Origin of the sequence: Noviherbaspirillum sedimenti (genome assembly GCF_003590835.1) — a bacterium.
GTDB classification, from domain to species: domain Bacteria; phylum Pseudomonadota; class Gammaproteobacteria; order Burkholderiales; family Burkholderiaceae_D; genus Paucimonas; species Paucimonas sedimenti.
Genome location: NZ_QYUQ01000002.1, coordinates 4022649 through 4251894 on the forward strand (window position 1 = coordinate 4022649; position 229246 = coordinate 4251894).

General features: G+C 60.2%; 220 protein-coding genes, 1 pseudogene and 1 riboswitch (2 of these 222 only partly in view). Of the genes and pseudogenes, 125 read left to right on the plus strand and 96 right to left on the minus strand.

The features are described 5' to 3' along the window. Positions 1 to 410 carry the 3' end of a spinster family MFS transporter gene (locus D3878_RS18625; protein WP_119786851.1) on the plus strand. The gene continues 928 nt to the left of window position 1, outside the view, so the window shows 410 of its 1338 coding nt (coding positions 929-1338); its start codon lies off the left edge, out of view; it ends in the stop codon at positions 408 to 410. A gap of 39 nt (positions 411 to 449) precedes the next feature. After that, complete coding sequence (locus tag D3878_RS18630) at positions 450 to 1409, plus strand: putative 2-dehydropantoate 2-reductase (protein WP_119786852.1); 960 nt, start codon at positions 450 to 452, stop codon at positions 1407 to 1409. A 404-nt stretch (positions 1410 to 1813) separates the two neighbouring features. Here D3878_RS18630 and D3878_RS18635 read toward each other — a convergent pair whose 3' ends face one another. After that, positions 1814 to 2392 carry a TetR/AcrR family transcriptional regulator gene (locus D3878_RS18635; protein ID WP_119786853.1) on the minus strand — a complete coding sequence of 193 codons (579 nt, stop codon included), beginning with the start codon at positions 2390 to 2392 and terminating at the stop codon, positions 1814 to 1816. A gap of 301 nt (positions 2393 to 2693) precedes the next feature. Here D3878_RS18635 and D3878_RS18640 point away from each other — a divergent pair, with 301 nt between their 5' ends. From D3878_RS18640 to D3878_RS18660, 5 genes are all read left to right on the plus strand, one after another. Then, positions 2694 to 4088, plus strand: coding sequence for an aromatic ring-hydroxylating oxygenase subunit alpha (locus D3878_RS18640; RefSeq protein WP_119786854.1), 1395 nt, complete (start codon positions 2694 to 2696; stop codon positions 4086 to 4088). A 28-nt stretch (positions 4089 to 4116) separates the two neighbouring features. Next, positions 4117 to 5469, plus strand: coding sequence for an aromatic ring-hydroxylating oxygenase subunit alpha (locus tag D3878_RS18645; RefSeq protein WP_119786855.1), 1353 nt, complete (start codon positions 4117 to 4119; stop codon positions 5467 to 5469). A gap of 17 nt (positions 5470 to 5486) precedes the next feature. Beyond that, positions 5487 to 5852: a Rieske (2Fe-2S) protein gene (locus D3878_RS18650; RefSeq protein WP_119786856.1), complete on the plus strand. Its 366-nt coding sequence runs from the start codon at positions 5487 to 5489 to the stop codon at positions 5850 to 5852. A gap of 151 nt (positions 5853 to 6003) precedes the next feature. Continuing rightward, on the plus strand, positions 6004 to 6768 hold the full coding sequence (locus tag D3878_RS18655; protein ID WP_199688207.1) for an SDR family NAD(P)-dependent oxidoreductase: 765 nt from the start codon (positions 6004 to 6006) through the stop codon (positions 6766 to 6768). Positions 6769 to 6914: 146 nt separating this feature from the next. After that, complete coding sequence (locus D3878_RS18660) at positions 6915 to 8279, plus strand: DUF1329 domain-containing protein (RefSeq protein WP_158592323.1); 1365 nt, start codon at positions 6915 to 6917, stop codon at positions 8277 to 8279. A 165-nt stretch (positions 8280 to 8444) separates the two neighbouring features. Here D3878_RS18660 and D3878_RS18665 read toward each other — a convergent pair whose 3' ends face one another. From D3878_RS18665 to D3878_RS18680, 4 genes are all read right to left on the minus strand, one after another. Then, a complete protein-coding gene (locus D3878_RS18665; RefSeq protein WP_119786859.1) occupies positions 8445 to 9680 on the minus strand; it encodes an NAD(P)/FAD-dependent oxidoreductase in 1236 nt (411 codons plus the stop codon). Between the two features lie 46 nt (positions 9681 to 9726). Then, entirely contained in the window at positions 9727 to 11097 is a 1371-nt protein-coding gene (locus tag D3878_RS18670; protein ID WP_158592324.1) for an MFS transporter, read from the minus strand. A gap of 84 nt (positions 11098 to 11181) precedes the next feature. Beyond that, entirely contained in the window at positions 11182 to 11916 is a 735-nt protein-coding gene (locus D3878_RS18675) for a ThuA domain-containing protein (protein WP_119786861.1), read from the minus strand. A 13-nt stretch (positions 11917 to 11929) separates the two neighbouring features. Next, positions 11930 to 12691, minus strand: coding sequence for an SDR family NAD(P)-dependent oxidoreductase (locus D3878_RS18680; protein ID WP_119786862.1), 762 nt, complete (start codon positions 12689 to 12691; stop codon positions 11930 to 11932). 345 nt (positions 12692 to 13036) lie between these two features. Between D3878_RS18680 and D3878_RS18685 the strand changes: the two genes are divergently transcribed. The 15 genes from D3878_RS18685 (at position 13037) to D3878_RS18755 (ending at position 28663) form a co-directional block, all read left to right on the plus strand. Continuing rightward, complete coding sequence (locus D3878_RS18685) at positions 13037 to 14416, plus strand: aromatic ring-hydroxylating oxygenase subunit alpha (RefSeq protein ID WP_119786863.1); 1380 nt, start codon at positions 13037 to 13039, stop codon at positions 14414 to 14416. Positions 14417 to 14534: 118 nt separating this feature from the next. Next, complete coding sequence (locus D3878_RS18690) at positions 14535 to 15218, plus strand: TetR/AcrR family transcriptional regulator (RefSeq protein WP_119786864.1); 684 nt, start codon at positions 14535 to 14537, stop codon at positions 15216 to 15218. Positions 15219 to 15287: 69 nt separating this feature from the next. Then, positions 15288 to 16532, plus strand: a complete 1245-nt coding sequence (locus tag D3878_RS18695) for an aromatic ring-hydroxylating oxygenase subunit alpha (RefSeq protein ID WP_119786865.1) — start codon at positions 15288 to 15290, stop codon at positions 16530 to 16532. Between the two features lie 342 nt (positions 16533 to 16874). Further along, entirely contained in the window at positions 16875 to 17801 is a 927-nt protein-coding gene (locus D3878_RS18700) for a thiamine pyrophosphate-dependent dehydrogenase E1 component subunit alpha (protein WP_420799585.1), read from the plus strand. A 13-nt stretch (positions 17802 to 17814) separates the two neighbouring features. After that, entirely contained in the window at positions 17815 to 18822 is a 1008-nt protein-coding gene (locus D3878_RS18705; RefSeq protein ID WP_119786867.1) for an alpha-ketoacid dehydrogenase subunit beta, read from the plus strand. A 10-nt stretch (positions 18823 to 18832) separates the two neighbouring features. After that, positions 18833 to 20593 carry a 2-oxo acid dehydrogenase subunit E2 gene (locus D3878_RS18710; RefSeq protein WP_158592325.1) on the plus strand — a complete coding sequence of 587 codons (1761 nt, stop codon included), beginning with the start codon at positions 18833 to 18835 and terminating at the stop codon, positions 20591 to 20593. Between the two features lie 21 nt (positions 20594 to 20614). Then, positions 20615 to 21430, plus strand: a complete 816-nt coding sequence (locus D3878_RS18715; protein ID WP_199688208.1) for an SDR family oxidoreductase — start codon at positions 20615 to 20617, stop codon at positions 21428 to 21430. 20 nt (positions 21431 to 21450) lie between these two features. Further along, positions 21451 to 22272: an SDR family oxidoreductase gene (locus D3878_RS18720; RefSeq protein WP_119786869.1), complete on the plus strand. Its 822-nt coding sequence runs from the start codon at positions 21451 to 21453 to the stop codon at positions 22270 to 22272. A 17-nt stretch (positions 22273 to 22289) separates the two neighbouring features. After that, a complete protein-coding gene (locus D3878_RS18725) occupies positions 22290 to 22616 on the plus strand; it encodes a 2Fe-2S iron-sulfur cluster-binding protein (RefSeq protein ID WP_119786870.1) in 327 nt (108 codons plus the stop codon). A 43-nt stretch (positions 22617 to 22659) separates the two neighbouring features. Next, positions 22660 to 23430, plus strand: coding sequence for an enoyl-CoA hydratase/isomerase family protein (locus tag D3878_RS18730; protein ID WP_119786871.1), 771 nt, complete (start codon positions 22660 to 22662; stop codon positions 23428 to 23430). A 16-nt stretch (positions 23431 to 23446) separates the two neighbouring features. Next, on the plus strand, positions 23447 to 24352 hold the full coding sequence (locus D3878_RS18735; RefSeq protein WP_119786872.1) for an enoyl-CoA hydratase: 906 nt from the start codon (positions 23447 to 23449) through the stop codon (positions 24350 to 24352). A 19-nt stretch (positions 24353 to 24371) separates the two neighbouring features. Beyond that, on the plus strand, positions 24372 to 25805 hold the full coding sequence (locus D3878_RS18740) for an aldehyde dehydrogenase family protein (protein WP_119786873.1): 1434 nt from the start codon (positions 24372 to 24374) through the stop codon (positions 25803 to 25805). A gap of 40 nt (positions 25806 to 25845) precedes the next feature. Further along, the gene (locus D3878_RS18745) at positions 25846 to 26766 is read left to right on the plus strand and encodes a DMT family transporter (RefSeq protein WP_119786874.1); all 921 of its coding nucleotides are present in this window, start codon (positions 25846 to 25848) and stop codon (positions 26764 to 26766) included. Between the two features lie 138 nt (positions 26767 to 26904). Further along, positions 26905 to 27684 carry a TetR/AcrR family transcriptional regulator gene (locus D3878_RS18750; protein WP_119786875.1) on the plus strand — a complete coding sequence of 260 codons (780 nt, stop codon included), beginning with the start codon at positions 26905 to 26907 and terminating at the stop codon, positions 27682 to 27684. Positions 27685 to 27757: 73 nt separating this feature from the next. After that, positions 27758 to 28663 (plus strand): ThuA domain-containing protein, encoded by a 906-nt coding sequence (locus D3878_RS18755; protein ID WP_119786876.1) that lies wholly within the window; start codon positions 27758 to 27760, stop codon positions 28661 to 28663. Here D3878_RS18755 and D3878_RS18760 read toward each other — a convergent pair. Continuing rightward, a complete protein-coding gene (locus tag D3878_RS18760) occupies positions 28660 to 29301 on the minus strand; it encodes a Crp/Fnr family transcriptional regulator (RefSeq protein WP_158592326.1) in 642 nt (213 codons plus the stop codon). The two genes, D3878_RS18755 and D3878_RS18760, sit on opposite strands and share 4 nt — an antisense overlap. 133 nt (positions 29302 to 29434) lie before the next feature. Between D3878_RS18760 and D3878_RS18765 the strand changes: the two genes are divergently transcribed. Continuing rightward, positions 29435 to 30229 carry a class II aldolase/adducin family protein gene (locus D3878_RS18765; RefSeq protein WP_119786878.1) on the plus strand — a complete coding sequence of 265 codons (795 nt, stop codon included), beginning with the start codon at positions 29435 to 29437 and terminating at the stop codon, positions 30227 to 30229. Between the two features lie 59 nt (positions 30230 to 30288). Beyond that, positions 30289 to 30876: an HD domain-containing protein gene (locus tag D3878_RS18770; protein ID WP_119786879.1), complete on the plus strand. Its 588-nt coding sequence runs from the start codon at positions 30289 to 30291 to the stop codon at positions 30874 to 30876. 52 nt (positions 30877 to 30928) lie between these two features. Here the strand turns inward: D3878_RS18770 and D3878_RS18775 are convergent, their stop codons facing one another. The 3 genes from D3878_RS18775 to D3878_RS18785 form a co-directional block, all read right to left on the minus strand. Then, a complete protein-coding gene (locus tag D3878_RS18775; RefSeq protein WP_119786880.1) occupies positions 30929 to 31375 on the minus strand; it encodes a nuclear transport factor 2 family protein in 447 nt (148 codons plus the stop codon). 34 nt (positions 31376 to 31409) lie between these two features. Continuing rightward, the gene (locus D3878_RS18780) at positions 31410 to 33080 is read right to left on the minus strand and encodes an electron transfer flavoprotein-ubiquinone oxidoreductase (RefSeq protein WP_199688209.1); all 1671 of its coding nucleotides are present in this window, start codon (positions 33078 to 33080) and stop codon (positions 31410 to 31412) included. Between the two features lie 149 nt (positions 33081 to 33229). Beyond that, complete coding sequence (locus tag D3878_RS18785) at positions 33230 to 34255, minus strand: AraC family transcriptional regulator (RefSeq protein ID WP_119786882.1); 1026 nt, start codon at positions 34253 to 34255, stop codon at positions 33230 to 33232. 190 nt (positions 34256 to 34445) lie between these two features. Here D3878_RS18785 and D3878_RS18790 point away from each other — a divergent pair, with 190 nt between their 5' ends. The 4 genes from D3878_RS18790 (at position 34446) to D3878_RS18805 (ending at position 38319) form a co-directional block, all read left to right on the plus strand. Further along, a complete protein-coding gene (locus tag D3878_RS18790) occupies positions 34446 to 35297 on the plus strand; it encodes a 3-hydroxybutyryl-CoA dehydrogenase (RefSeq protein ID WP_119786883.1) in 852 nt (283 codons plus the stop codon). A gap of 63 nt (positions 35298 to 35360) precedes the next feature. Beyond that, a complete protein-coding gene (locus D3878_RS18795; protein WP_119786884.1) occupies positions 35361 to 36479 on the plus strand; it encodes an NAD(P) transhydrogenase subunit alpha in 1119 nt (372 codons plus the stop codon). A gap of 14 nt (positions 36480 to 36493) precedes the next feature. Beyond that, the gene (locus tag D3878_RS18800) at positions 36494 to 36859 is read left to right on the plus strand and encodes an NAD(P) transhydrogenase subunit alpha part 2 (RefSeq protein ID WP_119786736.1); all 366 of its coding nucleotides are present in this window, start codon (positions 36494 to 36496) and stop codon (positions 36857 to 36859) included. A 2-nt stretch (positions 36860 to 36861) separates the two neighbouring features. Further along, a complete protein-coding gene (locus D3878_RS18805; protein ID WP_119787994.1) occupies positions 36862 to 38319 on the plus strand; it encodes an NAD(P)(+) transhydrogenase (Re/Si-specific) subunit beta in 1458 nt (485 codons plus the stop codon). Positions 38320 to 38455: 136 nt separating this feature from the next. Here the strand turns inward: D3878_RS18805 and D3878_RS18810 are convergent, their stop codons facing one another. From D3878_RS18810 to gpmA, 4 genes are all read right to left on the minus strand, one after another. After that, complete coding sequence (locus D3878_RS18810; RefSeq protein ID WP_119787995.1) at positions 38456 to 39214, minus strand: HesA/MoeB/ThiF family protein; 759 nt, start codon at positions 39212 to 39214, stop codon at positions 38456 to 38458. A gap of 78 nt (positions 39215 to 39292) precedes the next feature. Then, positions 39293 to 40756, minus strand: a complete 1464-nt coding sequence (locus tag D3878_RS18815) for a S41 family peptidase (RefSeq protein ID WP_119786885.1) — start codon at positions 40754 to 40756, stop codon at positions 39293 to 39295. A 3-nt stretch (positions 40757 to 40759) separates the two neighbouring features. Next, positions 40760 to 42139, minus strand: a complete 1380-nt coding sequence (locus D3878_RS18820) for a murein hydrolase activator EnvC family protein (protein ID WP_119787996.1) — start codon at positions 42137 to 42139, stop codon at positions 40760 to 40762. A gap of 92 nt (positions 42140 to 42231) precedes the next feature. After that, positions 42232 to 42978 (minus strand): 2,3-diphosphoglycerate-dependent phosphoglycerate mutase, encoded by a 747-nt coding sequence (gene gpmA / locus D3878_RS18825; RefSeq protein WP_119786886.1) that lies wholly within the window; start codon positions 42976 to 42978, stop codon positions 42232 to 42234. A gap of 143 nt (positions 42979 to 43121) precedes the next feature. Between gpmA and D3878_RS18830 the strand changes: the two genes are divergently transcribed. The 5 genes from D3878_RS18830 (at position 43122) to D3878_RS18850 (ending at position 45958) form a co-directional block, all read left to right on the plus strand. Continuing rightward, a complete protein-coding gene (locus D3878_RS18830) occupies positions 43122 to 43523 on the plus strand; it encodes a rhodanese-like domain-containing protein (RefSeq protein WP_119786887.1) in 402 nt (133 codons plus the stop codon). 14 nt (positions 43524 to 43537) lie between these two features. Next, on the plus strand, positions 43538 to 43801 hold the full coding sequence (gene grxC, locus D3878_RS18835; RefSeq protein WP_119786888.1) for a glutaredoxin 3: 264 nt from the start codon (positions 43538 to 43540) through the stop codon (positions 43799 to 43801). A gap of 91 nt (positions 43802 to 43892) precedes the next feature. Continuing rightward, positions 43893 to 44396: a protein-export chaperone SecB gene (gene secB / locus D3878_RS18840; RefSeq protein WP_119786889.1), complete on the plus strand. Its 504-nt coding sequence runs from the start codon at positions 43893 to 43895 to the stop codon at positions 44394 to 44396. Positions 44397 to 44470: 74 nt separating this feature from the next. Continuing rightward, positions 44471 to 44917, plus strand: coding sequence for an SH3 domain-containing protein (locus D3878_RS18845; RefSeq protein WP_119786890.1), 447 nt, complete (start codon positions 44471 to 44473; stop codon positions 44915 to 44917). Positions 44918 to 44956: 39 nt separating this feature from the next. Further along, positions 44957 to 45958, plus strand: coding sequence for an NAD(P)H-dependent glycerol-3-phosphate dehydrogenase (locus tag D3878_RS18850; RefSeq protein WP_119786891.1), 1002 nt, complete (start codon positions 44957 to 44959; stop codon positions 45956 to 45958). A 12-nt stretch (positions 45959 to 45970) separates the two neighbouring features. On the opposite strand, the gene D3878_RS18855 is transcribed toward D3878_RS18850, so the two are convergent. Continuing rightward, complete coding sequence (locus D3878_RS18855; RefSeq protein WP_119786892.1) at positions 45971 to 46306, minus strand: cupin domain-containing protein; 336 nt, start codon at positions 46304 to 46306, stop codon at positions 45971 to 45973. A gap of 449 nt (positions 46307 to 46755) precedes the next feature. On the opposite strand from D3878_RS18855, the gene D3878_RS18860 reads away from it, so the two are divergent. Next, positions 46756 to 48045 (plus strand): extracellular catalytic domain type 1 short-chain-length polyhydroxyalkanoate depolymerase, encoded by a 1290-nt coding sequence (locus tag D3878_RS18860; RefSeq protein ID WP_119786893.1) that lies wholly within the window; start codon positions 46756 to 46758, stop codon positions 48043 to 48045. Positions 48046 to 48143: 98 nt separating this feature from the next. Here the strand turns inward: D3878_RS18860 and D3878_RS18865 are convergent, their stop codons facing one another. The 5 genes from D3878_RS18865 to D3878_RS18885 form a co-directional block, all read right to left on the minus strand. Beyond that, positions 48144 to 48908: a helix-turn-helix transcriptional regulator gene (locus D3878_RS18865; protein WP_119786894.1), complete on the minus strand. Its 765-nt coding sequence runs from the start codon at positions 48906 to 48908 to the stop codon at positions 48144 to 48146. Positions 48909 to 49201: 293 nt separating this feature from the next. Next, positions 49202 to 50200 carry a glycosyltransferase family 2 protein gene (locus D3878_RS18870; RefSeq protein ID WP_119786895.1) on the minus strand — a complete coding sequence of 333 codons (999 nt, stop codon included), beginning with the start codon at positions 50198 to 50200 and terminating at the stop codon, positions 49202 to 49204. Continuing rightward, complete coding sequence (locus tag D3878_RS18875) at positions 50197 to 52818, minus strand: 6-pyruvoyl-tetrahydropterin synthase-related protein (RefSeq protein ID WP_119786896.1); 2622 nt, start codon at positions 52816 to 52818, stop codon at positions 50197 to 50199. The genes D3878_RS18870 and D3878_RS18875 overlap by 4 nt, the downstream gene beginning before the upstream one ends. A gap of 3 nt (positions 52819 to 52821) precedes the next feature. Further along, complete coding sequence (locus D3878_RS18880) at positions 52822 to 53655, minus strand: hypothetical protein (protein WP_119786897.1); 834 nt, start codon at positions 53653 to 53655, stop codon at positions 52822 to 52824. 78 nt (positions 53656 to 53733) lie between these two features. Beyond that, the gene (locus D3878_RS18885; protein ID WP_119786898.1) at positions 53734 to 54126 is read right to left on the minus strand and encodes a GtrA family protein; all 393 of its coding nucleotides are present in this window, start codon (positions 54124 to 54126) and stop codon (positions 53734 to 53736) included. A gap of 296 nt (positions 54127 to 54422) precedes the next feature. Between D3878_RS18885 and gspG the strand changes: the two genes are divergently transcribed. From gspG to D3878_RS18945, 12 genes are read left to right on the plus strand one after another with little or no spacing between them, the layout of a single operon-like run. Further along, positions 54423 to 54875 (plus strand): type II secretion system major pseudopilin GspG, encoded by a 453-nt coding sequence (gene gspG / locus D3878_RS18890; protein ID WP_420799548.1) that lies wholly within the window; start codon positions 54423 to 54425, stop codon positions 54873 to 54875. A gap of 8 nt (positions 54876 to 54883) precedes the next feature. Further along, positions 54884 to 55354 carry a type II secretion system minor pseudopilin GspH gene (gspH, locus tag D3878_RS18895; protein ID WP_420799549.1) on the plus strand — a complete coding sequence of 157 codons (471 nt, stop codon included), beginning with the start codon at positions 54884 to 54886 and terminating at the stop codon, positions 55352 to 55354. A gap of 1 nt (position 55355) precedes the next feature. Next, positions 55356 to 55739 carry a type II secretion system minor pseudopilin GspI gene (gspI, locus tag D3878_RS18900; RefSeq protein ID WP_119786900.1) on the plus strand — a complete coding sequence of 128 codons (384 nt, stop codon included), beginning with the start codon at positions 55356 to 55358 and terminating at the stop codon, positions 55737 to 55739. Positions 55740 to 55751: 12 nt separating this feature from the next. After that, on the plus strand, positions 55752 to 56420 hold the full coding sequence (locus tag D3878_RS18905) for a PulJ/GspJ family protein (RefSeq protein ID WP_119786901.1): 669 nt from the start codon (positions 55752 to 55754) through the stop codon (positions 56418 to 56420). Further along, positions 56417 to 57388, plus strand: a complete 972-nt coding sequence (gene gspK, locus D3878_RS18910; RefSeq protein ID WP_119786902.1) for a type II secretion system minor pseudopilin GspK — start codon at positions 56417 to 56419, stop codon at positions 57386 to 57388. Before D3878_RS18905 ends, gspK begins: the two co-directional genes overlap by 4 nt. A gap of 18 nt (positions 57389 to 57406) precedes the next feature. Further along, positions 57407 to 58678, plus strand: coding sequence for a type II secretion system protein GspL (gspL, locus tag D3878_RS18915; RefSeq protein ID WP_119786903.1), 1272 nt, complete (start codon positions 57407 to 57409; stop codon positions 58676 to 58678). Then, a complete protein-coding gene (gene gspM, locus D3878_RS18920) occupies positions 58675 to 59190 on the plus strand; it encodes a type II secretion system protein GspM (protein WP_119786904.1) in 516 nt (171 codons plus the stop codon). The genes gspL and gspM overlap by 4 nt, the downstream gene beginning before the upstream one ends. Positions 59191 to 59192: 2 nt before the next feature. Beyond that, the gene (gene gspN, locus D3878_RS18925; protein ID WP_338016816.1) at positions 59193 to 59987 is read left to right on the plus strand and encodes a type II secretion system protein N; all 795 of its coding nucleotides are present in this window, start codon (positions 59193 to 59195) and stop codon (positions 59985 to 59987) included. Beyond that, positions 59987 to 62191, plus strand: a complete 2205-nt coding sequence (gene gspD / locus D3878_RS18930; RefSeq protein ID WP_119786906.1) for a type II secretion system secretin GspD — start codon at positions 59987 to 59989, stop codon at positions 62189 to 62191. The genes gspN and gspD overlap by 1 nt, the downstream gene beginning before the upstream one ends. 16 nt (positions 62192 to 62207) lie before the next feature. Further along, positions 62208 to 63647, plus strand: a complete 1440-nt coding sequence (gene gspE / locus D3878_RS18935; RefSeq protein WP_199688210.1) for a type II secretion system ATPase GspE — start codon at positions 62208 to 62210, stop codon at positions 63645 to 63647. An 8-nt stretch (positions 63648 to 63655) separates the two neighbouring features. Continuing rightward, positions 63656 to 64876: a type II secretion system inner membrane protein GspF gene (gene gspF, locus D3878_RS18940; protein ID WP_119786907.1), complete on the plus strand. Its 1221-nt coding sequence runs from the start codon at positions 63656 to 63658 to the stop codon at positions 64874 to 64876. Positions 64877 to 64907: 31 nt separating this feature from the next. Then, positions 64908 to 65570, plus strand: a complete 663-nt coding sequence (locus D3878_RS18945) for a type II secretion system protein N (RefSeq protein ID WP_119786908.1) — start codon at positions 64908 to 64910, stop codon at positions 65568 to 65570. Between the two features lie 16 nt (positions 65571 to 65586). Here D3878_RS18945 and hslU read toward each other — a convergent pair whose 3' ends face one another. The 10 genes from hslU to D3878_RS18995 form a co-directional block, all read right to left on the minus strand. After that, entirely contained in the window at positions 65587 to 66930 is a 1344-nt protein-coding gene (gene hslU / locus D3878_RS18950; RefSeq protein WP_199688211.1) for an ATP-dependent protease ATPase subunit HslU, read from the minus strand. 20 nt (positions 66931 to 66950) lie between these two features. Then, positions 66951 to 67487 carry an ATP-dependent protease subunit HslV gene (gene hslV / locus D3878_RS18955; RefSeq protein WP_119786909.1) on the minus strand — a complete coding sequence of 179 codons (537 nt, stop codon included), beginning with the start codon at positions 67485 to 67487 and terminating at the stop codon, positions 66951 to 66953. 227 nt (positions 67488 to 67714) lie between these two features. Next, complete coding sequence (locus tag D3878_RS18960) at positions 67715 to 69049, minus strand: STAS domain-containing protein (RefSeq protein ID WP_233556390.1); 1335 nt, start codon at positions 69047 to 69049, stop codon at positions 67715 to 67717. A gap of 434 nt (positions 69050 to 69483) precedes the next feature. Beyond that, positions 69484 to 70011, minus strand: coding sequence for an RNA polymerase-binding protein DksA (dksA, locus tag D3878_RS18965; protein ID WP_420799550.1), 528 nt, complete (start codon positions 70009 to 70011; stop codon positions 69484 to 69486). A gap of 406 nt (positions 70012 to 70417) precedes the next feature. After that, the gene (locus D3878_RS18970; RefSeq protein ID WP_119786911.1) at positions 70418 to 71503 is read right to left on the minus strand and encodes a CobW family GTP-binding protein; all 1086 of its coding nucleotides are present in this window, start codon (positions 71501 to 71503) and stop codon (positions 70418 to 70420) included. A 53-nt stretch (positions 71504 to 71556) separates the two neighbouring features. Beyond that, positions 71557 to 72528: a tyrosine recombinase XerC gene (gene xerC / locus D3878_RS18975; RefSeq protein WP_119786912.1), complete on the minus strand. Its 972-nt coding sequence runs from the start codon at positions 72526 to 72528 to the stop codon at positions 71557 to 71559. A gap of 22 nt (positions 72529 to 72550) precedes the next feature. After that, positions 72551 to 73219 carry a DUF484 family protein gene (locus D3878_RS18980; RefSeq protein ID WP_119788001.1) on the minus strand — a complete coding sequence of 223 codons (669 nt, stop codon included), beginning with the start codon at positions 73217 to 73219 and terminating at the stop codon, positions 72551 to 72553. A 154-nt stretch (positions 73220 to 73373) separates the two neighbouring features. Next, positions 73374 to 74225: a diaminopimelate epimerase gene (dapF, locus tag D3878_RS18985; protein ID WP_119786913.1), complete on the minus strand. Its 852-nt coding sequence runs from the start codon at positions 74223 to 74225 to the stop codon at positions 73374 to 73376. Positions 74226 to 74279: 54 nt separating this feature from the next. Continuing rightward, on the minus strand, positions 74280 to 75155 hold the full coding sequence (locus tag D3878_RS18990) for a lysophospholipid acyltransferase family protein (protein ID WP_119786914.1): 876 nt from the start codon (positions 75153 to 75155) through the stop codon (positions 74280 to 74282). Beyond that, positions 75152 to 76009 (minus strand): lysophospholipid acyltransferase family protein, encoded by an 858-nt coding sequence (locus D3878_RS18995; protein WP_119788002.1) that lies wholly within the window; start codon positions 76007 to 76009, stop codon positions 75152 to 75154. Before D3878_RS18995 ends, D3878_RS18990 begins: the two co-directional genes overlap by 4 nt. 194 nt (positions 76010 to 76203) lie before the next feature. Between D3878_RS18995 and metK the strand changes: the two genes are divergently transcribed. From metK to D3878_RS24675, 6 genes are all read left to right on the plus strand, one after another. Further along, entirely contained in the window at positions 76204 to 77367 is a 1164-nt protein-coding gene (gene metK, locus D3878_RS19000; protein WP_119788003.1) for a methionine adenosyltransferase, read from the plus strand. 132 nt (positions 77368 to 77499) lie between these two features. Beyond that, positions 77500 to 78420: a M14 family zinc carboxypeptidase gene (locus D3878_RS19005; RefSeq protein WP_233556391.1), complete on the plus strand. Its 921-nt coding sequence runs from the start codon at positions 77500 to 77502 to the stop codon at positions 78418 to 78420. 86 nt (positions 78421 to 78506) lie between these two features. Next, positions 78507 to 78585, plus strand: a riboswitch (S-adenosyl-L-homocysteine riboswitch). Positions 78586 to 78612: 27 nt separating this feature from the next. Further along, positions 78613 to 80037 (plus strand): adenosylhomocysteinase, encoded by a 1425-nt coding sequence (ahcY, locus tag D3878_RS19010; RefSeq protein WP_119786916.1) that lies wholly within the window; start codon positions 78613 to 78615, stop codon positions 80035 to 80037. Positions 80038 to 80063: 26 nt separating this feature from the next. Then, positions 80064 to 80405 carry a phage holin family protein gene (locus D3878_RS19015; RefSeq protein ID WP_119786917.1) on the plus strand — a complete coding sequence of 114 codons (342 nt, stop codon included), beginning with the start codon at positions 80064 to 80066 and terminating at the stop codon, positions 80403 to 80405. After that, positions 80402 to 81265: a methylenetetrahydrofolate reductase [NAD(P)H] gene (gene metF, locus D3878_RS19020; RefSeq protein ID WP_119786918.1), complete on the plus strand. Its 864-nt coding sequence runs from the start codon at positions 80402 to 80404 to the stop codon at positions 81263 to 81265. The genes D3878_RS19015 and metF overlap by 4 nt, the downstream gene beginning before the upstream one ends. Positions 81266 to 81517: 252 nt before the next feature. After that, positions 81518 to 83017 (plus strand): methyl-accepting chemotaxis protein, encoded by a 1500-nt coding sequence (locus D3878_RS24675; RefSeq protein ID WP_158592327.1) that lies wholly within the window; start codon positions 81518 to 81520, stop codon positions 83015 to 83017. 42 nt (positions 83018 to 83059) lie between these two features. On the opposite strand, the gene D3878_RS19030 is transcribed toward D3878_RS24675, so the two are convergent. Next, positions 83060 to 83620 (minus strand): 5-formyltetrahydrofolate cyclo-ligase, encoded by a 561-nt coding sequence (locus tag D3878_RS19030; RefSeq protein WP_119786919.1) that lies wholly within the window; start codon positions 83618 to 83620, stop codon positions 83060 to 83062. A 69-nt stretch (positions 83621 to 83689) separates the two neighbouring features. Here D3878_RS19030 and D3878_RS19035 point away from each other — a divergent pair, with 69 nt between their 5' ends. The 7 genes from D3878_RS19035 to phhA all read left to right on the plus strand — a co-directional run bounded on the left by D3878_RS19035 (position 83690) and on the right by phhA (position 91636). Beyond that, a complete protein-coding gene (locus D3878_RS19035) occupies positions 83690 to 85624 on the plus strand; it encodes a lytic transglycosylase domain-containing protein (RefSeq protein WP_119786920.1) in 1935 nt (644 codons plus the stop codon). Then, a complete protein-coding gene (locus tag D3878_RS19040; RefSeq protein ID WP_119786921.1) occupies positions 85621 to 86619 on the plus strand; it encodes a complex I NDUFA9 subunit family protein in 999 nt (332 codons plus the stop codon). The genes D3878_RS19035 and D3878_RS19040 overlap by 4 nt, the downstream gene beginning before the upstream one ends. Positions 86620 to 86727: 108 nt before the next feature. Next, positions 86728 to 87438 carry a glutathione S-transferase family protein gene (locus D3878_RS19045; protein WP_119786922.1) on the plus strand — a complete coding sequence of 237 codons (711 nt, stop codon included), beginning with the start codon at positions 86728 to 86730 and terminating at the stop codon, positions 87436 to 87438. Further along, positions 87435 to 88664 (plus strand): multifunctional CCA addition/repair protein, encoded by a 1230-nt coding sequence (locus D3878_RS19050; protein ID WP_119786923.1) that lies wholly within the window; start codon positions 87435 to 87437, stop codon positions 88662 to 88664. Before D3878_RS19045 ends, D3878_RS19050 begins: the two co-directional genes overlap by 4 nt. 189 nt (positions 88665 to 88853) lie before the next feature. Then, positions 88854 to 89528 carry a GNAT family N-acetyltransferase gene (locus D3878_RS19055; RefSeq protein ID WP_119786924.1) on the plus strand — a complete coding sequence of 225 codons (675 nt, stop codon included), beginning with the start codon at positions 88854 to 88856 and terminating at the stop codon, positions 89526 to 89528. 62 nt (positions 89529 to 89590) lie between these two features. Continuing rightward, entirely contained in the window at positions 89591 to 90739 is a 1149-nt protein-coding gene (gene hppD / locus D3878_RS19060; protein ID WP_119786925.1) for a 4-hydroxyphenylpyruvate dioxygenase, read from the plus strand. 18 nt (positions 90740 to 90757) lie between these two features. After that, positions 90758 to 91636: a phenylalanine 4-monooxygenase gene (gene phhA / locus D3878_RS19065; protein WP_119786926.1), complete on the plus strand. Its 879-nt coding sequence runs from the start codon at positions 90758 to 90760 to the stop codon at positions 91634 to 91636. Between the two features lie 55 nt (positions 91637 to 91691). On the opposite strand, the gene D3878_RS19070 is transcribed toward phhA, so the two are convergent. Beyond that, a complete protein-coding gene (locus D3878_RS19070) occupies positions 91692 to 92246 on the minus strand; it encodes an EF-hand domain-containing protein (RefSeq protein ID WP_158592328.1) in 555 nt (184 codons plus the stop codon). A gap of 264 nt (positions 92247 to 92510) precedes the next feature. Here D3878_RS19070 and D3878_RS19075 point away from each other — a divergent pair, with 264 nt between their 5' ends. The 4 genes from D3878_RS19075 (at position 92511) to D3878_RS19090 (ending at position 98010) form a co-directional block, all read left to right on the plus strand. Continuing rightward, positions 92511 to 96149, plus strand: coding sequence for an indolepyruvate ferredoxin oxidoreductase family protein (locus tag D3878_RS19075; protein WP_119786928.1), 3639 nt, complete (start codon positions 92511 to 92513; stop codon positions 96147 to 96149). Beyond that, complete coding sequence (locus D3878_RS19080; protein WP_119786929.1) at positions 96146 to 96505, plus strand: DUF488 domain-containing protein; 360 nt, start codon at positions 96146 to 96148, stop codon at positions 96503 to 96505. Before D3878_RS19075 ends, D3878_RS19080 begins: the two co-directional genes overlap by 4 nt. A gap of 209 nt (positions 96506 to 96714) precedes the next feature. Next, on the plus strand, positions 96715 to 97533 hold the full coding sequence (locus tag D3878_RS19085) for a mechanosensitive ion channel family protein (protein ID WP_119786930.1): 819 nt from the start codon (positions 96715 to 96717) through the stop codon (positions 97531 to 97533). A 63-nt stretch (positions 97534 to 97596) separates the two neighbouring features. Continuing rightward, a complete protein-coding gene (locus tag D3878_RS19090; protein ID WP_119786931.1) occupies positions 97597 to 98010 on the plus strand; it encodes a LysM peptidoglycan-binding domain-containing protein in 414 nt (137 codons plus the stop codon). Positions 98011 to 98088: 78 nt separating this feature from the next. Here the strand turns inward: D3878_RS19090 and D3878_RS19095 are convergent, their stop codons facing one another. Further along, positions 98089 to 98409, minus strand: a complete 321-nt coding sequence (locus D3878_RS19095) for a TFIIB-type zinc ribbon-containing protein (RefSeq protein WP_119786932.1) — start codon at positions 98407 to 98409, stop codon at positions 98089 to 98091. Between the two features lie 93 nt (positions 98410 to 98502). Here D3878_RS19095 and D3878_RS19100 point away from each other — a divergent pair, with 93 nt between their 5' ends. Continuing rightward, positions 98503 to 98661: a VOC family protein gene (locus D3878_RS19100; RefSeq protein WP_119786933.1), complete on the plus strand. Its 159-nt coding sequence runs from the start codon at positions 98503 to 98505 to the stop codon at positions 98659 to 98661. Positions 98662 to 98715: 54 nt separating this feature from the next. Beyond that, a complete protein-coding gene (locus D3878_RS19105) occupies positions 98716 to 99195 on the plus strand; it encodes an SRPBCC family protein (protein WP_119786934.1) in 480 nt (159 codons plus the stop codon). 10 nt (positions 99196 to 99205) lie between these two features. Here the strand turns inward: D3878_RS19105 and D3878_RS19110 are convergent, their stop codons facing one another. From D3878_RS19110 to D3878_RS19125, 4 genes are read right to left on the minus strand one after another with little or no spacing between them, the layout of a single operon-like run. Further along, on the minus strand, positions 99206 to 99685 hold the full coding sequence (locus D3878_RS19110; RefSeq protein ID WP_119786935.1) for a DoxX family protein: 480 nt from the start codon (positions 99683 to 99685) through the stop codon (positions 99206 to 99208). A gap of 15 nt (positions 99686 to 99700) precedes the next feature. Next, entirely contained in the window at positions 99701 to 100471 is a 771-nt protein-coding gene (locus D3878_RS19115; RefSeq protein WP_119786936.1) for an HvfC/BufC N-terminal domain-containing protein, read from the minus strand. 3 nt (positions 100472 to 100474) lie between these two features. Then, positions 100475 to 101314, minus strand: coding sequence for an MNIO family bufferin maturase (bufB, locus tag D3878_RS19120; RefSeq protein ID WP_119786937.1), 840 nt, complete (start codon positions 101312 to 101314; stop codon positions 100475 to 100477). 18 nt (positions 101315 to 101332) lie between these two features. Further along, positions 101333 to 101620, minus strand: a complete 288-nt coding sequence (locus tag D3878_RS19125) for a BufA1 family periplasmic bufferin-type metallophore (RefSeq protein WP_119786938.1) — start codon at positions 101618 to 101620, stop codon at positions 101333 to 101335. 191 nt (positions 101621 to 101811) lie between these two features. On the opposite strand from D3878_RS19125, the gene D3878_RS19130 reads away from it, so the two are divergent. The 3 genes from D3878_RS19130 (at position 101812) to D3878_RS19140 (ending at position 103376) form a co-directional block, all read left to right on the plus strand. Further along, a complete protein-coding gene (locus tag D3878_RS19130) occupies positions 101812 to 102357 on the plus strand; it encodes a sigma-70 family RNA polymerase sigma factor (protein ID WP_119788004.1) in 546 nt (181 codons plus the stop codon). Beyond that, complete coding sequence (locus tag D3878_RS19135) at positions 102354 to 102995, plus strand: NrsF family protein (protein ID WP_119786939.1); 642 nt, start codon at positions 102354 to 102356, stop codon at positions 102993 to 102995. Before D3878_RS19130 ends, D3878_RS19135 begins: the two co-directional genes overlap by 4 nt. Positions 102996 to 103172: 177 nt before the next feature. Then, complete coding sequence (locus tag D3878_RS19140; protein WP_119786940.1) at positions 103173 to 103376, plus strand: dodecin family protein; 204 nt, start codon at positions 103173 to 103175, stop codon at positions 103374 to 103376. Between the two features lie 51 nt (positions 103377 to 103427). Here D3878_RS19140 and D3878_RS19145 read toward each other — a convergent pair whose 3' ends face one another. The 4 genes from D3878_RS19145 to D3878_RS19160 form a co-directional block, all read right to left on the minus strand. After that, a complete protein-coding gene (locus D3878_RS19145) occupies positions 103428 to 104963 on the minus strand; it encodes a helicase HerA-like C-terminal domain-containing protein (protein WP_119786941.1) in 1536 nt (511 codons plus the stop codon). A gap of 85 nt (positions 104964 to 105048) precedes the next feature. After that, positions 105049 to 105750, minus strand: coding sequence for a 7-cyano-7-deazaguanine synthase QueC (gene queC / locus D3878_RS19150; RefSeq protein WP_119786942.1), 702 nt, complete (start codon positions 105748 to 105750; stop codon positions 105049 to 105051). A 54-nt stretch (positions 105751 to 105804) separates the two neighbouring features. After that, the gene (locus tag D3878_RS19155) at positions 105805 to 106563 is read right to left on the minus strand and encodes a DUF3108 domain-containing protein (RefSeq protein ID WP_119786943.1); all 759 of its coding nucleotides are present in this window, start codon (positions 106561 to 106563) and stop codon (positions 105805 to 105807) included. Positions 106564 to 106618: 55 nt separating this feature from the next. Then, complete coding sequence (locus tag D3878_RS19160; protein ID WP_119786944.1) at positions 106619 to 107800, minus strand: DUF3108 domain-containing protein; 1182 nt, start codon at positions 107798 to 107800, stop codon at positions 106619 to 106621. 123 nt (positions 107801 to 107923) lie between these two features. Here D3878_RS19160 and D3878_RS19165 point away from each other — a divergent pair, with 123 nt between their 5' ends. Next, positions 107924 to 109228 (plus strand): branched-chain amino acid ABC transporter substrate-binding protein, encoded by a 1305-nt coding sequence (locus D3878_RS19165; protein ID WP_199688298.1) that lies wholly within the window; start codon positions 107924 to 107926, stop codon positions 109226 to 109228. A gap of 78 nt (positions 109229 to 109306) precedes the next feature. Here the strand turns inward: D3878_RS19165 and D3878_RS19170 are convergent, their stop codons facing one another. Beyond that, a complete protein-coding gene (locus tag D3878_RS19170; RefSeq protein ID WP_119788006.1) occupies positions 109307 to 109639 on the minus strand; it encodes a YnfA family protein in 333 nt (110 codons plus the stop codon). Positions 109640 to 109793: 154 nt separating this feature from the next. On the opposite strand from D3878_RS19170, the gene D3878_RS19175 reads away from it, so the two are divergent. Further along, positions 109794 to 109991, plus strand: coding sequence for a hypothetical protein (locus tag D3878_RS19175; protein WP_119786945.1), 198 nt, complete (start codon positions 109794 to 109796; stop codon positions 109989 to 109991). Between the two features lie 25 nt (positions 109992 to 110016). Here D3878_RS19175 and D3878_RS19180 read toward each other — a convergent pair whose 3' ends face one another. From D3878_RS19180 to D3878_RS19190, 3 genes are all read right to left on the minus strand, one after another. Next, positions 110017 to 110478 carry a methyltransferase family protein gene (locus D3878_RS19180; protein ID WP_119786946.1) on the minus strand — a complete coding sequence of 154 codons (462 nt, stop codon included), beginning with the start codon at positions 110476 to 110478 and terminating at the stop codon, positions 110017 to 110019. A 43-nt stretch (positions 110479 to 110521) separates the two neighbouring features. Next, positions 110522 to 111133, minus strand: coding sequence for a DUF1294 domain-containing protein (locus tag D3878_RS19185; RefSeq protein WP_119786947.1), 612 nt, complete (start codon positions 111131 to 111133; stop codon positions 110522 to 110524). A gap of 82 nt (positions 111134 to 111215) precedes the next feature. Then, on the minus strand, positions 111216 to 112088 hold the full coding sequence (locus D3878_RS19190) for a dienelactone hydrolase family protein (RefSeq protein ID WP_119786948.1): 873 nt from the start codon (positions 112086 to 112088) through the stop codon (positions 111216 to 111218). A 1184-nt stretch (positions 112089 to 113272) separates the two neighbouring features. Between D3878_RS19190 and D3878_RS19200 the strand changes: the two genes are divergently transcribed. After that, the gene (locus D3878_RS19200; RefSeq protein ID WP_119788007.1) at positions 113273 to 113980 is read left to right on the plus strand and encodes a PhaM family polyhydroxyalkanoate granule multifunctional regulatory protein; all 708 of its coding nucleotides are present in this window, start codon (positions 113273 to 113275) and stop codon (positions 113978 to 113980) included. A gap of 23 nt (positions 113981 to 114003) precedes the next feature. Here the strand turns inward: D3878_RS19200 and D3878_RS19205 are convergent, their stop codons facing one another. The 12 genes from D3878_RS19205 to D3878_RS19260 form a co-directional block, all read right to left on the minus strand. Continuing rightward, positions 114004 to 115254, minus strand: coding sequence for an Hsp70 family protein (locus tag D3878_RS19205; protein ID WP_119786950.1), 1251 nt, complete (start codon positions 115252 to 115254; stop codon positions 114004 to 114006). A gap of 402 nt (positions 115255 to 115656) precedes the next feature. Then, positions 115657 to 117201, minus strand: coding sequence for a 3-hydroxyacyl-CoA dehydrogenase (locus D3878_RS19210; protein WP_119786951.1), 1545 nt, complete (start codon positions 117199 to 117201; stop codon positions 115657 to 115659). A 25-nt stretch (positions 117202 to 117226) separates the two neighbouring features. Further along, entirely contained in the window at positions 117227 to 118213 is a 987-nt protein-coding gene (locus tag D3878_RS19215; protein WP_119786952.1) for an NADPH:quinone oxidoreductase family protein, read from the minus strand. Between the two features lies 1 nt (position 118214). Then, complete coding sequence (locus tag D3878_RS19220; protein ID WP_233556392.1) at positions 118215 to 119327, minus strand: CaiB/BaiF CoA transferase family protein; 1113 nt, start codon at positions 119325 to 119327, stop codon at positions 118215 to 118217. Further along, complete coding sequence (locus tag D3878_RS19225; RefSeq protein ID WP_119786954.1) at positions 119327 to 119989, minus strand: 3-hydroxyacyl-CoA dehydrogenase family protein; 663 nt, start codon at positions 119987 to 119989, stop codon at positions 119327 to 119329. The genes D3878_RS19220 and D3878_RS19225 overlap by 1 nt, the downstream gene beginning before the upstream one ends. Before the next feature lies 1 nt (position 119990). Continuing rightward, positions 119991 to 120866, minus strand: a complete 876-nt coding sequence (locus D3878_RS19230) for a 3-hydroxyacyl-CoA dehydrogenase family protein (RefSeq protein WP_119786955.1) — start codon at positions 120864 to 120866, stop codon at positions 119991 to 119993. 8 nt (positions 120867 to 120874) lie between these two features. Further along, positions 120875 to 122041, minus strand: coding sequence for an acyl-CoA dehydrogenase family protein (locus D3878_RS19235; RefSeq protein ID WP_119786956.1), 1167 nt, complete (start codon positions 122039 to 122041; stop codon positions 120875 to 120877). A gap of 14 nt (positions 122042 to 122055) precedes the next feature. Then, positions 122056 to 122799 carry an SDR family NAD(P)-dependent oxidoreductase gene (locus tag D3878_RS19240; protein ID WP_119786957.1) on the minus strand — a complete coding sequence of 248 codons (744 nt, stop codon included), beginning with the start codon at positions 122797 to 122799 and terminating at the stop codon, positions 122056 to 122058. A gap of 3 nt (positions 122800 to 122802) precedes the next feature. Further along, on the minus strand, positions 122803 to 123573 hold the full coding sequence (locus D3878_RS19245; protein WP_119786958.1) for an enoyl-CoA hydratase/isomerase family protein: 771 nt from the start codon (positions 123571 to 123573) through the stop codon (positions 122803 to 122805). Next, positions 123570 to 125267, minus strand: coding sequence for a class I adenylate-forming enzyme family protein (locus tag D3878_RS19250; RefSeq protein WP_119786959.1), 1698 nt, complete (start codon positions 125265 to 125267; stop codon positions 123570 to 123572). Before D3878_RS19250 ends, D3878_RS19245 begins: the two co-directional genes overlap by 4 nt. Positions 125268 to 125289: 22 nt before the next feature. Continuing rightward, the gene (locus D3878_RS19255) at positions 125290 to 126069 is read right to left on the minus strand and encodes an enoyl-CoA hydratase-related protein (RefSeq protein ID WP_119786960.1); all 780 of its coding nucleotides are present in this window, start codon (positions 126067 to 126069) and stop codon (positions 125290 to 125292) included. 23 nt (positions 126070 to 126092) lie between these two features. Further along, positions 126093 to 127325 (minus strand): CaiB/BaiF CoA transferase family protein, encoded by a 1233-nt coding sequence (locus tag D3878_RS19260; protein ID WP_119786961.1) that lies wholly within the window; start codon positions 127323 to 127325, stop codon positions 126093 to 126095. A gap of 201 nt (positions 127326 to 127526) precedes the next feature. Here D3878_RS19260 and D3878_RS19265 point away from each other — a divergent pair, with 201 nt between their 5' ends. From D3878_RS19265 to D3878_RS19300, 9 genes are all read left to right on the plus strand, one after another. Then, positions 127527 to 129209 (plus strand): sigma-54 interaction domain-containing protein, encoded by a 1683-nt coding sequence (locus D3878_RS19265; RefSeq protein WP_119786962.1) that lies wholly within the window; start codon positions 127527 to 127529, stop codon positions 129207 to 129209. 366 nt (positions 129210 to 129575) lie between these two features. Further along, entirely contained in the window at positions 129576 to 130796 is a 1221-nt protein-coding gene (locus D3878_RS19270) for an ABC transporter substrate-binding protein (protein WP_233556393.1), read from the plus strand. Between the two features lie 142 nt (positions 130797 to 130938). Continuing rightward, positions 130939 to 131688: an electron transfer flavoprotein subunit beta/FixA family protein gene (locus D3878_RS19275; protein WP_119786963.1), complete on the plus strand. Its 750-nt coding sequence runs from the start codon at positions 130939 to 130941 to the stop codon at positions 131686 to 131688. Positions 131689 to 131718: 30 nt separating this feature from the next. Next, on the plus strand, positions 131719 to 131880 hold the full coding sequence (locus D3878_RS24145) for a hypothetical protein (protein WP_199688102.1): 162 nt from the start codon (positions 131719 to 131721) through the stop codon (positions 131878 to 131880). Positions 131881 to 132066: 186 nt separating this feature from the next. Then, on the plus strand, positions 132067 to 133089 hold the full coding sequence (locus D3878_RS19280; RefSeq protein WP_119786964.1) for an IS110 family RNA-guided transposase: 1023 nt from the start codon (positions 132067 to 132069) through the stop codon (positions 133087 to 133089). 282 nt (positions 133090 to 133371) lie between these two features. Next, positions 133372 to 134301 carry an electron transfer flavoprotein subunit alpha/FixB family protein gene (locus D3878_RS19285; RefSeq protein ID WP_119786965.1) on the plus strand — a complete coding sequence of 310 codons (930 nt, stop codon included), beginning with the start codon at positions 133372 to 133374 and terminating at the stop codon, positions 134299 to 134301. A 92-nt stretch (positions 134302 to 134393) separates the two neighbouring features. Next, a complete protein-coding gene (gene adk, locus D3878_RS19290) occupies positions 134394 to 135080 on the plus strand; it encodes an adenylate kinase (protein ID WP_119786966.1) in 687 nt (228 codons plus the stop codon). A 67-nt stretch (positions 135081 to 135147) separates the two neighbouring features. Beyond that, positions 135148 to 136350, plus strand: a complete 1203-nt coding sequence (gene pcaF, locus D3878_RS19295) for a 3-oxoadipyl-CoA thiolase (RefSeq protein WP_119786967.1) — start codon at positions 135148 to 135150, stop codon at positions 136348 to 136350. A gap of 180 nt (positions 136351 to 136530) precedes the next feature. Then, entirely contained in the window at positions 136531 to 137160 is a 630-nt protein-coding gene (locus D3878_RS19300; protein ID WP_199688213.1) for a PaaI family thioesterase, read from the plus strand. 194 nt (positions 137161 to 137354) lie between these two features. Here the strand turns inward: D3878_RS19300 and D3878_RS19305 are convergent, their stop codons facing one another. Continuing rightward, on the minus strand, positions 137355 to 138773 hold the full coding sequence (locus D3878_RS19305; protein WP_119786968.1) for an acyl-CoA reductase: 1419 nt from the start codon (positions 138771 to 138773) through the stop codon (positions 137355 to 137357). Further along, positions 138770 to 140182 (minus strand): hypothetical protein, encoded by a 1413-nt coding sequence (locus tag D3878_RS19310; protein ID WP_199688214.1) that lies wholly within the window; start codon positions 140180 to 140182, stop codon positions 138770 to 138772. The genes D3878_RS19305 and D3878_RS19310 overlap by 4 nt, the downstream gene beginning before the upstream one ends. A 530-nt stretch (positions 140183 to 140712) precedes the next feature. Here D3878_RS19310 and D3878_RS19315 point away from each other — a divergent pair. After that, on the plus strand, positions 140713 to 142011 hold the full coding sequence (locus D3878_RS19315) for an MFS transporter (protein ID WP_119786969.1): 1299 nt from the start codon (positions 140713 to 140715) through the stop codon (positions 142009 to 142011). Between the two features lie 212 nt (positions 142012 to 142223). Here the strand turns inward: D3878_RS19315 and D3878_RS19320 are convergent, their stop codons facing one another. From D3878_RS19320 to D3878_RS19340, 5 genes are all read right to left on the minus strand, one after another. Then, positions 142224 to 143459, minus strand: coding sequence for an MFS transporter (locus D3878_RS19320; protein ID WP_119786970.1), 1236 nt, complete (start codon positions 143457 to 143459; stop codon positions 142224 to 142226). 248 nt (positions 143460 to 143707) lie between these two features. Further along, positions 143708 to 144142 (minus strand): Zn-ribbon domain-containing OB-fold protein, encoded by a 435-nt coding sequence (locus D3878_RS19325; protein ID WP_119786971.1) that lies wholly within the window; start codon positions 144140 to 144142, stop codon positions 143708 to 143710. Beyond that, complete coding sequence (locus tag D3878_RS19330; protein WP_119786972.1) at positions 144142 to 145314, minus strand: thiolase C-terminal domain-containing protein; 1173 nt, start codon at positions 145312 to 145314, stop codon at positions 144142 to 144144. Before D3878_RS19330 ends, D3878_RS19325 begins: the two co-directional genes overlap by 1 nt. A gap of 55 nt (positions 145315 to 145369) precedes the next feature. Continuing rightward, entirely contained in the window at positions 145370 to 146587 is a 1218-nt protein-coding gene (locus tag D3878_RS19335; protein ID WP_119786973.1) for a CaiB/BaiF CoA transferase family protein, read from the minus strand. Continuing rightward, the gene (locus D3878_RS19340) at positions 146584 to 147807 is read right to left on the minus strand and encodes an amidohydrolase family protein (RefSeq protein ID WP_158592329.1); all 1224 of its coding nucleotides are present in this window, start codon (positions 147805 to 147807) and stop codon (positions 146584 to 146586) included. The genes D3878_RS19335 and D3878_RS19340 overlap by 4 nt, the downstream gene beginning before the upstream one ends. Before the next feature lie 274 nt (positions 147808 to 148081). Here D3878_RS19340 and D3878_RS19345 point away from each other — a divergent pair, with 274 nt between their 5' ends. From D3878_RS19345 to D3878_RS19390, 9 genes are all read left to right on the plus strand, one after another. Further along, positions 148082 to 149089 carry a flavin reductase gene (locus D3878_RS19345; RefSeq protein ID WP_158592330.1) on the plus strand — a complete coding sequence of 336 codons (1008 nt, stop codon included), beginning with the start codon at positions 148082 to 148084 and terminating at the stop codon, positions 149087 to 149089. A gap of 208 nt (positions 149090 to 149297) precedes the next feature. After that, entirely contained in the window at positions 149298 to 150272 is a 975-nt protein-coding gene (locus D3878_RS19350; protein ID WP_158592331.1) for a LysR family transcriptional regulator, read from the plus strand. A 647-nt stretch (positions 150273 to 150919) separates the two neighbouring features. Then, positions 150920 to 152614 (plus strand): DUF1302 domain-containing protein, encoded by a 1695-nt coding sequence (locus D3878_RS19355; RefSeq protein ID WP_119786977.1) that lies wholly within the window; start codon positions 150920 to 150922, stop codon positions 152612 to 152614. 19 nt (positions 152615 to 152633) lie between these two features. Continuing rightward, the gene (locus D3878_RS19360) at positions 152634 to 153974 is read left to right on the plus strand and encodes a DUF1329 domain-containing protein (RefSeq protein ID WP_119786978.1); all 1341 of its coding nucleotides are present in this window, start codon (positions 152634 to 152636) and stop codon (positions 153972 to 153974) included. Positions 153975 to 154181: 207 nt separating this feature from the next. Next, the gene (locus tag D3878_RS19365; RefSeq protein WP_119788011.1) at positions 154182 to 155138 is read left to right on the plus strand and encodes a WD40/YVTN/BNR-like repeat-containing protein; all 957 of its coding nucleotides are present in this window, start codon (positions 154182 to 154184) and stop codon (positions 155136 to 155138) included. Positions 155139 to 155151: 13 nt separating this feature from the next. Beyond that, positions 155152 to 157596 carry an efflux RND transporter permease subunit gene (locus tag D3878_RS19375; RefSeq protein ID WP_119786979.1) on the plus strand — a complete coding sequence of 815 codons (2445 nt, stop codon included), beginning with the start codon at positions 155152 to 155154 and terminating at the stop codon, positions 157594 to 157596. Further along, positions 157593 to 158756 (plus strand): epoxide hydrolase family protein, encoded by a 1164-nt coding sequence (locus tag D3878_RS19380; RefSeq protein WP_119786980.1) that lies wholly within the window; start codon positions 157593 to 157595, stop codon positions 158754 to 158756. Before D3878_RS19375 ends, D3878_RS19380 begins: the two co-directional genes overlap by 4 nt. 94 nt (positions 158757 to 158850) lie before the next feature. Next, entirely contained in the window at positions 158851 to 159825 is a 975-nt protein-coding gene (locus tag D3878_RS19385) for a DUF6473 family protein (RefSeq protein WP_119786981.1), read from the plus strand. Between the two features lie 38 nt (positions 159826 to 159863). After that, positions 159864 to 161486 (plus strand): GMC family oxidoreductase, encoded by a 1623-nt coding sequence (locus D3878_RS19390; RefSeq protein ID WP_119786982.1) that lies wholly within the window; start codon positions 159864 to 159866, stop codon positions 161484 to 161486. Between the two features lie 69 nt (positions 161487 to 161555). Here D3878_RS19390 and D3878_RS19395 read toward each other — a convergent pair whose 3' ends face one another. Continuing rightward, entirely contained in the window at positions 161556 to 162083 is a 528-nt protein-coding gene (locus tag D3878_RS19395) for a cupin domain-containing protein (protein ID WP_119786983.1), read from the minus strand. A 687-nt stretch (positions 162084 to 162770) separates the two neighbouring features. Here D3878_RS19395 and D3878_RS19400 point away from each other — a divergent pair. From D3878_RS19400 to petA, 8 genes are all read left to right on the plus strand, one after another. Further along, on the plus strand, positions 162771 to 163784 hold the full coding sequence (locus D3878_RS19400; RefSeq protein WP_119786984.1) for a fumarylacetoacetate hydrolase family protein: 1014 nt from the start codon (positions 162771 to 162773) through the stop codon (positions 163782 to 163784). A gap of 205 nt (positions 163785 to 163989) precedes the next feature. Then, the gene (locus D3878_RS19405) at positions 163990 to 164292 is read left to right on the plus strand and encodes a hypothetical protein (protein ID WP_233556394.1); all 303 of its coding nucleotides are present in this window, start codon (positions 163990 to 163992) and stop codon (positions 164290 to 164292) included. Positions 164293 to 164363: 71 nt separating this feature from the next. Beyond that, positions 164364 to 165680 (plus strand): TolC family protein, encoded by a 1317-nt coding sequence (locus D3878_RS19410; RefSeq protein WP_119788012.1) that lies wholly within the window; start codon positions 164364 to 164366, stop codon positions 165678 to 165680. Between the two features lie 8 nt (positions 165681 to 165688). Further along, positions 165689 to 167290, plus strand: a complete 1602-nt coding sequence (locus D3878_RS19415; protein WP_119786986.1) for an efflux RND transporter periplasmic adaptor subunit — start codon at positions 165689 to 165691, stop codon at positions 167288 to 167290. Beyond that, on the plus strand, positions 167287 to 170442 hold the full coding sequence (locus D3878_RS19420; RefSeq protein WP_119786987.1) for an efflux RND transporter permease subunit: 3156 nt from the start codon (positions 167287 to 167289) through the stop codon (positions 170440 to 170442). The genes D3878_RS19415 and D3878_RS19420 overlap by 4 nt, the downstream gene beginning before the upstream one ends. A 55-nt stretch (positions 170443 to 170497) precedes the next feature. Then, positions 170498 to 170773, plus strand: a complete 276-nt coding sequence (locus tag D3878_RS19425; protein ID WP_158592332.1) for a CopK family periplasmic copper-binding protein — start codon at positions 170498 to 170500, stop codon at positions 170771 to 170773. 220 nt (positions 170774 to 170993) lie between these two features. Then, positions 170994 to 171434: a copper-binding protein gene (locus tag D3878_RS19430; protein ID WP_119786989.1), complete on the plus strand. Its 441-nt coding sequence runs from the start codon at positions 170994 to 170996 to the stop codon at positions 171432 to 171434. A gap of 212 nt (positions 171435 to 171646) precedes the next feature. Further along, complete coding sequence (gene petA, locus D3878_RS19435; protein WP_119786990.1) at positions 171647 to 172240, plus strand: ubiquinol-cytochrome c reductase iron-sulfur subunit; 594 nt, start codon at positions 171647 to 171649, stop codon at positions 172238 to 172240. A gap of 173 nt (positions 172241 to 172413) precedes the next feature. On the opposite strand, the gene D3878_RS19440 is transcribed toward petA, so the two are convergent. From D3878_RS19440 to D3878_RS23895, 12 genes are all read right to left on the minus strand, one after another. Then, the gene (locus D3878_RS19440; RefSeq protein WP_119786991.1) at positions 172414 to 173808 is read right to left on the minus strand and encodes an ATP-grasp domain-containing protein; all 1395 of its coding nucleotides are present in this window, start codon (positions 173806 to 173808) and stop codon (positions 172414 to 172416) included. Positions 173809 to 173838: 30 nt separating this feature from the next. Next, the gene (locus D3878_RS19445) at positions 173839 to 176202 is read right to left on the minus strand and encodes a heavy metal translocating P-type ATPase (protein ID WP_119786992.1); all 2364 of its coding nucleotides are present in this window, start codon (positions 176200 to 176202) and stop codon (positions 173839 to 173841) included. A gap of 209 nt (positions 176203 to 176411) precedes the next feature. Further along, positions 176412 to 176774, minus strand: a complete 363-nt coding sequence (locus D3878_RS19450; protein WP_119786993.1) for a copper-binding protein — start codon at positions 176772 to 176774, stop codon at positions 176412 to 176414. A 21-nt stretch (positions 176775 to 176795) separates the two neighbouring features. Next, entirely contained in the window at positions 176796 to 177245 is a 450-nt protein-coding gene (locus tag D3878_RS19455) for a DUF411 domain-containing protein (RefSeq protein ID WP_119786994.1), read from the minus strand. 3 nt (positions 177246 to 177248) lie between these two features. Continuing rightward, the gene (locus tag D3878_RS19460) at positions 177249 to 177770 is read right to left on the minus strand and encodes a cupredoxin domain-containing protein (RefSeq protein ID WP_233556395.1); all 522 of its coding nucleotides are present in this window, start codon (positions 177768 to 177770) and stop codon (positions 177249 to 177251) included. A 21-nt stretch (positions 177771 to 177791) separates the two neighbouring features. Beyond that, the gene (locus tag D3878_RS19465; RefSeq protein WP_119786996.1) at positions 177792 to 179189 is read right to left on the minus strand and encodes a multicopper oxidase family protein; all 1398 of its coding nucleotides are present in this window, start codon (positions 179187 to 179189) and stop codon (positions 177792 to 177794) included. A 12-nt stretch (positions 179190 to 179201) separates the two neighbouring features. Further along, the gene (locus D3878_RS19470) at positions 179202 to 180626 is read right to left on the minus strand and encodes a TolC family protein (RefSeq protein WP_233556396.1); all 1425 of its coding nucleotides are present in this window, start codon (positions 180624 to 180626) and stop codon (positions 179202 to 179204) included. Positions 180627 to 180643: 17 nt separating this feature from the next. Beyond that, positions 180644 to 180922, minus strand: a complete 279-nt coding sequence (locus D3878_RS19475) for a hypothetical protein (protein WP_147384039.1) — start codon at positions 180920 to 180922, stop codon at positions 180644 to 180646. 105 nt (positions 180923 to 181027) lie between these two features. Further along, a complete protein-coding gene (locus D3878_RS23570; protein ID WP_147384041.1) occupies positions 181028 to 181462 on the minus strand; it encodes a hypothetical protein in 435 nt (144 codons plus the stop codon). 112 nt (positions 181463 to 181574) lie between these two features. Next, on the minus strand, positions 181575 to 182753 hold the full coding sequence (locus D3878_RS19485) for a chromate transporter (RefSeq protein WP_119786999.1): 1179 nt from the start codon (positions 182751 to 182753) through the stop codon (positions 181575 to 181577). Further along, positions 182750 to 183712 (minus strand): chromate resistance protein ChrB domain-containing protein, encoded by a 963-nt coding sequence (locus tag D3878_RS19490; RefSeq protein WP_119787000.1) that lies wholly within the window; start codon positions 183710 to 183712, stop codon positions 182750 to 182752. Before D3878_RS19490 ends, D3878_RS19485 begins: the two co-directional genes overlap by 4 nt. 308 nt (positions 183713 to 184020) lie before the next feature. After that, on the minus strand, positions 184021 to 184188 hold the full coding sequence (locus D3878_RS23895; protein ID WP_158592333.1) for a hypothetical protein: 168 nt from the start codon (positions 184186 to 184188) through the stop codon (positions 184021 to 184023). Between the two features lie 472 nt (positions 184189 to 184660). Here D3878_RS23895 and D3878_RS19500 point away from each other — a divergent pair, with 472 nt between their 5' ends. The 5 genes from D3878_RS19500 to D3878_RS19520 are packed head-to-tail and all read left to right on the plus strand — an operon-like array spanning position 184661 to position 190973. Continuing rightward, positions 184661 to 185713 carry a TolC family protein gene (locus D3878_RS19500; RefSeq protein ID WP_476638915.1) on the plus strand — a complete coding sequence of 351 codons (1053 nt, stop codon included), beginning with the start codon at positions 184661 to 184663 and terminating at the stop codon, positions 185711 to 185713. Then, the gene (locus tag D3878_RS19505; RefSeq protein ID WP_233556397.1) at positions 185710 to 186303 is read left to right on the plus strand and encodes a hypothetical protein; all 594 of its coding nucleotides are present in this window, start codon (positions 185710 to 185712) and stop codon (positions 186301 to 186303) included. Before D3878_RS19500 ends, D3878_RS19505 begins: the two co-directional genes overlap by 4 nt. A gap of 2 nt (positions 186304 to 186305) precedes the next feature. Continuing rightward, positions 186306 to 187427 (plus strand): efflux RND transporter periplasmic adaptor subunit, encoded by a 1122-nt coding sequence (locus D3878_RS19510; protein WP_119788015.1) that lies wholly within the window; start codon positions 186306 to 186308, stop codon positions 187425 to 187427. 10 nt (positions 187428 to 187437) lie between these two features. Then, positions 187438 to 190542, plus strand: coding sequence for an efflux RND transporter permease subunit (locus tag D3878_RS19515; RefSeq protein ID WP_119787003.1), 3105 nt, complete (start codon positions 187438 to 187440; stop codon positions 190540 to 190542). Positions 190543 to 190598: 56 nt separating this feature from the next. Beyond that, positions 190599 to 190973 (plus strand): hypothetical protein, encoded by a 375-nt coding sequence (locus D3878_RS19520; protein WP_119788016.1) that lies wholly within the window; start codon positions 190599 to 190601, stop codon positions 190971 to 190973. Between the two features lie 83 nt (positions 190974 to 191056). On the opposite strand, the gene D3878_RS24460 is transcribed toward D3878_RS19520, so the two are convergent. Together D3878_RS24460 and cadR are read right to left on the minus strand one after the other, a co-directional pair. Further along, on the minus strand, positions 191057 to 191269 hold the full coding sequence (locus tag D3878_RS24460) for a GDCCVxC domain-containing (seleno)protein (protein ID WP_119787004.1): 213 nt from the start codon (positions 191267 to 191269) through the stop codon (positions 191057 to 191059). A gap of 46 nt (positions 191270 to 191315) precedes the next feature. Beyond that, positions 191316 to 191738 (minus strand): Cd(II)/Pb(II)-responsive transcriptional regulator, encoded by a 423-nt coding sequence (gene cadR / locus D3878_RS19530; RefSeq protein WP_119787005.1) that lies wholly within the window; start codon positions 191736 to 191738, stop codon positions 191316 to 191318. A gap of 76 nt (positions 191739 to 191814) precedes the next feature. Here cadR and D3878_RS19535 point away from each other — a divergent pair, with 76 nt between their 5' ends. From D3878_RS19535 to D3878_RS19560, 7 genes and pseudogenes are all read left to right on the plus strand, one after another. Then, positions 191815 to 192474 (plus strand): cation efflux transmembrane domain-containing protein, encoded by a 660-nt coding sequence (locus D3878_RS19535; RefSeq protein WP_119787006.1) that lies wholly within the window; start codon positions 191815 to 191817, stop codon positions 192472 to 192474. Positions 192475 to 192512: 38 nt separating this feature from the next. Then, positions 192513 to 192848: a DUF2946 family protein gene (locus D3878_RS24735; RefSeq protein WP_338016823.1), complete on the plus strand. Its 336-nt coding sequence runs from the start codon at positions 192513 to 192515 to the stop codon at positions 192846 to 192848. A gap of 80 nt (positions 192849 to 192928) precedes the next feature. Continuing rightward, positions 192929 to 194218: a TolC family protein gene (locus tag D3878_RS19545; protein WP_119787008.1), complete on the plus strand. Its 1290-nt coding sequence runs from the start codon at positions 192929 to 192931 to the stop codon at positions 194216 to 194218. Between the two features lie 9 nt (positions 194219 to 194227). After that, on the plus strand, positions 194228 to 195520 hold the full coding sequence (locus D3878_RS19550; protein ID WP_119787009.1) for an efflux RND transporter periplasmic adaptor subunit: 1293 nt from the start codon (positions 194228 to 194230) through the stop codon (positions 195518 to 195520). 18 nt (positions 195521 to 195538) lie between these two features. Then, on the plus strand, positions 195539 to 198724 hold the full coding sequence (locus D3878_RS19555) for a CusA/CzcA family heavy metal efflux RND transporter (RefSeq protein ID WP_119787010.1): 3186 nt from the start codon (positions 195539 to 195541) through the stop codon (positions 198722 to 198724). Between the two features lie 121 nt (positions 198725 to 198845). Further along, positions 198846 to 199067 (plus strand): annotated as a pseudogene (locus D3878_RS24465) (hypothetical protein); the annotation flags it as partial. 12 nt (positions 199068 to 199079) lie between these two features. Further along, positions 199080 to 199583, plus strand: a complete 504-nt coding sequence (locus tag D3878_RS19560; RefSeq protein WP_119787011.1) for a protein-disulfide reductase DsbD N-terminal domain-containing protein — start codon at positions 199080 to 199082, stop codon at positions 199581 to 199583. Between the two features lie 85 nt (positions 199584 to 199668). Here D3878_RS19560 and D3878_RS19565 read toward each other — a convergent pair whose 3' ends face one another. The 4 genes from D3878_RS19565 to D3878_RS19575 form a co-directional block, all read right to left on the minus strand. Further along, positions 199669 to 200667: a hypothetical protein gene (locus D3878_RS19565; RefSeq protein ID WP_147384043.1), complete on the minus strand. Its 999-nt coding sequence runs from the start codon at positions 200665 to 200667 to the stop codon at positions 199669 to 199671. Position 200668: 1 nt separating this feature from the next. Continuing rightward, a complete protein-coding gene (locus D3878_RS23905) occupies positions 200669 to 201172 on the minus strand; it encodes a C39 family peptidase (protein WP_158592335.1) in 504 nt (167 codons plus the stop codon). Positions 201173 to 201272: 100 nt separating this feature from the next. Beyond that, positions 201273 to 201554, minus strand: a complete 282-nt coding sequence (locus D3878_RS23910; RefSeq protein WP_158592336.1) for a hypothetical protein — start codon at positions 201552 to 201554, stop codon at positions 201273 to 201275. A 226-nt stretch (positions 201555 to 201780) separates the two neighbouring features. Further along, a complete protein-coding gene (locus D3878_RS19575) occupies positions 201781 to 203049 on the minus strand; it encodes an MFS transporter (protein WP_119787014.1) in 1269 nt (422 codons plus the stop codon). Positions 203050 to 203182: 133 nt separating this feature from the next. On the opposite strand from D3878_RS19575, the gene D3878_RS19580 reads away from it, so the two are divergent. After that, positions 203183 to 204118: a cation diffusion facilitator family transporter gene (locus D3878_RS19580; RefSeq protein WP_119787015.1), complete on the plus strand. Its 936-nt coding sequence runs from the start codon at positions 203183 to 203185 to the stop codon at positions 204116 to 204118. Positions 204119 to 204165: 47 nt separating this feature from the next. On the opposite strand, the gene D3878_RS19585 is transcribed toward D3878_RS19580, so the two are convergent. Then, on the minus strand, positions 204166 to 206871 hold the full coding sequence (locus D3878_RS19585) for a cation-translocating P-type ATPase (protein ID WP_119787016.1): 2706 nt from the start codon (positions 206869 to 206871) through the stop codon (positions 204166 to 204168). 181 nt (positions 206872 to 207052) lie between these two features. Here D3878_RS19585 and D3878_RS19590 point away from each other — a divergent pair, with 181 nt between their 5' ends. The 3 genes from D3878_RS19590 to dmpH all read left to right on the plus strand — a co-directional run bounded on the left by D3878_RS19590 (position 207053) and on the right by dmpH (position 210618). Beyond that, positions 207053 to 209293: a heavy metal translocating P-type ATPase gene (locus D3878_RS19590; RefSeq protein ID WP_233556398.1), complete on the plus strand. Its 2241-nt coding sequence runs from the start codon at positions 207053 to 207055 to the stop codon at positions 209291 to 209293. 76 nt (positions 209294 to 209369) lie between these two features. Continuing rightward, on the plus strand, positions 209370 to 209777 hold the full coding sequence (cueR, locus tag D3878_RS19595; protein ID WP_119787017.1) for a Cu(I)-responsive transcriptional regulator: 408 nt from the start codon (positions 209370 to 209372) through the stop codon (positions 209775 to 209777). A 52-nt stretch (positions 209778 to 209829) separates the two neighbouring features. Further along, on the plus strand, positions 209830 to 210618 hold the full coding sequence (dmpH, locus tag D3878_RS19600) for a 2-oxo-3-hexenedioate decarboxylase (RefSeq protein WP_119787018.1): 789 nt from the start codon (positions 209830 to 209832) through the stop codon (positions 210616 to 210618). 53 nt (positions 210619 to 210671) lie between these two features. On the opposite strand, the gene D3878_RS19605 is transcribed toward dmpH, so the two are convergent. From D3878_RS19605 to ada, 3 genes are all read right to left on the minus strand, one after another. Next, positions 210672 to 210878, minus strand: a complete 207-nt coding sequence (locus D3878_RS19605) for a heavy-metal-associated domain-containing protein (protein WP_119787019.1) — start codon at positions 210876 to 210878, stop codon at positions 210672 to 210674. A gap of 79 nt (positions 210879 to 210957) precedes the next feature. Continuing rightward, positions 210958 to 211611, minus strand: a complete 654-nt coding sequence (gene alkB, locus D3878_RS19610) for a DNA oxidative demethylase AlkB (RefSeq protein WP_119787020.1) — start codon at positions 211609 to 211611, stop codon at positions 210958 to 210960. After that, a complete protein-coding gene (gene ada / locus D3878_RS19615) occupies positions 211608 to 212687 on the minus strand; it encodes a bifunctional DNA-binding transcriptional regulator/O6-methylguanine-DNA methyltransferase Ada (protein WP_119787021.1) in 1080 nt (359 codons plus the stop codon). Before ada ends, alkB begins: the two co-directional genes overlap by 4 nt. A gap of 181 nt (positions 212688 to 212868) precedes the next feature. On the opposite strand from ada, the gene D3878_RS19620 reads away from it, so the two are divergent. Then, positions 212869 to 213471 (plus strand): putative pterin-binding protein, encoded by a 603-nt coding sequence (locus tag D3878_RS19620; RefSeq protein WP_119787022.1) that lies wholly within the window; start codon positions 212869 to 212871, stop codon positions 213469 to 213471. Here D3878_RS19620 and D3878_RS19625 read toward each other — a convergent pair. Next, positions 213455 to 214009, minus strand: a complete 555-nt coding sequence (locus D3878_RS19625) for a sugar O-acetyltransferase (RefSeq protein WP_119787023.1) — start codon at positions 214007 to 214009, stop codon at positions 213455 to 213457. The two genes, D3878_RS19620 and D3878_RS19625, sit on opposite strands and share 17 nt — an antisense overlap. Beyond that, a complete protein-coding gene (locus tag D3878_RS19630; RefSeq protein ID WP_119788018.1) occupies positions 214006 to 214437 on the minus strand; it encodes a DUF1810 domain-containing protein in 432 nt (143 codons plus the stop codon). Before D3878_RS19630 ends, D3878_RS19625 begins: the two co-directional genes overlap by 4 nt. 253 nt (positions 214438 to 214690) lie before the next feature. Between D3878_RS19630 and D3878_RS19635 the strand changes: the two genes are divergently transcribed. The 8 genes from D3878_RS19635 (at position 214691) to D3878_RS19670 (ending at position 221362) form a co-directional block, all read left to right on the plus strand. Continuing rightward, complete coding sequence (locus tag D3878_RS19635) at positions 214691 to 214948, plus strand: hypothetical protein (RefSeq protein ID WP_147384044.1); 258 nt, start codon at positions 214691 to 214693, stop codon at positions 214946 to 214948. A gap of 305 nt (positions 214949 to 215253) precedes the next feature. Then, the gene (locus D3878_RS19640) at positions 215254 to 215538 is read left to right on the plus strand and encodes a DUF1488 family protein (RefSeq protein ID WP_119787025.1); all 285 of its coding nucleotides are present in this window, start codon (positions 215254 to 215256) and stop codon (positions 215536 to 215538) included. Between the two features lie 34 nt (positions 215539 to 215572). Next, complete coding sequence (locus D3878_RS19645; RefSeq protein WP_119787026.1) at positions 215573 to 216709, plus strand: GGDEF domain-containing protein; 1137 nt, start codon at positions 215573 to 215575, stop codon at positions 216707 to 216709. Between the two features lie 160 nt (positions 216710 to 216869). After that, complete coding sequence (locus D3878_RS19650; protein WP_119787027.1) at positions 216870 to 218306, plus strand: cytochrome ubiquinol oxidase subunit I; 1437 nt, start codon at positions 216870 to 216872, stop codon at positions 218304 to 218306. Between the two features lie 3 nt (positions 218307 to 218309). Next, entirely contained in the window at positions 218310 to 219317 is a 1008-nt protein-coding gene (gene cydB, locus D3878_RS19655) for a cytochrome d ubiquinol oxidase subunit II (protein WP_119787028.1), read from the plus strand. Then, a complete protein-coding gene (locus D3878_RS19660) occupies positions 219317 to 219457 on the plus strand; it encodes a DUF2474 domain-containing protein (protein ID WP_119787029.1) in 141 nt (46 codons plus the stop codon). The genes cydB and D3878_RS19660 overlap by 1 nt, the downstream gene beginning before the upstream one ends. A gap of 36 nt (positions 219458 to 219493) precedes the next feature. Next, positions 219494 to 220567 carry a histidinol-phosphate transaminase gene (hisC, locus tag D3878_RS19665; protein WP_119787030.1) on the plus strand — a complete coding sequence of 358 codons (1074 nt, stop codon included), beginning with the start codon at positions 219494 to 219496 and terminating at the stop codon, positions 220565 to 220567. 54 nt (positions 220568 to 220621) lie between these two features. After that, positions 220622 to 221362 (plus strand): 2OG-Fe dioxygenase family protein, encoded by a 741-nt coding sequence (locus D3878_RS19670; protein ID WP_119787031.1) that lies wholly within the window; start codon positions 220622 to 220624, stop codon positions 221360 to 221362. Between the two features lie 31 nt (positions 221363 to 221393). On the opposite strand, the gene D3878_RS19675 is transcribed toward D3878_RS19670, so the two are convergent. Next, positions 221394 to 222032 carry an NAD(P)-dependent oxidoreductase gene (locus tag D3878_RS19675; protein ID WP_119787032.1) on the minus strand — a complete coding sequence of 213 codons (639 nt, stop codon included), beginning with the start codon at positions 222030 to 222032 and terminating at the stop codon, positions 221394 to 221396. 112 nt (positions 222033 to 222144) lie between these two features. Here D3878_RS19675 and D3878_RS19680 point away from each other — a divergent pair, with 112 nt between their 5' ends. Beyond that, positions 222145 to 223050 (plus strand): LysR family transcriptional regulator, encoded by a 906-nt coding sequence (locus D3878_RS19680; RefSeq protein WP_233556399.1) that lies wholly within the window; start codon positions 222145 to 222147, stop codon positions 223048 to 223050. Between the two features lie 15 nt (positions 223051 to 223065). Here D3878_RS19680 and D3878_RS19685 read toward each other — a convergent pair whose 3' ends face one another. After that, the gene (locus tag D3878_RS19685) at positions 223066 to 223509 is read right to left on the minus strand and encodes a DMT family transporter (RefSeq protein WP_119787033.1); all 444 of its coding nucleotides are present in this window, start codon (positions 223507 to 223509) and stop codon (positions 223066 to 223068) included. A 64-nt stretch (positions 223510 to 223573) separates the two neighbouring features. Next, positions 223574 to 224815, minus strand: coding sequence for a serine/threonine transporter SstT (sstT, locus tag D3878_RS19690; RefSeq protein ID WP_119788020.1), 1242 nt, complete (start codon positions 224813 to 224815; stop codon positions 223574 to 223576). 227 nt (positions 224816 to 225042) lie between these two features. On the opposite strand from sstT, the gene D3878_RS19695 reads away from it, so the two are divergent. Continuing rightward, the gene (locus tag D3878_RS19695) at positions 225043 to 225375 is read left to right on the plus strand and encodes a thioredoxin family protein (RefSeq protein ID WP_119788021.1); all 333 of its coding nucleotides are present in this window, start codon (positions 225043 to 225045) and stop codon (positions 225373 to 225375) included. Between the two features lie 153 nt (positions 225376 to 225528). On the opposite strand, the gene D3878_RS19700 is transcribed toward D3878_RS19695, so the two are convergent. The 5 genes from D3878_RS19700 to D3878_RS19720 all read right to left on the minus strand — a co-directional run. Beyond that, positions 225529 to 226857, minus strand: coding sequence for an IS1182 family transposase (locus D3878_RS19700; RefSeq protein ID WP_119783739.1), 1329 nt, complete (start codon positions 226855 to 226857; stop codon positions 225529 to 225531). A gap of 194 nt (positions 226858 to 227051) precedes the next feature. Then, positions 227052 to 227906 carry a patatin-like phospholipase family protein gene (locus D3878_RS19705; RefSeq protein ID WP_119787034.1) on the minus strand — a complete coding sequence of 285 codons (855 nt, stop codon included), beginning with the start codon at positions 227904 to 227906 and terminating at the stop codon, positions 227052 to 227054. 107 nt (positions 227907 to 228013) lie between these two features. Further along, complete coding sequence (locus tag D3878_RS19710; RefSeq protein WP_119787035.1) at positions 228014 to 228427, minus strand: c-type cytochrome; 414 nt, start codon at positions 228425 to 228427, stop codon at positions 228014 to 228016. Positions 228428 to 228433: 6 nt separating this feature from the next. Continuing rightward, entirely contained in the window at positions 228434 to 228955 is a 522-nt protein-coding gene (locus D3878_RS19715) for a ferritin-like domain-containing protein (RefSeq protein ID WP_420799586.1), read from the minus strand. Between the two features lie 112 nt (positions 228956 to 229067). After that, positions 229068 to 229246, minus strand: the 3' end of a protein-coding gene (locus D3878_RS19720; RefSeq protein WP_119787037.1) for an RNA polymerase sigma factor. Its footprint extends 517 nt past the window's final position; the window shows 179 of its 696 coding nt (coding positions 518-696); its start codon lies off the right edge, out of view; it ends in the stop codon at positions 229068 to 229070.

Below are 229246 nucleotides of genomic sequence, written 5' to 3' on the forward strand. Positions count from 1 at the left end.
TGTTGGCGCGCGGCTACCATGACGCGCCGGTGCGCTGGCCGATGCTATGCGCGGTCATCGTTGGCCTGCTCTGCATCGCGCTGCCGTTTGCCGGCAGCGTCGGATCGACGCTCGCCATCGCCGGATTGATCAACCTGTTCTACGCATTGCCGTACGCGGTGGCAGGGGCGGCGTTGCAGATCTCCACGCCAAATCGCATGCGTGGCATTGCCGTATCGATCTACTATTTCCTGGTTTCTGTGTTTGGCCTGGGTATTGCTCCCAGCGTCATTGCCTTCGTCACCGAACATATCCTGGGCGATCCGGCGAAGGTCGGCATTTCACTGGCCATCGTCTGCTGCGTCAGCGCGTTCGCATCCGCATGGTGTTTGCGTGGCGCCATGAAGCATTATCGGGAAGCGGAAAACTGATCGCTTTCAAAAAACTGATTCTACCTGGAAGAGGCTGACATGAGCATGACTAACAAGGGGCCGCGCATCGGCATCATCGGCGCCGGCGCCATCGGCGGCTTCTACGGCATGATGCTGGCGCGCGCCGGCTTCGACGTGCATTTTCTGTTCCGCAGCGAATACGAGGCTGTGGTTGCCGACGGCCTGCTGCTGAAAAGCGCCACGCTTGGCGACACCCATCTCAAGCCGGTCAATGCCTATCGCAATGCGGCCGACATGCCCCCCTGCGACTGGCTGCTGGTGGCGGCAAAGACCACCAGCAATGCCGCGCTGGCGCCGGTCATCGCGCAAGCGGCGGCGCCCGGCGCCAAGGTGCTGTTGCTGCAGAACGGCCTGGCAGTCGAGGATGAAATGCGGGTGCTGCTGCCGGATTCGCTGCATCTGCTGGGCGGACTTTGCATCGTCTCCGTGCACCGGGAAGGTCCGGGCGTGATCGAACATTATGCCTATGGCAGTGTCAATATCGGTTACCACTCCGGCCCGGCGCAGGCAGAAGACGGCGGGCGGGCAATCCTCGAGGAGGCTGGCGCGCTGTTTCGCAAGGCAGGACTGGATGCTCCGGCGATGGACGATCTGGCGCAGGCGCGCTGGCAGAAGCTGGTGATGAACATCCCCTTCAATGGACTCTCGGTGTTGCTCGACTGCGGTTCCCTGCCGCTGATGACGCACCCGCGCACCCGCACTCTGGTGCGGGAATTGATGGAAGAGGTCATTGCCGGCGCCGCGGCCTGCGGCCATCTACTGCCAGATGGCTATATCGATGTGGCCTGGGCGGCGACCGACGGCAAGCCTGACTTCAAGCCCAGCATGCTGCTCGATTACCGGGAGCAGCGGCCGCTGGAACTGGGCGCCATCTATGCTGCGCCGCTGGCGGCGGCAGCCAAAGCCGGCAGGCCGATGCACAAGGTCGAAATGCTCTATCAGACCCTGTGCTTCCTGGATGAGCGTAACCGGCGCTAGCCCGAATGTTTCATGAGCCGGCGAAAGCCGCTCATGACGAAGAAGATGACAATGCCGTGCGTTGCCGGGAGCGTCTGAGACCCTGTTTTCGGGTGTGCGGCACTGCTCAGGACGCAATTTCCCCTACCCCCATTGATTTATAGCGTGCCGGGGACAGCACTACGGGCGGTTACGTGGCCAGGGCGTGAGCGGCATGCAGAAAGACTTGCATGAGCGGATGCTGCGATGTCAGCAGCATGCGCACGCGCCGGGTAATGCGCACGATGGTCGACCTGCCGCAACTGCCCAAGAGCGTGCATCTGGCCTCTGCATGAGGGGACGTGAGCTGCGTATTGCGTGTGGATTCATGGTCCAAAGACACCTGGTTCGTTCGTGATGACGTTGGCACCTGATATCAACGCAGCTCAAATCAAACCCAAAGCCTTCTTGATGAAGCTCAGTTGACGATGCGGCGGCCACTCTTGTAAATCGAACACGGCCTGGATCGCAATGCCATTGATGAGGGCGACACAGTGATGGGCGAGAAAGTCGCAGTCGACGCTAGCAGGCAGCAGGCCTTGACGGGCCTGCTCCTTGAAAATACGTTGAAACAGGTCTTGAGCACCACGCAGCCCCCGTCTTTGCGCCATCGCCAACTCCTGATCGGTGATCGCCATTCCCCAGAACGCGAACCAGAGCAGCCACTCGTGCTGCTGTTCTTCATCGATGGGCAAGAACGCCTTGAGGCAGGCGTCAAGGTCAAGAGACGAGCGGGCGAGTTGGGCTTCTAGTCGCGCCTGTGCCTGCTCTACGGTGGATATGTACGTGTGCAGCAGCATCTGGCGCTTATTGGAAAAGTAGTGGTTGACGACGCCGGTGCTGTAGCCCGTTGCTTCTGCGACCCGGGCGATGGTAAGTGCTTCAATGCCTTCGCTGGCAACGATAGCGCGGGCTGCCTTGGCCAGTTCGGCGCGGCGTTGGTCATGATCGACGATGCGGGGCATGAAATCTCTTTAAATTGATTGTGAGGCCGCGCAGAAGTTTGCTAGCCCGAATAGTTGCTAAATTGTACCAATGAGCTGATCGAGTCAGGGAAGGTCGGACGCCGCGTGATCGAGGCGGCATTCGACGGCGGAGGCATCGTCAGCGACGGCGGGGTGTTTCAGCCGTTGGTCGCACCGAGGATCAGGCATCGGCACCAACTTTGAGCTGGCTCATGAAATTTTACTCGAACTAGATTGACTGCGGCAATTATTTATATATACTGATCGATATAAATAAAACCCCCAATGTAAGAGGAGACTCATGCTGAACAAGAATCGCATTCCGGCGACCGAATTCGAGGTTGCCCGCTGTCCGTCCCTGAGCGTGCAAGACATCATCCGCAACGATGGCGATCAGGCCCCGGCAATGGCTCAGGAGCATTATCGCTTTCTCGGTAACGAGGACATCCCCTTCGAGCGCTACACATCCCGCGACTTCTACGAACTGGAGATGAAGTCTCTGTGGACCAAGACGTGGCAATGGGCCTGTCGCGAGGAGCATATTCCCATGCCTGGCGATTACTACGTATATGACATTGGGCAGTACTCGGTTCTTGTGGTGCGCACCCAGAGCGGCGACGTTCGGGGATATATCAATTCCTGTCTTCACCGGGGCACCAAGCTGAAACCGTCAGCAACCGAGGGCCACACTAAAGAGCTGCGCTGTCCATTTCATGGCTGGTCCTGGGATCTGGACGGCAATCTTAAGCACCTTCCGTGCGAGTGGGATTTCAAATACATCGACCAGAGCCAGCATCAGCTTCCGCAAGTGAAGGTGGGAATCTGGGGTGGGTTCGTGTTCATCAACCTTGACCCCGATGCGATGCCGCTGGAGGAGTACCTCGATGTATTGCCGGAGCATGCCCGCAGTACCGCGCTGGAAGACCGCTATGTCGCGGCCCACATTGAAAAGGAGCTGCCCTGCAATTGGAAGATTGCCTCGGAGGCATTCCTGGAGTCCTATCATGTTCTGGAGACGCATCCCCAGATGATGCCCGCCAATGGCGACATCAACTCGCAGTACGATATTTTTGGCGACCACGTTAATCGGGTTTACGTGGCGAACGGCGTGAAGAGCCCCAATATCACCCGCGACGTCAGCGAGCAGGAGCTCCTGGATGCGATGCTGGTCGGTGACGGGAGTGGTGACGGCGAGCGGTTGATGGTGCAGCCAGGCATGTCGGCGCGTCAAGTGATGGCCGATCACTTCCGCCAGAATCTGCGGGAGCATTATGGGACTGACAGCTCCGCGCTCTCCACCACCGAAGTTCTGGACACCATTGGTTACTTCGTTTTTCCCAATGGCCACTTCTTCCTCGGTTTGGCGTTTCCGATTGCCTATCGCTTCCGTCCTCTGGGGGACGACCACCAGAAGTGCCTGTTTGATGTTCTGGTCCTTCAGCCGCTGAAGAAGGGCGAATCTCGTCCGGAGCCCGCAGTGCCGGTGCGGCTCAAGGTCGAGGAGTCCTATACCCAGGCACCTGGTCTGAGTGCCCAGGTCGGCCACATACTGGATCAGGATACCAACAACATGCGGTATCAGCAGGAAGGGATGGCCACCAGTCGGAAGGCCAAGGCGTCCCTGGCAACCTATCAGGAAGTCCGAATTCGTCACATCCACCAGGTGATCGATAAGTATCTGGGAATGCAGGGTTAAAAAACAGACCGAATTGGAGAGATGGCATATGGACAAGAAATTCGATGAGCGTGTAACCATCATTGCCCGCAACGGTAGCACCTGGACCGAGCCCGCAGTCATGGATGGTGGCACCAGCGAAATGCTACGGGGTGATGTGATTTCCGGAGACCGGTACTGGTCGCGCGAATTCATGCAAAAGGAGTGGGACCACATGTGGTCCCGGGTTTGGCATATCGGCGCGCGCGTGGCCGAGCTGATGGAGCCCGGTGACTATGTCGTGCATAACTTCATGCAGGAGTCCGTGCTGCTTGTGCGTCAGGACGACGACAGCATCCGGGCCTTCTACAACGTCTGCCCCCATCGCGGCAACCGGCTGGTCTGGGGCGATGCAGGAGGCATGAAAAAATTCTCCTGTGCCTACCACGGTTGGGAGTTTAGCAAGAATGGACAACTTCAGCATGCACCCGATCCGGAGAACTTCCGCAAGGGCAGTCCCTGCGGCAAAGTCACTTTGGTCGAACTGAAATGTGAAGTTTGGGGCGGATTCGTCTGGTACAACATGGATCCGGAAGCCAAGTCCTTGCTGGAGTATCTGGACCCGCTGCCGAAGCATTTCGCCAATCGCGAACTCGACAAAATGAAGCGCATCGTCTGGCGCAAGGTCGATGTCAATTGCAACTGGAAGTTCGCCTCGGACAACTTCAACGAGTCCTATCACGTCCGCATCGTGCATCCGACTATGGGCGTCTACGTCGTGGAGGATTACAGTGGGCACACCTTCGAGATGTATGCCAACGGCCATAACCGCGCATTGGAGCTGGGGCAGCCGTCCTCTCGTTTCATCACGCAAAACGATTATTGGGAGAGCTTGTTAAAGGCCTGGAAGCTGGATCCGGCTGTATACGCCGGGTGCGCAGCGGAGGCGCGTCTGGCCCTGCAGGCGCAGAAACGGAAATTGGGGCCAGCGCGCGGGCATGAATACATGGCGAAGCTGACCGACGACGAGCTGACGGACTTCTTCCACTACACCGCCTTCCCGAACCTGACCATCACCGGCACCCCGATGGACGGCGCAGTGCACATCTTCCGTACCGAACCTCATCCCACCGATCCGGAAAAGTGCACTTTTGAATACTGGGGGCTCTATCCGGAGATCAAGGGCGCCGAAACGATTCCGACGGTTTCCGGGCCGCGCCCATGGGAAGAAGCCGAGCCGGAAATCCTCACCTATGGCATCGACGAGGTCGGCGACTTTATCGATGAGGATCTGAGTGTGGCGGTGAACCAGCAGAAGGGCTTGCATTCCCGGGGGTATCGCGACGCCATATTGTCTGAGCAAGAAGCCCGCGTGCGCCGCTTCCATGAGGTTCTCAACGATTACATCGCCGACCGGCGTTAGGCGCCTTGGAGTTGAATATGACCACAAAATATAACGAGCAAAGTAGCTATCAGATTGTTGCAGAGCAGGAGGAAATTCCGCCAGGACAAAGCCGTAAGGTCAGCCTTGAGGGGCGGGATTTATTAATCTGCAACGCGGGCGGCACGTTTTATGCGATTGATGATCGGTGTCCCCATGCCGGCGCCTCGTTCGAAGGAGGTCGCATCCGTGGAAAATTAATAGCCTGTCCGTTGCACGGCGCCCGCTTTGATCTCTCCAACGGTAAATGCTTGGGTGGGGCCTACAAGCCGGTGTCCTGTTTTTCCGTCAAGGTTGAAGATGGCCAAGTCAGCGTGGATGCCACTCAAGAACTCGATCTATGCGCCACTGGCACCGGCGGATGAAATCTTGAGAGAAGAGGGCCTTCAATTGATACCACCGTGTTCAGGGGGCTTTAAGGCAGCATCCCCGATGCATGGGCTTGAAAGCTGCTTGGTGTGTGGCACTTGCATGGTTTTGTATAAGAAAGGGACCAAATAAATGATAGGAAAGTTATTGCAAGATAAGGTGGCAATCGTGACCGGAGCAGCGCAGGGCATGGGTGCAGCGACCGCGAGGCTTTTCGCGGAACAGGGTGCGCATGTGGTCGTCGCTGACATGAACGAGCAGGAGGGTTGTGCGGTAGTCGCTGAAATTCAATCTGCGGGCGGGACGGCCTTTTTCCACAAGGTGAATGTCTCCATCAGCAGCGAAGTGGCACGAATGGTCGAGGTGACAGTGGGACGCTTCGGGCGCCTGGACGTGGCTGTCAATAATGCTGCTGTTAGCCCGGATACAAAGCCGTTGGCCGAAATGGATGAGGCGGAATTTGACAAGGTCATTGCCGTCGACCTGAAAGGGGTGGCGCTGTGCCTTAAATATGAGTTGGCGCAATTGATACGTCAGGGGCAGGGTGGATCAATCATCAATATTGGCTCGGTTAGCTCTTTCCGCCCACAGCCGAACACCCCGGTTTATGTCGCGGCCAAGCATGGCGTAATCGGTTTGACCAAGGTGGCGGCGCTCGAGAACGGCATTCATAACATTCGGGTCAATGCGGTCGCGCCGGGTGGAATCGATACACCGATGTTGCGCAACTTCTTTGCATCTGCCGGCGCGACGCAATCGGACGAGGCTGCTTATGCTTCGGCGCTAAGTCTTCTCGGTCGCTTTGGTGAAGCGACCGAGGTGGCGCAGGCAAGTCTTTGGCTGGCATCCGATCTGGCATCGTATGTCACAGCCACGACGATCAACGTCGACGCGGGATACATTAATCGCTGAAGGGGCGTTGATCGTAAAAAACTAAACTGCATCGGCTGCAATGATGCGATTAGCCAGGGAGCGTAGTCTGACCACGGCTGCGTATCCCTGAACCACAAATTCGTTGCCAACGATATTTGTTCAATCCATAAATGAAGGAGACATGCATGAATCCAATGATGAGATATGCCCCGATTGCTTTGCTGCTGGGGTCGGCAAGCCTGGCACAGGCACAGCCAGGCGATGTGAAGCAACTTGGCAGCACCCTGACTTCCTGGGGGGCGATTGCGGCCGGCAACGCCGACGGCACGATCCCTGCCTACACGGGCGGCCTGACCACGCCGCCGGCCAATTACAACAAGGCCAATCCGGGCTGGCGCCCGGACCCGTTCCCGAACGACAAGCCGCTGGTAAAGATCGACGCCAGCAACATGGAGAAGTACAAGGACAAGCTGAGCCCGGGCACAATGGAAATGATGAAGAAGTACCCGAGCTTCTACATTGAAGTCTTCCAGACCCGTCGCACGGCGGCATTCCCCAAGAGCTTCCATGAAAACTCGATCAAGAATGCCACGCGCTGCAAGACCATCAACGAAGGCAATGGGCTGGATACTTCCACCGGCTGCGGCCATGGCATTGCCTTCCCGATTCCGAAGAACGGCATCGAAGCCATGTGGAGCCATGCCACCCGCTATCGCACTCCGGCCTACTACATCAAGAACGTAACCGGCCTGTTCGTCAAGCCGAACGGTGAAATGGTGAAGACCTACGCCGGACATGCCTATCGCGGCTGGGACTTCTACGACCCTGCCCAGCCCAATCCGGACCGCTACTATTCGTACAGCTATGAATATAACGCGCCGACCCGCCTGGCAAGCAACTCGACCGCCGTCTTTGACGATCTGAAGACCGGCGATCGCACGGGCTACGATTACAGCCCGGCGACCCGCCGCGTCCGCCTTTCTCCGGACAGCTCGGGCGATACTCCGGTGGGACCACTGGGCGGCGCCATGACCTTCGACGAAGACCAGCTTTTCGCCGGCAAGAAGGATCGCTTCGATTGGAAGCTGGTCGGCAAGCAGGAAATGTATATCCCCTACAATAACTATCGCTTCCAGTACCCCGACGCGAACGGCGAGTGCGCGGGAGACAAGCGTTTCGTTCCTTTTCACCTGAACCCGAAATGCGTACGCTGGGAACTGCACCGCGTCTGGCATATTCGTGGCACGCTAACGGAGGGGAAGCGTCATATCTTCAAGCAACGCGACATGTATGTGGATGAAGATAGCTGGGGCGATGGCATGTCCGACAACTATGACCACAACGGCAAGCTGTTCCACGTCAACCAGCAAATCGGTGCGCCGCTGTACGATGCGCCGGCTCCGGCTGCAACCGACAACATGGTGATTGACATGATCTCGGGCGTTTACGGTTGGTCGGGATCATGGGATGGTTTCTATTTGACCGAGGCCTGGCCGCGCTCCAAATTCGCGCCGGACTTACTCGTCAACAAGAAGATCGTCCTCAAGTAAGCGAAGGCTGATCGCCATGTAACCGGGCAGGGCGCCATGTGCGTCTTGCCCGGTTTTTGCGTGTCGGCGTGATGCTGGATTGGCTAGTGTGGCAAAAAAAAAGGGGGGCGCAAGGCCCCCCTTTTTCATGTCTGGTCGGCGCGGTGACGCGCGGCATCCGCCTGGTCAGGGTATGGCCAGCGCGGCATCCTTGGCCTTGATGGCCATGTTGGCAAGCCTGTCCGCACACACGAGCGCCTGGCTGAGAATGAACTGCTTGCCGGCGATGAAATCCAGTGGCGAGTTGATTGCTTCGACTGCCATCACCTGCTCGCCCCGCAGATGATAGACGGCGAATTTTGACTGCTCGGGTGCGCCGCGCACCACCTGGCGGTCGGCGTCGAACGGCAGGCCGGCGATCTGCAGCTTGATATCGTACTGGTCCGACCAGAACCACGGCACCTCGGCGGCCGGGCGTGGCTTGCCGACGATGGCGCAGGCGACCTGGCGCGCCTGTTCCAGCGCGTTCGGCACGCTCTCCAGGCGAAACATCCTGTCGCCATAGACTGGCAATGGGCGCCAGCTCAGATCGCCGATGGCGAAGATGGCAGGATCGCTGGTGCGCGCATCCTGGTCGACCATGACGCCGTTCTCGCAGTGCAGGCCGGCGGCGCGCGCCAGTTCGTCGCGTGGCAGCGCGCCGACGCCAACCACGGCGACATCGCAGGCCAGGCGTCGGTCATCCTCCAGATGCACCGCCGTCACATGGTCGTCGCCTTCGAAATGGCTGAGATTGGCGTTGCGAATGATCTGCACGCCTTGCTGCTGGTGGATGCGTTCGTAGAACGTTGCCAGCGGCTCGCTGGCAACCCGCGCCAGCAGTCGCGCTTCGCGCTCGACGACGGTAACCTCCATGCCGAGGGCGCGCGCCGAGGCCGCCACCTCCAGCCCGACATAGCCGCCGCCGACGATGGCCAGGCGGCGTCCTGGCTGCAGTGCGCTCTTGAGGCGCGCGGCATCGTCGATGCCGCGCAGCGTGAGAATATTCGCCAATCCTGCGCCGGGAATGGCAAGCTGCCGCGGCCGCGCGCCGGTGGCCAGGATCAGGAAATCGTAGGGCAGGGACTCGCCGCCGGCCAAAGTGACATGACGGGCGTTGCGATCGATTGCCGAGACAGTCTGGCCGGTGCGCACCTCGATGTCGTTTTCCTGATAAAACGCGGCGTTCCTGAGGATCAGGGATTCGGTATCGGTCGCACCCTTCAGGACCGCCTTTGACAAGGGCGGACGCTGGTAGGGGAGGTAAGGCTCGTCGCCGATGACGCACAGCGGACCGCGATGGCCCTGCTCGCGCAATTGGGCGGCCAGCGCGCCACCGGCGTGACCGGCACCGATGATGACGATCTTGGATTCTATAGACATTGGTTCACCTGCGGATCAAGGACAAGATGGGTGGTGCTCATCGCATTTACTGTTGACCACTGAACTGGACTGCTGTCTCGGGCACGATCTGCTTTTGCGTGGCCGGATTGGCATCGGGGTCGTTTTGCTCAAAGGGGCTGATGGCGTGACGGCGCGGCCACAGCAGCAGCGCTGCCACGATCGACAGCAGGCAGAAAAATGACGGGTAGAGCGCCGGGTACTGATGCGAAAAGCGCGCCAGGAAAGTCAGGATGATCAGTGCCGTGCCGCCGAAGATGGCGATTGGAATGTTGTAACAGGTCGCCAGGCCCGTGTAGCGCAACTGCGCCGGGAAGGCCCTGGCCAGAAACGTCAGCGACAAGCCCATCGCGCAGCCGCCGCTGATGCCCAGGCAGATGAAGGGCGCGATCAATCCGCTGGCGGTGTCCTGGCTGAATGCCCAGAACATGGCGGCAATGGTGATGAGCTGAAAGGTGATGTAGCCGCTGCGCAGGGAAAAAATGCGCCACGACACCAGCAGTCCGCCGAGGACATTGCCGACCATGGTGAAGGCAATCAGCAGGGTCTGGACGGTGGCGATCTCCGCCATCGGCAGGTGCTTCATGGTGACGAAAAAGGTAATCGGAAACTGTTGGGTGGTGGCGGCGACGATGGTGGTGGTGGCTGCGAGGATCATGCCGCCCAGCAGATTGAAGCGGTGCTCGGCCACAAGTACGGTGAAGGGCGGCCGCTCCGACAGCATCATTTTGGCCTTCATGGCTTCAAATACCGGTGTTTCATGGGTGAAGCGGCGCAGATAGACGGAGAGCAGGCCGAAAAGCCCGCCCAGCACGAAGGGGATGCGCCAGCCATAGTCCATCATGGCCTGGGCGCCCAGTAAATTTGCCAGGGAACTGACGATGATCGAGCCGCCCAGCGAACCCATGCAGAGCGTCGACGCCAGCACGCCGAGGGCGAACGCGACGCGGCGGCCACTGACCTGCTCGGACACGAAGCTGATCGCGCCCGGCAGTTCGCCGCCGAGGGCAACACCCTGCACCAGCCGGCAAGCCAGCAGCAGAATGGGCGCCCAGATGCCGATCTGCGCATAGCCCGGGAGCAGGGCGATGGTCAGTGTCGGAACCGCCATCAGTCCCAGCGTCAGCGTGAAGATGCGCTTGCGGCCAATCAGGTCGCCCAACTGTGCCATCAGGATGCCGCCGACCGGACGGATCAGGAAGCCGGCCGCGAAGATGCCGAAGGTCTGCATCAGGCGCAGCCATTCCGGCATGTCGGGAGAGGAAAAGTTCTGGCTGATCTGGGGGGCCAGGAACACAAAGATGATGAATTCGAAATACTCCAGCATCCCGCCAAGGGAGGCGATGCCCAGGGCCTTGAATTGCTCGCGGGGAGGGATGGCGGAGGTCGTTTGTCTCATGTAGTTATCATGCATTGCAGCTACCTCAAGTAATTTTTTGCGGTTGCGTCTCTTGGGCCGTTTGTGGCGGCGCCACTGGGAAGGTCATGAGCTGTCCTTGGCCCAAGCCAGCCCGCGACGCAGCAGTTCGTAATAGATGGGCTGCTCCCAGGCGCAGCGCTCGACCTTTGGATAATAGTCGACCATCGGTTGCAGGTCATGGTGGCCGCGGCAGTGGCCCAGGGTCAGGTACATGATGGTGCCTTTTTCCAGTTGCCGCAGGTAGAGCACGGGGTGGCGCTGCTTTTTCCATTGATTCTCAACGAAACGTCCTGCTGTGCCCTCGAATTCCGTGTCAAGCAGCACCTCGACGGGCGCGTAGAATTCTGCAAGGTAAAGTTCGTCGACGACCTCAAAGGGTTCGATGCCCTCGACCATGGGGTGCTGCACCCCGGTGGGCGAGACGGTGAAAGAACAGATGGGGGGGTGCGCAAGGAACATCGATCCCAGCGTCTCCATGAACAGCGGCGCCCATCGGGGCGCATCGATGCTGCCATTTTCCAAAAAGCGCAGGATCGAGTTGGTGCCGTGCAGTGCCAGCCAGCGCCCGCCCTGTTTGACATAGTCGCGCAGCGCCTCCTGCTCCTCCAGCGAAGGGATGACGTCGCAGGTGTAGGTGACCAGAAAGTCGGCTGCCCGGATGGCGTCCAGGTTCGAATAGTCTTCGAATACCCGGACCCGGATATTTTCGTCCTCGCCCAGGAGTTTGAGCAACTCCAGGCGGGCGAAATCGATATCGTGCCATTTTCCACCGGCAATCAATACGCAGTTCAGACGCACACCCGCTCCCCTTTCAGTGCTGTACGCGCTTGGTCATGCCGCCATCGATCACCAGGTTGGTGCCGGTGGTGAAGGCGCTGAGGGGCGAGACCAGGAAGACGATCGCATCGGCGATTTCCTTGGCGGCGCCGAGGCGTCCGAGCGGCACCTGGGCGATGGTCTTGTCATAGAACTCGCGGCGGCCACTCTTGATTTTGTCCCAGACGCCACCTTCGATGAAGACTGGGCCGGGCGCAACCATGTTGACCCGGATACCCTTGGGTGCCAGGCTGTGCGCCAGTGCGCCGGCGTAGTTGGTGACGGCGGCTTTCAGCGCGGCATACGGTTGCGGGCCGAATGATGGCTCGATGGCCACGGTGGTGGACATCACGATGATGGCAGCGCTGCTGGATTTTTCGAGCGCGGGGAGGGCGGCTTCGATGCCGCGATAGGTGGCCAGCAGGTCAAGTTCAAACGCGGCCTGAAAGCGTTCTTCGCTGGGTGCGCCGCCGCCGCCGGAGGCGAAGCAGATAAAGATGTCGCAGCCGCCAAGCCGCTCGCTGGCGCGCGCTACCCACTCGCGGTAGCCGGCCGCGTCGGCCATGTCAACGCTTTCGCCAGTAACTGCGGAGCCTTTGGCGCGCAATTGCTGGACTGTATTTTCCACGCCAGCCTGGTCGCGCGCGCACAATTCGATGGCAACGCCTTCTGCTGCCAGTACCTCTGCCACGGCACGCCCGATGCCTTTGGTGGCGCCTGCGAGGATTGCCTTTTTACCCTTCAGTTGAAGATCCATGGTCTGCTTTCTCTTTAATGGGGGTTAATGAATAACGATTTTGAAGTCTATATCTAATTTTAAAAACAGTCTAGCTGGATTCTTTATTGTTGCTGGATTTTCCGGTTTGCTTGCCTGTCAGGGCGCGAATTGTCCGCTGCTGCCCTGCAGTATTTTTTATCGGAATTGTCTCGTCGAATTTTGGTTTGCTTGCCTCATGGCGAGGCAAGCATGGGTGCTTTGAGAATCATTCGGAATTTTATAAAAAAACAGTTCGGAACGCTTGTTTTATTTTGAATTGCTCTGTAAAGTCTTGCACAGAGCATTAACCATCCCGAGTGCGGGGTTATTTTCCAGGAGGCAGCCATGGCAGAGAATGATCGACAATTGGACGAAAAGGGAATGGCGCATGGTCCCGGCGTATCCTGGGACGAACTGGCTGCCGCGGACAGCCGTCAGGTTCCCGCATTCCTGCTCGAAGATACCTACCGCGAGCTGGGTTCCGCTCCACTGTCGACCGATCGTTACACCAGCCCGGAATTCTTCCAGCGCGAGATGGACAAGATGTGGCCGCATGTCTGGCAATTTGCCGCGCGCGACGAGGAGCTGCGCAATTCCGGCGATGTGGTGGTCTATGAAAATGCCGGGCGTTCCTACCTGGTGACGCGCCAGCCGGACGGCTCGGTCAAGGCATTTCATAACGTCTGCCTGCATCGCGGCCGCAAGCTGCGCACCGCCAATGGCAGTGTCGGGGAATTCAAATGTTCCTACCATGCGTGGACCTGGAACACGGACGGCAGCCTGAAGAACATTCCCAGCCGCTGGGATTTCAAGCACCTCGATGAGCAGCCGCTGGGCTTGCCCGAGGCGGAAGTGGGGCGCTGGGGCGGCTTCATTTTCATCCGGGAAGAGCCAGGCGGTCCTTCCCTGGAAGAATTCCTCGGGCCGCTGCCGGCGCATTTCGAACGCTGGAAGCCCGAACAGCGCGTGACGACGGCGTGGGCTGCCAAGGTGGTGCCGGCCAACTGGAAGGCGTGCGCCGAGGCGTTCATGGAAGCCTTCCATGTGATCGCAACGCACCCGCAGATCATGCCTTTCACCGGCGACGCCAACAGCAAATACAACCTGTACAACGACAATGTCAACCTGGCGATCACGCCCTTTGGCGTGACCTCGCCGCATCTGGCCGGCAATGAGCTCGATCAACAGGAGGTGATGGATGCATTCCTCAAGTACAACGGCCGGGTCGTGCCGAAGGACACCACGATCACGGTGCCAGACGGATTGTCCGCCCGCAAGGTCATGGGCGACTTCAACCGCAAGCGCTTTGCGGAAATGGCGGGAGTCGATCTCGATCATGCCAGCGATGCCGAGGTCCAGGATGCCTTGACCTACAATGTGTTTCCCAATATGTCGCCGTGGGGCGGCTTCTCGCCGAGCGTGTTGTATCGCTGGCGGCCATGGCCGGATCAGGACCATACCTTGATGGAAGTGCGTATCCTGACCCCGGTCCCGGTGGGGCAGCCGATGCCGGCCGCGGTGTCCATGCAAATGCTGGACGCTGATGCGCCCTGGGCCTCTGCCTTGGGTGTGTTGGGTGGTATCGTCGATCAGGATATGGGCAACCTGCCGCATGTCCAGACCGGCATGAAAGTCTCAAAGAACAAGCAATTGCATTTGGGGAACTATCAGGAAGTGCGTATCCGCCATTTCCATCAAACCCTGGACAAGTACCTGGCTGATTGATGCAATCAATATTGACTGCAGCAATATTCGATGATTTAATTAATGAACATTAATTAACCAATTCGTGTTGACGGCATTGCGCCATTGCCGGTTCGAATTGAGGAGACAAGGGCTGAATATGATCATTGCACCTGAAAAGGCGCCGTCTGGAAGGCGTTCGGGGCTGGCCAGTCGCGAGCAGTTACTCGCGGTCGCCGCCATGCTGTTCGCGCGCAAGGGTTTGCACCGCGTCACCCTGGCGGAGATCGCCGGGGAGGCGGGCATGTCCGGCCCGGCCATCTACAACCACTTCGAGTCAAAGAACGCTTTGTTCAGCGAAGTGGTTTGCCTCATGTATGAAGAGGAAATCGCTGCATTCAGCGAGGTGCTTGATCCCCTTGATTCGGTTTGCGAAGCACTCGACCAGCTGATGGAGCGAGTGCCCCACATGTATCGCGACGATGGCGTATTGCAACTGTTGGGTTTGACCGCGCAACTGGAAGCAGTGCGCGATCCGGAGCTATTCATGGCGATCTCGGATGCGGCCAGGCGGCGTGACGAGGTGGCGATACGGCTGGTGGAGCGCGCCAAGCGCCAGGGTGAATTGCCGGCCGATGCCGATGCCAACGAACTGGGTTCGATGATGATCTCACTGTTCGTCGGTGCGCTCGGCAACCGCGCCTTGCGTGCATCCCGGCATGGACAGTTCGTGCGCAGTGTCGAGGCGCTGCGTAGCCTCTTGCGCATGATGCGCAGCGGTCCGGCAGCGGAGCAAAAAAATCCTGAGGGCGTCGCCGCTGAGGGCGGCGTTTCTGTGGTGTAGCCAGGCGGCGCGCGCGCCGTGTCAATTTGAGTAAAAAAATCTTGATAGCAAAGCAAAAGGAGACAGATCATGAGTGACCAGGCAACTTTGAACGCCAGCTGCAATTCGCAATGCAATGAGTCCGGCAACGATTGGACCCGGCTGCGCCGCGAGTCCGGCAATGCCCTGCGCAAACGCACCATCGACCATATCAAGGCCAGCACGACTGATCTTGCCGAAGGCACGATGCAGGTCGAGCTGGGCACCTATACCGATAGCGCGCGCCACGAGCAGGAGAAGCGCGTGCTGTTCCGGCAGCGTCCGGTACTGGCTGCGCTCACCGGCGATATGCCCGAACCGGGCGATACGTTCCTGTTTGATGAAGTGGGGCCGCCGATTCTGCTGGTACGCAACAAGGCTGGCAAAGTCAACGCCTTTCTCAATATGTGCACACACCGCGCCGCCAAACTGGTGACTGAGCCCAAGCGCAAAAACCGCATGAGCTGCAAGTTCCACGGCTGGACCTTCGATCTGGATGGCAAGCTGGTGGGCGTTCCCGGGAAGGAGGGCTTCAAGGATATCAACCTCGAAGAACGCAATCTGATCCCGGTGCCGGTCGCCGAATGGCACGGCCTGATTTTCGTGCGTGCCAATCCTGACGGCGCACCGATTGATGTCGAGGAGCACCTGGGCAAAGCGTTTGCGCGTGAACTGGCGCATCTGGAGCTGGAGAAGGCGCGGCCGATGAAGACTTCGCGCATCGACGTCAACAGCAACTGGAAATACGCCATGGACACCTATGGCGAAGGCTATCATTTTGGCACCCTGCACCCAAGCAGCATCGGCGCCCTGGCCATGTCCAACATCATGAGCTACGATAACTACGGGCCAAACCACCGGCTGGCAATGCCGCGTGCGGAGTTTCTCGAGTATAGCGACAAGCCCGAGGAAGAATGGCCGGACACCACCTACAATGGACTTTATTACATTTTTCCGAACGTCGTGATCAACGCCAACAGCATCCCGGGCGGCCGGCAGTTCTACGGTGTCGCGCGGCTTTTTCCGGGCGACAAGGTTGACCAGGGCACGACCCTCCTCAGTACCTACAAGCCGGGCCACATGGAGGACAAGCATCCGGAAACGGAGCCGTGGACCGAGATGCATGATTTCATCCACAAGGTGGTCAGCACGGAAGATTACTCGGTTTCGGAAGACGGTCAGCGCAACATGAAATACGCGCCGGCCAGCTTTAAACCAGTGCTGGGTGCCAATGAACTGGCGCTGCAAAACATCCACCGGCATATCAACGAACTGCTCGAACAGGACAGCAAGTAAGTCCTTCCTTGGCCCCACGCACATGACGGTCTGAGCCGTCAGTGCGCACAGCGGCGCCGGCATGCGCATTGCGCCTGCCGGCGCCGCTGCATATGCGGGAAAAACGAATAAAATTTTTTTGCCTTTTCCGGGTTTTTCGTGTAAAACATACCGTTCAAACTGTTTTATATAGCATCGTATCAAGAGACGGTGCGCCGACACGACCTACACGACTAACTGGGACTCCGAAGAAAGCGTGACATGACTGCAAAACTAAAAACTGGTAAAGAGACAGCGGTTGCTCCGGCCGCTCATCAAAAAAGCGGGCTCTCCCGTGAACAGCTGCTGAATGCCTACCGGCAGATGAAGGTGATCCGCGAGTTCGAGGATCGCGTCAATACGGAATGCCTGACTGGCGCGATTCCGGGATTCACGCACCTCTACAGTGGCCAGGAGGCGGTGGCGGTTGGCGCCTGCGAGCAACTGAGCGACGACGATTTCATCATCAGCACCCATCGCGGTCATGGCCATTGCATCGCCAAGGGCTGTGACGTGGTCGGCATGATGAAAGAGCTGCACGCCCGCCGTGACGGCCTGAATGGCGGCAAGGGCGGCTCCATGCATATTGCCGATATCGCCAAGGGCATGCTGGGCGCCAACGGCATTGTCGGCGCCGGCTCGCCCATCGCCCTCGGTGCGGCAATCGCCTGCAAGCTGCGTGGCGAAGGCAAGGTGGCCGCCTCCTTTGTCGGCGACGGCGCTTCCAATCAAGGTACCGTCTTCGAAGCCATGAACATGGCGGTGGTGCTGAAGGCGCCCAAGGTATTCATCTTCGAAAACAATGGTTACAGCGAGCATACGGGTTCTTCATACGGCATTGGCTGCGACGATGTCGTCAAGCGCATCGAGGGATTTGGCATTCCGGTGTTTCAAGCCGATGGTTTCGATTTCTTCTCCGTCTATGACGCCATGGCGAAGGCGCTGGAAGTGGCGCGCCATGGCGGCGGTCCGAGCGCCATCTACTGCACCACCATCCGCTATTTCGGTCACTTTGTCGGCGACCCGCAACTCTACCGCGCCAAGGGCGAAGTGGAGCAATACCGCGACGAAAGCTGCTGTCTGAAAAACTTCCGCGCGCGCATGCAGGCCAGCGGCGAACTCGACCTGGCCAGCCTCGATGCGATCGACAATGAAGTAGGGGCGCTGATCGAGCGCGCGGTCAATGAGGCGCGCAACGCGCCGCGTCCGCAGCCGGAAGACTTGCTGAAAAACGTATACGACAACTATTGATTAGGTCCCTGCCATGACTAAAAAGACAATGCGAGAAGCCATCAACGAAGCGCTGCACCAGGAAATGGCGCGCGATCCTTCGGTGATCGTGATTGGCGAAGATGTATCGGGCGGCGCGGGCGGCAGCTCCGGCCAGCGTGATGTGGCCGGCGGCGTGTTCGGGCTGACCAAGGGTTTGCTGCCGAAGTTCGGCGAGCATCGGGTGATCGACACGCCGATCAGCGAATCGGCGATTGTCGGCGCAGCCAACGGCGCCGCCCTGGCGGGTCTGCGCCCGGTCGCCGAGATCATGTTCAGCGACTTTATCGGCGTGTGCTTTGACCAGATTCTCAACCAGGCCGCCAAGTTCCGTTACATGTTCAATGGCGCCAAGGCACCGCTGGTGATTCGCATGACCGTCGGTGCCGGCCGCAGTGCAGCAGCGCAGCACTCGCAGAGCGTGCATTCCCTGCTTACTTCCATTCCCGGCATCAAGGTGGTGATGCCTTCCAATGCTTATGATGCCAAGGGCTTGCTGTTGCAGGCGATTCGCGACAACGATCCGGTGATGTTCCTTGAGCATAAGATGCTCTACAACGACGCCTGTGAAGTGCCCGACGGCGACTACACGATTCCGTTTGGCGAAGGCGTGCTGGTGCGCGAGGGCGAGCATGCGACCGTGGTGGCTACCGGGCAGTTTGTGAAGCTGGCGGTTGCGGTGGTGGACAAGCTGGCCGAGGAGGGCATCCGCTGCGATCTGATCGACCCACGCACGACCTCGCCGCTGGATGAAGAGCTGATTCTGGAAAGTGTGCGGGAAACCGGACGCCTGGTAGTGATCGACGAGTCGTCGCCGCGTTGCGGCCTGGCTGCCGACATTGCCGCTTTGGCTGCGCGCAAGGCCTTCTTCAGCCTGCGTGCACCAGTGGTTACTGTGACGCCGCCGCATACCCCGGTGCCGTTTGCGCCGGAACTGGAACGCGAATACTTGCCGGATGCTGCCCGCATCGAGCAGGCCATCCGCTCGGTTCTGGCGCCTTGAGGAGAACGCCATGAGCAAGATCCATCCCATCAATATGCCCCAATGGGGGCTGGAAATGACAGAAGGCAGTATCGCCGCCTGGCATGTCGCCGTCGGCGACCGCATTACCAAGGGCCGTGAACTCGTCGATATCGAGACCTCCAAGATCGTCAACTCCATGGAGGCGATGAGCGACATGCCTGGCGTGGTGCGTCGGCTGGTCGGCAAGGTCGGCGATATCGTTCCTGTGGGCGGCTTGCTGGGGGTAACGTCCGAGCCTGATGTCAGCGAAGAAGAAATCGACAGCTACCTCGCCGCGGCGGGACAGCCGGTCGCGGCTGCGCCGGCACCGGCACCAACGCCAACTGAGCAACCTGCGCCCGCAGCACAGCCGGAAGCAGTGGCACAGCCAGCAGCGGTTGCACCGCCGGCGCCGATTGCGCAGCCAGCAGCAGCCAGCAGCCAGCCGGCAGCTGTTGCAGTTGCAGTTGCAACGGCGCAGGCGCCTGTTCGCCCAGCCTTGAGTGAGGCGGAGCGGGATCGTATCGTCGCCGCCAACGCGACCGTCAATGCCAGTCCGGTGGCGCGGCGCCAGGCCAACCGGGCAGGCATCGATCTGTCCAGCTTGTCCGGTACCGGCCGCCATGGCCGCGTCTCCGTGGATGATGTTGTCGCCGCAGCGCCCGAATTTGAAACGGCCGTTGCCGAATTGCCCGCCTTGGGTGAGCAGCAACTTGTGCAGCGTAACAGCAGCGTGAATGCCTCGCCGATCGCACGTCGCCTGGCTAATCGCAGCGGTATCGACCTGACTGCGTTGGCAGGCAATGGCCGCCACGGCCGGATTTCGGTGGCAGACGTCGAGGCCGTGCTGGTCCGGTTTCAGCCGGCCGTCCGCGCTGCTTCCGCCGTTGCGCCGTCGGCACCGGCAGACGTGCGCGCCGGCCCGGCTGCCCGCAAGCTGGCTGCCGAGCAGGGCGTCGACCTGGCTTCCGTACAGGGAAGCGGTCCGCGCAACCTGGTGCTCAAGGCCGATGTGCAAGAGTCGATCAGGAATGCTGCGCAATCGCCTGCGGCGCAACAGCCGGTGGTACAGGCATCTGTGGATGATTACAAGCTGATTCCGCTGACTGCCATGCGCAAGGCCATCGCTGCCAGTCTGACGCATTCGAAGCAAACCATTCCGCATTTCTATCTGACGATCGATTTGAACCTTGATCCGCTGATCGCGCTGCGGCAGTCGATCAATGCGCAAAGCGAGGGGCGTCGCAAGTTGTCGATCAACGACTTCCTGATGCGCGCGGTGGCGCTGGCGCTGCACGACGTTCCCGCGGCCAATGTGCATTTCACCGATGCCGGCATCAAGCAGTTCAGTGGCGTGCACCTGTGTCTCGCGGTTGCCATCGAGGGGGGGCTGGTCACGCCGGTGATCCGCAATGCCGAGAGCAAGAGTGTGTTTGCGATCGCCGCCGAGGTGGTCGAGCTGGCCGAGCGGGCGCGCAACCGCAGCCTGACCCAGGCGCACATGAGCGGCGGCACTTTTACCGTTTCTAACCTGGGCATGTTCGGTGTGCGCCAGTTCGATGCGGTGATCAATCCGCCGCAAGGCGGCATCCTGGCCGTTGGCAATGTGCGGCGCGAAGCCTGCGAGGCTGCTGACGGCAGCATCGAGTTCCGTTCGCTGATGTCGGTAACCATGTCCTGCGATCACCGCGCCATCGACGGTGCGGTAGGCGCCAGATTCCTGGCGGCGTTGCGCAAGTGGGTTGACCGGCCCTATGCGCTGCTTGGCTGATAAATAAATACGGAGACGTTAATGAGTGGACGTTTGCAGGACAAGGTAGTGCTGGTGACGGGGGCGGCAAGCGGCATTGGCGAAGCGGCCGCGCGCCTGTTCATCCGCGAAGGCGCGAAGGTGGTACTGGCAGATATCAACGAGGTGGCCGGCGCTGCGCTGGCCAGGGAACTGGGAATGCACTTCATCGCCACCGACGTGACCTTTGAAGAGCAGGTGGAGCGCGCGGTTGCCTATACGGTCGAGCGCCATGGCCGGATCGACTGCATGATCAACAATGCCGGCGTGATCGGTGCGGTCGGTTCGATCATGGAAACCACGGCGCAGGCCTGGCGCGCAACCCAGGCGATCTTGCTGGAAAGCGTGTTCTTTGGCATCAAGCATGCCGCGCGTGCGATGCGCGAGCAACGCAGTGGCGTGATCCTGTCCCTGTCCAGCATTGCCGGGGTCATGGGTGGGCTGGGTCCGCATGCCTATACGGCGGCCAAGCACGGGGTGGTGGGCCTGACCAGGTCGGCGGCGTCCGAACTGTCCGGGTATGGCATTCGCGTCAACGCCGTCGCTCCCGGAACCACCGTGACGCCAATGATCGATCAGGTTCGCGGCAGCCGTGAAGCGGCAATGACAGGAGCCGCCGAGGTTTCGCCGCTCGGGACTGCCTTGCTGCCGGAGGAAATTGCTGCCGGTCTGCTTTTCCTGGCAAGCGATGCCGCGGCGCATATTACTGCCCACACTCTGGTCGTTGATTCCGGCGTTACTGCAGGCGGCTTCGCCTCGGGCGCGAGCAAGCTGCGCGACCGGCCGGTCACCTTTATCGGACCTTCCGGCCAACATTAAGACAGAGCGAAGAGGAAATCATGAGTGGACGTCTTCAAGACAAGGTGGTGCTGATCACCGGCGCCGCGAGCGGCATCGGCGCGCAGACCGCACGCCTGTTTGTCGCCGAGGGTGCGGCAGTCGTGCTGTCGGATATCAATATCGATGCGGGCCAACAACTGGCGCGCGAGTTGGACGCTGCGTTCATCGCCGCTGACGTCAGTGTCGAAGAACAGGTCGAAAGGGCCGTCGCCTACACGGTGGAACGGCACGGCCGGCTGGATTGCATGATCAATAATGCCGGTATGATCGGGGTCGTCGGTTCGATCCTCGACACCCGCACTGAAGACTGGAATCGCACGCTTGGCGTGTTGCTGGACAGCGTGTTCTTCGGTGTCAAGCATGCGGGCAGGCAGATGCGCAAGCAAGGCGGCGGTGGTTCGATTCTCTCACTGTCGAGCCTGGCGGGTGTGGTTGGCGGCGTCGGGCCGCAAGTGTACAGCGTGGCCAAGGCTGCGGTCATCGCCCTGACGCGTGGCGCAGCTTCGGAGTTGGCCCAGTATGGCATCCGCGTCAATGCGGTGGCGCCAGGCCTCGTGGTGACGCCGCTGGTCGATCAGGTCTATGGCGATCGGGAAAAGGCGGTGCAAGGGGCGACTGTCAATTCGCCGCTGGGCAGCGCTGCAGTGCCGGAAGAAATTGCCGCCAGCCTGTGCTATCTGGCCAGCGACGAAGCTCGTCACGTCAGCGCCCATACGGTGGTGGTCGATTCCGGCGTGTCGGCAGCGGGATCGTCCGGTTCGGCGCTGTTCCATAATCGTCCCGCCGGCTTTCTTGGCAAGATGCCGAAGCAATATCAATAATTTATTGGAGTAGTTGTATGCCTAGTGTGGTATTTGTTTTGCCGGATGGCGAACGCAAGGAAGTAAATGTCCTGAAAAACGCCAGCGCGATGAGTGGCGCGGTGCAGGGCGGCGTGACGGCGATCCTCGCCGAGTGCGGCGGCGCCTGTGCGTGCGCGACCTGCCACGTTTACGTCGATCCCGCCTGCGAGAGCTTGCTGCCGCCGGTGGGGGATCTGGAAGATGAATTGCTCGATGCCGTCGCTGCGGAGCGCAAGCCGAACAGCCGCCTCAGCTGCCAGATCAAGATCACGCCGGAACTCGACGGCGCCCTGATCCTGCATGTCCCTGACCGCCAGGCCTGATCCCGACGCCGGTATTTAATAACGAGAATCAAGGTACGCATACATGAGCTCAACGCTATGTGTCGAGGTGACGGAGCACGTTGCCCACATCTGCTTTAATCGTCCGGAAGCGCTCAATGCACTGAATGTGGAGCTGGCCCAGGAGTTCGCCGAGGCTTGCCGTTCTGTCGCCGCCGATCCCGCCGTGCGGGTGGTCGTCTTGAGCGGCAACGGCAAGGCCTTCATGGCCGGTGGTGATCTGCAAACCATGCGCGCCCAGCCGACCGAGGCGGTCAACGCACTGATCCCGCCGGTGCATGAGGCTGTTCGCCTGCTTGCCGAGATGCCCAAGCCGGTACTTGCCAGCGTGCATGGCGCAGCGGCTGGCGCCGGGATGAGCATCATGCTGGCGGCGGACCTCGCGTTGGCTGCAGCGAACACCCGATTCAATTTCGCCTACAGCGATATTGGCACCAGCTGCGATGGCGGCATGTCCTGGTCGCTGCCGCGCCTGGTCGGATTGCGCAAGGCGATGGAAATCGCCTTGCTCGGCGATACCATCGATACTGCCGAGGCGCTGCGCCTGAACCTCGTCAACCGGGTCGTCGATGCCGATCGCCTGGTGGAGGAGACACAGGCGCTCGCGCTGCGCCTGGCCCAGCGCGAGCCGCATGCGCTGGCGCATCTGAAGCGCCTGCTGCGGGCATCCTCGTTGCAGGACTTGCCTGCCCAGCTCGATGCGGAATACGCCGCCTTCCTCGATTGCGCGCAGCGCCCCGAGTTCGTGACGGCGATCGATGGTTTTTTTGCCCGCCGTGCGGCGGCCAAGCGCTGATTTGACGAGGCCAGCCATGACAAATCCAGGGAATCCCGACAACTTCGTCAGCCGCGAAGATACGTCCTCCTACGAGACCGACGAGCCGGTGCTGTATGGCGTTGCGGATGGCATCGCCACCGTGACCCTGAACCGGCCGACGTTCAACAACGCGCAGAACTCGCAAATGACCTATGCGCTGGATGACGCCTTCCGGCGCGCCGTCAATGACGACGCCGTCAAGGTGATTGTCCTGCGCGGTGCGGGCAAGCATTTTTCGGCGGGCCACGACATCGGCACGCCGGGCCGCGACATCAACAAGTCGTTTGAGCGGGTGAACCTGTGGTGGGATCACACCAACAAGCCTGGCGGCGAGTTCCTGTACGCCCGCGAGCAGGAGGTCTACCTGAACATGTGCCGGCGCTGGCGCGACCTGCCCAAGCCGACCATCGCGATGGTGCAGGGCGCCTGCGTGGCGGGTGGCCTGATGCTGGCCTGGGTGTGCGACCTGATCGTGGCCAGCGACGATGCGTTTTTCCAGGATCCGGTGGTGCGCATGGGAATTCCAGGCGTGGAATATTTCGCTCATCCGTATGAACTCAATCCGCGCATCGCCAAGGAATTTCTGTTTACCGGCGACCGCATGAGCGCCGAGCGCGCCTACCAGATGGGCATGGTCAATCGCGTACTGGCGCGCGCCGATCTCGAGGCTGGCACCTACGCCCTGGCTGCGCGTGTTGCCCAGCAACCGCGCATGGGCCTGGCGCTGACCAAACAAGCGGTCAACCATGTCGAGGACCTGCAGGGCAAGCGCAATGCGATGGATGCCGTGTTTGCCTGGCATCATTTTGCCCATGCCCACAGCGAACTGATCTCTGGAAGCAATGTGGGCGGCTTCGATGCCAAGAGCATGGCTGCAATGAATAAAAAAGCCGCCGAATAAACGGCGGGAAGGAGGGGACATGGGCAACACTGAAAAATTCTATATCGATGGCTTGTGGAGCGAGCCGCAGGGGCAGCAACGCCGCGCGGTCATCAACCCGGCCACCGAAGAGGCTTTTGCGCACATCCGCATGGGTAGCGCCGAGGATGTGGACCGCGCAGTCATGGCGGCGCGCCGTGCATTCGAGAGCTATAGCCAATCGACGCGCGAGCTGCGCATGTCTCTGCTGGCCCGGATCATCGAGGTGTACCAGCGACGTATGGCGGAACTGGGGCGAGTCATCAGCGATGAGATGGGCGCGCCCTTGCCGATGGCTATCCAGATGCAGGCGGGTAGCGGTATGGGGCACCTGAAGGCAAACCTCGAGATATTGCGCGATTACCAGTTCGAGCAGGTCCATGGCAGGAGCGTAGTGGCACGCGAGCCGGTTGGCGTCTGCGCCCTGATTACCCCTTGGAACTGGCCGGTCAACCAGATGGTATCCAAGATCGTTCCGGCCCTGGCGGCAGGGTGCACCATGGTCCTCAAACCCAGCGAATTGTCGCCTTTGTCGGCGGTCCTGCTGGCGGAGATATTGGATGAAGCCGGCGTGCCGCCCGGGGTGTTCAACCTGGTGCAGGGGGATGGTCCGACTGTCGGGGCGACTCTGGCGGCACATCCGGAAGTGGATATGGTGTCCTTTACCGGATCCACGCGTGGCGGTGTGGCAGTGGCCAAGGCCGCTGCGGACACGGTCAAGCGCGTGACGCAGGAATTGGGTGGCAAGTCGGCCAACATCATTCTGGCTGACGCAGATTTTGCCGAGGCGGTACGGGCCGGTACCGTGGCCTGCCTCATCAACAGCGGGCAGACCTGCAAGGCACCAACCCGCATGCTGGTACCTGCCGCCCGCCACGCTGAGGCCGTGCAACTGGCGCGCGAAGTGGCAGAAGCCTACCGGGTCGGCGATCCATTGGCCGAAGGTACGCAAATGGGTCCACTGGCCAACCGCATGCAGTATGACCGGGTGCGGGAAATGATCGCTGTGGGTGTCGCAGAAGGTGCAGAACTGGTGTGCGGCGGTGCCGGTTTGCCTGAGGGCGTGGAAGGTGGTTACTTCGTCCGGCCCACAGTCTTCGCCAACGTCAATAACGCCATGCGCATCGCCCGCGAGGAAATCTTCGGACCGGTGCTGTGCATCCTGCCGTTCGAATCGGAAGACCAGGCTGTGGCCATTGCCAACGACACCCCCTATGGCTTGTCCGGTGCCGTGTGGGCCGACTCGTTCGCACAGGCTGTGCAAGTCGGGCGGCGCCTGCGTACGGGATCGGTGCATCTGAACGGCGCGCCCTCGGACCTGCTGGCCCCCTTCGGTGGTTACAAACAGTCCGGCAATGGCCGGGAGTGGGGCGTGCAGGGTCTGGAGGAGTTCCTTGAAACCAAGGCGCTGATCGGCTCGGCAGCGCATTCCTGATCGCCACGGTGAAACCAACCATGTCTTTTGATCGCTCAAGATGAAGCCACAACCCGTCGCGATTGGCGTGCACCTGGGCTTGATGGCAACGATGCTTGTCTGGGCCCTGAACGTCTCCCTCGTCAAATGGCTGACCGGCATTATGGACGTCATGCTGGTCGCCAGTTTGCGCATGGTGTGTGCATCGTTGGTGCTGGTCCTGCTGCTGTTCCTGAGCCGGCAGCACCTGCCGCGCTGGCGTGGCCGCACCTTGGTGCTTGCCTGCGTCAGCGCGCTGCTCATGGTGTATGGAAATCAGATACTTTTTGCCGGCGCGATGGAAAAGACCACGGCCAGCAATGCGGCACTGATTCTGGCGTTGAACCCATTGCTCAATGGTCTGCTGGAAGCCCTGGCCTTTCGCAAGCGCCTGACGGCTCCGTATGTCCTTGGCGCCTTGCTGGCGGTGGCCGGCGTGCTCCTCGTGATACTGAACCGCCCACACCTCAACCTGGCAGGCCCATCACTGGGGGATGTTCTGGTGTTTGGCTCCATGCTGTCCTTTTCCACGGGCGTGCTGATCCTGCAGCGGCTGGCACGCGATAACACTGCTCAGGAAATCAATTCTTTCCTTTACCTGATAGGCACGCTTGCACTGGTCTTGCATGCGGCCGTCACGCTCCGGGAGCCGCTGGCTGCAGTCCAGGCATTGAGTTGGCAGGGGTGGGCCGGCGTGGTCTTTTCCGGCGTCGTGGCCACTGCGGCGGGCGCGCTTGCCTGGACGCGCGGGGTTGCCGCCATGGGGTTGGGACGGGCCGCAGTGTACATGTCCTGGGTGCCAGTGCTGGGGGTGGCGTTTGGTGCGCTCCTGCTGGGAGAGCAACTCACCATATGGCATTTGTTCGGCATGATTCTGGTGTTGTCCGGCACGGTGCTGAGTTCCCAGCGGTTTCGGCTGCTGACGCCGGTGCCCGAGAAGTGAGACCCAGCCCATGTCATCCGATTCCGTAGGTTCAGTAATTAGTATTGACTATTTGGTGTTCTCGCAATTACGCCAACTCGAAAATATTTTCAATAACAATCAGTTTTTCGCCAAGCGCAATGTTGAGGATCTTTGTATATGAGCAGTGAACTGTCGACCGCCATTCAGGAACTCGCCCCCGATGGTTTGTCACCGCGTCCGGGCAGCCCGCAAGAGCAGAAAAGCTCGAAAACCCGCGAAACCATCCTGGAGGCCGCGCTCGACTGTCTGGCCGAGCATGGCTATGCCAATACCACCCATAACCTGGTCTGTCAGCAGGCCAAGGTTTCGCGCGGCGCCCTGTTGCATCACTATCCCACCAGCCAGGATCTGATGGTGGCGGTCATCGACTATGCCTTCTACAAGCATATGACCACCTTCAGCCAGATGGTTGGCTCGCTTAGCGATGAGAGCCGCCGCAACCGCAACACGGCCATTGCCATTGATTGGCAGCAGTGCCAGAGCCGCGAGATGCAGGTGTATCTCGAAATGAAGGTCGCGGCGCGGACCAACAGCGAACTGCGCGCCATTTTTCTGCCCCGCGCGCGGCATCACGATCTGGTCTGGAAAGAGGAACTGCTCAAGGTCTTCCCCGAGTGGCGCGACAACATGCCCAAGCTGGACCTGACCCGCCGCCTCACCCGGGCCATCATTGAAGGCTTGAACATGAGTCGTGAGCTTTCGCGGGACAGCGAAGCTGAATGGGCCCTGGTAACCTTCACCGCAGAGATGGTACTCAAGATCCGCCAGGGCGATCTGGACTTCCCTTCAGTTGAGCGCATCGACGCGTTCAAGCAATCGCTCTCGGCCAACGTCAAGAGGCCGCGCAGCACCGTCAGCAAGGCTGTCCGGCGCCCGCGCAAGAACGCAGGCGACTGACGCTCCTGCTGCCGGCTTGACGTACTGACGTACGAACCTGCACCAGTGAACACGGCACACACGAGGTATCGCAATGGACAACGACCTGCCCGAGTACCACCGGGGACGCAGCGGCAGGGGAGGGCAAACCTTCTTCCCCGCTGCCGGCACAAAGAAAAATATATTGCTGGTCACGCGCGGCCATGCCTTCGTGCGGGACGAGTTCTACGCGATTTTTGAAGAGAATCCGGAGATTGAGTGGTCAGGCGTCGAGCACCCCGCCGCCCAGCTGATGTTTACGCCGGAGACCGCGCGTCATTTTGACTGCTATGTGTTATACGACATGCCGGGCATTGAGTTCAAACGGTCCGGCGATGGCGTACCGACCTTCCATGCGCCGCCGCAGCATTACAAGGATGGGCTGCTGGCCATGCTGGATGCCGGGCTGCCGCTGGTGATCCTCCATCATGCCTGCGCCGCCTGGCCGACCTGGCCAGAGTGGGCCGAGATTGTCGGCGCCCAGTTCCTCTACCAGCCAATGAAGTCGCGCGGAGTCGACAAGCCGGATTCCGGTTATCGCATCGACGTGTCTCACACCGTTTCGCCCGTGCTCGAACACCCGATCACAGAAGGCGTGGCGCCATTCGAGTTGACCGATGAGCTGTACCTGTTTGAAGTATTTGAAGAGTCGGTCATTCCCTTGTTCCGCAGCGACTTCAGCTTCACCTCAGAACATTTTTATTCCGCGAAGCAGGCCTTGGCGGGAACGCTGAATGTCAATGCAGGCTGGCAGCATGCGCCCGGAAGCAATCTGGTCGGCTGGGTAAAACGTTACCGCAACAGTCCGATCGTGTATCTGCAATTTGGCGATGGCCCAGTTACTTACCGCAATCCCTCGTTTCGTAAAATTCTGCAGAATGCAATCCGCTGGGCATGCTCGCCCGAAGCGCTGCGCTGGGCGCGGCAGTCCGACGCAGCAGGCGAGGCAGGCAAAGATTAGCCCGGCATCGACAGGCGTTCCAGGGCGCTCAGGTCGCACAGGGTGATGCTGCCATAGTGGCGCTGGATCAGGCCGTTCTGTTCCCACTCCTTTAGCACTTTATTGATGCTTTGCCGGCTTGTGCCTAGCATCTGGCTGAGGTTTTCCTGCGACACGCCGAGCGTGTGGCGCGGTTCATCCGTGCCGCCCTGCAGGACGTTCTGGGCCAGCAGCAGCAGGCGGCTCGCGAGTCGCTCCTCCAGTGAAAGCAATGCATTGCCTTCCAGGAGCAGGGTGGACAGGCGGATGCGCTGGCAGAGAAACGGGATGAAATGCCGGTAAAGTTCGGGCCTGCTCTCCAGCAGGGCATTCAATTGCGCGCGCGGCATGACCAGCAATTCACTATCGCCCTGGGCATCGGCCTGGTAAGCGCGCGGCAGTCCCTCTAGTAGGGACGACTCACCAAACCAGCATCCTGGCTCCATCAAGGCGAGCAAGGCTTCCCGGCCATCCCGTGTGGAGCTGCTGACGCGAATGCAGCCTCTCACCACGGCATACATCCCTTCGGGGGGAGCGCCCTTGTCATGCAGGCGCGCCCGGTCGGGTAGATGGCGCACGTGCATCATCTCGACCAGGGCTGTCAAAATATCTTCAGGCATCGCCTGGAAAAGCGGATTACGCAGAAGGAAGTTACGCCGCTCGGCGTTCGTCGCAATTGTAAAAACTTTGACAGTCGGGATGGACATCGCTCTATATACTCCAGCCATACAAGCTCAACACGGAGACCAGATAATGACCGCAACGCAATCTTTCATCCATTCCGAAATTCAGCAGCAGGTCTCTCCCATCGAATGGCAAACGCGGGTGAATCTGGCCGCCTGCTATCGACTGATTTCGCTGTTTCGCTGGGAAGACCTGGTCTACACGCATATTTCCGCCAAGGTGCCGGGCACCGAAGAATTCCTGATCAATCCTTATGGCTTGATGTTTGACGAAATCACTGCTTCCAGCCTGGTGAAGGTCGACCTGGCCGGCAACAAGCTGTTGAACAGCCCCTACGACATCAATCCCGCAGGTTTCATCATTCATGGCGCCATCCATGAAGTACGTCACGACGTCGGCTGTGTATTGCATACGCATACGGCCGACGGCATTGCGGTTTCCATGCAAAAGGACGGCTTGCTGCCACTGTCGCAGCAGTCGATTTTCATCCGCGCCAGCCTGGCATATCATCCGTTTGAGGGCGTCGCCTTGAACCCTGAGGAGCGGATCCGCCTGCAGCAGGATCTGGGTGACAAATCTTACCTGATTTTGCCCAATCATGGCTTGCTGACCTGCGGCGAAACCGTTGCCGATACCTTCCTGATGATGTACATGCTGCAGCGCTCGTGTGAAGTGCAGATCAAGGCGCAGAGCAGCGGTGCCGAGCTCATCCATATCCCGCAGGAAGTCGAAGACAAGACGGTGGCGATGACGGTTGCCATGAACAGCGCCATGCGCGGCAATCGCAAGCATCTCGACGGCTCGGTGCCATGGCCGGCATTGCTGCGCCGCCTCGATCGTTTCAGCCCCGGATACCGTGACTGAAACGGCTGGCAGGCGATTCTTTAAATGATTGAAAGACAGCTTTAATCGGAGCGCGATAAATGGAAACAGTAACCACCTTCACCAATCTGGGCAACGCAATTGCCGAGGACTGGGCAACTATCACGCGCGAATCCGCGCCATTTATCGCCGCTTTGCCCGACCGTATCCTGGCCCATCTTAATCTATTGGCCGGGGATTTCGGCGGGCTTCCGGTGGACCGGTTGACCCATTGCCTGCAAACCGCCACACGGGCGCACCGCGATGGTCGTGACGAGGAATATGTGGTCTGTGCGTTACTGCACGATATCGGCGACGTGCTCGGTTCCTACAATCACGCCGATCTCGCGGCGACGATCCTGCAGCCTTTCGTCAGCGAGGCAAATCACTGGATGATCGAAAAGCACGCAATATTTCAGGGCTATTATTTTTTCCACTACCTGGGACTCGATCGCCATATGCGCGACCAGTACAAGGACCATCCGCAATACCGGCAGACCGTTGAATTCTGCGCGCTCTACGATGCGCCAGCCTTCGATCCGAAGGCGGAAACCTTGCCGCTCGAATTTTTCGAGCCGATGCTGCGCCGCGTCTTCGCCAAACCAAAGCGCTCCATCTACCAGCGCGCCAGCGGCAAAATGGCTTACTGATCGCGCCAGTGAAGTGAGGGCGCATACTGATGCTCCTCACTTTGCGGAATGCCTACATGGTCGATGCGACATGCAGGCGGGTCAGCCGTAATGTCTGGATGCGCCAGCAGCCGTCGCTTTTCCTGTAGGTTTCATGATAATGCCCCTGGCCGTGCAATGTGCCAGTCGCGCTGTACAGCCAGTCCTCCATCGCCCAAATGCCCGATGCCTCATGGTCAGAGATGATGTCGATCACTGGCATGTGGCCATAATGCGCACTAACGATCGGACCGAGCCTTTCGCGCGCATATGCCACGAATGCATCGGCGCCTTCAATCAGCGGGTCTGCCTGAGTGCTGCGGGGCTGCGAGACTTTCCGCGCGCCCAGCACATCAAACGTCGCGTCATCCATAAACAATTCGCGCAATCCGGACCAGTCCTTCAAATCCAGGCAAATGAAGTAGCGCGCCTTGAGCTGCTTGATCGCCTCGATCGTCAATAACTGCTTGATATCGTCCATCCGACAAGTCCTTTGATTGATCGGCAAGTATCGCTTACATGTTCGGATAATTCGGCCCGCCGCCGCCTTCCGGCGTGACCCACACGATATTCTGGGTCGGGTCCTTGATGTCGCAGGTCTTGCAGTGCACACAATTTTGTGCATTGATCTGCAGGCGGTCTTTCCCTTCTTCGGTCTTGACGAACTCATACACCCCGGCCGGGCAGTAGCGTGCTTCCGGCCCCGCATAGGTGGCCAGGTTCACGCCCACCGGCACCGCGTCGTTCCTGAGCGTCAGGTGGATCGGCTGCTCTTCCGCATGGTTGGTGTTGGAAATGAACACCGACGACAGGCGGTCGAAGGTCAGCTTGCCGTCCGGCCTGGGATAGGCGATGGGCGTGCATGCGGCGGCCGGTTTGAGGCATTCGTGGTCGGCGTAGTCGCGGCGCAGGGTCCACGGCGCCTTGCCGCGCAAAACCATCTGGTCGATGCCGGTCATGATGGAACCCAGCACCAGGCCCTTGGACAGCCAGGGCTTGACGTTGCGCGCCACGTGCAGTTCTTCATGCAGCCACGAGCGCTCGAACGCCACCGGGTAGGACGTCAGTTCGTCATGCTGGCGCTGCTCGCCCAGCGCGGCAAAGGCGGCCTCGGCGGCCAGCATGCCCGTCTTGATGGCGGCGTGGCTGCCCTTGATGCGGCTCATGTTGAGAAAGCCCGCGTCGCAGCCGATCAGGGCGCCGCCCGGGAAGACCAGCTTGGGCAGCGACTGCAGGCCGCCGGCGGTAATCGCCCGGGCGCCGTAGGACAGGCGCTTGCCGCCTTCGAAGAAGGTGCGGATGGCCGGATGGGTCTTGTAGCGCTGGAATTCTTCGTACGGCGACAGGTAGGGGTTCGCGTACGACAGGCCAATGACATAGCCGACCACGACCTGGTTGTTTTCCAGGTGGTACAGAAACGAGCCGCCATAGGTATCGTTCTTGAGCGGCCAGCCGGTGCTGTGGATCACCAGCCCCGGCTTATGCAGCTTGGGGTCGATTTCCCACAATTCCTTGATGCCGATGCTGTAGGACTGCGGATCCTTGCCGGCGTTCAGGTCATACCTGGACATCAGCTGCTTGCCCAGATGCCCGCGCGCACCTTCGGCAAACAGCGTGTACTTGGCATGCAATTCCATGCCCAGCTGGAAGGCCTCGGTGGGATTGCCTTCGCGGTCCACGCCCATGTTGCCTGTCGCAACCCCCAAGACCTGCCCATCGTCGTTGTAGAGAATTTCGGCGGCAGGAAAGCCGGGGAAGATTTCCACGCCCAGGCTTTCGGCCTGCTGGCCCAGCCAGCGCACCACGTTGCCCAGAGAAACGACATAGTTGCCGTGGTTTTCAAAGCAGGCCGGCACCATGAAGCCGGGCGTCCGGTAAGCCCTGGTTTCGGTCAGGAAGAGGATGCGGTCTTCCGTGACTTCGGTATGCAGCGGCGCGCCCAGCGCTTTCCAGTCCGGCAGCAGCTCGGTGAGCGCGCGCGGATCCATGATCGCCCCCGACAGGATGTGGGCGCCCAGTTCGCCGCCTTTTTCGAGGACGCAGACGGCGATGTCATTGCCTTTTTCTGCCGCCAGCTGTTTGAGTTTGATGGCCGCAGACAGGCCGGCCGGGCCGCCGCCGACGATGACCACGTCGTATTCCATTGCTTCGCGCGGGCCGTATTGTTCGATAAGGGTTTGAGTCATATAAGTACGATGTATATAAACCAGAGGGGGGCACGTTGCCGGAATAGATGGCCCGAGTATAGAGTATAGCCAGCTCCCGGCTTGTGCCTCAATGGCGAAAATGCTTATTACCGTTGAACGAATTTGTCAGGCGCGAGTAAGCAAGCTGGCTAGCCATGCAGCATGCGCTCGCGGTATTCGCCCGGATTGGCACCGGTCCATTTCTTGAATGCGCGGTGGAAGGCGCTGGCTTCCGAGAAGCCCAGTTCGCAGGCAATATCGGTGACGCTGTTGGCGGTGTGGCAAAGATAGTCGATTGCCATGTCGCGCCGTAGCTGGTCCTTGATGCCCTGAAACGACTGTCCCTCTTCCTGAAGGCGGCGGCGCAGCGTGGACGGCGTCATGTTCAGCAGTGCTGCGAACTCCTCGAAGTCCGGCCATTCGGTGCGGGCCGCAGCGCGCAGGCGGCGTCGGATCTGGGCCGCCAGGCCAGCACTGTTCTTGTATTTGACGATGATGTTGGCTGGCGCCTGCCGCACGAAATCGACCACGGTCTTCTGGTTTTGCACCACCGGCAAGTCCAGATAGGAGGCATCGAATGTGAGCGAGGTCATGGGCTGGTCGAAGCGCAACTGATGCGAATACATCCGTGCATATTCCGCGCTGTGTTCCGGCTCGGGATAGCAAAACCCGGCGGCGAGGATCGGAATGCGCCGGCCGATGAGCCAGCAAGCCAGGCCGTGCTGCATCATCAGCAGCGTCTCGCAGCCCAGCACCGGGCTGGTGCGCCGGCCGGGCGTGTGCGTAATGTTCAGGCTGGCATGCTGGGCACCGGTTTCGACGCTGCAGTGGAAATCGTCGAGGATCAGGTTGAAGATGCGCGTCATCCGGTGCAGCGCGCTTTTGAGCGTGGAGCTATGGACCAGGGCCTGGCACAGCATGGCAAAACTGCCGACCTTCATGCGCCGCGAATCCTGCGCGAAGAGTTCATCGTTCAGCGTGTGGGCCACGGCGAGCCACAAGGCACTGAAGTTTTGCGGGGTTACGCGTGCCTGGGGAGTTTGCAGCAGCGACGGCGAAATGCCGGCGTTGCGCAACAGTTCATCGGCATCGAAGCCTTGTTCGATGACCGGGGCCAAGGCAGACCGGACGAAAAAGATCGAGATGCTGCCTTTTTCCGTGCGCGTTTGTTGCATGACGATAGAGGAGGAGTCCTGTTTATTTATTCATCGAAAGGCTTGTCGCAATGCGCCTGCCAAGGTCGTGTGACCAATCTTCGCAGCGAAATTGCGTTTTTTTGGCATAGGTTGCGAATTTGATCGTTTTTATACTTCACTAAATTGGTACACATCTCGTCTATCCACAATTCGTACTGGGAGCAGCAACATGGAATGCAAAATTATCGGTGTCATCGGCGCGGGCATCATGGGCAGCGGCATTGTGCAAATTTGCGCGCTGGCCGGACGTGACGTGGTGATGGTCGATGTGTCGGCCGCGGCAATCGACCGCGGCATCAACTCGATCAACGCCACCCTGGCGCGCTCGGTCACCAAGGGCCGCCTTACCGAAGAACAAAAAGCGGCCACTTTGGCGCATATCAAGGGTACCACGAGCTATGCCGATCTGGCAGATTGCGATATGGTAATCGAGGCGGCCACCGAGAACGAAGGCCTCAAGTTGACCATCCTGAAGCAGATCGATGCGGTGGTGCGTCCGGATGCCATCATCGCCACCAATACCTCGTCCATTTCGATTACCAAGCTGGCATCGGCTATTCAGCATCCGGACCGTTTTATCGGCATGCATTTCTTCAATCCGGTGCCGGTGATGGCGCTGGTCGAACTGATCCGCGGCTTGCAGACCTCCGACGCCACGCATGACAGCGCCAAGGCGCTGGCAACGACGATCGGCAAGACGCCGATTTCGGTCAAGAACAGCCCGGGTTTTGCCGTCAACCGCATCCTGTGCCCGATGATCAACGAAGCGATCTTTGTGCTGCAGGAGGGGCTGGCATCGGCAGAGGATATCGACGAGGGCATGAAGCTGGGCTGCAATCAGCCGATCGGCCCCCTGGCGCTGGCAGACATGATCGGCCTCGACACCATGCTGTCGGTCATGGAGACTTTCTATGCCGGCTTCAACGATCCCAAGTATCGCCCTGCGCCGCTGTTGCGCGAAATGGTGGATAGCGGCCGGCTGGGCCGCAAGACCGGGCAGGGTTTCTACAATTACTCCTGATTCAGCGCCCGGCGTTGCCTTTCGGCTGCGAAATTCCAAACAATATTGAGCAAGGAACCGACTATGAACATTGGCATACCGCTGGAGACGCGTTCGGGCGAGACCCGGGTGGCGGCAACTCCCGAGACCGTCAAGAAGCTGGCGGCAAAGCATGAACTCATCGTGCAAGCTGGCGCCGGTCTCGCGGCCAGCATCCCCGATGCCGCCTATGCTGCCGCCGGCGCCACCATCGGCACGGCAGGAGAGGCCTTCGCCTGTGACATGGTCCTCAAGGTGCGCGCCCCTTCCCTTGAAGAGCGCGCCCTGATGGCCCCGGGTACGGTCGTCATCGGCATGCTCAACCCCTTCGACGCCGACAATACCGCCGCCATGGCCGCGGCCGGCCTGACTGCCTTCGCCCTGGAAGCCGCGCCCCGCATCACCCGCGCCCAGTCGCTCGACGTGTTGTCCTCGCAAGCCAATATCGCCGGCTACAAGGCGGTCATGCTGGCTGCCAACACCTACCAGCGCTTCATGCCGATGCTGATGACCGCCGCCGGCACCGTCAAGGCGGCGCGCGTGCTGATCATGGGCGTGGGCGTGGCCGGCCTGCAAGCGATTGCCACCGCCAAGCGCCTGGGGGCGGTGATCGAAGCTTCCGACGTGCGCCCGCCCGTCAAGGAACAGGTCGAGTCGCTCGGCGCCAGGTTCATCGATGTGCCTTACCTCACCGAGGAAGAGCGCGAAATCGCCAAGGGCGTGGGCGGCTATGCCCGGCCCATGCCCCCCGCCTGGCTGGCGCGCCAGGCCGAGCTGGTGCATGCGCGCGCAGCCCAGGCCGACATCATCATCACCACGGCGCTCATTCCCGGCCGCCGCGCACCCATCCTGATCAGCGAAGACACGGTCAAGGCCATGAAGCCGGGGTCGGTCATCGTCGACATGGCCGTCGAGCAGGGCGGCAATTGCCCGCTGTCCGAACTGGGCAAGACGGTGACCAGGCATGGCGTGCACATCATTGGCGAGCCCAACCTGGCTTGCCTGGTGGCGGCCGATGCCTCGGCGCTGTATGCCCGCAATGTGCTGGATTTCCTGAAACTGATCATCGACCCGGAAGGGCTGCTGGCCATTCCCCAGGACGATGAAATCATTGCCGCTACGCTCCTGTGCAGCGGCGGTCAATCCTTACGCAAGGCAGCCTGAACGGAGAGTCCATCATGGAAGTCAGTCACACCCTCATCAACCTCATCATCTTCGTGCTGGCCATCTACGTCGGCTACCACGTGGTCTGGACCGTCACGCCGGCGCTGCATACGCCGCTCATGGCCGTCACCAATGCCATTTCCGCCATCATCATCGTCGGCGCCATGCTGGCGGCGGGTCTGACCGAAGGCCTGGTCGGCCAGGCCATGGGGACGGTGGCCGTGGCCCTGGCGGCCGTCAATGTCTTCGGCGGTTTCCTGGTGACCCAGCGCATGCTGGAAATGTTCCGCAAGAAAGAACCCAGGGCGGCCGCCAAAGCGGCTGGTGCGGCGGACCCGGCCGGCGCCCCTGCGCTGGCCAAGGAAGGGAGCCCAGCATGAACATGGCCTTTGTCAGCATGAACCTGGTGACGCTGTTCTATCTCGTCGCGTCGGTGTGTTTCATCCAGGCCTTGAAAGGCTTGTCGCATCCCGCTTCGGCGCGGCGCGGCAATGCCTTTGGCATGAGCGGCATGGCGATCGCCACCCTGACCACGCTGGCCCTGATCGTCAAGCTGCAGGGCGAAGCCAGCAACGGCAGCCTGGGCTTCGGTCTGGTGCTGGTGGGTGTGATCGTCGGCGGCGGTATCGGCGCCACATTGGCCCGCCGGGTCGAGATGACCAAGATGCCGGAACTGGTCGCCGCCATGCATTCGCTCATTGGTCTTGCCGCGGTGTGCATTGCGGTCGCCGTGGTGGCCGAACCGTGGGTGTTCAACATCACCACGCGCGATGCGCCCATTCCCTTCGGTAACCGCCTGGAACTGTTCATCGGCACCTTCGTCGGCGCGGTGACTTTCTCGGGGTCGGTGATTGCCTTCGGCAAGCTGTCGGGGAAATACAAGTTCCGCCTGTTCCAGGGCGCGCCGGTCAGTTTCAGGGGCCAGCATGTCCTCAACCTGATCCTGGCGCTGGCGATGGTGATCCTGGGCCTGACGTTCTGCTTCGCCCCAGGCCTGGAGCCGGCCTGGACGCCCTTCCTGATGATGGCGGCGATTGCCTTCGTGCTGGGCGTGCTGATCATCATCCCCATTGGTGGCGCCGACATGCCGGTGGTGGTGTCGATGCTGAACAGCTATTCGGGCTGGGCGGCGGCGGGCATCGGCTTTTCGTTGAACAATGCCATGCTGATCATTGCCGGCTCGCTGGTGGGTTCCTCCGGTGCGATCCTGTCGTACATCATGTGCAAGGCGATGAACCGCTCATTCTTCAACGTACTTCTGGGCGGATTTGGCGGCGATGCGGCAGCCGCCAGCACGGGTGGCGCGCAGGCGCAGCGCCCGGTCAAGTCCGGCTCGGCCGACGATGCAGCTTTCCTGATGGGCAATGCCGAGACGGTCATCATCGTTCCGGGCTATGGCCTGGCGGTGGCGCGGGCCCAGCATGCCCTGAAGGAATTGACGGAAAAGCTATCCCACAAGGGCGTCACGGTGAAATATGCGATCCACCCGGTGGCCGGGCGCATGCCGGGACACATGAATGTGCTGCTGGCCGAAGCCGAAGTGCCGTATGACCAGGTCTTCGAGATGGAAGACATCAATAGCGAATTCGGCCAGGCCGACGTGGTGCTGGTGCTGGGCGCCAACGACGTGGTCAACCCGGCGGCGAAAGACCCGAAGTCGCCGATTGCCGGCATGCCGATCCTGGAAGCGTTCAAGGCCAAGACCGTGATCGTCAACAAGCGCTCGATGGCGGCGGGCTATGCCGGTCTGGACAATGAACTGTTTTACATGGACAAGACCATGATGGTGTTTGGCGATGCCAAGAAAGTCATCGAAGACATGGTCAAGGCCGTCGAGTAGTCCGGAACCAATGGTGAGGTAGGCAACAGACGTCTCTCATCCCTTCTCCTCGGGATGCTTTGCGGGCCACCTGGGTGGTCCGCCCTTTTTTTATATGCAGTCGTGCGGCGAAAGTTTCCTGTTGTCGGAGTGCCCGTCAGGATGAGTGTGGCTGATGACACACCGGGCACTCTGGATTGCGCGGGATGCCGATGCTGGTCCATTCCATGCTGCGCGCATCCAGCATCAGCAAGCGTCCCGCCAGCGCCTTCCCGATACCGGCCACCAGCTTCAGCGCTTCGGCCGCCTGCATGGCGCCGATGATGCCCACCAGCGGTGCGAAAACGCCCATGGTGGAACACTGTATTTCTTCATATTCCTGCTGCGGCGGAAACAGACAGGCGTAGCAGGGCGTGTCTTCACCGCGCGGATCGAACACGCTGACCTGGCCATCGAAGCGGATCGCCGCCCCCGATACCAGTGGCACCTTGTGCGCAACGCAGGCGGCGTTGATTGCATGGCGGGTGATGAAGTTGTCGCTGCAATCGAGTACCACGGTGGCGCTGCACACCAGCGCATCCAGGCGTTCGCCTTCGACGCGTTCGGCCAGCGCGGCAATGCGTACTTCGGGATTGATCTGTTGCAGCGTCCGCTTGCCGGACAGGACCTTGGGCTGGCCGACGCGGTCGGTGGTATGCAGGATCTGCCGCTGCAGGTTGGTCAGGTCGACTTCATCGTTGTCCACCAGCGTGATGGCGCCGATGCCGGCCGAGGCCAGATAGAGTGCGGCGGGTGAGCCGAGGCCGCCGGCGCCGATCACCAGTGCATGGGCGGCGAGGATCTTTTCCTGGCCTTCGATACCGATTTCGTCGAGCAGGATGTGGCGCGAATAGCGTAGCAGTTGATGGTCGTTCATTTGGCGAAATGTCGCATATGCGCAAGGAGTAAAAAAGGCCGCATCGCTGCGGCCTTCTTCATAAGGGATCAACGACGCTTATTTCTTCTCGCCGTTCTTTTCATCCTTGGGGTCGTTAATGGTGTTCTCTTTTTTGCTTTCGATCTTGGCCTTGGACAACTGCACCGGCAAGCCCTTCAGGTGGTTGATTGCCTGCGCCAGCTGGAAGTCTTCCTTGCTGCCGAATTCGAGCATCTTGCGCTTCTTGGCGAGAGCCGCCAGGCGCTGCTCCTCTTCCAGCTCGTCGATGACGTTCTTGCCGCTGGCGGCGGTTTCCTTGTCCTTGTCGTTACGCAAGTGCTTTTGCAGGTCCGACTCGTGCAGGCGCAAGCCGTTCAGGACATCGCCGTCGGCGTATTCATCCACCAGCAGGTCCGGCACGATACCCTTGGCCTGGATTGCGCGGCCGTTCGGCGTGTAATAGCGCGCGGTGGTCAGCTTGACCGCGGTGTCGGCAGTCAGCTGGCGAATGGTTTGCACCGAGCCCTTGCCGAAGGATTGCGTGCCCATGATGGTGGCGCGCTTGTAATCCTGCAGGGCGCCGGCGACGATTTCCGAAGCCGAGGCCGAACCGGCGTTGACCAGTACCACCATCGGCACTTTCTTGATGGCTTCCGGCAGCTTGGACAACGGGTCGTTCAGGGTGCGCGAAGCATAGAATTCGCGCCGCGCATAAAAGGTCGCCTTGGAATCCGGCAACTGACCATTGGTCGACACTACCGCCACATCCTTGGGCAGGAAAGCGGCCGACACGCCGATGGCGCCCGGCAACAAGCCGCCCGGATCGTTGCGCAGGTCGAGCACCAGGCCCTTCAATTTCGGGTCTTCGGCGTAAATGGCGTTGATCTTGCGCGCCAGGTCATCCACGGTCGGTTCCTGGAACTGCGACACGCGCAGCCAGGCATAGCCGGGTTCGACCACCTTGGACTTGACGCTCTGCACGCGGATTTCCTGGCGCGTGATGGTGATGATCAGCGGCTTGTCCTCGTCCTTGCGGGCGACGGTCAGGGTGATCTTGGTGTTGGGCTCGCCGCGCATGCGCTTGACCGCCTCGTCCAGGGTCATGCCCTTGACCGGCGTGGTATCCAGGCGGGTAATCAGATCGCCGGCTTTCAGGCCAGCCTTGTAGGCGGGCGAATCCTCGATCGGCGAGATCACCTTGACGTAGCCGTCTTCCATGCCGACTTCGATGCCGAGGCCAACGAACTTGCCTTGCGTGCCTTCGCGCAACTCTTTGAAGGCTTTCTGGTCGAGGTAAGCCGAGTGCGGGTCGAGCGAAGCCACCATGCCGGAAATGGCCTCGGTCAGCAGCTTCTTGTCCTCGACCGGCTCGACGTAATCGGACTTGATCAGGCCAAAGACGTCGGCGAGCTGGCGCAATTCCTCCAGCGGCAGGGGAGACGCGGCACTTTTCTGCGCCATGGCCTCGAATTGAACCGAGCCGGCGACGCCAGCCAGGAGGCCAAGGCCGATGAGGCCGAAATTCTTCAGTTTACTGCCCATATTTCACCTAAGAGAAATCCACTCGAGGGGATCAAAAGCGCGGCCCTGATGCCGCAATTCAAAGTATAAACCCGATTGCTCATGGCCGCCGCTGTTGCCTGCGCTGGCGATGATCTCGCCCATGCCGACGGCATCACCGCTACGTTTCAATACTGCCTGATTGTAGCCGTATATGCTGAGATACTGGTTGCCGTGGTCGATAATGATCAAATTGCCAAAGCCGCGCAGCCAGTCTGCGAACACCACGCGGCCCGCCGCCACTGCCTTGATCTGGCTGCCTTCGGCGGCGCCGATGAACAGGCCTTTCCAGAGGGGGCCATCGTTGCGCCTGCTGCCATACTTGGCCAACAATTCGCCGCGTACCGGCAGGCGCAATTGGCCGCGCAGCGCGGCAAACGCTCGCTCGCTGCCATTGAGTTGGACCAACGTTTGCGGCGTGAGTTCATTGCGGCCGTACGATTTTGCCGGCGGTTCGTCATCGTCAATGGCGTCCAAAGGTGGTTTTTTAGCCTGCGGCTTGCCCTGGCTGGCGGCGTTTTTCGCCTGTTGGGCGGCGCGGCGGGCTTCGCGCTGGGCCAGGCGCTTGCGTTCGGCTTCTCGCTCTGCTTCTATTTCGCGCCGCTTGCGCGCTTCGGCTTCCGCTTTTTGTTGTTCTTCTATCAATTGCGACAAGCGGTTGACCAGACTACCCAGGCGCTGTTCATTGCGCTGGATGCCGTCGGCCTGCTTGCGCTGGGCGGTCAGCTTGTTCGACAGTTGCGCCAGCATCGTCACGCGTTTGGCTTTTTCCTTCTCCAGTAGCGCTTTCTGGTCACGCGCTTCCTGGGCGATTTCCTCCAGCTCGTCCTGGGCATTCTGTGCCTGTGCCTGGTTGGCTTCGATTTCCCTCAGGTTGACGCGCAGCGTTTCCAGCAATCGGGTCTGGGCTTGCGGGACATAGCCAAGGTAGCGCAGTTCGCGGTTGATGCGGTTGGGGTTGTCGCCCGATAGCAGCAGCTTCCAGTGGTCTTCGTTGCCGGACACGTACTGTTGTCGGATCAGTTCGGCCAGTTGCCCTTGCTGGGCCTGTACGGTCTTGCGCAGGCGCGCCTGCTGTTGTGTCAGGTCGGCCAGCTTTTGCCGGGTTTGTTGCTGTTCGGCGCCAAGTTCATGCAAGGCCCGGTTGGCTTCGGAAATGGCTTGTTCGGACTGCGCCAGGCCGTCGGCGGCGTGTTCCCTGGCACCTTCGGTTTGCTGGATATCGCGCTTCAGGTCCCCGAGTTTTTTTTGCAGACCGGCGCGCTCGCTCTCGGCTACCTGCTTTTGCTTGGTGCGTTCGGTGATCCTGGGGCCCTGTGCCGGCGCTGCGGCGGCATACAACGCCAGGCCAAACGCCAGCCCCAAGGCCGCGGCCGGGCGCCAGCGCGCAAGTCGTCCTGCCGCCGGTTTGCGGCGGGACGACTTGCAATGCGAGAGTAAGTAAAAAAACAATTGTTTTACTTGGCCTTGCCCTGGCTGGCGACCGCCTGCTGTGCGGCCTCGATGGCGGCGGCGTCGCCCAGATAGTAATGGCGGATCGGCTGCAGGTCGGCATCCAGTTCGTATACCAGCGGCTGGCCGTTGGGAATGTTCAGCTTGACGATGTCGTCATCACTCATCTTGTCGAGGTACTTGATCAGGGCGCGCAGGCTGTTGCCGTGGGCGGAGATGACGATGCTCTTGCCGGAACGGATCGCCGGTGCGATTTCGTCATTCCAGTAGGGGATCACGCGCGCCACGGTGTCTTTCAGACACTCGGTCAGCGGGATTTCCTCGCGCTTGAGGTCGACATAGCGCGGGTCATTGTAAGAGGTGCGCGTGTCGGTCGACTCCAGCGGAAGGGGCGGCACATCGTAGCTGCGGCGCCATACCAATACCTGTTCGTCGCCAAACTTGGCGGCGGTTTCCGCCTTGTTCAGGCCTTGCAGGGCGCCGTAGTGGCGCTCGTTCAGGCGCCAGCTGTGCTTGATCGGGATCCACATGCGGTCCATTTCGTCCAGCGCCAGCCATAGGGTGCGGATGGCGCGTTTGAGTACCGAGGTATAGGCCAGGTCGAAGCTGAAGCCGGCGTCGCGCAGGAGCTTGCCGGCCTGGCGCGCTTCGGCGCTGCCTTTTTCGGTCAGGTCGACGTCGGTCCAGCCGGTGAAACGGTTGTCGAGGTTCCAGGTGGATTCACCGTGGCGCATGAAGACGATTTTGTACATGGTTGTGATCGGAATGAAAGTAAAAACGGGCGGATAACGGGCAGATAACTCAAGCCGGCCACGGAAAACGGTTTTCCAGTGGCTTTCCTGCTTCTATTTTATAATGGCGGGATTACTTAAAACCATTCAGGCCTTCGATTCCCGTGAAATTCATCATTGATAATATCTGGCTGTTCGCCGTGCTGCTGGTTTCCGGCGGTGCGCTTCTGTGGCCTTACCTGCAAACCCGCGGCCGCAAGGCGACCTTGCTGCAAGCGACTCAAATGATTAATCAGGGCAAGACGGTGGTGCTCGACGTGCGCAGCGCCGAAGATTTTGCCGCCGGCCATATTCGCAACGCCCTGAATATCCCCCAGCAGGACTTGCCGAAGCGCCTGGGCGAGCTGGAAAAATCCCGCTCGAAAAACATCATCGTGGTGTGCCAGGCTGGCGTGACTTCGGCCAAGGCCAGCGCCCAGCTCGACAAGGCCGGCTTCAAGGAAGTATATAGTTTGAGCGGTGGCCTGAGCGCCTGGCAGGCCCAGGGTCTGCCGGTCGCCAGGTAATCGATGGAGTTTGCATGAGTTCGCGCGTTGTAATGTACAGCACCGCCGTTTGCCCGTATTGCGTGATGGCTGAGCGCCTGCTGAAGGCCAAGGGCGTGGAAGATATTGAAAAAATTCGTGTTGACCTGGACCCGCAGCAGCGCGCCGAGATGATGGAGAAGACCGGCCGCCGCACGGTGCCGCAGATTTACATCGGCGCCACCCATGTCGGCGGCTTCGACGATCTCGCGGCGCTGGACCGGCAAGGCAAGCTGGATGGCTTGCTGCAGGGTGCCTGAGCGGCGCTCAATCGTCGGCAGAAGCATTTGATTTACCCTTGAGCGGGAGAGGCTTTCGCGTCTTCCATTTTCAATTTTACGAAAGTGTTCCATGTCCGAAGAACAAAACCAGCAACCTGTTTTCCAAATCCAGCGCGTGTACCTGAAAGACATGTCGCTCGAACAGCCGAATTCGCCGGCGATCTTCCTGGAGCAGGATGCCCCCACTATCGAGGTGGCGGTGGACGTCGGCGCCGAACCGCTGGCCGAAGGGATCTTCGAATCGACCGTGACGATTACCGTGACCGCCAAGGTCAAGGACAAAGTGGCTTTCCTGGTCGAAGGCAAGCAGGCCGGCATTTTCGAGGCGCGCAACATTCCGCCCGAACAGCTTGACCCGCTGCTGGGCATCGGTTGCCCCAATATTGTTTACCCCTACCTGCGCGCCAATATCGCCGACGTGATCACGCGCGCGGGCTTTCCGCCGGTGCATCTGGCGGAAATTAATTTCGAGGCGTTTTATCAGCAGCGCCTGCAGTCACTGGCGCAGCAGCAGGAAGCGCAACAGAATGCCGCTGGCCTGGTGATGCCGGACGGCTCCGCCGCCAAGCACTAAGCCGGTCGCGCTCGGGGCAGGCGTCGTGCCAACGGGCATGGCGACCTGCCCGTATTTTTTGTGGGGGAGGGGTCATGAAAATCATGCGCTGCATGACATGTGCTGCGGTACTGCTGGCAGCGTCCGCCGGCGCGCATGCGCTCACATTCAAGTCGGTCGGCGCTGCGCCCGCCATTCTGTATGACGCGCCCTCGCACAAGGGCAAAAAAGTGTTCGTCGCGCCGCGCGGCATGCCGGTCGAGATCGTGCTGACGTATGGCGAATGGACCAAGGTGCGCGACGTCAGCGGCGATTTGTTCTGGGTTGAATCGAGCCAGTTGCAGGCCAGGCGCATGCTGATGGTGCGAGTCGCCAATGCCCGAATCCGGGCGATCGCCGACGACTCCGGGGTGCCGGTATTCAGCGCCGACAAGGGTGTGTTGCTCGAGCTTGCGGAGCCGGTCAGCGGCGGCTGGCTCAAGGTGCGGCATCGCGACGGTCAGGGCGGCTTCATCAAATCCTCCGAGGTGTGGGGCGAATGAACATGGCCGCACTTTCTTTCCTGACCGTGGGGCGCTGACATGCATATCACGATACTTGGCGCCGGCGCCTGGGGCACGGCGCTCGCCATTGCGCTGGCGGCCCGGCATGACGTCGTGCTGTGGGGGCGCAACCGGCAGGCGATGTCGGAAGCGGCGCGCACGCGGGAAAACAGCGCCTATCTGCCGGGCCTGCCGTTGCCGGAAAACCTCCAGATAACCGCCGACTTTGCAGCGGCGCTGGCCCATGTGGCGGGTGCCGATGGCTTGCTGATCGGCGCGACTTCCATGGCCGGATTGCGTCCGCTGGTACAGCAATTGCGAGGACAGGCCATCCCCAATCTGGTCTGGCTGTGCAAGGGCCTGGAAGAGGGGAGCGCTCAGTTGCCGCACCAGATCGTCCGGGAAGTCCTCGGCGCGCATCTGCCGGCGGGGGTGTTGTCCGGCCCCTCATTTGCGCAGGAAGTTGCGCACGGCTTGCCGTGCGCGCTGGTGATCGGCTCCGAAGATGCCGCGCTGCGCGAACAGGTGGTGGCCGCGGTGCACGGGCCAGCCATCCGCGTGTATTCGAGCGACGACGTGGTGGGGGTGGAAGTCGGTGGCGCAGTCAAGAATATCCTGGCGATTGCCACCGGCATCATCGATGGCCTGAACCTTGGCCTGAATGCCCGCGCTGCGCTGATCACGCGTGGCCTGGCAGAAATCACCCGGCTCGGCATCGCCTTGGGCGCACGCGCCGAAACCTTCATGGGCCTGGCCGGCATGGGCGACCTGATCCTGACCTGTACCGGCGACCTGTCACGCAACCGCAAGGTGGGCCTGGGCCTGGCGCAGGGCAAGCCGCTATCTGTCATCGTCGCCGAACTGGGCCATGTCGCCGAAGGGGTGCGTTGTGCCGCCGCCGTGCGCACGCTGGCGCAGCGACTGGGCGTGGAAATGCCGATTACCGACGCCGTGGCCGGTATCCTGTTCGACGGGCAGTCGCCGCATGCGACGGTCACGCAACTATTGTCGCGAAATCCGCGCGACGAGTCCGCCGCCTGAGCGGGCGGCGCCTTACTTCCCCGCCCCCAGCAGGATCGTCACCAGCAAGGATGTGCCTTCCTGCGCATGCAGGGCATGCGGCACGCCGCCTTGCAGATACACCATGTCGCCGGCGCGCATGAGCTGGCTGTTGCCATGCGCCGTCAGTTCCACCCGGCCCTCCAGGCACTGGATGGTGATTTCGCCGGGCACCTGATGTTCCGCCACCGATTTTCCGGCTGCCAGAACCATGCGCATCAATTCCATTCCAGGGGTTTTCAGGATCGCTCGCGAAGTGGTGGACGACAGCTGCTTGCCCAGCGGGCGAATATCGATCAATTGACCAGAGCTGGCGTGGGGTAGAGACATGTCTGCAAATTCCTTGGGTTGAATGGCGCCGCAAGCACGTTGCGGGCACCCTGAAATGTGAGGTTATCCAATATGCGATGTTATCCAGTCGGTGACCAATATCCGATGATGCAAGACAAATCCCCGGCTGTCGGGCGAGGTGTCGCTGCATTCCCGGAATCTGCCAAAAAGCCGAAAAACAACATAAAAATGCAGCAAAACAACACAAAACCTGCTTAACAATCGTTTGCAAAGCAAAATCAAAATGAAGTTGCTTAAGAAAAATATTTCAGTAAGATGAATTACTCATGAGAAACATAAATAAGCAAAACAAAGTGCTTCTCAGGTTCAAAGCAGGGTTGCAAAAAAATAAGAATCGCCACCTCCCGGCGGGTGGGCAAGGATAGCGCTGGGATAGTAGTAGCACCAAGCAGCTTCAACCCAATAATACAAGAGACGGAGACACCATCATGAGAGACGCATTCAAGGCCGCTTTCAAACATAGCCTCATCGCTACCGCATTGCTCGTACCGTTCGCTGCGCAAGCTGCCACCGCCGGTCCGGGCACATGGTCGGGCAACCAGACCTGGGCTGCGGACGCGGCGCATGGCGGCAACCTGACTGGCTACTATTACTGGCCGGCGACCCAGCCTGTGCATGCCAACGGTAAGCGCGCACTGGTGCTGGTTTTGCACGGCTGCGCCCAGACCGCCGCCAATGACGTCATCAATGGTACTGACGGTGGTTACAACTGGAAAGGCGTGGCCGACCAGTATGGTGCGGTGGTCCTGGCGCCGAATGCCACCGGCAATGTCGCTGGTTATCACTGCTGGGATTACTACGGCACCTCGCATTCGCGCACTGCCGGCCATCCGGGGGTGTTGCTGGATCTGATCAACCGTTTCAAGAATGACGCCCAATACGAAATTGATCCCAACCAGGTTTATGTCACCGGCCTGTCTTCCGGTGGCGGGCAGACCATGGTCATGGGGTGCCTGGCTCCCGATGTGTTCGCAGGTATCGGCAACAATGCCGGCCCGTCGCTGGGCACGACCTCTGGCCAGATCGGTTCGGTACCGTCCGGCTACACTGCGACCACCGCAAAAAACAATTGCCTTAACCTGGCCGGCAGCAACAGCAGCCATTTCTCCACGCAGATCGCCAGTGCCATCTGGGGCGACATGGACTTCACCGTCGGCCAGGCTTACGGTCCGTTGAACATGGATGCCATGCGCATGGTGTATGGCGGTTCTTTCACCAGCGCCAGCCTGACAGTAAGCGGTGGCGGTAGCGGTTCCAAGCACACTGATGCCAATGGCAAGCTGCGCACCAGCCAGATCGCAGTTGCCGGCCTGAGCCATGCATGGCCGGCCGGAGCAGGCGGCCAGAACACCAATTACGTCAACAACACCAAGGTTCATTACCCGAACTACATCATGGACTTCTGGTTCACCAATAACCTGCGTGCAGGCAGTGGTGGCGGTACCACCACGACCACCGCGGCGGGTACTACCACCACGACGGCGGCAGCGACCACCACCACAACGACGGCGACCACCACCACGACCACGGTTGCGGGAGGCGCCTGCTTCAACGCCAGCAACTATGCACATGTGAGTGCGGGACGCGCCTACAACAGCGCCGGGTATGCGAAGGCCAACGGTTCGAACCAGAACATGGGCTTGAACAATACCTTCTACACCAGCAAGCTGCGCGAGACCGGTACCAACTACTACATCATCGACAGCACCTGCCCGTAACAGGTATTAGCCAGGGTATCGCGCACCGCCCGGTGCGCAATTAAACAAAAAGCGGATCGAAGGATCCGCTTTTTGTTTTCGGGGGGCGCCGCCGGATATTAAAACAGCAGCCCGAGCAGCATGGCCTTGGCCACCGCCTGGGTGCGGTTTCTGACCTGCAGCTTCGAGAAGATTTGCTCGATGTGGTATTTCACATTCTTTTCCGTCATCTCGAGAATCTGCGCGATTTCCCAGTTGGTCTTGCCCTCGTTGATCCAGCGCAGGATCTGCTTTTGCCGGTCGCTCAAAGCTTCGTTGGGCGCTGTCAGGCGGCTGAATTCCTGCACCGTTGTCAGCGCGCGCACGAGCGCCAGATGCAAGTGGGGCGTGATCATCTTCATGATGAAGATTTCACGCTGGCCGATTTCGCCGGGAATGCGGGAAAAAATGAAATACGAGGCCAGCGTGCGCTGCACGTCCAGCACCCCATGGGCGATCGTATTGTGCAACTCGTATTTATTGAAAAGCCTGACCCATTCTTCGGGAAACAGCGCATCGTCGCGTCCGCTCTGGTACAGCACCGGTTCCTGGGAGGCGCGCCAGCGCTGCATCAGTGGACTGTCGACGCGGCCTTCGGCGGTGGCCAGTTCGTCAAAGTATGCCGGCGGATAACTATGGTGCAATACCTTGTGCGCATAACTGCCCTTGGGACTGACGCCGCCGACGCCGCAGACCATGACGTCCTGATGCAAGACTTTTTGTACATCGTTATTCAACAATCCCAGCAGTGCTTGCGAATCCTGGATTGCCGTCGAGCGCACGATGATATTCATCAGCAAGCTGGGGTCGATTCCCAACTCCGCTGCCTGATTGAGTGCGTCCATCTCCTGTTCCAATTGGCCTGTCTCCGTTTCCCCGCTTATTTTTCTTATGGTTCGTGCCTTGTTGTCTTCGAAAGCACTTGGCCTTGCTGCGCTGCTCAGGCTTTCTTCAGCCGCCTATCTTGTACGTCTGCGCGTTTTTTTGCTGCGAAGCAGCAAGCCGGATAGCAAGGCAAATCACCAACTTATTATATTTTTAGCGTTAACTATGATGAATTCGGTGATGCGGTGCAAGTCCTTATTGATTTGTCGCAAACAATTGTTGCTTGCTGTCGCGCCTGTTCCGCGTGATTTCATCACCGGAGGGCTGTTGTTTGCGCAGATTGCCCGCTTTCGGTATTTGGCGTGGCCGGCGGCGGAACGATTTCACCGACCAGGAATTCCGGCCGTGCCTTGATTTCATCAAAAATTTGCGCCAGGTAGGCCCCCAGCACGCCGATGCCGAGCAGGTTGGCCGAGCCGAAGAACAGCACGACCACCGTCATCGAGGTCCAGCCCGAGACCGCGGCGTGGGTCACCCAGGAATAGACCGCCTGCATCAACAGCAGGGCGGCGGCCAGCATGCCGAACACGCCAAGGCGGAAAATCATCGACAGCGGCTTGGCGCTGTAGGAGGTGATCGCCGTGATCGCCAGCCGCATCAGTTGCGCGGTGCTCCACTGGCTGCTGCCGGCGATGCGCGGCGCCACATCGAAGGCCAGCGGCACGGTGGTGAAACCGGTCCACACCGTCATGCCACGGAAGAAGCGCACCTTTTCCGGAAAGGCCAGCAAGGCCTCGACCACGCGCCGGTCCAGCAGGCGAAAGTCGGATGCGCCTTCCAGGTCGAGTCCGGTCAGGGTGTGCATCAAGCCGTTGAACAGGCGCGCGTTCAGGCGCGCAAACCAGGTATCGGTGTCGCGGTTGGCTTTTTGCGCGGCGACGATCTGGGCATTGCCAGTGCGCCACAGCGCCAGCATTTGCGGCAACAACGCCGGCGGATGCTGGCCGTCGGCGTCCATCACGACGACAGCACGTCCGCGCACCTGGCGCAGGCCAGCCAGGATTGCCGCTTCCTTGCCGAAGTTGCGGGTAAAGCGCAAGCCATGCAATTGCGGGTAGCGCGCCAGTTCGGCGCGCAGGCGTTCCCAGGTGGCGTCGCGGCTGCCATCATCGACTACCCAGACTTCATAGCTGTCGCTGCAGCCGTCCAGCACGCCGAACAGTTGCGACAGGAAGGCGGCGATGCCTTCGGCTTCATTAAATGCCGGAACAATGATGCTCAATTCCGGGACAGTGTGGTTCATCGGATTCATTTCAGTTCGTCGAGCTTTTTGGTCCAGCGGTTGTTCGGGTATTCCTCGCGCAGTCGTTGCGCGTAGGGCAGGGTGGCTGCGCGCTTGCCGTCTTCGTGTTCCAGCAGGATATAGGTGTACAAGGCCTCAGGCAGCCAGAAGCCATGGTAGCGCTCGATCAGTTCACGGTAGCGCGCCTTGGCCTGTTCGCGCTGGCCGCCCAGTTCGCTCGATTTCGCCAGCCAGAACAAGGCTTCTTCCTTTTTCGCCGGCGGCTTGCGCATTGCATAGGCGCGCTTGAATTTTTCGCTGGCTTCCTGGTACTTGTTGGCGTTCATCGCTTCCCAGCCGGCCAGGTAGACCTGTTCCGGCGAATTCAGGGCGAAATAGGCGCCGGCCACCAGCAGCGCCAGCCAGCCGGCTGCTACGGGCACCCAGCCGCGCGCGCCGATGCCGGTTTCGACCTGCGCCGCTTGCGGGAGTTGCGTAGGACGGCGGCGTCCGCGCCAGAGCAGGAAGATGCTGAGCAGCAGTGCGAGCGCGCTTGCCGTCATGCCGAGTTTGCCGACCAGGGTGTGGCCATACACCAGGCGGATTTCCTTTTCCTGCGGCACTACCAGCATGAAGCCAGGACCGGCGATATGCAGGCTGCCTTGCGAGGCCAGTTGCCAGCGCGGATGGTAAGCCATCTTGATCAGGTGCGGACTGCCGATGGCCGTGGTTTCGAACACCAGTGCGTTGCGCTGCAAGGAGACTTCCCGCACCGCGGGCGCGCTGCCCTGATGCGGCCGCAGCGCCAGGTCCTGGCCGTAGACCGGCAAGTAGGCATCGAAGCGGCTGCGCGTGCGGAACCAGGCGAAGGCATCCTGCATCCAGTCGGCCAGGGGGCGTAGTTGCAGCGGCTGGGTGACCACTTGCGCCAGGCTGCTGTCGAAATTCTTCAGGCGGTACAGCGCGAACGGGTTGGCTTCGGCGGTCTTGATGAACAGGCCGCTGCCTTCGATGGCGTTCCTGGCTTCGCTGCTGCGCAAGAGGACGGTATCGGCATGCAGGAAATTCAAATGCCGGGCGGCGAATTGCGGATCCAGGCTGCCGCTCGGAAAGCGCACCAGCGGCGACGATGGCCTTGCCGAAATTTCCGACTGCACCTGGTAAATCGCCGGCCCCAGCACGGCCGATTCCATGTACAGGCCTTCCAGTACAGGGCGGTGGTTCAGGAACATCGGCAAGGCTTCCAGCGAACGGGTCGAGCCGATGTCGTTGTTGAGCGGATCGTGCTCGAAAGCCAGGCGCGGGCTCCACAAATTGCCGCGCATGGCGGGGAACAGCTGCGACAGGTTGTGCCATTGCGGCTTGGCATCCAGTCCGGAATGGTTCCACAGGCCCCAGTCCGGCGCCTTCTGGACCAGCGGCCCGATCCAGCCGAGCATGCCCAGGCACGCCGCGCCGGCCAGCAGCGTGCGCGCAGCCGTCAGACGGAAGCGGCCGGCGCCATCGCTGCCAGTGCTGCCAGTGCTGCCGATGGCCGCCAGCGATTGCCCCAGCAGCCAGCCGCAGGCCACCGCACCCAGCAACCACACCAGCGGGAAGAAACGGATATCGGCCACGCCCAGGCGGTCGCCGGCGATGAAGGCGACCGCGGCCAGGCCGGCGGCGCCGATGAAATAGCACAGCGCACGGCGCTGGCCGGCTTGCCAGCCGCGCCGTATGGCCGGGAATGCCAGCAGCGCGACACCGAGCGCGCCGCCGGCGAGTACCGGCCACAGCGTCGCCGGCAGCAGGTCGAGCCAGCTGGAGAGCGGAAATGAGGCATCGTTGGGAATGGTCAGGCCATGCATTTCCAGCATGGGCCACAGCCAGCCGCCCAGCAGCGCAAAGGCCAGCGCATGGCCCGCCATCAGCATGAAGAAGGTACGCTTGAAGCGCGCTGTCCGCCCGGCGCCGGCGTCGCCGCAATCGAGCAGCAGCAGGAAGCTGGAAAAGCCGAGGATCAGTAGCGGGAAACCGTGCGAAAACCCGCTGGCCGCTTCCAGCAGCGCCGCCAGCAGCCAGCCGCGCTGCAGGGTGACGGCGCGCGCCCAGGCCATCATCGACAGGAGTGCGAACAGCATGCCATAGCTGTAGGAAAATTCACCGGCCAGGGTGGACAGCAGGTTGCCGCCCCAGATCGAATTCTGTTCATGCACCAGAAAGGCCAGTGCGCCGAGCGCGCCGAACAAGGCGGCCGGCCAGGAAAAGCCAAGCCAGCGGCGGCTGGCGGAAAACACCGCGCCCGGCAGCAGCATGGCGGCCAGAAACGAGCCCCATTTGAAGGCCACTGCCAGTCCCGTCAGCTTGGACAGCAGGGCCATGACGATGAATGGCAGCGGGAAATAATAGGACAGGAAGGGCAGGCCGCCAAACACTTCCGGCATCCACGGCAGGATTTGCCCGGAAAAGAGCAAATCGTCCGCATACAGCTTGGCGTACAGCAGGTGCGAGGCGGCGTCGCCGCCGGTGGGCCAGTTGGCCGAATTGAGGAAGGCGACCCCGAGGATCGAGGCCACCAGGCCGGCACTGGCCAGCGTGAACAGGATATCGGCGATCCAGCCGGTGGCCACCCTGGAGGGCGGGAAGAAAGCGGGACGGGTTTTATTCATTTTTTATGGATTGGTACTGATGCTGTGCTTGCGCCGGGTTCCCAGATGCCAGGCCAGCAGGGCCAGTCCAGCCAGCAACGCCACCAGGGCGGCACTACGGAATTGCGCGGCGAGATTGAGCCAGGCGGTGCGCTGCTGGCGTCCCTGCACGCGGCCAGTAGGGACGACTTGCGAGCGCAAGCCCTGGGCGGTTTCGTGCAGCAGGAAGGCGACCGGCATGCCCTGGCCGAGATCCAGGTTTTGCGCACCGCTGCCGGGGCCCCATTCGATGCGCAAGGCGTCGGGTTGCGGGCGCGTCGCCGTCACCGGACCGCTTAAGGCGGCGATGCCTTCTTCCTGGGCCCACAAGAGCCAGGTGGCCTTGATTGCCGGGTTTTTGGGCGACCCGATGCGCAGCCGGCCATCGACATAGCCGGCGTCCAGCGTCAGATCATCACTGGCCGGCTGCGGCTGGTTGAAAAAGGATATTTGTCCAAATCCGGCGCCGGCCTGGTCGAAAAAGCGCACCATCACGGGGCGCAGGGTTTCCGGCGACGCCGTGTTGGCCGGCGGCGCGCGCTCCGGCCAGGTCAGCTGGTACTGCGCCTGCGGCTTGAGTTCGCGCGGCGCCTGCTCGCCCGCAGGCGGCTGCAGCGTTTCCCAGTGGCCGCCGTCCAGCAGACGCAGCACGCGCGGGGCAAAAGCCGGGCTATCGCCCTGGTTGCTCAGCGTGAGCCGGTCGCCGGTGATGGACAGGTTAAAGGAAATGTTGCCTGCCTGCGCAGGAAGGGCCGGCAGCAGAAGGAGCAGCAAGGACAAGCGCAACAACGCGCGCGGCAATAAGAAGAAAGGCCTCATGCTGGCTGTGCCGGGTGGTTGGCATTTTGAACACGGAAGAGCTTGCCATGATAGCAGCAAGTACAGGCCATGCCCGGGCTATTTGCTGTCGCCCGCATGGAAAGTCCAGAAGCGGTTGGCAACAAAGCTCCAGACCATGACCAGTCCGGTAGTCAGCACCTGGCTGAGCAGATAATGCAGGCCCAGCCGATCGACCCCGATCCACATGAACAAGGTGTTGAGAAGCAAGCCGATGAGGGCGACCACGGCGAATTTGGAGACACTTTCGGCATGTCGTTTGCTGCTGCGGAAAGTGAAGCGGTAGTTCAGGCTGTAATTGATCCAGGCGCCCAGCAATGCGCCGGCGCTGGAGGCGGGCACGGCGGCCACCCCCGCCACCTGCACCAGCAGGATCAACAAGCCATAATGGCCAATCGCGGAAATACAGCCCACGCCGAGGAAACGGACAAATTGTCGGAATAAATCGGCCATGCTGCCTGATTTGCCTGAAACATCCATAGAAAAGGGAACGGGATTGTAATGTTGAATTGTTGTCGCGGCGCGACGCAACGCAAGGGGCTGTCCGGGCCAACCCTGAATAGTATCGCGTAGGGCACTTTTTGGGAATTTTAGCGTCTCATCTAATTATGTTTTGCATCAATTTTGCTGAAAATCACGTTTTGCCTCACACTCACTCACACTCAGGCAGTGTAAGAATCGCCACTTCGGCCTTATACTCGCGAACTTCATCATTCCTTTTTTATAAGTGATTTCTCATGGAGAATGCTTTGACTGTTTTGAAACAGCGTACCGGTTCGCCGCGACGTGCAAGCGGTTTTACCTTGATTGAAATTATGGTTGTGGTGGTGATCATGGGCATCCTGGCGGCGCTGGTGGTGCCCAAGTTGATGGGACGTACCGATGACGCCCGTATCATTGCTGCTCGACAGGATATCTCCACCGTCATGCAAGGATTGAAGCTCTACAAGCTCGACAATCTGCGTTACCCGACCACCGAGCAGGGTTTGCAGGCGCTGGTCGCCAAGCCCACTTCGGGACCCGAGCCTCGCGGCTGGAAAACCGGCGGTTACCTGGAGCGTTTGCCCAACGATCCCTGGGGCAACCCTTACCAATACCTGTCGCCGGGCATGAAGGGCGAAATCGACGTGTTTTCCTTCGGCGCCGATGGCCAGCCGGGCGGCGCCGGCCCCGAGGCCGATATCGGTTCGTGGGAATTGTAGGCAGGTCGATGATGCGCACTCCGCAGCGCGGATTCACGCTGCTGGAATTGCTGGTGGTGCTGGTTGTCGTCGGCATCATGCTGGGTTTCGTCACCCTGAACGCCATGCCGAGCCAGCGGCAAGCCCTGCAGAACGAAGCGCAGCGCATCGCCCTCTTGCTGCAACTGGCGCGTGACGAGGCGATCGTGCGCAATCGCCCGATCGCCTTTGAGGTGGACCAGTACCGCTACCGCTTCTGGATGCGCAATGAAGACAATGCCTGGCAACCGATCGAGAAGGATGACATGCTGCGCGAGCGGGAATTCATACGGACCCCGGTCAATCTGGCGATCGACCCGCCGATGATGGACCAGAACAATGTATTGCGGATTGTCTTCGGTCGCGAGCCGGTCGACAAACCCTTCGTGCTCAGCCTGTCGCTCGGCGAGGCGACGGTGGCTATCCGTGCCGACGGCATCGGCAATTTCACGGTGGACTGACATGTGCGGCAGCGACAGGCGCCTGGTGCGCGGCTTTACCTTGCTCGAAGTGCTGGTGGCGCTGGTGATCGTCGGCACCGCGCTGGGCGCCAGCCTGCGCGCAGTCGGTAGCCTGACGCAAAACAGCAGCGCCTTGCGTGCCTCGATGATGGCCACCTGGTCGGCGGAAAACCGCCTGTCGCAAATCCGCCTGGGGCGCGAATGGCCGCCGCTGGGCAAGCGTTCCTTCGAGTGTCCCCAGGCCGACTTGCAACTGCTGTGCGAGGAAGAGGTCTTGCCGACGCCGAATATCAATTTCCGCCGTGTCGAAGTCGGCGTCTTCGAAGGGCAAAACCTGCAACGGCGCATCATCAAGCTGTCGCAGATCGTGCCCAACAACGCCTGAGAACCCTTCGACATGCCCGCACCGCGCCATTCCCCTGCTTTCGCATCCGCGCTGTACCGCCGGCGCGGCTTCACCCTGGTCGAACTGCTGGTTGCCATCACCATCCTTGCAATCGTCGCCGTGCTTGGCTGGCGCGGCCTGGACAGCATCGTGCGCGCCCGCGTCGCCCTGAATGCCGACCTGGAGCAGACGCGCGGTCTGCAGTTGGCGTTTGCACAGATGCAACGGGACTGTTCGCAGATCGTCGACCTGGAAACCATCCCGGATCGCCTGCCGATCATGGTCGAGCCTGGCCGTATCGTGCTGGTGCGCCAGGTGTTCGCCGAAGACCAGCCGACCCGGATTCAGCTGGTGGCCTACAATTTGACGGATGGCGTATTGTCGCGGCGCGAGTCGCAGTCGACGCGCGACCTCAATGCGCTCGACGCTTTATGGTTGTCGGTGACCAGTGATACCGGCGGCGCCGCTGGCGTGGCGCTGCAAAGGAATGTGGCCAGCATGACCGTGCGCACCTGGCTCAACGACGGCGCCGGCTGGCGCATTCCCGGCGTGGATGTGGTGTCCAGTTCGTCCTCGAGCTCGGCGACCACGCTGGCGGTGCCCACCGGGATCGAGGTGGCGATCCAGCTGAATGACCGGCCTGGCGCCCTGACCAAGACCTTCCTGCTGGGACCGGTATGAAGCGCCCCGTTCCCGAGCTTTGGCGTCAGCGCGGCGTGGCGGTGGTCACGGCGTTGCTGCTGACGACGCTGGCAATCACCATTGTCGCCAGCCTGTTCTGGCAGCAGCAGGTGCAGGTGCGCTCGATTGAAAATCAACGCCTGCAATTGCAAAAGCAGTGGATCCTGCGCGGCGCACTGGACTGGTCGGCGCTGATCCTGCGCGCCGATGCCGCCAATTCCGGTCCCGACCATCTGGGCGAGCCGTGGGCGGTGCCGCTGGCCGATACGCGCCTGGACCAGTATGTCGAAAACGGCAAGGCCGATAGCGATGCCGGCGACGCCACCCTTTCGGGCGACATTATCGATGCGCAGTCGCGCTTCAACCTGAACAACATGGCCTCTGGCGGCCAGATCAAGGCCGCCGAAGTCGCTGTATTGCGTAACCTGCTGGCGGAATTGCGCATGAACCCGGGCCTGGCACAGGCGGCCGCCGAAGCGGTTGCCGCCGGCCAGCCGAAGGCGAGCGTGTCCGGCGCCCCGGTGCAAGTCGCCGGCGCCGGCGCCAACCGTCCACGTCCACTGCGGATCGAGTATGTCGACGACTTGCTGAGTGTGCCCGGTTTTACGCCGGCCATCGTCAAACAGCTCCAGGATTTCGTGGTGGTGTTGCCGGGCACGACAAAGATCAATGCCAACACCGCGCCGGTCGAAGTGCTGGCGGCAAAACTGCAGACTATTGATACACTGTCGTCAGCCGATGCGACCAGCCTGGTGGCCAGCAGGGACCAGGCTTACCTGAAAGATAAATGCGATATAGCATTACGGCTCGGGAAAACCAACATGGATTGCGAAGCCCTTGATATCCAGACCGGCTATTTTCTGGTGAATGGCAAGGTCAGCATGAACCGCGCGGGATTGGCAGTGCAGGCATTGATGAAGCGCGAAGGCGCGACGATGCCAAGAGTGATCTGGATTCGGGAAAACTAAAAAAATAGCGAGAACGCCTTGAGTACACTGTATATCCGATTTCCTTCGAAGGCCGCCGCAGAGAACGCGCCGCCCGAGGCCGCGCCGGCGGGCCTCGAATGTCATTTCGCGCTGGCCGCCGACAGCGGCGCCGTCGAGCGCGAAGGCAGCGCCGTGCTCGACCAGCTGGGCGATGTCATCAGCGCGGCGCAGAAAGTGATCCTGCTGCTGGCTGCCAGCGATGTCAACCTGCTGCAGGTGCAGGTGCCGCCGATGTCTGCCACGCGGCTCAAGGCGGCCCTGCCTAACCTGGTCGAGGAACAATTGATGTCCGACCCGGCCGAGTGCATCCTGGCGGTCGGACCGGCGCTGCCCGACGGCATGCGCACGGTCGCCGTAGTCAATCGCGACTGGCTGGAAAAAGCCGCGCAACGCGTGCTGGCGCTGGGCGCGCGCAGCGTTGCCGCCGTGCCGCTGCAGTTATGCCTGCCATATCAGCCCGACTCGGTGGCGGCTGCGTTCGTCAAGTTCGGCGTCAGCCTGGATATCGATCTTGCCTTGCGCACCGGCGAGCAGGAAGGCCTCGGCCTGGCCTTGCTGCCAGCGCAGCCCGACACAGTTGCGCATGAAGCGCTGCAAGCGTTGTGTGCGCTGGTGCCGCACCAGGCCATTGCGCTCTATGTGCCGCAGGAGCACATTCCCGCCTGCCAGGCGGCGGCCGAGGCACTGGCGCAGGAGGAGCGCATCGCCCTGTTCGCCGACAACTGGCCGCGCTGGATCGCCGGCGCCCGCGGCTTGCCGTTCAATCTGGCCGCCGGGCTGGGTGGCGCCGGTGGACCCAGCCTGCACTTGCGTGCCTGGCGCTGGCCGCTGGCATTGGCGGGGCTGGTGTTGCTAATTAACATCGCCGGCATGAATATTGAATGGTGGCGTCTGAAAGGTGAAGCTGGCGAATTGCGCGCCGGTATGACGCAAACCTTTAAGTCGGTGTACCCCAAAGAACCCTTGACCAGCGACCCGGTGTTGCAAATGCGCCGCAATATCGGCCTCGCCCGGCAACGCGCCGGCCAGGCCGCCCCCGACGATTTTCTTGCGCTATCGTCTGCCTTTGGCGAAGCCTGGCAGGGGGCGATGCAGGGCCGCACGACCCCCGGCATCGCGACGCTCGAATACAATGAACGCACCCTGCAGGTAACCCTGAAACCGGAAGGCGAAGCGCCGACCGCGCAGATACAGGCGGCGCTGAAAGCACGCAATCTGTCCCTGACGCCGAAAACCGCCAATGTCTGGCAGATACGGAGCAGCCAATGAATCCGCCCCCCATTTTTGTCCGCTATCGCCAGGCGACGGCCAATTTCTGGAACGCCCGCAATGAGCGCGAACGCAAGCAGCTGCTGCTGGCCGCGGTCGTGGCCGTGTTGGGTCTGACCTACATGCTGCTGATCGAACCTGCCTATCTGGGGCGGCAGCAACTGCAGAAGAACTTGCCGTCCCTGCGCCAGCAGGCAGCCGAATTTCAAACCATGTCGCTGCAGGCTTCTGCCCTGGCGCGCGAAACCCCGCCGCCGGCGCCGCCCATGACGCGCGAAAGCATCGAAGCAGCGCTGGCGCGTGCCGGCTTAAAACCACAAAATGTTGCAATTGCCGGAACTGATCTTGCCAAAGTTCAACTTTCATCCGTATCCTTTGCCGGGATGGTGGCTTGGCTCGACGACATGCAAAAATCTGCCCGGGTAACGGTGGCCGATGCCAATATCACGTCGCAGGGACAAACCGATGTCGTGAATGCGAGCCTGACCTTGCGGCAACAAAAGAGCGAGTAGTGGTGACTAAAAGCAAAGGCATGGTCAGTCGGCTCATGCTATGGTTCCTGGCAGGCATCGTGACCATAGCATTGACCATGCTGGTTTTCCTTCCTGCCAGCTGGATGGCATTCTTGCTGGAGCAGCAGACAGGGGGGCGCCTGACCTTGGGCGATGTGCAGGGCACATTGTGGCGCGGGTCGGCTTTTCTCGGTGCCGCGCCCAGCGGGCGCGATCCGGTAGTGCCGCTTTTGCCTGGGCGTTTTGGCTGGCGCCTGTCGCCACTGGTATTGATCGGCAAGACAAAGTTGACAGTGGAAAATGCCACCGTATTGTCGCAGCCGCTGACCGTCGAGGGCAGTTGGCGCAGCTGGCGGGTCGGCAGCGCGGCGCTGAACTTGCCGGCCGAACGGCTGGCCAGCCTGGGGGCGCCGCTGAATACGATCCAGCCGGCGGGCACCATGCGTCTATCCTGGTCGCAATTGCAGTTGGCGCGTGAGGGGCAGGGCATTGCTGTGCAGGGAACGATGATGCTGGAGATGCGGGATGTGTCTTCGCGCCTGTCGCCGGTCAAGCCGCTGGGCGCGTATGTACTGGCGTTCGACTGGCAGGGGCAGCAGGCGCAGATGACATTGAAGACGGTAAAGGGGCCGATGCTGCTGTCGGGGTCAGGCATGCTGACCAACGGCAGGCTGCGGTTTTCGGGGGTGGCGGACGCTGAGGCAGGACAGGAGGAACGGCTGGGTAACCTGCTGAACCTGTTGGGGCAGCGCCGCAGGGAAGGTAATAAAAACGTAATTGCGCTAGAGTTCAAATAATGAAAACCAAACCAAGCAAGATATTCCTGGCCAGCCGTCAATGGCGCCGTAGCGGCATGATTGCCGCCCTGATGTGCGTCCTGGCGGTGCCGCCGGCATACGCGCAGGAACCGGCCAAGGGTGAGGCCGTGCTCAATTTCGTCGGCGCCGACATCGAATCGGTGGTCAAGGCGGTCGGCCATTACACCAACATGACCTTCCTGATCGATCCGCGCGTCAAGGGTACGATCAGCCTGATTTCCGAGCGGCCGGTGTCCAAGGCGGAAGCTTTCAGCCTGCTGTCTTCAGCGTTGCGCCTGCAGGGCTATACGGTGGTCATCGGCGACGGTTTTGCCAAGGTCGTGCCGGAAGCCGATGCCAAGTTGCAGGCCGGGCCGATCCAGGCCGGCCCCGGAGTGCGTGCACGCGGCGACCAGATTGCTACCCAGATTTTCCGCCTCAATTACGAATCGGCCGCCAACTTGGTGACGGTCCTGCGGCCACTGATTTCGCCCAACAACACCATCAACGCCAACCCCGGCACCAATTCGCTGGTGATCACCGACTACGCCGACAACCTGAAACGCATCGGCAAGATCATCGCTGCGCTTGACAGCCCGGCCGCCGGCGACATGGATGTGATTCCGGTGCGCCACGCGATTGCCGGCGATATCGCCACCATGGTCAACCGCCTGATGGAGCCGGCGCCCGGTACCGGTGTCGGCGACCGCGTGAGCCTGCTGGCCGATTCGCGCACCAATTCGGTCATCGTGCGGGCGCCGTCGGCGGCCCGCGCCAACCTGGCCAAGTCGCTGATTGCCAAGCTGGACCAGCCCACCGCCAATCCCGGCAATGTGCACGTGGTTTACCTGAAAAACGCCGAAGCGACCAAGCTGGCGCAAACCCTGCGCGCGGTCGTGTCGTCCGACACTTCCTCGCCGGCCGCCGGCCAGCAGGGTTCGGGGCTGTCGCAGCAAACGGGCATGGGGCAGCAAGGAACGGCGCAGCAGGGCACTGCCGGCGCCGGCATGCAGTCCGGACCGCTGGGCGGCTCCAGCAGCACGCAGCAGCCCGGCCTGTCGGGCGGCGGTGCCGCCGGTTTCATCCAGGCCGATGCCTCCACCAATACCCTGATCATCACCGCCAGCGAAGCCATCTATCGCAACCTGCGCGCCGTCATCGACAAGCTCGATGCGCGCCGCGCGCAAGTCTATGTCGAGTCGCTGATCGTCGAGGTGACCGCCAACCGCGCGGCCGAGTTCGGCGTGCAGTGGGCCGGCCTGACCGGCGGTGACGGCAGCCGTTACCGCGTCGGCACGCTGACCGGGTTCCAGACTGGCGGCAACAATCTGATCAACCAGGTGGGGGTATCGGCCGCCAACCGTCTGCCACCCGGCAACGGCCTGAACCTCGGCATTTTCCGCCAGGTGGGCGGCCATATCACGCTGGGGGCGATCGCCCGCGCGCTGGAAACCGACGACAATGCCAACATCCTGTCGATGCCGAACCTGATTACGCTCGACAACGAGGAAGCGCGCATCATCGTCGGCCAGAACGTGCCCTTCATTTCCGGCCAGTTCACCACGCCGGCCTCGGGCGGATCGGCCACTGTCAACCCGTTCCAGACCATCGAGCGCAAGGACATCGGCCTGTCATTACGCGTCAAGCCGCAAATCTCCGAAGGCGGCACCGTCAAGATGGCGATTTACCAGGAAACCTCGAACGTGCAGCCCAAGGGCGACGCCTCCGATATCATCACCAACAAGCGTTCGATTGAAACCAATGTGCTGGTCGATGACGGCGAGATCATCGTGCTCGGCGGCCTGATCGAGGATACTGCTTCGGACACCGAGGAAAAAGTGCCAGGCCTGGGCGATATTCCGGTGCTCGGCAACCTGTTCAAATACCAGAAGCGCGGCCGCACCAAGACCAACCTGATGGTGTTCCTGCGGCCGACCATCATTCGCAGTCCCGAGCAGAACGCCGATGTTGCGGCGGACCGCTACGGCTACATCCGAAACACGCAGGCCACCTCCCGCTCCGAGCCCTCGATGGTGCTGCCCCACATGCCGGTGCCGACCCTGCCGCCGCTGGAAAACGGCCGTCTTATTGGCGGTCCGATGCTGCAGCGGCTGCCGCAGCCGCAGCCGCCGACCATGCAACAACCGCAGCCTCAGACGGTACCTGTACCGGCGCCTGAGACTGCACCTGCACAGGTAAAGTGAGTTACTGGAAACAGACATGGATAACGTCACAATGGAAGCCCGTCTGCTGCCCTATGCCTATGCGCGCGATTTTGCGCTGCTGGCGCGGCGCACCAGCGCCGATGGCGGGCCGGTAGAGGTCTGGGTCTCAGAAGCGACACAGCCCGCGGCAATCGCCGAGGTAAGCCGCCGCTTTGGCCGCATCCGTCTGAAGTCGATGACGCGCGAGGAACTCGAGGAAGCGATCGCGCAAACTTATGCCGGTTCCGGCGGCGATGCCGCCCAGGTGATCGATGAATACGAGTCGGACCTGGATCTCGCCAAGCTGATGCGTGACATGCCGGCCATCGAGGATCTTCTGGAATCTGCCGATGATGCCCCGGTGATCCGCATGATCAACGCGCTCTTGACGCAGGCGCTGCGCGAAGGCGCTTCTGACATCCACATCGAACCGTTCGAACAGGTCTCGGTGGTGCGCTTTCGCATCGACGGCTCGCTGCGTGACGTCGTGCGCCCCAAGAAGGCGATCCATGCCTCGCTGATTTCGCGCATCAAGATCATGGCCCAGCTCGATATCGCCGAGAAGCGCCTGCCGCAGGACGGCCGCATCACCCTGCGCATCGGCGGCAAGCCGGTCGATGTGCGCGTCTCGACCCTGCCGACCGGGCACGGCGAGCGCGCCGTGTTGCGCCTTCTGGACAAGGAAGCGGGCCATCTCGACCTGAAGAACCTTGGCATGAGCGCGGATGTGCTGCCGCAGTTCGATCGCCTGATTTCACAGCCGCACGGCATCGTGCTGGTGACCGGTCCGACCGGTTCCGGCAAGACCACTACCCTGTATGCCGCGCTGTCGCGCCTGAACGCCTCCACCACCAACATCCTGACGGTGGAAGACCCGATCGAGTATGAGCTGGCCGGCGTCGGCCAAACCCAGGTCAACCCGAAGATCGACATGACTTTCGCCAAGGCCCTGCGCGCGATCCTGCGGCAGGACCCGGACGTCATCATGATCGGCGAGATCCGCGATCTGGAAACCGCGCAGATTGCGGTGCAGGCCTCGTTGACCGGGCACCTGGTGCTGGCGACGCTGCATACCAACGATTCGGCCGCCGCCGTCACGCGCCTGCTGGACATGGGGATCGAACCGTTCCTGCTGTCGTCTTCCTTGCTGGGAGTGGTGGCGCAGCGCCTGGTGCGCAAGCTGTGCCCGCACTGCCGCCGCCACGATGGCCGTATCTGGCATGCGGTCGGCTGCGACCAGTGCGGCCAGACCGGCTACCAGGGGCGGGTGGGCGTCTACGAGTTGTTGCAGACCAATGACGAGATTGCCGCGCAGATCCACAATCAGGCCTCCGAAGCCGACATTCGCACCACCGCGCAGAAGTATGGCATGCGCACCATGCGCGAGGATGGCGAGCGCTGGCTGGCCGAAGGCGTTACCACCGAGGCTGAACTCTTGCGTGTCACCAAAGAATAGGTTGCGTCTTGCCAGCATTCCGATATGAAGCCGTCGATCCCGGCGGCAGTACCAAGAAAGGCGTGCTCAACGCCGACAGCGCCCGCGCCGCGCGCGCCGATTTGCGCACCCAGGGGCTGGTGCCCATCAAGGTCGAGGCGATCGCCGCCCAGCTGGATGCCGCCGGCAAGGCACGGCCGCGTGCCTTCGGTGACCACCTGTCGACGGTCGAGACCGCGCTGTTCACGCGCCAGCTGGCCAGCCTGCTGGAAGCCGGCCTGCCGCTTGAACAGTGCTTTACCGCCTTGCTGGAACAGGCCGAACGCACCTACGTGCGCGACCTGATCGCCTCGATTCGTTCCGAAGTGATGGCCGGCGCCTCGCTGTCGGATGCTTTGAGCCAGCATCCACGCGATTTCCCCGACATCTATCGCGCGCTGGTCGCCTCCGGCGAGCAGATCGGCCAGCTTGCACGGGTGTTGTCGCGCCTGGCCGACTATATCGAGCGGCGCAACCAGCTGGTGCAGAAGGTCAAGCTGGCGTTCACCTACCCGGCCATCGTCACCGTGGTCGCGTTCGCCATCGTGATCTTCCTGCTCACTTACGTGGTGCCGCAGATCGTCTCGGTATTCGCCAATACCAAGCAAAAGCTGCCTTTCCTGACCGTAATGATGCTGGCGATTTCGGATTTCGTGCGCAATTACGGCTGGATCGTCGCCATCGTCGTGATCGCCGCCTTCCTGATATGGCGGCGCCTGCTGAAAGATCCGGCCATCAAGCTGCGCTGGCATACCTGGCTGCTGGATGCGCCAATGTATGGCAAGTTCGAGCGCAGCCTCAATACCGCACGCTTTGCCAGCACCCTGGCGATTACCACCGGCTCGGGCGTGCCGATCCTGCGCGCCCTGCAGACCAGCCGCGACACTTTATCCAACGTCGCCATGCGCGAGCAGGTGGAAGAGGCCACCAATAGCGTGCGCGAGGGCGTCAGCCTGGCGCGCGCGCTGTCGGCGCACCAGCATTTCCCGCCGATGCTGATCCACATGATTCGCGCCGGCGAAGTCACCGGCGAGTTGCCGGCCATGCTGGAGCGCGCCTCCAGCGCCCAGGAGCAGGATCTGGAGCGGCGCGCCCTGACCATTGCCGGCTTGCTGGAGCCGGTGCTGATCCTGGCCATGGGGGTGGTGGTTCTGCTGATTGTGCTGGCGGTGCTGATGCCCATCATCGAGATCAACCAGCTGGTGCGGTAGCCGTGCCCAGCCGATTAACCAAGGGACTTTAATGAAGCAGTTGCCTCTCGTTGCCAGTTTCATCCTGTTCATCGCCCTGTGCGCCTCGGTCGCGTACTGGGGCATGCAATTGTTCAGGCCGGCTGCACGCGCAGTCGCGCCGCCGCCGGCCGTTGCGGATGCGCGCATCGATGCCGCCGCCGGCCTGTTCGGCGGGCGTCCGGCCGCAGTCGCCGTGGCCAGCAATTACGAATTGAAGGGCGTGGTGATGGCCGGCAGTGCCGGCGAAAGCGCCGCCATCCTGTCGGCTGATGGCAAGCCCGCAACCGCCGTCGCGGTTGGCAAGGAAATGATGCCGGGAGTTATCGTCAAGGAGGTGCATCCCTTGCATGTCCTGCTATCCGAGAATGGCGTCACCAAGCGCGTTGAATTGCCGGAAAGCGCCAGGGGGCAGTCGAGCATGCTGGTCACCGCACCGATGCCCACCAGTCCGGCGCCGGCGCCCGATACTGCGCCGCCGCCGCCCGGCGGCAACGTCATGGCGCCGGGACCGATCACCGGCTCGACTTCCGTGCTGCGGCCAATCCCGGGCTATGCCGGCGCGCCGCCGGTCATGCAATCGGCGCCGCCAGCGCCGGGCGCGGTACCCGTGCCGACGCCACCGTCGGATGCCGGCAACAATGGCACTGCCAATGTGCCGGCGCCGAGCCGGTAAAGCCGGTTACAGGACGCTACAGGACGTAGCGCGACAGGTCTTCATTGATTGCCAGCGCGCCCAGCTTTTCGTCGACATAGGCGGCATGGATCTGCACGGTCTTTTCGGTGGTGTCGCTGGCCGAAAATGACAATTCCTCCAGCAGCTTTTCCATCACCGTGTACAGGCGCCGCGCACCGATGTTTTCGGTCTTTTCATTGACCGAATAAGCGATTTCCGCCAGCCGCCGGATGCCGTCCTCGGCGAATTCCACTTTCAGTCCTTCGGTCGCCATCAGCGCCTCATACTGCCGTGTCAGGCAGGCATCGGTGGAAGTCAGGATGCGTTCGAAATCGGCAATCGACAGCGACTCCAGCTCCACGCGGATCGGCAGACGCCCCTGCAGTTCGGGAATCAGGTCGGATGGCTTGGCCAGATGGAAGGCGCCGGAAGCGATGAACAGGATGTGGTCGGTCTTGATCATGCCGTACTTGGTGTTGACCGTGGTGCCCTCGACCAGCGGCAGCAGGTCGCGCTGCACGCCGGCGCGCGAGACGTCGGCGCCGCCAACCTCGGAGCGGGTGGCGATCTTGTCGATCTCGTCGAGGAACACGATGCCGTTCTGCTCGACGTTGGTAATCGCCTTCTGCTTCAGCTCATCCTCGTTGACCAGCTTGGCGGCTTCTTCCTCTGCCAGCAGTTTCAGGGCATCCTTGATCTTCAGCTTGCGCTTTTTCTTGCGGCCGCCGCCAATGCCGGAAAACATCGACTTGATCTGCTCGGTCATTTCTTCCATGCCGGGCGGCGCCATGATTTCCATGTGCGGTGCGGCGTCCGCTACTTCGATCTCGATTTCGCGGTCGTCGAGGCTGCCTTCGCGCAGGCGCTTGCGGAAGGTCTGGCGGGTGGTGTTGGCGGATTGCGCCTCGTCGTCCGGCGCCGGGCTGGCGTGAAAGCCGAAGTCGCGCGCCGGCGGTACCAGGATGTCGATCACGCGGTCCTCGGCGGCGTCCTCGGCGCGCGGGCGCACCTTGCGCATTTCGGCTTCGCGCGTCTGCTTGATGCCGATGTCGATCAGGTCGCGGATGATGGTATCGACGTCGCGGCCGACATAGCCGACTTCGGTAAACTTGGTCGCCTCGATCTTGATGAAGGGGGCGTCGGCCAGCTTGGCCAGGCGCCGGGCGATCTCGGTCTTGCCGACGCCGGTGGGGCCGATCATGAGGATGTTCTTGGGGGTGATTTCGTGACGCAGCGGTTCGTCGATCTGCTGGCGGCGCCAGCGGTTGCGCAGGGCGATGGCAACCGCGCGCTTGGCATTGGCCTGGCCGACCACGTGCTTGTCGAGTTCGGAGACGATCTCCGGAGGGGTCATGTTCATGGTGTTAATCTCGGAGAAAGTTAATCGAGCGTTTCGATCACGTGGTTCAGGTTGGTGTAGATGCACAGTTCGCCGGCGATGGTCAGCGATTTCTTGACGATCTCCAGCGGCACCAGGTCGGTATTGTCCTGCAGCGCCTTGGCCGCCGATTGCGCAAACAGGCCGCCGGAGCCGATGGCGCCGATGCCGTCCTCCGGTTCCAGCACGTCGCCGTTGCCGGTAATGACCAGGGTGGAGTCGCGGTCGGCCACCAGCAGCATGGCTTCGAGCCGGCGCAACATGCGGTCGGTACGCCAGTTCTTGGCAAGTTCGACTGAAGCGCGCATCAGGTGGCCCTGGTGCTTCTCGAGCTTGGCTTCGAATAATTCGATCAGGGTGAAAGCGTCGGCGGTGCCGCCGGCAAAGCCGGCTAGCACCTTGCCGTGGTAAAGCTTTCTGACTTTGCGTGCGCTGCCTTTCATGATAGCGTTGCCGAGCGTCACTTGACCATCGCCGCCGAGCGCAACGATATTGCCACGACGGACAGAAAGGATGGTGGTGCCGTGAAATTGTTCCATGAAAACCTCAAATAGTGGATAGCGGCTAAGCTATTGTGCGCTACGCCCCGATAAGCCACCAGGCAATCTGGGCGGCACATTGAAGACGCTCAAGCCGGGTAGCGGGCAACATTGAAATAATGGGGGCCAACGCGGCGATTACAAGGTCGCGCGCAAGGCAAATACGGCAGGCTGGCAGCAGGGGCCAGATAGAGGGCGAACGGGAAGGATGGGCGACGGCGCCCGGATCAGTACTTGCGTAGCGTAAGCTGGACGACCTCGCGCAGGCCGATCACCTGGAACAATGCTGCCACCAGATAATTGACATTGCACAGCTCGACCACCTTGCCCTGGCCGGCCAATGGCGCCAGCATCGACAGCAACTGGCCGGCGGCGCTGAAATCGATGCGTATCAGGTTCTTGCAATCGATCACGGCAGGATTGTATTTCGCAACATAATCGTTGATGGCATTGAGCGCGTTGCCGCGGCCATCGATCAGCGCCGGCATCATGTATCTTTCCGATTCCGGTGCAGGCTGTTCCAGCAACTCGACCGCGGTCGAGACTTTTTGCGGCGCGACGAAGGCCGGCGGCGAGACTTCGAAGGTGACGCAATAATCGATGCTGGCTTCTTCGAATTCCTGCTCGCGCTTGAGTAATTGCAGAATTTCCAGCAACAGCAGCCAGGGCGCATCGGTATCGTCACGACGGCCGGTTTCGATGATGGCGCGGATTTTGGTTGCCAGTTCAGGGGCGCCCACCAGGATCAGTTCAGCGCCGGATTTTTGCAACTTTTTCAGGGTCGCCAGCAGCAGGGCGCAACCGTCGGCTTGCACTTCCGTGACGCGCGCGAATTCGAGGCGCAGCACGCCATTTTTTTCGCTCAGCTTGTGGGCGCGCTCGAGCTGCTTGGCGATCGCCTCGTCGAGCTTGCCGGAGAAGGTGATCGCCGGGCTTGCGCTGGTCGGCTGGAGCGCGGCCTGCATGTCGAGACGTTTCCCCTCCCAGGCCGGCGGCGAAGTTTCGAACTTGGCGGCGAATTCAATCGACAGCGTCTCGAATTGCTCATGCTTGCCGGTCATCTGATACAGGTCGAACAGCATGCGCCAGACAATTTTGATCGTGTCGCCTAGCGACGTGTCGTGGATGGCGCTGAGCAACATTTGCTCGGCTATATCGTTTTGCTCGTTGGCGAATAGAATCGCTGCTTCCTCGATAGCCGGATGGGTCTCGGAGCTGGCGACGATGACATTGCCGGCGCGCGGGTCGAGCCCGAAACCGGTGGTGTTGCCCAGGGTTGGCAAGGTCGATGGACCTGCGGCCTGTGTGTTTGCCGCCTGGCTATTGATGGCAGCGGTCGGCGCGGCCCCCCTGGCGGGCGCGGCACTGGGTTGGCTCGCGGTTTTTTTGGCCGAGCGACCTAGCTCCGACGTCATTTCGGATTCGATTGCATCGATTTTTTGTGCAGTGGCACGGGCGGCGTCACGCTGCTGCGAATTGCGGGAACTGCCGCTGCTGCGGCTGTTGCGATTTGCCGAGGTTCGCGCCGGATCATTCTCGCGTTTGCGACGAGAATCATCCATGTCAGACGCAGATGTGTCCGCTTGACGGTCCTTCTTGCCTAAAAACGAAAAAATCCCCACGTCGCTCCTGTCCCTATTGCCGCCAGCAGTCCGGTTTCCCTTGATGGTCCAGAAAGGGCCGCTGGTATAACGCCAATCTTGTCAGACTGAAAATCAATCAGACAATTATAGCCTCAAAGCATATGCCGGATGTTGATTACAGCTTGATGCGCGGAATTTGTCAAATGATCCGGCCTGGTGTCGCATGTTTTGACAACAAGGAGGATGAATGCCAACAGGGGCAATGGAGAATGCGTTGTCGAACGCGAACACCTGCAAGCCATCCGGCCCGCAAGCGCATGGCGGCGGCGCTGCCACGCCCGTCGCAGCCGTCGCGCTACGCCACAAACGGCGGCCTGCTTGCCGGCATGATGCCGGCAAGCAGGGCAGGGCGATCAGTCGCCGTACAGTTTTTGCTTCAATTCGCGGCGCTGCTGCGCTTCCAGCGACAGGGTCGCGGTCGGGCGCGCCAGCAGGCGCGGGATGCCGATCGGATCGCCGGTTTCTTCGCACCAGCCATAGTCGCCGGAATCGATGGAGGCGATCGATTGCTGCACTTTCTTGAGCAGTTTGCGCTCGCGATCACGGGTGCGCAATTCGAGCGCATGCTCTTCTTCGATCGTGGCACGGTCGGCTGGATCCGGCACCAGCACGGTTTCACGCAAGTGTTCCGTGGTTTCGTCGGCGTTTTTGCGCAAATCCCGTTCAAGCTGTTGCAGGCGTGCCTTGAAGAAAGCAAGTTGCGCCTTGTTCATGTAATCCTTCTCGCCCATTTTCAGGAGTTGCTCTTCGGTCAACAGGGCGCCGTCGGCGGGGAGGGCGGGGGTCGATTTGCTTGTCTTGGTTGCCACTTCGCGTACTTTCGAATCGACGGCGGCTTCGATTGGGTTGGAAAAACTGTCGTGCGCATTTTCCTTGTCCATGCGTACGGCAGGTTTTGCCGAACTGTCCGGGGCTTAGCAGGCTTCGCTGGCGCTCCGGCAATCAATTTCGCCATTTTGTTAACTTCCGGACGCTAACGCGTGCCGGGGAGGATTGCAATCACCATGCTCTTTGCAGGCTTTAGTGCCGCCGCTTTCATTGTTGCTGAATCGGCAGCGGCAGGCACGGGCTTTTTCGCGGTCACGGATTTTACAGCAGTTTTGGCCGGGATTTCGCGAACATTATTCGTTTGTTGTGGATTTGTCAGCCGACTTCTGCTCAGCGCGCCTGCTGGGTGCCCTGCCGGTCGTCGTCTGGCTGGGGGCTTAGTATTTTTTAATACCTGCGTTCATGTCTGCTCCTTGACGCGCTACCGATGCGCATCGTGGGTGTGTTCAAGCGGCTAGTTTATACCAGACATTGTTGCAGTCCACTGATAAAAATGTCTTTTGGTAAATCTTTGCCGATAAATACCATTCTGCTGCCGCGCTGCTCATGGTCCTGCCATTTGGCGCCCAGGTCGGTCCCCATCATTTGATGCACTCCCTGGAATATTACCTTGCGATCGCCGCCGGCCATCCACAGGATACCTTTGTAGCGCAAGAGTTGCGGGCCAAAGACCTGGATCGCACTGCTGAGAAATTCATCCAGTTTCTGGCTGTCGAACGGCCTTTCGCTAATAAATGCGAAAGCGGCGATCTGGTCGTGATGATGCTGGGCGTGCGGGTGGCCATGCTCGTGCTCATGGTGGTGCGCATGTTCATGCCCGTGGTCGTGCTCGTGGCCGCAGTCGGCGTCGCATTGGTGTTCGTCATGCGTATGTGCGCCGGGATCATTGGCGCGCAAGAAATCTGGATCGATTTCCAGTTTGTCGTTGAGGTTAAATCCGCGCAAGTCCAGCACGTCGGCGATCGGCACACGGCCGAAATCGGCGCGGCCGATTGGCGCGCGCGGGTTGATGCGGCGCAGTCGCTGCGTCAGGGCATCGATGGCGTCTTCATCCACCAGGTCGGTTTTCGACAGCAGGATGCGGTCGGCGAAGCCCACCTGGCGTTGCGCCTCTTCCTGGGCATCGAGCTGCTGCATGGCGTGACGGGCGTCGACCACGGTGACGATGGCGTCCAGCATGTAGTGCGCCGCCACTTCGTCATCCATGAAAAAAGTCTGCGCCACCGGCCCGGGGTTGGCCAGGCCAGTGGTTTCGATCACCACCCGGTCGAACTGCAGCGTGCCCGCCGCACGCTGGCGGGCAAGGTTGCCGAGCGCCTCGATCAGGTCGCCGCGCACCGTGCAGCAGATGCAGCCATTGTTCATCTCGATGATCTGTTCATTGCTGTCGCGGACCAGGATGGCGTTGTCGATGTTTTCCGGGCCGAATTCATTTTCGATGACGGCGATCTTGTGGCCGTGCGCTTCCTGCAGGATGCGGTTGAGCAAGGTGGTCTTGCCGGCGCCGAGAAAGCCGGTGAGGATGGTGGTGGGGATCAATGCCATGGCTGAAAGTCAGTCAATCAGGGTTGGGGAGGGGCGCACGGAGCGGCGCGCCGTCATTTCTTTTTTGCCCGCGGATGTGCAGCATCGTACACCTTGGACAGCCGCTGGAAGTCCAGCGCAGTATAAATCTGGGTGGCGGCGATCGAGGCATGGCCGAGCATTTCCTGCACTGCGCGCAGGTCGCCGGAAGATTGCAGCACGTGCGAGGCGAACGAGTGACGCAGCATGTGCGGATGCACGTCGGCCGGGATGCCCAGCGCCTTGGCGTGCGCCTTGATGCGCAACTGCACCAGCCGCGCCGACATGCGGCTGCCACGCTCGGACAGGAACAGCGGGTGCGCATCGCGCTTCACCAGCGCCGGGCGCACCGCGATCCAGGCGGCCAGCGCCTGCAGCGCCGCTGCACCCACCGGTACCTGGCGCATCTTGCCGCCCTTGCCGGTCACGGTGACTTCGGCGGCATCGAAATCGATCCAGCCGGCCGATGTGTGGCCGTTGTGGCCGCTTTCCTTCGCATAGCGCAGATCGAGTTGCACCAGTTCCGAGATGCGCAGGCCGCTTGAATACAGCAGCTCGAACATGGCCCGATTGCACAGTTCGCCGGCGGCATTGGCATCCTTTTGCGGGTTGGCCTGCGCCACCAGGCGCACGGCGTCGTCGGCCGACAGGGCCTTGGGCAAGGGCTTTGCGCGTTTTGGCGCCTTGATGCCCTCGACCGGGTTGGCCGGCAGCGCGGTTTGCTGCGCCAGCCAGGCATAAAAGCCGCGCCAGGCCGACAGCTTGCGGGCGATGCTGGCGCTGCTTTGGCCCTGCGCATGCAGTTGCGCGGCGAACTTGCGGATGTGGGCAGGGGCAAGCGCGTCCAGCGAAAAGGCCTCGCCCAGTCCCTCGGCGCGGCACGCCAGGGCGGTGAGTTCAGCCAGGTCGCGGCGGTAATTGACGATGGTGTGCGTCGCCAGCTTGCGCTCGCTCGCCAGGCCGTCCAGATAGCCCTCCAGCCAGTCCTGATTGCCGGCCCTGCTCACCGCGTCGCCTTGCCGGTCTGGTCTAGTCGAGCAGGCAGGTCATGGCCGCGCCTGCGCAGTCGCCGATCCGGGCGAGGAAGTCGGTCGCCATCTCGGATGTGAAGCGGCTGGCGTCGGGCGATCCCAGCACCAGCAGGCCGAAGGTTCCGGTGGCGCCGTCGCTACGCAGCGGCAGGATGGCGACCGATTCGATCGCCTGCGCCTCGTCGATCCAGGCGGCGACCTCGAAGTCGTTGTTGCGTCCGCAGAAGGGCGTGTTCAGGCCGTTGGCGAACAGGCGCGCGTCGTCCGAGACGTCGGCGGCGAACCATGTATGCGCAAAATCCGGCGCCACGCCCCACAGTCGCAGGGTGGCATACGGCACGCTGAAGATGCTTTGCAAGCCGTCGATCAACACATGCGGCAGGTCGACGTCGTTGCGCGCCAGCAGCAGCGTGCGCGCCCATTGCTGGAATTTCTGCGCGATTTCGTCATTTTCATGGCCGATGCGCACCAGTTCGGCCAGCCGCAGTTCCAGCGCATGGTATTTATGCCGCAGCACTTCCATCTGCCTTTCCTGCAATGACACGGCGCGCCCGACCACGGGGCTGGCCAGCTTGACTTGCGCCAGCAGATCGGCGTGCGCGTCAAAGAAGTGCGGGTGGTCGAGCAGGTATTGGGCGACGGATTGGGAATCGAGTTGGGCAGTCATCGTGGTAAGCCAGGATATCAACAGGAATGGCGCGGGCATGCACCCGGCGCGGGGTGCGCACATTGTACATCGCCGGCATGCCGCCAGGCAGCAAAAAGCCTGTCGACCAGCCGTGGCGCCGGCGTCGTTGGCTTAGATGTCGCTCAGATGTCGCTCAGATGTCAATTTCGCCCTCGAACACGGTCACCGCCGGTCCGGTTAGCAGCACGTGTGCATCGCCGCCCGCCCAGGCGATCGACAGGTCGCCACCGCGGGTGGCGACCGCCACCGGTGAATCCAGCAGGCCGCGGCGGATGCCGGCGACGACTGCGGCGCAGGCGCCGGTGCCGCAGGCCAGGGTTTCGCCGGCGCCGCGCTCGAATACGCGCAGCTTGACATGATGGCGGTCGATGACTTGCATGAAGCCGGCATTGACCCGTTTCGGAAAGCGCACATGGTGCTCGATCGTCGGGCCATCCTGTTCTACCGGCGCGGCGTCGGCATCGTCGACGATCTGCACCGCGTGCGGGTTGCCCATCGACAGGGCGGAAAAGAGTACGGTCTTGCCGTTGACCCGCAGCGGCCATAACCTGTCTTCGCCTTGCGCGACGGCTTGCAGGCCTGTGGCGTCGAACGGCACTTGCGCCGGGGCCAGGATCGGCGCGCCCATGTCCACCGTGATGCGGCCGTCTTGCTGCATGGCCGGCTCGATCACGCCCGACATGGTTTCGACGCGGATTGCGCGCTTGTCGGTCAGGCCCTTGTCGATGACGAACTTGACGAAGGCGCGCGCGCCGTTGCCGCATTGTTCGACTTCGCCGCCGTCGGCATTGAAAATCCGGTAACGGAAATCGACCCCCGGAGTTTGCGCGCGTTCGATCACCAGCATCTGGTCGGCGCCGACGCCAAAGCGGCGGTCGGCCAGCAACTGCCATTGTGCCGGGGTGAATTCGATGGCCTGGTGGATGGCGTCGAGCACGACAAAATCATTGCCGGCGCCGTGCATCTTGGTGAATTTGATTTTCATGTCGCGATTATAGCCGCGCGCCGGCGGCGCTGCCGCAGCGGCCCCCCGGCAGCGTCAGCCGGCCAGGTCGTACAAGCCCGGGCTGCCCGGCGGGCGGGTCTTGAAGCGCTTGTGGGTCCAGAAGTATTCGGCTGGCGCTTCCAGAACGCGCGCCTCGATGAAGGCATTCATGCGGCGGGTCGCTGCCAGCAAATCGGCATCCGGGTGATCCGGTACCGGCGGATAAAATTTCACCTGCCAGCCGCGGTAGCCGGGCAGGAAGGTGGCCACCACCGGAATCACCTGGGCGCCGGTGGCGTTGGCAATGCGCGCCGGCGCCGTCAGGGTGGCCGCAGGAATGCCGAAAAAAGGGACGAATTCCGAGTCCTTGATGCCGAAGTCCATGTCGGGCAGCATGAAATAGGGCAGGCCCTCGCGCATGGCGCGCAGGATCGGCTTGACACCCTCGGCGCGCGACAGCAGCTTGACTGGCCGAAAGCGCGAGCGGCCACGGCGCAGGGCGGCATCGGCAACTTTGTTGCGTTGTTCCATGTAGATTGAGCATACCGAAGTTTCCAATGCCACCGCCACCCCGGCCACGTCCAGGCAGACGAAATGCGGGCACAGAAGGATGGTTGGCCTGGCCTGGATCTGCGCCAGCGGTACGCCCGGTTCGACCTTGATCAGGCGGCGCAGGCGCGCTTCCGGCGCCCACCACAGGATGCCGCGTTCGAAGATGCTGCGCGTGTAAGCCTGGAAATGGCGGCGGGCGATGGTGCGGCGTTCGGATTCCGGCAATTCCGGCATGCACAGCGCCAGATTGGTCAGCGCGATGCGGCGGCGCTTGCCGATGATCAGGTACAGCAGCGCGCCGACAGCATTCCCCAGTCGGCCCAGCACGGGTAGCGGCAGCCAGTGCAGCAGCCACATCAGACCCAGCAGCAATCTCATGACGGATCCTGTTGGTTGGAGGAGGGGGCGGCGACGCCGGCCGGGATCTTGTAGCGGTTGTAACTCCAGAAATATTGTTCCGGGCAGCGGGCAATCAGTTTTTCCATGGCGGCGTTGATGGCGCGCGCCTGCTGCTCAGGGGTGTCGCCGAGCTCGCCCTCGAAAGGCGCGAAATGCAGCCGGTAGCCGGCGCCGCGCGGCAGCCTTCTGGCATAGGCAAGCACGATCGGCGCATCCGACATTTGCCGCAGCTTGGCCGGCAGGGTCATGGTGTACGCCGGCTTGCCGAAAAAATCCGCCCATACGCCTTCGCCGTTTTGCGGCACCTGGTCCGGCAGCAGGCCGATCGGCTGGCCTTTCTTGAGCGCCTTGAACAGAATGCGCACGCCCGACAGGTTGGCCGGCGCCAGCGCCAGGTTGGCGCGCGCGCGCGCGCCCTCGATGAGCGGCTTGAGCGATGCCTTGCGCGGTGGACGGTACAGCACGGTGAGGGGATGGCGGGCGGCAAAACCTTGCGCCAGGATTTCGAAGCAGCCCAGGTGCGGCGTCAGGAATATGATGCCGCGGCCCTGGTCGAGCGCGGCCTGCACCACGTCCCAATCGGCGATCTGGGCCAGCGGCAGCACGCGTTCCGGACGCGCGCACCAGATGAAGGGCAATTCCATGATGTTCTTGCCGGCTTCGGCGATCGCCGCATGCAGGTGGGCGGCATGGCCGGCGCGCGTAATGTTGTCTTTCAGTCTGCGGCGATAGGCAGGTGAGGCCAGGTACACCAGCCAGCCGAGGGTCGTCCCCAGCGCATGCAGGACGGGCAGCGGCAGGCGGGACAGGAGGCGAAATAAGTTGACGAGCATCAGCGTTGGCAGGGTTTTTTTGCCGAATTTTTTCAAGACGCGTAAAATAGCATGGATTGACAGGCAAATCAGCGCCAGTCAGTACCGCCGAGTTAATGACAACTTGCGAGGCGGTCTACAAATTTCGCTAAAGCGTCGCAGGCTCAAATGCTTTGGCCGCGACATTCATGGTCAATTTTATCAAGGAGCCTGCGATGGCAAACGAATATCTCTTTACCTCGGAATCCGTTTCCGAAGGTCACCCCGACAAAGTCGCCGATCAAATTTCCGACGCCATTCTGGACGCGATCCTGGAGCAGGATCCGAAGGCGCGCGTGGCTGCCGAAACCCTGTGCAACACCGGCCTGGTCGTACTGGCCGGCGAAATCACCACGACCGCCAACGTCGACTACATCCAGGTCGCGCGCGAAACCATCAAGCGCATCGGCTACGACAACGCCGACTTCGGCATCGACTACAAGAGTTGCGCGGTGCTGGTGGGCTACGACAAGCAGTCGCCCGATATCGCCCAGGGCGTCGATGAAGGCAAGGGCATCGACCTTGACCAGGGCGCCGGCGACCAGGGCCTGATGTTCGGCTATGCCTGCGACGAGACGCCGGAGCTGATGCCGGCGGCAATCTATTACTCGCACCGCATCGTCGAGCGCCAGTCGCAATTGCGCAAGGATGGCCGCCTGCCCTGGCTGCGTCCGGATGCCAAGTCGCAAGTCACGCTGAAATACGTCGACGGCAAGCCGGTTGCGATCGACACGATCGTGTTGTCCACCCAGCATGCGCCCGAGATGTCGCACAAGGCCATCGAGGAAGCCGCGATCGAACTGATCATCAAGCCGGTGCTGCCGGCCGAGTGGCTGCAGGACACCCGTTACCTGATCAACCCGACCGGCCGTTTTGTCATCGGCGGCCCGCAGGGCGATTGCGGCCTGACCGGGCGCAAGATCATCGTCGATACCTACGGCGGCGCAGCCCCGCACGGCGGCGGCGCCTTCTCCGGCAAGGATCCGTCCAAGGTGGATCGTTCGGCCGCTTACGCCGGCCGCTACGTGGCCAAGAACATTGTTGCCGCCGGCCTGGCGACGCGTTGCCAGATCCAGGTGTCGTACGCGATCGGTATTGCCCAGCCGACCTCGGTGATGGTGACCACTTTCGGCACCGGCAAGGTGAGCGACGAGAAACTGGCGCAACTGGTGCGCGAGCACTTCGACCTGCGTCCGAAAGGCATCGTGCAAATGCTTGACCTGCTGCGGCCGATTTACCAGAAGACCGCCGCCTACGGCCATTTTGGCCGCGAAGAGCCGGAATTCTCCTGGGAGCGCACCGACAAAGCCCAGGTGCTGCGCGCAGCGGCCGGGCTGTAAGGCCCGGTGTTCGCTATGGCGAACCCCTGGGGTTTGGGGCGGAGTTCATATCCGCGCAGCGGATGTGAACGTAGACCACAAGGCAGCCGCCTTGCGCGCAGCGGCCGGGCTGTAAGGCCCGGTGTTCTGATTTTGCAAATCATCCAACGTGGATTGTTGGCGGCGGTGTGTGCCGCCGGGCTGGTGGCGCATGCGTCGGGCGCCGCCAGGCCCGGTAGTCCCGTGCATCCCAAAGCCGCGCTGCAGGCGGACTGGTGCCAGCGCTTTGCCGATCGCCTGGACAGTCTGTCGCTCGATACTTGCCGCCAAAGCGGACTGACGCCCAGCGGCACCAATTCGGTGCAGGGTTTTCCGATACTGCAGCGCCAGATCCTGCCGGCAAAGGCCGGCAAGGACCGCAAACAGGCGATCCGCGTGCTCTTGCTGGGCGGGATCCATGGCGACGAGCTGACCTCGCCTGCCATCGTCTTCAAGTGGATGCAATGGATACACCTGGCGCCGGCGCAGGATTTCCACTGGAGCGTGGCGCCCGTGGTGAACCCGGATGGCTTTTTGACCGGGAAGCCGAAACGCATGAATGCCAATGGCGTCGACCTGAACCGCAATTTTCCTACGCCTGGCTGGCATCAGGAAGCGCCGCAATACTGGATCAAGCGCACTGGCCGCGATCCGCGCCGCTACCCCGGCGAGCAGCCGTTGTCGGAACCCGAGAGCCGCTGGGTCAACGATGAAATCGCGCGCTTCAAGCCGGATGTGGTGATCTCGGTGCACGCGCCGTTCGGCGTGCTGGATTTCGATGGCCCGGTACAGCCGCCGCGCAACTTCGGCCGCCTGGTATTTACCCCGGTCGGGGTGTATCCGGGGTCGCTCGGTAACTACAGTGGCATGCACAAGAAAGTTCCGATCATCACCATCGAATTGCCGAATGCGCTGGCGATGCCGAGCGAAGCCGAATCCAGGCGGATCTGGCAAGACATGCTGAGCTGGATCCAGCGCAACGTGCCGCAAAAGCGCGAGGCGGCTACGGCAATCCGCCAGGTCGCAGCCAAGTAAGCCTGAACGTGCCGGCTGCGCCAGCCGGGCGCATCTTTGCCGCAGGGGATCGGGCGCAATCCTGGCCTAAACTCGGTTATAATTCCGGCTCCAAGGAGCGTTGCAGCATGGCTAAACGTCATGCCAGGCTTGGACCATCTTCACCCGCAACGGCGCTCACGTTACTTTTTTTCTCATCGAAAGGAGGGCGTGATGAACGCCGTAGTTTCAAATTCCAAAGATTCCACCCAGGATTTCCTCGTCGCTGATCTGAGCCTGGCCGACTGGGGCCGCAAGGAAATCCGCATCGCCGAAACCGAAATGCCCGGCCTGATGGCCATCCGCGAGGAATTCGCCGCGGCGCAGCCATTGAAGGGCGCGCGCATCACCGGTTCGCTGCACATGACGATCCAGACCGCAGTGCTGATTCAGACCCTGGAAGCGCTGGGCGCCAAGGTGCGCTGGGCTTCCTGCAACATCTATTCGACCCAGGACCACGCCGCCGCTGCAATCGCCGCCAACGGCACGCCGGTGTTCGCCTTCAAGGGCGAGAACCTGGATGAATACTGGGATTTCACGCATCGCATTTTCGACTGGGGGCAAGGCGAGCAAGCCAACATGATCCTCGACGATGGCGGCGATGCCACCTTGCTGCTGCACCTGGGCACCCGCGCCGAAAAGGACCAGAGCGTGCTGGCCAACCCGGATTCCGAAGAAGCCGTGTGCCTGTTCAATTCGATCAAGAAAAAGCTGGCGACCGACCCGACCTGGTATTCGACCCGCCTGGAAAAAATCCTCGGCGTGACCGAGGAAACCACCACCGGCGTGCATCGCCTGTACCAGATGCACAAGGAAGGCAAACTGGCCTTCCCGGCGATTAACGTCAACGATTCGGTCACCAAGTCCAAGTTCGACAACCTGTACGGCTGCCGCGAATCGCTGGTGGATGGCATCAAGCGCGCCACCGACGTCATGATCGCCGGCAAGGTCGCGGTGATCGCCGGTTATGGCGATGTCGGCAAGGGCTCGGCCCAGGCAATGCGCGCGCTGTCGGCGCAGGTATGGGTGACCGAGATCGACCCGATCTGCGCGCTGCAGGCGGCAATGGAAGGCTACCGCGTGGTAACCATGGATTATGCCGCCGAGCACGGCGATATTTTCGTCACCTGCACCGGCAATTACCATGTGATCACCGAAGCGCACATGAAGAAGATGAAAGACCAGGCGATCGTCTGCAACATCGGCCACTTCGACAATGAAATCGAAGTCGCCGCACTGAAGCAGTACACCTGGGAAAACATCAAGCCGCAGGTCGATCACATCATTTTCCCGGACGGCAAGCGCATCATCCTGCTGGCCGAAGGCCGCCTGGTCAACCTCGGCTGCGGCACCGGCCATCCGTCCTACGTGATGAGCTCGTCGTTCGCCAACCAGACCATTGCACAGATCGAGCTGTTCACCAACACCAAGGCGTATCCGGTGGGCGTGTACACGCTGCCCAAGCACCTCGATGAAAAGGTCGCGCGCCTGCAGCTGAAAAAGCTGAATGCGCAACTGACCGAACTGTCCGACGAACAGGCTGCCTATATCGGCGTGCAAAAGGTCGGCCCGTACAAGGCCGATCATTACCGTTATTGACGGTTATTGACTAAGCGGAGTACACCATGCGCCTGCTGCTGACCTGGCTGATCAACGCCGCCGCCCTGTTCGCCCTGCCTTACCTGATCCAGTCGATCAAGATCAGGAGCTTTGGCGTGGCCCTGGTCGCGGCGCTGGTGCTGGGCCTGATCAATACCCTGATCCGGCCGCTGCTGGTGATCCTGACGCTGCCGGTGACGCTCCTGACCCTGGGCCTGTTCATCCTGGTGATCAATGGCTTGCTGTTCTGGCTGGCCGGGCGCCTGGTGCCGGGCTTCCATGTGGGCGGCTTCTGGCCCGCGGTCGGCGGCGCGCTGGTGTACAGCCTGATTTCCTGGGCCCTCTCATCATTATTGTTAAGCAAATGACGAACTCCTCATCCGTTCAACAAAACTTCAGCATTGAGTTTTTCCCGCCCCGCACCCCGGAAGGTGTGGAAAAGCTGCGTGCCACGCGCGCAAAGCTGGCCGCGTTGAAGCCGGCCTATTTTTCGGTGACCTTCGGCGCCGGCGGTTCAACCCAGGCCGGCACGCGCGACACCGTGCTGGAAATCCGCAAGGAAGGCTATGACGCCGCCCCGCATTTGTCGTGTATCGGCCGCTCGCGTGAGGAATTGCGCGCCATCCTCGACGAATACAAGGCGCACGGCATCCGCCGCCTGGTGGCGCTGCGCGGCGACCTGCCAAGCGGTTATGGCGCAGTTGGCCATGACGCCGGTGAATTCCATCATGCCAACGAGCTGATCGAATTCATCCGTGCCGAAACCGGCGACTGGTTCCATATCGAGACTGCGGCTTATCCGGAAATGCATCCGCAGGCGAAGTCGCCGCAGGAAGACTTGCGCAACTTCGTACGCAAGGTGCAGGCTGGTGCGGATTCCGCCATCACCCAGTATTTCTACAATGCCGATGCGTATTTCCGCTTCGTCGAGGATGCGCGCGCGGCAGGGGTGGTGGTGCCGATCGTGGCCGGCATCATGCCGATTACCAATTACACGCAGCTGACGCGCTTTTCCGACATGTGCGGCGCCGAGATCCCGCGCTGGATCCGCCTCAAGCTGGCCAGCTACGGCGACGATACCGAATCGATCCGCGCCTTCGGCCTGGATGTGGTGACGGGGCTGTGCGAGAAGCTGCTCGCGGGCGGCGCGCCCGGCCTGCATTTTTACACGCTCAATCAGGCAGCGCCGACCACGGCGATCTGGCAACGGCTGGTGCGCCAGGCCTGACGTCGTTTTGCGGCGCAACATGCGCCGTCGGGGGAGGAACCGGTGTTTCCTCCCCCTGTTTCTTCCTTCGCTTTCTCCCCATTGAATTATGCTGGTCCGGACAGCCGTCGCTTTTACAACGCGGCCGCAGGCTGTTGCATGCCTGTGGCGACATTGCCGAAAAAAGCCGGTGGTAGGTGTCCATCGAGCAATACTTGGTTTATGATGAAGCCGCACCGCTCGATTTGGTGGAGACAGGGAATAGAATAAATAATGAATCTCGCAAATCTTAAAATCGGCGCCCGCTTGGCCGTCAGCTTCGGCATCCTGCTGTTCCTGGTCGTCTTCCTGACGGTACTCGCCACCATCAGTCTGGCAGGGACCGGCAGCGCTGCCGCCGGCTATGTTGTCGGCCTTGGCCTGGCGACGGTCGTCACGGGGGGGGGGCTGGCCTGGTGGCTTCGGCGCAGTATCGCCAGGCCGCTGTCGGAGGCGACCGCAGTCGCCCGGCGCATGGCCGCCGGCGACCTGAGTGAACCCTTTGAAGCGCATGCCGGCGGCGAACTGGGCGAATTGCAGCAAGCGCTGCAGGAAACCAGCGAGCGCATGTTCAAGATCGTCGCCCATGTGCGCTCGGGCACCACAGCTGTGGCAGCGACCTCCGGCCTGATCGCGGCCGACAATACTGCGCTGTCATCGCGCACGGAAGCCCAGGCCAGTTCGCTGGAAGAAACCGCTTCCTCGATGGAAGAGCTGACTTCGACCGTGCGGCAGAATGCCGAAAACGCGCGCCAGGCGAACCAGTTGGTCGCTTCTGCGGCCGCCTCGGCGGTCAAGGGCGGCGAGGTGGTCGGCAGCGTGGTACAAACCATGGGCTCGATCAAGGAAAGCTCGCGCAAAATCGTTGACATCATTTCCGTCATCGACGGCATTGCCTTCCAGACCAATATCCTGGCCTTGAACGCCGCCGTGGAAGCGGCGCGCGCCGGCGAGCAGGGGCGTGGCTTTGCCGTGGTGGCGGCGGAAGTGCGCACGCTGGCGCAGCGCTCGGCGGCGGCGGCCAAGGAAATTACCGGGCTGATTTCCAATTCGGTGGAAAAAGTCGATGCCGGCAGCCGCCTGGTCGACAATGCCGGCCGCACCATGAGCGAGATTGTCGCCAACGTCAATCGTGTCGCCAGCATCATGAGCGAAATTGCCGGCGCCAGCACCGAGCAAAGCAGCGGCATCGATGAAATCAACAAGGCGGTGATGCAGATCGACGCCACCACACAGCAGAATGCATCGCTGGTGGAGGAAGCCATGCGCACCGCCGCCAGCCTGCAGGAGCAGGCAGTGGGATTGTCGCAGGCAGTCTCCATCTTCAATCTCGGCGCGCGCGAATTCGGCAATGCCGAGGAAGCTGCCGATATCGTGCGCGCCGGCGTCGATTTCATGCGCAGCCACGGCCGTGCAGCCCTGATCGATGAAGTCAATCAGATGAGCAAAGGCCAGTTCATCGACCGTGACCTGTACATCAGCGTCTATTCGACCGACGGCACTATCGTCGCGCACGGCGCCAACCGCCGCCTGTGGGGCGCGGACTGGTCCAAGATCAAGGACACCGATGGCCGTTTCTTCGTCAGCGAAATGGTTAATATCGCCAGGGGCAAGGGCGATGGCTGGATCGACTACAAGTGGGTCCATCCGGTCACCAAGGACACGATGGTCAAGTCAGCCTACTTTGAAATTTGCGACGACCTGGTGATTGCCTGCGGTTTTTACAAGAATTGAGGGCGTGCGACGTGCGCATTCAGGGCGGCCCGGGCGCCTTCGTCAGTTCTCAATCCCGGCTTCGGTGATTACGCCATCCAGCGCGATGTCATGCGCCTCGACGGCGAAATCGGCGCGCGCGCAAGCATAGGCCACGCCGATGGCGCGCGGCCGCGGTGCTGTGGCCAGGGTGCGGTCATAAAATCCGCCGCCGTAGCCTAGCCGGAAACACTCTTGGTTATATCCCACGCAAGGCACCAGCAGGAGGTCTGGTGCGACTTCCCGGTCGGCATTTGCCGGTACCCACACCCCCATGGCATCTTTTGCCAGGGCATCGCCCGGCGCCCAGGCCAAGAACTTCAATGGCAAATCCGGGTCGATTACCACTGGCAATGCCAGTTGCACGCCGGCAGTGACCCATTCCTCGAATAGCGCACGCAAGTCCGGCTCGCTGCGCATCGGCCAAAAGACACCCATTGCCCGCGCCGGCTGCGCTGCCAGCAGGCGGCTTAAATGTTTGCCAATGGCGAGATCCCATTCGGCCCGCAGTGGTGGGGAGATGGCCTGGCGCTGTGCGATCAGGTCCTGGCGCAGGCGGTTTTTATCGGGCGGGAAGTCGGCCATAAATTTGCGGATGGGGCGTGCTATGCTAATTAATAATCAGGATAAACTGGATAAACGGGTTTGAAAACAATGTTTCCCTTAAAACGGATTGCCGTATTTGCAATGGCTGCCGGCGCCATCGTGCTGGCGCTGCCAGTCGCCCATGCCGCCAGCGATGATGATGTCTTCATGGCCATGCGCGATGCCGCGCGCCGCAACGATGCCGCCCAGGCGGCGGATCTGGCCGCGCGCCTGCCGAATTATGCCATTCCCTCGTATGTCGATTACTACCGTCTGAAGCCGCGCCTGAAGGATGCCTCGGGCGCCGAGATCCGCGATTACCTCGCGCGTTATGACGGCGCCGCCATCGCCGACCGCCTGCGCAATGACTGGCTGCTGGAGCTGGGCAAGAAGCGCGACTGGGCGGTGTTCGACGAGCAGTTGCCGCTGTACGTGGTGAATGACGACACCCAGGTCAAGTGCTATGCGCTGTTGTCGAAGCTTGCGCGCGGCGCCACGGTGGCTGACGATGCACGTGCACTGCTGGTCTCACCCAAGGATTACGGCGAAGCTTGTCCGACGCTGATCACGGCGCTGGTCGAGTCCGGCCAGTTCAATGCCGATGATGTCTGGGCGCAAATCCGCCTGGCGGCCGAAAACGGCCAGTCCGCTGTCGCCCGCCGCCTGGCGCCACTGGCGGGCGGCGATGAAAAACGGGTAGGGCTGGCCATCGAGCAGGCGATGATCTTTGTCGCCCGTGGCGTTGGCGCCGGCCGCGCCGAGCGCGAAACCTATCTCGTCGCGCTCGGACGCGCCGCCAAACAGAGCCCCGAGCAAGCCGCCAATGCCCTGTCGATGCGGGCCGCGGACACGCTGTCGGCACGCGAGCAGGCACTTGGGTGGGCCCAGATTGCCTTGCAGGCATCCTACAAGCTGGCGCCGGAGGTGGCGTCCTGGTGGAGCAAGGCGCAAGGCGCGCCGCTGTCGCCCGAGGGGCAGCAATGGAAAGTGCGCATCGCCTTGCGCAATGAAGACTGGAAGGCGGTCAAGGCCGGCATCGAAACGATGCCGCCGGCTTTACGCAATGACCCGGCCTGGGTGTACTGGCGCGGCCGCGCGCTGCAAGCCGAGGGCAATGGCGAGGAGGCACGGCAACTGTACCGGACGATTGCTGACCAGTTCCATTTCTATGGCCAGCTGGCGACCGAGGAACTGGACCAGAAGATTTCTATTCCACAAGCCGCAGCCCCGGTGACGGCGGCCGAACTGGCGTCGGCGGCGGCAAATCCCGGCCTGCGCCGCGCTTTAAAATTCTTCGCCATGGATTTGCGCTTTGAAGGCGTGCGCGAATGGAATTGGGAATTGCGCCGCATGAAAAGCGAGCGCGACTTCCTTGCTGCGGCTGAATTCGCACGGCAAAACAATGTGCTTGACCGCATGGTCAACACCTCCGACCGCACCCGTTCCGAGCACGATTTCGACCAGCGTTTTCCGACGCCATTTCGCGATGTCATGGCCAGGACCACGCAGTCGCTGGGCATGGACATGGCTTGGGTGTATGGTCTGATCCGCCAGGAGTCGCGTTTCATCATGCATGCCAAATCGCATGTGGGCGCTTCCGGCCTGATGCAGATCATGCCGGCCACTGCCCGCTATGTCGCCAAAAAGATCGGTATGACTGATTTCGATCATGGCCAGGTCAATCATATCGACACCAATATCGCGCTTGGTACAAACTATTTAAATATGGTGCTGAATGATCTGGATGGTTCGCAGGCGCTGGCAACTGCCGCCTACAATGCCGGTCCGGGTCGGCCCCGTGCCTGGCGCTCAACACTGCCGCGGGTTGTCGAAGGCGCCATTTTCGCCGAGACGATCCCGTTTTCGGAAACGCGTGGCTATGTCAAGAATGTCTTGTCAAATGCAACCTATTATGCGGCCTTGTTTGAAGGCAAGCCGCAGTCGCTGAAAGCGCGGCTGGGTACGGTGGCCCCGAAAGGAATGGTGCAGTCGGAACTACAATGAGCGTGCTGGAAAATTCGCTGGAAGTGGATCGCAAGTATCCCTCGCTGCTGGTGATCGGCGGCACTGGGTTCATCGGTAGCCATCTGGTGGCGCAATTGTCGGCGCGTGATTACCGCGTGCTGGTGCCGACCCGGCATGAGGATAGCGGCCGTCATTTGCTGGTCCTGCCCAATGTTGATGTGGTCGAAGCCGATGTGCATGAAGAAGCCCAATTGCGCAAACTGATGGACGACGTCGATGCCGTCATCAACCTGGTCGGAATCCTGCATGGCAAGCCCGCAGCGCATGGGGCGCCTTATGGCGCGGATTTCGCCCGCGCGCATGTCGAATTACCGAAAAAAATCGTCGCCGCCTGCGCTGCTACCGGTATCACCCGCCTGCTGCACATGAGCGCGCTCGGCGCCGACCGCGACGCCCCCTCGATGTATCTGCGCTCCAAGGCCGATGGCGAAGCCGCCGTGAGCGCCAATCCGGCGGTCGGGGTCACCATTTTCCGGCCGGCGGTGGTGTTTGGCGAGGGCGATCATTTCCTCAACATGTTTGCCAACCTGCAAAAAATGCTGCCGGTGATTCCCCTGGGCGGTGCAGAGACCAAATTCCAGCCGGTGTTTGTCGGCGATGTCGCCTCCGCCTATATTCATGCGCTGGAAAACGACCATACCATCGGTCACGTCTATGAACTGGCGGGGCCGCAAGTGTATACCCTGCGCGAACTGGTGGAACTGGCCGGCGAGATCAGCGGCCATCCGCATCCGGTGGTGGGCTTGCCGCCGGCGCTGGCGCGCCTGCAAGCCTGGTTCCTCGAACATGCGCCGGGCGGCCCGATCATGAGCCGCGACAACCTCGATTCGATGCGGGTCGATAATGTCGCCCGCCTGCCCATCGCCCCCGAACTGGAAATCACGCCGACACCGCTGGAAGCGGTGGTGCCGGCCTATCTGGCGAGGGACGTCAACCGCGTCGACCTGTTCCGCGAAAAGGGGCGGCGGGAATAGGGTCGGTCTGGGCCGGTCGCCGGCTGCATGGCAGCCGCAAGCGTTTGTGCTGTGGTAAGGTTCGATAATTGAACCGTTGAAATTCCGCTGATACCCAACACGCAAACGATGCAATCCACTGAACTTGACCCCACCCTCGCACAGACCCTGGATGACGCCGGCAAGAACCAGCTCACCCTGGTGATCGCCAATAAAAATTACTCCTCGTGGTCGATGCGGCCCTGGGTCGTGCTCAAGGCCTTCGGCCTGCCTTTCCGGGAAATCCGGGTGCGCTTGGGGCAGCCCGATACGGCCGGCGAAATCGCCCGCTACACTGCCTCCGGGCGCGTGCCGGTGCTGTTGCATGGCGAGATCACCATCTGGGATTCGCTGGCGATTTGCGAATACCTGGCCGAGCAATTCCCGGACAAGCACCTGTGGCCGACCAATGTCGCCGCGCGCGCCATGGCGCGCAGCATCTGCGCCGAAATGCATGGCGGTTTTGCAGATCTGCGCCAGGCGATGTGGATGAACATTCGCGCCCGGTTCCCCGGCAAGGGCAGGACGCCCGGCGCGCAGGCCGATATCGGCCGTATCAGTGAGATCTGGGAAGAGTGCCTGGCGCAGTTCGGCCACCACGATTTCCTGTTCGGTGCGTTTACGATCGCCGATGCTTATTTCGCCCCGGTCGTGATGCGCTTTGCCACCTACGAGGTGTCGCTGGCGCCGGCCCTGCAGGCGTATTGCGAGCGCGTTGCCGCCCATCCGGCGGTGGCGGCATGGATCGCCGCGGCGCGGGAAGAACCATTCACGGTGGCGAAGTACGATACCTATCCATGAACCTCTATACCGTCGGCGGCGCAGTGCGCGACGGCTTGCTGGGCTTGCCGGTGCAGGACCGTGATTACGTCGTGGTGGGCGCGACCCCGGCCGACATGCTGGCGCGCGGCTTCACCCCGGTGGGCAAGGATTTTCCGGTGTTCCTGCATCCGCAAACGCATGAGGAATACGCACTGGCGCGCACCGAGCGCAAAACCGCGCCGGGCTACAAGGGCTTCGTCTTCCATACCGATGCGGATGTCACGCTGGAAGAGGATTTGCGTCGGCGCGACCTCACCATCAACGCCATCGCGCAGAGCGAAGACGGCAGCCTGGTCGATCCCTTCCATGGCCAGCGCGACATCGCCGCCCGGGTGTTCCGCCATGTCTCCGACGCCTTTGCCGAGGACCCGGTGCGCATCCTGCGCCTGGCGCGTTTCGCTGCGCGCTTTGCCGATTTCACGGTGGCGCCGGAAACGCTGGCGCTGATGCGGCACATGGTGACGACTGGCGAAGTCGATGCGCTGGTGCCGGAGCGGGTCTGGCAAGAGCTTTCGCGCGGCTTGATGGAAGCGGTGCCCTCGCGCATGTTCGAAGTCTTGCGCGCCTGCGGCGCACTGGCGCGTATCCTGCCTGAATTGGATGCCTTGTGGGGCGTGCCGCAACCGGCAATGCACCACCCGGAAATCGACACCGGCGTGCATGTGATGCTGGCAATTGATTACGCGGCGCGCACAGGCTGCAGCCTGCCGATCCGCTTCGCGGCACTGACACACGATCTCGGCAAGGGCGTCACGCCGCAGCAAGAGTGGCCGGCGCACCACGGCCACGAGGCGTATAGCGTGCAGCTGGTGGAGCAAGTCTGCACGCGCCTGAAAATCCCCAACGATTGTCGCGATCTTGCCGCGATGGCTGCCCGCGAGCATGGCAACATCGGCCGCGCGCTGGAGTTGCGCGCCAATACCGTGGTCAAATTGTTCGAGCGCTGTGATGGCTTTCGCAAGCCGCAGCGTTTTGCCGACATGTTGCGCACAGCGCTGTGCGACCAGTGCGGACGCACTGGCTTCGAAGCGCAAGCCTTCCCGCAAGCCGCGTATCTGGAAGCCTTGCTGGCCGTTGCCCGGCAAGTCGATGCCGGTGCCATTGCCCGGCAACTGGGTGCGCAGCCGCAAAAAATCGCGGAAGGCGTGCATGCCGCGCGCGTGGCCGCAGTCGCCGCGGCAATGCCAAGGGTGGGACAGGAATAGTTGCTATATCGAAATTCATTGCGTAAATATATTTCTTTAGAGAATTTTTGTTGTAAGTCAGCCAAGAAAAATCGCGTAAATATCGCATTTCTCAAACGCGGCGAAATCATTTTTTCCCTTCCACACACAAAGCGCCTACAATGATTTTGTGCGCCGCAGCATCGGGGCGATTCGGGAAGGGAATAGTTGATGGTTACCAACGAAATTTCAGGTAATGTCCTGGGCGATCCCCAAGTTCCGCATTCGTCTGTACGCATCAAGGAACTGGCAGAGCGCGACCGCCGCCGCCTGCTGCTGCATTTTCTCTCGCTCGACGAACAGGAGCGGCTGCTGCGCTTTGGCAGCGCCTTGCCGGATGAATTGGTCACGCGTTACGTGCAGAAAATCAATTTCTCGCGCGATGTGGTATTTGGCGTCTACGACGACACGCTGAAACTGGTTGCCGTCGGCCACCTGGCCTACACGCCGCGTGGGGCCTTGCCGCGCATGGCCAACGCCACTGCCCGCGAACGCATCGCCGAATTCGGCGTATCGGTGCTGGCGCCGTACTGCGGGCAGGGCATCGGCACCCGGCTGTTTGAGCGCGCCGCCATGCATTGCCGCAATGAAGACATCGACACCTTGACCATGCATTGTCTGACGTCCAATGCAGCGATGATGCATATTGCCACCAAGGCCGGCATGGAAATCCGTCGCGACCATGGCGAAGCCGATGCCTACCTCAAGCTGCCGCCGGCCAATCCGGCCAGCGTCTTGCTGGAAGTGTTCGAGGAACAGGCCGCCAGCCTCGATTACACCCTGAAAGCCAATACCCGCACCCTCGACAGATTCATCAAGAATCTGCCCGGCGTGAAGGACAGCTGAAGGGTATTATTTCCGTCTATACTTAACTGAAACTGGTTTCGGTGCACAGGACGGAGGACGCCATGCAGTTTGCACCCTGGGACAACCCGATGGGCACGGATGGCTTCGAGTTCATCGAATACGCCGCGCCCGACCCGCAGGCGCTGGGTGCGTTGTTTGCACAAATGGGTTTTTCTGCCATTGCCCGCCACCGCCACAAGGATGTCACCCTGTACCGCCAGGGCGGGATCAATTTCATCATCAATGCCGAACCCGATTCCTTCGCCCAGCGTTTCGCCCGCCAGCACGGTCCCTCGATCTGCGCCATTGCCTTGCGTGTGGCCGACGCCGCCCAGGCCTACCGCCGCGCGCTGAACCTGGGCGCCTGGGGTTTCGACCAGCATGCCGGGCCGATGGAATTGAATATCCCGGCGATCAAGGGCGTCGGCGATTCGCTGATCTATTTCGTCGACCGCTGGCGCGGCAAGGAAGCTTCCCGCAGCGACACGCCTGGCATGCTCGGCGCCATCGGCGACATCGACATCTATGACGTCGACTTCGCCGCCATTCCCGGCGCCCCGGTCAGCCCGGCCGGCTATGGCTTGCGCTACATCGATCACCTGACCCACAACGTGCATCGCGGCCGCATGCAGGAATGGGCCGAGTTTTATGAAAAGCTGTTCAATTTCCGCGAGATCCGCTATTTCGACATCGCCGGCAAGCTGACTGGCCTGAAGTCGAAAGCCATGACTTCACCGTGCGGCAAGATCCGCATCCCGATCAACGAATCCTCGGACGACCGCTCGCAGATCGCCGAATACCTGCACCAGTACCACGGCGAAGGCATCCAGCATGTCGCGCTCGGCAGCGACGACATCTATGCCTCGGTGGCCGCCATGCGTGGCGCCGGCGTGCAATTCCAGGACACGGTCGATGCCTATTACGAACTGGTCGAGCGGCGCCTGCCGGGCCATGGCGAAATGCTGGCGGAATTGCAGCGCCTGCGCATCCTGATCGATGGCGCCAGCAGCGCCAAAGGTGCTGACGAGCGCGAATTGCTGCTGCAAATTTTCACGCAGAACGTCATCGGTCCGATTTTTTTCGAAATCATCCAGCGCAAGGGCGACCAGGGCTTCGGTGAAGGTAATTTCCGCGCGCTGTTCGAATCGATCGAGCTCGACCAGATCCGCCGCGGCGTGCTGAAAGAGGACAAGCCGCAAGACGCCACCTGAAAGAGGGAGCTTGTTGAAATGGAGATCACCGTCACCCGCGAGGAATTCCTTCGCTCGCTGGCCGAAAAGTCCGGCGCCGGGGCGCTGCGCGGCGATTACGCCCAGGCTGACCAGCACTACGTGGTGCGCCAGGACTGGGACGCCTGCACGCCGCAGCAGCACGAATTGTGGCGCCGCCTGTATCGGCGCCAGGCGGCGCTGCTGCCGGGGCGGGCCTGCCAGTTGTTCATCGACAGCCTGGCCCGCATGGATGCGGCCGACGGCATTCCGCGTTTCGAGCGCACCACGGCGGCGCTATTCAAGGCGACCGGCTGGCAACTGGTGGCGGTGCCCGGCCTGGTGCCGGACCAGGTATTTTTCGAGCATCTGGCCAGCCGCCGTTTTCCGGTGACGGTCTGGCTGCGCGCGCCGCAAGAGTTCGACTATATCGTCGAGCCCGACGTCTTCCACGATTTCTTCGGCCATGTACCCTTGCTGTTCGACCCGGTGTTCGCCGACCACCTGCAAGCCTATGGCCAAGGCGGCCTGAAGGCGCTTGGCCTGGGTGGTCTGCCTTACCTGGCACGCCTCTACTGGTACACCGTCGAGTTTGGCCTGATGCAAAGCGCGCAAGGCTTGCGCGCTTATGGGGCCGGCATCCTGTCTTCAGGCGGGGAAATCGATTATTGCCTGCGCAGCCCGCAGCCGCGCCGCATTCCCTTCAATCTGGAGCGGGTGATGCGCACCCTGTACAAGATCGATGCTTACCAGGAGACTTATTTCGTCATCCGTGATTTCCAGCAATTGTTTGACGATACCCAGCCGGATTTCGCGCCGATTTATGCGCGCCTGCAGGGCTTGCCGGCACTGCAGCCGGACGGCCTGTTGCCGGGCGAAGTGAATCTGCCGCCCCAATAAAAAAAACCTCCCCGCGAAGGGGAGGCAAAGGGGGAGGGTAAATCGTTTTGGCGGATCAGCTGGCTTTCGCCGGCTTGCGCTGCTGCCCGGCATCGTGCCCGTGGCCTTGACCGTGCCCGGCGTGCATCTCTTGCTGCGTCAGCTTGCCATCCTTGTTGGCATCCAGCCGTTCGAACATCTGCGCGGCTCTTTCGCGCGCTGCGGCTTCTGCTTCCTGCAGGCTCAGTGCGCCATCGCCATCCTTGTCGGCCGCCTTGAAGCGGGCATCGGCGCGTTCGCGATGCTTGCCGCGCATGGCCTGGTGGGCCGCCTGCAATTCTTCCTTGCTCAGCTTGGCGTCCTTGTTGCTGTCGAGCGTATCGAAGCCCTTGGACAGCATCGGATGGCCGGCGGCTTCCGCGCGGCTGATGAAACCATCCTTGTCCTTGTCGAGCTGGGCGATATGCTGGCCATGCCGATGGTGCGGGCGCGCCATCTTGTCGCTCGGAGCAGAAGGTGTCTCTGCGGATGTGGCTGCGGGCGTCGCGGGCGCTGACGCGGTCGATTGGGCGATCGCGATGCCTGCGGCAAACAAGCCGACGACCATGCCGGAAATCAATTTAACTTGCATCTTGCTTTCTCCATCAAAAGAGCTGAATCGGCTTGCATTCATTAAACCCCCTGGACCTTGATTACTCCAGAGTGCTTACGCTTTGTTACGCCTGTTACAGTCCCTATGGCGCCGCTTTTGCTGCAGCGCGCATAGAGCCATTTGCGCACCTGTGTTAGGGTCTACAATATATAAGATAGGTACCCAGAAGGTGCCTGGATAGACGGTGTGAACCACATGCCGCTTACCTCCAAAGACACGATTTTTGGCAAGGAGACAAACCGTATGAACGCACCCTTATTCCCGGGACAGGCCCTCGCGCAGGCGCCAAGCCAGGATGGCATTTCCCTCGAAGACAAGTTCACCATCGAACGTGGCCGTGCCTTCCTGACCGGCACGCAGGCGCTGATCCGCCTGCCCATGCTGCAGCGCGCGCGCGACGTTCAGGCCGGCCTGAACACGGCTGGCTACATCAGCGGCTACCGTGGTTCGCCCTTGGGCAGCGTCGACCTGACTGCCTGGAAGGCGCAGCAGCATCTGGAAGCCCACCACGTTAAGTTTCATCCCGGCATGAATGAAGACCTGGCGGCCACCGCGATATGGGGTACACAGCAAGTCAACCTCTTTCCGGGAGCGCAATACGAGGGTGTGTTTTCGCTCTGGTACGGCAAAGGGCCGGGGGTGGACCGTTGCGGCGATGTCTTCAAACATGCCAACCTGGCCGGCACCAGTCCGCACGGCGGCGTGCTGCTGGCGGTGGGCGACGACCATGCCGCCAAATCGTCCACCACGGCGCACCAGAGCGAGCATATCCTCAAGGCCAGCGGCATCCCGGTGCTGTACCCGGCCTCGGTACAGGAATACCTCGACTACGGCTTGCACGGCTGGGCCATGAGCCGTTACACCGGTTTGTGGGTGGCAATGAAATGCGTGACCGACCTGGTCGAATCCGGCGCGGTGGTCGAGATTGATCCGGAGCGCGTGCAGATCGCGCTGCCGGAGGACTTCGACCTGCCGCCGGGGGGCTTGAACATCCGCTGGCCGGATGCCGTGCTCGACCAGGAAGCGCGCATGAATGATTTCAAGTGGTATGCGGCGCTGGCCTATGCGCGCGCCAACCGCCTGAATCGCATCGTCTGGGACAGCCCGCATGCGCGCATCGGCATCATCACCGCCGGCAAGTCCTATCTCGACACGCGCCAGGCGCTGACGGACCTGGGCATCGACGAAGCGGTTGCGCGCGACATCGGCATTCGCCTCTACAAGGTCGGCATGACCTGGCCGCTGGAAGCCGAGGGCGTGCGTGCTTTTGCCCAGGGGCTGGAGGAAATCCTGGTGGTCGAGGAGAAGCGCCAGTTGCTTGAATATCAGTTGAAGGAAGAACTGTACAACTGGCGCGATGATGTGCGTCCGCGCGTGGTCGGCAAGTTCGACGACAGCGGCGAATGGAGCAACCCGCATCATGAAGGGCATGGCCACTGGCTGCTGCCCGCCACCTATGAATTGTCGCCGGCGCAGATCGCGCGCGCCATCGCCGGGCGTATCAGCAGGTACTTCGGCGGCCATCCGGTCGAGGCGCGCGTGCGCGAACGCATCGCCTATCTGGAGGCCAAGGAAGCGGTGCTGCAGGCCGCTACCCCGAAACCCGACCCGGCGACGGACCGCTTGCCGCACTTCTGTTCCGGATGCCCGCACAACACATCCACCAACCTGCCCACCGGCAGCCGCGCGCTGGGCGGCATCGGTTGCCACTACATGGTCCTGTGGATGGACCGTGAGACCGCGACCTTCACCCATATGGGCGCCGAAGGGGTGACCTGGATCGGTCATGCGCCTTTCACCAGCGAGCCGCATGTGTTCGCCAACCTCGGCGACGGCACCTATTTTCACTCAGGCATCCTGGCCATCCGCGCCGCGGTGGCGGCCAAGGTGAACATCACCTACAAGGTTCTGTACAACGATGCCGTGGCAATGACCGGCGGCCAGCCGGTCGATGGACCCCTGGATCCGGCGCGCATTTCGCGCCAGCTGGCGGCAGAAGGCGTTTCGCCGATCGTGGTGGTGACCGACGAGCCCGACAAGTATCCGGCAGGCACCGAGTGGGCGGCCGGCATCACCATCCGCCACCGCCGCGAACTCGATACGGTGCAGCGCGAACTGCGCGAGGTGAAGGGCGTGTCTGCGGTGATCTACGACCAGACCTGCGCCGCCGAAAAGCGCCGGCGCCGGAAACACCATGCCTATCCCGATCCCGCCAAACGTGTGGTCATCAACGAGGCCGTGTGTGAAGGATGCGGCGACTGCAGCGTGAAGTCCAACTGCCTGTCGGTCGAACCGGTGGAAACCGAATTCGGCCGCAAGCGCCAGATCAACCAGTCTTCCTGCAACAAGGATTATTCCTGTCTCGAAGGCTTCTGCCCAAGCTTCGTCACCGTCGAGGGGGGGCAGCTCAAACGTCCGCTTGCCGTCAAGGCAAGCGGCGCGCCGGGTTCGGTCGACGCTGCCGGCGCCAACGCCTGGCCAGAACTGCCCATGCCTGCGCTGCCTGCAAGCGACCATCCCTATAACATTCTGGTCGCCGGCATCGGCGGCACCGGCGTCATTACCATCGGCCAGATCCTCGCCATGGCCGCACACATCGAGGGCAAGGGTTGCACCGTGCTCGACATGAGCGGGCTGGCGCAGAAGGGTGGTCCGGTGATGTCGCATGTGCGCATCGCCGCGCGCCAGGACGAGATTTATTCCACCAGGGTTGGCACCGGCATGGCCGACCTCGTGATCGGCTGCGACGTCATCGTTGCCGCCAGCCGCGACGCGCTTTCGCGCATGGGAGAGGGCAAGACCCATGCGGCGGTCAATACCACCGGCGCGCCCACCTCGGCCTTCATCCGCAATCCCGACTGGCACTACCCGGGCGCCTCGGCCGAACACCAGATCCAGAATGCCTGCGGCAGCGCGCGCGTCGATTTCATCAACGCCGGCCACGTCGCCGTCACGCTGATGGGCGACGCCATCGCCACCAACATGTTCATGCTCGGCTACGCCTGGCAAATGGGCTGGGTGCCGCTGGGACTGGAAGCCCTGCTGAAGGCCATCGAGTTGAACGCGGTACAGGTCGAGTTCAACCGCCGGGCCTTCACCTGGGGCCGACGTGCCGCGCACGACCTGGCTGCGGTGGAAAAACTCGCCAGGGTCGGGGACGCCGCCGCGCATGTGATCGAGTTCAAGCGCAGCCCCAGGCTCGATGATGTCATCGCCACGCGCGTCGCATTCCTGACTGCCTACCAGGACGCCGCCTATGCGCAGCAGTACCGCGATTTCGTCGACCAGGTGCGGGTGGCGGAAAGCCGCCTCGGCCACACCGCCAAGGCGTATCGCCTGACCGAGGCGGTGGCACGCTATCTGTTCAAGCTGATGGCTTACAAGGACGAGTATGAAGTGGCGCGGCTGCACGCCGACCCGGCCTTCCGGGAAAAAATCGCCGGCATGTTCGAAGGCGACTACAAGATCAAATACCACCTGGCGCCGCCGCTATGGGCCAGGCGCGACGCCAAAGGGCAGCTGGTGAAACGCCAATTCGGACCCTGGATGCTGCAGGCATTCCGCCTGCTGGCGCCGCTGAGGTTCCTGCGCGGCTCGCCATTCGATGTGTTCGGCTACACGCAAGAACGCAGGACCGAACGTGCCCTGATCGGCGAGTACCGGCAAACCATCGCTTTGCTGCTGCCGAAACTGCGCGCGGAAAACCTGGCGCAGGCGGTGGCGATCGCCAGCATCCCGGAGCACATCCGCGGTTATGGCCACATCAAGGAGCACAGCCTGCGCGAGGCGAAGGAAAAAGAAGCGACGCTGCTGACGGCATTCTTTGCGCCGATCATTCCGGTGACGGCGACGCCGGATGGGCAGACGGTGGCGTGGACATGAAACTGAAGCTCAAGAGGGTATATGAGGCGGCCAGCGGTGAGGATGGCTTTCGCATCCTGGTGGATCGCCTGTGGCCGCGCGGCGTGACCAGGGAGGCTGCGCGCATCGATCTCTGGTTGAAGGATGCCGCACCTTCTCCCGAATTGCGTAAGTGGTTCAACCATGAGTCGGACAAGTGGGATCCGTTTCGTGCAAGCTATCTTGGCGAACTCATGCAGCATCCCGAGAAAGTGGCCCTGATCAGGGAGCACGCCGGCAAAGGGCGGGTGACGCTGGTGTATGGCGCCAGGGATGCCGAACATAACCATGCGCTGGTGTTGAAAGAGTTTTTGATGTCAGATAAACAGGTTCCCTAGGGCATTGCCAACCGCCGCGAGATTCATCCCGGCTAGATGTTGACAAGGAAAGAGGCGAAGCCTTGTTTAATTATTGTCAATTAGACAGCGAAAAAATAAAACTTTTCGCCCTGCTATCTGCCTACTAGGCTGATGCCGTTTGCTCGGGTTTCATTTTCGGCTGAAAACATTTCCCGCTTGTCCCATCAATTCAAGAAACAGGACAAATCATGCAATCGCAAATCACCGAGTGGAGCGCTGCCCTGATGACTTCACTGGCAGCGGCAATGGCCTTGTTCTTTTCCGGGATTCCAAAAATCCTGGGCTTTGCCATCATCGTTGTTGTCGGCTGGGTTATCTCGTCATTGGTTGTAAAAGCACTGGCAGCCGTATTGAGGACCATCAAATTCAATGAGTTGGCCCAGCGCTCGGGATTTGCCGGCTTTGTGCGAAAAACGGGGTCCAATACCGATTCCGCCGGCATGATCGGGCTCGTGGTCAAATGGTTCATTCGCCTGGTGACGCTGGTAGTCGCGTTCGATGCGCTTGGTTTGCCCGCCGTGTCGGACGTATTGCGCCAGTTGCTGCTGTGGCTGCCGAATGTGGTGGTTGCGCTGGTCGTTTTGGTCATCGCCGGATTGGCGGCCAATGCATTAAGCAACGTCGTGCGTGGCGCTGCCGCAGAAGGCGGCTTGAAAAATCCGGACCTGCTGGCGAAGGTGGCAGCGGGCCTGGTCTGGGCCTTTGGCATCGTGGTTGCCGTCAACCAGATCGGCATTGCGACCACGCTGGTCAATACCCTGTTCATGGCGGTGATGGGTGCGCTGGCCCTGGCGCTCGGCCTGTCATTCGGATTGGGCGGCCGTGATACCGCTGCGCAGATTGTGCGTAACTGGTATGGCAGGGGCCGGCAAAATGCCGGGCAACTTGAGCAGGTGATGAGTGCTGCCGGTGAGAGGATGGCGGATGCCACAGGGCGTGGCATTTTGCAGGATGCCGGCGGGTCGTTTGTCGAAAGAAGAACAATGCAGCGTCGCAGAGCCGGTTAACGAAGGATTTGCACAAAAAACGATAGTAACTGTACAGCCTCCATTCAAGGAAGGATCCGGATCATGAAACGTTTTATTCTCGTTGCTATGTTGCTCACTGTCGCGGCTTGTGAGAGAAAGCAGGAAACTGCGGAAGTGCCACCTTCTACCGTACCGCCAGAGACCACCCAAATGATGCCGCCCGTGACCATTGCCCCGGCACCGACAGTCCCGCCAGCGACGACGCCCGAGACCGCGCCGCCGACAACCCAACCATCATCGGGATCTTCGGCGCCTGCGGGATCTTCCGGGTCTGAGGGAGCGATGGGATCTTCGGGCGCTGCCGGCGCGGGAGAATACACTGTGAGCGCAGGCGATACGCTGTCCGGCATCGCGCGGGAGCACAATGTGACTTCCGGAGATCTCGCCAACTGGAATAACATCCAGAATCCGAACCGGATCCACAAAGGTCAGACACTCCGGCTGACTGCGCCCTAATCCTGATCGGCATACCCGAACCACCTTCGCCGGAATGGCGAAGGTGGTTCAGGCATGCGCCGGAGAAAAATCGCAGGTTTAGTCGAAATCGAACAATTCGCCCAGAAAGCCTTCGCGTTTCTTTTTCTTGGGGTAGCCGCCCTGCTGCGGGTGAGCATGACCATGCTGTTGTGGATGCGAGTATCTCTGGTCGTACTGTTGCTGCTGCTGCGCCGGATAGGCAGGCGATGCAGCGGGTGCAATGCCCTGTGGCGGTAATCCTGGCGCGGACCGCTCGATGATCTTGTCGAGTTCGCCGCGGTCCAGCCAGACGCCACGACATTTCGGGCAGTAATCAATCTCGATCCCTTGTCGATCAGACATAATCAAGTGGACATCATTGCAGATCGGACAATTCATTAATATTCTCCTTCATGAAGTTTTCAAAATAGAGCGATAGCACCAAGTCATATTGTGTCGAATCCTGTCAAAACAAGGAAAGGAGCAATCCCCATGCAAAAGATTACCCCATTCCTGGGGTTCGACCATCAGACTGAGGAAGCGGCGAATTTTTATGCCGCGATCTTCAGGAATGCCAGGATCGACAGCATCGCCCGTTACGGCGAAGCCGGTCCTGGCCCCGCGGGCAGTGTCATGAAACGCAAAGGGTGATGCAGGCATTGCTGCAGATGAAAAAGCTCGATATCGAGGAATTGACGAGGGCTTATGACGACCAAAAATGAAAACATTGCCGCCAACCGCGAGCTTGTCCTGACGCGCATCATCGACGCGCCGCGCGAAAAGGTGTTCAGGGCCTGGACCGATCCCGAACTGTTGAAGCAGTGGTTTGCGCCACTGCCTTATACGACGTCCTTCGCCCAGACCGATGTCCGTCCTGGCGGTGCGAGCCTGATCGTCATGCGTAGCCCGGAGGGCCAGGAGATACCCTGTCCGGGCGTGTATCTCGAAGTGATACCCAACGAGCGCCTGGTGTTCACCGATGCCTACATCAACGCCTGGCAACCATCGGAGAAGCCTTTCATGACGGCGGTGCTGACGTTCGAGGACGTGGGCGGCAAGACCAGGTACACCGCGCGTGTGCTGCACTGGACGGTCGCCGATCGCGAGGCGCACGAAAAGATGGGCTTCCATGAGGGCTGGGGCAAATGCGCGGACCAACTGGCGGCGCTGGTGGCTCGCCTGTGAAAAATGACAATCACTTGATGCCGAAGACGCGGTCGAGCGACAGCGGCCCGCCGCCGCGCGCGGCCAGGTAGAGCAGCAGCCCGGCCCATGACAAATGGGTCGGCCAGGCGTCGGGATACACGAAGATCTGGATGACCGCCGTCATGCCGAGCAGCGCCAGCGCGGAGATCCGGGTCAGCAAGCCCAGCGCCAGCAGCAGCGGGAACAGGTGTTCGGCGTAGGTCGCCATGTGTGCGGCCAGTTCGGGCGCCAGCAGGGGCACCCGGTATTCTTCGCGAAACAGCGCATAGGCGCTGTCGCTGACCGTCAGCCAGCCATCGACCTTGGTGCGCCCGGAAAGAAAGAAGATGGCGGCGACGGCGGCGCGGCACATCAGTGCCAGCGCCGCATGCCCGACCAGGGTTTCCAGCAGCCCGGCAAGGCGGTTGTGAAAGCCGCGCAGGCCAACCATGGCGGTGGCGGATGAGGTGGTGGGGGTGATGGTTTTCATGTGCGCTCCTTCGGATCAATCCGTGTCATCAATCAGCGAGGCGCGGCCGAAGGCGCCCAGTTGCAGTAGCCGCGCCAGCAATGCCGCAAGGTCGGTATCGGCCCGCAGCGCCAGCGCCGCCGCGGCGGCATCCGCCAGCGGCAGGCCGGCGCCGCAAACGTCCAGGAAGGCGCAGTCGGCGGCGTCCAGCGCGGCCCATTGCACCGCCCCGTATGGACGCAGCAGCAGCGCGCCTTCGCCTTGCCAGGCAATCTCGCCCGCTTCCTCGAATGGCTCGCGGTTGCGCCGCCACAGGGTGTACACCGGGGCGTCGGCAAACCAGGCCCAGCGCGCTGCCGCATGCGGGCGCAGCACGGTGCGCGCGAGCGCCTCCGGCGCCAGGCCGGAGAGTGCGGCCAGGTCCAGCGGCGCTGCGTCGGCGGCGGTGTGAACTTCGATCCAGTAGCGGTCGAGCCGCGCCACGTCGGCCAGCCAGGGCAGGTCGGCAGCGGGCGCAAAGCGCGCCAGAAAATCGGCGAAGCCGGCGCCGTAATACAGCAGGCGCGCATCGCCCGGCGGTTGTTCGCGCAGGTAGAGCGCCGCCGCCGAGCGCAGCCATGCCTCGCCCGTCAGCCGCGCTACGGCCGGGAAATTGGCCAGCAGCGCATCGATGCAGCCCTTGGCCACGGTATTGCGGTAAACCGCGAAGCCGGGTTGCGCCAGCAAGCCGGCCAGGATGGGCGGCGCCTCACCGGCGGGCGCCAGCAGGGCTTGCGCAAATGCGTCCTGGAAGCGGCCGAGTTCCATTGTTCAGGCGGCCCTTTCCCGTGGCGCCAGCATGAGGGCGGCGGCGCGTTCGCGTTCGGCCAGCAGATCGCTGAATTCCGGCAGCTTGTCGTCGCGTTCGATCAGGGTCGGACGCGGTCCGATGCGCCGCACCAGCTGTTCATACAGCGCCCACACCGCGGCGGCAACCGGGGCGTCGTGGCTGTCGATGAGCAGCCCGGATGCCGGATCGGCGTCGGCCGAATGCCCGGCCAGGTGGATTTCCATCACCGCCGCGCCGGGAAAACGGTCGATGTAGGCTTGCGCGGAATAGCCCAGGTTGTGCGCGCCGACATGGACGTTGTTCACATCCAGCAGCAAGCCGCAGCCGGTGCGCCGCGCCAGTTCCGCCAGGAAGTCGATTTCATCCCAGCTGTGGCCGTCGATGCGCAGGTAATGCGCTGGATTTTCGATGGCGATGCGCCGGCCCAGCGCTTCCTGGACGGCGCAGATATTAGCGGCGATCCTGGTCAGTGCTGCGCCGGTGCGCGGAAACGGCAGCAAATCGGGATGGTAGTTGCCGCGCCAGGCCGACCATGCCAGGTGCTCGGACACCAGCGCCGGCTCGAGGCGGCGCGCCAGCGCGGCCAGCCGCCCGAGGTGGTCGGCGTCGGGTGCGCAATCGGCCGCCAGCGACAGCGACACGCCATGCAAGGAGAGCGGATGGTCGGCCCGAATCGCCTCCAGCCAGGCGATGCGCGGGCCGCCCTCGACCAGATAATTTTCCGGGTGGACCTCGAACCACAATCCTTCGGCATGGCAAGCCAGCGCCGCTTCATAGTGTTGCGGTTTGAGGCCCAGCCCGGCGCCCGGCAGCGTGCCCATGGTCTGACGGCGCCGGGCTCAGGACTTGATCGGCTGCAGCGAGCCCATGCCTTTCGGCGTCTTGATGCTGGCGCAGGTGCCGGCCGGAACGTATTTCCAGGCATTGCCCTGGTAATCCATTTTCGCCGTGCCGGCGCAAGTGGTGCCGGCGCCAGCCTTGCAATCGTTCTTGCCGGCCATCGCCACGCCATAGCATTTTTCCATGGCGGGCTTGTCATCCATGGCCTTTTTGTCCTGTGCCTGGGCGACGCCGGCGGCAAGGGCGGCAAGGGTCATGGCGGCAGCGGCGAAAGTACGGGTTTCCATAATTAAAGCTCCTGTAAAATTGAGTGGGGTAGCCCGTCCGGTATCGGCACGCCGATCCGGGCGGTCTGCAGGCTAATTCGGCGATGCGCGCATGCCGGTTACAGGATGTCGCGCGCGATCCCGTTTTTATTTTTTTCTTCCTCGCTGTAACCGAATGCGGATGATTTGCGAATATACATCAGGTGAGCGTCGTGAATAACAGCGAGGAAAAGTTGCGTGCACTACTGCTGCGCGGCATGAATGGCGACAATGTCGCCTACCACGCCTTCCTGAAGGAATTGAGCGCCCACTTGCGCGCCTTCCTGCGGCGCCGGCTGAACCAGTTGCCGGACGAGGTGGAAGACCTGGTGCAGGAAACGCTGCTGGCGGTGCACAACCAGCGCCATACCTATGACGCGACGCAGCCACTGACGGCCTGGATCCACGCCATCGCGCGCTACAAGCTGGCCGACCTGCTGCGCCGGCGCGCCGGCCGCGAAGCGCTGCACGACCCGCTCGATGACGAGGATGAGATGCTGTCCGTGTCGGATACCGAGGCAATGGAAGCGCGGCGCGACCTCGCCAAATTGCTGGAAAGGCTGCCCGAGCGCCACCGCTTGCCGATCCAGTATGTCAAGCTGGAAGGCTTGTCGGTGGTGGAGGCCGCGCGCCAGACCGGCATGTCGGAATCGGCTATCAAGGTGGGCGTGCACCGCGGGTTGAAGGCGCTGGCGGCGATGATGAGAGGTGTCGCATGAAAACCGATGAACTTGTGGACTTGCTGGTCAGGAGCGCGACGCCGGTGGAGCGGCATGCCGCCGCCCGGCGTTTTGCGCTGGCGCTGGCTTGGGGCTTGTCGGGCGCGGCTCTGGCGATGTTGCTGTTCCTGGGCGTGCGCCCGGACATCGCCGCTGCCGCCAGGTTGCCGATGTTCTGGGTCAAGCTTGGTTTTCCCGCGCTGGTGGCGGCCGTGGCCCTGTATGCGGCGGCGCGACTGGCGCGTCCCGGCATGCACGCACGCCATGCCGCGGCACTCCTGCTGGCGCTGCTGGCGGCAATCTGGCTGCCGGCCGCACTCGCCCTGTTGGGGGCGCCGCCGGCCAGGCGCGCCGCGCTGGTCTTCGGCGACACCTGGCTATCTTGCCTGGTGTCTATCCCGCTGCTGTCGATTCCGGCCTTCGCCGGTGTCCTGTGGGCGATCAAGGGCCTGGCGCCGACCCGCCTGCGGCAAGCCGGTGCGGCGGCCGGCTTGCTGGCCGGCGCGGTGAGCGCGGCGGTCTATGCGCTGCATTGCCCGGAACTGGCGGTGCCTTTCCTGGCATCCTGGTACGTGCTCGGGATGGCGATACCCGCTGCGGCGGGCGGCTTGCTCGGGCCGCGCCTGCTGCGCTGGTAGGGCGGTATTGGCCGCGCGTACTATCCTGATTCTGGAGCCGCCGCGGACGCCGGTGGACGGCTGACCGGATTACCAGTCGTAATCTAGGCACGGATCAAAACTTGGCCAGTTTGTGCCCTGCCGGCTTTGCCCGTGATCTAGCATGAAACTCCACCCACGTACGTCAATGGAGGTTCCATGTCAGTTGCCAAAGTCATTGAAGTGATTGCCCAGAGCGAAAAGAGCTTTGAGGATGCCGCTCAGCAAGGCATTGCCCGCGCCACCGATTCGCTGAGCGATGTCACCGGCGCCTGGATCAAGGACCAGAAGGTCATTGTCTCCGGCGGCAAAATCACCGAGTATCGCGTGGTGATGAAGGTTAGTTTCATACTCAAGGATTAAATCAGCCCGTTTGTGAAGAGCTGCCGGTAGCGCAAGGCAGCGTCCTGCGGCTTAGCGCTTCCTCAGCATCGAACCCAGCACGCCGCGGATGATTTCGCGGCCGACTTGCGAGCCGATGCTGCGCGCAGCCGATTTCACCAGCGCCTGCACGGGCGATTCGCGCTTGCTGCCGCCGTTGCCAAACAAACCGCCCAGCATGCCGCCCAGGCCGGAGCCGGACTCCTCTTCCTGTTGCTGCTCTTGTTGTAGCGTGCCGCGCGGCGCTTGCCCTGACTGGTTGCCGTTTGCCGGGGCGCTGGCGACGCGGCTGCTGAGCTTTTCATAGGCGGATTCGCGGTCCACGGTTTTTTCATAGACGCCGGCCACCACCGACGTCAGCATGGCGCTCTTGCGCTCTTCTGCGGTGATGGGGCCGATCTGCGACGCCGGCGGCAGGATGTAGGCGCGCTCGACCATGTTGGGGCGGCCCTTTTCATCGAGGAAGGACACCAGCGCTTCACCCACGCCGAGTTCCGTGATCACCTGCGCGGTATCGAGCGCGGGGTTGGGGCGGAAGGTTTCGGCTGCGGCGTTGACTGCCTTCTGGTCACGCGGCGTGTAGGCACGCAGCGCGTGCTGCACGCGGTTGCCGAGCTGGCCGAGCACGGTGTCGGGGATGTCGAGCGGATTTTGCGTGATGAAGAATACGCCCACGCCCTTGGAGCGGATCAGGCGCACCACTTGCTCGATCTTTTGCAGCAGCTGCTTGGGCGCTTCGCTGAACAGCAGGTGCGCCTCGTCAAAGAAAAACACGAGCTTGGGCTTGTCGAGGTCGCCGACTTCCGGCAGGTTCTCGAACAGTTCCGACAGCATCCACAACAGGAAGGTCGAATACAGGCGCGGCGAATTCATCAGCTTGTCGGCGGCGAGGATGTTGACCACGCCGCGGCCAGCGGCGTCGGTTTGCAGCAGGTCGTCGATGTTCAACATCGGTTCGCCGAAGAAGCGGTCGCCGCCCTGTTCATCGATGCCGATCAGGCCGCGCTGGATGGCGCCGATGCTGGCCGCCGAAATATTGCCGTAGGCGGTGCGGTAGTCGGCGGCGTTGTCGCCGACATTCTGCAGCATGGCGCGCAGGTCCTTGATGTCGAGCAACAGCAGGCCGTTATCGTCGGCGATCTTGAATACCAGCTGCAACACGCCTTCCTGGGTGTCGTTCAGGTTCAGCATGCGCGACAGCAGCAGCGGCCCGAGGTCCGAGATGGTGGCGCGCACCGGGTGGCCCTGTTCGCCGAATACATCCCAGAAGGTCACCGGGCAGGCGCCAAATTGCGGCTCTTCGAGGCCCAGGCCCGCCAGGCGCTTGCTGAGCTTTTCCGACGGGGCGCCGGCCTTGGCCATGCCCGACAGGTCGCCCTTGACGTCGGCCATGAACACCGGTACGCCGATGCCGGACAGGGCTTGGGCGACGACTTGCAGGGTCACGGTCTTGCCGGTGCCGGTGGCGCCGGTGATGCAGCCATGGCGGTTGACCAGGTTCGACAGCATTTCCAGCGTGACGGCGGGCTGCTGGTGGGTGTTCTTGGCAATCGGCAGAAGTGTGGACATGTTGGGCGGCCTTGGTGCGTTGGAGGAATGAAAAAGCTTGCAGCAGCGGCTTATTATAGCCAAGCCGCGCCGCTGCAAGCGCTGATCATGCTTGCATGAATTGCCGATAGCCACGCGCCCGCAATTCGCAGGCCGGGCAATGGCCGCAGCCGTAGCCCCAGTCGTGCAGGACTCCACGCTCGCCCAGATAGCAGGTGTGGGTGCCGCTGCGGACCAGTTCGACCAGCGCCGGCCCGCCCAGGTCCTGCGCCAGGCGCCAGGTGGCGGCCTTGTCGAGCCACATCAGCGGGGTTTCCAGCTTCAGGCGGGTGGCCATGCCGAGGTTCAGGGTCACCTGCAGGGCTTTCATGGCGTCGTCGCGGCAGTCGGGATAGCCGGAAAAATCGGTTTCGCACATGCCGCCGACCAGCACATCCAGGCCGCGCCGGTAGGCGACGGTGGCGGCCACCATCATGAATAGCAGGTTGCGTCCCGGCACGAAGGTATTCGGCAAGCCATTGTCCTGCATGCTGATGGCAACGTCGCGCGTCAAGGCCGTGTCGGCGATGGTGGATATCAGCCCGAGGTCAATCAGGTGGTCCTCGCCCAGCTTGCGGTCCCATTCCGGCGACAGCGCGCGCATCTGGTCCAGCAGCGGCAGGCGTACCGCCAGCTCAATGGCGTGGCGCTGGCGGTAGTCGAAGCCGATGGTTTCTACCCTGGGGTAACGTGCCAGGGCCCAGGCCAGACAGGTGGCTGAATCCTGGCCGCCGCTGAAGAGGACTAATGCGCCGTTTATTGTATTCATGGGTTCGAGAGGCAAGTAGTCAATGAGGCGTCATTATAGGACGGCCGCGCAAGCTCATTTGCGCGTGATCGTTTGCAGGAATTGTTCGATGACTTCGCCGTCCGGCTCGGAAAAACGCAGTTTGACCGGATACCATTCCAGCGATGGTGCCAGCCAGATATCGAGCTGCTGCTCGCGGCTGCCAGGCGGTAGCAGCCGCGCCACCTTGATTGCGTCAACGGTGCCCAGCGGCGTAGCAACTTTTTCAGTCTTGCCGACCTTGAAGTTCCAGGCCTGCGCATCGGCCCGGCCGGCGACGAAATACAGCCAGCTCGAGCCTGCTGCGAACTTTTTCGCGGCGGCGCGGGCGTTGCCGACCAGTTGCCAGGTGATGCTGGTGCGGTCCTGTTCGCCGCCAAGCAACGGATAGCTTTCAGCTGCCGGAGAAAAAGTGATGGCTTTTGCCTCGCGGTTGAAGATGACGGAGGTCGGACTTTTGCGAAAACGCTTTTCCGTGGACGTGGCCGGCGCCAGGCCGTTGGTGTCGATGGCGCCCTCGCTGCCGGACATCAGAATTTTACCGACCAGCATGGCGCGCGTCTCGACACTGGACTGGTACTTGCCGTCGGCGGCCTGAAATTTCAGCAACGAGCTGCCATCCAGGGAGAGACCGCTGTGCCTGGCCTTGATGATGTAGCGCAGTTCGGCCGAAGGTGGCAGGTTGAATGGCCGCTTGATCGACGGATGGTCATTCGCGGCTTGTGCCGGTAGGGCCATGCCGGCGAGCAGCAGGCTGGCGGCGATGCGGAGCAGGGATAAGGTGATCGGATTCATGCGTGTCTGCTTGTCTGTATACGGGATGCGGGATAGATATGTAAGCGTTGCGTGTTCATCGGGAGGTCGCCGCTGCCGCTTCGATGGCAGACAGTGACAGGTCGAGATACTCGCCATTGGTTTCGGTATAGCGCAACCTGACCGGATACCAGTTGTACGACGGCGCCAGCCAGATGTCGAGGATCTGGTCCTTGTCGCCGGGGCGCGGCGCCCGCCGCACATGCCAGGCGCGCAGCCTGCCCAGTCCGACTTCGATTTCCTCTTCGCCGAGCACCTGGATGTTCCAGGTGCTGCCGTCGCGCACGCCGGCGATGAACAGGGGGACCTGGGTGTCGGGCGCAAAGCGCGCGGCGTCGCCGCGGCCGATGCTGGCTAGTTGCCAGACGATGCTGGCGCGGTCCTGTTCGCCGCCCTGCAACGGAAAAGTATTGGCCGATGCGGAAAAGCTGATCAGCTTGTGCTCACGGTCAAAACGGGTTTCGGTCTGCTGGCGCCGGAAGCGCTTTTCGGTGTACTGCAGCGGGGCGATGCCGAATTCATCGGTTTTCCCGTGGCTGCTGAACTCAAGCAGGGAAAAGAACAGGATGCCGGCGTCGCCGTTGATAGCGTACTGGCTGCCGTTGAATTGCCAGGCGATCGTACCGTGGCCGAACACTTCCCGGCCTTCGCGCAGCGCCTGGACCTTGTATTTCAGCGTGGCCGAGGGCGGCGGATCGACCTTATAGAGGCGGTGGTCGGGCGCTGGCGCGCTTTGCGTGACGCTGGCCGCGCCGGTGTCGAGCATGCCAGGGTTGCCGAAGCCGGACTCCGCCGGCGCGGCTGCTGCCAGCATCGCCGCTTGCGCATCAGCGGCCATGTCGGGCGCGGGCGGCATCTCGGGCAGGGCGGGTGCAGTTGCAGTTGCCACAGGTGTTGACGGCGCCGCGGCGGGCACCGCAACTTTCGGCGCGGACTGCGGTTTCGCGCGCGGGGGGCGGGTCTTGGCGCGCGCAAGCGATGCGGGACGCGGCGTCGGCGGCGTTGCAAGCGGCCGGTTTTCCGGTTGGTGCGCCAGGACCAGCACCGTGCGCAGTGCCGGTGGCGGCGCGTCTTCCTGCGCGGGCAGCCGGAAATTGCCCCCTATCCAGTTCAGCGCCAGCGCGTGCAAGAGCATCGACGACAAGCCAACCACGAGCCAACGCCGCCAGCGCATTGCGCCAACTGCCTGGGTCCTGCCATTGGTACGGGCGAAACTCATGGTGCCAGTCGGCTCGCAAATAATTTCTGTTTCTGTAAGTGTATCTGCATCGTGCTTGCCTGTCAGGAGGCAACGCAATGCTGTGTGCCGGCGCGTAGAATGGCATATTTTATCCGTACCCGCATGTTGAACGCCCAACAATCACGCCTGTCGCTGGCCGCCTTGCTGCTGACCCTCGCCAGCGCCGTCTTTGCCGCACCTGCCGCCACCCCCACGCTCGCCCCACCCATCGCACCCGTCGCACCCATCAGGATCGGCATGATCGAAGGCGTCTCCGGCCCCTTCGGCAATGCCGGCGAGGCAGTGCGGCGCAATCTGCTACTGGCCATCGAACGTATCAACGCCCGCGGCGGCGTGCGCCTGCCGCAAGGGCATCGGCCGCTGGCGCTGACGGTGTTCGACAACAAGCAGGGGGTGGAAGAGTCGCTCATCGCCTTCCGCCAGGTGAGCGATCAGGGCATCCCTTTCATTGCCCAGGGCAATAGCTCGGCGGTGGCGGCGGCGCTGGTCGATGCCGTCAACAAGCACAATGCGCGCATGCCGGCGCAGCGTGTGCTGTTCCTGAACTATGCCGCGGTCGATCCGGTGCTGACCAACGAGACATGCAGCTTCTGGCACTTCCGCTTCGATGCCCATGCCGACATGCGCATGCATGCGCTCACCGAAGCAATCCGTGCAGACACGCGCGCCAGGCGCATCTACCTGATCGGCCAGGATTACAGCTTCGGCCGCCAGGTGGCGCTGGCTGCCCGCACCCAATTGGCGGCCAAGCGGCCCGATATCGCGGTGGTCGGCGACGAACTGCATCCGATCGGCCGGGTCAAGGATTTTGCCCCGTATATCGCCAAGATCAAGGCGTCCGGCGCCGATACGGTCATCACCGGCAACTGGGGTAATGACCTGACGCTGCTGGTCAAAGCCGCACGCGACGCCGGCCTGGCGCTAAAATTCTATACTTTTTACGGCAACAGCCTGGGGGCGCCGGCGGCGATCGGCGACGCCGGCGTGGAGCAGGTGCGCGCTGTGGCCGAATGGCACCCGAATGTCGGCGGCGCCGCAAGCGACGCGTTTTACCGCGAATTCAGGCAGCGTTATCCGCAGCCGGCCGACGACTACGTGCATTTGCGCATGCAACTGATGATCGAGATGCTGGCGGCTGCGATCGAAAAGGCCAGGACCACCGAAGCGGCGGCGGTAGCCCGCGCGCTGGAAGGCGCGGAATTTCGCAATGCCTTCCACCAGGCGAACATGCGCGCTACCGACCATCAGCTGATCCAGCCGCTGTACGTTTCGGTGATGAAGCGGGCGGGGGACGGCACTATCCGCTTCGACAATGAAGGCAGCGGCTACGGTTTCAAGACTGAACGCTACCTGCCAGGGCCGGCGACAGCTTTGCCGACGTCGTGCAAGATGGTGCGGCCGAAGTGAGGGTGGTTATTATTCGTACCGCACGCCATTGCAAGGACATCCACCGACGATCATCGTTTAATTCCCCCAGGTGTCTGCTCAGGCGGGACGCGGCCCGAACATGATGATGGTCATGCCGAGCAGGCAGACGCCGACGCCGATAATGTCAGTGACTGTGGGACGCACCGAATCGATCGCCCAAAGCCAGGCCAGTGCCACGCAGACATAAACGCCGCCATAAGCGGCATAGACACGCCCCGCCGCCTGCGGATGCAGCGTGAGTAGCCACGCAAATGCGCCGAGGCTGAACGCCGCCGGTACAAGCAGCCAGGCGCTGTGCCCCTGCTTGAGCCAAAGATACGGCAGATAGCAACCGAGGATTTCGGCGAGCGCCGTGACGGCGAACAGGGCAAAAGTTTTAAGAATTTCCATCTGCTTGTTTTTAGTAGGGAAAAACGCCGCCGATTTGAAATTGCGACGAGGCTTGCGCAATCGCATCTCCTTGAACTCGCCCCTCCCGCGACTATCCAATGTCATTCAGGGCGAACCTGGTGTCTTTCCTCAACCTCGTGATTTTGAAAAAATTATGAATACACCGATCCAGCGAAATGCGGCCGCCAGTGGCAGCCCCGAGATGAATCCCGGCGATGCCGCCCCTGCCGGCACGCCAGGTACGGGCGAAGACATTTGCCCCAAATGCAAGGGTACAGGCAAGATCGATGGTACGGACTGCCAGAATTGCGGCGGCACCGGACGCATCGTGGAAGGCATCGGCGGAGGCTGAAGGCGGCATTGCATCGTAGTGCTCCTCACACCCATCGGCGAACTCGGGATGCATAGTCTGTGTATTCCGCGCCGAACTTCGTTGCCAGGATACGTTCCTCGGGGAGGATCTGGAAACGCGTCAGGTAGGCGATAAACACGGGAAGCAGCAAGAACGCCAGGGGATGCGCCAGGTACAGTGCGAAGCCCAGTAGCACAAACAGCATGCCCAGGTACATCGGGTTGCGGGTGTGGCGATAAATGCCGCTCTGCACGATCGACGATGCGTTCGATGGTTTCAGCGGATTGACGGTGGTTTTTGCACGACGGAATGCCATGATGCCGAGCATATCGAGTATGGCCCCGAGCATAGCGACCCCCGCGCCCAGGGTGTCGCTATGTGGCCAGCTCCAGCGCCAGCCTGGCGCCAGTTGTGCAAGGGCGTACATCATCGCGGCACATGCCAGTGCAACGAGCGGCGGTGGGATTTTCAATTCAAGTGCGCGCATGCGAGCGTATGAGTATCGTATGGAAGGACGTTAGAAATTGCGCTCATGCGTACAGTTTAGAAACCAATGGTGAGGTGAGCCCAATAAACAGTATGACGTTTATCAGCACACTTCCCCAAAACGCTGAGCGAAACTCCGCCTTGATCGATTTGTGTCGAAGTAGTTGCTGAGCGACGATAGCACCGGGCCATCCGCCAATGAGCCCGAGAAAGAGAAGAGTGCTTTCCGGAATTCGTCTTCGTCCTGCAACTGCAGCTGACTTGTCGATTGCATAGGCGATAAAACATGTAACGCTTATTGCCAAGTAAGCCGCCGCAGCCCAGCGAGGGACTCCCCAGGCAATCGCCGCAACTGTAAATACAATAAGAAATAGCGGAATGGAAAAATAGGTCGCAGTACCCCATTGCGCTGGAGATTTATCCCGATTGCGCTTTGCCGCGCGAGATGCCTGCAGAATCTGTACGCGCTTGGCACGTTTCTTTCCCTCTGAATTCAACTCCACCTCGAATGATAGCGGCAAACCAATTTCAGGCCTGCGCGGCCGGCCATCAAAAGATTTGATATGGACAAAGATTTCTTGGTCACCATGCCTCGGCTCGATAAAGCCAAAACCTCGCTCATCATTCCAGGATTTCAGATTGCCTTCGAAGCGCATATATTCAATTCGATTTCACGACTAGCTAACCCGCAGCCGAAACGGCTGTCGGGGTTGAGCATCACGTTGTACCAATTACTTTTCAGCGATTGGCACTGAAGAAATCAAGAATCCGTTTTGTTGAATCAACGGTCGCATCCTTGCTATAGCGGTATAGGTTTGTTTCACCCCAGCCGGTTGTGACGCTGTACATTCCAATGTCTTCTTGATCCCAGGCATGATAAGTATTCTCGTAAAGATGCCACTCTACAGGCTTGCCCCCAGCTTTGATTTCTTGGAGCAGAGGTAAACAATCGGATGGCTTACCTTCCTTATCCTCCCCCGCCATTAGTACTAACAGAGGGCGGTCTATGTCCTTTTGCAGGGGGTAATAACGAGGACTGTTTGCATTGCGCTGTGACACACAAAATCCGTAATTTGAAACCACTGCTCGATAACGCAGTTTAGATCCAAGTGCTTCCGCAGACTGCGGGCTAGCTAATAGTGGCGCGACCCACCCTCCCCAAGAATAACCACTGAAATAAATCCGGGTCGAGTCTACAACCGGCAATTTGCTCAGATGGTCAAGCGCCCCGTATTCGTCCATGACTGTAGCCGTAGCGAGGATTTTTGACTGACTCCTGCAGTCGCTGATGTTACGGGGCCCGAAGCTATCCAATGCCAACACAACGTATCCAGCATCCAACAGTTCTTGCATTCTTTTTCGAATATGTGGTCTAGATACACCACCGCAAGTGTGTCCTAAAACAACCGCGGGAAAAGGTCCTTGTCCTTTCGGCTGAAAAACACCATTCGATATCGACGAGAATACGCCAAGCTCAGATACTTCAGCCTTGATGGATACGGGGCTTAAGCTTGCAGTCGTTTTCTGGATAAATTCCTTCATCTCTTGAGCTGCTACCGGCGCACAACCAAGACTTAATGCTGCGAGCAATGTCATGTACCATGATTTCATTTCTGTCTCCCTCTTATTGAAGTACAACGCCACGCTAACAGGCACACAACATGTGCCGCGAAGCGGCAGCTTGTTGTTGTGTGTCCGGGTTCAGCAACGAGTTAAAAAACATCATCAGGCACCTTCCTTCAATAGTCGCTTGAAAACCTTGTAACTCACAACGCCAACAAGTGCAGCAACCGATCCGGCAAACAATTGTGCGACAGGCCACATCGATGCTCCACCACCACGATACGGAACGAAATACTCGTTATATAACAGCCACCCTAGCAGCCCAACCCATGGGACAGCACCGGAGCAAACAAGCCCTATTCGCCCCCGCAATATTCCCGCACATGCGACACCAGCCATGGCGGAAAGGACAATAAGGGCGAACCAAATTTCCATTTTCGTGGTTTTTAACGTTTGGAGCTGATCGGCGACGCGCTTGCGCGGCGACCGTATCGAGCGACACGTTCTTCGGCGGGCAACAATTTTCTTCGCGTGCGGAGTCCGTACATCAAAACGCCCCCCTTTTAATTTTTGTTATCTACTGAATAGCAGAAATTTGGCACTGTATAAATATACAGTTCATGTGCTAGCACGCGCTGTATTTCCCGTCCGCAAGAACTTTAATTAGGTGGACGCCACTTTCCGTTTTTTCTGGCCGTCTGCCACCTAACCTGGCCGACCATTCCTCGGAAACGACCTGTCCACCTTCTTTTGACAATGGACTGCGTAAAAACACAGTACTAATTAAACAGAAAAAACTGACACCCATTACTTATTGTTGAGACTCGGCGTCCGCCTAATCTGGCCGCGCGCCACCTAATCCAGACGATCAAGTTTGCGGAAACGCTGTATTTAGCGGTGTTTCAACGATGAGCTGTATAAAAGCACAGCTCTAATTAAACGCGAAAAACGTCACGCCTCCAGAAAAAGCATCCCTGCCGACTGTCAAACCGCCCAAGCTGCTTACTCGCATAAAAAATGTTGCATTATTGGAAAATACCATAAGTTGTGCCCCAAGGAAATCTAAGTTGATTAATGGCATAGCCTCTGCTAATCCTGAATCCCAAGCTGTCTATGCCGCCCTGGCAATGTTGTACACTCTTCTTTGCTAGCCAGAATGCCAATTGCCTGGCGGATATCATTTGTATGAAATATCTGCTAGGCTGAAAAACAATTATTCAATGGAGATTGTCATGTCCAAATCCACACCATCCGCCATTCCAGGCGTCAACATGATGACGGATACCCTGGATTTCTTTAAAAACATGTGGGAAAGTGCGCCGGGCATGAATTTGCCGGGTATGTCGCATATTCCGGGAATGGTGATGCCGACCCTGTCAGTCGATGAAATCGACAAGCAGATCAAGGATTTGAAGGCGGTCGAGTCCTGGTTGTCGCTGAACTTGAACATGCTGCACACGACCATCCAGGCGCTGGAGGTCCAGAAAGCGACGATTTCGACCCTGCAAACCATGGGTGAATCTTTCACTGCCGCCATGCAGACGCCGTCCACGTCCGCCGCCGAGGAACAGCCTGCATTCGTGTCGCCGTTTACAGCATTCACAGCGTCGACGGCTGCGGAAAAGTCTGCTGCCGCCGAGAAGCCGGTTGCCAGCGAAAAGCCGGCGGCTGCGGAAAAGTCCCCCGCCCAGCCCGCGCTCGATGCCACTGCCGCCATGGCGGATGCCATGCAACCGCTGGCCAATCCGGCGGCCTGGTGGGGCATGCTGCAGGATCAATTCAAGCAGGCAGTCGATACCGCTGCCGCCATGACGCCGGATATGACGGCAGCCGGGGCGCCATCGGCCACGAAACCCGCCACGAAATCGAAAGCGGCCACGAAAGCGGCCACGGAAGCGGAAGCAGCGCCGCGCAAGCGCAAGTCGCCGTCCAAGGAATAAGTCCGAACGGGTCTTGTGGCCGGCTAGCTGAAGCGGCGGGCAGCGTCGAGCGCGAGCCCGGCGCCGATACTGCCGAACAGATCGCCTTCCACCCGTCGGGCTGTCGGCAACAGTTGCGCGATTTGCTGGCGCAGCAGCGGCACGCCGCTCGATCCGCCGGTGAAGAACACCGTATCGACCGTATCCCGGTTGACGCCGGCATCGGTCAATAAACCAAGTACGGCGCTTTCGACCTTGCCGACCAGCGGCGTGATCGCCTGGTCGAAGTGCGCGCGTTCCAGGATGACGTCGATCGGTTGGCGCAGGCGGTCAAGCCGCAGTTGCGCGCTGTCGGCGCCGGATAACGCGATCTTGCCCTGTTCGACCTGGTATGCCAGCCAGTGGCCAGCCCTTTGCTCGATCAGGTCGAGCAGGCGGTCCAGCTTGTCGCGTTCCAGTGCGTCGCGGTAGATATCCCTGAGCTGGTTTTCCGCCTGGCGCGTGTAGGCCAGGTTGATGGTGTGCCAGGTCGCCAGGTTGAAGTAATAACTCGACGGCATGTCAGTGTTGTTCTTCAGGCGGCTGCCCAGGCCGAACAGCGGCATCACGCCCGACAGGCTCAGGTACTTGTCGAAATCGGTGCCGCCGATATGCACACCGGCATTGGCCAGCACGTCGTCGCGGCGGTCGATCCTGCCGGCGCGCTCGGGCGAGAGCCGCACCAGCGAAAAGTCGGAGGTGCCGCCGCCGATGTCGGCGATCAGCACCAGTTCTTCGCGGCTTAATGTCGATTCATAGTCGAAGGCGGCGGCGATCGGCTCGAACTGGAAGGCGATGTCCTTGAAGCCGGCGCCGCGCGCGATGTCTTCAAGCGTGCGCTCGGCCAGGCGGTCGGCGACAGGGTCCTCATCGACGAAGAATACCGGGCGGCCGAACACGGCCCGCTCGAAGTTGCGGCCGGCGGCCTGTTCGGCGCGCATTTTGAGCGTGCCGATGAATTGCGACAGCAGGTCGCGGTAGCGCAGCGCGCGGCCCAGCACCTCGGTCTGGCCATCGATCAGGCTGGAGCCGAGCAGGCTTTTGAGAGACCGCATCAGGCGACCTTCGCAGCCTTCCAGGTAGGTGGCCAGCGCCGCGCGGCCGAAATGGACGCTGTCTTCCTCGGCGTTGAAGAACACCGCCGAGGGCAGGGTGGCCTTGCCGTCTTCCAGGGGCAGCAATGCCGATTGCCCGGGGCGGCTCCAGCCGACGGTGGAGTTGGACGTGCCGAAGTCGACGCCGCATGCATCTGTCATGACGTTTTACTATCTTTGTGCAAAATTGAACGGGCCGCAATCATATTCCATTCTGGAATGCACGTCGTAAAAATTTTCCGCTTACTGCGTGCGTGCGCGTCAGAAGCCCTACTTTATTGGATAAAGTATATGCATTAATGATGAGGAGATTTCATTGCAGCAGCAATCGTCGGCTGGGCGCACGCGTCCTTCGGTCGTTGGGATAATCTGGGACTGGAAGACCTGATTGCCGGCGTTACCCACCATGTACTCGTTCATGCCGGCATCGAGGCGCACCAGGTGGATGGCAACTGGCTGGACAATCTCAATGGCGACTTTGTGCCTGTCTTCTTCACGACGCCAGTCTAGAGCCTCAATGTCAACTTGCCGAACTGTAGTTAGTCACGACAAATCATTGCCGGATCAATAATTGCCTGCAATTGTCAGTGACAAATTGGTCTGTACACGACGCACAAGCCATGAACTGGGGCGGTAACGCGGATCGCCGGAGCCTTGCAACATGTTGCGCAGGACCTCCAGCAGGTGCGCCGCACCAACTTTGTCGCCGAGCGTCAAGGGCCCATGCGGATAGCCCAGACCGAAGCGCACTGCCGAGTCGATATCGCTGGTGCTGGCGATCTGCTGTTGGGCGATGTCGCACGCGGTGTTGACGATTGCGGCCACCATGCGTTGCGCAACGAAACCGCATGAATCCCGAATCATGCTCACGGCAACGCCATCTGCGCCGAAGATTGCCCGGGCCGCCGCCAGCATTGCAATGTCGGTTGCCGGCGTACTCATCAGGGTACGGCGTGACGCCTTCTCCAGATCCATCAGGGTGTCGACTGCAACAACGCGTTTCGGATCGAGTCCCTGTTCGGCGGCCGTGCTGGATGCATCGCTGCCGAATGGTGTCACCAGAATCAGCGCATCCTTACTTGGCGACGCATCCGGCTGCGGTGTTACACCCAGGCGCTGCAGCAGCGTCTTGAGTGCCGCACTGCCTTGCGGATGGGCGGGGCTTACCCAGACTGGAATGGAAGGCATGCCTTCATTTGTCGAAGCCACCATCGGCAATTCAGGCTCCACTTTCTTGCCGTCGCGATAAAGGTAGAAACCCTCGCCGCTCTTACGGCCCAACAAGCCGCCGGCGAGACGCACGGCGGCGATCGGCGATGGCCGATAGCGCGCCTCTTCATAAAACTGGTGATAAATCGACTCCATCACCGGCTGCGAGACGTCAAGGCCGGTCAGGTCCATGAGTTCGAAGGGCCCCATGCGAAACCCGGCCTGGTCCCGCATGATTGCGTCAATTTCCGCAAAAGTGGCCACGCCTTCCTGGGCAATCCGCAAGCCCTCGGTGTTCATGGCGCGTCCGGCGTGATTGACGATAAATCCAGGCATGTCACGCGCGCGGACCGGCGTGTGACCCATTTTTCGTGTCAACGCCATCAAGGCGTCACCAGCAGCAGAATCGCTGCGCAAGCCGTCGATCACCTCAACCACCTTCATCAGTGGCACCGGATTAAAGAAATGAAACCCAACGACGCGCTCCGGCTGAGCGCACGCGGCGGCGATCGCAGTAATCGACAGGGAAGAGGTATTCGACGCCAGGATGCAGTCCCCGGCAACGATCTTTTCCAGCTGCCCGAACAATGCCTGCTTGACGTCGAGCCGCTCAATAATCGCTTCAATGATCAATTCGCATCCGCGCAGATCCGCGAGATCATTGCATAGCTTCAGTCGGCCCAGCGCGACTTCGCTGGCCTTCGCATCCAGCTTCCCTTTTTCCACCAGCGTTGCCAGCGTTGTGCGAAGCGCGGCATCTGCCGCCGCCACCGCCTCGGCGTTATTGTCGTACAGGTATACAAAATGACCTGAAAGGATGGCAATCTGGGCGATGCCTCTGCCCATCGCGCCGCCGCCGACGATGCCGATGGATTGAATGTCCAAATAAGCGCTGCTCAAGTTGTCTCCTTTGATCGTATTTTCATCACATGGTCAGGACATACTTGCCGGCGGCTTTGCCGCTACGCAGTACTGCCAGTGCTGTAGAAAAATCTTCCAGTGGCAGTGCTTGCGCCACATGCGGACGCACGGCACCGTCCAGATACAAACTGAATAATTTTTGCTGGACCTGATCAACCAGTTCCGGCATACGTTCACGGTAATCGCTCCATTGCAGACCGCTCACCGCAATGTTTTTGACCAGCAGATAATTTGCCTTGATTTCAGGTATGCGGCCGGCCGCAAAGCCGATCACAACCGCCCGTCCGCACCAGGCGAGCGCCCGCAGCGAGGCGTCGAAGACGTCGCCGCCGAGAGGATCGATGACAATATCGACGCCTCTGCCGCCGGTAACCGCATGAACCTGCTCACGCAGGCTATCGCGCAAGTCCGGCGCTGCCAGATCGATGATATGGTCTGCCCCGTGCTGGCGGGCGAGCGCTGCGTGTTCGGGTTGATTGACTGCGGCCAGCACCGTGGCGCCGAGGCCCTTGGCAATCTGCACTGCGGCCAGTCCTATGCCGCCGGCAGCGCCATTGACCAGCACCGATTCGCCTGCACGCAATCCACCGCGCTCGACCAGGGCAAAGTAGGCGGTCTGATACACCAGCCCCATTGCCGCGGCGTCGATGAAAGCCATTGAGTGCGGAATGACATGGCAATTCTCCTGGACCGTTACCGCGCAACTTGCATAGCCGCCGTATTCAAGCTGCGCCATGACCCGATCGCCAGGACGAACGCGAGTAACCGATGCGCCAACTGCGCGCACCACGCCGGCCACATCCTTGCCCGGGGAGAACGGGCGCGGCGGCAGAATCTGGTACTTTCCCTGCATGACCAGCAGATCCGGAAAGTTAACCCCGGCCGCCTGGACATCAATGAGCACCTCGCCTGCATCGCAGAGTGGATCCAGGCGTTGTTGGACCGCCAGGCTTTCCGGCTCGCCGAATTCATGGATGACGACTGCTTTCATGTTACTGGTCTCCAAGTAGTGCTGCGTTGCTGTCACCTAACCCAGGTGCGCCCGCCATATGGGATTTTCGAAAGGCTGCGCATACCGGCACCGGCAGCGCCGGTATCGATCCTGTCTCGCCGCCTTCCAGCGTCTGAGTGAACAAGCCGCGCTCGATGAAATGCGGATCGGCGACCGCATCCTCAAGATCAGCGACCAGGCTGGTGCACACCTCCCGGCCCTGGAACTTTTCGAGCCAGTAGCTGGCTGGATGCTGCGCGATGACAGCGGCGACCCGCGCGATGGCCTTCTCGTCATCGCCGGCAAGCTCCTGCTGCGGAATGCCGATGATTTCAGTGAAATTGCTCCAGAACTTGTCTTCCAGCGGTGCGGCGGCAAGATAGCGGTTATCGCTGGTCCGATAGATCTGGTAGCGCGGCGTGCCGCCGGTCACCAGTTCCTTGCCGCGTTGCGGCCACTGGCCGGCGCTATAGCCATTGCCGAGCCCCCAGTACATGAACGTGAACAGGTTGTCGGCCATGGCGATATCGAGATGACAGCCGGTACCGCTTTGCGCCCGCGCCTGCAACGCCAGCAGGATATTCATCACGGCCGGATAGGCACCGCCGCCGATATCGGCAACCAGTGCGGCCGGCAGCACCGGTGCGCCATCGGCGCCGGTGGACAGCGCCAGCATGCCGCTATCAGCTACATAGTTCAGGTCATGCGCGGCGACCTGCGCCTTTGGACCAGTCTGGCCGTAGCCGGTGATCGAGCAGTAAATGATGCGCGGGTTGATGCTCGCGACGGTTTCATAATCCAGGCCGAGACGTTTCATGACACCCGGGCGAAATTGCTCGACGATGACGTCGGCGTTGCGCACCAGGTCTTCCAGGCGCGCGCGCTCCGATGCTGATTTAAGGTCGATCGCGATGGATTTCTTGGCGCGGTTAAGCAGCGCGAAATTCACGCTGTCCTGGCCGAATTTCGGCGTATAACTGCGCATCTCGTCGCCGTTGCCGGGACGTTCGATCTTGATTACCTCGGCCCCCGCCTCGGCCAGAAGCAGTGTCGCCAGCGGGCCGGGCAGCAGGGTGCTGAAATCGAGGACGGTAATGCCGTGCAGGGGCTGCATTATGTCGTCTCTCTTTTAAGGCGTGCCATGGCCACCTGCGCCGCCCGCGCCGGTGCATAAGGCTCCTGGCGCAATGCCTGGTACAGATCCTCGCTGACGCGGCAATGATCTGCCAGGCCGGTGCGGTTCAACAGGGCGATGGGGCCTTCCGGATAGCCGAGGCCCAGGCGCAGCGTCATGTCCATGTCTTCGGCGCTGGCCAGTTGCTCGTCGAGCCGCCGCAGCGCGGCGTTGTAGTAGGGGCGCACCAGGCGGTTGACGATGCGTCCGGGGAAGTCGCCGCAAACGGCCACTTTCAGTCCGGCCGCTTCAAATGCCGCCCTAGCTGCCGCAATTGCCGCCGGCGAAGTCTGCGGCAGGCGCACGAGTTCGATCAGGTTGCTGGGTTCGGTATCGCCCAGACGGAAGCGGGCGAAACCGAGCAGGTTTTCCAGGGCAGATTCGGCGCTCTGGTCGATATGCACGGCCAGGCACTCGGTATCGAGCTCGATGGCGATGAATGCGGCGGCAGGTGCTGCCGACGCGGCGCGGAATGCAATGCCGGCCTCGGCGCCGATGTAGACCGTCGCTGCAGCGCTGCCGTCGGCTTGCTGAATGAACGGATGGGTATCGGGAAACGAACGGCTGGCGCCGGCTGAAACAATACGATAGGCGTTACTCATGTCATGCTCCAAACATTTTAGTATCGGCATAGTTGTGGAAACCCTTGCCGGTTTTCTTTCCAAGCCGGCCGGCGGCGATCATGCGCTTGACCAGTGGCGGGCAGGCTGCACGCGGTTCGTTGGTCAAGCCGTGCATCGCGTCGCACAGCAGGCGCTGCGTGTCGAGCCCGACCAGATCGAGCAATTCCATCGGCCCCATCGGATAGCCCAGTGCGGTCTTGATCGCCAGGTCGATATCGGCCGGCTCGGCGACGCCTTGCTCGATCAGCCGGATGGCATCGTTGTGATACGGGATCAGAAAATAGTTCAGGATGAAGCCGGGGGTGTCTTGTGTCCTGACTGGCTTTTGTCCCAGCGCTTCGGCAAACTGCCAGGCTTTGGCAAACGTCTCTTCACTGGTATTCATCCCGGATGACATTTCGACCAGCTTCATCAACTGAGCGGGAAGGCAGAAATGCATGCCGACAAAGCGGTCGTCGCGGCCGCAGCCGCCGGCGATCTCGGTGATCGAGATAGTCGACGTATTGGAAGCGAAAATCGTGCGGGGCGGGCAGACCGCGTGCAGTTCCTGGAACAGGCGATGCTTGACGCCCAGGTCTTCAAACACGGCCTCGATGATGATGTCACAGTCGGCCATCTGCGCGGCCTCGGTGGTGCCGGACCAGTTGTCCATGATCTGTTCCAGCTGCGCCTGCTCCAGTTTTTTGCGCTGCACGGATTTTTCAAGGAATGCGCGGGTCTGTTCACGCGCCCGATCCAGCGCATCCTGCCTGGTGTCCAGCACCTTGGTGCGGAAACCCGCGCGGGCTGCGACGATCGCAATGCCGGTGCCCATGGTGCCGCTGCCGACGACGCCGACGGTTTTGATATCTGACATGTTTGCTCCTATTTCAAAAGAAAGCTGCGGCCGATCAGTTGACGGTGCACCTGGTTGGTGCCTTCCCAGATCTGGGTGATCTTGGCGTCGCGCATCAGCCGCTCAACGCGGTAATCCTTGCAGTAGCCATAGCCGCCCAGCAGCTGCACGGCCTCTGTTGCGATGCGCATCGCCGCGTCGGTGGCACGCATTTTCAGGATCGATGCCTCGGTGCCGAAATCCTTTTCGCCGGCTTCGACCATGGCGGCGACGCGCCAGAGCCAGGATTCACACAGCACCAGTTCGGCGGCCAGGTCTGCCAGCAGGAACTGGATTCCCTGGAACTCGATGATCTTCTTGCCGGACTGCTTGCGCTCGTTGATGTAGGCGACGGCATCCTCGAATGCCGCGCGGGCGATGCCAAGTGCATGCGCCGCAACACTGGGGCGCGAGCGGTTGAGCGAGCCGAACAGGATCTTCAAGCCGTCGCCCGGGTTTTGCAGCAGATTGGCGCGCGGCACCCGGCAGTTGTCGAAGGCCAGCGTGGCCGTGCTGGAGCCGCGCGTGCCCATCTTGTTTTCGGTGCCGACAACCGTCAGGCCCGGCGTCCCCTTTTCCAGGATCAGCGTCGAGATCGCTGCCTTGGGGTCATCGATTTCGGTCCATTTGCCGAACAGCAGATACTGGTCGGCAACGTCGCCATTGGTGATGAAAGTCTTGTTGCCATTGATGACGATCTGATCGCCATCCGGGCGGAATGAAGTCTTCATGCCGGTCGCATCGGAGCCGGCCGACGGCTCGGTAATCGCTAGCGCGGCCAGCGCGCCTTCAGCGATCTTTGGCAACAGCCGCGACTTCTGCTCATGGTTGCCGAATTCAATCAGGGGCTTGATGGCGTGAAAATTGGTCGCCCAGATGATGCCGGTGGATGCGCATGCCTTGGAAATCTCGCGCACGCAGGCCAGGTAGCAGGTAAACGACAGCGGTGCGCCGCCATATTCTTCCGGAATGAACATGGCATTCAAGCCGAGCGCATTGATGGCGTGAACGTTTTCCCAAGGGAATTCGCCGCTTTCATCCACTTGCGCGGCGCGGGGAGCGATCTCGTTGGCGGCCAGCGCCTGGACGCTGTCCAGGATCATTTTTTCATCGTCGTTGAGAGCCAGTCGGCTATCCAGTCTTTCCAGTACGTTCATGTCGCGTTCCTTCCTTAATGGGCGATGCTTTGGGCGCCGTCGATGTAGATGGTTTCACCGGACAGGAATTGCCCAGGCATGGAAAACAGCAGCGTCACCAATCCGGCGACATCGTCGGCGGTGCCGGGTTCGCCGCCGGGAATGCGCTTTTCAAGATAGGCGCGCAGCGGGCCTGTCGACATCGCCTCACGGTTCAGGTCGGTGACGATATAGCCAGGTGCAATATTCATGACGCGCACGCCGGCGGGCGCCCACTCCACTGCCAGGCAGCGGGTAATCGCACCGACTGCAGCTTTGGATGCGCAGTAGGCGAGGTTGCGCTTGACGCCCATCTTGTCGAAGAACGAACCGATGTTGACGATCAGCCCGCCACTCTCGCGCAGGTACGGGTACACGCTCTGGCTGCCGATCAGTACCGAGTTGGCATTGGTTTGCATCACCTTGTCGAATTCGTCCAGCGGTAGCGTTTCCGACTTGCCTTCCATGTGCACGCCGGCGTTATTCACCAGTCCGGCAAGCGGCAGATTGCAGCGGGCCTGAATGTCGGCGATCGCCGCGCGCACCTGGCTGGCATCGGTCACATCGCAGGCGGCGCCGAGCCAGCGGCTGCGCACTTCATCGCTTGCGTTCTGGCGATGGGGCAGGTCGCCCGAGCGCGACAGGCAGCCGACCATGAAGCCGGCCCGCGCCAGGCTTTCGGCGATCGCGGCGCCGATGCCGCGGCTGGCGCCGGTAACAATAATGCAAGATTGGCTCATGATTCATTCATCCTTGAAATTAGGGGCGCGTTTCTCAACGAATGCCTGCATGCCTTCTCGGGCATCGGCGGTTTGATAGGCCAGGGTCGACAGGTCCGATTCGATGCGCAGGCCATCGGCCAAGGGCAATGCCAGTGCGCGCTGAATGGCTTCGCGTGCGAACAGCGAGGCGCAGCGGCTGAAACCAGTGAATTGCTGCGCATATTCGCAACCGATGGCGATCGGGTCGCCGGATTCCACGATGCGGTTGACCAGGCCGATACGCTCGGCTTCTACAGCATCGACGGTCCTGCCGGACATGATGATTTCGAGCGCGCGCGCTTCGCCGACCAGACGCGGCAGGCGCTGGGTGCCGCCATAGCCGGGAATGAGCCCGAGCTTGATTTCCGGCAGTCCCATCTTTGCTTTCGGTGTCGCCACGCGGAAGGTGCAGGCCATCGCCAGTTCCAGGCCGCCGCCGAAGGCATAGCCGTGGATGACGGCGATTGACGGAATCGGCAGGCGGTCCAGCCTGGCCATGACGTTTTGGCCGAGTTCGGCGCCAAATTTTTGCGCAAGCAGGGTGCGGCCCTGCAGTTCCTTGATATCGGCGCCGGCGCAAAACGCTTTTTCGCCGCTGCCGACCAGCACCAGCGCACGCGCGTCCGACGCGGCGGCCTGCTCGATGGCTTCGGCGATTTGGCCCAGCACTTCGAAACTCAGGGCATTCAATACCTGCGGCCGGTCAATCTGCAAGACTGCGCAGGATCCTTGATGGGTCAGGTGGATGCTCATATGGCTTTTCTTTCCATGTTAAGGGTCGCGCTGGCGCTTGCGCGCACTGCCTGCGGCACCAGTCTGCCGGCACGCGTCATTTCAACGAGTTCGCGCTTGAGAATCTTGCCGCTCGCGGTCATCGGGAAGCTGCTCATCGCGATGAAATGTTCCGGCAGGTCATACTTGGAGAGGCCGAATTCAAGCAGGTGCGCAAGCATTTCCTGCGCGGTGACTTCAGCGCCGTCGCGGGTAATGACGGCAAGGCATACCTGCTCCCCAAGGCGTTCGTGGTCGACCGGATAGGCAGCCACCTTCAGAATGGCCGGATGACGTTGCGCAAGATCCTCGATGGTGGCCGGATAGATATTGTGACCGCCGCGAATGATCAGGTCTTTTTTCCGGCCGACGATGTGCAGCGCGCCATTTTCATCGAACTGGCCGAGATCGCCGCTCATGAACCAGCCGCCGGCATTGAACGAGCTTTCGGTCGCTTCCTGATTATTGAAGTAACCAAGCATCAGCACGCCGCCACGTCCGCCGATTTCCCCGACCTGGCCGGGCTCGACTTCGACGTCCGGGTTCTCCGGATTCCACAGCCGCACTTCATAGCCGCGGCAGGAGCGGCCGCATGAAGCGACGATGGTATCGAGGTCATCTTCGGGCGACGGATACTGGTGCGAACCATTCTCGGTCATGCCGTAGATGTTCTGGGGCGTGACGCCCAGATGGATGAACTGTTCGGCGATTTCACGCGGGATCAGGGCGCCGGCCATATAGAAAGTCTTTACCTGGCCGAGCGATGGCAAACCGCGCTGGCGCATGGCGGCCAGCAGGTCGATTGCATGCGTCGGCACCCCCATCACGTAAGTGGCGCCGGTCTCGATGATCCAGTCCAGCGCCGGTTTGCCGGTGCCGGCATAGTGCAGGGCGAGTTCTCCCCCGGTCACCAGCATCTGCTCGCACGCCACGGTGGCGATGTGATGACTCATCGGGCTGAGCGAAAGAATCACGGTGTTCGGCCCTTGATGCCAGTCGCTGGCAAGCGCGCGGCCATTGGCAAGCAGGGTGTTATCGCTATGCATGACCCCTTTGGGCATGCCGGTGGTGCCCGAAGTAAATGCCAGGTAAACCACCTTGTCTGGATTCAGATCCGGATTGGAGACCACCGATGGCGCCTCCCGCGCAGGGAATGGCCGGCCACCCGCAGGCAGCGGGGTGCTGCCGGCACCGTGCGGCAGCACGGCGAACATCTGTTTCATCGATGGCAAGGATGCCGCGCGCACGAAAATGGAATGCCTCGCCGTATCCGCGCCATAGCCAGGCATGGCGAACAGGGCGCGGCATTGTACCCGGGACATCAGAACGGCAATTTCTTCCACCGTATGGTTCTGATGCAGCGACGGCACACACACATAGCCGTTGCGCGAACAGGCCAGGAAGATCACGACGGACTCGACGCGGCTGGGTAGCCAGACCGCGACGCGGTCGCCGCTCTGCAAGCCTGCTTCATGCAACGCCTGGGCCACGCTGTCGACCCAGTCAACCAGTTCGCGCCAGGTGAGACGGGTATCGACGTCGCGCAGCGCACAAGCCGTCGGGCGCGCCCATGCATGCCCCTTGGCCAGGCTGTACAGCGTGTCCTGCTGCCAGATTCCCGATAAATAATTCTCGCGCGCTTGCTGAGGATTGTGCAGGGTTAGAATATTCTGCATGACATCATTTCCCCAATGGTGCTCATTGACCGAATTTCGTCGCATCCGGGCTGCGCCGTTCGGCAAATGCCGACGCCAGTTCCGCATGCTCGTCGGTATCCAGATAGCCGCGCAGCAGCAAGTCGTGCGCCATGCGCGACAGACCGCTGACGCCCCCATGGCGGGCATTGAATGCTGCTTTGATCGAAGCCAGCGCAAATGCGCCGCGGTCGGCGATTTCGAGCGCCATCTTGCGCGTTTCTTCCTTCAGCATCGCATCCGGCACGACTTTGTTGATCAGGCCGATCGAGAGTGCCTCCTGTGCGGACATCTTTGGATTGCGATACCAGATTTCCTTGGCGCGCTTCTTGCCAACCAGGTCTTCCAGATACCAGGTGCCGTAGCCGGCGTCAAAGCTGCCAACCATCGGGCCGACCTGGCGGAAGACGGCGCTTTCCTTGGCGATGGTGATGTCGCACACCACCTGCAACACGTTGCCGCCGCCGACGGCAAAACCGTTGACTGAGGCGATCACCGGTTTCTGCAGGCGGTCGATGCTTTCATACATTTCCAGCGTCGGCAATACGCCGGCATACAACTGGGTATCTTCCATGCCTTCCTTCTTGCCGCCGGTGCAAAAGAACTTGTCGCCGGCGCCGGTCAGGACGATGACCCTGGTGCGGGTCTCGCGCCGGATGGCGTTGATGCAATCGCGGATCTCGTGGCACATCAGCGGCGTGAACATGTTGCCGTCATGCGGGCGATTCATGGTGATCGTGCCGATCGGACCGTCTTCTTCGTAAATGATCTCTTGGTATTCCATGTTGTCTCCTTGGGTAGAATGCGTCAGATAATGCCGGCAGTGCGCAGCGCGTCGATCCGGGCGGATTCCATGCCCAGTCGCGTCTGCAATACCGATTGTGTGTGCTGGCCGAGTGCCGGCGGCGGCATGCGATGGACGGCAAGCTTGCCGTCAAATGCAATGCCGAGGCCGACTTGCGGCACGCTGCCGCTGTTGGTATCAGCCTGGTAGAACAAACCTTCTTCAAGCAATTCCGGGTCCAGCACCACTTCGTCGAGGCGGTTGATCGGACCGGCGGGAATCCGTTCCCTGGCAAACAGCGCCAGCCATTCGTCACGTTCCTTGCGCCGCAAAATGGCGGCGATCCGTTCAACGATCTCATCGCGCCGGCCGCGGCGTGCCTCATTACTGGCATATGCCCGCTGTGCACCGAATTCCGGGTCGCCGACCGCCGTCCAGAAACGGCTCCAGATCGCATTGTTCCCAAGCCCCAGGGTGAGCGGCTGATCGGCCGTTTTGAACACTTGATAAATGGCGATCACCGAATCGCGCCCGCCGGCACGGCGCGTCACTTCGCCGGAACCAAGATACGGCAGGATGCGAGGCGACATGAAGCGCGTCATGGTACGCACCATCGAAATGTCGATCTGTTTGCCGCATCCGGTACGCTGGCGTTCATACAGGGCGGCAAGGGCCGCCATGGCGGCATCCTGCCCGGCCAGCAGGTCGGCCGCCGGCGTGCCGATTTTCTGCGGCCCGTTCTCTGGTTCGCCGGTCATGTCCATCACGCCGGAATAGCCTTCGGCAATCAGGTCGTAGCATGGCAAGTCGTGGCGCTTGCCGAGCAAGCCGAAACCGGTCAGGGAAACATGAATCAGGCGCGGATATTTGGCCGACAGCCGGGCAAAATCGATCCCGAGCTTTTGCTGTACCCGCGATCCCAGATTCACTACCAGCACATCGGCCTTTTCCAGCAAATCATGCAATACCGCGCGTCCCTCTTCGCGACCGACATCGAGCGTGACGCTTTGCTTGTTTCGGTTGACGCTCAGATTCCACAACGAATCGCCGCGCAGGAATGGCGGCCCCCAGGCGCGCGAATCGTCGCCATCCGGCTTCTTTTCGATTTTGATAACGTCAGCCCCCATGTCCGCCAACAGTTGCGTCGCATAAGGGCCCGCCACCGAGGTTGTCAAGTCTATTACAGTTACATCGTCCAGCATGCGCAAGCCGGGTCCGGCAGGGAGCGGCGGGAGAAAGTCGAATGGTGTCGTCATGGTCGAGAATCGAATCAGTTGGTGAGGACACTAACGCAATTCGTGTGCCATAGTAAGAAAGGCACACTTTTCGCAAGGAAGACACAACAGTCGCGGTTTTTCGCTAAACTGTGTAGTTATCGGAGACACGACATAGTTAAAGTGTATTTCACAAATGCACTCTATCTATTAGTCATTTAAAAAATACAAGGTGTTTGCTTCATGGCCTATGATTCTTACGGCATTCTGGTTATCGACGACAACAATCATCAGTTGGTTGCTTCGGGACTTGCCCGCAACGCACTGGTTTCGCGGCCGCTGGCGGCACGCTGGAACCAGCGGCTGAAGAAGCCGATCCCGCGTATCTTTATTCTGGAGGAAGCATCGCCGCCGTTGACATGCGCGCTGATCGATACGCCTGGTATCGGCTGCTTCATCATTTTCGGCGACGAACCGGACGCTGCGCTGGTCGAATTTTTCGCCAGCGTGGATTTTGCCGCGGACATTCTGCGGCACCTGATTACCAACCCGTTCGCGGCAATGGTCGTCGTCGATGCGGCAGGGATCGTGCGCTACCTGAGTCCGGTTCACGAACGGTTTTTCGGCATCAAGCATGCTTCGGCAATCGGCAGGCATGTCACTGAAGTGATTGAAAACTCGCGCCTGCATGAAGTGGTGAAAAGCGGCAAAGCCGAAGTCGGCCAGTTGCAGGTAATGAACGGCACCGTGCGGATCGTCAACCGTACGCCGATTTTTGACCGGCGCAATCGGCCTGTCGGCGCAATCGGCCAGGTGATGTTCAAGGGGCCGGAAGCGATCGTGCAATTGAACGATGAAATTGGCCGCTTGCGCAAACAGGTCAGCTTCTACGAGCGCGAACTGTCCGGCCTGCGCAGCCGCAGTTATGGCCTGGAGCAGATTGTCGGCAGCAGCGAAGCGGTCAAAAAGCTCAAGGCGGACATCATCAAGGTGGCGTCGCTGGATGTGCCGGTTCTGCTGGTCGGTGAAAGCGGCACCGGCAAGGAACTGGTGGCACATGCAATTCACCTCTTGAGCGCGCGCAGCCAGAAGGCACTGGTTTTGATCAATTCAGCCGCGATGCCTGCAAATCTGGTGGAAAGCGAATTGTTCGGCTACGAACCCGGCGCTTTTACCGGCGCAGATCGCAAGGGACGCCAGGGTAAATTCGAGATTGCCGACCAGGGAACGCTGTTTCTCGATGAAATTGGCGACATGCCATCCGAAATCCAGGTGAAGTTGTTGCGCGTGCTGCAGGACGGGACGTTCCAGCGCGTTGGCGGCGACCAGACGAAAAAATCCGATTTCCGCCTGATTTCCGCCAGCAATCGTGATTTCAAAGCCATGATCGCGGAGGGAGAGTTCCGGCTCGACCTGTTCTATCGCATCAGTGCCATTACCCTGCGCCTGCCGCCGTTGAAAGATCGCCTGGAAGATATACCGGAGCTGGCGAATACCTTCCTGGCGCAATTTTCTGCACGTCACAACTGCAGGATGAAAACGCTGGGCAGCGATGCCATTTCATTTTTGCAAAGCTTGCCTTGGCCAGGCAATATCCGCCAGTTGCAGCATGCAATCGAGCGTGCAGCAATATTCTCCGAGGGCGATATCATTACTCCGCGCGATTTTGAATTCAGTGGGGAGGAGATGCCGATCGCCGTGGGCGCCGTGATTCCGCCCCATGAAGAACCTCAGCGTGCACCCCAGCGCGAAGCCCAGCCCGCAACGACCAGTATGCAGTCTGCCAAGGACCAGGTAGAGGCGGAAATCATCAGGGAGGCGCTACGTAAATTCAACGGCAACAAGAAAAAAGTTGCTGAAAGTTTGAACATTTCGCGTTCCTACCTCTACAAGAAGCTTGCCCTCATGGGCGATCACACTTCCTGATTCAGGCCCGCGGTGTGACATTTTTTCGGTTACTCGGGAGGATGTCATGTCGCCAGCATCTTCCATGCCGGAAAATTCGTGCGTGTCGCCGCGAAATTGTGTTTTTCGAGGACACTTGTCCATGAAAACGGCACTGGCAGAAGACAGTGTTGCTCCTGCATTGTCATTTTCGCAGCAAATTTCAATTGAACAGACGTCCGGCTAGCCGATTCAGGGTGGCACGGCGTTTGCGTAATGCAAAGTTACAAAAGGGGCGCGGCCTCGTGCGTGCTGTCAGCAAACTGTTTTGCCGGCTCGGTTCGAGCACCGTCCAGTTGGTCCTTTTGATCACTTCAGTCCGATCCAAATTCGTCAATAACAGGAGACATGATGTATTCATCCAAATTCGCCCGTACTGCTCTGGCTGCCTTAATTGCTGGCATGTGCGCCGCTGGCGCCCAGGCTCAAGTAACGGACAATGTCGTCAAGATCGGGGTCATGGTCGACAAGACCGGCGTTTATTCCGCTAATGGCGGCCCCGGCGGTGTCACTGCAGTCCAGATGGCAATCGAAGATTTTGGCGGCAAGGTGCTGGGCAAGCCGATCGAAATGGTTTCGGCTGACTACCAGAACAAGGTGGACATTGCGCTTGCCAAGGCCAACGAATGGGTTGACCGCGACGAGGTCGACATGATCATCGAATCGACCGATTCGGCCTCCGCCATCGCGTTGCAAAAGCTCGGCGCGCAGAAAAAGAAGATTATCCTCCTTGCCGGATCGGCAACGACGGCGCTGACCAACAAGGAATGTTCGCCCTACGGCGTCCACTATGTGTACGACACCTACTCGCTGGCCACGGGCACCGGTCGCGCCATCATGGAGTCCGGCGGCGATAGCTGGTACTTCCTGACAGCCGATTATGCGTTCGGCAGCTCGCTTGAAAAAGATACGACCAAGGTCATCAATGAAATGGGCGGCAAGGTCCTCGGCACCATCAAGCACCCGCTGAGCGCATCCGATTTTTCTTCATTCCTGCTGCAGGCGCAATCCTCGAAAGCCAAGATTATCGGCTTTGCCAATGCCGGCAAGGATACCCAGAATGCCGTGCGCGGTGCATCCGAATTTGGCCTGACCAAATCCGGCCAGAAGCTGGCAACCCTGCTGATTTTTGACACAGACCTGAAAGGCATGGGTTTGCCGATCGCCCAGGGTCTATTGTTTACGACCGGCTACTACTGGGATATGAATGACGAAACCCGCGCATGGTCGAAACGCTTCTACGCGCGTCACAAGGCCATGCCGACCATGATCCAGGCTGGCATGTATTCGGCAACGACGCACTACCTGAAATCGATTCAGGCGAGCGGCACGGATAGCCCGGAAGCGGTCATGCAAAAAATGAAGGCGACCGAAATCAACGATTTCTTTGCCAAGAAGGGCAAGATTCGCGAGGATGGTCGGATGGTGCATGACATGTATCTGGCTGAAGCCAAAAAGCCATCGGAATCCAAGTCTGATTGGGATCTCATGAAAATCCTGAAAACCATCCCGGGCGACAAGGCTTACCAGCCGATGAGCGAGGGATCCTGCCCGCTGGTCAAGAAATAATTGACGCCAGCCCGACAGGCGACAGCACTACGCCCGTCGGGCTACTTCATTAAAAGCCTCACTGCATGAGACCGCGCTTGCTTGCGGTGCGCCCGGCTGCGCGCATGTCCATGCATTCATTCATTTTTTCGAGGAGCGCCAGGTGAAGATTCTGGTCCCAGTCAAGCGCGTGGTGGATTACAACGTCAAGGTGCGCGTCAAGTCCGATGGTTCGGGCGTCGATACTGCCAACGTCAAGATGAGCATGAATCCCTTCGATGAAATCGCCGTCGAGGAAGCCATGCGCCTCAAGGAAGCCGGCAAGGCGACTGAAGTCATCGCCGTTTCCTGCGGCGTGACGCAATGCCAGGAAACCTTGCGCACCGCCATGGCCATCGGCGCCGACCGCGCCATCCTGGTCGAGAGCGATGCCGAATTGCAGCCGCTGGCGGTGGCCAAGCTCCTGAAAGCCCTGGCCGACCGCGAGCAGCCGCAACTGATCATTCTTGGAAAGCAAGCCATCGATGACGACAATAACCAGACCGGCCAGATGCTGGCGGCCCTGCTGGGCTGGGGGCAAGCCACCTTCGCTTCGAAAGTCTTGATCGAAGGCGACCGCGCCCTGGTGACCCGCGAAGTCGATGGCGGCCTGGAAACTGTCTCGCTGGCGCTGCCGGCCATCGTCACCACCGACTTGCGCCTGAACGAACCGCGCTACGTAACCCTGCCCAACATCATGAAAGCCAAGAAAAAGCCGCTGGAGGTGGTCAAGCCGGCCGATCTCAACGTCGATGTGGCGCCAAGGTTGAAGACCCTGAAAGTGGTCGAGCCGGCCAAGCGTAGCGCCGGCATCATCGTGCCGGATGTGGCGACCCTCGTGGCCAAGCTGAAGAACGAAGCCAAAGTCATTTAGCCCTCTCCGAACAGCACAGGAACCATTGTCATGGAAAACATTCACCAGCCCACCAAAGAGCAAATCAGGGAATGGCTTGCCAACCGGAGGAAAAGCCCGGCCCCGTTGCCCGATGCCAAGCAGATCCGGCGCCAATTGGACTGGAAGCAGGTCGACCATGCTGATGACTACCCCATTCAACAAGCAGCCTGAGCGATCACGCCATCTCCGCTCAGGTTAATCATTTTGTCAGGAAATGGAATGGACGCCTCCCCCCGCAAGGGTACCGATGAAGTGAGTCGGAGGGATAAGTAGAGAAGAGGGGTTCTCACAGCCCAACGGCATCAAATGTGCCAAAGTGGAAGTTCTGAACAAACCACTTGAGGGAGGAGAACCCAAATGAAGCATAGCGTATATGGCGTTGATGTGGCAAAGCGCGTGTTCCAAGTGCATTGCGTGGATATGGAGACGGGCGAAATCACCAGCAAGCAGATCAAGCGTGCTGGATTTTTGGAGCATTTCGTCAACCGTGCGCCGTGCCTGATTGGCATGGAAGCCTGCGGCGGTGCCCAGCATTGGGCAAGGCGGCTGATGGAGATGGGGCACCAGGTGAAGCTAATGCCAGGCAAAGCGGTCAAGGCATTCGTACACGGCAACAAGAACGACGTGGCTGATGCAAGGGCGATCTGGATGGCGGTGCAGCAGCCTGGCGTCAAGGCAGTTGCGGTCAAGACGGAGGCGCAACAGGCGGTACTGGCGCTGCATCGAATGCGGCAGCAACTGGTGAAGTTCCGCACGATGCAAAGCAACGGGTTGCGCGGCTTGCTGACGGAATACGGCGAAGTGATGGCGGTTGGCCGAGCTGCTTTGGACCGGGCCATGAGCGATGTACTGGCAAGATTGAGTGATCGATTGCCGGCGGTGTTGATCGACACATTGCGCGAGCAATGGGAAATGCTAGGCAAGCTCGACCAGCAGATCGCCGCGATCGAGCAGCGGCTGCTGGCGTGGCTGAAGCAAGACAAGGCATGCAAGACGATTGCCGAGATTCCCGGTGTCGGCTTGCTGACGGCAACGGCGGCGGTGGCGACGATGGGCGATGCCAAAGCATTCAAGTCGGGACGCGAGTTCGCTGCCTGGCTCGGGCTGGCACCAGGCCAAACGGGTACGGGCGGCCGGGTGCGGCTTCTGGGGATCAGCAAGCGTGGCGACACGTACTTGCGCACGCTGCTGATTCACGGTGCCCGAACGGTGCTCACGCATGCGAAGGAGCCAAGCGCGTGGGTGCAAGAGATCAGCAAGCGCCGGCCGCCGAATGTGGTGACGGTGGCGCTGGCCAACAAGATGGCACGGACGATCTGGGCGTTGTTGGCGCATGATCGGCAGTATGGAAGAAGTTATGTGAGCGTCAAGCCGGTATGAACCGGCTGACATTGAAATCAACCAGTTTGTAACAAAGGATGGGCACGTCGAAAGGTTGCGCAAGGTACAAAGTGTGATGGCAAACAGGTCAGACCGGGACTCACGAAGCCTGAATGATTTTCTGGGCTAACAGCCCGTCAAGGAAATGAGGCGTGGGTCAGCGGATTCCATTAAGGCCAGCAGGTTCGACCTGCAACAAGGCCGGATATAAAACTGCAGCCTAGCCTGTCCAACAGCACACGATGAATTCCTTGGCAAACGGGAGGCGTCCATATAAAAATCATGACCGCACTCGTCATTGCCGAACACGACAACGCTACCCTCAAGGGCAGCACTGCACACACCGTCACCGCTGCCGCCGCCTGCGGCGGTGACGTCCACGTCCTCATCGTCGGCCACAACTGCGGCGCGGCTGCCGCAGCCGCAGCGAAGCTGGTGGGTGTTGGCAAAGTGCTGGTGGCCGATGCCGCGCATTTTGCCGATGGCCTGGCCGAGAATGTCGCGGCGCAGGTGCTGGCGCTGGCGAAGGACTACTCGCACATCCTCGCCCCCGCCACCGCCTATGGCAAGAACATTGCCCCGCGCGTGGCCGCGAAACTGGATGTCGGCCAGATTTCCGAAATCACCAAGGTCGATGCCCCCGACACCTTCGAGCGGCCGATCTATGCCGGCAATGCCATTGCCACGGTGCAATCCATTGATCCGATCAAGGTCATTACCGTACGCACCACCGGCTTTGACGCGGCTGCCGAGGGCGGTTCCGCTGCAGTGGAAACCCTTCCTGCCGTCGCCGATTTCGGCAAGTCGGCCTTCGTCTCGCGCGAAGTGGCGAAATCCGACCGTCCGGAACTGACTGCCGCCAAGGTGATCGTCTCGGGCGGGCGCGGCATGGGTTCGGGCGAAAGCTTCAAGATCCTCGAACCGCTGGCCGACAAGCTCAATGCCGCCATGGGCGCTTCGCGCGCCGCGGTGGATGCGGGTTACGTGCCGAATGACTGGCAAGTGGGGCAGACCGGCAAGATCGTTGCGCCCCAGCTGTATATCGCGGTGGGTATTTCCGGCGCCATCCAGCATCTGGCCGGCATGAAGGATTCAAAGGTGATCGTGGCGATCAACAAGGATGCCGAAGCGCCGATCTTCAGCGTGGCCGATTACGGCATCGTCGGCGACCTGTTCGACATCGTGCCGCAACTGGTCAAGGATCTCGGTTAAATAAGCTTTTGATCAAAAATATTAATCCAGGAAATTTGATGGGTTTGTTATTGGCAGCCGCTAAAGATTATTTAATCAATTAAGGAAATGCAATGCGTCTCATCCTTTTGGGAGCGCCTGGTGCCGGCAAGGGTACACAGGCCACTTTTATCAAAGAAAAATTCAATATTCCGCAGATTTCGACCGGTGACATGTTGCGCGCAGCCGTCAAGGCCGGCACCGAGCTGGGCCTGGCCGCGAAAAAGGTGATGGATGCCGGCGGCCTGGTGTCCGACGACATCATCATCGGCCTGGTCAAGGACCGCCTGAAGGAGCCGGATTGCGCCAATGGCTATCTGTTCGACGGTTTTCCGCGCACGATTCCCCAGGCTGACGCCATGAAGGAAGCTGGCGTGGCAATCGACTATGTGCTGGAAATCGACGTACCCGACGAGGCCATCGTCGAGCGCATGAGCGGGCGTCGCGTGCATCCGGCTTCCGGTCGCACCTACCATGTCAAGTTCAACCCGCCCAAGGTCGCCGGCAAGGATGACCTGACCGGCGAAGAGCTGATCCAGCGCGACGACGACCAGGAAGCCACCGTCCTGAAACGCCTGCAGGTCTACCACGAGCAGACCGAGTTGCTGGTGGGCTATTACAACCAGTGGGCCGAATCCGGCCAGCCGGGCGCGCCGAAATACCGCAAGATCGCCGGGGTCGGACCGGTCGAGAGCATCCGCGACGCAGCATTCGCGGCGCTCGAAACCAGCAGCCGGGTATCGGAGAGTGAATTGGCCTGAAACGTTATTTGAACACGACATTTCACTGAATTTACTTATAACGCTTCAAATTCAAAGGACGTACACCATGATCGACGCTTACATCTGCGATGCCATCCGCACTCCGTTCGGCCGTTACGGCGGTGCACTCTCGGGTGTACGCGCCGACGACCTGGCAGCGATTCCCATCAAGGCCCTGATGGAACGCAATCCGAATGTCGACTGGATGGCGCTGACCGATGTACTTTACGGCTGCGCCAATCAGGCCGGCGAAGATAACCGCAATGTTGCGCACATGGCCAGCCTCCTGGCGGGATTGCCAGTCGAGGTGCCGGGGGGCACGATCAACCGCCTGTGCGGATCCGGCCTCGACGCCGTCGGCACGGCCGCGCGCGCCATCAAGAGCGGCGAGGCGCAGATGATGATTGCCGGCGGCGTGGAAAGCATGAGCCGCGCACCGTTCGTCATGCCCAAGGCGGAGAGTGCCTTCAGCCGCAGCAATGCCATCCATGACACCACCATCGGCTGGCGCTTCGTCAACCGGTTGATGAAGGAGAAATATGGCGTGGATGCGATGCCTGAGACGGCCGAGAATGTCGCGATCGAGTACAAGATCGAGCGCGAAGCGCAGGACCGCATGGCTCTTGCCAGCCAGCGCAATGCCACTGCCGCGCAAAAGGCCAGTCATCTGGCGCGCGAGATCGTGCCTGTGGTCATACCCCAGAAAAAAGGCGAAGCCGTGGTCGTGGCACAGGACGAGCATCCGCGCGAGACCAGTCTGGAAGCGCTGGCCAGACTCAAGGGCGTGGTGCGGCCGGACGGCTCGGTCACTGCCGGCAATTCGAGTGGCGTGAATGACGGTGCGTGCGCACTGCTGCTGGCAAATGCGGATACCGCCAAGCGCAATGGCCTGATCCCCAGGGCACGGATCGTCGGTATGGCTACTGCTGGCGTGCCGCCACGCATCATGGGCATCGGGCCAGCACCTGCCACGCAGAAGGTGCTGGCGCTCACGGGACTCACGCTTGAGCAGATCGACGTGATCGAACTCAACGAGGCGTTTGCCGCGCAAGGGCTGGCCGTGTTACGCCTGCTGGGTCTGCAGGACGACGACGAGCGCGTCAATGCCTGGGGCGGCGCGATTGCGCTGGGTCACCCGCTAGGCGCCAGCGGCGCGCGCCTCGTCACCACGGCAGTGAATCGTTTGCATGAAACGGGCGGACGTTACGCCCTGTGCACCATGTGTATCGGGGTGGGGCAGGGCATCGCGGTCGTTCTGGAACGGGTGTAACTGCCATGACAATGAAGAAGTCTTCGCGCAATACGGTCCGCGCGAAGCAATGGAATACGATGCCGGAAATGCCAACTGTAAAAAATCTTTTGGCAAAAAGTTAAGCCTGTCGAATTTCACATGAATTGAGGGGGCTTGTAATATGGCCTCGGGATAGCCGATACTTCGTGAAACAACTCGATGAAAAAAAATAATCCAGATTTAGATTTTTCTCTTGAAAGCATCTGGGGGAAGCTCGACGCTAACGATCAGGAAGCTGATGACTACCCGGCAATGATTGAATCGCTACGTCAATTCTTGAATCATGTGGCAGGATCAAAACCGGAACAAGAGACTCTTCGACGCCTCTCGCACACGTTGCAATCCTGGTCGGAGGAGTTGTCATCTCATTCGGTGGACGACAGCGAGCAGCTATTCGGACGCATGATGCACATTGCAGGGCGAGCTCAACCAATGATTCCCCAGTTTGTCGCATCAGAAGGTGATAAAAGCTATGTTCGAGGGAGTGTAGTGTTCGGGCGTTGCTTTCTCGGAGCAAATGGGGCTGCTCATGGTGGTGCAGTTTCTCTGCTGTTTGATGAAGTCATGGGGCGACTGCAGTATGCGGCGTCGCGTCCAAGGGTTCGAACTGCTTACTTGCACGTTGACTATCGCTCCATAACTCCGATAGACAAGTCTCTCGAAGTGGTTGCCAGGATTGTTAGGGAAGAGGGAAGAAAAATTCTAATGATGGCAAAAATAATGGATGCAGAAACTGTTTGCGCTGAAGCTGAGGGTTTATTTGTAATATTGCGCCCTGGCCAACCCTGATCCGACAAAAAGGATAATGCCTTTTACTCAGGGAGATCCAGACGAAGCGCTTTGTTCAAAGAGTAGATCGTACCCAAAGTATTCTCTTATCCGCGCAACTGGATGGTTACGTTGCTGCAGCGGCAAAAGCTGTTTGTGAAAAGGGCCAGGTGCAAAACCTGGCCCTTTTTATTCAAACCGGCCGCTTCAGCCGCTTATGACACTTCCCCGCCTTCGTCATTTACCCAGCGCACGAAGCGCTGGAGCGGATAAAAGCCGTCATGCGGTAGGCCGCGCTCAACACCGCCCGCGTTGCCGATGTCGACCACGCGCTGGACGCCGGCGCACGCGAGTGCATTGCGCAGTTCGGCCTTGCGCGCAGGCGGGTAGACGCCGACCGTTTGTGTTGCCAGGGTCACGTATTGCAGCGCATCGGCGAGGTTGGGCACCGCTACCACGTTCACCACGCGGCCATCGGGATGGAATCCGACCGGGTCTTCGGAACGAATGACGACGCCGGAGCCGTTGTAGTCGCCCCAGACGCGGTAGAAATCATCCATGCCGCGCAAGCCTTCGACTTCCTCGCGCATGTCGGTGGGCAGGGGACGACCCTCGGGCGTGCAAAAAGGCCGCTCGACCCCCATTTTTTCGATCAGCTTGGCGCAATAGCGGTCGACTTCCTCGGTGCTTCCCTCGACGAACTGATACCGGCTGGACGCACAGGCCTGCTGCTCGATCAGTGTCGCATCGGTGGCGGCCAGGTCGGCAACCTTTGTGAGTACTGCGTCGGATTCGAATGCTTCCCTGCCGATCATCGAGATCGATGTCTTGGGATCGAAGGCAACCAATTCAAAGCCCGGCCCAATATAGTTTTTCGCGTTCCTGAGTGTCGTGTCGCCGCCCCAGGCCGCAATCTTGTCAAAATATTGCGGACGGAACAGCGCGCTTTCCACCTTGGTGTCGCCGCCTCGCCAGTAAGCCGTCGAGAACGATTGCGCTAGCGGGTGTCCCGGTGCCACCGACGCAATTGCACGGATCAGCATGGTTGCGGTGAACAGGTCGTTCGAGGGCAGCTTGAGCAAATGCACGCCCTTGGTGAGCGCCGCCCAGACGATCGTCAGCGCCGCCGCCAGCGGCGCATTGCCGGCGATGATATGCACGATGCGTGGCGGATAGGCCCGCACGCGGTGATTCCTGCCAGAAGGTGGCGTGGGCATCTGCCGCCAGCCGTCAAGAATGTCGGCGCCACCGAATTCCCGCTCAACCTGGTATTCCAGCTGGGCGCGGTCGAACTGGGCTGGTAACAATGCAAAGGACCGTTTCAGCACCGCATACGGCAACGGGCTGGTGCGCGCAGCTTTCTCCAGCGACTCGGCGACCAGACCATCCGGATCTTTTGCAAGCCACTTGCCAGTTTCGGCCAGTACGTCCATGATCTCGGCAAGCGGTGTTTCGAACGCTGGTCCGGGTTCGGATCGCTTCCACACGAGGTCGTTGAGCACCAGCTCCGACGTCGCGAACTGCGCGTGCGGAGGGCCGTAGACCTCGGCGCCGCCTTCGATATATCGGCCCTTGATAATGTTCCCGACCGATAAGGGCGTGCTGGCGAGTCCAGGTGTCGTTACGCTATTCATGCTGGCAGTCCTCCACGTACATAGGCATCGATAGTGCCGGCGCAGCCGATATGGTCTTCCTCGCCGGTTTGCGCGAAGCGCGAAATGGTATCCAGTACAGTTGGTCCCGGCCGGCCGCAAGGGCAGGGTCCGGCGACGTCCATCGTGATCTTGTCGCCCGTGATCAATCCGCCCCAGCGGCCTTCATACATCAGATCGAGAAAGCCGGCGCGACCTGTGATCTTGCCGTCCACGGCATCCTTCGGGCCAAGCACACGCTGGCCGGTGGCGTCGAGCGCCATCAGGATCAGGCCGGGGGGCGCATGGTAGCGCTTTGCTTCGCAACGCGGCATCAGTTGCGCCATCTCGGTCATGCCGTAGACGCCGATCTGGATGACCGGACCGTAGAACGCCGTGACCTGCTCGCGATAGTCTGCCGGCATGTTCAGACCCTTGATGCCGCCGGCCGGAAATAGCACAGTCTCCAGATGGAAATCGCCATCGGGAATGCCGCGTTCGCGGGCGCGGTCGCGGATTGCCAGATGCTGCGCCCACAAGGCGAATACGAACATTGGCTGATGACGCATATCAAGCAGCTTGTCGATCAGTCGCAGCAGCTCGTCTGCCGAGGCCTCTGCCTTGGCTTTCTGTTTCTGCTCGAATGCATCGATCTCGTCCGGCAAGGCTGTGCCGTCCGCCAGTTTTTTGCGCATGGCTGCGGTTTCGCTCACTTCCGAAATGAGCAGCGGGCGTTCATCGAGGGCATAGGTGCAGCCAGGACTACCCCAGTTCTCTTCATTGGAAATGCCCATTTCCACTGCACTGTTGCGTCCTTTCATCGGCCCGAACCAGAACACCGGACGGTCACTGGTCGCCTTGGTAAACGGCCAGCCCATCGTGTGTTTCAGGTGGCGTGTCTTGCGTGCGCGATCCTGCATGGTGTGGTTGAGAAATGATACTTTGCCGCTGCTGCCGCTGGTTGCCAGCACTGCGTGGCCGGCTTCCCACAGCCGTTCGATAAAGTCATCCACATCCTTCACGCCTTCGACGTCAACCTTTGACACATCTTTTGCGGAGAGCGTCTGTAGCCACTTCAACATCATCTTCCAGCGGCCCTTGTCGATCAGCTCCTGCGGATAGGATTTGTAGATGGTGTGCGCGAACAGCAAAGGCACCAGATCGTCGAACGACTCGATGCGATCAATACCGGCTTCCTCGGCGCGCTTGCGCAACGCAGGGATCTGCTCGCGACGGAGCTTGAACAATTCCTGCGCAGCGGCGAGGCGCATCGGCTGCAGATCGGAAGCTGGCATGTTGAATGCCGTATCCGGATCATGACTCATTTCAACCAGCCGCTTGCATAGCGGCGTCAGATCCGACGGATCCGATGCGCCGTTGCTGCTTTCCTTCATTTGTGCCTGTATGGTCATACATGTCTCCTCACGACCTTTGGGTCAAGTAAGTATGGCGAGTGATGGATAGATGCGAATTCACCAAATTGATGAATCTCATCGAGTAACCCGCATCCGATGTAACTTCATAGAACCACTACTCCGGTCCCACTGCGGTCGATAATCTGATTGGGCAGGGATCCCGGGATAGCGATGCCTATTTGATACTTTGTATCTTTTTATGGCATAACAGTTATGCTATTGAAGTATTTCGAATGTGTCAAGCGAACAGTGAGAAATATAGCGGGTATCAAGCGCGGGCGATATGGGTCTGGTAGACGGGCATATGCATCATGAATTGCTCGACTCGGACTCTTGAAGTGGAAATGCGCATTGACGGCGCATGTGTCGATGCATGCGAGTCAATAGGCAGCATTGTTTTGCCCCTCCTTGGCAGCGGCCTTGATTTAAGCCAATAAAGCATAACTGATATGCCGTTAATGTAATTTTATGCCACAATATAAGGCCAAAGCATTAAAAACATATAAATATCCATAAAGGAGACATTCGTGTCGTACAAAAACAAGATGCAACAAACGGTGCCGGCAATGCCTGCCAGCGCCGACGCAACGATTCATATAATCAACAAACCATTGGAGAGTAAAAACGAGTTCCGCATTGGTTATTTGCTGATGCTGAGCGTGACGATCGGCGCTGCTCTGGGAATCAGCGGATTTCCGGTGCATGCGCTGCCATTCTTTATCGGCCCGCTTACGGAAACCTTTGGCTGGACACGTACGGCGGTAGCTGGGGGTTCGGCTTGCGTTACGGCGGCTATTTTTTTCTGCGGCCCGATTATCGGACGACTTGCCGATAAATATGGTGCCCGGCGCGTGATCATTCCCTCCATCTGCATGTTTACCTTTGCCATGCTGCTGATGACACAGATCGGCAGTTCGGTCTGGATGTTCTACGCCTGTTATCTGTTAATCGGCGTATCAGGATCCGGTACCACCTATGTCTGCTATTCGCGCGTGCTCAACACCTGGTTTGACAAGCACCGAGGCCTGGCACTGGGCATCATGACGGCCGGCCCTGGCCTGGTGGTTTCGATTGGCCCGATGTTCATTCCTGACCTGATTGTCGAACATGGCTGGCGCGCTGCCTGGGCTGTGCTGGGCGGCCTGACATTCATTCCGCTGCTGCTCGTTCTGCCTTTTGTGCGGGAAAAACAGGATACCGTTAAACATAAGGGGGGCAGCACCGAGAAGCAGTCGGCACTCAAAGGGCTGACATTTGCGGAAGCTCGCCGAACGCGACAATTCTGGCTCCTGATTATCGCCAGTTTCACTCTCGCAGCCGCCACCGTAGGCGTGTACTTGCATTTCATCAGCCTGCTCGGTGACATGGGGATGACGAAGCTGGAAGGTGCCAGGTATGTCAGTGTCATTGGCATTGCCATCATAATCTCGCGATTCGGTTCCGGCTTCCTGCTAGACCGTATTTTCGCGCCATTTGTGGGTGCCGTTATCTGTACCGTCCCGGCACTGGGATTCCTCGCCTTTTCCATGCACGGTGTGGATGTCGCACTGCTGGTGGCAATTTCCATCGGCATGGCGATTGGCGCGGAAGTCGATTTCCTGGCCTTTGCCTCTTCGCGCTACTTCGGGATGAAATCCTATTCGCAGATTTACGGCTGGATGTTCGGCCTTATGGCTCTGGCTGGCGCGGTCGGCCCGATCTGGTTTGGCAAAGTGCATGAACTTACCGGTGGCGCGCCAACCGGCCTGGCAATTGCATCTGCGCTGTGCCTTTGTGCCGGCGCTTGCATTCTGTCGCTGGGTCGTTATCCCAGGTCATTTGAATAAGCAACGGTGCCTGTCAAACACCCGGTGGTACATGGTGTTTGACAGCGGCACTGTCGACTATAACGGCAAGCGTCGCAACGTTCTCGATGACGTCCTGCAGCGCTTTTGCGGCATCGCCTCCGAATACCGGTTCTGCCAGCCTCTGGAATTTTTCACTGGCCTCTGCATTGCTCAGCTACACCACAAATAGCCAAGGTGTTTCGTGACAAGCCCTAGAGAGTGGCGTCAGCGTCTTTGCCAAGCAGGATCGGATAGCGGCGGGCATATAATGCCCCGCATACTGCCAATGTGGCAGCCATCGCCAGCGTGGACTTCAGACCCAGCTGGCTGGCCACAGCCCCCCAGAATGCTCCGCCGAATGCCATTGCGCCATTAAACACCAGCAGATAGATCGAAACCACCCGTGCGCGCACCGAGGACGGCAGCGTGGTTTGAACCGCAGCAGTAGTGATCGAGTTGATTACTACCCAGGCGCCGCCTGCGGCAACCAGTCCGGCACAGACAATGAAAGTACTGGACGACAGCGCTGATATGAAAATCGCGGCTGCAAAGACCAGCCCTGACGCAGTTGCCAGCGTATCAAGAGAGAAATTGCGCCGCAACGGCTCAAGTACGACGCCGAGTATGACAGCACCGGCACCCATGCAGCCCAGTAGCAAAGCGTAGCCGCTTGCGTTAAATTTCATCAAGCCATGTGCTATTACTGGCAGTAGTGCCCACAGGCTGCTGGCAAAGGCAACGAACAGAATGACGCGCATGAAGTAAGTATGCAGCAGCGGCGTTTGCCGTACGTAACGCATGCCGCTAAGCATCGCGTTAATTGCCGACTCGCCGGGCGCCGCTCCCTGCGCCGGCGGCGTGAAGAAGCGTAGCTGGATTACGACGACGACGCCAAACATGCAGGCAGCGGCCAAAAAAACTGCGGTGGGCCCCAACCAGGCCAACAGAATGCCGGCCAGAGCGGGACCCACGGCGCGCGCGCTGTTATAGGCAATACTGTTTAATGCAAGCGCTTGCACCAGGGCTGAGCGCGGCACGACGTCAGAAATACTGACTAGTCTCGCCGTAATCGCCAGTGCAGCGCAGCATCCCACAATGAAGGTCAGGAAAAGCAAAGCCCACGGTCCGAGCATGCCGAGATGCGATACGAGTGCCAATGCACCGGATGCCAGAAACATGCTGGCATGCGTCCAAAGCAACAACTGCTGGCGGTCAAGCAGATCGGACATGACGCCGGCCGGAAGGCCGAGCAGAAATACGGGCAAGGTGATGGCGGATTGAACAAGTGCCACCATAAATGGGGAAGGCGTTAACGAAACCATCACCCATTCCGCACCAACATTCTGCATCCACATCGCAACGTTAGCAAATATGGTGGCTATCCAGAGTGCAAAAAACAGTTTGCTTTGAAATGCTCCAGAAGCCTGTTGATTTTTATCTATGGTCATTTAAGCGGCTTACCCTCGCTGCTGACGTGCGCATTCATTCACAGGCATATCGTGTTCATTTCGCGTTGAAAAACACGCTCTTGCCATTGCTTCTGGAGATGGCTGATATGGCAAACCTCGCCAAGGTCAAGGAAAGTACAGAGCGAGGTTCATCCAGTGGTGCTAACGAACCGCGCCTGCTTTTGCAGCAGGGTGGCGAACCGGGCGGGGCTATGCGAAAGGACAGTACGCCGGGTTCACCCTTGGTCTCAAGCCTTGATTTTTTCCATGGGACGAAACCGTGGAAGAAACATGTCTTCGCCAATATCATCCCACCATAAATCGACTTGCATGCCGATCCTGACCTCAGATGGATCCACATGGGTAATGTTGCTTACCAGTCGCACGCCGGGAAGTGCTGGAAATTCGAGCAATGCTACGACGTAAGGCAGCGACGCCTTGACCGCAGGATGGCTGGCGTGATGGACGACCGTAAAAGAATAAACTTTCGCTGTCGTCGGTGCCTCGACCCATTTCTCTGCCGTGGAATGGCAGTGGCTGCAAATGGGCATGGGCGGATGCCGGAGCATACCGCATGCCGCACAAGCCTGAAAACGCAGATGGCGTTCCGCGCATCCGCGCAGGAATTCAGTATCATTCATTGCCGGTACCGGGCGCGGCATCTCTTTGGGGAAATAGGACATCAATGCCTCCGCAATATAGTGCCGCTAGTCGGCGAAACACCCAGACCACCTGTCACCAGGCAGGTGCGCGCATCCTTGACCTGTGAGGTCGATTCACCTCTGAGTTGACGAACGCCTTCAAGCAACAGATTCACGCCATGGACATAGGCTTCGGAAAGCTGCCCTCCAGATGTATTGATGGGAAGCTTGCCATTCGGCCAGCGAATGGAACCCTCGGCGACAAATGCGCCGCTTTCTCCCTTGTCGCAGAATCCATACTCTTCCAAGGCCATCAACACCAGCCCGGAGAAATGGTCGTAAATCTGGGCTACATCAATATCTGCTGGGGTCATGCCTGCACGCGCAAACAATTCCGGCGCCAGGCGGCGGCTGTTGGTGGAGGCATAATCTTCGTCTGGCATGTTATGGCTGCCCAGCGGCCCGGTTCCCCAGCCGGGCCCACTGCCGTGAATGGCGGATGCAACCTCGATTAACGGCGCTTTCAAGTCCCTGGCCCGTTCTTTCGTGGTGACGACCACGGCGCATGCACCATCGGTTTCCAGGCAACAGTCATACAGGCGGAACGGTTCGGCGATCCAGCGCCCGTTGAAGTAATCTTCCCGGGTCAACGGTTTTTCATACATGACCGCGCGGGGATTGCGGTTTGCATTGGCACGAGCATTCAAGGCCACTTCCGCCAGATGATCGTGCGTGATCGGATAAAGGTGCATGTAGCGCTGCATCATGAGCGCCAGCATTTGCGGCGGCGCGAACAGGCCATACGGCAAAATGTAATTGCCATGTACGCGCTTCTTGCCGGCTTGCCCGAAACGCTGCCCCTGCCCTTGGCACAGCCCGCGATACATCACCACAGTATGCGCCTGGCCCGATTCGACGGCGGCGCATGCCTGGGACAGCGCAGCAATCGATCCGCCGCCGCCGCCGCCCCATACCATGGACGACCAGCGCAGGACCGGCACGCCCAGCGCCACCTGCATTAGCGTTGCTTCATTCTCGTCGTCCGAGAAAGAAGCAAAGCCATCGACGTCATTCACCGTCAGGCCAGCATCTGCAATGGCTGCAGAAATCGCCTCGGCTGTGATTTGAAACTGGCTGCGGTCATGTATGCCGCCCCAGCGGGTGAACTCGCTTTGGCCTATGCCTACGATACATGCCTTGTTATTTTCGGCCATGCTGTACGTCTCCTAATTTTGAGCTTTCAACAGATTCATATTGAGAGATATGCGCTCATATCGTGCCAGTTTCCTGAAGGTGAGCAATCTCGTCTTTGCTCATGCCCAGCAGTGACGACAGCACTGCGCTGGTATCCGCCCCCAGTGCCGGCGCAGGCCGGATGGGCGCCGCCTTGCACCCGCTGAAAAGCGGTAGCACATTCGGCATCTTGATCGGACCGATCACCGGGTGCTCAAGCGTCGCGATGGATTCTCGCGCGGCGTAATGCGGGTCGGCAAGGATATCTTCGGCCGTGTAGATCCTGCTGTGCGGGACTGCATGTTTCTCCAGAGCGTCACAGCACTCGCTTGCCGGGCGCGACCGGAACCAATAGGCGACAAGATTATTGATCTCAGTATAATTCTCGACCCTTTTCCGGTGCGTGGCGAAGTCGGGATGGCTGGCGAGTTCGTTCCGTCCGATCGCATCGCACAGACGCTTGAAAATGGTATCGGCGGCAACCGTCATGGCGATGAAACTGCCATCCGCGGTTTCATAGTGGTCGCCCGGAGCGGCGGCGAAATGCGCGTTGCCGGTTCGCTCGCGCTTCAGACCCAGCTTGTCATAGGCAGTGACCATCACGTCAGTGAAACGGAAGATCGTTTCATATAGCGAGACGTCGATTTGCTGGCCAGTACCGCCGCGTGCCTCACGCTGGAACAGCGCAATCATCACCGCAAACGCGCCAAACAGCGCTGCCTGGTAGTCCGCCATCGACGTTCCGGGCCGGACTGGAGGTCGATCCGGATAGCCGGTCATGTTGAGGAAGCCGGCAAAGGCGAGGGCGATACGGTCATAGGCAGGCCGTGACGCATAGGGGCCGGTCTGGCCGAAGCCCGAAATGCTGAGCATGATCAGCCGGGGATTGATTTCCTTGAGCGCCTCATAGCCGATGTTCCAGCCGGCCATCGTTCCAGGACGAAAATTTTCAATCAGAACATCGGCATGGCGGACCAGGTCGCGCAGCACTTGCTGTCCTTCGGGGCGCCGCAGGTCGAGCGTGATCGACTGCTTCGATCGCCCTTCGACATTCCAGTACAGGCTTTCCGATCCGACCATCGGACCCGATTTCCGTATCGGGTCACCCAGGCCGGGCGCTTCGATCTTGATCACTTCGGCGCCGAAGTCCGCCAGCAGCGTTGCGGCTACCGGGCCGGCGATCATCGTCCCCAGCTCCAGTACACGGATACCGCTCAGCGGCTGCACCTGAGCGGCCTTGTCATCCGTCCTCATGCCTGCACCTTGTAACGGTCCGGAACCGGAATGTTGAACAGTTTTGCAGCATTGAGCCCGATAACCTTGGCGATTTCCTGCTTCGTGAGGTCCTTGCCCCAGACGTCGATGGACGCTTCGGAATTGGGCCAGCAACCTTCAATATGAGGGTAGTCATTGCCCCACATGAGCGAATCGATCCCCACCAAGTGCCTGAGTTCGACGCCGACCGGGTCGGTTTCAAAGCTGGCATGGCCGTGCATCTTGAAATATTCGCTGGGCTTGTATTTGAGCTTCGGTGAAACCCAGAACGCATGACAGTTATAGCCATGGTCCATGGCCCACAAGGCATAGGGAATCCAGCCCGCGCCAGCCTCGATCGTGGTGAATTTCAGTTTGGGGAAACGGTCGAACACGCCCGAGGCGCACAGTTCGACGGTCGGCTGCAGCACCGTGTTCATCGCATGGACGACGAAGTTGATGATGGCGCCGCCATTGCCGCTGGCAGTGCGCGGATCCTTGCCGGTGCCGGCGTGGAAGGCGATCGGCAGCCCGGCTTCCGACAGCGCGGCCCACAATGGATCGAATTTGGGCATATTGTAGCCGGTGCCTTTTACCAACGGCGGCATCATCACGAATTTGAAGCCCAGACCCGCCACCCGCTCGACTTCCTTTACCGCAGCCGGAATGTCCGCCGGCGCAATGCAGGCGGCCGGGAAGCTGCGGCTATGGCCGCCGAAGGTCTCATGTGCCCAGTCGGTCCATGCCCGACACATCGCGACATTGAGTTCGGGATCGGGCGATTGCCAGTTCGTCAGTCCCTTGTTGGGGAATACGATCTCGGCATCGATGCCGTCATAATCCATGTCGCGATAGCGATCCTCACCGTAGCCACCTTGCTTCTGGAACATAGCACCTTTACTGCGGTCAAGTTGCTGGCGCGAGCCGGTGGCAGCCGCATTCTCCATGAATGTTTCGATCGGGATCGACTCATCCCGGGGCGCCTCGCGCACCCTGGATGGCCTCAATCCTTCTGCCACAAACCACATCCTGCCTTGTTCGTCGACCTTCATCTGCGGCAGCCGGTCATGGAAGCGTTTGTCTACACGCGCTGACCAGACGTCGATCGGTTCATTTACGTGGCAATCAGCCGAGACCACGAAGTAATCCTTGATCGCTTCTTTGGCCGAGGCCCGATTCGGCGCCTTCAACGGCACGGTGTTCTTCACAGCTTTATCCATTTTTATCTCCATTCCTATTAGACATACCAGATATGTTAAAAATATATAGAAGCAGTCAAGCGAACTTGGGATTGCGTGTTTGTCCTTGTGCAACCAGATATCACGCAGTTTCGGCATAAGTTCACTTGCACAAGGCGACCTGTCCTGACGAGCGCACGAAGGCCGCGTTGATCCGGGAAAATGAGTACTCCACCGGATTGACTTTGATTATATATCGAATTAAGATAACTGGTATGTTGTTTTTGAATATTGTCCGATAAAAGAGGAGATGAAGATGCCGGTACAGCTCGATGAAAAAGCATTTCGAAACGCGCTTGGGACTTTTGCGACAGGCGTAACGATCGTCACGACGCGAGGCCCCGATGGAGAGGACGTGGGCTTGACGGCCAACAGTTTTAATTCGGTTTCGCTCGATCCGCCGCTGGTTCTCTGGAGCCTGGCCAAGACGTCGAAGAGCATTGAGGCATTCACACAGGCAACGCACTTTGCAGTACACATTCTGGCGGCAGATCAGGAGCCGCTCTCGAATCAATTTGCCAAGCGCGGCATCGACAAGTTTGCCGGCGTCGCTCTGGAACGCGGAGAAGGCGGCATTCCACTCATAAAGGGGTGTGGTGCGCGATTCCAATGCCGTGCCGCATATCAGTATGAGGGAGGCGATCATGTCATTCTTGTTGGTGAAGTCAGTGCCTTTGAGCACGATCAACGTGATCCGCTGCTTTTTTACAAAGGCCGTTACGCGTTAGCGACGCAGCGAGGTGAGGAAAATGGTGCGCCGGATAGTGCGGCAATTTGTGACGATGACCTTAGCCATTTGCTGCAGCGAGCCTATTTTTATTTACTGACTCCGGTCCGGCAGCAGCGGGAGCGCCACGGCATTTCGCTGCACGAGCATTATTTGATGAGCGTCCTGATGGCCAGCGGCGGGAAAACCGTTGATCAGATAAACGACATCATCGGCTACACTGGCGTTATTTCGACGCCGGAAATTGCCGAGGCACTCGTCGCGCGCAGCCTAGTGCAGAAATTGCCTGGGGCCGTTGGCATGCCGCGCTTGTGGCTTACACCGATGGGGCAACGCATGATGATCGAAGTAATCGCTGCCGCCAAGGCAATGGAGGCAGATGCCCTGCTCGATTTCGGGGAAGATGAGAAGCGGCTTCTGAAGCGACTGGTGCAGCGGCTTCTGGCAGGTGCGGAAAGAAGTGTTGACGAACGTGTGGGCAACCACATGGATTTACTGAAACAAATTACTAATGTAAGGGCGACAGTAGGCCAATAAGTGAAACGTCGCAAAATTTGATTATCTCAGTGGAACCTTTAACCTTTGCCACAAAAGGTCAGGGGGTTCCGCTATTCGATGTCCACTGCATGAAGCCGGCGACTGTCATATGGAGCAATTAGGTTGGCCTTGAAGTTCAGTTTGAATCTGGCCAAGGTATTCGAATTTGTTGAACGATTCTAGTAAAATGCTGGTTTTTGAGGAATCTATGGCCAAATTAGGTAAAAATCACAAGAATGGCCAATTAAACATCGTGGCAAATGATGTGATCGATTCAAGACGGCTGCTATATTTTTATCACGTTGCGAGAACTAAAAGTTTTAGCGTTGCCGCGACGGTGCTGAATGTGGCGCAGTCCGCACTGAGCAGACAGATCCAGCAGCTTGAAGCCGATCTGGATGCGACTCTGCTAGAGCGTACAGGCAGGGGGGTATCGCTGACGCAATTTGGCCAGATCGTTTATGAACAGGCCGCAGCGATTCTCGATGAGATGTCGGCTACGGTAGCGCGTCTTCATTCGGCGCGCAGGCAACCAACGGGTCAAGTCAGTATTGCGGGTTCCTCCAGCATCATGACGGTACAGATGCCGGAAGTACTGATGCGATTCATGAAGGAATATCCTGATATTGAAATCACTGCGGTCCAGGCGACGACAGGGGATGTATATGATTTGCTTGCGATCGGCCAGGTCGATGTGGCAATTTTATCCCTTGGATACGAGTCGCAGAAAATTGTTCAGCATAAGCTGCTGACAGAGCCGATGCTCCTGGTAGCCGCTCGCGACCATCCCATTGCGAGTCATTCTTACGTTAAGCGAGATGATTTGAGTGAGCTTGATTTAATACTCCCCGCTTCGGAAAATGGGATGCGCATTACTATTGAACGATATTGCGACGACGCCGGAGTCAAGCTTTCTCCTCATTTGAGGGTGGATAGTGTTCCTCTCATGAAATCTTTGGTTCAAGAAGGCCGCTTCTGTACCATTCTGCCACGGATGGCTGTAACGGCAGCCGAAGTGGCAAGTGGTGATTTTGCCTTGATTCCGTTCAAGCCAAAATTTACGCGAACGTTAAGCGTGGCATGCCTGAGCGAACGCGCCGAGTCTCCCATCGTTGCTGCTTTGATGCGGAAGGTGGTGGAGGTATGCCGGGAATATGGAACAGCCCAATCGCAAATCGAATAGGCTTGTAGCATGCACTTGGGACGAGGTGGGTGGCTTTGACCTGCCCCCCCAATTTAGTCCGCAATCGACATATCGCCGCGAAATCCGGGCTCCCCGGATTTCTGCCAGCCTTTCCACTCCAGCATTCGGTGAAATGCTTTTTCACCCTGCCTCGCAAGAGGCAAACTCTGCATCATTCTCGTACTAACTGGGGGTGGCAGGTCATCACCCCCTAAAAATCTCTTCAGTAAATAGGGGGATCACACGCGTTAACGACGCTTCGTGAGCCAGGGCTACGCAACCTGCGTATTTCTCGATCCTGTTCATCACTACCGCTATTGCGGCCATTTCTATCCGACTTTAATGCTGTTGCCGTGCGGCTGTAAGTTGGTTGCCGATCTAAATCCCACGTCCGATATTAAAGAGTCATCTGCATTCCAGCAGTGCGCGTGCGTAATTATTCCAACCCGCGATGTACGTACAGCCTGACGCAAATTTCTGTTCAAAAATAACGTAACTTGCTTGACTGGCGACGTATAGTTATCTAGTATAACTGTTATGCCAATAAAGAATAACGAGGGGCGCGCCAATGAATTGGCGGTTGGCGGGCGCAATGCATCACTCATATCAGGAGCAATAAAGCGCGTAATTAAATCTAGGAGGAAGACGTGAAGTGCAAAAAAAGAAATACACGACAAAAACGAAAGATCGCGGCAATCGCTGTTGCCGCATTCGGTATCGCAGGGGCTGCCGAAGCCTTTGAAATCGAAACTGGTAACCCGGATGTCGATATGCGATGGGATAACACGGTGCGTTACAACCTGGGGGTGCGCGCCAATTCGATCGGCAATGGTGGTAACAATCCGAATTTTGACGAAGGTGAGTACAAGTTCAAACGTGGTAGCGTCGTCACCCACCGGGTAGACCTGCTGTCCGAATTCGATTTCATCTATCGCAAGGCCATGGGCTTCCGTGTAAGCGGGGCTGGCTGGTATGACCATGCCTACCGTGATGCCGTCGCCAAGCGCAATCCGAATCTGCCCGCGACGATTGCCGGTAGCTATGTCAACGACCAGTACAGCAGCTATACCAAACGCTTCGCGAGAGGCCCATCCGGCGAAATTCTCGATGCTTTCGTGTTCGGGACAGTTAATCTCGGCGAGATGCCGCTTTCGGTCAAGGCTGGTCAACATACCGTGTACTGGGGTGAGTCGCTGCTGCAAGCCGGCGGCCTGCATGGCGTTTCATATTCCCAGATGCCTCTCGATCTGGCGAAGGCATTTGCAACGCCGGGTATCGAGGCAAAGGAACTGTTCCTGCCACTTACCAATATATCTGCGCAGCTTCTGGCGACCAACGAACTTTCATTCGCGGCGCAGTATTTTCTGGACTGGGCGCCCACCCGCATTCCGGAGGGCGGGACGTTTCTCGGACCTGCCGACTTCCTGATGTACGGAGCGGACAGGGTGAGCGCCGCACTGGTGAATGGTGGCGTGAGCCGGCCGAAGAAGCGGGGCGACTGGGGAGTGAACGCGCGCTGGAGGCCGGCAGCGCTCGATGGCACCGTGGGATTTTATTACCGCAATTTGACCGACAAACTGCCGTCCGTGTTTTTGACAGGGGGGCAGTACCGGGAGTATTTCGGCGAAGACATCGACCTGTTTGGCGTCAGCCTGTCCAAGCAGATCGGCGGTGCCAGTGTCGGCATGGAGTTCTCCTACCGGAAGAACATGGCGCTGAACGGCCAGACGCTGGGGGCGGTTGCACCTACCGCAACTCTGATCGGCAATACTTTCCAGGCCCGTGGTAATACTTTCCATGCCGTCCTGAATGCGATGGGCATCATTCCCCAGAACAGTCTCTTCAATTCGGCGAACTGGAATGCGGAAATGACGTTTGTCCATCTGGACAAGGTCACGGCTAACCAAGACATGTTCTATGGCCAGGGTTATGGCGTATGTAACGCCGGTAATCGGGCTGCGCTTGGCGCCCGGTACCGGGACAAATGGGATGGCTGTTCCAGCAGGAATGCATTTGGCGTCGCGTTTAATTTTTCACCGAACTGGCTGCAAGTATATCCGGGCATCGACATGTCGATGCCGATGTCAGTTGGTTATGGCATCAAGGGCAACGCGCCTACGGCACTGGGTGGCAACCAGGGTAACGGTAGCTACAGCATCGGTCTCGGATTGGATGTGGATGCGCGATATCGCATTGATCTGAGATATGTGGACTACTTCGGGCATTCCAAGGAAGGTCCGGGTCTGGTTCCCGGAACGACACAGGTCACCTCCGCAAACGGTTTGAGCACGAATCTGAAAGATCGCGGTTGGGTGGCTCTGACCTTGAAAGCCTCATTCTAATTTTATGGGAATACAAATCATGAAAATACATAATTTTGTAATCGCAGCCATGACCCTGACGTATGGCGCCTTGGCGCATGCTGCAGTCACTGCCGAGGAAGCTGCAAAACTCGGCAAGGAATTGACCCCGGTCGGGGCCGAGCAAGCCGGCAACAAAGAGGGCACGATCCCACCCTATACCGGTGGCCTGACCGAGCTGCCGGCAAGCTTCAAGAAGGGCAGCGGAATTCGGCCTGATCCTTTTTCCAATGAAAAGCCACAGTTCTCGATCGATGCAAAGAACATGGACAAATATGCCGACAAGCTTACTGAAGGCACCAAGGCATTGATGAAGATGCATCCTTCTTACCGGATCGATGTCTACAAGACCCATCGTACCGCGGCATATCCGAAGTATGTTCTCGATAACACGAAACAGTGCGCGGTCAAGACCAAAACCACGAACAACGGTTTGGCGATGGAAGGCTGCCACGCCGGAATTCCGTTCCCGATTCCGAAATCCGGCTATGAGGCCATGTGGAACCATCTGGTGCGGTACTGGGGGCGCGCCTATTCCATGGGCTACAAGTCGACTTTTGTTGACATGTCGGGCAAGCCGACCACGACAGCCAGCGGTATCTATTACGCCAATTACCCGTATTACGCTCAGGGCGAGACTGGCACGGATCTCTTCTGGCAGGCAAAGTCCGTGTTCAAGTCGCCTGCTCGAAAAGCGGGCGAAGCGCTGATGCTGCACGATCCGCTGGATGCGACCATGCGCCGTGCATGGGCATACCTGCCAGGCCAGCGTCGGGTGAAGCTTGCACCTTCGATCGGCCACGATACGCCTAATCCGTCGACCGCCGGCATCAATACTTACGACGATCACTATATTTTTATCGGATCAATGGAGCGTTTCAACTTCAAGCTGATCGGGAAAAAGGAGATGTACGTTCCCTATAACGCTTACAAGCTTGCCTACCAGGCGAAAGGTGAGGATCTGTTCAAGCCAAATCATCTGAATCCCGATATCGTTCGTTGGGAGCTTCATCGGGTGTGGGAGGTTGAGGCTACGCTTGCCGATGGCAAGCGTCACATCTATAGCAAGCGGAAGTTTTACCTGGATGAAGATTCCTGGTCGGGATTGGCTAGCGATGAATACGATATGCGTGGCGAGCTGTACAAAGCCGGTTTTGCCTATATGGCGCCCAGCTACGACGCGCCTGCGCCGACTGCTGAAACCCATGGCTTTTACGACCTGATTTCCCGTTCGTATTCGCTGGAAAAATGGAGTGCCGAAGCCGGCGGCTTGAATCTCACCGAGCCGATGCCGGACAGAGACTGGGCTCCCGATGCGCTGGCAGGGCAGGGTATTCGCTAGCAATGGGATGAATGGATAGCGGCAGCGCGCGCGCCGCCGCTATCCGCGCAAGACTGGAGTTTTAACGGTAAGCGAGGCGACCGGATAATGAACGCAATGAGAAGAATGAGTGTGGGTGCGCGAGCATGGGCATCGGCTGGGACAGTGGCGCTGGCCTTGGCTGCGACATCATGCTGGGCGTTTCAGGATCCCCTGGATACGCCGGCAATGAAAAGCCCGTTGGCATCGAAAAGCTTGCTGAATGGCGTTGCCCAGGCAGGCAAACGACTGATCGCGGTAGGAAAACGCGGCCATATTTTATATTCAAGCGATTCCGGAAAAACCTGGCAGCAGGCCAATGTGCCGGTCAGCTCCGATTTGACCGCGGTGCATTTTGCCTCGCCCTTGAAGGGATGGGCGGTCGGTCATGACGGCGTCGTGCTGAAAACCGAAGATGGCGGTAGCACATGGGTCAAGCAGCTCGACGGCAGGGAGATCGGCAAGATCATGACCGATTACTATGCCCAGCGCAGCACCGGACCGCATAACAATGCGGCACTGCAGGAACAGGCCAGTCGCTTTGCCGAAGAGGGAGCGGACAAGCCATTTCTCGGCGTCTGGTTTGAAAACGACATGGTGGGCTATGTTGTAGGCGCCTTTGGCATGATTTTCCGTACGGAAGATGGGGGCAAACGCTGGACGCCATGGTTCGAGCGTACGGAAAATCCGGACTACCGTCATTTCATGGCGATTGCCTCGGTTGGCGATGCTCTTTATCTCGCTGGGGAGCAGGGCATGGTGCTTCGCCTCGACAAGGTGGCGCAGCGGTTCCGTGCAGTGCCGGTCGATTACAACGGCACGTTTTTTACTATCGCAGGCCGAAACGGAAATGTGCTGGTATCGGGATTGCGTGGTGCGCTGTTCCGCAGCGAGAACGGCGGCGTCAGTTGGGAAAAAGTCAAGACGGATGTGGCCGGCGCAATCACCGGTGCATCCTCCACTGAAGATGGGCGCATCGCCCTCGTCAGCCAGGCTGGGGATGTATTGCTTTCCGCGGATGACGGCAAGACATTCATCACGCAGCCGGGTTCGCGCGGCGTTCCCGCCAGTGCAGTAACGTCAGCCGACTTGCGGTCCCTAGTGATGGTGGGTGCGCGCGGCGCCCATATCCATCAGCTTAAATGAAAGAGAAATAGCCATGAGCGTTGGAACTGACAACCTGGACATGATGCCGGTCATTGCGAACTTGAAGGATTTCGATTCCAAGTCCGGCAACTGGCTGGAGCGACTGGTTTTTAATCATCGGGGATTGACGATCCTGCTCTGCGCGATTGTCACCGTTGTTCTCGGATATTTTCTTGCGACAAAATTCGTGCTCAACGCGAGTTTCGAGAAAATGATTCCGCAAGGCCACCCGTACATCAAGAATTATCTCGACAATCGAGAGCAGCTGAGCGGTCTCGGTAATGCGCTTCGTGTGGTAGTCGAGAACACGGATGGCGATATTTACGACCCCAAGTATCTGGCGACACTCAAGCAGATCAGCGATGACCTGATTCTGACCCCGGGCGTGGACCGGGCGTGGGTCAAGTCGCTCTGGACACCAAGCGTAAGGTGGCTGGAAGTCACTGAAGAGGGTTGGCAGGGCGGTCCGGTCATGTCGGAAAAATATGATGGGACAGCGAAAGGCGTCGAGCATTTGCGCGTCAATATTGCCCGTTCCGGCGTAGCGCAGAATCTGGTGGCGTCCAATCACAAATCGAGCATGATTTTCGTTCCTTTGCTCGAAAAGGATCCCAAAACCTCGGCACCGCTGGATTACCGGGCCCTGTCGCATGCCCTGGAAAAGGACATTCGCGCCAAATACGAAAAAGACAGCGTCAAGATCCACATCATCGGGTTCGCCAAGCTCGTGGGCGACCTGATGGACGGGCTGATGCAGATGATCACGTACTTTGGTGCCGCAGCGCTGATTGCGATAGGCATTATCTTTCTATATACACGCTGCGTGCGCAGCACTTTGCTGGTGGTAAGCTGCTCCATTGTCGCCGTCCTCTGGCAACTGGGTCTGGTATCGGTGCTCGGCTACGAAATCGATCCGTTTTCCGTACTGGTGCCTTTCCTTGTATTCGCAATCGGCGTGTCGCATGGCGCCCAGAAAATGAACGGCATCATGCAGGACGTGGGCCGTGGAACGCATAGATTGGTCGCAGCCCGCTACACTTTCCGGCGTCTGTTTCTTGCCGGGCTGACTGCATTGCTTGCGGATGCCGTGGGTTTTGCTGTGCTGATGGTGATCGACATTCCCGTCATCCAGGACCTTGCCATTTCCGCCAGCATCGGCGTGGCAGTTCTCATTTTTACCAATTTGTTGTTGCTGCCGGTATTGCTGTCCTACGTGGGGGTAAGCCCGAAGGCGGCGGAGCGCAGCATGCGCGTCGAGAATGAAGAATTCCAGGGTAAGGGATTCAGCCGGATGTGGTCTTTCCTCGACCGCTTCACGGAGCGGCGCTGGGCGCTGCCAGCCGTGGTGCTGGCGTTCGCGGTAGGGGGCATCGGTTTTGCGGAAAGCCTCAAGATCAAGGTAGGTGACCTTGATCCGGGCGCGCCCGAGCTGCGGGCCGATTCCCGCTATAACCGTGACAATGCGTTCATTACCGAGAACTACGCCTTGTCCAGCGATCAATTCGCGGTGATCGTGAAGACCCCGCGCGACGCCTGCCTCAGTTATGAAACGCTGGTCGAGGCAGATCGCCTTGGCTGGCACCTGCGCCAGGTGCCGGGCGTGCAAACCACCGTTTCTCTGGCAGACACCGTCGGCCTGGCGATTTCCGGCACCTATGATGGCAGCTCCAAGTGGAATACCATCAGCCGCAACCAGCAGACGATCAACTTTGCCGGCGATCGCACCCTGACCGACAATCCAGATCTCGCGAACAGGGATTGTTCGGTCATGCCGGTCATTGCCTACCTGACTGACCACAAGGCCGAAACCCTGGAACGGGTCGTCAAGGCTGCGGAGACCTTCGCCTCGACGCACAACACGAAAGACCGTCAGTTCCTGCTGGCTGCGGGAAGTTCCGGCATCGAGGCTGCGACCAATGTCGTCGTCAAGGATGCCAGCCGGACGATGCTGTTCTATGTGTATGCCGCGGTGATTGCACTCTGTTTTGTCACATTCCGCAGCTGGCGGGCGGTACTGGTCGCCGTCATTCCGCTGGTCATGACCTCCATCCTTTGTGAAGTGCTGATGATCCATCTTGGCATGGGCATCAAGGTCGCCACGTTGCCGGTCATCGCGCTGGGCGTGGGCATTGGCGTGGATTACGCGCTGTACTTGCTGTCGGTGCAGCTGGCTTACCAGCGCAAAGGCATGAGTCTGACCGATGCTTACCGGAAATCAGTACAGTTCACCGGTAGAATCGTCGGCCTGGTTGGTTTGACACTGGGTGCGGGGGTTGTGACCTGGGCTTGGTCGCCCATCAAGTTCCAGGCTGACATGGGCATTCTGCTGACATTCATGTTTGTCCTGAACATGCTGGGTGCGCTGATACTGATTCCAGCCCTGTCCTATTTCTTGCTCAATCCAAAACCAGCCATCAAACCTGTTCTGGCAAAAAATCCGGCAAGGAGCTTCGCATGAGCCTGATCGAACCATTTTCCGTCAATGTCCCGGACGCGGTCCTCGCCGACCTGAAGGAGCGACTGGCGCGCACGCGCTTTCCCGATGATCCCGGCAATGATGGCTGGCGCTATGGCACCAATGGCGCCTATCTGAAGCAGCTGCGCGATTACTGGCTGAACGACTACGACTGGCGCGCCAGGGAGCGCGAAATCAACGAGTTTGCCCATTTCAAAACGACGATCGACGGCAATCCGCTGCATTTCATTCATGAACGGGGCAAAGGTCCGAATCCGACACCGATCATCCTCAATCACGGCTGGCCATGGACATTCTGGGACATGCGCAAGCTGATCAAGCCGCTGACCGATCCGGTCGCTTTCGGCGGCAAACCCGAGGACTCGTTCGATGTGATCGTGCCCTCGCTTCCGGGGTTCGGATTCTCGACGCCGCTCGCGAATACCGGCATCAATTTTTGGCGAACCGCGGACCTGTGGGCCAAGTTGATGACTCGGCTCGGTTACGATCGTTTCGCATCCTTTGGCAGCGACTGGGGCGCTTTTGTCACAACCCAGCTCGGCCATAAATATGCTGACAGGATGATCGGTATTCATCTCACGCTTGCGTTGCCCCTGAACGTATTCATGGCGCCGCTGCCTGGCCCGGAGCTTTACGGGCCAGGCGAGGAGGACTGGCACGCGCGCACTGCACGCTTCTTTCAGGCGCAAAGCGGCTATTCTGCGATCCAGGCGACGCAGCCGCAGACCCTGGCATACGGACTGAACGATTCGCCCATGGCCCAGTGCGCCTGGATCCTCGAGAAGCGGCGAGCCTGGAGTGACTGCGAAGGTAACGTGGAAAACGTTTTCAGCCGCGACGATCTGCTGACGACGATGATGATCTACTGGGTTACCCAGAGCGGCGGCAGTTCCGCCCGCTTTTATTACGAACACGTTCACCATCCCTGGCAGCCGTCTCATGTTCGGGAACGAGTTGTCGATGCGCCGACAAGCATTTCGATCTTCGATCGGGATATTACGCTGCTGCCGCGTAAGTGGGCGGAGAGTTACTACAACCTCAAGCGGTGGACAACCCATCCCAGGGGCGGACATTTTGCGGCGGCCGAGCAACCGGCAATCGTGATTGATGAGCTGCGCAGCGCATTCCGCAAGGCGGCATGACGATCATCGATCAGGCAGGTTCATGAATGCGTGCCTGAATTAATTAATCCTTAGAGGAATGCTGATGCATACACGACGCAGATTTATCAGGCAAATGGCAACATCCGCAGTCGGCATTGCGGCGACCATGAAAGGGATCGATGCATTCGCCGGAGCCAGCAATGCCGTTGACCAGGACGGCGAATACCTGTCTCCGAATTATCAATTGCGCGACCGCGAAGTGGTCGATTACCAATTCTTCGAGATGCAGGGAATTTCGCATATCCAGTTTCGCGGACCGGCATTCGACCCCGACAAAACCGGCAACTTCTTTACCTGCATCGGCGCCGCCCAGACGATGGGAGTGTATGTGGAGAAGCCGTTTCCCACGCTGTTGTCCGAGAAATTCGGCATGCCCGCGTGGAATGCCGGCGTGGGCGGGGCAAACCCGAATTTCTTCCTCGCCCACGACAAGATCATCGAGATCGCCAATAAAGGCCGGTTCGTCGTGTTGCAGATGATGACCGCACGGTCGGAACCCAATGCGCGTATAGCCACGACCAAGGGAGTTGAAATGGTCCGCGATCTAAAGCAGGGTGACATTGTCAGGACGCCGACATTGTGGGGGCGCATTGCCAAGGAAGAGCCGGCAATGATGAACAAATATATCGAGCAGAGCCGGGCATCCTGGGTGGCGGATTACCTTACGCTGCTCGGCAAGATCAAGGTGCCGGTCATCCTGTTCTGGTTTTCCCCGAAGCACATGGAAGACCGCCTGGACATCAAGTCGTCAGGGGGCGCTGGCCTACTGGACCGTTATCCGCAGTTCGTGGATGGCAAGCTTGTTGAGGCCATTCGCCCCTTGGGCAAGGCGTTCGTCACATGTTACAGCTCGCGCAATCTCGGGCATCCGCTGGTAAGCCGGTTTACCGGAAAGCAGGTTGAAGTGGATTACGCAGATCTTGGCCCGATCGCCACACCATTAAAGGAATCGCATAATCCCTATTATCCTTCACCGGAAATGCATCAGGATGCCGCGGCCGTGCTGGGCCCGGTCATCGCGAAGCTGGGATTCGCGATGAAGGCCTGACGTCGATCTGTATTGATAAAAATTAAAGGAGACAAGCAGTGAAAGAAGAGTTTGATTACATCATCGTGGGAGCCGGCTCCGCTGGCTGCGTGCTGGCCGACAAATTATCGGCCGATCCCCGTAACCGGGTGCTGCTGGTGGAAGCCGGCCCCACTGACAAGAATCCCATGGTGCGCCTGCCGAAAGGGTTCGCCAAACTCGCGGCATCACCGGCCCACTGCTATACCTACGGCGCCAATCCGGGGCCGGCGGGAAAAACCGGGGCTGAAACCTGGATACGCGGGAGAATGCTGGGCGGATCGAGCTCGATCAACGGGCTGCAGTACCAGCGCGGACATGCAGAGGATTACAATCATTGGGAACGTGATCTCGGCCTCAAGGGATGGGGCTGGCAGGAAATAGGCCGTATCTTCAGGCAGATGGAAAACCACGAGCTGGGAGCGAATGAATTCCGCGGCGCCGGCGGCCCCGTCCATGTGACCGTCACGCGCAACCGATCCCTGCTGATGGACAAACTGATCGATGCAGCCGGACAATTGGGCGTTCGCCATTTCGAGGATCCGAACGAGCCCGACCATGAAGGCATCGGTTACATGTTCGCGACCGTCTGGAAAGGGCAGCGCTGGAGTGCGGCCAATGCCTTTCTGGAACCGGCCCGCAAGCGGTCGAACTTGCGGATCGTGACCGACACGGCTGTCACCCGCATCATTTTCGATGGATTGAAGGCGAATGGCATCGAATGCCGCGAAAAAGACAAGCTGACAAAGTATCGCGCTGCAAAGGAAATCATTCTGGCAGCGGGCGCCCTCGAATCGCCCAAGCTCCTGCAATTGTCCGGCGTGGGTGCTGCCGACCATTTGCGCAAGCTGGGAATGCAGGTGGTGCATGACAGTCCGGGCGTCGGGCGGAACATGCGGGAGCATCTGTGTTTCACCGTCCAGTACCGGCTTGCCGGCGATTATAGCCAGAACAAGGAATACAGCGGCTGGCGGCTGGCACTCAACGGTATACGATACATGACATCTCGTACCGGCTTGTTGTCGACTTCTCCTTATGACGTAACGGGATTCCTGCGTACACGTCCTGGGCTGGATCGCCCGGATGCGCAGATCGTCGCTGCGCCGATGTCGATGGACGTGAAAGCCTTTGAAGGGTTCGACAAGGGAATCAAGCTGGAAGATGAGCCGGGTGCACAGATTCTCGGTTACGGATTGCGCCCGCAAAGCCAAGGTACCGCGCTGCTACGCTCGGCCGACCCGGCCGAGCAGCTTGAGCTGGTCCACAATCACCTCACCCATGAAGAAGACCGTGCAGTGGCGATCTCGACGGTGCGTTATATGCGTTTGCTGTTCGACCAGCCGGCGATCAAACCCTTCATCGCTCAGGAAACACTGCCGGGCGCCCACCTGCAAAGCGACGACGAGATCCTGGACCTGTACAACCAGATGAGCGGTCCGGGATACCATGTGACCGGAACCTGCAGCATGGGACAAGGCGCAGAGAGCGTGGTGGATGAACGGCTACGCGTGCGCGGTGTGACTGGACTGCGGGTTGCCGATATCTCGGTCTTTCCTACCCTGGTATCCGGTAATACCAACGGTCCTGCCATGGCAGCGGCCTGGCGCGCTTCTGAAATGATCTTGGAAGACAATCCGAACTAGGCTGCCGGAGATGTTCGCGGGGGGCGTATCACAATATGCCCCTCGCGAACCCTGCTTTAATTTCCCTGCTTACTTTGCTGCGCTGATGGTTGCATTACGTTCCTGCATGGGCGGCGGTGGCAGATGGCCGGCGGCGCCATTGGCCAGAGCGGCACGATACATCCATTCGCAGTCAACGATATCGCCTGCCGGCTTGCCGTCTTCACCGACGCCGCTGATGCCGCCGAAAAAGGCGACGTACAGCAGGCAGCCATTCTCGCCAATGGTCGGCTCATGGTTGATGCCGCCCGCCTCAACGATATAGTCGCCCTTGTAAATGGTGCCGTATTCGTAGGCAAAATCGCCTTCCAGCACGAAGGCGTGCGCTTCGCCGAAATGGTGATGGTCGGGTGTCTGCGTATTCGGATCGATCTGAAGCAAAACTGTATAAATGCCGACCGAACGGTTGATCGAAAGCAGCTTGAATCGGGTTCCCTCCATGGCCCAGGGAGTCCACGGCAAAGTACCGGCGCGTACCAGAAGCGAGCCGTCTGGGAACCGCTTCGACTCGGTCCTGCTTGCCACTGCGAAATTACTGTTTTCTATGGGTGCGTTCATTATGTCTCCTCTTTGGTTAACGTCGAACCAGTTGCAATAAATGGTTCGGAATTGAAAATCTCTTACTATTAATTGTAGTGCTATGCCTTTATGGCATAACTGTTATATTAATTGTCGATTTACGTGAAGTCAAGCATTCAAAATGATTAAATTATTTGCATTAAGATTAATCAATATAATCAATTATTTGGCTGGGTAAATATTGATATTTATAAAGAAAAATATATATTTTATTTAGAGCATCTAAAAAAAATCGAATAAATGGTTTCAAAGCGTCTTTCCCAAAGTTTTCCTGGAGAGACGCCATAGCACGCGAACTGGTTGATGATGCGTTATGGTAAATAGTCCAGCCGCTGCTTTCTCCACCGCCACCACGCAAGTCGCGCCGATGGCCTATCCCAAGCCCGATGGCAAGCTGACCTTCGACCGCCTGTCCTCGGTCTTCATGTAGGACCCGACCCAGAATATCGCCTGGGTGACGCAGGAAGGCGGCGGGCCGAATTATCCGAACATGTAAAAGCAGCCTGAACTGGATATGGCTACTGAGGAGCTTGTGAGAAAGAGTGCGCGACGAAGCGTTACGGTGTGGCACTCATGAGAATTCAGTGGAGTGTATAGTAAGCTTTGACGACACTGAATTCAGCCTTGGTTGCACAACGGCAGCCTCACTCACATGGGGAGCAAGGGATGAAACTGGCAAGCCTGAAAGAGGGCGGGCGTGACGGCACTCTGGTGGTGGTCAGCCGCGACCTCGCCTGGTGCCGGGATGCGGACGGCATCGCCCCGACCTTGCAGGCAGCGCTCGACGACTGGGAGCGCACTGCACCGCGGCTGCGGAATATCTATGAGAGCCTGAACGCCGGCGAGCGCAGTGAGACCCGCCCCTTCGATGTGCTGCGCTGCCATTCGCCATTGCCACGCGCCTACCAGTGGCTGGATGGCTCCGGCTACATTAACCACATCGAACTGGTGCGCAAGGCGCGCGGCGCCGACATGCCGCCCTCTGCGTATGCCGACCCGATCGTCTACCAGGGCGGCTCCGACAGCTTCCTCGGCCCGCGCGGCGTCATCCGGGGCGACGAGTCCTGGGGCATTGATTTCGAGGCGGAAGTCGCCGTCATCATGGGCGATGTGCGCCAGGGCGCAAGCCGCGAGGAAGCCGCGCGCGAGATTCGCCTGCTGATGCTGGTCAATGACGTTTCGCTGCGCAATTTGATTCCGCCCGAGCTGGCCAAGGGCTTCGGCTTTGTCATCAGCAAGCCGGCGTCGGCCTTCAGTCCGGTGGCGATCACTCCGGACGAGCTGGGCGACGCCTGGCGCGACAACAAGATCCATCTGCCGCTGCTGGTGCATGTGAATGGCAAGCTTTTCGGCAAGCCGAACGCCGGCGTCGACGTCACCTTCGATTTCAGCCACATCGTCGCCCATGTCGCCAGCACGCGCGAGCTGGAGGCCGGCAGCATCGTCGGTTCCGGCACGGTATCGAACAAGCAGGGCGGCCTGTGGGGCTCGGCGATCGACAATGGTGGCGTCGGCTATTGCTGCATCGCCGAATTGCGCATGCTTGAAACCCTGGAGGGCGGCCAGGCGCTCACGTCCTACTTGCGCCACGGCGACGTGGTGCGCATCGAAATGCTCGACGGCGCGGGGCGCAGCCTGTTCGGCGCAATCGAGCAGCGCGTGCGGGCGCTGGAGATTTGAGCATGATGACCTGGCCGCAGCAAATTTGCCAAGGCCCCTGCAAATGACTTTGCAGCGCCCAGGCACCGACTGGGAAGTCGTGAAAAATATATGGGTATCCCCGCATTGTTTCTAGTAAGATTAACGTATGCGCCGCTTCTTTTCTTCATTCTGCCGGTTGATAGCGCACTGCCTCGCCATGACGGTTTTGACGTCAGGAATCACCATGGCTGCGTACGCGTGTCCGAAAATCGTGCAGGCGCCGATGCAAGAGATGGCAATGGGTGACGTACCCTGTGCAGAAATGGACAAGGAAAGGCCGGTTCACTGTGCCGAATACCAGTCCGGCGCCCAACTGGCGCTCGAGCATCTGGCGGCAGCACCATCGCTTGCGCCGACCACAGTTTCCTTCATCATGCCGGCGTCTTTACCGGTTATTCCTCCCGCCCTCACTTCTGTCGAGGCTGCGGTGCCTTTGAATTCCGGCGCCGACCCGCCTTACCTCCGAACGCGCAGACTGCGTATCTGACCTGATCCACCGTTGTCGTGCTGGCCGGCCTGTTGCCGTCGCCGGCGTTCGTCGTTTTCAACGGGGGTTTTATGTCTTTGCGTATCAAAACGCCACTGATTTCCCATAATCAGTCGCGTCACTTATGCCAGTTCAGCGTTCTGTTCGCGCTGGCGTGCGGCGCGACTCTTGCTCATGCCCAGTCCAGCCGGCTCACCTTAAACGAGGCGTTACGGCTTTCGCTGCAGCGCGCGCCCTTGGCCAAAGCAGCCGAGGCATCGGTGCAGGCCAGCCGCGCAGCGGCGGCAAAAGCAGACCAATTGCCTGACCCGATGTTTAAGGCTGGCATTGAAAATGTGCCGGTGAATGGGCCGGACCGCTTCAGCACGACGCGCGATTTCATGACCATGCGCCGGCTTGGCATCGAGCAGCAATGGGTCTCTTCCGACAAGCGTGCGGCACGGGCAGAGCGCGCTCAACGGGCGGTGGAGATGGAGGAAGGCAATTACCTGGAGAATGTGGCCAAAGTTCGGGAAGAGACGGCCAAAGCCTGGCTCAATGTTCTTTACGGCCAGCGCACGCTAATGCTTTTCAAGGCAATGGAAACGGCGACAGGCGAGGACCTGGCGGCGATGAAAGCAGCGCATCGAGGCGCCAAATCGACCGCTTCCGATGTGGTGCAGGCACAATTGGCACTCGTGCAAGCGCATGATGCGACGCGCAAGGCCGAACAAGACCTGGCGAACGCCCGGATTGTGCTGGCACGGTGGACCGTTGTCCCGGTCGAAGCCGTTGCTGACGAGTCGCCATCGCTGGTTTCCCATATCGCCAACCTTTCCGTGGAAGAATTGGAAAAGGTTTACCCGATGGCCGTGGGCGCACGCCGGGCAATAAATCTTGCCGACGCCGATACTGCCGTAGCAACCCGCGAACGCCGTCCGGACTGGACAGTTGAAGCGGGTTTCAGCCAGCGCGGCAGCCAGTATTCCAACATGGTGTCGATTGGCGTAAGCATTCCGCTTCCAGTCAATCGCGCCCAGAGGCAGGACCGCGACATTGCCGAAAAATCGGCACTGGGCACCAGGGCCCGATTGCAGTACGAGGAGGCCGTGCGCGAAATGCAAACCGAAATCCATAGTCTGTCGGCTACCCTGGCCAGCCTCAAGGACAGGCTGGGGCAACTCAACACGCGCTTATTGCCACCCGCGTCTTCCCAGGTCGACCTGGCAACTGCCGCCTACCGCGCAGGCACCGGCAGCCTCTCCGCCGTCTTCAACGCCAGGAGGATGCTGCTGGAAAAGCAGCTGCAGGTAACCGAGCTGGAAAGGGAGGCTGCGTTGACCTGGTCCAGGCTTGAGCATCACGTGGTTCCGCATGACTTGGTAGCGGCAGGGGGCGCAGCGCAATGATTTCAACAATGAAACCAAAATTCGTACTCAAAGCCGGTGTTTTGGCACTCGCCGGTGCTGGACTGGCATTCGGCGGCTACTGGACGGGAGCCCACAGAAACGATGGGGAAGCGCCGGCAGCCACCGCAACCCAGATAGTCGGCGGCGACAAAATTGACCCGAAAACTGGCCGGAAGATCTTGTATTGGCACGACCCGATGGTGCCCGGCCAGAAGTTCGACAAACCGGGCAAATCGCCTTTCATGGACATGCAATTAGAGCCCGTCTATGCGGACGATGCCGGCGATGCAGGTACGGTCGCCATCAGCCCGCGCGTGCAGCAAAACCTGGGCATCCGCACTGCCGAAGTCACCAAGGGCAAGCTTGCCGCTGCAGTCGAAGCGGTAGGCAGTGTCGTTTATAACGAGCGCGACGTCGCGCTGGTGCAAGCGCGCAGCAATGGCTTTGTCGAGCGGCTGTACGTACGGGCGCCGCTTGACCCGGTCCGCAAGGGGCAGGCATTGGTCCAGCTGTATGTACCGGACTGGGTGGCGGCCCAGGAAGAATATCTCGCCGTCAAACGCATGCAGGGACCGGGGGCGGCGGGCTTGCTCGATGCAGCCCGCCAGCGTATGCGCTTGGCAGGCATGACCGAGGACCTGATCCGGCGGGTCGAGTCCAGCGCGAAAGTGCAATCACGTATGACGATTACGGCGCCGATTAGCGGTGTGGTGGCCGAGCTCGCGGTGCGCGAAGGGATGACGGTCATGGCCGGCGCACCACTTTTCAGGATCAATGGCTTGAGCACCATCTGGGTCCATGCCGACGTTCCCGAAAACCTGTCTTCTCAGGTGCGCCCCGGCAATCTGGTCGAAGCGCGTACCCCGTCGCTTCCGGGCACGGTTTTCAAAGGCAAGCTCAGCGCCATCCTGCCTGAAGTCAATCCCGCCACGCGGACCCTCAAAGCCCGCATCGAACTGGCCAATCCCGGTTCTCGCCTGGTGCCCGGCATGTTCGCGACCATCAATTTCACCGCCGCCGCCCGCGACGAGGTATTGACGGTGCCGACCGAAGCCGTGATCCAGACCGGCAAACGTAGTGTCGTGATGGCAGCGCTTGGCGACGGCAAGTTCGTGCCGGTCGACGTCGAAATCGGCACCGAAGCCAACGGCCAGACCGAGATCCGCAAGGGCCTCGAAGCCGGGCAAAAGGTGGTCGTCTCCGGCCAGTTCCTGATCGATTCCGAGGCCAGCCTGAGAGGCGCCACGACGCGCATGAGCGAAATGCCGGCACCCGACGGGGCGAAAGCGGCAGGGACGACGCATCGCGGCGAGGGCAAGGTGGAGAGCATCGGCAAGGATGAAATCACGTTCTCGCACGGTCCGATCCCAAGCATGCAATGGCCGGCGATGACGATGGGATTCAAGGTCCCTGCAAGCGGCCTGCCAAAGAAACTGGCGGTCGGCGATACGGTGACCTTCGAGTTCCAGCAGACCAAGGATGGTGCATTCGAGATCACCAACATCTCGCCGACTGGCGCGCCAATGCAAGGCATGAAGGATAAGGAGAGCGACGCTGCGAAACAAGGCGGGATGAACGCACCTGCCAATCAGAGAGAAGCCAAAAAATGATCGCCAAACTGATTCGCTGGTCGATCATCAACCGCTTCCTGGTGTTGCTGGCAACGGTGATGGTCACCGCGTGGGGCATCTATTCGCTGCAGCGCACGCCGCTCGATGCCCTCCCCGACCTGTCGGACGTGCAAGTCATCATCCGTACGACGTATCCGGGCCAGGCACCGCAGATTGTTGAAAACCAGGTCACATATCCGCTCACGACCACCATGCTGTCGGTGCCGGGTGCGAAAACGGTGCGCGGCTACTCCTTCTTCGGCGATTCCTTCGTCTATATCCTGTTTGAGGATGGCACCGATCCGTACTGGGCACGCTCGCGCGTGCTGGAATACCTGAACCAGGTGCAATCACGTCTGCCGCCGCAAGCGAAAACCGCGCTTGGCCCGGATGCGAGCGGGGTTGGCTGGGTGTACGAATATGCGCTGGTGGACCGTAGCGGCAAGATGGACCTGTCGCAACTGCGCGCGCTGCAGGACTGGTTCCTGAAGTACGAGCTGAAGACGGTGGCGAACGTGTCCGAAGTCGCGAGCCTGGGTGGCATGGTGCGCCAATACCAGATCGTGCTCGACCCCGACAAGCTGCGCGCCTATAACATTCCGCACGGAATGGTAGTCGAAGCGGTGCAAAAGGCCAATCAGGAAACCGGCGGCTCGGTGCTGGAGCTGGGCGAAGCCGAATACATGGTGCGCGCCAGCGGTTACCTGCAATCGCTCGATGACTTCCGCAAGATCCCCTTGATGACCACGGAGGCCGGCGTTTCCGTGCGGCTGGGCGACGTCGCGCGCATCCAGGTCGGACCGGAAATGCGGCGCGGTATCGCGGAACTCAATGGCGAAGGCGAAGTTGCCGGCGGCGTGATCGTGATGCGTTCCGGGAAAAACGCGCTGGAAACCATTGAAGCTGTCAAAGCCAAGCTGGAATCACTCAAGCCCAGCCTGCCGCCCGACGTCGAGATCGTTCCGACCTATGACCGCTCGAGCCTGATCGAGCGCGCAGTGGATAACCTCCAAGAAAAGCTGCTCGAGGAATTCATCGTGGTGGCGATCGTCTGCGCGATCTTCCTGTTCCATTTGCGCTCTGCACTGGTTGCCATTGTTACGTTGCCGATTGGTATCCTGATCTCGTTCATCGTCATGCATTACCAGGGGGTCAATGCCAATATCATGTCGCTTGGCGGCATCGCGATCGCGGTGGGTGCGATGGTCGATGCGGCGGTGGTGATGATCGAGAACGCGCACAAGCATATCGAGGCCTGGAACCACGCTCATCCTGACAAAAAACTGCAAGGCGAGGAGCACTGGCGCGTGATCGGCGACGCCGCCGCGGAGGTCGGCCCGGCACTGTTCTTCTCGCTGTTGATCATCGTGCTGTCGTTTATTCCGGTGTTCACCCTGGAGGCGCAGGAAGGGCGGCTGTTCTCGCCGCTGGCGTTTACCAAGACCTATGCGATGGCTGCGGCGGCGGGTCTGGCGGTCACCTTGATTCCGGTACTGATGGGTTACCTGATCCGCGGGCGCATTCCCGATGAACAGAAAAATCCGCTCAATCGCTTTTTGATCGCGCTATACCGTCCATTGCTGGAAGGGGTCCTGCGATTTCCGAAGACGACGCTGGTGGCAGCCGGCTTGATCGCCGCCATCACCCTATGGCCGATGACCCGCCTCGGCGGTGAATTCATGCCGCCGCTGGACGAAGGTGACCTGCTGTACATGCCGTCGGCGCTACCGGGACTATCGGCTGGCAAGGTGTCGGAACTGCTGCAACAGACTGACCGCTTGATCAAAACGGTGCCCGAAGTGCACAGCGTATTCGGCAAGGCCGGCCGCGCCGAGACGGCGACGGACCCGGCGCCGCTGGAGATGTTTGAAACAACGATCCAGTTCAAGCCGCGCGATCAATGGCGCCCCGGCATGACCACCGATAAGCTGGTCGAGGAATTGGACCGCGTCGTCAAGGTGCCGGGATTATCCAACATCTGGGTGTCACCGATTCGCAACCGCATCGACATGCTGGCCACCGGTATCAAGAGCCCGGTCGGTGTCAAGGTCGCCGGTACCAACCTGCAGGAGATCGACCGCATCGCCGGCGAGATCGAGCGGATTGTCAAGCCGGTGCCAGGCGTGTCATCGGCACTCGCGGAACGGCTCAGCGGTGGCCGCTATATCGACGTCAATATCAACCGCGATATGGCGGCGCGCTACGGCTTGAACATCGCCGACGTGCAAAGCGTCGTGTCGGCGGCGATCGGCGGCGACAACATCGGTGAAACCATCGAAGGCTTGCAGCGTTTCCCGATCAATGTGCGCTATCCGCGTGAATTCCGCGACTCGGTCGAGAAACTGCGGCAGTTGCCGGTGCTGACCGCGCGCGGCGCGCAAATCCGCTTGGGCGACGTGGCGACGCTTCGCATCAACGATGGCCCACCGATGCTCAGGAGTGAAAATGCACGCTTGTCGGGCTGGATCTACGTCGACATCCGCGGACGCGACATGAGTTCCGTGGTGCGCGACATGCAGCAGGCGGTCGCCAAGGAAGTGAAGCTGCCGGCCGGCTACTCGGTCTCGTGGTCCGGGCAGTTCGAGTACATGGAGCGGGCCAGCGCCAAGCTCAAGGTAGTCGTGCCGGCAACGTTGCTGATTATCTTCGTGTTGTTGTACCTGACGTTTACGCGCCTCGACGAGGCAGTTCTCATTATGGCCACGCTGCCCTTCGCACTGGCTGGCGGCATCTGGCTGTTATGGATGCTTGGGCACCACCTGTCGGTCGCCAGCGCGGTCGGCTTCATTGCGCTCGCCGGCGTAGCGGCCGAGTTCGGCGTGATCATGCTGCTCTACCTGAAGCATGCGTGGGAAGCCCGCCTGGCCGAAGAAAAAGCCACCGAAGCGGATTTGCTCGATGCGATCCGCGAGGGCGCGGTACTGCGCGTGCGGCCGAAGGCGATGACTGTCGCGGTGATCATCGCCGGCCTCGTGCCGATCATGATTGCCTCCGGCACCGGCTCGGAAATCATGCAGCGCATCGCCGCACCAATGGTAGGCGGAATGATCACGGCGCCCTTGTTATCGATGTTTGTCGTGCCGGTCGTGTATCTGCTGCTGCGGCGGCGCCATCTCAATCCGGAATCGGGAAAGGAGGTAAGTCAAATGTGAACGATCAACTCATACAAGCCAATGCAATTCACTGAATTACAGAAGGAGAATGATCATGCGTAAGTTGCTCATACCAATGCTGCTGGCTTTTTCGCTATCCGCTTTCGCCGCCGAAGAGCGGGTGACGGCACAAACCATTGAGCTCAAGGATGGCGGCAGACTCATCGTAGAGAAGAAAGGAACGATGGTGCACATTGACGCTGCCGGCAATCGCGTCAAGATGCGGGACGGCGTGACGATGGAAGGCAAGGATGGGGCCAAGTACGTGATGAAGAATAATGCTGTCTGGAAAACCATCACCGAAAAAGGCACTCTGAATCCGAAGTTCTAGTAGACAATCCGGGCTGGTTCAAACGGCCCCGAAATAAGCACCATGTGAAGATGAAGGAATGTACTGAAATGATGCGCAAATAATCGTGCTTTATTTGTGCACCAAAGACACCAGCATTGGATTGGAGGTGGGTACGGAACAGGCTGTACCCATCTGTTGCTTGTGGCGCGTTACGAAATTTTTATTGATTTTTACCCCCAAGCTTTGAAAGGAAAGTCCGATGAAACGTACCGTAACGCTCTCCCTGGTTCTTGCTTTGTCCAGTTCCAGCCTTGTCTTTGCCCAGTCTGGCGACATGAAGGGCATGGATATGAAAGGTATGGATATGCAAAAGTGCCAGGATATGATGAAAGGCAGTGACATGAAAGGCATGGACATGCAGAAGTGTCATGACATGATGAATGGAATGGGAAACAAACAGCAAAGCAAGAGCGACAAGGCGATGACCCATACGGCGACCGCTGTCGTGAAAGATATCGATGCCGCCAATGGCAAGGTCACGCTTGCCCACGGTCCGGTCAAAAGCCTGAACTGGCCAGCCATGACGATGGGGTTTGCCGTCAAAGACAAAGCACTGCTGGACAAACTCGCCGTCGGCAAGAAGGTCAAAGTTGAATTTGCGAAGGAAGGCACCGACTATATCGTGACGTCTGTGAAGTAAAGAATAAGGAAGTCGGGCGCGATATGTTGCATCGCAGCACACGATGTCGCGCCCACCACTTCATACCCGTTAATGCGGTTCCGATCTTGGCCCCGGAATGCTGATGGAGTAACGATCATGTGCAGCATGAAAGTCCTGACCAAGATTGCGCTGTGGCTGGCTTGGCATGGTTCGGTTTGAAAAGGGGATCATTCGTTGAGTGGAGTAGCATCATGGACAAACATGACACAAATGTGCACCGCAGAAAGTTTCTGACTGTAGCGGCTACTGGGGTGGGTGGTATAGGGCTTGCCGCGACCGCGATACCGTTCATCAAAAGCATGTCGCCCAGCGAGGCAGCCAAGGCAGCCGGCGCGCCGGTCGAGGTAGATATGAGCCGCGTGGAGCCTGGCATGCTGGTGACGGTCGAATGGCGCGGCAAGCCGGTATGGGTCCTGCATCGTACCGAGCAAATGCTGGATGTGCTTGGCAAACACGACGACCAACTGGTCGATCCGCAATCGATCGAGCCACAACAACCAGCCTATGCAAAGAATGCCACCCGTTCGATCAAACCGCAGTATCTGGTCGCGGTCGGTATCTGTACCCATTTGGGCTGCATACCGCTTTACCGTCCCGAGGTCGCACCAGCCGACTTGGGGCAGGATTGGCCGGGCGGCTTCTACTGCCCGTGTCACGGTTCGAAGTTCGATTTGGCGGGGCGCGTCGCCAGGAATGTCCCGGCGCCACACAATCTGGAAATTCCGCCGCATGAATATGTGAGCGATACGCGCTTGTTGATTGGGAAGGACAGTCAATCAAGCTGAGCCCGTAATAGACGTAAAGACGGGTTGAGATTCTGGCATTCCCTTTCGGTGCTCCGATGATCCAGGAGGACATCGTGAATTTGAAATATGTGATCGCCATCATCCGGGCTGCGGCGATAGCGCAAGCCGCGCCTGTAGAACGCATGTTGACGCCGGTTGAATATACAATCCTTCTATGTGCAATCGCTTCCGCAACACGTCATTGCACTTCCAGCTGCCTTCGAAATTGCGTCAATTTCACAAGTAAAATCCACATCTGGCAGACTGTACACCGGTGCAAATCCTCCGCCGGGAGTGCGGAAGTTCGTGGTCTGTCCCTGATACATGCGCGCTGCCGTCCACTGCACATTACCTCCGTATGTGTAGCAGCGAATGTCGAACTTGAGCGACTCCGGACTCTCCCGGGGGCCAATGACCCTTTCCCCGGGCGACATGAGGGCCTGTGCCACGTATTCGCCTGCCAGAATATCCTGCCAGACGCGCCTGGTAAGCTTGTCGCCTCGATAGGCGGCCCGGCTGCCATAGCCTGCAGCGGGCTTGAAAAAGAGATGGCGGCGCTCGTTCCATAAGCGGTCGGCATGCACCGCGTCGACGACTTCCGTAGGCAGGATGCTGGCCAGCAGGACATCCTGAACATCCTGCGGCACGCCAAGCGCTTGCAACTGTCCGGCGTCGCAGAGCAGCGCCAGATTGCGCTTGTCGGCATAGAGAGCATGCGCTTGCGGGTGCGGTGTCAACACCACGGCCTGCTCAAGATAGGCTGCACGTAACGCGGCGCTTTCCGGTGACTCAAGCATGAAATCCGTCAGCCGATTGTAAGCCAGGTCGATGGCCATGTCGCCATACCACAAAACACCTTCATGCAGCTTCAGTTCCGAAGGGTCTGCGATGACCGCGTGCAGGCCATGGCGCTCGAACAGCTTCTGAAACAACAGGAACTCGGGATACAGGTATTGCTGTTGCGGCGCCGTGTCAACAATAGCGATGGTTTGCAGCGGACGGTCACGGCTTGAGAGTCGCCATTCGGCCAGGAACATGTCAACAATGTTTTTCTCAAGTGCAGCCGCAGAGGCTGCTGCCGAAGCCAGCTGTTTCTTGTCCATGCAACAGACTTGGTGCGCCCGTGCCATGACGGCGTTCAGCATGGCACCACCGGCATTGGTATTGATTTCGATGAGGCCGATGCCGCCTTCACGCAGGTGGAAGTCATAGCCGAAAAAGACGCCTTTGGCGCCACCGGGGTCATGCCTGGCAATAGCGGGCGCATGGGCAAGTATGTGCTCGCGATACGCTGGCAGCGCAACTGCCGATTCAACGGCGCGCACCACCTCCGCCAGGCGTTTTGTCTGACTGTCAGAAATGAACACTGGCTGCGCGGCAAAGAGGTAGGGACACCGCTTCTCGACCTGTGCCACCAAGTCGGAAGACCCCAGCTCCGATTCCAGTGCCTGCCGCAGGGCGTCGTTATCCAGGCTGATGCAGAAACATTTGCTATTAAGTCTCTCGCTCATCTGCACCACACGTTTTCCCGTGCCAGATGCGGGCGTGGCAAGTGTTGATTCAGACATATTTGCATTCCTGGTTTGGCGAACGCTTAATCACTTCGCCGTTCCGCGCAGTCGCAGTGCGTTCGTAATGACCGAAACGGAGCTGAGGCTCATTGCCAGCGCGGCGATGATTGGCGATAGCAGCTGCCCCGTGAACGGATAAAGCAGGCCGGCCGCCAGCGGAATGCCGAGCGAGTTGTAAACGAAGGCAAAGGCCAGGTTCTGGCGCATGTTGCGTACGGTGGCGAGCGAAATTTCCCGTGCACGGGAAATTCCGCGCAAGTCTCCCTTAACCAGCGTCACATGGGCACTGTTCATTGCCACGTCTGTGCCGGTGCCCATGGCGATGCCGACATTGGCCTTTGCCAGTGCCGGGGCATCGTTGATGCCATCGCCTGCCATGGCGACAATCTTGCCTTCCGATTGAAAGCGTTCTACGAGCTTGAGTTTGTCCTGTGGCTTGACCTCGCCATAGACTTCGGCAATGCCGAGCTTTGCCGCCACCGATTTTGCGGTGGTGACGCCATCGCCGGTCGCCATGATGACCGCGACACCCGTATGCTTTAGCAACTCCAGGGCTTCCTGCGTAGTTGCCTTAATTGGGTCGGAAACTGCCACCAAACCCACCAGCTGACCGTCGGCCGCCAGGTACATGACGGAAGCGCCTTCGCCCCGCAAGTCTTCGGCCTCGCTGGATAGAGAGTGCCAGTCGACTTTTTCATCTTCCATCAGTTTGGTATTGCCCAGCGCAAGGCGATGTCCTGCGACCACGCCACGCACGCCGATGCCGCTGGACGACTCGAAGGACTCCGGCTTGTGCAGTTCGAGACCGCGCTTGCGCGCTTCGGCGACAATAGCATGTGCCAACGGATGCTCGCTGCCCTGGTCGATGCTGGCTGCGGCCAGCAGAACGTCTTCCTCGCTGAATCCGGAAGCGGGAATGATGCGGTCGAAAGCTGGCTTGCCTTCGGTCAGAGTACCGGTCTTATCGACAATCAAGGTATCGACCTTCTTGAACCCTTCAATGGCGGCTGCATCCCGGAACAACACCCCTTGGGTAGCCGCACGTCCTGTTGCCGCCATGATGGACATCGGTGTTGCCAATCCCAATGCGCAGGGACAGGCGATGATGAGAACCGCCACGGCATTGACGAAGCCAAATACCCAGCTGGGTTCCGGACCGAAGAGCCCCCAAACAACAAAGGTGAGAAGTGCAATAATGCCGACGACGACCACAAAATAACCGGCGACCACGTCCGCAAGACGTTGCATGGGCGCGCGCGTGCGCTGCGCCTGTGCCACCATTTGCACGATTTGCGACAGCATTGTTTGCGAGCCGACCACTTCCGCGCGCATCACCAGACTGCCGCTGGTGTTCATCGTGGCGCCAATGACTTTGTCGCCCGATCGCTTGGTAATAGGCATCGGTTCGCCTGTCAGCATCGATTCATCCACGGCGCTTTCGCCCTCCAGGACAATGCCGTCCACCGGTACTTTCTCGCCTGGGCGGATGCGCAGCATATCGCTGATATGGACATGCGTCAGCGGAATATCCTCTTCTGTCCCATCCGGGCTGATGCGGCGGGCTGTTTTTGGCGCCAGTCCAAGCAGGGATTTGATCGCTGCGGATGTCTGGGAGCGCGCCTTCAATTCCAGGATTTGCCCGAGCAATGTCAACGAGACAATGACTGCAGCTGCTTCGAAATAGACGCCGACACGGCCATCTTCCATGAAGGTTGCTGGAAACAGTTCCGGTGCAATCGTCGCGACAACGCTGTAGGCATATGCTGCCAGCACGCCCAGCCCAATCAGGGTCCACATGTTCGGGCTGCGATTGACGATGGATTGCGCCCCTCTGGAAAGGAAAGGCCATCCTGCCCAAAGCACCACCGGGGTGCTCAATGCCAATTCAATCCAGTTCTGATAGGGGATTCCTCCATGGAAGAATCGGTGCGCACCCATCGCCAGCGTCGTCACAATGACCGTCAACGGCATGGTCCACCAGAAGCGCCGGCGGAAGTCTTTGAGCTCAGGGTTTTCCTCTTCCTCCAGTTCCGGTATCAGAGGCTCCAGCGTCATGCCACACTTTGGGCAATTGCCGGGCATCAGCTGGCGGATTTCCGGATGCATGGGGCAGGTGTAAATCATCCCCGGCGCCGCTTCCTGAGCTGGCTGCTGCTCAGCAGCTGGGTTCACATACTGTTGCGGATTGGCTCGGAACTTATCCATGCAGCGGGTGCTGCAAAAATGGTAGTCCTTGCCCGCATAGTCGATTTTCTTTTCCGGGTTTGCCGCAACCTTCATGCCGCAGACCGGGTCAGTAAATGGCTTTTCCGGGCTCTCGACCATCTTTGCATCATGGCCATGCTCATGGTGGTGAGCATGGTCATGATGGTGGCGGATGTCATTTTTCATTTTCCAATCCTTGATATTTCATACGCTCGGCCAGAATGCTTCCTGGAAAGCAGCCAGGAATCGGGGCTGGAGTAACTGCGCACTGAGCTTGTGCTTATCCTGTCGGTGGTTAGAACGATGGGATAAGCGAGTTGCAGTATTGGTTCGTGTTTGTGGCATCACATCACCCCCATTCTTTGGACGCTCGATGTCCTGAACCGCTTTGCGGGCTATTGCCGGATTTCCAACTTTGTTACTGTGAACTGACCTTCTACCTTGTCAGCGACAAAATTAATCTTGTCGCCGGCCTTGACCTGGTCCAGCATGGCCGGGTCCTTTGCGCGGAAAACCATCGTCATCGGCGGCATGCCGAGATTTTTCAATTCTCCATGCTTGATGGTCAGTTTGCCGGTGTCCTTGTTGACTTTCTTGACTTCGCCCTCGGTCAACGCGGTTTCAGTTGATTGCGCTGGAACTGATGCCGCTGAAGTTGCTGCTGCGCTGGCGGCATGGTGCGCGTTGTTCGCCTGGGCCAGCGGCGCCACGAAAATCGCCAGTGCGGCGGCCAGGGAAAATGTATTTAGAATGTTCATGTCCGTTTCCTTCTCAATGGATTATTTGCCGTCGTAATGCTTGTAAACTGATTTTTGATCTTTGGCCTGCACCAGGAAAACATCATAGGGGTCCTTGCGCGGTCCCTCCATGCCGGGCGAGCCCATTGGCATCGAAGGCACTGCCAGACCGACGGCCTTCGGTTTTTCGGCCAACAGGCGCTTGATGTCGGCAGCAGGCACATGGCCCTCGATAGCGTAGCCTTGCACCTTCGCGCTATGGCAGGAACCAAGTTCCTGCGGTATGCCGAACTTCTCGCGATAGTCGGACGGACTTTCGACGTTCTTGACCTTCACGTCGAAGCCGTTGGCTTTCATGTGGTCGACCCAGCCGGTGCAGCAGCCGCAGTAGGCGCTTTTGTACACCTCGACGACTGGTCCTGCAGCGCTTGCCAGCAAGGGAATAGCGAGCGAACCTGCCAGGATTACTCGTGAAAAAATGCGATGTTTCATCTCTTATCCTTTCGTGACTGTGATTTTCCCGACCATTCCAGCTTCAAAATGGCCCGGTATCAGACAGGCGTAATAGAATTCGCCCGCCTTCGAGAATTGCCAGACCATCTCGCCTTTCTTGCCTGGGCCAACATGGGTCATATAGGCTTCGTCATGCTCCATGCCAGGATGTTGTCGCATCATCTCCTGATGCGATTTCAATTCCGCCATGGTGCCAATGACCATTTCGTGCAGTAGCTTGCCCTGGTTCCTGACAACGAAGCGGATCGTCTCGCCTTGGCGGACCTTGATGTCACCAGGGATGAATCGCATGCGGTCATTCATGTCGATAGTAATCGTGCGCGTGACATTTTTTGGGTCACCCTGTTTGCCAAAAGAGAATTCCTCGGCAGATATCGGTGCATCCGCTTTGTGTTTTACGTCTGGTGCATCGCTGTGGGCAAATGCCGCGGGCGTTGTTATCACAAGCGAGAGTGAAAGCAGCATCGTACGCAGCGTCATTTGAAGGGTTGAAGTTGTTTTCATTTGTGTTCCCGGGATAGGTTGTTAGTGGTGACTGTCGTGTCCAGACGGATTGCGCACATTCAATTCCACATTTGCCGGCTTTTTTGTCGGTTCCATCAGTTTTCCTCCTGGCGACCTGTTGCGCGCTGGCGCCGGTGTCGCGCCTTTCCACTCATAGGCGACCGTGCCGGCCGGGTGTTTGTACCAGCCTGGGTCCGCGTAGTCGCCCCGCTTCTGATCCTTGCGCACCTTCAGGACGGTGAACATGCCACCCATCTCGACACTGCCAAACGGACCTTGTCCACCCATCATCGGCAGGGTATTGTCGGGAATCGGCATTTCCATCTGGACCATGTCGCCCATGCCGCGCTCGCCCATGACCATATAATCCGGTACCAGCTTGTTGATTTTTTCGACTACGCCGCGATGGTCCACGCCAATCATGGTCGGCACGCCGTGGCCCATCGCATTCATGGTGTGATGCGACTTGTGGCAGTGGAAGGCCCAGTCGCCCAGGTCGGTGGCGTCAAACTCCACCGCGCGCATCTGCCCGACCGCCACATCGGTGGTGACTTCGGGCCAGCGCGAGGCGGGATTGGTCCAGCCACCATCCGTGCCGGTGACCTGGAATTCGTGTCCATGCAAGTGGATCGGGTGGTTGGTCATCGTCAGGTTGCCGATGCGGATGCGCACGCGGTCGTTCTGACGCACCACCATCGGGTCGATGCCCGGGAAGACGCGGCTGTTGAAGCCGAACAGATTAAATTCGAGCATGGTCGCAATCTTCGGCGTATAACTCCCCGGCTCGATGTCGAAATTATTCAGCAGGAAGACGAAATCGCGGTCCACTTTCATGAAACCCGGGTCTTTCGGATGCGTGACCCAGAATCCCATCATGCCCATCGCCATCTGGACCATCTCGTCGCCATGCGGGTGGTACATGAAGGTGCCCGGGCGTTTCGCCACGAATTCATACACGAAGGTTTTGCCGGACGGGATGAAGGGCTGGGTCAGCCCGGTCACGCCATCCATGCCATTGGGCAGGCGCTGGCCATGCCAGTGCACGCTGGTGTGTTCCGGCAGCTTGTTGGTGACGAAGATGCGCACCCGGTCGCCTTCGACCACCTCGATGGTCGGCCCCGGCGACTGGCCGTTGTAGCCCCACAGGTTGGCTTTCATGCCGGGCGCGATTTCGCGCACCACGGGTTCCGCCACCAGGTGAAATTCCTTGACGCCGTTGTTCATGCGCCAGGGAAGCGACCAGCCATTCAGCGTCACCACCGGATTGTACGGCCGGCCGTTGGGCGGTGCGAGCGGCGGCTGCGTGGCGGCCTTGTCCATCATTGGCGCTTCCGGCAGCGAGGCGGCGCCGACCCGGCTGACGAGGCCGGCGCCGACCATTGCCGCTGCGCCCGTAAAAAAATCTCTGCGTGAAACCATAACTATTCCCTTTTAGTGTTCTTGCGCGGCTTCGCCGGAAGCCGGCGTGCGCATTTGGGTGGAGCTGCTGCCACCACTGCCGCTGCCATTGATGGCCGCCTGCAAATCGGTTTCGGCCAGCCAGTAGTCGCGCTGCGTCTCGATGGCGGCATTGACGCTGCCGATCTGTGTCCGGGCATCCGCCAGCAACTCGAAGACGCTGGCCAGCATGCCGTTGTAACGCAGGAGCATTTCGTCGGAAATTTTCTTGCGCAAGGGCACTACCTCGTCGCGGTAGTGCCGGGCAAGATCGTAAGCCGTCCGGTAGGCGGACCAGGATTCCCGCACTTCCGAACGGGCGCGAATGGCAATGTCCGCCGTGCGATGGACGGATTGCATGTAGATGGCTTCCGCCTTCGCGACTTTCGCGCCGCTCCAGTCGAAAATCGGCAGTTCCAGTGCGATTTCATAACCGTTGCCGCGCGGCGCGCCGGTTTCGCTCTTGCTGGCATAACCGACATCCAGCACATTGATGAACCGGCTCGCTTTCGACAAGCCCAGCGCCTGCGCCGTTGATTCGGCGCCGCGCCTGGCCATCTGGATATCGAGCCGCTGCTGCATCGCTTGCGACTCGGCGTCGTTGATTGTGTCAGGCGCCTTGGGCAGGTCGGGCAGGCGGTCGGGCAGCTGAAATGCGGTCTTGTCACCCCACACGCCCATCAGCCGTGAGAGCTGTTCGCGCGCCGCCGTGGCGTTATGCCTGGCGCGCGCAATCTGTGCCGTCGCATCGGCGTAAAACGCCTGTTCGCGCGCCTGGTCCAGCTTGCTGAAGTTGCCGACCTGCGCCATGCGCCTTGCCAACTCGGCGCTGGCTTCGGCGGCCGTGCCGACTTGCCCCATGTATTGCACGGTTTGCTGCGCCGCGACCGCATTGAAGTACGCCTTGCGGGTATCTGCCGCCAGGCGGACCGCCTGCGACGCCGCCTGCAGCTTGGCCTGTTCGAAGCGGCGCTGTTCGATGCCGCTGCGGATGGGGATGGTCAGCAAGCCAAGCAGGTCGAACATAATGCTGCGGTCGATTTCGACATCGTTACCGGTGCGCATCCTGCCGAAGGAAAAGCCCGGATTGCGCATCCACCCGGCGGCGACCAGGTCGGCTTCCACGATGCCCAGTTCCGCGAAAGAAGCCTGCAAGCCTTTGTTGTTCAATAATGCAATCTGCACTGCAGTGTCCGGCGTCAGCGGCTTGCCGAGCAGCTGGTGGACGTTCTTCTCTGCAAGCTCGGTGTCGTGGCCCGGCTTGGCAAGCTGTATGGATTGGCCGGTACGTTCTGTGGTGAGCGCCGAGACCGTATTCATCCCGCCATCCTCGGAAAAGGTCGCGCAGCCCGCCAATGCGAGCGCGGCGATTCCGAGGACAACGGGCCTGAAGCCTGGCATGTATTCTTGAAAACCCATCACGCTATTCCTTTGCTCTAGTGATGTTTGCCATGGTCCGCCGGCGCATCACTCTTGATATGGCCGGCATGGCCGCCAAGCTTCGCGACTTCGTCGTTGGCGGCACGCCATGCTTTGTCTGGTGTTGCCTGTTCGTCGGCCGCAGCCTGGTAATTCTTGAACGCCGAGACATAGGTGGATGCGGGAACAGGCGCGTTCGCAGCCAGAGGATCTGGCTTCTGCGGGGTCTGCTGCGCAATCGCGGCAAACGGCAGCGACGCCAGCACGCCAACGGCCAAGCATTGTTCTAGTGTCATATTTTTTCTCGAAATCGATGAAACGGACGTGCGAAGGCACGCTACTAATGCGAGAAGAGCAGGGGGCGAGCAAGCGACGACCGTCGCGCCTGGCTTCCGCGTCGATTAAGCGAGGATGTGTTTGGGAGGGCGTTCGAGGCCGCTCGGGGTATCCCCGATGGCGAGCGAGGCGGGAGAGACGGTCACCATCTCTGAATCGTTAAAGGCCGGCGTTGAAGTGAATAACGCTGATGGTGGCGCGGCAGCGCCGATGCAAGTGGCCGTGCAGGCATTGCAGTTGGCGTGATGATGCGTTTCGGAGGATGCATTGCCTGCATCGCCGGAATCCGCGGCCGCGCTCGTCATCCTGGCAGCGTCATGATGGTGGCCATGCGGCGTATCGCTGTCATCGTGATGGTGATGCGCATCGCCCATCAAGGCAACTTGCATTGCCTGCTGGTGGATCGGCCCACAAGACATGCTCATGGCACCGGCTGCCGCATGAAGCGGTAGCACGGCTACTAATAGCCAAAGCAAAAATGTCTTGTAGAAATGACTCATTGAATAATCAGTATAGCATTCGATTCAGCACCACTAAAATTGGCATCTAGGTGACAATATAAAGCTTCCCATAGGGGGAAGGTCAAGTAGCGCTTGTTTCGTGATTCCTCCGTCAAGCTTTTAGCAGCGGATATAAAACCAGACCAACGCCCGCTGCGGCTGCGATGATGAGGGGTTCCTGCAGTTTTTTGAATTTCCAAAGCAAGGCGACCGTGACCAGTGCAATCAGCGCCGTCGGAATGTCGATAATGGAGCGCTTGGCAATCACGATGACGGACCCGGTAATTGCCCCAATCGCTGCAGCCGTAATGCCATCGACGAAGGCAACGACCCCAGGCAACTTGCCGTATTTCTTGAAGTATGGCGCCGGGATAATCGTAAACAGGTAGCAAGGCAGAAATGTGGCGAGCGCCGCGACTGTGGCGCCCGGTAGTCCGGCAATCAGGTAGCCGATGAAGCCGACGGTAATGACGACCGGACCCGGCGTAATCATGGCGACGGCAACTGCATCGACAAACTGCTTCTCGGTGAGCCATTGATGCTCGGTGACCGTGCCGCCATAGAGAAACGGCACGATGGCAAGCCCCGAGCCAAACACGAACGCACCAGCCTTGGCAAAGAACAGGCCAATCTGGGTCAGGAGCGACACATCCATCGTGCCGAAAAGGCTGCCGACCACCGGCAGTTGCGTCAGGGCGACACCATTCATGCTACCTTTACCGAGCCACTTTGGCGGCGCCCGCAACAGCCACACCAGAACGCCGGCGGCAATGAACAGCCAGGCGATTTCGGACTCTGTAATCACCGTGACAACCGCCAGCAGAAGGTAAATTGCCCACAGCAGCTTGTCCTTGCCGACGCTCTTTTCAGTCAGCTTTTTTGCGCTCATCGCGATAATGCCAATGACCGCAGCGCCGACACCATAGAACACCGCCTGCATCCAGGAGATGCCGCCGAAGCGGACATAAGCCCATCCCAGCGCCACGACCATAAAAAACGACGGCATGACGAACGCCAGGCCGGCTAGCGTCGCGCCCAGTATCCGGTAATGTACATAGCCGAGATAAATTCCAAGCTGCGCGGCAAGAGGGCCGGGGGCGAGCTGGGACAGTGCCAGACCTTCCTTGTAATCGGCGTCAGTAATCCACTTGCGGCGCTCAACAAGGTCCCGATGCATGTAACCGACTAATGCGACGGGGCCCCCGAATCCAAAGGTGCCGAGCCGCAGCATGTACAGCACCATTTGCCACAGGGTGTACCTGGGCGTTTCTGCCTCTGCAGGGTTACTCATGGCGTACGCTCTTTGTTGAAGTGGGTATAAAGGGAGTCCAGTACCGTGCCAATCTCGGCAAGCAGTGCATCGTCGTCATGGAGCCGGGCACGAGCGCCCGCCAGAATGGCTTCGAATCCGCTTGCCTCCGGCGGTACGGCGCCGCCAACGTCCAGCGCATGCACCAGGGCGGCAAGCTTTTCCAGGCCGGGAGTGACTTCAAGCTTGAAGCTGGCAATCAATACCTCGAAGGTGACCTTGTCAGCGATATGCGTAAATGCCGCTTCGTCAAAGTCAAAGCCCAAGGCATGCTTCGGGCATTGCGCTGGACTGTCCAGCCATAGAAACCTGGCATCCCGGTCAATAAAGCGCTGAATCAGCCATGCGCTGGCGACCCGGTCTACCCAAAGATTGCGACGCGTCGCCCATGTGCGGCCTTGATAGTCCCGAATATTCAACTGGGGTATCGCCCGTTCTTCTGCATGCGGTTCATTCGGGGACAAGAGTGCGTTTGCCGCATCCGTAAAGTCTGCCCACGCGGCGGCGGCGCTTAGCGATGCTTCGTTTGGGAAAAAGTCGATACGCTCGATGCTTTCCCGCTCCTTGCCTAAACGCTTGAGAGTTTTTGCGATTTCTGCCGGATTCTGAGAAGCCAATGCTTTCCTGGCTTGCGTAATGGCATCGACCAGTTCCGCATGCTCGTTTGACCGGTCAAATAGGGTTTGAAAAGCGGTTTCGTCTTCGGCCGAACGAGGAACCACCCCGACCAGCCATGCCTCGCCACCTTCGGTATTTGTTTGTTGGGCTAGTTCTGCCAGCGAAGCGGCATGGTTATTTCGGTCTGGCAAGAGATAGGCGCCATCGCGCAGGGAAACGCAACCCAGCGCCTTAATGGCGCGCCAAAGCCGCATCCTTGGCGTTGCGCCGGTCGTTGGAAGGCTGACAATGAGGAGGTGCCATGATGGCATTTGAATTTTCATGTAGATTATTCTACATATTGTAATTAACTTTACAAGTTGAATTTTTAATTGCAAAAGAAGGTTGGCGGTTCGTAACACTCAAACGCAAAGGCGCAGATTCTACCCAGGCGCCAAAATTGAAGAGAGGCGTAGACTATCTGCCTCATCAGTAAGGAAAGTGACCCATGCCCATCCTCATTTTCCGGATATTCATCACCAGCATAAGCACTGAGGCCAAGTGCATGCAGTAGTAAAAAATGTTAGCAAATGGTTTGGTGGTGGCCGCCAAATTGAAATTGGTATAATCTTGCCCCGATTCCTCTATCGGATTAACCGTGCGCCGTCTCGTTTGCATTTTCCTGATGTTGCTTCTGCCCTTGCATAGTTTTGCCATGCAAGGCGGATGGTCGCCTCTGGAAAATGTTTTCGACATTGCGCATGAGCTTGAGCATCTGGAAGGCACCAGCCATCATCACGGCGATGACGGTACGGTCCATTATGACGATTCCGGCGAATCCGCCCAGCATCACGCTGAACACACGGCTTCCGGCCATGCGCTAGCCTTGCCCTCAACTGCCATGCCAGGGCTTGGTCTTGTCGCACTGCCCTTTGTCCGGGGAGAGTTGCGGCAGTACATTCCCGAGCGCATACCAGAACAACCCCAGCGCCCCCCGCAAGCTCTCGGCTGAATTGCCGAGGGCACTCTTGCACTTTTGACCATCACCTGATTGTTTTGCGTGGCTTCATGCCGCGTTCCGTGCATCTGCCTTCGGCCAGTCTTTCTGGATACCGAATGGAGATTGCATGCGTGCTCATTATTTGATTCACCGTATTTGTTTTTTAACGGCGTTGGCGTTTGCTACGCCTAGCGCTTTTTCGCAAGCCGTCGCCCCCGATTTAAAGACCGCCGTTAATGCTGCCTGGCAGAGGTCGCCCCAGGCGCGGACGCTTGAAGCGCGACGCGACGAGATGCTTGCTGGGCGTGAAGCTGCGCAAACCTGGATTGCCGGTTCGCCCTCGATTGGGCTTTCACAACGCAGCGACCGTTGGACCGACCAGAACGGCGTGCGCGAAACGGAAGTTTCCCTCTCCGCCCCGATATGGTTGCCCGGCCAGAAGTCGGCCCGCCAGGCACTGGCGCAAACCGGTTCCGAGGACTTGGAAGCGCAAATTGCCAATGCAAGATTGGCATTGGCCGGCGAGGTAAGGGAGCGCCTGTGGGCGGTCGCGGCTGCCCGCGAAAATCTAACTGAAGTGCAAAATCAGCAACGATATCTGGAAGCCATCGCAGGCGACGTAATGCGCCGCGTCAAAGCGGGCGACCTGGCGAGGACGGATGGCATGCTTGCCCGGCAAGAGGTTCTTGCCGCAAAGGCGGCAGCGTTATCTGCACAGGCGAAAGTGCAGGAGGAACTGGCGCGTTATCGGACGCTCACGGGGCAGTCGGAGATTCCAACGCCCCAGCCTGAACCGGTTGGCAAAGCGTCACAGGAATCGCATTCCCGGATATTGGCAACGCGCGCTGCGCTAGAGAGCGCCCAGGCTTCCCTGGATGTCGTCAACCGCACGCGCAGCGACCCGCCGACCATCGGCGTATCCATGCGGCGCGAGCGGGACAGGCCTGCCAACCCAGCGAGTCACAGTGTCAGCATTGGTGTGCAAATTCCCATTGGTACCGCTGCGCGCAATCGCCCATTGGAAACGGCGGCACGGACAAAAATCGAGACCGCGACTGCCGAGGTGGCCCAGGCCGAAGCGACGGTACGTGCCGATGTCGAGCTTGCACGACAGCACCTGGCTGCGGCAGAACAAGCGCTGGACGCAGCTTCAATGCGTGCCGCCCTGACACGCGAACACACCCAACTCATCGAAAAAGCTTTCCGTCTTGGCGAGCGCGGACTGGCTGAATTGCTGCGCTCGCAGGCGCTGTCGCATGAAGCGGAAGTCGGCGAACGCCAGCAACGCGTCGCAGTTGGCCTAGCCCATGCCCGATTGAATCAAGCCCTAGGAATCATGCCATGAATCTCTTCAAAGCCTTTCTCTTCTATCTCATGACGATGTCTGCTGCAGTCGCAGCACCGGGCGCGCATGGCCCCGGCGGCGAGCATCTGGACGCCCCCGACGGCGGATATGTCCACTCGGATGCCGGACCACGCATTGAGACATTTACAGAGTCTTTCGAGCTTGTCGGCCATTTGCGAGGCGGCGAACTGTCGATACTCATCGATCGCTATGAAACCAACGAGCCGGTTTTGAACGGCAAGCTGGAAGTCGAATTCAATGGGCTGAAAGCGCCCGCCAGGTTTCATGCCGACCTGGGAGACTATGCGGTCGACGATGCCAATTTTCTCAAGGCGCTCGCCAAGCAAGGGAAGCACTCCCTCATCTTCACCCTGACCGCGGGAGATGAGAGCGACCTTCTCGAAGGCACGCTGGAAGTCAAGGCCGGTGATGAGGACGCACATGGCCATACTCACGACGATTCCCATGACGATGCGCACGGCCACGAATCTTCGCTCAGGAACTGGGCGATCGGCGGCGCGCTGCTTGCCATTCTGTTGGTGGCGTTGGTCATGCCAATGCTCCGCCGCAAAACAAATTCAGGAAAATGATCATGCTGACCAAAGTAGCGAGTTCCCTCATCCTCTTGATCGCCGCAGGCCTGGTGTCTTCGGCGGCGATAGCCGCCCCCGGCGCCCACGGTCCCGGCGGCGAGCATCTGGACGCGCCGGCCTCCAGTAACGCTTCCGGCTTGGCGCGCCTGCCCGACGGTAGCGTCAACGTGCCCAAGCAGGCGCAGCGCCGCATGGCGATTCGCACCGTGATGGCGCACGAGGCGGAACACCCGCTGACTGTTGAATTGAATGGCCGCATCGGCATCGACCCGAATGCCGGTGGCCGCGTGCAGGCACCTTATGCCGGGCGCATCGAGCCCGGTCCCAAGGGCTTGCCCGTGGCAGGCCAGCGCGTTGAAAAAGGCCAGCTGCTGGTGCGGGTGCGCCCAGTGGGGGAAGCCATCGAACGCGGCAACCAGCAGGCGCAACTGGCGGAAATACGCGCCAATCGCACCTTGGCGGCGCAACGGGTACAGCGCCTGGAATCGCTCGAAGGCACGGTGCCGCAAAAGGAAATCGAGGCGGCGCGTGCTGAACTGACGAGCCTCATCGGCCGCGAGCGGGCGGTGGGCGCCAGCATCGGCGGCAGTGAAGCCATCACGGCGTCGGCGTCGGGTATTGTCGCCTCGGCGAATGTCCTGAGCGGGCAGATCGTCGACGCGCGCGAAGTGCTGTTTGAAATCGTCGACCCGAACCGCATGGTCGTCGAGGCGACGACCACCGACGTCACGCTTGCCGGGCGGATCGCCGCGGCGACATTGACCGGCATCCCGGGTGTCGAACTGACGCTCTTGGGTGGCGGACGCAGTTTGCGGGACGGTGCGTTGCCGGTCAATTTCCGCGCCAGTGCAAAGGATGCTTCGCTTGCCATCGGCCAGCCGGTCACGGTCGTGGCCAAGCTTACCGACAAGGTCAAGGGCATTGCCTTGCCCGCCGAAGCCCTGGTGCGCAACCCCTCCAATGAACCGGTGGTCTGGATCAAGTCCGGCGCAGAACGCTTCATTGCGCAGCCGGTCGAGTCCAGGCCGCTCGATGCCAAGACTATTGTGGTGACAAAAGGTCTGGCTGCGGAAAACCGCGTGGTCGTGTCCGGCGCCTCCTTGATTAACCAGATCAGGTAGGGGCGAACATATGTTTAACTGGATCGTTCGTTTCAGCCTCACCAATCGCCTCTTTGTGTTGGCGGCTGCCGCGCTATTGGTGGTGTGGGGCTCGCTGATGGCAATGCGCACCCCGGTCGACGTTTTCCCGGACCTGAACAAGCCCCTGGTCACCGTCCTGACGGAAGCCGGCGGCATGGCGCCAGAAGAGGTCGAACAGCTGGTTTCCTTCCCCGTCGAGACATCCCTGAACGGCATGCCTGGCGTCACCCGCGTACGTTCCGTTTCGGGCGTCGGCTTGTCGATCGTTTATGCCGAGTTTGACTGGGGCACGGACATTTACCGCAACCGCCAGCTCGTTTCGGAACGGCTTGCGCTCGTCAAGGAACAGCTGCCCGGCGACATCGCCCCTGTCATGGGGCCGGTGTCGTCGATCATGGGCGAAGTGATGCTGATTGCGCTGCCCATCGACGTCTCGAATGCCGATCCGATGCAGGCACGCGAGTACGCGGACTTCGTCTTGCGGCCCAGGCTGTTGTCGATTCCCGGCGTTTCCCAGGTCATTCCGATCGGCGGCGACGTCAGGCAGTTGCGCGTCGAGCCCGACACGGCGCGCATGGCGCAGTTCAACGTGACGCTCGACCAGGTGAAGTCATCGCTGCAGGGCTTCGCGGCCAATACCAGCGGTGGATTCATCGACCTGAACAGCCGTGAATACCTGATTCGCAATCTTGGCCGGACCAACCGGCTGGAGGATGTGCAGGGCTTGCCGGTCGCTTACCGTGATGGCACGCCGATATTGCTGGAACAAGTGGCTACAGTCAGGTACGCACCGGCCTTCAAGCGGGGTGACGCCGGCATGAATGGCAAGCCGGCCGTCATCGTCAGCGTGCAAAAGCAGCCTGCGGCCGACACCGTGAAGCTGACGGAGGAAATCGAAACGGCATTGTCCGAGCTGAAACAGGGGCTGCCAGCCGGGCTTGCGGCGCCTGAAGTGCTGTTCCGCCAGGCGAATTTCATCGAGGCGTCCATCAACAATGTCGTGGAAGCGTTGCGTGACGGCGCCATCCTGGTTGCCATCATCCTGTTCGCATTTCTGCTCAACTTCCGCACCACCGCCATTTCGCTGATTGCCATCCCGCTGTCGCTGGCCGTCACCATGGTCGTCTTCCATTTGCTGGGGCAGTCGATTAACGTAATGACACTGGGCGGCCTGGCGATTGCGATTGGCGAGCTGGTCGATGATGCGGTCGTCGATGTGGAAAACATCTTGCGGCGCCTGAAGCAGCGGCGCACCGATGCCAATCCGCTGTCGGTGCTGGAAACCATCTGGCGGGCGTCCGTCGAGGTGCGGTCCGGCATCGTCTATGCCACGATCATCGTGGTGCTGGTGTTCGTGCCGCTGTTCGCCCTTCCGGGCATCGAAGGCCGCCTGTTTGCGCCGCTGGGCATCGCCTACATCGTCTCCATTCTGGCGTCGATGCTGGTGTCGATGACCGTCACCCCGGTCTTGGCGTACTACCTGTTGCCGGAGATGAAGCAACTGGCGCACGGCGACAGTCCGCTGGTCCGACGCATCAAGGCTTGGGATGCGCGTATTCTGGCGTGGTCGTTCCCGCGCACAAAAACCATCCTCGCGGTGGCCGCCGTCGCAGTCATTGTGGCTGCCGCATCGGTGCCGTTCTTTCCGCGTGCCTTCCTGCCGCCGTTTAATGAGGGCTCGCTGGTGATGGGGATGACGTTCACGCCCGGGACCTCGCTGGCCGAAGCCAACCGCATGGGGGCACTGGCGGAAACGCTGGTCAAGGAAGTCCCCGAGGTCATCAAGGTGGGGCGGCGCACCGGACGCGCCGAACTCGATGAGCATGCGGAAGGCGTGCACTCGGCGGAAATCGACGTCGACCTGAAACGCTCCGAACGAGACCGGGAAGCGGTGATGGCGGATATCCGGGCGCGCCTTGCCGTCATTCCGGCATCCATCGCCATCAGCCAGCCGATTTCGCACCGGCTGGACCACCTGCTTTCCGGGGTGCGGGCGCAAATCGCCTTGAAAATCTATGGCGATGACCTCGATACCTTGCGCGGGCTTGCCGAAGGCTTGCGCGGCAAGTTGGCCAGTGTGCCGGGACTGGTCGATTTGTCAGTCGAGCGGCAAGTGCTCATTCCGCAAATCAAGGTGCGGGTCGATTATCGGAAAGCAGCGCAATACGGCTTGTCGCCTGGGCAGATACTGACGGCATTGCAATCGCTCTCGGAAGGGGAACGCATCACCCAGGTCGTCGATGGCCCGCGCCGCTTCGACTTGATGGTCCGCTTGCCGGACGATAGCCGCTCGCCGCAGGATTTGGCGCGTGTCATGCTTGACAGCCCGGCGGGCCGGATTCCCTTGTCCTCGGTTGCGACTGTAGAGGAAGGGGACGGGCCGAACCAGATCGGCCGGGAAAACGGCCGGCGCCGCATCGTGGTGTATGCCAATACCGACGGCTCGGACATGTCACGTGTCATTGCGGATGTGCGCAAGGCGATTGCCGCAACGCCGCTCCCCGGAAGCTACTTCGTCAGTATCGAAGGGCAGTTCCAGGCGCAGGAGCAGGCAATGCAGCTGATTGTGGGCTTGTCGCTGGCATCGCTTGCCATGATTTTCCTGGTGCTGTACTCGCGCTACAAATCCGGCGTGCTGGCCCTGGTCATCATGGGGAATATTCCCTTTGCACTGATTGGCAGTGTCATTGCGATGTGGATTGCCGGGGTGTCGCTCTCAGTGGCGTCGATGGTGGGCTTCATCACGCTGGCGGGCATTGCGACGCGTAATGGCATTCTGAAGGTCAGCCACTACATCAACTTGTGCAAGTTCGAAGGCGAGACCTTCGGCATGCCGATGATTGTGCGCGGCTCGCTGGAACGGCTGACGCCGGTGCTGATGACGGCGCTGGTAGCGGCCTTTGCGCTGGTGCCCTTGCTCCTGGCGGCGGATGCTCCCGGCAAGGAAATCCTGCATCCGGTTGCGGTGGTGATTTTTGGCGGCCTCGTCAGCTCGACGATCCTGGATTCGCTGCTGACCCCGCTGATTTTCTGGCTGGTCGGCCGCAAGCCGCTGGAAGCGCTTGTTGCAGGTGAAGCGAAGGAAGCGTATTAAAAATGGGTTATTGCAGCGGCGCCCATCACAGAGCCGCTGCATTCAAGGAGAAGGCAATGAAAAAACTGATGGCATTTGTGGCAATGGCGGCGGCAGTAGCCGTTTCGGGCAACGTTTGGGCACACGGCGACAAGCCCAAGCACGGCGGCATCGTTCAGTCCGCCAGTGACCTGGGCTTCGAACTGGTCAACAAGGATGGCAAGGCGACAATTTATGTCGAAGACCATGGCAAGCCCTTGTCCACATCCGGCGCCACCGGCAAGCTGACGGTACTGAACGGCGCTGAAAAGACTGAAATCGCACTCGAGCCAAGCGGCGAGAATGCCCTGGTTACCAAGGGCGAGGCAAAGCTGGCGAAAGGAACGAAAGCGATTGCGGCTGTGACGTTCGCGGACAAGAAGACTGTGAACGTGCGGTTTCCGGTGAAATAAAGCCTCGACGGGTGTCAGCGTAGCTGCCGGTTAAGCTGTGCTGGCATCTGCGGCCAGCGGAAAATCCGGTTCGGCGTATCGCTTTAGCCGCAGCATCCGCGCTGCTCTTGAATGGGTGGACATTTCACCGAGCCATAGGAGCAATAGACGCAGCAGTCTCCGGCCTTCGGGCGCAGGACTTTCTTGCAGTTCTCGCATTCATAATAAAACTGGCAGGCATCTGTCGGCATCGTTTCCTGCTTGGCGAATCCGCAGTACGGACAGGTAAGAACGGAATTGAGAGTAACGGTTGTCATTTCGGTTAAGGATCCAGTCGGTCCGTCATTGATCTGATGCTGAATGTTAAGTATGACACGCACATTCGTGATTTCCTGCAGACTCGGATAAATTCTGGATGATGGCGCATTCCTGAACAGAGTGCGGTTCGCCACATTGGTCACGCAAGCTTGTCAGCTGCGTCTCCAGGGTGCGTAACGTATCCATTTGCGCCCGGATGCGTTCAATGTGATGGTCCAGCAGTTCGTTCACGCCCTGGCACCCTGTCGTTGGATTGCCCTTGAGTTCAAGCAGGACGCGAATGTCGGCAAGCGACATTTGCAGCGACCGGCAATGGCGGATGAATTGCAAACGCTCCTGATGTTCTTCCCTGTATTCACGATAACCCGCAGCATTCCTCGCCGGCTCAGCCAGCAAGCCCGATTTCTCGTAATACCGGACGGTTTCGATCTCGGTGCCGGTACGTTTTGCCAATTCACCAATTCGCATGGAAATCTCCCAAATAGTGCTTGACCCTGTAGCGACTACGGGGTTTTAAATGCCACTATACCTAAAGGAGAATCCAATGTCTGCATGTTGCTCGGGAGGCTGCTCCTCCACAAAACCGCCCGTAGACCCGACGTATCGCAGAATCCTGTGGATTGCCCTGTTCGTCAATGCCGGCATGTTCGGCGTTGAGCTGCTCAGCGGGTGGGCTGCTGGTTCAGTCTCCCTGTTGGCCGATGCCGTTGATTTTTTCGGCGATGCGGCGAATTATGCCGTCTCCTTATTTGTTCTTGGGCTGGCGCCAATCTGGCGTTCCCGCACTGCCCTGGTCAAGGGCGTGACCATGGGTGGTTATGGATTTTTCGTACTTGCCATGTCAGCGTGGAATCTCAACGCGGGAACCGTTCCTGAAGCGTCAACCATGGGCAAAATTGGTTTTCTGGCTTTGGCCGCCAACGTCTTCGTCGCCATCCTGTTATTTGTCTATCGTAATGGCGATTCGAACATGCGGTCGGTCTGGCTTTGCTCGCGAAACGACGCCATTGGCAATGTGGCCGTATTGCTGGCAGCCTGGGGGGTGTTCGGCACTGGCGCAGGCTGGCCCGATTTGCTGGTCGCTACCGTTATGGGTGTTCTTGGCTTAAGCGCGGCACGTTCCGTGATTGCGCAGGCACGACGCGAGTTGACATCAGAAGCCGCTCTTGTGGCATTGCGACCCGACACCACCACCACCGAGTAGTCATCAATGTTATTATTTCACCCGTGAAAAAACTGCTCATGATTTTGTTGTTGACGATTTTGCCGCTCCAGTATTCCTGGGCAGCGGCAGCCGTCTATTGCGAGCATGAGCAAGGGCATGTTGCGCATTTTGGCCACCATGGTCATCAGCATCAGGCGCACGCCGATAAATCGGATGCGGAAGACCAGGGCACTTCCAAGCAATTCCATAGCGATTGCGAGTATTGCCAATTTGCTGGCCAGACACCGTTTATCGCAGTGGCGCCGACGATCGGGCAACCGGAACCCACAAGTCATCCGGGACTTTTACTCCTATCCTTCACCTCCCACATCGAAGACGGCCCCAGTCGGCCTGACAGGATGCTCGTCGCGTAACGCGGCGAGACAGTCAAGCATTTCTTCTCTACGTAGTATCTGACGTCTCGTCGAATTCCTTCCCTTATTTGGAGAATTCGATGTACCGGTATTTATTGCCATTCACGCTCGTGGCGCTTGGTTTGCCTGTCTTTGCGCAAACCGAGCTCCCAGGAGCCAGCCGTATTGAATCAGCCCCAGCCACCGCAAACCGCGTTGTCGAAGCGGCCGGCCCATTGACGCTGCAGGCAGCGATGAGCATGGCGCTGGGCGCCAATCCTGAATTATCGGCGGCACGGTATGAGCTGCAGGCAGTGGAGGGCGCGGTCTTGCAGGCCGGCATCCTGCCGAATCCATCTCTGGAACTCGGCGTGGAAGATACGCGCCGGGAAACCCGTGAAACCACCGTGCAATTGAGCCAGCCTATCGAGCTGGGCGGCAAGCGAGGCGCGCGGGTGCAAGCAGCGGAGCGGGGCCGCGATGCCGCGCAAGCCGAGCTCAACGCCCGGCACGCCGACATACGCGCTGCCGTCATCACGACATTCTTCGAGGTGCTGGCAGCACAGGAACGGCTCAGCCTGGCCGAAAATTCCGCGGAGCTGGCAAAACGCGCAACAAATGCCGCGTCCAGGCGTGTTGCTGCCGGCAAGGTTTCGCCCGTTGAAGAAACCAAAGCCCGGGTGGCTGAATCAGGTATTCGGTTTGAACTGGTCCAGGCCAGGAGCGAACTGGCAACTGCCCGCAAGCACCTGGCTGCCCTGTGGGGCAATCCATCCCCGCGCTTTGTACGCGCCGAAGGACAACTGGATGCCTTGCCGGTTTTGCCTGAGAAGACGGCGTTGTCAGTGCGTCTGGCTACTGCGCCGGCCCTGGTCCGTGCGCGTGTCGAAGTCGACCGGCGGCAGGCAATGGCGCAAGTCGAACGCAGCCGGCGCATTCCCGACGTGACGCTGAACCTGGGAGTCAAGCGATCGCAAGAGTTGGGGCGCAACCAGGCCATTGTCGGCGTGTCGATTCCATTGCCGCTGTTTGACAGAAACCAGGGCAATATCCTGGAGGCCTTGCGTCGTACCGACAAGGCGCGCGATGAACTCGCCTTCGCGGAAACCCGCCTGCACAACGAGCTTGCCCAGGCCTTTGAAAAACTGGATGTCGCTCGACAGGAAACCGACGCATTGCGGCAAGAGGTCTTGCCGGGTGCGCAGAGCGCTTATGACGCCGCGACCAAGGGATTCGAAGCCGGCAAATTCGCTTTCCTGGATGTCCTCGATGCGCAGCGCACGCTGTTGCAAGCCAAATCCCAATATCTGCGTGCACTGACTGAAGCGCACCGCGCAGCGGCCGAAATCGAGCGGATTCTTGGCGAACCCGTGCAGGCAAACAAGCAGTAAGAGTCCGATATGAAAATCAATCTCACGAAAAAACAATCCCTTTCCATTCTTGCCATCGTTGCTGTCGGCATCCTGCTGGGTGCTCTCATCCTGATGACGGGTGGCACCAAGCCTGAATCAGGCGAGGATGCGCACGGCCACGGCCCGGCCCGGGCCGGCCAGCATGCCGACGCCAAAGGCAGGGACAAACATGCCGACGACGAGCATGGCCATGGCGAAGGCCGCGAAGCGGAGCACGGAAAAGACCCGCATGCGGGGGAAGAAGCTGCAGAGGGGAAGGTAGAGCTGGATGATGCCCGCATCAAGGCTGCCGGCATCACGGTGGCCAAAGCCGGGCCGGCGAAGATAGGGAGCGTCATCACGCTGCCGGGTGAAATCCGCTTCAACGAAGACAGGACGGCCCATGTCGTCCCCCGGCTCGCCGGCGTCGTGGAAAGCGTTCGCGTGAATCTTGGCGAGCAAGTCAAAAAAGGCCAGGTGCTTGCTGTGATCGCCAGCAGCGATCTGGCTGAACAGCGCGCGACGCTGCTTTCCGCACAAAAGCGCCTGGCACTGGCAAAGACAACCCATGCACGCGAGAAGGCGCTTTGGCAGGAAAAAATCTCGGCGGAACAGGATTACCTGCAGGCACAGCAAGCCATGAGCGAAGCCGAAATTGCCGTGCGAAATGCACAGGAAAAACTGAGCGCCATCGGTGCAACCGGGAAGTTTTCCAGCGACCTCAATCGTTACGAGATACGCGCGCCATTCGATGGCATGGTGATGGAAAAGCATCTCTCGCTGGGCGAGGCAGTCAAGGAAGATGCCAGCATCTTCACGATTTCCGACCTGTCCACCGTCTGGGCCGAAATTGCCGTACCGGCATCCAACCTGAATGCCGTACGGGTCGGCGGCAATGTGACCATCCGGGCGACGGCATTTGATGCCAGGGCAACCGGCAAGATTGCCTATGTCGGCGCTTTGCTGGGCGAGCAGACACGCGTCGCCAAGGCGCGTGTCGTCCTGGCCAACCCGGACCTGGCCTGGCGTCCCGGCTTGTTCGTGAATGTCGACATCGTTTCCAGTCAGGCCGATGCCGCTGTGACGGTGGCATCGGATGCGGTCCAGACCCACGAGGACAAGCCGGTCATCTTCGTCCGCGTACCCGGTGGATTCCGCGCGCAAGAAATCACGCTCGGCCGCAGCGACGGCAAGAGGGTGGAAATCGTCAAGGGTTTGCAAGCCGGAGCGGAATATGCCGGCACGGGCAGTTTCATCATCAGGTCGGAACTGGGCAAAGCCAGTGCCGAGCACGCCCATTGATGCGGAAGGAACATCACCATGTTTGAACGCATCATTCGTTTCGCCATCGAGCAGCGCTGGCTGATTCTGCTGGCAGTTTTCATCATGGCAGCTATAGGTATCTACAACTACCAGAAGCTGCCGATTGACGCCGTGCCGGACATTACCAATGTCCAGGTCCAGATCAATACCGCGGCGCCCGGCTACTCGCCACTGGAAACTGAACAGCGCATTACCTTTCCGATTGAAACGGTTATGTCCGGGTTGCCGAATCTGCAGCAGACACGTTCGCTCTCGCGCTACGGCCTGTCGCAGATTACCGTGATTTTCAAGGACGGCACCGACATCTACTTCGCGCGCCAGCTGGTCAATGAACGCATCCAGGAAGCCAGGGAACGGCTGCCTGCGGGCATCACACCAGCCATGGGGCCGATTTCGACCGGCCTGGGGGAAATCTATTTGTGGACGGTTGAGGCCAGGGAGGACGCGAAAAAGCCGGACGGCACGCCGTATACCCCGACCGACCTGCGTGAGATACAGGACTGGATTATCAAGCCGCAGTTGCGCAATGTCCCGGGCGTGACCGAAATTAACTCCATTGGCGGCTATGCCAAGGAATACCAGGTGGCGCCCATTCCGGAGCGGCTGGCCTCCTACAGTCTGACGCTGCAGGACATCGTTACCGCGCTGGAGCGCAATAACAGCAATGTCGGCGCCGGGTATATCGAAAAACGCGGGGAACAGCAGTTGATCCGGGTTCCCGGCCAGGTGAGTTCGATTGAGGATATCCGCAATATCGTCCTGGCCAACGTCAAGGGCGTGCCGATTCGTATCCGTGATGTCGGTGAAGTGGAGATTGGACGGGAATTGCGCACCGGCGCTGCGACCGATAACGGCCGCGAGGTGGTGCTGGGTACCGTGTTCATGCTGATTGGCCAGAATAGCCGGGCCGTGTCGCATGCGGTCGACCAGAAGATGGTGGAAGTCAACCGCACCCTTCCCGAGGGCGTGCAGGCGATCACTGTCTATGACCGTACGGTCCTGGTGGACAAGGCCATCAACACCGTCAAGAAAAACCTGCTGGAAGGCGCGGTGCTCGTCATCGTGGTGCTGTTTCTGTTCCTGGGCAATATCCGCGCCGCCCTCATCACCGCCATGGTGATTCCGCTTTCCATGCTGTTCACGTTTACCGGCATGGTGACGTACAAGGTGAGCGCCAACCTGCTGAGCCTGGGGGCGCTGGACTTCGGGATTATCGTCGATGGCGCGGTGGTAATCGTGGAGAACTGCGTGCGGCGGTTGGCTCATGCGCAGGCGCAGCAGGGCCGTCCGCTGACCCGAGCAGAGCGCTTCCATGAAGTATTCACGGCCTCCAGGGAGGCGCGTCGTCCGCTTCTCTACGGGCAGTTGATCATCATGGTGGTGTACCTGCCGATTTTTGCGCTCACAGGTGTCGAGGGCCGCATGTTCCACCCGATGGCCATGACCGTGGTGCTGGCTCTGTTGGGCGCCATGATTCTGTCCATTACTTTTATCCCCGCAGCGGTCGCGCTTTTCATCGGCGACAAGGTCGCCGAAAAGGAAAATGCGCTGATGAACGGCGCCAAACGTTTCTATGGACCGCTGCTGGATGGCGCGATGGCGAACAAGCCGGTGGTGCTGATCTTTGCCGCAGTCGTCGTCCTTTTGTCGGGCCTGCTGGCAACCCGCCTGGGCAGCGAATTCGCCCCCCATCTCAATGAAGGCGACTTTGCCATTCAGGCATTGCGCATCCCGGGCACGAGCCTGACGCAATCGGTCGAGATGCAACAGCAGCTGGAACGCACGTTGAAAGCGCAGTTCCCGGAAATCGAGCGCATCTTCGCCCGTACCGGCACGGCCGAAATTGCCGCCGACCCGATGCCGCCCAATATCTCCGATGGCTATGTCATGCTCAAGCCGCAAGACCAGTGGCCCGCGCCGAAAAAGTCGCGGGAGGAACTGCTGGCTGCGGTGCAGGAAGCTGCCTCAAAAATCCCAGGCAGCAATTACGAGTTTTCCCAGCCGATTCAACTGCGCTTCAACGAACTGATTTCCGGCGTGCGCAGCGACGTTGCAGTGAAACTGTTCGGCGACGACATGAAAGTGCTGGACACTACAGCCGCCGAGATTGCTGCTGCGCTGGGGAACATTCCTGGTGCGGCGGACGTCAAGGTCGAGCAGACCACCGGCCTGCCGATGCTGACCATTCATATCGACCGCGACAAGGCAGCGCGCTACGGCATCAACGTCGCCGATGTGCAGGACACGGTGGCTACCGCCATCGGCGGCAAGGAAGCCGGCACCTTGTTCCAGGGCGACCGTCGCTTCGACATCATCGTCCGGTTGCCGGAAAACCTGCGCAATGACGTGGAAGCGATGAAGCGCCTGCCTGTTTTGCTGCCACGCGCGGAAGGCGAGGGCGAGCGTGCCAACTTCATCCCGTTGAGCGAGGTGGCGACCCTGGACCTTGCGCCAGGCCCGAACCAGGTCAGCCGGGAAGACGGCAAGCGCCGCATCGTCATCAGCGCCAATGTGCGGGGACGCGATATCGGCTCGTTTGTGTCCGACGCCGAACAATTGATTCAGCAGAAAGTAAAAATCCCGGCGGGTTACTGGACCACGTGGGGCGGCCAGTTCGAACAGTTGCAGTCGGCTACGCAACGGCTGCAGATCGTGGTGCCGGTGGCATTGTTGCTAGTGTTTACGCTGCTGTTTGCCATGTTCGGGAATATCAAGGATGGTTTGCTGGTGTTTTCCGGAATTCCCTTTGCACTCACTGGCGGGATTGTCGCGCTGTGGCTGCGCGGGATTCCCTTGTCGATTTCCGCGGCCGTCGGATTCATCGCCTTGTCCGGCGTGGCGGTGCTCAATGGCCTCGTCATGGTTTCCTACATCCGTAGTCTGCGTGAAGAAGGCAGGTCACTGGATGAGGCAATTCGCGAAGGTGCGCTGACGCGCTTGCGGCCGGTGTTGATGACAGCGCTGGTGGCGTCGCTGGGCTTTGTGCCGATGGCTATCGCAACCGGGACGGGTGCCGAAGTGCAGCGCCCCTTGGCAACCGTCGTTATTGGCGGCATTCTATCTTCTACGGTGCTCACTTTGCTCGTGCTGCCACTGCTGTACCGTTTGGCGTATCGCAAGGACGAAGATGAGGGGAATGAAGTTATCGCCTTAAATGGCGCGTCGCAGCAACTTCCTACATAATCAGGGGAGCCCTCATCCCGATTGGATGAGGGCTGAAGTCACCCTCGGAATACCAAATAACGCGGACCTTGTACGCTAAACGACGAGTCTTGGACTGAGGTATGCTTGATATTTCTGCCGCCGGGCGCGCCAGATTTCAGTCGATATGGTGCGCAACCTGCACCAGAACCTGGGTTTTGCCTTTGTCTATAATGCATTCGGCGTGCCGCTGGCGGCTGGCCTTTTGTAACTCTTCAAGGGACACTTTTTGTCGCCGATGATCGCGGCTTTGGCGATGAGCCTGAGTTCGATGCCGGTCATCACCAATGCACTGCGCCTGCGCAGGGGCACTAATTTGAATTGAAGGAGCATTTTTATGTCGAAGAAGTCATCATTGCATTGCCTGCTGCTGGCGATATTTGCGCTTGGTGCGCAACCGGCGATCCATGCCCAGCAATCCACCAACCCGAACTTGCAGAAGGGGCTTGGCGGTCTGTTTTCCAGTCCGAAGGAAGAGGATTTGCTGGAGCCCGACAAGGCTTTCACCATCAAGACCAGCTTCAAGGGACCGGCCACGCTGGTCGCGGTGCTGACTCCCGCCAACGGTTACTACATGTACAAGGACAAGATCCGTTTCGGGCTCAAAGATGCCAGCGGTGTGGTTATCAAGTCGGTCAAGCTACCGGCCGGCGAGGTCAAGAACGACCCGACTTTCGGCAGGACCGAAACCTACAATCATCCGGTGCAGGCCGAGATCACCCTGGAGCGCGCGCCCAAGGCGAAAAATTTCACGCTGGTGGCGGGTTACCAGGGCTGCCATGAAAAGCTCGGGGTTTGCTATCCGCCGATCGAAAAGGCGCTGAAATTAACTTTGCCGTAAGCAAGCCTGTCAGCTACGAATATGTGGAAAGCCCAGCCCATCATTCCTGACGCCGACTTAAGGTGCAATGTCGAGATCACGCGGCCTAGAATCGGATCGGCAAAGCGGCGGTGACGCGGAAGTCGGGCGCATTGCTGGTCAATCCAATGCCCAGCAATATGTCCAATGCCATCGATCCGTTAAGGACAGCCGAGCCGCCCAGTTCCAGTATCCCCAGGGCGTCATCAGTTCCGGGAATGGGTACGCCGCCAAATCGCGTTTTTTCAAAAAAAGTCATGCTGAGTGCCGCTCGTAAGGATGTGTCAGGCCCGGTCGCAAGCGCTGTTCCAAATCGCAATCCGTGGCTGTTGCCCAAGTCGACTTTCATGCCGCCTTTATTCTCCGAAAATGTGTGGGTGAAGCTGTAGTTGCCGAAAATTACCAAAGGATCAAAACGCTTGAGTGCCGCAAGTGATCCCTGGATCGAATCAAAGCCAGTGCCATGCGCAACGGGCCTGGTGCTTTCGAAGATCGTATTCTTGCCGGTCGATGCCATATATTGAATCGCGCCAATCAGGGCTGGGGCGGAAGCTCGCTCGTTCAAAAGTTGATGAGATAGCCCAATCGTAAAATCGCCAATGCCATCGGAATCGGTCGAGACCGTGCCGTCGCGCCGACGTTCGAAGACGTAAGGCAGGCTGGCCTCGATCTGAGATCGCCACGGCAGGCCGGCACGAAAGACGAGAGCGGGGCCAAACGAGTGCCGCCGGAATTGGGAGGAATCGCCCTCACGATAGGAATAAGCGAAATTGGCCTCCACTTCGCGCGTGCCCGGCGAGAGCAGCAAGCCACCCTCGCGCACCAGTGCGCGCTCCAGCGCACGGTTGCTTTCTTCCTCTTCCTGCTGGATGGCTACTTGCCCGCGGCGTGTTTGCTCGATTCTGCTGGGCGTGATTTCCCGTTCGAGTGTCATGATCCGCTGGCGAAGCTGTTGATTTTCCTTTTCCTTCTCCGTCAGCCGGCGCTGTAATTCCTCCACAGTTTGTGCCGGCAATTGCGACGAAATCAACAGCGTCATTATCCCTGCCCACATATTTTTTTTCATATTACTGCGCTCCCATGCGTTGCCCTACCTGGAAACCTATGCCGGGCCAATTGGCGGAAAAACGTGATTTCGTCATCCGATAGTTTCCAAAACCGGGATCCGCAATATGCACTTCGTTTTCATCGACCTGCCGCACGACGACGAAATGATTGTAGCCGCGTGCCCGGACCGGCACGATTATGGGCACTTGCGCAGCCAGATCCGTCAGGCTCATGTCGGCATAGCCGTCGCTTTCGAAGCCGATCTGTGCCGCGTACCGCTTCATGTCCAGGAGGGAGAAGCCGCCACGATGCCTGACCCGCAGCGGATCGGTCTGTTGCAACATTGCTCGTGCCACCTGCTCTTCGGTGACGGGATACCCCTTGTCATAGGTCAGGATGGTCGCCAGCACGGCAGCCGCACAACTGTTGTCCCAGCGCTGGATAATGATGTTCTCTTGCCGCTGCTCGAGCAGCGAGCGGACCGGACGCTCGGCGTGCGCCAGGTTCGTGAACAGCGGAGACATGACGATAAGTGCGATGCATGCGCCAAGTCGCCTGGGCGCGTGCATCGTTGAGAAGGTAAATGGGTGAGGACTTCCTCCCCCATAATCCTTAGTCGCCATCTTATCGACCGGTCGAGGTCGTTGGATTGGTATTGATCTTGTCGAGACCGACCTGGTTAACGCCGGGAACCTTCGAAGCAGCCGTCGCGCCGGCACTGCTGCCAGGATTGGTTCCGTCCGCACCATTGCCCCAACCGTTATCTCCCTTTTTCGGTTCGCACGGAATATAGGTTCCGCCAGCAACCTGATCAAGCGCATCGTTCGTCATTTTTGTCGGAGCAGCAGCCGCTGGAAGGGACAAAAACGCGGTGGCTGCAATGACAGCAGCTAAAGATTTAACCATAAGACTCTCCTTCGAAATAATACGTTGAAGACATGGGCGAATGTGGCCGATACGTTTCGCCACCCACCGACTTTAGCGCATGAATCAGGGGCAGCAGACGCTGTACTCGTTATACAGTTTGGGATGGCGCAAACCTTCTTCAAACGCGCATCCCCGCTTGTTAACATCACTCAATTTTGAATGGAACAGAACGGCAAATTGATTGGCCTTATCCCGATGTCGGGCATCACGCCCGAAGCGGCCGCAGCGTCTCGCGCATGCGCAGCGCTGCAATCAGGCCCGACAGGAAGGTCAGGCCGGCCACCAGCCACATCGCGCTGGCGACACCGAACAGGTCGGCGACCAGTCCCGCCAGCAGGGCGCCGATGGCATATCCCATGTCGCGCCACAGGCGGTAGACGCCAACGGTCGAGGCGCGCCAGGCGGGATGGACGACGTCGCCGATGGCCGCCAGCAGGGTCGGGTACACCATCGCCGTGCCGGCACCGAGCAGAATGGCGCCGAGCACGAACCAGGCAAAGGCTGCCGCAACCGCGATGATGGCGATGCCGATCGCCTGCAGCCACATGCCGGCGACGATCAGGCCCTTGCGGCCGATGCGGTCCGAGATTGCGCCGGTAACCAGCTGGCCGATGCCCCACACCGCCGGATAAATCGCCGCCAGCGTGCCGATCTGCGCCAGGCTCATGCCGGCATTGGCAAACACCAGCGGGAACAGGCCCCAGGCCATGCCGTCGTTGAGGTTGTTGACCATGCCGGCCTGGCTGATCGAGGAGAGGTCGGGATCGCGCAGGCTGGTGTTCCAGAAGATGGCTTTTTGCGACGGTGGCGCCAGTTGCGTTGCGGGCGGCGCGAGCTGCGCTTCAAGGCGCGCATGGGCGCTGGTATCGCGCACCAGCAGGAGCGAGAGCAGCAATCCGGCGGCGACAAAGATGACGCCGAGGTAGAACGGTTGCGGGCGCAGGCCATGATGCGCGGCGATCCAGCCGGTGGCCAGTGCCGCGCCGCCGACCGCGATATAGCCGGCGAATTCATTGATGCCCATCGCCATGCCGCGGCTTTTCGGGCCTGCCAGATCGATCTTCATGATGACGGTGGTGGACCAGGTCAGGCCCTGGCTGACGCCAAGAAAAACATTCGCCAGCAATACCCAGTTCCACGACGGCGCCCACATCAGCAGGAAGGGCACCGGCGTGGCGATCAGCCAGCCGGCCACCAGAATCAGCTTGCGGCCATAAGTATCGGAAAAGCGCCCGGCGAAATAATTGGTCAGTGCCTTGGATACGCCGAAGACGACAATGAATGCCAGAATCGCGGTGTGCGCGACCACATGGAATTCCCGCTCGGCGATGGCGGGCAGGATGCTGCGCTCCATGCCGACCATGGCGCCGACGAAGGCATTGACCAGCACCAGCAGGCTGAATTGCCGCCAGTTGGCGCGCATGCCCAGTGCGATGGCGGCAGGTAGGGTGCTGCGGGAGTGGGGCAGGGACATGGGGCTGGCAATCACAAAGGATGCAAATGCGCAGCATCCAGTTTAGCATTCAGGCGACTTGTCAGTGCGGCAATCTGGGCCTGTTCGGGCTACAATCAGGACCGTTCCCGAAAATGAAAGCGAGTCGACGCATATGAGCGGCAGCCACCACCATCATGGCCACAGCCATGGCAGTACCGGCAACCTGAAGGTCGCATTTTTCCTCAATCTTGCCTTCACCATCATCGAGGTCATCGGCGGGATATTGACCAACAGTATCGCCATTCTGAGCGATGCCGTGCATGACCTGGGCGATTCGATGTCGCTGGGGCTGGCCTGGTATTTTCAGCGCCTGTCACAGCGCGGCAGGACGCCGCAGGATACCTATGGCTATCGCCGCTACGCCTTGCTCGGTGGCTTGATCACCGGGCTGGTGCTGGTCATCGGCCTTTGCTTCGTGTTGTGGAGTGCAGTTCATCGCCTGCTGGCGCCCGAACCGGTGAATGCCCCGGGCATGATACTGCTGGCCGTCATCGGCATTCTCTTTAACGGCGCTGCGGTACTGCGGGTGAAGCGCGGTTCTTCCCTCACCGAAAAAGTAGTGACATGGCACCTGATCGAGGATGTGCTGGGCTGGGTCGCAGTGCTGGCCGGCGCCGTGGCCATGACGATCTGGGATGCGCCCATCATCGATCCGCTGCTGTCGATCGGCATTTCGCTGTTCATCATCTGGAACGTGGCGCGCAACTTGCGCCAGGTGTTCAATGTGATCATCCAGAAAGTCCCGGCTTCATTCGATGTCGAGCAGTTTGAACGCGAGGTGCTCAAGCACCCGAAGGTCATCTCGATGCACGATACCCATAGCTGGTCGGTGGACGGCGAGATTCACGTGCTGACCACCCATCTGGTCATGCAGCGCGACGCCAGCCGCGATGAAATGATCGATGCCAAGAGCCACGTGCGCAAGCTGCTCGATGAAGACACTTTCGAACACGTCAGCGTGGATGTGGAACTGGAAGGCGAGCTTTGCGTGATCGGTTCGGGGCGCAAGGGCAGTTCTCCTTGCGCCGATCATCACCATCACCACTGAATATTTCGGCGCCCGCTCGCCCGGCTTGTCCATCAGGCGGGCGCCGGCTAGCGCATCATCACTGTAACGCGCAACAGCAGCTTGCGCGCCTCATCCAGCAACAGCACCATGCTGGCAACGGCAATGGCCATGCCCCAGTCTGACAGGCTGAGAGACGTCGTGCCGAACACGCCTTGCGCGGGCGGCCAGTGCACCGCCGCAGCTTGCAGCAGGAGTACCCCCGCCAGCGAGATCCACAGCATGCGGTTGCGGAAGAAATTGCGGTTGAAGGCGCTGCCGTTTTCGACGCGGGCGTTGAAGACATTGAAAAACTGAAACAGCACGAAAGTAGTGAAGGCCAGTGTCAGCGCGCGCGTCTGGCTGCCGCTGCCCATGCCATAGTGCAGCACGCCCAGGGTGCCGACCATCATGGCGATGCCGAAGCCGACGATACGGATCAGCCGCGCCTGTGACAGCACGGCGGCGGTGCGGTCGCGCGGCGGCTCGTCCATCAGTCCCGGGCGGGCGGCGTCGAGCGCCAGCGCGATCGCCGGCGGGCCATCCATGATCATCGCCACCCACAGGATTTGCAGCGGGTTGAACGGTTCCGGCAAGCCGGCCAGCGGCGCGAAAAAAATGGTCAGGATGGCGCCGATGGTGGTCGATAGCTGGAAGCGCACGAACTTGACGATATTGTCGTAAAGCGCGCGGCCGTTGTGTACGGCGCTGACGATGGTGGCGAAATTGTCGTCGGTGAGCACCATGCTGGCGGCTTCCCGGGTGACGGCGGCACCGCACATGCCCATCGCCACGCCGATGTCGGCGTTCTTCAGCGCCGGCGCATCGTTGACGCCATCCCCCGTCATTGCGACCACGTGGCCGCGGGCCTTCAGTGCCTGCACGATCCGGACCTTGTGCTGCGGCGCCACTCGCGCGAACACTGCGATGCCGTCGATGCGCTCGGCCAGTTGCGCGGCATCGAGCGCATCCAGTTCAGCGCCGCTGAGCGCCGCGCCGCGCAGGCCGAGTTCGCCGGCGATGGCTTGCGCCGTGTCCCGGTGATCGCCGGTGATCATCTTGACCTCGATGCCGGCCGCCCCGCAGCTGGCGATGGCGGCCCGTGCTTCCGGGCGCGGCGGATCCAGCAAGCCGATCAGGCCAATGAAGGTGAGGTGAAAGGCGCAGGGGGACAGGTCGGCATCCGGATCGATCGCACTGTCGTCAAACTGCCGCGTGGCGACCAGGATTACGCGCAATCCGCCGCCTGCCATCGCGCGGTATTCTGCATCGATTGCGGCTGTCGCCGCGGCGTCAAGCGGCACCTTGCCGGTGATGGTCTGGCTATGGCTGCAGCGCGCCAGCAGCACATCGGGGGCGCCCTTGAAGAAGCCCAGCGCGCCGGCACCGTCCGCATGGAAGGTGGCCATGAATTTGCAGGCGGAGTCGAACGGGATTTCGGCGATGCGAGGCATCCGCGTGGCCACCGATTTCTGCTCGATGCCGCCCTTCTGCGCCAGGGACAGCAGGGCACCTTCGGTGGGATCGCCGATCAGGCGGCCGCCGTCGATGCGGCTGTCATTGCAGGCGACCGCCGCCGTCAGCAGCAGCGCCAGGTCGGCTGGGGACGCATCCTGAGGCGCATCGCCAGCCGCCATGATCTTGCCGCTTCCATCATAGCCTTCGCCGCTGACTGCATAGCGAGCGCCTGAACAGGAAACGGCGCGCGCGGTCATCTGGTTCATCGTCAGCGTGCCGGTCTTGTCGGAACAGATCACGGTGGTGCAGCCGAGCGTCTCCACTCCGGACAGCCGCTTGACGATGGCACGCTGCCTGGCCATCTTGTGCATGCCGATGGCCAGCGTGACGGTGACCACCACGGGCAAGCCTTCCGGTATCGCCGCCACCGCAAGCGCGATGGCGTCCATGATCACCTCGCCGAGGGGTTCGCCACGCAGCAGTTCCAGGAAAAACAGCAGTCCGACCAGCGTCAGCGCCACCGCGCCCAGGCGCTTGCCGAGCTGGTCGAGCTGCCGTTGCAGCGGGCTCGGGGCGTCCGGCGCCAGCGCCAGTTGTTCGGAGATGCGGCCCATTTCCGTGGCCATGCCAATCGCCGTCACCAGCAGCTCGGCGCGCCCGCGGGTAATCATGGTGTTCATGTACAGCATGTCGTGGCGGTCGCCGATGGGCAGCGCCGGGTCATCCAGCACGTCGACATTTTTTTCCGCAGGTTGCGATTCGCCGGTCAGCGCCGACTCGTCGACCGCCAGGTGGATGGCTTGCAGCAGGCGGCCGTCTGCCGGTACGCTGTCGCCTGCTTCCAGCAGTACGATATCGCCCGGTACCAGGTCCTCGGCCGCGACCTCGCGGGTGGCACCGTCGCGTCGCACCCGGGCCTTGGCCGGAAGCATTTTTTTCAGCGCAGCCAGGCTCGCTTCGGCGCGGTATTCCTGGTAAAAGCCGACCAGGGCATTGAACGCCACCACGATCAGGATCACCAGTGCATCCTTGGTACTGCCGATGACGGCGGCCAGCCCGGCGGCGGCGATCAGCACGAGGATCAGGACGCTTTTGAACTGGCCGAGGAACAGCTTCCAGGGCGATGGCGGCGGCTGTTGCGCCAACTGGTTGGGGCCATGGGCGGCGCTACGCCGGCTGACCTCGGACTGCACCAGGCCATGTGCGGGCGCGGTTTGCAGGCGCAACAGGGCTTCGTCGGCGCTCAGCGTGTGCCAGGCAATGTCGGGTGGAGCGGGCGCAACAGCTGGCGTTGGCATGGTGAGGGGCGAACGGGAGGCAGGGGCGGATGCAATTTAATGTTAGCAGCATTGCCACGCATGAAAAGCGGAATTTTCCGCAATATCTCTCCCAAAAAGCAGCGGCCAGACTGGCACTTGACCTTCCCATCATGGGAAGGAAGATAATGTACTCAATGATAAACGAGCGGAATTTACGAAAATGCGCAAAACCATGACCCTTGCGGGCGCGCCGCCGGCCATGCAGGAAATCGACCTGGCCATCGAAGGCATGACCTGCGCCTCCTGCGTGGCCCGGGTGGAAAAGGCCTTGACGAAAGTGCCTGGCGTGACAGCCGTCGCGGTCAACCTGGCCACCGAGACTGCGCGCGTGAGCGCCAGCCGCGGCACCGCCTGCGACGTCCTGCTGCAGGCGGTGGAAAAGGCCGGTTATCACGCCGCCCGCGCCGGCAAGCCAGCCGATGCCATGGAAAAGCCGCACAGCCATGGCGGCTTTGCGGTGGTGGCTGCGGCGCTGCTGTCGCTGCCGCTGATGGCGCCGATGTTGCTGGAACTGGGTGGCGGCCATTACATGCTGCCGGCATGGCTGCAATGGCTGCTGGCGACGCCGGTGCAATTCTGGCTGGGCGGGCGGTTCTACCGTGCCGGCTGGAAAGCCGCCAGGGTAGGGGCCGGCAACATGGACCTGCTGGTGGCGCTCGGCACCAGCGCCGCCTACGGCTTGAGCGTGTATCAATTGTTCGCGCCCCCGGGGCATGGCATGCCGCACCTGTATTTCGAAGCCTCGGCCGTGGTGATCACCCTGGTCTTGCTCGGCAAGTGGCTGGAAGCGCGCGCCAAGCGCCAGACCACGGCGGCGATCCGCGCGCTGCAGGCATTGCGCCCGGCTGCGGCGCGGGTGCGGCGCGACGGCGTCGACATTGATCTCCCGGTCGGGCAGGTGCGCGTGGGCGACCTGGTGGTGGTGCGCCCGGGCGAACGCATCGCCGTCGATGGCGTGGTCGAGGAGGGCGCCAGCCACGTCGATGAATCCCTGATCAGCGGCGAAAGCCTGCCGGTGGCGAAACACCTGGGCGACCAGGTTACCGGTGGCGCCATCAATGGCGATGGCCTGCTGCTGGTGCGCACCAGCGCCATCGGCGCCGAAACCGCGCTGGCGCGCATCATCCGCCTGGTCGAACGCGCGCAGGCGGCCAAGGCGCCGATCCAGCGCCTGGTGGACCAGGTCAGCGCGGTGTTCGTGCCGGTGGTGCTGCTGATCGCTCTGGCAAGCTTCGTTGGCTGGTGGCTGGCCGGCGCCGGCAGCGAAACGGCCATCATCAATGCGGTGGCAGTGCTGGTGATCGCCTGTCCATGCGCGCTCGGCCTGGCGACGCCGGCCGCCATCATGGCCGGCACCGGCGTCGGCGCCCGCCACGGTATCCTGATCAAGGATGCCGAAGCGCTGGAAGTCGCGCACAGCATTACCACGGTGGTGTTCGACAAGACCGGCACGCTGACCATCGGCAAGCCGGCGCTGGTCGAACTGGCGCCATTCGGTATTGACCAGCGCGACTTGCTGCAACTGGCGGCGGCGATCCAGAATGGCAGCGAACACCCGCTGGCGCGCGCAGTGACCGGGCGCGCCAGCGCCGAAGGTGTCGCCACGCTGCCGGCGACTGACTTGAAAGCCTTGCCTGGCCGTGGCCTGGCAGCAACCGTGGACGGCATGGATTTGCGCCTGGGCAGCACCCGGCTGATGCAGGAACTGGCCATCGACCTGGCGCCGCTGCAGGCGCGCGCCAGTGAACTGGAACAATCCGGGCATACGGTTTCCTGGCTGGCCAGCGTCGGCCCGACCGCGCGGTTGCTGGGCTTGCTGGCCTTCGGCGACCAGTTGAAGGCCAGCGCGAAGGAAGCAGTGACGCGCCTGCATGCACTGGGCGTCGACACGGTGCTGCTGACGGGTGACAACCGTGGCAGCGCGGCGGCGGTGGGCCAGGCCCTGGGTATCCGGCAAGTCGTCGCAGAAGTGCTGCCGGAGGACAAGGCCGGCAAGGTGGGCGCGCTCAAACGTGACGGCCAGGTGGTGGCGATGGTCGGCGACGGCATCAACGACGCCCCGGCGCTGGCGGCGGCCGATGTCGGCATCGCCATGGCGACCGGCACCGATGTCGCCATGCATGCGGCCGGCGTGACACTGATGCGCGGCGACCCGGCGCTGGTGGCCGACGCGATCGACATCTCGCGCCGCACTTACAGCAAGATCCGGCAAAACCTGTTCTGGGCTTTCATCTACAACCTGGTCGGCATACCGCTGGCGGCTGCCGGCATGCTGAACCCGGTGGTGGCCGGCGCCGCCATGGCCTTCAGTTCGGTATCGGTGATCAGCAACGCCTTGCTGTTGCGGCGCTGGAAACCGGCTGCCACGGCCCGGATCGGGGCGCCGGCGCAGGCCGGATGAGGTGCGGAATCCGGTTTACAATGGCTGCCAGGATGTCGGCGTCAGCCACCGTCAGCCAACAGCAAGGAGAGGCAGCATGAACATAGGCGAGGCGGCCGTCGCGACAGGCGTTTCCGCCAAAATGATCCGGTATTACGAAAGTATCCAGCTGATCAAGCCCGGCAAGCGCACCGAGGCGAATTACCGGACCTACGGCGACAAGGACTTGCACAATCTGCGCTTCATCAAGCGCGCCCGCACGCTCGGTTTCTCGCTCGACCAGATCCGCGAACTGCTGTCGCTGTGGCAGGATTCCGGGCGGGCCAGCGCCGACGTCAAATCGATCGCCGAGGAACACGTGGCCGAGTTGCAAAAGCGCATCGATGAACTGACCGACATGCGCGACACCCTGAGCCACCTGGCGCATGCCTGCAGCGGCGACCACCGGCCGGATTGCCCGATCCTGCAGGAACTGGCGGCGCCCGGTGGCGAGCACTGCCACTAACAAGAAATACAGAAAGCTGTGTGGCGTACGCCATGCGCCTCAAGGAAAGTGTATGAAATTGACCGCAAGCCAGATCGCCGAACTGGCGGAATATCTCGAATCGGCGCATCTTGAGCGGCGCGAGGTGGTGAAGATCACCGATCGTTATCCGGACATCGACATGGATGATGCCTACGCGATCCAGAACCAGGTCAGGCAGCGCAAGCTGGCGCGCGGCGAAAAGGTGGTCGGCCTGAAATGCGGCCTGACCTCCTACGCGAAGATGCAGCAAATGGGTGTGGAGACGCCGATATTCGGCTTCATGACCGACGCTTATGTGGTGCCGGAGGCCAGCGAAATCAGGATGGCCGAGCTGATTCATCCCAAGGTCGAGCCGGAAATCGCCTTCTTCACCAAGACGCCGATCCGCGGCCCCGGCTGCGATATCGGCGCCGTGCTGGCGGCCACCGACTTCGTCATGGCGGCGATCGAAGTGATCGATTCGCGCTACCGCGATTTCAAGTTCGACCTGGTCAGCGTGATTGCCGACAATACCTCGGCCACCCGCTTCATCGTCGGCGGCAAGGCCACGCCAGTGGCTGACCTCGATCTGGCCAAGCTGGGCGTGGTGATGGAAAAAAATGGCAAGGTAGAAATGGTGGGTGCGGGTGCTGCCGTGGTCGGCCATCCGGCGACAGCGGTGGCAATGCTGGCCAACCACCTGGCCGCCAGCGGCGAGGAAATCCCGGCCGGCTCGATCATCCTGTCCGGCGGCATTACCGAAGCCATTCCCGTTCAGGCCGGCGACAGCATCTCTCTACAGGTGCAAAGCCTGGGCGGCGTCACCACGCGCTTCGTTTAAGCGCGTAGCGCGACTGCCGTAACTTAAGCGCGCAGCGCGGCTGCCGCGACGCCTCAAGCGGCCGCGCTGCTTTTGACCGGATAGCCCGCTTCTTCCACCGCCGCGGCGATATCCGCCAGCGCCGCAGTGGACGTGACCTGTACCTTTTGCGTGGCCAGGTCGATGTTCACCGTGGCTGCCGCATCCACTTCCTTCACCGAGCGCGTGACCGCGCCGACGCAGTGGCCGCAGCTCATGCCTTCTACTTGCAGTTCATACATGGTAAGACTCCTTTGTGTTTGATTGCATCTCCACTTTAACGTTTCCCACCGTGGGAAGGTCAAGCACCGCCTGTTCCGGCTAACGCGCCTTGCGGAAAGTGAGATTGATGCGATGGCTGCCGGTGGCCGGATGCTGCGCTGCCTTGATCGGCAACACGCCATGGTAGCGTAGCCGCGCCAGACCGCCCCACACCACGACATCGCCGTGCGCCAGCGGCACGCGCCGGCATTTGTCGGCGCGCTGCCCGCCGCCGAACAGGAAGGTCGCCGGGACGCCCAGCGAGACCGAGACGATCGGCGCGGACAGATCGCACTCGTCCTTGTCCTGGTGCAGGGACAATCGCGTGCCAGGTTCGTAACGGTTGATGAGGCAGGCATCCGGCGCAAAGCCGGCAAAACCGGCTGCTGCAGCCGCATCCTGGGCCAGTTGCAGGAAGGCTTGCGGCATCGGCGGCCACGGCTTGCCGCTGTGCGGATCCAGCGCATCGTAGCGGTAGCCGCTGCGGTCGCTGAGCCAGCCGCAGGCGCCGCAGTTGCTCATCGCCACCGACATGCGAAAGCCGCCTGGCGTGACCATGTGGCGCAACGGCGCCTGGCTGGTGATGCGCTCAAGCGCGGCGAACAGTTCCGCTTGCCGCGGCAGCGCAAAGCGGCGCAGCACCACCGCGCCGGCATCGAGTTCCTCGCGCCAGCCCATGCCTTGCTCCAGTTCCGCGAACAAGTCCAGCGTCATTTCTGCGCTTCCATGTCCAGCAGCTTGCGCTTGCGCTCGATGCCCCAGCGGTAGCCCGACAGGCTGCCATCGCTGCGCACTACCCGGTGGCAGGGAATGGCAACCGCCAGTGCATTGGCCGCGCAGGCCCCGGCCACTGCACGCACCGCTTTGGGCGCGCCGATGCGCTTGGCGATGTCGGAATAGGTAGCGGTGGTGCCGGGCGGGATGGCGCGCAGCGCTTGCCAGACGCGCTGCTGGAAGGCGGTGCCGCGCACGTCCAGCGGCAGGTCCAGGCCGAGGCCGGGCGCCTCGACGAAACCGATCACCTGGGCCACCACTTCTTCGAAACCTTTGTCGCCGCCGATCAGCTCAGCTTGCGGGAAGCGGTCCTGCAAGTCGCGCACCAGTGCATCCGGATCGTCACCCATCAAGATTGCGCAGACGCCGCGCGCGCTTTGCGCCACCAGGATCGCGCCCAGCACGCATTGGCCGACGGCGAAGCGAATCCTGGTTTGGGCGCCGCCGGCGCGGTAGGTGCTTGGCGTCATGCCCAGCAAGGCATCCGATTTTTCATAGAAACGGCTGCTGGAGCCGTAGCCGGCATCGAAAATGGCTGCCGTGATGCTGCCATTCTGCGTCAGCGCGCTGCGCATGCGTTGACTGCGATATGCCTGGACATATTGCCTCGGCGTCAGGCCGGTTACTTGCCGGAAGACGCGCTGAAAGTGGTAAGTGCTGAGGCCGGCTTGCTGCGCCAGTTGCGCCAGGCGGGGTGTCGATTCCGACTGTTCGATCATGCGGCATGCTGCGGTGATTCTGGCAGCATGTTGCATGGCTAGCGGCAACTGGTCAGGCTTGCAGCGCTTGCACGGGCGGAATCCTGCTGCTTCGGCTTCCTGGCCGCTTGCATAAAAGCTGACATTTTCCGGACGCGCCAGGCGCGCTGCGCACGAGGGGCGGCAATACACGCCGGTGGTCCTGACCGCGTAGTAGAACTGGCCGTCTGCTGCGGCGTCGCGTGCAACCACCGCCGCCCAGCGCGGGTCATGGACCGTGGCGGCGGCGCGCAGTGCGGTTTGCTCGGAGGCATCCATCCTGTGGTTCCTTCAGGGATACGTTCAGTGAAGGCCAGTGTAGCAAGCGACGCGGGTGGCTGCACTCCGGGTCTTGCTGTCGAATTCCACGCCCATATCCATGAGATGGCGCAAACGTGAAAAATCGATATGCCATCTTGCATAATTGACATAAATCGTCTGCTTAGGCATGCTATAAGAAATGAACCGCCGCAAATTCCTCTCTGCGTCATCCCTTGGCTTGGCCGCCTTGCCAACGGTCGCGCCTGCGCAGACGGCCGCAAAATCTGCGCCCGGCCCAGCCTTGCTTACCGTGACGGACGTCGCCGTGCGCGCCAACCGCGGCCCCCTTGATCCGGCTTTGGACCAGATGATGCACAAGCAGGGTATCAAGTTCGACAAGGCGCACACTTTCGACTTCGCTGCCATCGCGGCGCTGCCGGCCGTGTCGATCAAGCCGACGCTGGAATACGACGCCAGGCCGCATACGCTCAGCGGGCCGCTATTGTCGGATGTCGTCACGGCAGCCGGTGCGCCCGACATGGCTTCGGCCAGGCTGCTGCTGCGCGCGGTGGACGGCTATGCTGTCGTCATTTCTTTGGCCGATGCGCGCAAATACCGCTTCATCGTCGCCACTCATCTCGACGGCCGGCCCATGCCGCTTGGCGGCCTCGGCCCGTTGTGGGCAGTCTACGATGCCGACCGCTTTCCCGGCATGGCGGCAAAGCCGCTCAACCAGCGCTTCACCTTGTGTCCATGGGCGCTGTACCATATCGATGTGCTGAGCGCTACGCCAGTTGCCTAAGGACCCGGCACGGATTTCCTGCAGCGACGCAATTAGCCGGAATGGATCGGGTCACCACGCTGCCGGCACCAATGGTCACGTTTTCCTGGATTTCCACGCCCGGCACAATCACCACATTCGCGCCAATCCAGACCTTGTTTCCAATGGCAATCGGCTTGACAAACTCCAGGCCGGAAGTCCGGGTGACAGGATCGACAGGGTGGCCCGCCGTTGAAATGACGACATTGGGGCCGAAATAAACATCGTCGCCGATCGTGACCGGCGCACCGTCGAGAATAAGCAGATTGTGATTTGCGTAGACATTCTTGCCGAGCCGAATGTTATAGCCGTAATCGCAGAAGAACGGCGGTTCCAGGTAGGCATTCGTGGCGTAGCCAAAGAGTGCCTGCAAGGTCGCCATATCGCGTTCCTCAACATGCTGGTTGTATTGTTTGCATAGCGCTTTGGCTTTCTTTCGCTCAAGCACCAGCTGGCTATCGTTGGCAAAATAAAGTTCGCCCAGGAGCATCTTTTCTTTTTCAGTGCGCTGTTCGTTCATTGCTCGCCTCCCATCTGCGCCAAGGTAAGGGGGTCTTCCTTTCCCCCAAAATATTTGCGCAGGCAATCATGGAATACCCGATTGTCTTCAGTGGCGTGCGCAAACAGGGTCATCGAAGAATGGAATTTCATGTAATCCGGGTAACCGAATATTTCTTCGGCTGATTTTCCGCTTGTTTCGGCAACGAGGCGGCTGTATTCCCGCAATCTCGTTCCAAGAACAGGATGCCGCAGATACGCCCTGGCTTCATCAAGAGACGCAATGGAAAATTTCCGCGCCAGGTCGCTATGGCCCAGCCCTTTTATCTGCGGAAAGATGAACCACATCCAGTGACTTTGCTTGCAGCCGGCACGCAGTTCCGAGAGCACGTTTTCATAAACCCGCTCCTGGGCAAGAACAAAGCGTTGCAATTCGTAAGGGTCATTCATCTCACGCTCCAATATATTTTTCCTTTAAGCATTTTTATTTTCCAATAAATCGAAATAAGCTTAGGGCGATCCGGCGTTCATCTGTATATTGACCTCAGCACTTCGTCAATTCACCGCAATTGTTGGCCTCTTTTCTGTCTTACTCTATTCCAGAGTCACTCCTGTTTGAATCCTATCGGGTGCCATTCCCAATTCATTGATGATTGATAGCCTATTGGCCTGTCAATTCGCAGCCGTATTTACATGGAATACCATGATGACCAGAGACGATGTCTTAAAACGTTTTGTGGAAGAGGCGGACAAGCTGGATAAAACGTATATCAGGCGTAACGATATTATTTTACAGCTGGCTCAACTGGTTGCCGATTCCAGGACAAGCCTCTCGGATGAAAGTTTTGCTGCCCTGCTGCGCATTGGCGCGGCGATTTACAAGGCCAATCTCCGCCAGAACCGTGCTCGTAAGGAAATTGCCACGATCATGCGGGAATCGATCAATAGCGGCAGTGACTAGGAATCGGATAACGCGATATGTACGAATATTTTTCCTGAAACAAAACTTAGTCAGCGCCGTGTTGTCCAATTGACAGTAGATGCAGGCGCACTCAGTGCTACCATCGCGTAGCTCATTTCTTAATTTCTTAAGTCTTCTGCGGCAGATATTTTTTGCATTGAATCGTCTTTGCAAAAATTCCCTTGCTATCCGTTGATTCGATTCCGCGCCTGTCACCAAACGTCAGGCATGCCATGCAAGCTTGAAATCGTTTCCCAGTCGATATACAGATTAGGGGCGGCCAGTCATTTTAAAAAGGAAAAATCATGCTTCATTATCCCACCCCACAGCCACTCATAACCCGTGAAGGCATCGCATTCACGGTAAGAGTCGATGCACTCGACCGCGAATGCCTGATAACGGAAGAAGCCCTTCTTGAATTGTCGAGGTTGAAAGCCATTGACACTCCGCACGCCAGCATGATGGAGGTGTTCCACGCATTTGAGGCGACGATCAATGGTGTGGCGCGCCGCCTGGTATTTGCGAAAGTGCCTGGTTCGCCGCTCAGGCTGGGGACTAATACTTTTTTGAGTCCCCCGCATACCCATTAGGCGAGAATGTCGGCCTGGTGTCGAGGAATGGATCATGACGCCCCAGCGCACAAGCACCAGCGCCATTGAACTGCACCGCTTGCTTGCGCTTTCCCGCGATCTCCTGCAAACCGCCGACTTCGGCTCAGCCCTGGCGTATATTGGTCCGGCCATCCGCGATCTGCTGGCAAGCGATGGCGCCTTCCTCCTGATGTCGATGGGCGGTCATGATCATGGCGTCGAATTTGACCGCAACGGCGCCGCGCATCCTGCTCGCAAGGAATCATTTTTATATCAATACGCGCGACAAGCAATGGACAAAGCAAGCATGTTTTTGCTTGCCGCTGCCGAACCTGGCGGTGTGGCCGCACAGGCAGGCAACTTGTCTGCTGGCGGCATTGCCAGCATGCTGGCTGTTACATTTCCTCAAGTAAACCCCCTTGGCGTATTGCTGGTCTTCTGGCACAAGAAAAAGCGAGAACCATTTCTTGCCAGGCGGGTGGCGCTTATGCAGCAGTTGACGGAATTGATCTGTGCGTCGGCTGGAAGTCTTGACTCGCGGGGCGGACTTGAGCGGCAGGTGTCGGCGCAAACTGATGAAATTGCCGAAATTACCGAAGAGCATGTCCAGGAAATGCAGCGGCGCGATCGGGTGGAAGCGGAGATGTATCGTATCTCGACCACGGATGTGATGACGGGATTAAAGAATCGGCGCGGATTTTTCCTGCAGGCGGAACAAAGTTTCAAGGTCGCCCAGCGACGCAGGTTAATCAGCGCAGTGATATTTGCCGATGTGGATGGTTTAAAGGCGGTCAATGATACGCTGGGACATGCTGTGGGGGACCAGCTTATTCGTGACAGTGCCCGGATATTCCAGGCGGCGTTCCGCGCCAGTGACGTGGTTGCCAGGTTTGGCGGCGATGAATTTGTCGCCTTTACCCTGGATGCCAGCCAGCCGGAAGCCATATTGGCCAGGATTCAGGAAAATATTGACGCGTTCAACCAGCATGCATCGCGTCCCTACCAGGTCGCAGTCAGCACCGGAATTGTCCAGTGTGATCCGGCATCCGCCTTGTCTTTGGCCGATCATCTTTTAATGGCTGACAAGCAGATGTACGCTCAAAAAACGCAGCAGCACCACTTCATGCCATCCCGGCCTGTTCCTTCTCCAACCGATCTGCCGCGACATTAGCGCCCTCTGGCACCCTGGTTTTTTTGGTAGGGTAGATGTGACGGCTTAATTAGATCTCAAGCCGTTCCGGTCGTTTGATGCTAATCTGATTCAGTTCTTGCCGGCGCGGCGTGCAAGCATTGGCGGCGCAAATCTCTGCAGCAATTGCCGAGGATCAGCCATGTTTGGATTCACTGCACTTGAGCTTGCCCGAATTCAATTCGGCTTCACGATTTCCTTTCATATCATTTTCCCGGCAATTACCATCGGCCTGGCCAGCTATCTGACGGTGCTGGAAGCCTGCTGGCTGCGCAGCAAACAGACGGTCTATCGTGACCTCTACCACTTCTGGTCAAAAATCTTTGCAGTCAACTTCGGCATGGGCGTGGTGTCGGGCATCGTCATGGCTTATCAGTTCGGCACCAACTGGAGTTTCTTTTCCGATTTCGCCGGCGGCATTACCGGCCCGTTGCTGGCGTATGAAGTGTTGACGGCTTTTTTCCTGGAAGCGGGCTTCCTTGGCGTGATGCTGTTCGGCTGGAACCGCGTCGGCCCCGGCCTGCATTTTCTGTCGACCGCGATGGTCGCGCTCGGCACCCTGATTTCGGCGACCTGGATCCTGGCTTCCAACAGCTGGATGCAAACCCCGCAGGGTTTCGAAATCATCGACGGGCGGGTGGTGCCGACCGACTGGCTGGCGGTGATTTTCAATCCATCCTTTCCGTACCGGCTCGTGCACATGAGCATTGCGGCCTTCCTGGCGACTGCGCTCTTCGTCGGCGCCTCGGCGGCCTGGCATCTGTTGCGCGGCATGGACAGCCCGGCGATCCGCAAGATGATGTCGATGAGTGTGTGGCTGCTGGCGATCGTGGCGCCGGTGCAGGCGGTGGTCGGCGACTTCCACGGCTTGAATACCCTGCAGCACCAGCCGGTCAAGCTGGCCGCCATCGAAGGCCATTGGGAAAACCACGGCGATGCAGGCATGCCCTTGATCCTGTTCGGCTGGCCCGACATGGCGCGCGAGGAAACCCGCTTCAAGCTGGAAGTGCCACGCCTGGGCAGCTTGATCCTGACGCACAGCTGGGATGGCCAGATTCCTGGCATGAAGGAATTCGCGCCCGAAGACCGGCCCAATTCGACGGTGGTGTTCTGGACTTTTCGCGTCATGGTCGGCCTCGGATTTTTGATGATCGCGCTGGGCTTGTGGGGCGCCTGGCTGCGCTGGCGCGGCACGCTGTGGAAATGCCGGCCCTTCTTGCGCTTCGCATTGTGGATGGGGCCAGCCGGCCTGGTGGCGATCCTGGCCGGCTGGTTCACCACCGAGATCGGCCGCCAGCCCTGGGTGGTGTATGGCTTGCAGCGCACCGCTGACGCCGTCTCGCCGGTGGGCGCGGGCCAGCTCGGCATTTCGCTGGCGCTGTTCGTGCTGGTGTACGTCGCCGTGTTCGGCACCGGCATCGCCTATCTGCTGCGCATGGTGCGCAAGGGGCCGCTGGCCGGCGAAGGGCAACAGGCCAGTGTCGGCGGGCCGGGCCAGGAGCGCCAGCCGATGCGGCCGCTGTCGGCGGCCAGCAAGGCCGACCGCGACGACGCCGTCGACATCCCGACGAGGAGCTAGGACATGGGCATCGATCTTTCCCTCATCTGGGCTGTCATCATCCTGTTCGGTATCATGATGTATGTGGTGATGGACGGCTTCGATCTCGGACTCGGCATCCTGTATCCCTTTTTCCGCGACAAGGACGAGCGCGATGTCATCATGAATACCGTGGCGCCGGTGTGGGACGGCAACGAGACCTGGCTGGTGCTGGGCGGCGCCGGCCTGCTGGCGGCATTTCCTTTGGCGTATTCGGTGGTGTTGAGCGCGCTGTATCTGCCGTTGATCTTCATGCTGATCGGCCTGATCTTTCGCGGTGTGGCCTTCGAATTCCGCTTCAAGGCGCTGGGGCATGAGCGGCATTTCTGGGACAAGGCATTCATCGGCGGCTCCATCGCCGCCACTTTCTTCCAGGGCGTGACCCTGGGCGCTTTCATCCAGGGCTTGCCGGTGGCCAACCGCACCTTCGCCGGCGGCGCGCTCGACTGGATTTCGCCGTTTTCCTTCTTCACCGGGGGCGGGCTGCTGGTGGCGTTTGCGCTTCTGGGCAGTACCTGGCTGATCGTCAAGACCGAAGGCGCGCTGCAGGCACGCGCGTATGAGATCACGCGCTGGCTGGTCTGGCTGCTGCTGGCGGTGCTGGTCGCCATCAGCGTCTGGACGCCGCTGCTGGATGCGCGCATCGCCGCGCGCTGGTTCAGCATGCCCAACATGCTGTGGTTTGCGCCGGTGCCGCTGCTGGTGGCGGCCTGCGCCTGGCAACTGCTGCGCGCGGTTGCCGCGCGCGCCCAGGTGCGGCCTTTCCTGTACACGCTGGCGCTGGTGTTTCTGGGGTACAGCGGCCTGGGGATTTCGATCTGGCCGAACATCATCCCGCCTGACATCACCCTGTGGCAGGCGGCGGCGCCGCCGCAAAGCCAGGGTTTCGCCCTGGTCGGTGCCTTGCTGATCATCCCGATCATCCTGATGTACACCATCTGGGCATACTACGTTTTCCGCGGCAAGGTGCGGCCCGGGGAGGGTTACCATTGATGGATGAGCAAGTCGCGCCAGGCCCGTGGTGGAAGCGGCTGGGCTGGCTGGTCCTGATCTGGGCCGCCAGCGTCGCGGCCCTGGGTGTGGTGGCTTACGGCATAAGGCTTATAATGAATGCCGTCGGACTGACCGTCTGACGACCATGAACAATAATCTTTAGCCAATTGATGCGAATGAGCCGATTCTGGAGCCCTGTGGTACAGGGATTGACGCCCTATGTGCCGGGCGAGCAGCCGAAGCTGCAAAACCTTGTCAAGCTGAACACCAATGAAAACCCCTACGGGCCGTCGCCGGCAGTGCTGGCCGCGGTGCATGAGGCCGTCGGCGACAGCCTGCGCCTGTACCCGGACCCGAACGCCGACGTCCTGAAAGATGCACTGGCGGCTTACCACGGCGTGGCGCGTAATGAAATTTTCGTCGGCAATGGCTCCGATGAAGTGCTGGCCTTCGTCTTCCAGGCGCTGCTGCAGCACGAGGCGCCGCTGCTGTTTGCCGACATTACCTACAGTTTTTACCCGGTCTATTGCGGCCTGTACGGCATCGATTTCGTCAAGGTGCCGCTGACCGCAGCGATGGAAATCCGCCCCGAGGATTACCGCCAGCCCTGCGGCGGCATCATCTTCCCCAACCCGAACGCACCCACCGGCATCGGCATGCCGGCTGCCGTGGTCGAACAGTTCCTGGTCGAGCATCCGGACGCCGTAGTGGTGGTGGATGAAGCCTACATCGATTTCGGTGGCGAATCGGTGATCCCGCTGGTCAAGCGCCATCCCAACCTGCTGGTGGTGCAGACCCTGTCGAAGTCGCGCTCGCTGGCTGGCTTGCGGGTCGGCTTTGCAGTCGGCCATCCCGACCTGATCGAGGCGCTCGACCGCGTCAAGAACAGCTTCAATTCCTATCCGCTGGATCGCCTGGCGCTGGCCGGCGCAGTCGCCGCTTATCAGGACGAAGAGTATTTCCAGCAGACCCGCGGTGCCATCATCGCCAGCCGCGAGACGCTGGTGGCGCAACTGCGCGACCTTGGCTTCGAGGTGCTGCCGTCGCAGGCCAATTTCGTTTTCGTCCGCCATGTGCGCGAGGACGCGCTGCAGCTGGCGCAGAGTTTGCGCGAGCGTTCGGTGATCGTGCGCCATTTCAAACAGCCGCGCATCGACCAGTACCTGCGCATCACCGTCGGCACTGAAGCGGAATGTGCGGCGCTGGTGGCGGCGCTGCGCGAAATCCTCGGCGCCGCGCCTGCCGCCTGAACGCCGGCCTGGTCCCGCTGCCTGCCCGCTTAACCACTGAACAAACCGACCGTCATGTCCACCGTCGAACTCGCCCCGCCATTCACCGCGCCCGATCAGCTTGTCGAGGCATTGCACAAGCAGGGGTATGCGGTGCTGAGTCCGGAAGCGCTGGCGGGTTTCGTCCATGCCTCGTTTGCCGAGCTTGAAACGCTGCAGCCGGACTGGCGTGATCTGCCGCCCGACCGTTACTTGAAGGATGGCGGACGCTACCGGCGCAGGCGCCATGCCAGCTTCGTGGTGGAGGGCAGGGACGTGCGGCAGGCGCCGCATCGCGCGCACTGGCAGCCCACCGACTACAATGCCTTGCACGGCGGCATGCATCGCATGTTCGAGCCGATGCTACCCGCCACCGTGGCACTGCCGGTCTGGCCCAGGCTGCTGCAGTCTCTGGGGGCACTCTGCTCGGAACTCAAGGGCGAGCAGCCCTGGTATGTGGAAGCGCACCAGTTCCGCATCGACACCACCGACGGCATCGGCCGGCCGACACCGGAAGGCGCGCACCGCGACGGCGTCGATTTCGTCGCCATCCTGTTCATCGGACGCGCCGACATCAAGGGCGGCGAGAGTCGTGTGTTCGACGCCGCGGGGCCGATGGGCCAGCGATTCACGCTGAGTCAGCCTTGGACCCTGCTGATGCTGGACGACGAGCGGGTCATCCACGAAACGACGCCGATGCAGCCGACCGATGGCGCTGGCTATCGCGATACGCTGGTACTGACTTTCAGGGCAGGCGGGTTCCTCGACGAAGCTTGATGGTCTTCGGCCCGCCTGATCCGGACGCGCTTCAATAGCCTGCGGTGAATCGGTGCCGCGCGTGCGCCGGCTTTTCCAGTTCATCAATCATCGCCACCGCAAAGTCTTCCACCGAGATCGTACTTTCGCCCTTGTCATTGACCAGCAACTGGTCGGTGCCGAGACGGAACTTGCCGGTGCGCTGGCCGGGCGCGATCATCGCCGAAGGGCTCAGCATGGTCCAGTTCAGCGTGGCGTCCTGTTTCAGCAGGTGCAGCGCATCTAGTGCGCCCTGCGCGGTGCCCTTCCATTGCGCCGGAAATTCCGGCGTGTCGATCACCAGCAGGCCGGGTGCCGCTTCCAGGCTGCCGGCGCCGCCGACGACGAGAAGGCGCGTCACGCCCGCACGTTTGGTGGCGTCGATGATGGCGTGCATGCCCTGCATGTAATATTCATAAACATTGCTTTGCGCGTGGCCGCTGAAGGCGCTGATGGCGGCATCATGTCCTGTCAGTTGCTCAGCCAGCTTTGCGCTATCCAGCACGTCGGTGCCAAGAGCGGTCAGATGGGCGGCGGCGGCCAGCTTTTCCGGGTGGCCTACCAGCGCGGTAACTTCGTGCCCGCGCGCCAGTGCTTCCTTCAGGATTGCTGAGCCAATAAAGCCGGTGGCGCCGATCAGTGCGATTTTCATGTTCTTGCTCCTGGTATTTAAGTAATGGACACCATCATCGCAGTAAAGATTGATTCGATAAATAATCAAGACGATAATTCATTGTTTTCAATTTCTAAACAATGAGGTGTGCATGGCCTTGCCCGGACAACTCGATCTGAATGCCTTGCGGATATTCGATGCAGTGGTCGATGCAGGCAGCTTTACGGCAGCCGCCGATCGGCTCGGCATGGCCAAGGCGAAAGTGAGCATCCAGGTGGCACGCCTTGAAACCTTGTTGGGCGAGGCACTGTTTGCCCGCACGACGCGCCGCGTCACCTTGACCGATACCGGACGCGCCTTGCATGCTGAATGCCACCCCTTGTTGCAAGGGATCGAGGAAGCGGTTGACCGGGTCGGCGCCAGCACCACCGAACTGTCAGGAACATTGCGTTTGAGTACCTCGGTGGATCATGCGGTGCAGTCGCTGGCGGGCGCGGTTGCACAATTCGCCGGACTGCATCCGCGCTTGCAGATCGACTTGCGCACCAGCGATCGTGTACTCGATCTGGTAAGCGAAGGCATCGATTTGAGTATTCGTTTGGGGTGGTTGCGCGATTCTTCGATGCGCGCGGTCAAGCTCGGCGAATTCGGCCAATATCTGGTGGCATCACCAGGCTATGTGCAGCGCGCGGGATTGCCGACGCATCCGCAGGATTTGGGCGGACATGCCTGGGTGGCGCTGACCTTGTTGCCGACGCCATTGACCTGGCAATTCACGGCACGCCAAGGCAAGGTGCATACCGCCCATGTAAAGACGCGCTTGCGTGTGGATTCGCCTGGCGCGCTCGCCGCCATGTTGCGTCAGGGTGCCGGCATTTCGGTGCTCGACCAGTACACTGCGCAGGAAAATATCGCCAGCGGCAAACTGGTGCGCCTGTTGCCGGAATGGCAGCTGCCGCCGGGCGGCATTTATGCAGTGTATCCGCCCGGGCGGCATGTCAGCGCCAGGGTGCGTGCCTTCATTGATTTCTATCGCGGCTTATTGCGGACGCCATGAATTGCACATGTGTCCTCAATTCTTCAGGATCAGTACCGCACCCGCAATCATCAACAGGGCGCCGGCAATGCGCCAAAGATTGATGTCATGCTGGGCATAGCCAATCGCGCCGTAGTGATCGAGCACCAGCGAGGTGAGTAACTGTGCAGCAACGGTAATGCCGATCAGGTTGGCTGCGCCAAGTTTTTGTGCGGCCAGGATCGACGCGGCAACATAAAAGGCGCCCAGTGCGCCCCCCATCCAGCTCCAGGATGGCAAGCCCGCCAGTGTCGCTGCAGACGGCCACGGTGCGCGCACCACAAGCGTATAGGCGAGCAGGCAGGCCGACCCCACCACAAAAGAAATGAGCGCTGCAATCAGTGGCGTGCCGACGCCGGCCCGCAGCGAGTTGTTGACGCCCACCTGAATCGGCAGGAGAACGCCGGCAGCAAGGGCGAGCAAAATGTACAGGTACGTCATGGGGCTTTCTCCGGCATGCCAAGCCGATTGGATAGCGCAGCGGCCTGGCAAGCCGCTGCCGGTGTCAGACCTTGATCTCGGCCGACGGCTCGACGTCGCCCAGCGCGATGCAGGCCGTCGCCGTAAACAACACGTCGGTGGAAGAATTCAGCGCAGTTTCCACGGAATCCTGCACCACACCGATGATAAAGCCGACCGCCACCACCTGCATCGACACGTCGGCGGGAATGCCGAACAGGCTGCAGGCCAGCGGGATCAGCAGCAGCGAGCCGCCGGCCACGCCGGACACGCCGGCCGCGGCGATCGAAGCCACCACGCTGAGCAACAGCGCCGTCGGAATATCGACGGTGATACCCAGCGTATTGACCGCTGCCATGGTCAGCACGGTGATGGTGATGGCTGCGCCTGCCATATTGATGGTGGCGCCGAGGGGAATCGCGATCGAATAGGTGTCCTCGTGCAGGCCGAGGCGCTCGGCGAGACGCATGTTGACGGGGATGTTGGCGGCCGAACTGCGCGTAAAGAAGGCGGTGATGGCGCTTTCGCGCAGGCAGGTAAACACCAGCGGATAGGGATTGCGGCGGATTTTCCAGAAGACGATCAGCGGGTTGACCACCAGTGCCACCAGCAGCATGCAGCCGACCAGCACCGCCAGCAGGTGCAGATAACCCAGCAGCGCATCGAAGCCGGATGCTGCCAGGGTCGAGCCGACCAGGCCGAACACGCCCAGTGGCGCAAAGCGGATCACGAAGCCGACGATGCCGGAGACGGCGGCGGCGAATTCGTCGAGCATGGTCTTGGTAGTGCCGCTGACGTGGCGCATGGCGAAGCCAAGACCGATCGCCCAGGCCAGGATGCCGATGTAATTGGCATTGGCCAGCGCATTGACTGGATTGTCGACGACGCTCAAGGCCAGCGATTGCAGCACATCGACGATATTGCCAGGCGCAGCCACATCCTTGCCCGCCGTCGCCAGAGTCAGCGTCGAGGGAAACAGGAAGCTGGCGACCACCGCTACCAGCGCTGCGGCGAGCGTGCCGATCAGGTACAGCAGCAGGACCGGGCGGATATGCGTCTGGTGGCCCGGCTTGTGGCTGGCGATGGAAGCCAGCACCAGCACGAACACAACGATCGGGGCGGCGGACTTGAGGGCTTGCACAAATATCTTGCCGAAGAAATCAGCGACGACGGCAGCGCCCGGAAAGAGAAGCGCCAGCAATATCCCGGCGATCAAGCCGATGACGATTTGCCCTACCAGGCTGAAGTCGAGAATTTTTCGGATAAGGGAAGTTTGAGGGTGAGGCATGGAAGCTGATTTTGGAAAGAAGAAAAAGGCAGATGAATCCTGGAGCTTGCAGCAAAGGCCGGGCGGGCCCGATTGCTTACCCGGATGACACAGGATTCGGTACAAGCCGAAAGTGCCGGAGAATACCATAGGCCTGAGCGTTGCCGTCTCCCAGGGCGTGGCCCGGATGACCCGCAAGCCGCAAAACTGGTAAGCTTTTGGCATCATTCAACAGAAAGATGATTATCATGGCAATGAACGATACCTATGCGGCCAATGAACCGCCACGCGAGGAAATCGATGCCCTCATGGGGGCGACTCTGGTCGAGTTCGGCGCGCCCTGGTGCGGCTTTTGTCGCACCGCCCAGGGGCCACTGGCTGCCGCCATGGCGCAACATCCGGGGGTGCGCCACATCAAGATTGAAGATGGCAAGGGCCGCCGGTTGGGACGTTCCTTTGGCGTCAGGCTTTGGCCGACCCTGGTGTTTATCAAAGATGGCGCTGAAGTCGCGCGCCTGGTGCGTCCCGCTGATGCCGGGGCCATCGTGCAGGCCCTCGGGCAAATCCACACTGTCGGCTAGGAGTCTGCGCGGCAAACAGAATTTGAGCGAGCGAAACGGGCGCAACGCCAGCCGGGCTGATATTGGCCCGGCATTGAATTCTGAAATTGCTGACTGATAGGCGTTTTTGAGCTGCGGCGCGACACCGGAATGTGCGTTTTCCCCATTTTTAAACTACGCACACATCATATTTGCCATTCTTCGCAGGTTAAGCGCAGCGCAGACGAGTTTCCACTCTGCCTGGGCCTTGGCGATGCCGCGCATGCTAAATTGTCGGAAGCCCAGTACGTGCTTGATCCAACCATTTGGCGGTTCGGATAACCACTTGCGCCGCCGGTAGGCATCTTGGGTGGCGGTGGATTTGAATCGTTCTGCCATGGCCGCCGAGAGTGGGCGTTTGTTCGGATCAATCCCAAGCGCTTGTCTACCTTCGCGCCCAAGGGCAACGATGATCTCGGCGGGATGATCACGCAGCGTTTCAAACACGGCCTCGGATCGATAGCCTGCATCGGCGACGACCTGGTGCGGATCGTCGCCCGTATTCGCCTTGACCGCCGCCAGCACCGCGGGCAATTGACGGCTATCGGCGCCGCTATTGGTCAGTTCGGCAGCGACGATGATGTGCGCCGTATCATCGACTGCGGCTTGCGCGTTGTAGCTGTAATCGAAGCCGCCACCGGCGCGCTTCATGATCCGGCTTTCCGGGTCGGTAAAGTTGTCCTGGGCCTTGGGCTTGGGCTCACCGAACTTGTACTTGTATTTCGACTTCTTGAGCGCCTTACCATCGCCGTCTGGCGGCGTATTGTCGTCGTCAGCGCTGCGGCCACGCTCGGTATCTGCCTGACGCTGGCGTTCCTCCAGCCGTGCGCGCGCCGCGCCAATGGCTGCAAGCCGGTCCTCGCGTCGGCTTATCTCAGCTGGAATGTCCAGTGCCGGCTCGTTCTTCTCGGCCAGGTCGGCTGCCTTGGCCTTGGCCAGTAGCGCGTCGATCTGCGCCTTCAATTCCAGCTCCGATTTCTTCATGCGCTCATAACTCATGGCCTTGTGGCGCGATGCGTTGGCCTTAATCTTGGTCCCATCCACAGCGATGGTTCCCAACTTGACCAGGCCGCACTCGCGCGCCAACTTCACCACTTGCACGAACAAGTCGGACAACTCTTTCAGATGGAAAGCACGGAAGTCGCAGATCGTGCGGTGCGCGGGATAATTGCCAGCAGCAAGTACCCGGAAGGCAACGTCTTCATGCAGCTTCTTTGCCAGCTTGCGCGACGAGAACACCCCGGTCGCATAGCCATAAACCAGCACTTTGACCATCATCGCCGGATGAAAGGGCTGATTGCGCGGCCCGCCACCTGCATATCGCGCATGGAAGGTGCTCAGATCAAGCGCATCGATCGTATCGCTGATGTAGTACGCAAGATGGCCATCTGGTAGCCACTCTTGCAATGCAGGGGGAAGCAGCATTTGCTGCTGCGGATCGTAGGGAAGATAGCTCGATGTCATCACGAATCAACGTTTACGAATCTATTCGGATGACATCAGCGTTCTGCCGCGCAGACTCCTAGCGACCGCCGGCCCGCTCGCGAACGCCAATTCCATATTACAGATCAGCGTAGTCACGAACCGCGCTTCGCCAACCCGCGCTTCGCCAACCCGATTATCCAGGTGCTTTTGCCGTAATGCCGGCATCCCGGGGTTCAATGCCTGTGCGCCACCAGCGCCGGGGGCACCCGCTGACGAGTGATGCCCCCATGTTCAAGCCAGCGACTGGTCTGATCGGCTGCGCGCTCGATCAACTCGCCGGCATGCGAAAAATCGTACGGCGACGCGGTCAGCGGACACAGCGGGGGTACTGTGATGATTTCTGCCTGGCCGCGATGCAACGCGATTTCCATGACCAGTTGATGCGCAATCAGCAGCGTGACCGCATGGAGGGCGCTGGCGATGGCGTTGCGTGGCGGCGATTCTAGCGCGCAAGCGAAGCCGGTCGGCAGAACAATGATGCGCCTGGCACCGAGTTCGATGGCGACGCTGATCGGCGTGTTGCTGGCGATCGCGCCATCGACCAAATACCGCTCACCGATGCGTACCGGTGGAAATACCGCCGGAATGGCGCAACTCGCCAGCACCGCATCGACCAGCGGGCCAGTCGACAGCTGCACAGTTACGCCTTGCAGCAGGTCGGTCGCCACCACATGCAAGGGAATGCTGGTTTGCTCGAATGTCGAATATGGCAGGCATTGCTGGAGCAGGTTGCGCAGTCCGGCCGGGTCGACCGCAAAATTGTGCTGGCCCAGCATGCTGCGCCAGGCGAACGGGAATACCTCGCTGCGGCGCAGGCCTCCCCAGATAGCCTCGAGCCGGGCGACGCCGCTGGCATTCGGCGCGCAGGCAAAATAGGCGCCGTTGATCGCGCCCACAGATGAACCGATCACCAGATCAGGCATCAGGCCGTAGGCAATCAGCGCGCGCAGCATGCCCACCTGGATTGCGCCGAAACTGCCGCCGCCGGCGAGTATCAGTGCTGTCGGCTGAGCCGTGAGCGTAGGCATTTTTCGGTGCTCCTCAGGCTCATGTCCGTCCTGTTGACGTGACCCTTGTAAAAAAACCGCTTAGGGCGGATTTCCGGATGCCGCCCGGATTGCCGGCGCCTTAATTGCTATTGCTGTTTATTGCATTCAGCCGATCCGTTGGCCTGCTTGAGATAGGCGATCAGGGCGGCGCGCTCCTTGCCGTCGGTGACGCCGGCATAACCCATGCTGGTGCCAGGTACCGCCTGCGTCGGGTTGGCCAGGAAACGGTCGAGCGTCCTGGCGTTCCAGATGATGTCCGCGCGTTGCATGGCCGCCGAATAGGCGAAGCCTTTCACGCTACCGGCGCGACGACCGAACAGGCCACAATGCCGGGGGCCTGTGCGGTCGTAGGCCAGCGCATGGCAAGCCAGACAGCGTGCGTAAATGGCTTCGCCTGCCTTGACTTCGGCCGACGGCGCAATATCCTTTGCCGCTGCCGACACGCTGCCGGCAGCCAGTGCGAGCAGTGCGGTGGCAAGTATTTGCATGAGCGCATTCATGATCTGCTATGACACGAATGCCGAGGGCACCGGCACTTCGCCCAGGGCGTTGCGCAGGATCGCCCAATGCATCGCTTCGTCGCCGAGGATGCTGGCGGCAGCCTTGGCCAGGTCGCGGTTGCCGAACAGCGGCACGGCGCCCAGATAGGCGCTGACCGCGCCTTTTTCGAGCATGGCGGCGAAGCGCAGCACGTCTGCCTGGGTTTTCAGGGTATCGGTCGGAAAGATGTATTTTTCCTTGGCCAAGACCGGCTTGCCCCCCAGTTTGGCAATCGTCTTCGACAGCAAATCCGCATGTTCCTTGTGATGGCCCTGGAAGGTCACGGCCAGGTCGAGCACCGGTTTTTGCAGCAGGCCGCTCTCGGCACCCAGCTGATAAGCGGCAATCGCTTCATGCTCGGCGCCTAAGGCCGTGTTCAGGATGTTGACGTCGGAAGTCGCCGCCTTGCCGCCTTTGGCGGCCAGAGCATCCTGGCCGGCCAGCAGGGCGACTGCGGCGCCGGACAGCAGCAAACCGGATTTGCTCATGAATGCGCGGCGGGAAGTCACTGGTGCGGGATCGTTGGCGAAAATCAGAAAAGACATGGCGGTTCTCCTGTGGGTGGTTGCTGCAAACAGTCAGGCATCGCCTGACCGGGTATTATTCAGTTGCTTTCAGCCGTGCCAACACGCCGGCCACGATGCGGTTGCAGCGTTCGCCGTCGAAAGTAAAGGCCTCCTCGAAGGCAAAGTCGATTTCCCGCGACAGCGCTTCCCGTAACAGGCTACGGGCCCGGAAAAAGCGCGTCCTGACGGTGGCTTCCGGGATATCCAGGCAGG

Coding starts and splice junctions, on each gene's coding strand:
- D3878_RS18630 (WP_119786852.1), top strand. CDS start 450: ATGAGCATGACTAACAAGGGGCCGCGCATCGGCATCATCGGCGCCGGC.
- D3878_RS18635 (WP_119786853.1), bottom strand. CDS start 2,392: ATGCCCCGCATCGTCGATCATGACCAACGCCGCGCCGAACTGGCCAAG.
- D3878_RS18640 (WP_119786854.1), top strand. CDS start 2,694: ATGCTGAACAAGAATCGCATTCCGGCGACCGAATTCGAGGTTGCCCGC.
- D3878_RS18645 (WP_119786855.1), top strand. CDS start 4,117: ATGGACAAGAAATTCGATGAGCGTGTAACCATCATTGCCCGCAACGGT.
- D3878_RS18650 (WP_119786856.1), top strand. CDS start 5,487: ATGACCACAAAATATAACGAGCAAAGTAGCTATCAGATTGTTGCAGAG.
- D3878_RS18660 (WP_158592323.1), top strand. CDS start 6,915: ATGAATCCAATGATGAGATATGCCCCGATTGCTTTGCTGCTGGGGTCG.
- D3878_RS18665 (WP_119786859.1), bottom strand. CDS start 9,680: ATGTCTATAGAATCCAAGATCGTCATCATCGGTGCCGGTCACGCCGGT.
- D3878_RS18670 (WP_158592324.1), bottom strand. CDS start 11,097: ATGAGACAAACGACCTCCGCCATCCCTCCCCGCGAGCAATTCAAGGCC.
- D3878_RS18680 (WP_119786862.1), bottom strand. CDS start 12,691: ATGGATCTTCAACTGAAGGGTAAAAAGGCAATCCTCGCAGGCGCCACC.
- D3878_RS18685 (WP_119786863.1), top strand. CDS start 13,037: ATGGCAGAGAATGATCGACAATTGGACGAAAAGGGAATGGCGCATGGT.
- D3878_RS18690 (WP_119786864.1), top strand. CDS start 14,535: ATGATCATTGCACCTGAAAAGGCGCCGTCTGGAAGGCGTTCGGGGCTG.
- D3878_RS18695 (WP_119786865.1), top strand. CDS start 15,288: ATGAGTGACCAGGCAACTTTGAACGCCAGCTGCAATTCGCAATGCAAT.
- D3878_RS18700 (WP_420799585.1), top strand. CDS start 16,875: ATGAAGGTGATCCGCGAGTTCGAGGATCGCGTCAATACGGAATGCCTG.
- D3878_RS18705 (WP_119786867.1), top strand. CDS start 17,815: ATGACTAAAAAGACAATGCGAGAAGCCATCAACGAAGCGCTGCACCAG.
- D3878_RS18710 (WP_158592325.1), top strand. CDS start 18,833: ATGAGCAAGATCCATCCCATCAATATGCCCCAATGGGGGCTGGAAATG.
- D3878_RS18715 (WP_199688208.1), top strand. CDS start 20,615: ATGAGTGGACGTTTGCAGGACAAGGTAGTGCTGGTGACGGGGGCGGCA.
- D3878_RS18720 (WP_119786869.1), top strand. CDS start 21,451: ATGAGTGGACGTCTTCAAGACAAGGTGGTGCTGATCACCGGCGCCGCG.
- D3878_RS18725 (WP_119786870.1), top strand. CDS start 22,290: ATGCCTAGTGTGGTATTTGTTTTGCCGGATGGCGAACGCAAGGAAGTA.
- D3878_RS18730 (WP_119786871.1), top strand. CDS start 22,660: ATGAGCTCAACGCTATGTGTCGAGGTGACGGAGCACGTTGCCCACATC.
- D3878_RS18735 (WP_119786872.1), top strand. CDS start 23,447: ATGACAAATCCAGGGAATCCCGACAACTTCGTCAGCCGCGAAGATACG.
- D3878_RS18740 (WP_119786873.1), top strand. CDS start 24,372: ATGGGCAACACTGAAAAATTCTATATCGATGGCTTGTGGAGCGAGCCG.
- D3878_RS18745 (WP_119786874.1), top strand. CDS start 25,846: ATGAAGCCACAACCCGTCGCGATTGGCGTGCACCTGGGCTTGATGGCA.
- D3878_RS18750 (WP_119786875.1), top strand. CDS start 26,905: ATGAGCAGTGAACTGTCGACCGCCATTCAGGAACTCGCCCCCGATGGT.
- D3878_RS18755 (WP_119786876.1), top strand. CDS start 27,758: ATGGACAACGACCTGCCCGAGTACCACCGGGGACGCAGCGGCAGGGGA.
- D3878_RS18760 (WP_158592326.1), bottom strand. CDS start 29,301: ATGCCTGAAGATATTTTGACAGCCCTGGTCGAGATGATGCACGTGCGC.
- D3878_RS18765 (WP_119786878.1), top strand. CDS start 29,435: ATGACCGCAACGCAATCTTTCATCCATTCCGAAATTCAGCAGCAGGTC.
- D3878_RS18770 (WP_119786879.1), top strand. CDS start 30,289: ATGGAAACAGTAACCACCTTCACCAATCTGGGCAACGCAATTGCCGAG.
- D3878_RS18775 (WP_119786880.1), bottom strand. CDS start 31,375: ATGGACGATATCAAGCAGTTATTGACGATCGAGGCGATCAAGCAGCTC.
- D3878_RS18780 (WP_199688209.1), bottom strand. CDS start 33,080: ATGACTCAAACCCTTATCGAACAATACGGCCCGCGCGAAGCAATGGAA.
- D3878_RS18785 (WP_119786882.1), bottom strand. CDS start 34,255: ATGCAACAAACGCGCACGGAAAAAGGCAGCATCTCGATCTTTTTCGTC.
- D3878_RS18790 (WP_119786883.1), top strand. CDS start 34,446: ATGGAATGCAAAATTATCGGTGTCATCGGCGCGGGCATCATGGGCAGC.
- D3878_RS18795 (WP_119786884.1), top strand. CDS start 35,361: ATGAACATTGGCATACCGCTGGAGACGCGTTCGGGCGAGACCCGGGTG.
- D3878_RS18800 (WP_119786736.1), top strand. CDS start 36,494: ATGGAAGTCAGTCACACCCTCATCAACCTCATCATCTTCGTGCTGGCC.
- D3878_RS18805 (WP_119787994.1), top strand. CDS start 36,862: ATGGCCTTTGTCAGCATGAACCTGGTGACGCTGTTCTATCTCGTCGCG.
- D3878_RS18810 (WP_119787995.1), bottom strand. CDS start 39,214: ATGAACGACCATCAACTGCTACGCTATTCGCGCCACATCCTGCTCGAC.
- D3878_RS18815 (WP_119786885.1), bottom strand. CDS start 40,756: ATGGGCAGTAAACTGAAGAATTTCGGCCTCATCGGCCTTGGCCTCCTG.
- gpmA (WP_119786886.1), bottom strand. CDS start 42,978: ATGTACAAAATCGTCTTCATGCGCCACGGTGAATCCACCTGGAACCTC.
- grxC (WP_119786888.1), top strand. CDS start 43,538: ATGAGTTCGCGCGTTGTAATGTACAGCACCGCCGTTTGCCCGTATTGC.
- secB (WP_119786889.1), top strand. CDS start 43,893: ATGTCCGAAGAACAAAACCAGCAACCTGTTTTCCAAATCCAGCGCGTG.
- D3878_RS18845 (WP_119786890.1), top strand. CDS start 44,471: ATGAAAATCATGCGCTGCATGACATGTGCTGCGGTACTGCTGGCAGCG.
- D3878_RS18850 (WP_119786891.1), top strand. CDS start 44,957: ATGCATATCACGATACTTGGCGCCGGCGCCTGGGGCACGGCGCTCGCC.
- D3878_RS18855 (WP_119786892.1), bottom strand. CDS start 46,306: ATGTCTCTACCCCACGCCAGCTCTGGTCAATTGATCGATATTCGCCCG.
- D3878_RS18860 (WP_119786893.1), top strand. CDS start 46,756: ATGAGAGACGCATTCAAGGCCGCTTTCAAACATAGCCTCATCGCTACC.
- D3878_RS18865 (WP_119786894.1), bottom strand. CDS start 48,908: ATGGACGCACTCAATCAGGCAGCGGAGTTGGGAATCGACCCCAGCTTG.
- D3878_RS18870 (WP_119786895.1), bottom strand. CDS start 50,200: ATGAATCCGATGAACCACACTGTCCCGGAATTGAGCATCATTGTTCCG.
- D3878_RS18875 (WP_119786896.1), bottom strand. CDS start 52,818: ATGAATAAAACCCGTCCCGCTTTCTTCCCGCCCTCCAGGGTGGCCACC.
- D3878_RS18880 (WP_119786897.1), bottom strand. CDS start 53,655: ATGAGGCCTTTCTTCTTATTGCCGCGCGCGTTGTTGCGCTTGTCCTTG.
- D3878_RS18885 (WP_119786898.1), bottom strand. CDS start 54,126: ATGGCCGATTTATTCCGACAATTTGTCCGTTTCCTCGGCGTGGGCTGT.
- gspH (WP_420799549.1), top strand. CDS start 54,884: ATGATGCGCACTCCGCAGCGCGGATTCACGCTGCTGGAATTGCTGGTG.
- gspI (WP_119786900.1), top strand. CDS start 55,356: ATGTGCGGCAGCGACAGGCGCCTGGTGCGCGGCTTTACCTTGCTCGAA.
- D3878_RS18905 (WP_119786901.1), top strand. CDS start 55,752: ATGCCCGCACCGCGCCATTCCCCTGCTTTCGCATCCGCGCTGTACCGC.
- gspK (WP_119786902.1), top strand. CDS start 56,417: ATGAAGCGCCCCGTTCCCGAGCTTTGGCGTCAGCGCGGCGTGGCGGTG.
- gspM (WP_119786904.1), top strand. CDS start 58,675: ATGAATCCGCCCCCCATTTTTGTCCGCTATCGCCAGGCGACGGCCAAT.
- gspD (WP_119786906.1), top strand. CDS start 59,987: ATGAAAACCAAACCAAGCAAGATATTCCTGGCCAGCCGTCAATGGCGC.
- gspE (WP_199688210.1), top strand. CDS start 62,208: ATGGATAACGTCACAATGGAAGCCCGTCTGCTGCCCTATGCCTATGCG.
- D3878_RS18945 (WP_119786908.1), top strand. CDS start 64,908: ATGAAGCAGTTGCCTCTCGTTGCCAGTTTCATCCTGTTCATCGCCCTG.
- hslU (WP_199688211.1), bottom strand. CDS start 66,930: ATGAACATGACCCCTCCGGAGATCGTCTCCGAACTCGACAAGCACGTG.
- hslV (WP_119786909.1), bottom strand. CDS start 67,487: ATGGAACAATTTCACGGCACCACCATCCTTTCTGTCCGTCGTGGCAAT.
- D3878_RS18960 (WP_233556390.1), bottom strand. CDS start 69,049: ATGGATGATTCTCGTCGCAAACGCGAGAATGATCCGGCGCGAACCTCG.
- dksA (WP_420799550.1), bottom strand. CDS start 70,011: ATGGACAAGGAAAATGCGCACGACAGTTTTTCCAACCCAATCGAAGCC.
- D3878_RS18970 (WP_119786911.1), bottom strand. CDS start 71,503: ATGGCATTGATCCCCACCACCATCCTCACCGGCTTTCTCGGCGCCGGC.
- D3878_RS18980 (WP_119788001.1), bottom strand. CDS start 73,219: ATGACTGCCCAACTCGATTCCCAATCCGTCGCCCAATACCTGCTCGAC.
- dapF (WP_119786913.1), bottom strand. CDS start 74,225: ATGAAAATCAAATTCACCAAGATGCACGGCGCCGGCAATGATTTTGTC.
- D3878_RS18990 (WP_119786914.1), bottom strand. CDS start 75,155: ATGAGATTGCTGCTGGGTCTGATGTGGCTGCTGCACTGGCTGCCGCTA.
- D3878_RS18995 (WP_119788002.1), bottom strand. CDS start 76,009: ATGCTCGTCAACTTATTTCGCCTCCTGTCCCGCCTGCCGCTGCCCGTC.
- metK (WP_119788003.1), top strand. CDS start 76,204: ATGGCAAACGAATATCTCTTTACCTCGGAATCCGTTTCCGAAGGTCAC.
- ahcY (WP_119786916.1), top strand. CDS start 78,613: ATGAACGCCGTAGTTTCAAATTCCAAAGATTCCACCCAGGATTTCCTC.
- D3878_RS19015 (WP_119786917.1), top strand. CDS start 80,064: ATGCGCCTGCTGCTGACCTGGCTGATCAACGCCGCCGCCCTGTTCGCC.
- metF (WP_119786918.1), top strand. CDS start 80,402: ATGACGAACTCCTCATCCGTTCAACAAAACTTCAGCATTGAGTTTTTC.
- D3878_RS24675 (WP_158592327.1), top strand. CDS start 81,518: ATGAATCTCGCAAATCTTAAAATCGGCGCCCGCTTGGCCGTCAGCTTC.
- D3878_RS19030 (WP_119786919.1), bottom strand. CDS start 83,620: ATGGCCGACTTCCCGCCCGATAAAAACCGCCTGCGCCAGGACCTGATC.
- D3878_RS19035 (WP_119786920.1), top strand. CDS start 83,690: ATGTTTCCCTTAAAACGGATTGCCGTATTTGCAATGGCTGCCGGCGCC.
- D3878_RS19040 (WP_119786921.1), top strand. CDS start 85,621: ATGAGCGTGCTGGAAAATTCGCTGGAAGTGGATCGCAAGTATCCCTCG.
- D3878_RS19045 (WP_119786922.1), top strand. CDS start 86,728: ATGCAATCCACTGAACTTGACCCCACCCTCGCACAGACCCTGGATGAC.
- D3878_RS19050 (WP_119786923.1), top strand. CDS start 87,435: ATGAACCTCTATACCGTCGGCGGCGCAGTGCGCGACGGCTTGCTGGGC.
- D3878_RS19055 (WP_119786924.1), top strand. CDS start 88,854: ATGGTTACCAACGAAATTTCAGGTAATGTCCTGGGCGATCCCCAAGTT.
- hppD (WP_119786925.1), top strand. CDS start 89,591: ATGCAGTTTGCACCCTGGGACAACCCGATGGGCACGGATGGCTTCGAG.
- phhA (WP_119786926.1), top strand. CDS start 90,758: ATGGAGATCACCGTCACCCGCGAGGAATTCCTTCGCTCGCTGGCCGAA.
- D3878_RS19070 (WP_158592328.1), bottom strand. CDS start 92,246: ATGCAAGTTAAATTGATTTCCGGCATGGTCGTCGGCTTGTTTGCCGCA.
- D3878_RS19075 (WP_119786928.1), top strand. CDS start 92,511: ATGAACGCACCCTTATTCCCGGGACAGGCCCTCGCGCAGGCGCCAAGC.
- D3878_RS19080 (WP_119786929.1), top strand. CDS start 96,146: ATGAAACTGAAGCTCAAGAGGGTATATGAGGCGGCCAGCGGTGAGGAT.
- D3878_RS19085 (WP_119786930.1), top strand. CDS start 96,715: ATGCAATCGCAAATCACCGAGTGGAGCGCTGCCCTGATGACTTCACTG.
- D3878_RS19090 (WP_119786931.1), top strand. CDS start 97,597: ATGAAACGTTTTATTCTCGTTGCTATGTTGCTCACTGTCGCGGCTTGT.
- D3878_RS19095 (WP_119786932.1), bottom strand. CDS start 98,409: ATGAATTGTCCGATCTGCAATGATGTCCACTTGATTATGTCTGATCGA.
- D3878_RS19100 (WP_119786933.1), top strand. CDS start 98,503: ATGCAAAAGATTACCCCATTCCTGGGGTTCGACCATCAGACTGAGGAA.
- D3878_RS19105 (WP_119786934.1), top strand. CDS start 98,716: ATGACGACCAAAAATGAAAACATTGCCGCCAACCGCGAGCTTGTCCTG.
- D3878_RS19110 (WP_119786935.1), bottom strand. CDS start 99,685: ATGAAAACCATCACCCCCACCACCTCATCCGCCACCGCCATGGTTGGC.
- D3878_RS19115 (WP_119786936.1), bottom strand. CDS start 100,471: ATGGAACTCGGCCGCTTCCAGGACGCATTTGCGCAAGCCCTGCTGGCG.
- bufB (WP_119786937.1), bottom strand. CDS start 101,314: ATGGGCACGCTGCCGGGCGCCGGGCTGGGCCTCAAACCGCAACACTAT.
- D3878_RS19125 (WP_119786938.1), bottom strand. CDS start 101,620: ATGGAAACCCGTACTTTCGCCGCTGCCGCCATGACCCTTGCCGCCCTT.
- D3878_RS19135 (WP_119786939.1), top strand. CDS start 102,354: ATGAAAACCGATGAACTTGTGGACTTGCTGGTCAGGAGCGCGACGCCG.
- D3878_RS19140 (WP_119786940.1), top strand. CDS start 103,173: ATGTCAGTTGCCAAAGTCATTGAAGTGATTGCCCAGAGCGAAAAGAGC.
- D3878_RS19145 (WP_119786941.1), bottom strand. CDS start 104,963: ATGTCCACACTTCTGCCGATTGCCAAGAACACCCACCAGCAGCCCGCC.
- queC (WP_119786942.1), bottom strand. CDS start 105,750: ATGAATACAATAAACGGCGCATTAGTCCTCTTCAGCGGCGGCCAGGAT.
- D3878_RS19155 (WP_119786943.1), bottom strand. CDS start 106,563: ATGAATCCGATCACCTTATCCCTGCTCCGCATCGCCGCCAGCCTGCTG.
- D3878_RS19160 (WP_119786944.1), bottom strand. CDS start 107,800: ATGAGTTTCGCCCGTACCAATGGCAGGACCCAGGCAGTTGGCGCAATG.
- D3878_RS19165 (WP_199688298.1), top strand. CDS start 107,924: ATGTTGAACGCCCAACAATCACGCCTGTCGCTGGCCGCCTTGCTGCTG.
- D3878_RS19170 (WP_119788006.1), bottom strand. CDS start 109,639: ATGGAAATTCTTAAAACTTTTGCCCTGTTCGCCGTCACGGCGCTCGCC.
- D3878_RS19175 (WP_119786945.1), top strand. CDS start 109,794: ATGAATACACCGATCCAGCGAAATGCGGCCGCCAGTGGCAGCCCCGAG.
- D3878_RS19180 (WP_119786946.1), bottom strand. CDS start 110,478: ATGCGCGCACTTGAATTGAAAATCCCACCGCCGCTCGTTGCACTGGCA.
- D3878_RS19185 (WP_119786947.1), bottom strand. CDS start 111,133: ATGCGCTTCGAAGGCAATCTGAAATCCTGGAATGATGAGCGAGGTTTT.
- D3878_RS19190 (WP_119786948.1), bottom strand. CDS start 112,088: ATGAAATCATGGTACATGACATTGCTCGCAGCATTAAGTCTTGGTTGT.
- D3878_RS19200 (WP_119788007.1), top strand. CDS start 113,273: ATGTCCAAATCCACACCATCCGCCATTCCAGGCGTCAACATGATGACG.
- D3878_RS19205 (WP_119786950.1), bottom strand. CDS start 115,254: ATGACAGATGCATGCGGCGTCGACTTCGGCACGTCCAACTCCACCGTC.
- D3878_RS19215 (WP_119786952.1), bottom strand. CDS start 118,213: ATGAAAGCAGTCGTCATCCATGAATTCGGCGAGCCGGAAAGCCTGGCG.
- D3878_RS19220 (WP_233556392.1), bottom strand. CDS start 119,327: ATGCAGCCCCTGCACGGCATTACCGTCCTCGATTTCAGCACCCTGCTG.
- D3878_RS19225 (WP_119786954.1), bottom strand. CDS start 119,989: ATGAGTAACGCCTATCGTATTGTTTCAGCCGGCGCCAGCCGTTCGTTT.
- D3878_RS19230 (WP_119786955.1), bottom strand. CDS start 120,866: ATGTCAGATATCAAAACCGTCGGCGTCGTCGGCAGCGGCACCATGGGC.
- D3878_RS19235 (WP_119786956.1), bottom strand. CDS start 122,041: ATGAACGTACTGGAAAGACTGGATAGCCGACTGGCTCTCAACGACGAT.
- D3878_RS19240 (WP_119786957.1), bottom strand. CDS start 122,799: ATGAGCCAATCTTGCATTATTGTTACCGGCGCCAGCCGCGGCATCGGC.
- D3878_RS19245 (WP_119786958.1), bottom strand. CDS start 123,573: ATGAGCATCCACCTGACCCATCAAGGATCCTGCGCAGTCTTGCAGATT.
- D3878_RS19250 (WP_119786959.1), bottom strand. CDS start 125,267: ATGCAGAATATTCTAACCCTGCACAATCCTCAGCAAGCGCGCGAGAAT.
- D3878_RS19255 (WP_119786960.1), bottom strand. CDS start 126,069: ATGGAATACCAAGAGATCATTTACGAAGAAGACGGTCCGATCGGCACG.
- D3878_RS19260 (WP_119786961.1), bottom strand. CDS start 127,325: ATGACGACACCATTCGACTTTCTCCCGCCGCTCCCTGCCGGACCCGGC.
- D3878_RS19265 (WP_119786962.1), top strand. CDS start 127,527: ATGGCCTATGATTCTTACGGCATTCTGGTTATCGACGACAACAATCAT.
- D3878_RS19270 (WP_233556393.1), top strand. CDS start 129,576: ATGATGTATTCATCCAAATTCGCCCGTACTGCTCTGGCTGCCTTAATT.
- D3878_RS24145 (WP_199688102.1), top strand. CDS start 131,719: ATGGAAAACATTCACCAGCCCACCAAAGAGCAAATCAGGGAATGGCTT.
- D3878_RS19280 (WP_119786964.1), top strand. CDS start 132,067: ATGAAGCATAGCGTATATGGCGTTGATGTGGCAAAGCGCGTGTTCCAA.
- D3878_RS19285 (WP_119786965.1), top strand. CDS start 133,372: ATGACCGCACTCGTCATTGCCGAACACGACAACGCTACCCTCAAGGGC.
- adk (WP_119786966.1), top strand. CDS start 134,394: ATGCGTCTCATCCTTTTGGGAGCGCCTGGTGCCGGCAAGGGTACACAG.
- pcaF (WP_119786967.1), top strand. CDS start 135,148: ATGATCGACGCTTACATCTGCGATGCCATCCGCACTCCGTTCGGCCGT.
- D3878_RS19300 (WP_199688213.1), top strand. CDS start 136,531: ATGAAAAAAAATAATCCAGATTTAGATTTTTCTCTTGAAAGCATCTGG.
- D3878_RS19305 (WP_119786968.1), bottom strand. CDS start 138,773: ATGAATAGCGTAACGACACCTGGACTCGCCAGCACGCCCTTATCGGTC.
- D3878_RS19310 (WP_199688214.1), bottom strand. CDS start 140,182: ATGACCATACAGGCACAAATGAAGGAAAGCAGCAACGGCGCATCGGAT.
- D3878_RS19320 (WP_119786970.1), bottom strand. CDS start 143,459: ATGACCATAGATAAAAATCAACAGGCTTCTGGAGCATTTCAAAGCAAA.
- D3878_RS19325 (WP_119786971.1), bottom strand. CDS start 144,142: ATGTCCTATTTCCCCAAAGAGATGCCGCGCCCGGTACCGGCAATGAAT.
- D3878_RS19330 (WP_119786972.1), bottom strand. CDS start 145,314: ATGGCCGAAAATAACAAGGCATGTATCGTAGGCATAGGCCAAAGCGAG.
- D3878_RS19335 (WP_119786973.1), bottom strand. CDS start 146,587: ATGAGGACGGATGACAAGGCCGCTCAGGTGCAGCCGCTGAGCGGTATC.
- D3878_RS19340 (WP_158592329.1), bottom strand. CDS start 147,807: ATGGATAAAGCTGTGAAGAACACCGTGCCGTTGAAGGCGCCGAATCGG.
- D3878_RS19345 (WP_158592330.1), top strand. CDS start 148,082: ATGCCGGTACAGCTCGATGAAAAAGCATTTCGAAACGCGCTTGGGACT.
- D3878_RS19350 (WP_158592331.1), top strand. CDS start 149,298: ATGGCCAAATTAGGTAAAAATCACAAGAATGGCCAATTAAACATCGTG.
- D3878_RS19360 (WP_119786978.1), top strand. CDS start 152,634: ATGAAAATACATAATTTTGTAATCGCAGCCATGACCCTGACGTATGGC.
- D3878_RS19365 (WP_119788011.1), top strand. CDS start 154,182: ATGAAAAGCCCGTTGGCATCGAAAAGCTTGCTGAATGGCGTTGCCCAG.
- D3878_RS19375 (WP_119786979.1), top strand. CDS start 155,152: ATGAGCGTTGGAACTGACAACCTGGACATGATGCCGGTCATTGCGAAC.
- D3878_RS19380 (WP_119786980.1), top strand. CDS start 157,593: ATGAGCCTGATCGAACCATTTTCCGTCAATGTCCCGGACGCGGTCCTC.
- D3878_RS19385 (WP_119786981.1), top strand. CDS start 158,851: ATGGCAACATCCGCAGTCGGCATTGCGGCGACCATGAAAGGGATCGAT.
- D3878_RS19395 (WP_119786983.1), bottom strand. CDS start 162,083: ATGAACGCACCCATAGAAAACAGTAATTTCGCAGTGGCAAGCAGGACC.
- D3878_RS19400 (WP_119786984.1), top strand. CDS start 162,771: ATGAAACTGGCAAGCCTGAAAGAGGGCGGGCGTGACGGCACTCTGGTG.
- D3878_RS19405 (WP_233556394.1), top strand. CDS start 163,990: ATGGCTGCGTACGCGTGTCCGAAAATCGTGCAGGCGCCGATGCAAGAG.
- D3878_RS19410 (WP_119788012.1), top strand. CDS start 164,364: ATGTCTTTGCGTATCAAAACGCCACTGATTTCCCATAATCAGTCGCGT.
- D3878_RS19415 (WP_119786986.1), top strand. CDS start 165,689: ATGAAACCAAAATTCGTACTCAAAGCCGGTGTTTTGGCACTCGCCGGT.
- D3878_RS19420 (WP_119786987.1), top strand. CDS start 167,287: ATGATCGCCAAACTGATTCGCTGGTCGATCATCAACCGCTTCCTGGTG.
- D3878_RS19425 (WP_158592332.1), top strand. CDS start 170,498: ATGCGTAAGTTGCTCATACCAATGCTGCTGGCTTTTTCGCTATCCGCT.
- D3878_RS19430 (WP_119786989.1), top strand. CDS start 170,994: ATGAAACGTACCGTAACGCTCTCCCTGGTTCTTGCTTTGTCCAGTTCC.
- petA (WP_119786990.1), top strand. CDS start 171,647: ATGGACAAACATGACACAAATGTGCACCGCAGAAAGTTTCTGACTGTA.
- D3878_RS19440 (WP_119786991.1), bottom strand. CDS start 173,808: ATGTCTGAATCAACACTTGCCACGCCCGCATCTGGCACGGGAAAACGT.
- D3878_RS19445 (WP_119786992.1), bottom strand. CDS start 176,202: ATGAAAAATGACATCCGCCACCATCATGACCATGCTCACCACCATGAG.
- D3878_RS19450 (WP_119786993.1), bottom strand. CDS start 176,774: ATGAACATTCTAAATACATTTTCCCTGGCCGCCGCACTGGCGATTTTC.
- D3878_RS19455 (WP_119786994.1), bottom strand. CDS start 177,245: ATGAAACATCGCATTTTTTCACGAGTAATCCTGGCAGGTTCGCTCGCT.
- D3878_RS19460 (WP_233556395.1), bottom strand. CDS start 177,770: ATGAAAACAACTTCAACCCTTCAAATGACGCTGCGTACGATGCTGCTT.
- D3878_RS19465 (WP_119786996.1), bottom strand. CDS start 179,189: ATGGTTTCACGCAGAGATTTTTTTACGGGCGCAGCGGCAATGGTCGGC.
- D3878_RS19470 (WP_233556396.1), bottom strand. CDS start 180,626: ATGGGTTTTCAAGAATACATGCCAGGCTTCAGGCCCGTTGTCCTCGGA.
- D3878_RS19475 (WP_147384039.1), bottom strand. CDS start 180,922: ATGACACTAGAACAATGCTTGGCCGTTGGCGTGCTGGCGTCGCTGCCG.
- D3878_RS23570 (WP_147384041.1), bottom strand. CDS start 181,462: ATGAGTCATTTCTACAAGACATTTTTGCTTTGGCTATTAGTAGCCGTG.
- D3878_RS19485 (WP_119786999.1), bottom strand. CDS start 182,753: ATGAGTAACCCTGCAGAGGCAGAAACGCCCAGGTACACCCTGTGGCAA.
- D3878_RS19490 (WP_119787000.1), bottom strand. CDS start 183,712: ATGAAAATTCAAATGCCATCATGGCACCTCCTCATTGTCAGCCTTCCA.
- D3878_RS23895 (WP_158592333.1), bottom strand. CDS start 184,188: ATGGACCGTACCGTCATCGCCGTGATGATGGCTGGTGCCTTCCAGATG.
- D3878_RS19500 (WP_476638915.1), top strand. CDS start 184,661: ATGCTTGCTGGGCGTGAAGCTGCGCAAACCTGGATTGCCGGTTCGCCC.
- D3878_RS19505 (WP_233556397.1), top strand. CDS start 185,710: ATGAATCTCTTCAAAGCCTTTCTCTTCTATCTCATGACGATGTCTGCT.
- D3878_RS19510 (WP_119788015.1), top strand. CDS start 186,306: ATGCTGACCAAAGTAGCGAGTTCCCTCATCCTCTTGATCGCCGCAGGC.
- D3878_RS19515 (WP_119787003.1), top strand. CDS start 187,438: ATGTTTAACTGGATCGTTCGTTTCAGCCTCACCAATCGCCTCTTTGTG.
- D3878_RS19520 (WP_119788016.1), top strand. CDS start 190,599: ATGAAAAAACTGATGGCATTTGTGGCAATGGCGGCGGCAGTAGCCGTT.
- D3878_RS24460 (WP_119787004.1), bottom strand. CDS start 191,269: ATGACAACCGTTACTCTCAATTCCGTTCTTACCTGTCCGTACTGCGGA.
- cadR (WP_119787005.1), bottom strand. CDS start 191,738: ATGCGAATTGGTGAATTGGCAAAACGTACCGGCACCGAGATCGAAACC.
- D3878_RS19535 (WP_119787006.1), top strand. CDS start 191,815: ATGTCTGCATGTTGCTCGGGAGGCTGCTCCTCCACAAAACCGCCCGTA.
- D3878_RS24735 (WP_338016823.1), top strand. CDS start 192,513: ATGATTTTGTTGTTGACGATTTTGCCGCTCCAGTATTCCTGGGCAGCG.
- D3878_RS19545 (WP_119787008.1), top strand. CDS start 192,929: ATGTACCGGTATTTATTGCCATTCACGCTCGTGGCGCTTGGTTTGCCT.
- D3878_RS19550 (WP_119787009.1), top strand. CDS start 194,228: ATGAAAATCAATCTCACGAAAAAACAATCCCTTTCCATTCTTGCCATC.
- D3878_RS19555 (WP_119787010.1), top strand. CDS start 195,539: ATGTTTGAACGCATCATTCGTTTCGCCATCGAGCAGCGCTGGCTGATT.
- D3878_RS19560 (WP_119787011.1), top strand. CDS start 199,080: ATGTCGAAGAAGTCATCATTGCATTGCCTGCTGCTGGCGATATTTGCG.
- D3878_RS19565 (WP_147384043.1), bottom strand. CDS start 200,667: ATGAAAAAAAATATGTGGGCAGGGATAATGACGCTGTTGATTTCGTCG.
- D3878_RS23905 (WP_158592335.1), bottom strand. CDS start 201,172: ATGTCTCCGCTGTTCACGAACCTGGCGCACGCCGAGCGTCCGGTCCGC.
- D3878_RS23910 (WP_158592336.1), bottom strand. CDS start 201,554: ATGGTTAAATCTTTAGCTGCTGTCATTGCAGCCACCGCGTTTTTGTCC.
- D3878_RS19575 (WP_119787014.1), bottom strand. CDS start 203,049: ATGTCCCTGCCCCACTCCCGCAGCACCCTACCTGCCGCCATCGCACTG.
- D3878_RS19580 (WP_119787015.1), top strand. CDS start 203,183: ATGAGCGGCAGCCACCACCATCATGGCCACAGCCATGGCAGTACCGGC.
- D3878_RS19585 (WP_119787016.1), bottom strand. CDS start 206,871: ATGCCAACGCCAGCTGTTGCGCCCGCTCCACCCGACATTGCCTGGCAC.
- D3878_RS19590 (WP_233556398.1), top strand. CDS start 207,053: ATGCGCAAAACCATGACCCTTGCGGGCGCGCCGCCGGCCATGCAGGAA.
- cueR (WP_119787017.1), top strand. CDS start 209,370: ATGAACATAGGCGAGGCGGCCGTCGCGACAGGCGTTTCCGCCAAAATG.
- dmpH (WP_119787018.1), top strand. CDS start 209,830: ATGAAATTGACCGCAAGCCAGATCGCCGAACTGGCGGAATATCTCGAA.
- D3878_RS19605 (WP_119787019.1), bottom strand. CDS start 210,878: ATGTATGAACTGCAAGTAGAAGGCATGAGCTGCGGCCACTGCGTCGGC.
- alkB (WP_119787020.1), bottom strand. CDS start 211,611: ATGACGCTGGACTTGTTCGCGGAACTGGAGCAAGGCATGGGCTGGCGC.
- ada (WP_119787021.1), bottom strand. CDS start 212,687: ATGGATGCCTCCGAGCAAACCGCACTGCGCGCCGCCGCCACGGTCCAT.
- D3878_RS19620 (WP_119787022.1), top strand. CDS start 212,869: ATGAACCGCCGCAAATTCCTCTCTGCGTCATCCCTTGGCTTGGCCGCC.
- D3878_RS19625 (WP_119787023.1), bottom strand. CDS start 214,009: ATGAACGAACAGCGCACTGAAAAAGAAAAGATGCTCCTGGGCGAACTT.
- D3878_RS19630 (WP_119788018.1), bottom strand. CDS start 214,437: ATGAATGACCCTTACGAATTGCAACGCTTTGTTCTTGCCCAGGAGCGG.
- D3878_RS19635 (WP_147384044.1), top strand. CDS start 214,691: ATGATGACCAGAGACGATGTCTTAAAACGTTTTGTGGAAGAGGCGGAC.
- D3878_RS19640 (WP_119787025.1), top strand. CDS start 215,254: ATGCTTCATTATCCCACCCCACAGCCACTCATAACCCGTGAAGGCATC.
- D3878_RS19645 (WP_119787026.1), top strand. CDS start 215,573: ATGACGCCCCAGCGCACAAGCACCAGCGCCATTGAACTGCACCGCTTG.
- D3878_RS19650 (WP_119787027.1), top strand. CDS start 216,870: ATGTTTGGATTCACTGCACTTGAGCTTGCCCGAATTCAATTCGGCTTC.
- cydB (WP_119787028.1), top strand. CDS start 218,310: ATGGGCATCGATCTTTCCCTCATCTGGGCTGTCATCATCCTGTTCGGT.
- D3878_RS19660 (WP_119787029.1), top strand. CDS start 219,317: ATGGATGAGCAAGTCGCGCCAGGCCCGTGGTGGAAGCGGCTGGGCTGG.
- hisC (WP_119787030.1), top strand. CDS start 219,494: ATGAGCCGATTCTGGAGCCCTGTGGTACAGGGATTGACGCCCTATGTG.
- D3878_RS19670 (WP_119787031.1), top strand. CDS start 220,622: ATGTCCACCGTCGAACTCGCCCCGCCATTCACCGCGCCCGATCAGCTT.
- D3878_RS19675 (WP_119787032.1), bottom strand. CDS start 222,032: ATGAAAATCGCACTGATCGGCGCCACCGGCTTTATTGGCTCAGCAATC.
- D3878_RS19680 (WP_233556399.1), top strand. CDS start 222,145: ATGGCCTTGCCCGGACAACTCGATCTGAATGCCTTGCGGATATTCGAT.
- D3878_RS19685 (WP_119787033.1), bottom strand. CDS start 223,509: ATGACGTACCTGTACATTTTGCTCGCCCTTGCTGCCGGCGTTCTCCTG.
- sstT (WP_119788020.1), bottom strand. CDS start 224,815: ATGCCTCACCCTCAAACTTCCCTTATCCGAAAAATTCTCGACTTCAGC.
- D3878_RS19695 (WP_119788021.1), top strand. CDS start 225,043: ATGGCAATGAACGATACCTATGCGGCCAATGAACCGCCACGCGAGGAA.
- D3878_RS19700 (WP_119783739.1), bottom strand. CDS start 226,857: ATGACATCGAGCTATCTTCCCTACGATCCGCAGCAGCAAATGCTGCTT.
- D3878_RS19705 (WP_119787034.1), bottom strand. CDS start 227,906: ATGCCTACGCTCACGGCTCAGCCGACAGCACTGATACTCGCCGGCGGC.
- D3878_RS19710 (WP_119787035.1), bottom strand. CDS start 228,427: ATGAATGCGCTCATGCAAATACTTGCCACCGCACTGCTCGCACTGGCT.
- D3878_RS19715 (WP_420799586.1), bottom strand. CDS start 228,955: ATGAGCAAATCCGGTTTGCTGCTGTCCGGCGCCGCAGTCGCCCTGCTG.